Source organism: Bacillus sp. NPDC094077, from assembly GCF_050279465.1.
Lineage (GTDB): Bacteria > Bacillota > Bacilli > Bacillales > Bacillaceae_G > Bacillus_A.
This window is the reverse complement of sequence record NZ_JBNNUF010000001.1, coordinates 751,498-915,490: the sequence shown is the minus strand read 5'-3', so window position 1 is coordinate 915,490 and position 163,993 is coordinate 751,498. Positions and strand designations below refer to the sequence as shown.

The window sequence follows — 163,993 nt, the reverse complement described above, 5'->3', positions numbered from 1 at the left end:
ACATGATGCCGATAATGGATAACAACCAAATGCCGAACATGATGCCGATAATGGATAACAACCAAATGCCGAGCATGATGCCGATAATGGATAACAACCAAATGCCGAACATGATGCCGATAATGGATAACAACCAAATGCCGAGCATGATGCCGATAATGGATAACAACCAAATGCCGAACATGATGCCGCCAAATCCGTATTATCAACAACAAAATCCATCCTACAATATGCCATATCAGCAAGGAGCGCCATTTGGGCCGCAATACACGTCTATGCCAAACCCAAATATGATGCCAATGGATAATAATATGCCGCCACTCGTACAAGGTGAGGAAGATTGTGGATGCGGAGGAGAGAGTAGGTTATATAGTCCGCAACCTGGGGGACCACAATATGCGAATCCTTTATATTATCAACCAACTCAGTCAGCATATGCACCACAGCCAGGGACAATGTATTATCAACCAGATCCACCAAATGTATTTGGAGAGCCAGTTTCAGAAGAAGAGGACGAAGAGGAAGTTTAAAAAAGGTGGGATTATTCCCGCCTTTTTTGCATTTATCCCGCTATTTGTGGGCAGTAAGACTCCCACCTCAAAATTCGGCGAATGCGAGGGAGTTAGGAGATCAACTGCCCGTAAAAGCCCGATTGGTTCAACTAATAATCAGTGGGGGATGGACAAAACCCCTACTGATTAAAGTTTCACTTTATGTTAATTAAGAAAATAAATGTTTTTCATTAAGTGTTAGAAAATTCCCAGTGAAATATTAACAGTGTAAAAACCTTCTCTGTTACTCATCATAAGAGGGAGCTTTTCAAAAGAGGAGTTCATTCTAATAGAGGGGGTTTTTCTATTGAATACGAAAGTAAAAGTGATTGCTGCTTCTTTGTTAGTTACCAGTGCGTTAGCTGCATGTGGTACACCTAAAGAGAAAAGCGCGATGGACGGGCGTAATTATAATTATGAGCGTACATCTTATAATGATACACATCCATATCGTGGTAATGTAACGCGTAACGATCGTTATACAGATTATGTAACATACCGAAATGGAAACAGAGCAACAGACAATGTGTATGATAACCGTAACGGTACTGGATATAATTATTACCGTGATGTAAATTACAACGGGCAAATCGCGAATCCGCACCCAACTCGTAATATTACAATGAACAATTCATACATTAACAATGATGGTAAAACTGCAGAAAAAATTACGAATCGTGTGAAACGTATGAATAACGTAGATCGAGTATCTACAGTTGTATATGGAAACGATGTAGCGATTGCGGTAAAACCACGTAATACAGTGACAGATGAAACAGCGATGGCAAACGAAATTCGTCAAGCTGTTACGAATGAAGCTGGAAACAGAAACGTGTACGTCTCTGTAAGAAATGACATGTTTACTCGTGTTGATGCAATGAGTACGCGTCTACGTAACGGTACAGTTACAAACGATTTTAATCGTGACATAACAAATATGTTCCGAGACATTCGTTACGGCCTAACTGGTACTGTGCGATAACAATAAAGAGGAAGGGGATCCCTTCCTCTTTATTCATTTTCGTCTTGTAAACGACGCTTTTTAATAAAATAACTAACGGAGTAAGAAACTAAAAAACATATGAAGAGAATACTACCTGTTAGAATAGCTTCAAACAGAGGTCTTTCTGGACTGAAAATGATATAAATAATAGCCATAATAATTCCAACGATAAGGGAACGTAAGACAAGTTTGTAATAAGGAGTTAACTGTATTTCCTTTTCACTTTCTTCTACATCGATTGAAACACTTAACTGTAAATAACTAAATAACATACTTGTAAGAATAAATAATAACCATAATGGAGATTTCGTAATTTGATCCATTCCTTCAGTGACTCCGATATAGCCTAAAATTCCGATTATACCAATGTATTGAAAAAGAAAGGCAATACGTATGTTTTTTAACGTTTGCAGTATAAGACGTTCATCTTTTATTTTTTTCACAATATCCATCTCCTGTTTATTATGATTTCGCTGTTATATCGATTGTAACATATATATTGCATTTATCAATTTATAATTTACATAAAAATATTTGGATGAAAGAGGGAATAAAATATTTTTATAAACATGTTGCGCTTATACGCTATTAATGTTATATTAGCAAAGCGATGAGCTAATTTACGTAAGACGAGAGATATGCTTAAGTGCTAAACACGCGAATGTGGTCGCCTGGTCTCTCGCCGTAAACGCATCAAGACGCCTGCTTTGCAGGCGTCTTTCATTTTATATGAATGTAAGGAGAAGACTGGAGGAATCCAAGCTTCTCTTTTTTGTTCGTTCTAAAGTCAGAAAATAAAGTTATTTACAAGTGTATGGAGCAATTGTTACGTGGCAACAATTAGGTGGAATGCTAATTGTGCTAATTGGTGTTTACATAGCAACGATGGAATCTAATAAAGACAAAAAGCTAATTGCACATAATAGCTGCAATTCTAAGTAAGTAGAAATAGTATAAAGAAGTACAAATAATCGAATTCTATAATTCTTAATGGTGACATGCTATGAATTAGGGATAAAACCCCCATTTCCGGAAAAACTACTAATGAAAGTTTGATTTTGCCTAGAAGAGGTGAACGGAAATGAAATGGATACTGATTGCAGTACAAGCATTCGTTATGATGTTTTGTTTAGTTTATGAAACGAGTGCGAGGGCGGAAGGGCCAGTACCAGAAGTAACAGAGAAGGAACCTCAAGTTACGATTTTATTAGAGCGTATGTATGTTGATGGTGAAGTAAGTGAAGAAATACTGACAGAAAAAGTAGCGGATTTAGAAAAGTTTTTACAGCAATATAAAGAGTGGCAACTCGTTGATCGTGATGATGTACAAATCGTATTGCAAAAGAAAATTGATGATATTTCTCCGTTATTGAAGACGAGTGGTTATTTTGGTGTTTCAGAGGAAGGGATATTACAAATTTTCAAAGGTGTGCCCAAAAGTGACAACGCAATTCATTCGTTCTTTCGAATTGATATGAAAAAGCTTGAGAGTTATGAGCGTGCGAAACTGAAGCGTGGTATTCGTATAAAATCAAAAGAGGGTTTTGTGAAGACGATTGAAAAAATGAAGCAATACGCAGTGCAAAGTAAGCAAAAAAGCAGCTCATGGTGAGCTGCTTTTTTGCTTACTTATTTTTATCTAAGATTTCTTTTGCGATTTCATCAATTAGCATATCTTTCCCAATTGGATTGAATGCTTTCGTATTAAAGACTTCATTTGATACTTCGTATACGTGCTTACTTTTTACTGCTTTATTATCTTTCCAAACGGCACTGTTTTTATAGTCTTCGTAAACTTTGTCAGCTTCGCCGCCGAAGTTTACAATAAACATTTGGTCAGGCTGGAATGCAACAAGGCCTTCTAGTGATACTTGTGCCATCGTTTGTTTTAAATCTGTACCTTTTGTTGCTGGAAGTTTTAAGTCGTTAAAGATGATGTCACCGTATCCGAAGCTACCGTATACACGGAAGTTTTGTGGTGTAACTGCAACGAACATAAAGTTCTCATCTTTTGTTTTCTCTTTAATTTTTTTAGATAAAGAGTCTGCCTTTTTATCGTAGTCTGCAATCCATTTATCTGCTTTCTTTTCTTCGCCAAATAGTTTACCTACTTCTTTAAATTTACCGCGCCAGTCTTCTAAATTTGTTTCTAGAACAACTGTCGGTGCTACTTTTTCTAATTGATCATAAATTTTTAATTGACGATTGTTTAAAATAATTAAGTCTGGTTTTAAAGCCGTAACAGCTTCTAAATCAACTTTAGGTGCCCAGTACCAGCCGACAGCTTTTACTCCGTCTAGCTTGTCTGTTAAGTGCTTTTGAATTTTATCTTTATATGTATTTGCTGTACCAACAGGTTTGTGTCCAAGAAGTAATAATTCTTCTGTTGATCCAGATAAGTCAACAATTCTCTTTGGATTTACTGGAATTGTAGCTTCCCCTTTAGCGTGTTTTACAACTTTTGTTTTCGGTTGTTCTTTTGCTTTCGATTCTTCTTTTTGAGAAGAACAGCCAACGATAGAAAGAACAACTAGCATAATAGTAAATAAAATAAATAACTTACGTTTCATCCTAATGTAACCCCTTTAATTAATATTGATAATCATTATCGACTTCTGTATATTAAGATGCTTTATACTTTCTGTCAATGGAAAATAACAGAAGTTTTAAATAGAGAACATTTGTTGGGGTAGTCTCGCTTTTCTGTCATTAAATATGTTAAAATGGAATACATGATTTAAGAGGGAGAGATCGTATTTTGTTTGAATATGTTACAGGTTACGTGGAGTATGTAGGACCCGAATATGTCGTAATTGACCATAATGGAATTGGTTATCAAATTTTCACACCAAATCCGTATGTATTTCAAAGAAGTAAGCAAGAAATCCGTGTCTATACATATCATTATGTGAGAGAAGATATTATGGCACTTTACGGGTTTAAAACACGTGAAGAGCGTTTATTATTTACAAAGTTGTTAGGTGTGTCTGGTATTGGACCAAAAGGCGCTCTTGCAATTTTAGCTTCTGGTCAAACAGGACAGGTTGTTCAAGCAATTGAACATGAAGATGAGAAGTTTTTAGTGAAGTTCCCGGGTGTCGGAAAGAAAACAGCGCGCCAAATGATTTTAGATTTAAAAGGAAAACTAGCAGATGTCGTACCAGATGCATTTGTTGATTTATTCTCAGATGTAGAACGTTTTGATGAGAAGAAAGGTTCATCAGCTGAGCTTGATGAGGCACTGGAGGCCCTGCGCGCACTTGGATACGCAGAACGAGAAGTTTCTCGCGTTGTACCAGAGTTATTAAAAGAATCATTAACGACGGATCAGTATATTAAAAAGGCACTTAGTCTTTTACTAAATGGTAAGAGGTGAGTATAATGGACGAACGTCTCCTTTCAGGGGAATCTGCATATGAAGATGCGGATTTAGAGTATTCGTTGCGGCCACAGACGCTCCGTCAGTATATTGGCCAAGATAAGGCGAAACATAATTTAGAGGTGTTTATTGAAGCCGCGAAAATGCGTGAAGAAACGTTAGATCACGTGCTTTTATATGGACCTCCAGGACTTGGTAAAACGACGCTTGCGAATATTATTGCAAATGAAATGGGCGTTAATATTCGAACAACATCTGGTCCAGCAATTGAAAGACCAGGAGATTTAGCGGCTGTATTAACAGCGCTTCAGCCAGGGGATGTATTATTTATTGATGAAATTCATCGTTTGCATAGATCGATTGAAGAAGTACTGTATCCTGCAATGGAAGACTTTTGTCTTGATATCGTAATTGGAAAAGGACCGTCAGCTCGCTCTGTACGTTTAGACTTACCTCCATTTACATTAGTTGGGGCGACAACACGCGCCGGGGCACTATCAGCACCACTTCGTGACCGTTTCGGTGTGCTTTCACGATTAGAGTATTATACAGTAGATCAGCTGTCTGCGATTGTTGAACGTACAGCAGAAGTGTTCGAAGTTGAAATTGATTCGTTAGCAGCGTTAGAAATTGCAAGACGTGCCCGTGGTACACCTCGTATTGCGAATCGTCTATTACGACGTGTACGTGATTTCGCACAAGTTCGTGGTAACGGAACGATTACGATGGAAATTACACAAATGGCGCTAGAGTTATTGCAAGTTGATAAATTAGGGCTCGATCATATTGATCATAAATTATTGCTTGGTATTATTGAAAAGTTCCGTGGTGGTCCAGTTGGATTAGAAACCGTGTCGGCAACGATTGGGGAAGAATCTCATACGATTGAAGATGTGTATGAGCCGTATTTATTACAAATTGGCTTTTTACAACGAACACCGCGAGGCCGAATCGTAACGCCACTTGCGTATGAGCATTTCGGAATGGAGATGCCGCAACCATGACGGAGATGCCAAAATTGCTTATTACAGCAGGTATCTTACTCATTGTTATTGGGTTAGCTTGGAAGTTCATTGGAAGGCTTCCAGGCGATATTTTTGTGAAAAAAGGAAACGTTACCTTTTATTTTCCTATCATTACATGTATTGTGTTAAGTATTGTACTATCTTTTATTATGTATATAATAAATCGATTTAAATAAGAAATAGGTGGATATAGTTATGGATATTAATCTGTTTGATTTTCATTTACCAGAAGAACTTATTGCACAAGTCCCGCTAGAAGATCGTGAAACATCAAGATTGATGGTGTTAGACCGTGAAACAGGTGACATTGAGCATAAACATTTTACGGATATTCTTTCTTACTTACATGAAGGGGATTGCTTAGTTTTAAATGAAACGAAAGTTATGCCAGCTCGCTTGCACGGTGTGAAAGAAGATACAGGCGCACACATTGAAGTGCTTCTTTTAAAACAAGAGGAAGGCGATAAGTGGGAAACGCTTGTTAAGCCAGCGAAACGTGTAAAAGAAGGAACTGTTATTTCTTTTGGCGAAGGGAAATTAAAAGCAACTTGCATTGGAACTGCAGATCAAGGTGGACGTCAGCTTGAATTTTCATATGACGGCATCTTCTATGAAATTTTAGATGAACTTGGTGAAATGCCACTTCCTCCATATATTAAAGAGACGCTGGAAGATCGCGATCGCTATCAAACAGTATATGCGAAAGAAATCGGTTCAGCAGCAGCGCCGACTGCGGGGCTTCACTTTACAGAAGAGCTACTTGAGAAGTTGAAGCAAAAAGGCGTTCAATTAGCATTTATTACACTGCATGTAGGGCTTGGAACATTTAGACCAGTTTCTGCAGATACGATTGAAGAACACCATATGCACGCAGAATATTACCATATGTCTGAAGAGACAGCTGCATTATTAAATCGTGTGAAAGAGAATGGTGGACGTATTATTACTGTAGGTACGACGTCAACTCGTACGTTAGAAACAATTGCGACAGATCATGACGGTAAGCTTTGCGCGGCTTCTGGCTGGACAGATATTTTTATGTACCCAGGTTATGAATTTAAAGCAATTGATGGTTTAATTACAAACTTCCACTTACCGAAATCAACATTAATCATGCTTGTAAGTGCATTCGCAAATAGAGATAATGTACTTCATGCTTATAATGAAGCAGTAAAAGAAAAATATCGTTTCTTTAGCTTTGGTGATGCGATGTTCGTTGCATCTCGCGCTAAAATGAGAAACAAATAAAAGGAGTAAATTATGACAGCAATTCGTTATGAATTTATTAAGACATGTAAACAAACGGGTGCCCGTTTAGGTCGTGTGCATACGCCGCACGGTTCATTTGATACACCGACATTTATGCCAGTTGGTACACTTGCAACAGTTAAAACGATGTCACCAGAAGAATTGAAAGCAATGGATTCTGGTATTATTTTAAGTAATACGTATCATTTATGGCTACGTCCAGGTCACGAAATTGTTCGTGAAGCAGGCGGTTTGCATAAATTTATGAACTGGGATCGTGCAATCTTAACGGATTCTGGTGGTTTCCAAGTATTTAGTTTAAGTGACTTTCGCCGTATTGAAGAGGAAGGTGTTCACTTCCGTAATCACTTAAATGGAGATAAATTATTCTTATCACCAGAAAAAGCGATGGAAATTCAAAATGCATTAGGTTCAGATATTATGATGGCATTTGACGAGTGTCCACCGTTCCCAGCTACTTTTGAATATATGAAGAAGTCTGTAGAGCGTACAAGCCGCTGGGCAGAACGTTGCTTAAAAGCACATGAACGTCCACAAGATCAAGGTTTATTCGGTATTGTACAGGGCGGAGAGTTTGAAGAGCTTCGTCGTCAAAGTGCAAAAGACCTTGTTTCAATGGACTTCCCTGGTTATGCTGTAGGTGGTTTATCTGTTGGTGAACCAAAAGATATTATGAACCGTGTACTTGAGTTTACAACACCACTTCTTCCAGATAATAAGCCACGTTACTTAATGGGAGTGGGTTCTCCTGACTCATTAATTGATGGTGCAATTCGTGGTATTGATATGTTTGACTGCGTACTTCCAACTCGTATCGCTCGAAATGGTACATGTATGACAAGTGAAGGCCGCCTAGTTGTAAAAAATGCGAAATTCGCAAGAGACTTCGGTCCACTTGATCCAAACTGTGATTGCTACACATGTAAAAATTATTCTCGTGCGTACATTCGTCACTTAATGAAATGTGATGAAACGTTCGGAATTCGTTTAACGTCTTATCACAACCTTCATTTTCTGTTAAACTTAATGGAGCAGGTGAGACAAGCTATTCGTGAAGACCGTCTTGGCGATTTCCGCGAAGAATTCTTTGAACAGTATGGCTTTAATAAACCGAATGCTAAAAACTTCTAATACATAATTTAAAAGGAGGAACAAAAGATGAATCCAGGTATGATGAATATCATTATGATCGTTGCGATGTTTGCGATTTTCTATTTCTTATTAATTCGCCCGCAACAAAAGCGTCAAAAAGCAGTTGCTCAAATGCAAAGTGAGTTGGCAAAAGGTGATGCAATCGTAACAATCGGTGGTTTACACGGTACAATTGAATCAGTAGATGAAACGAAAATCGTTATTAAATCTGGTGGCTCACACTTAACTTTCGATCGTAATGCGATTCGTGAAGTTGTGAAAAACTAATGAGGAAGGCCCTGCATGAAATGTGCAGGGCTTTTTTTAGTTATTTTGCTTTGACATATTTACACCGAAAATACCACCGAGTGTACTCGCACCCATTAATGCTAATTGATAAAGTAACTGTGAGTTCGATAAAGTTTGAGAAAAGCCCAAATAGTTAACGAGAAAAACAAGTATGGAGAATGTAAGTCCTGTTGTGAAACCTACTAACCAACCTTTCCCTTGTGCCTTTTTTCCTGCAATAAACCCAGACATAAGCATAGATAAAAGAGCGAGTATAAAAATAGTAACGGCTAATGTCCCTTCATTTATATTCGTAAACTTTAATAAAAGAGCCATAACCATGCTAGTCATAGATGCGAGGATAAGTAGGGTAACAATACCGAAGCCAATTGCAGTTGATAATTTTTTCGTTCCATCCATTTATGCATTCCCCCTTTTTAATACAAGCATATTTTCCTTTTGCTCAAGTTAGACTAGTTTCTTTTTTATAGGGGAATCTATAAATAAAAAAGGAGATGTAGAAATGGAATGGGTATCAATAATTGGGCGAACAATGCTTTTATATATAATCATTTTGATTATTTTTCGCCTGATGGGTAAACGTGAAATTGGAGAATTAAGTGTATTAGATTTAGTTGTATTCATTATGCTTGGCGAAATGGCTGTCGTTGCCATTGAAAATACAGATAAATCACTTTGGCACCAATTAGTTCCGATGACTTTTCTTATGTGCATCCAAATCATATTGTCAGTCATTTCTTTAAAGTTTCAGCGTTTTCGACATTTAATAGAAGGAGAACCGGCTATTCTTATAAATGCGGGAAAGATTGATGAAAAAAAGATGCGGAAGCAGCGATATAACATAGATGATTTAATGATGCAACTAAGAGAGCAAGGGGTCGGAGATGTGCGTGATGTAGAATACGCTATTTTAGAACCATCAGGAAAGCTATCTATTTTTCAAAAACAAAAAAGTAAAAAGAGTAAAAATGATACGCCGGTTTTTACACTCCCATTAATTATTGATGGGGAAATTCAATTTAATCATTTGCAAATGATTGAACATACAGACGAATGGCTCATTGAAAAATTAAAAAACTTAGGTTATAACGATATAACAAAAATTTTATACTGTAGCTTTCAAAACGGACAATTCTTTGTTGATTTGAAAGGAAATTAGAAGCTTACCATTTGGAAGGGGAAGCACGATTGGTGTGAGCTAATAATCAGTGGGAGAACAGCCCCACTGATTAAAGTTTCGCTTTACTTCAAAAATGAAAGTTTACGAATGATAGGAAGACGACTTAATTCTTCTTTTCGAATCAGTTTGAAGGTGAAGAGGAGAACAATATAAACGATTGTTGTTAAAGTGATTTCCCATATTGTTTGTATGCTAAGTGAATGAGAGAAAATAATGTACTTATGAAGGTAAAAACCGAAGGCACCTGCAATACCGATGGCAAGTCCGCCGAAAATATAATCTTTTGCGTAAATGGTAAAGGTAATCTTTTTTAAAACGGTAGCGTAGTGAAGGAATGTTACTGTTACGATATTTGCTGCGATAGCGAGGGCAACCCCCATCATTTGAAATTCTGGCCTTGAAGCTAGTACAAAAATAACGATTAATTTTACGATGGCGCCAATAAATGTATTCATCATTGCAGCTCGTGCTAAGTTTAAAGCTTGCAAAACAGAAGTAAGTGGACTTTGAAAATAATGAAATAAAAAACACGGTGCAAGAAGTTGAATGAATGCTGTTGCACTATCTGATCCGTACATAAGAGTCAAAACAGGAGAAGCGAATACGTATAATATAACGACGGACCATCCACCAGTAATTAATGAAATTCGAAGTGCTTGTTGTAAACGGTGCTCCACTAATTTATGTTGCCTTTTTGCCATTGCTTCACTAATAGAAGGTACGAGCGCTGTAGAAAGAGCATATGTAATAAAGGCGGGTAGTGATAGAAGTGGGAATGCATAACCGTTTAATATACCGTATTGTTGGGTTGCAACAGAAGCAGCGACTCCGGCGATTGCTAAGCTTTGCATAACGACGATAGGTTCAAAAAAATAAGAAATGGAACCGATCAAACGGCTTCCTGTAGTTGGAAGGGCAATATCCATAAGAGAATAAAATGTGCCTTTGCTTTCCTTTACAGTAGTGAAAAATCCAGAGCGTATAGATAAATGTTTTTCACGCTGGAATAAAGTGAGTAAAAATAATAAGGATGCAACTTCACCGAGAACGGCTGATAACATAGCACCGGCTGCAGCATATTCTACGCCGTAAGGTAAAAATAAACGAATACATACAGCGATAATTGTAATGCGGACAACTTGTTCTAGAACTTGAGCATAAGCACTAGGTTTCATATTTTGTTTCCCTTGGAAATAACCGCGTAAAACAGAAGAGACAGCAATAACAGGAACGACAGGTAAGATGGCTATTAATGGATAGTACGTTCTTTCGTCGGTTAATAATGTTTTTGCTAAAATAGGTGTGAGGAGCATAATTCCAACTGTTAAAATGATACTAATAACGGATGTAACAGCTAGTGATACTGTTAATATTTTTTTAATTTTTTGTTTATCGTTCACTGCTTCCGCTTCTGCTACAAATTTTGCGATTGCGACAGGAAGACCGATTTGTGTTAATGTAATTGCTAAAATGAATGTAGGAACGGCCATCATATAAAGGCCAACGCCTTCTTCCCCTAAAATACGTGCCATTACAATACGGTTAATAAATCCAAGGATTTTGGTAATAAATCCGGCTATCATTAAAATAAATGCGCCTTTTAAAAAGCTTTGTCTTGTCATGGTCTTCTCCTACCTTCTCAAAATCAGTGGAATGATTTACAATAATTTATATGCACGTACGAGACAAGAATGACAAGCATTTAAGAGAGTGAAGTATGATAGTGCTCTTGAAAGTAGTTATTGCTGTCCATTAGAGCGGGATTAAAAGCGACTTTTCGTGCTGAAATTATAAGGAGATGTTACGTATGTTAGAAAAAGAAGATTTGGTAGAATCATACCGCGGACAGTTACAAGTCGTTTTAGAAAGTAAAGTAGAAGAGTTTCAAATGTTCGGCTATGACCGAGTGACAGATGATGACATTTGGAAGTTTCTTAAAGTGAAAAAGTGGAAAAAAATAGACAGCGATGTTAGATTGTATGAATTAGTAAATGATGTATTAAGAGTAACAGCTAATGAATATATGACATATTTAACTGTTGAAGCGTATCAAGCACCACTTTGGTCATTTGATGAGTATGAAAATAAATAACCGACTGCAATTGGTTTGTTCTTCCTTTTGCAGTATAATGATATGTATTGATAAAGAGGAAATAATTACGTCTAAGATTATATATAAAGGAGGTAGTGCAGAGAAAAATAAATAATGAAAGTGTAGGTATTACGTAGGTCTTACCGACACAGCTAGTGATGAACTAGCAAGAAACACATGTATTTTAAGAAAGGAAGTCTACTAACTAGACGTGTGCACACGTCTAGAAGTGAATCGTAAGAGATTTATTGAAAGTGTTAGTAGCAGAAAGAGGGTACATATGGCAAAGCGTGGTACAAGAATTGCCGCCTTTTTCCTCATCGTTTTATTAATTGGTGGAGTAATTGGTGCGGCAGGAAAAGACATAGCAAAAGGAATTAGTCTAGGACTAGACCTTCGCGGTGGTTTTGAAATTCTGTATGAAGTAAAACCAGCCAAAAAAGGTGATAAAATCGATCGTGATGCACTTGTAAGTACAGTAGGTGCTCTTGAAAATCGTGTTAATGTTCTCGGTGTAAGTGAGCCGAACATTCAAATCGAAGGGGAAGATCGAATTCGTGTACAGCTTGCTGGTGTACAAGATCAGCAAAAAGCACGTGAAATGTTATCAACACAAGCGAAATTAACATTCCGTGATGTGAATGACAATCTTCTTATGGATGGAACGGATTTAAAAGGCGGTGGAGCGAAGCAAACATTTGATGATAAAGGTCGTCCAAGTGTTGGACTTACGTTAAAAAGCGCTGAAAAATTCCGTGAAGTAACTGAAAAGATTTCAAAAATGCCACCACCAACGAATTTAATGGTAATCTGGCTTGATTTTGAAGAAGGAAAAGACTCGTATAAAGCAGAATCTGCAAAACCGAATCCGAAGTTTTTATCAGCAGCAACAGTAGAACAAGTATTTAATCAAGCTGAAGTATCTATCGTAGGTGGAAACTTCACAGTTGAAAGTGCGAAAGAACTGTCATCTTTATTAAATGCAGGTGCACTTCCTGTTGATTTGAAAGAAATGTATTCAACATCTGTTGGAGCAAAATTTGGTCAACAAGCATTAGAGCAAACGATTTTCGCTAGTGCGATCGGTATTGCTATTATCTTCTTATTCATGCTTGTATTCTACCGTTTACCAGGACTTGTAGCGGTTATTATGTTAGGGTTATACATTTTCGTTACATTACTTGTCTTTAACTGGATGCATGCAGTTCTTACGTTACCAGGTATTGCGGCATTAGTGCTCGGGGTAGGTATCGCAGTTGATGCGAATATCATTACGTACGAGAGGCTAAAGGAAGAGCTGAAAATTGGTAAGTCAATGATGTCAGCATTTCGTGCTGGTAACCATCGTTCATTAGCAACAATTTTAGATGCGAATATTACAACTCTTGCAGCAGCTGGTGTATTATTTGTTTACGGTAATAGCTCTGTAAAAGGTTTCGCAACAAGTTTAATCGTAAGTATTTTAGTCGGTTTCATTACGAACGTATTCGGTACTCGTTTCTTACTAGGTTTACTTGTAAAGAGCCGTTACTTCGATAAAAAACCAGGATATTTTGGTGTGAAACAAAAGGATATTATTCCATTAACAAAAGGTGTAGTACATCCACCAACGAAATTTGATCGTATTAACTTCGTAAATATCGGTCATAAATTCCTTATCTTCTCGATTGTTGTTGTAATTGCAGGTGCAATTATCCTACCAATTTTCAAAATGAATCTTGGTATTGACTTTGCAAGTGGTACACGTATTGACTTGCAATCAAAACAAGCACTTACTGTGTCTGACGTTCATAAAGATTTCAACGAACTGAAGATTGATGTGAAGGAAGAAAATATTGTACCGACTGGAGATGGCAATAAAGGATTCGCCGTTCGTACTTTAGGTGTTCTATCAAAAGATGAAATTGCGAAAACAAAAACATTCTTCCACGATAAATATGGTACAGAGCCAAACGTAAGTACAGTTTCACCGACAATCGGTAAAGAAATTGCGCGAAATGCATTTATCGCAGTATTAATTGCTTCTGCGGTTATCATTTTATACGTAAGTATTCGATTCCGATTTACGTATGCGTTATCTGCAGTGCTTGCATTACTACATGACGCATTCGTTATGATTGTTATGTTTAGTATTTTCCAATTAGAGGTAGACTTAACGTTTATCGCTGCAGTATTAACAATCATTGGTTATTCTATTAATGACTCAATTGTTACATTTGATAGAAACCGTGAGCTATACAAACAGAAAAAGCGAGTTCGCGACATAAAAGACCTAGAAGAAATCGTAAATGCAAGTATTCGCCAAACGCTTGGGCGTTCGATTAACACCGTATTAACAGTGTTATTCCCAGTAATTGCGCTACTTATCTTCGGTAGTGAGTCGCTACGTAACTTCTCGTTTGCGTTACTTGTTGGATTAATTGTAGGTACGTACTCTTCTGTTTTCGTTGCTTCTCAAATTTGGTTACTACTTGAAAACCGTCGTTTGAAAAAGGGTAAAGGAAAGAAGAAGGTTGAGAAAGAAGTATCTGAACCGCAAGTATAAAAAAGGTGATGCCTCATAATGAGGCATCTCTTTTTTCGTTTGTGGATACAATAAGATAGCGACTTTTGAAAGGGGAAATGGGAGTAAGTGGTAATGTCATCGCTGTTTTTGTTACAATAAAGTTAAATTGTAATCCGTGGGGGTTTTGTTCATCCCCCACGGATTACTAGCCACACCAATCGGGATAACAAGAGAGGTTAAGAAAAGAAGGGATTTTAATTATGGAAAAAGATGAACGTTTTAAACAGGCCGAGTTTGGTGCTATTGTCGGCATCGTTGGTAATATTATATTAGCGATTATAAAAGCGGTAATTGGTTATATTGGAAACAGTAAAGCGCTATTAGCGGATGCCGTACATTCTGGATCAGATGTAATTGGTTCGCTAGCTGTACTTTTTGGATTGCGAGCAGCCAAGCAGCCGCCTGATGAAGATCATCCATATGGTCATGGTAAAGCGGAATCGATTTCAGCGATTATTGTTGCGGTATTATTATTCATTGTTGGATTGGAAATCGCGATTTCGTCTATAAAAGCTTTTTCGCAAGAACTAGAGCCGCCGAAGGGAATTACGATTTTTGCTGTTGTTCTTTCGATTATAGTAAAAGAAGGGATGTTTCAATATAAATATCGATTAGGGAAGAGGGTAAATAGTGATGCAATTATTGCAAATGCATATGAACATCGTTCGGATGTGTTTTCTTCAATTGCAGCTTTAATCGGTATTTGTGCAGCTATTATCGGAGGGAAGTTCGGTATAGATTGGCTTGTGTATGCCGATCCGATTGCAGGACTATTTGTTTCGCTTCTTGTTGCAAAGATGGCATGGAGTATTGGAGCGGAAGCAATTCATGCAACGCTTGATCACGTTCTTCATGAGGAGGATGTTATTCCGCTTAGAGAAGCAGTCCTTCAAGTAAATGGTGTGAAAAAAATTGGTTCTTTATATGCAAGGGAACATGGGCATTATGTCATTGTCGATATTAAAGTGTCTGTAGATCCGTACATTACTGTAGAAGAAGGGCACCGCATTGGAAAGCATGTGAAAGAAACGCTTATGAAACAAGATAACGTACAAAATGTTTTTGTACATATAAATCCGTATTCCCCAAATTAAACGTCATCAACATTTTAGTATGCAGATATTGCATCGTAGTTTGCATTATATTGTCACCCCTTAATCTGTCTTGTATAATGAACAGGTTAAGGGGTGATTTCGTGTTACAACCGAAGACGCGTTGGAAAGAAAAAGAATATAATGAAGAGCGAGTGAGTGAATTAGCAAGTAAATTGCAATTGTCACCTCTTGTTGTCTCTTTATTCCTCGGTAGAGGACTAGATACAGAAGATAAGATTTTAGATTTTTTAAATACAGAAAATCAAGAATTTCATGATCCATTTTTATTAGAAGGAATGGACAGAACAGTAGAACGTGTAAATAAGGCGATTCAAAATGGAGAACAAATATTAATATTTGGTGATTATGATGCGGACGGAGTAAGTAGTACAACGGTATTATATCTTGCTCTGCAAGAGTTAGGTGCAGATGTAGAGTTTTATATTCCGAACCGCTTTACAGAAGGCTATGGACCAAACGAAGAAGCGTTTCGTTGGGCGCATAGTGCGGGGTTCTCATTAATCATTACTGTTGATACTGGTATCGCAGCGGTATATGAAGCGAAGGTAGCGAAGGAGCTTGGAATAGATCTTATTATTACAGATCACCATGAGCCACCGCCGGAATTACCAGAGGCGCTTGCGATTATTCATCCGAAACTAGATGGTGGTGTGTATCCGTTTCACTATTTAGCTGGTGTAGGTGTTGCGTTTAAAGTTGCGCATGCACTATTAGGTCGTGTACCAGAACATTTATTAGAAATTGCAGTAATCGGTACAGTAGCTGATTTAGTATCACTTCATGGTGAAAATAGATTGCTAGTGAAGCGCGGCTTAAAACATATGCGCATGACGAAAAATATCGGTTTAAAGGCGCTATTTAAAGTTGCTAACGTTTCGCAAAGTGAAATTACAGAAGAAAGTATTGGCTTCTCAATCGCGCCGCGTATTAATGCGGTTGGACGTTTAGAAGATGCAGCACCGGCTGTACATCTTTTATTATCAGATGATCCAGAGGAAGCAAAAGAGTTAGCTGAAGAAATTGATGAGCTAAACAAACTGCGAAAAGATATTGTAAAGCAAATTACAGAAGAAGCTATCGCTGAAGTTGAAAATAATTTTCCGCCAGAAGAGAATAAAGTGTTAGTGCTTGCAAAAGAAGGCTGGAATCCAGGTGTAATTGGAATTGTCGCTTCTAAATTAGTTGAACGCTATTATCGTCCAACGATTGTATTAAGCATTGATCCAATAAAAGAAACAGCAAAGGGTTCAGCGCGTAGTATTGCAGGGTTTGATTTGTTCGCAAACTTGTCAGATTGTAGAGAGTTATTACCACACTTCGGGGGGCATCCGATGGCAGCGGGAATGACGCTACATATGAATGATGTAGATGAATTACGCCGCCGCTTAAATGAGCAAGCGGATGCAATTTTAACAGAAGAAGATTTTATCCCAATTACAGCAGTCGATGCTTTTTGTAAAGTAGAGGATGTAACACTTGCAGCAATTGAAGATATGCAAAAGTTAGCACCATTTGGTGTTGGAAATCCGAAACCACGTATTGCAGTGAAAGATGCTGAGTTAGAAAGTATCCGTGCAATCGGATCAGATGGGTCCCATTTGAAGATGGCTCTTCGTGATGGACAAGCAACACTGGATACAATTGGATTTGGATTTGGTGCGTATGCAAAAGAAATTTCTCCAGTTGCAAAGGTATCTGTAATAGGAGAAGCATCCATTAATGAATGGAATAATTTTAAGAAGCCACAATTAATGGTACAAGATATTGCTGTAGAGGCATGGCAACTATTTGATTGGCGTAGTATGCGTAATGCAGAAGCAAATTTAGCAGAACTTCCGAAAGAAAAAATAACAATGGTGTATTTTTCTGAAGAGGTGTTGAATAAGTTTTCTTTAGAAGACTATAAAGAACATCTCGTGCATGCATCAGAGGTAACTCATTTAGATGATCAATACATCGTGTTGCTTGATTTGCCGAAAGGAACAGATGAATTACGTGACCTATTTAAAGTGGGATTCCCATCGCGAATTTATACGCTATTTTATCAAGAGAATAATCATTTATTTAGTACAGTTCCAACGAGAGAACACTTTAAGTGGTACTATTCGTTCTTGAACCAAAAATCCCCATTTTCTTTAAGGCAATATGGGGAACAGCTATGTCGTCATAAAGGCTGGTCAAAAGATACAGTAAATTTCATGACACAGGTGTTTTTTGAGTTAGAATTTGTTACAATAAAAGATGGTGTCATTTTTATGGCAGACAAAAAACAAAAGCGTGATTTAATTGAATCGAACACATATCGTGAGAAAATGAACCATTTACAATTAGAAAAAGAATTGGTTTATAGCACATATCAGCAACTATATACATGGTTTGAAACGATTCGTAATCATAAAGAAGTAGAACAGTTAGGGTAAAGGATTTGTATTTACAAACCTTTTATATCTGAGGAGGATTCAGAAATATGGATTTCAAGCAACATATCGCAATTGTACCGGATTATCCAAAAGAAGGTATTGTGTTTAAAGACATTACACCTTTAATGAACGACGGAAAAGCATATAAAGCAGCAACAGATGCAATCGTTGAGTATGCAAAAGAAAGAGATATTGACCTTGTAGTAGGACCAGAAGCACGTGGATTTATTATCGGTTGCCCAGTTTCTTATGCATTAGAAGTAGGGTTTGCGCCAGTTCGTAAATTAGGGAAATTACCACGTGAAGTAATTACAGTTGACTACGGTAAAGAGTATGGTAAAGATGTTTTAACAATCCATAAAGATGCAATTAAACCAGGTCAACGCGTATTAATTACAGATGATCTATTAGCTACAGGCGGAACAATTGAAGCGACAATTAAGCTAGTTGAAGAACTTGGCGGAGTTGTAGCAGGGATTGCATTCTTAGTAGAGCTTACTTACTTAGATGGTCGTAAAATGTTAGATGGTTACGATGTATTAGTATTAGAAAAATACTAATCACTATATAGGTAAAACTACGGTGATAAAAAGTACCCGTGAATCTCTTGGAGAGGAGCGGGTACTTTTGTATAATTGAACAAAAAAATAAGGTGAAATGTCAGTAAAATCTTTTCCTTTTCACAATTCACAATCATTGGGTTATAATGATAGAATATAATTTATTCTATTTAATAAAGATAAAGTCAATTTTCAATAAAAGGTGATTCGATGGCAAATGAGCAAGTACTAACAGCTGAACAGGTACTCGAGAAAGCAAGTCAATATTTAGCGGATGAAGATATTGAGCTAGTGGCACGTGCCTATGAATATGCACGCGATGCACATAGCGAACAATATAGGAAATCGGGTGAACCATATATTATTCACCCAATTCAAGTTGCAGGTATTTTAGTTGATTTACACATGGATCCATCTACAGTATCGGCAGGTTTCTTGCATGATGTAGTGGAAGATACAGAAATTACACTAGAAGATATTGAACGGGAATTTAATAAAGAAATAGCTATGCTTGTCGATGGCGTTACAAAGCTCGGAAAGATTAAATATAAATCTCATGAGCAGCAACAAGCAGAAAACCATCGCAAAATGTTTATCGCAATGGCTCAAGATATTCGAGTTATTTTAATTAAACTAGCTGATCGTCTTCATAACATGCGTACATTGAAACATTTGCCTCAAGAGAAGCAGCGTCGCATTGCGAATGAAACGTTAGAAATCTTTGCACCTTTAGCACATAGACTCGGAATTAGTACTATTAAATGGGAGCTAGAGGATACGTCACTTCGCTATTTAAATCCGCAACAATATTATCGTATTGTAAATTTAATGAAGCGTAAACGTGCAGAGCGTGAAGAATATTTAGATGAAGTAATGACTGGTATTCGTGAGAAATTAAAAGAAGTTGCAATTCAACCTGAGATTTCTGGAAGACCAAAGCATATTTACAGTATTTATCGTAAAATGGCACTGCAAAACAAACAGTTCAATGAAATTTATGATTTATTAGCTGTACGCGTCGTTGTAAACAGTATTAAAGATTGCTATGCGGTGCTTGGAATTATTCATACGTGCTGGAAGCCGATGCCAGGTCGTTTCAAAGATTATATTGCAATGCCGAAAGCAAATCTATATCAATCTCTTCATACGACTGTAATTGGACCGAAAGGCGATCCACTTGAAGTGCAAATTCGTACGAAAGAAATGCACGAAATTGCAGAATTTGGGATCGCGGCACACTGGGCGTATAAAGAAGGAAAGACAGCAGAAACAACGGGTACACTAGAGAAGAAACTAACTTGGTTCCGTCAAATATTAGAATGGCAAAATGAAGCTTCTAATGCTGAAGAATTTATGGAGTCATTAAAAATTGATTTATTCTCTGACATGGTATTCGTCTTTACACCGAAAGGCGATGTAATGGAATTACCTCTTGGATCTGTTCCGATTGATTTTGCATATCGTGTCCATTCGGAAATTGGAAACAAAACAATTGGTGCAAAAGTAAATGGGAAAATGGTGACACTTGATTATAAATTAAAAACGGGTGACATCATTGAAATTTTAACATCGAAACATTCGTATGGCCCAAGTCAAGATTGGGTGAAACTTGCTCAAACATCTCATGCGAAAAATAAAATACGTCAATTCTTTAAGAAACAACGTAGAGACGAAAATATTGAAAAAGGCCGTGAACTTGTTGAAAAAGAAGTACGTGGTCTAGAGTATGAGATGAAAGAAGTATTAGCTCCTGACAATTTAAAACGTGTTGCTGAGAAATTTAACTTTGCAAATGAAGAGGATATGTTTGCGGCAGTTGGATATAATGGCATCACTGCATCACAAATTGTTACGCGACTAACGGACAAGTTCCGCAAACAACGTGAAGAAGAAGAAATCGTCGAAGTTAAAGAAGTTCGTAAACCGATGAAAATTCGAAAATGGGATTCTGGCGTTAAAGTAAGTGGTGCGGATAATTTATTAATTCGTTTATCAAAATGCTGTAACCCAGTTCCGGGCGATGATATCGTTGGGTATATTACGAAAGGCCGAGGTGTATCGATTCACCGTCGTGATTGTGTAAATGTTCATACAGAAGAAGCTGTAGAACGTTTATTAGAAGTAGAGTGGGAAGGTAGTCCTGAAAAAGAAATTGAGTATAACGTTGATATTGAAATTTCAGGTTACGATCGCCGTGGTTTATTAAATGAAGTGCTGCAAGCTGTTACAGAGACGAAAACGTACATTTCAGCTGTTTCTGGTAGAAGTGACCGTAATAAGATGGCGACAATTAATATGTCAATCTCGATTCGTAACTTACAACATTTGAAAAAAGTAGTAGAACGCATTAAACGTGTTCCGGAAATTTATGCAGTACGACGCATGATGCATTAATAGGGAGTGTAGAAAGATGAGAGTTGTTTTACAACGATCAAAGGAAGCGTCTGTCACAGTAGATGGTGAGATTGTAGGGCAAATTCCATTCGGTCTAACATTGCTAGTTGGCATTACGCATGAAGATACAGAAAAAGATGCAACTTACATTGCAGAAAAGATTGCGAACTTACGCATTTTTGAAGATGAGAGCGGAAAGATGAACCATTCAGTACTTGATGTAGAAGGACAAGTTCTATCAATTTCGCAATTCACATTATACGGAGATTGCCGTAAAGGAAGACGTCCAAACTTTATGGATGCTGCGAAACCTGACTATGCAGAGCGCTTATACGATTTCTTTAATGAAGAAGTTCGTAAACAAGGATTGCATGTAGAAACAGGGAAGTTCGGAGCAATGATGGACGTTTCTTTGATCAATGATGGTCCGGTGACCTTAATTGTGGAAAGTAAATAGTGTTGTTGAAAAAGAGGGGATTATATAGTCCTCTCTTTTTTATACTTTGTTGTATGTTTTGTTCATTTATCATAGGATTAATTCGAAGGGGAATAAAAGGAAAAGAAGGTGTAGCATGCTTCAAGAATTCAATATAGCTTTACGTTTTATGCTAGAGTTATGTGTTCTTGGGATTGTTGGATACTGGGGATTTCGGGTAGGGACAATAACGGCTATAAAAATTACACTTGCGATTATTCTTCCGGTTGTTGTTGCCGTCGTATGGGCGCTATTTGGGGCACCGAATGCAGAGTGGGAAGTACAAGGTATATTGCATGTACTGTTAGAAATTATCGTTTTTGGAGTAGGTGTTGCAGCGTTGTATCATTTGAAGCATCCTATGCTGGCGAGTGGATTGGCTATTATTATTGTTGTGAATCGAATGCTAATGTTTGTTTGGAATCAATAGCTCGGATTATTTCTTATATAGTATAATGTAAAAAATGGTAAAAAATTGAGTGTATGTGTGATAAGGAGAGATAGTATATGAATTGGTCAATCTTTAAAGATATGAAATTTTCATTGCGATTTAGCTTAGCTATTCTTTTACATGCATTAGGAGTTACTTTCGCGGTGTTAAGTTACAGTACTTGGGTCGTATTTGTAATGGCAGCAATGGTTGTAACATTCTTTATGGTTCAAAGAGCGGATTACTTATATAAGGGTGGTATGGAATAACGTTATTTGTTTATACGTATAACTACTTCATCAATATGGAACAATAACAAGTAAAACATCCATATTGAATGTGAGGGATATACGTATGCGTATGAATGAAAAAGGGCATTCTGTTACAAATGGTGCAAATCAATTGTTTAACGTGAATTTTCATGATTTTATTTCAAAAGAACAAAACAATACATCAATGGAACTTGCTTCTGAGTTTGGGATTTCACTTCAAGATGTAAAGCGTCTAAAGAAGCAAATTGAACGCTCCTAGACCACTTGACAATCCTACTCAACAAACGTATAGTAATTTTATATTTACATATGAATATAACCGTTGAAAGAGAAGAGTAAATGAGACACACATGGAAAGAGAAGAAATGTCTTAGGCTGAAAACATTTCTACATGATGACTGATTGAATGACACTCTAGAGGTTTCAACTTGAACGGCATATATGCTTAGTAGAGATGAACGCACATTTAAGCGTTATTAAAAAAGTGGAAGCATACGTGCTTCAATTAGGGTGGCACCACGGGTATAATACTCTCGTCCCTACTGTTTAAACAGTAGAGGCGGGAGTTTTTTTATTTTTATTAAGATTAAAACAATTTGAGGAGGAACTGAATATGTCTATTCAAATCCCACGCGGAACGCAAGATATCCTTCCGGGTAGCGTTGAGCTATGGCAGTATATCGAAGGGCAAGCACGCGAAATTTGCCGTCGTTACAATTATAAAGAAATTCGTACACCAATTTTTGAACACACTGAGCTATTTTTACGTGGCGTTGGTGATACGACAGATATCGTACAAAAAGAAATGTACTCATTCCAAGATCGTGGAGAACGTAGTTTAACACTACGTCCAGAAGGTACTGCACCTGTTGTACGTTCTTACGTTGAAAACAAAATGTTCGGTGATGCAACACAACCAACGAAATTATACTATATCGGTCAAATGTTCCGTTACGAAAGACCACAGGCAGGTCGTTATCGTCAATTCGTACAATTCGGTATTGAAGCAATCGGTAGTAACGATCCTGCAATTGATGCAGAAGTAATTGCACTCGCTGTTGAGTTTTACCGCGGCATGGGCTTAAAAAATATTAAAGTTGTATTAAACAGCTTAGGTGATGCAGCGAGCCGTCAAGCACACCGCGACGCATTAATCGCGCACTTTGAGCCACGTATCGGCGAGTTCTGCTCTGACTGTCAATCTCGTTTAGAAAAGAACCCTCTTCGTATTTTAGACTGTAAGAAGGACCGTAACCATGAATTAATGGGTACAGCACCATCTATTACAGAATACTTAAATGAAGAGTCAGCAGTATACTACGACAAAGTTCAAGAACTATTAACGATGATGGATGTTCCATTTGAAAAAGATCCGAACTTAGTGCGTGGTTTAGACTACTATCAACATACTGTTTTTGAAATTATGAGTGAGGCAGAAGGTTTCGGTGCTATCACGACATTAAGCGGTGGTGGTCGTTATAACGGACTTGTACAAGAAATCGGTGGACCAGAAATGCCAGGTATCGGTTTTGCGATGAGTATTGAACGTTTAATTATGGCGCTAAAGGCTGAAAACATTGAATTACCAATTGAACATAGTATTGATTGTTATGTTGTAGCGCTTGGTGAAAAAGCGAAAGATCATGCTGCAAAAGTTGCGTTTGATCTTCGTAAAGCTGGATTGTCAGTTGAAAAAGATTATTTAGATCGCAAAATGAAAGCACAATTTAAATCAGCAGATCGTCTAAAGGCGAAATTTGTAGCTGTATTAGGGGAAGATGAGCTAGATAAAGGCATCATTAACTTAAAAGATATGGCAACAGGCGAACAAGAAGAAGTAGCATTAGATGTATTTGCTTCATATGTAGCAGAGAAATTAATATAGGGGGAACTTACATTGGCTGAAAGAACACATGCATGTGGAAAAGTAACAGTAGAAGCGGTTGGACAAACAGTTCAATTAAAAGGTTGGGTACAAAAACGCCGTGACTTAGGTGGATTAATTTTTATTGACCTACGTGACCGTACAGGTATCGTACAAGTAGTATTTAACCCAGAAACATCGAAAGAAGCGTTAGAAGTAGCAGAAACAATTCGTAGTGAGTACGTATTACATGTAGAAGGTACAGTTGTTGCACGTGGCGAAGGCGCAATTAATGACAATATGGCAACTGGTCGTATTGAAGTACAAGCAACGAAAGTAAACGTATTAAACGCAGCGAAAACAACGCCAATCATTATTGCTGATGACACAGATGCATCAGAAGATGTACGCTTAAAATATCGCTACTTAGACTTACGTCGTCCTGTAATGTTCAACACATTCAAAATGCGTCACGACGTAACAAAAACAATTCGTAACTTCTTAGACTCAGAAGAGTTTTTAGAAGTTGAAACACCAATTTTAACGAAGAGCACACCAGAAGGAGCTCGTGACTATTTAGTACCAAGCCGTGTACATGACGGTGAATTCTATGCATTACCACAGTCACCACAATTATTTAAACAGCTTCTTATGGTCGGTGGATTTGAGCGTTACTATCAAGTAGCACGTTGTTTCCGTGACGAAGATTTACGTGCGGATCGTCAACCAGAATTCACACAAATCGATATCGAAGCTTCATTCTTAACGCAAGAAGAAATTTTAGATATGATGGAGCGCATGATGACGAAAGTTATGAAGGATGCGAAAGGTGTAGAAATTAACGCACCATTCCCTCGTATGACTTACGCTGATGCAATGGCTCGCTACGGTTCTGATAAGCCAGATACACGCTTTGAAATGGAATTAACAGACCTATCTGAATTTGCAGCAGGTTGTGGATTTAAAGTATTTACAAGTGCGGTAGAAAGCGGCGGACAAGTAAAAGCAATTAATGCAAAAGGTGCTGCGAGCAAATACTCTCGTAAAGACATCGATGCATTAACTGAATTCGTAAAAGTATACGGTGCAAAGGGTCTAGCTTGGCTTAAAGTTGAAGAAGACGGTTTAAAAGGACCGATTGCGAAATTCTTCGGTGAAGAAGATGCAAACGTGTTAATGACTACATTAGAAGCTACTGCTGGCGACTTATTACTATTCGTAGCAGATAAGAAGAGCGTTGTTGCAGATAGCTTAGGTGCACTTCGTTTACGTCTAGGTAAAGAACTTGAGTTAATTGACGAAAGTAAATTTAACTTCCTATGGGTAACTGATTGGCCACTTCTTGAGTACGATGAAGATGCAGATCGTTACTTTGCAGCTCACCATCCATTCACAATGCCATTCCGTGAAGACGTTGAGTTTTTAGAAACAGCACCAGAAAAAGCACGTGCACAAGCATATGACCTTGTATTAAACGGTTATGAGCTTGGTGGTGGATCACTTCGTATTTACGAGCGTGACGTACAAGAAAAAATGTTCAAAGCGCTTGGATTCTCACAAGAAGAAGCACAAGAGCAATTCGGATTCTTATTAGAAGCATTCGAATACGGTACACCACCACACGGCGGAATCGCACTAGGTTTAGACCGTCTTGTTATGTTACTGGCAGGTCGTACGAACCTTCGTGATACAATTGCATTCCCGAAAACAGCAAGCGCAAGCTGCTTATTAACAGAAGCTCCAAGCCCAGTTGCAGAAGCACAGCTTGAAGAACTGAACTTGAAGTTGAACGTGAAAGAAGAGAAGTAAGAATAAAGTCTAGATGGTTATACTATAGCCGTCTAGACTTTTTTTGAGGTTGTTTAAAAAGTCCGGTTTACATTATGTTTCTTTGTTTGAAATATGTATTTTTAGGAATTCTATAACTTTTTCTATACAAATAGTCGGAAAAACGCTAGAATACATGGTAGACCATTTTTGTAATAGGAGTGTAGAGCTGAATGTTACATCAATTTTCACGTAATGAATTAGCCTTCGGTAAAGAAGGACTTGAAATATTAAAAAATAGTACAGTTGGTATTTTAGGGATTGGCGGCGTAGGTTCTTTTGCAGCTGAAGCGTTAGCGCGTTCTGGCGTAGGGCGTCTTGTATTGGTTGATAAAGATGTTGTAGATATTACAAACGTAAACCGTCAAATTCATGCTTTATTATCTACTGTTGGACGTTCAAAAGTAGAATTAATGAAAGAGCGTATTGCAGACATTAATCCAGAGTGTGAAGTAATTGGACTAGAAATGTTTTATACTGATGAAACATATGAAGAGTTCTTTAAACATGGATTAGATTTCGTAGTGGATGCATCTGATACGATTACGTTCAAAATTCATTTAATTAAACAATGTTTACGTCGTAAAATTAAAATTATCTCAAGTATGGGTGCAGCAAATAAAATGGACCCAACTCGTTTCCGTATTGCGGACATTTCTAAAACACATACAGATCCAATTGCGAAAGTAATTCGTACGAAGCTTCGTAAAGAAGGTATTAAAAAAGGTGTAAAAGTTGTCTTCTCTGACGAAAACCCAATTGTAATTCGTGAAGAAGTACGTAAAGAAATCGTACCAGACGAAAATGCAAAAATTCGTAAAGCGAAATTACCACCTTCTTCAAATGCGTTCGTACCATCTGTGGCAGGTTTAATTATGGCAAGTCACGTTGTACGTGAGCGTATTAAAAACGTAGAAGTGAAGCGTGTAGGGCAAGAATAAAGTGAAACTTTAATCAGTGGGGGCATTCCCCGCTGATTATTAGTTGAACCAATCGGGCTTTTACGGGCAGTTGAAATCCCACCTAACTTCCTTGCATTTGCCGAATTTTGTGGTGGGAGTCTTACTGTCCGCAAATAGCGGGATAAAAGGAAAGCATATATCCATTTCGGATATATGCTTTTTTATATGTATGAAAGAAATATTGATATTTCCAATACTATTAGTTCGAATGTAAGTGAAGTTAGTAAGTAATGATCGTATTTGTCTGATTTATAGGCGGATGTCTCCAAGTCAAATTTTTGACTTAGTGACATCCCTGTTTGTTAATTTTCTGCTGAATATATAATATCTAAATTTCCATTTTGATCCGTTTTGAAAATTGGAGCAATCTGCTCTTCTTGTTCTTCGACTGAAACGATTTTCCGAGCACGATCCATAATTCTAACAAGCATTGCGTAGTCCTCTTCGATTGCTTGTTGTTTTTTTGTGAGAACGGCTAATTTGGCTTCAAGTTCATTATTCGTTTTTTGTAGGGAAGTGAGCTGTGATTGTAAGACGTCATTTTCAGTTTGTAATTTTGTGAGCGAAGGGTCATTATGCTCCAAGTTTTGCAAAAATGAGATGACATTTTGCATTGTAAGATCTTGTTTATTTGGCGTAATATCTTCCGAAAACTCGGCATCGATTACGAGTTGTTTCGTTTTTGTAAACTGCTCTTTTTCTATTTTTGCTTCAGAACGTTTTAACTCTTTACGCTGTTTTTTTGCAAGTTGCACTGCGTCTTCATAATTTGGTCTTACTTCAGCGTTCCATCTAAAGCCACAAGCTGCGGAAGTACGGTTCAAAGCATCGCCAACTTCATCGAATGCTTTTATTTGTGTACTTCCGCTGCGGATATGTCGTAAAACAGTTTCTGCTAAAAGGAGATCGTCTTCTTTTGTCCATGCATCTTGACGTGTTTTCATAAGCGAAGCCTCCGTAATGGTGACGTTTTCGCTTATATTACCCTTAATTCTTCGTTTTATGCGAGCTTTGTAATCTTTCATACACAGTAGAAAGTGCTTGTTCAAATTTCCCTGTCATTTTCGGTTTATAATATTGCTTGTTTTTTATTTTATCAGGTAAGTACTGTTGTTGTACCCATCCATTTGGATGGTCGTGTGGATATAAGTATCCAATGCCTCTACCTAACGATTCAGCCCCTTTATAGTGACTATCTTTTAAATGACTTGGAATATCACCTGTTTGTCCGTTACGTAGATCGTGTAATGCGGCATCAAGTGCTTTATAAGCTGAATTTGATTTCGGTGATAGGCAAAGTTCAATAACAGCATTTGCAAGTGGTATACGTGCTTCCGGAAAACCGACTCGTTCGGCTGATTCAATTGCTGCGAGCGTACGCGGTCCAGCTTGCGGGCTAGCAAGTCCGATATCCTCATATGCCATAATGAGTAGGCGTCTACCAATGCTTTGTAAGTCACCTGCTTCAATAAGACGTGCTAAATAATGGAGTGCTGCATTCACGTCACTTCCGCGCACTGATTTTTGAAATGCTGATAATACGTCATAATGAGCATCTCCACCTTTGTCGTGAACGAAGCTCTTTTTTTGTAAGCATTCTTCTGCGATTTCTAACGTAATCTCCACGGCCTTGTCGTCAGTTGTAAAGCTAGATAAAACTGCTAGTTCAAGTGCATTGTAAGCTGAACGCATATCTCCGCCTGATGCATTTGCAAAGTGATATAATGCTTCATCCGTAACAGTTACATCATATTCCCCAAGCCCTTTTTCTTTATCTTCAAGAGCTCGTTTTAAACCAATTAAAATATCATCTTCTGTTAAAGCATGTAATTCGAAAATTTGACATCTGCTTCGAATAGCGGAATTTATCGCATGGAACGGATTGCTTGTCGTTGCACCAATTAAAGTAAGAAGTCCACTTTCTAAATGAGGTAATAGAAAGTCTTGCTTTGCTTTATCTAGACGGTGCACTTCATCTAAAATTAAAACGAGGTGTCGATGCATTTTCGCTTCTTGTACGACAACTTCCATATCTTTTTTATTATGCGTCACAGCGTTTAATAGGCGAAACGGGGTACCAGTACTTCCTGCAATTGCGCTAGCGATTGATGTTTTTCCTGTACCTGGAGGACCATATAAAATCATAGATTGAAAATGATTTGCTTGGACCATTCGCCATAAAATCTTTCCTTCACCAACTAAATGCTGTTGCCCGATAATTTCTTGAATATTTGTAGGGCGCATTCGATGTGCGAGTGGTTGTTTCATCTTGACCGTCTCCCTTAATGTATAATCTCATTCTATCGTATCATTTTTTTTAATGGAATTTGAAATAGGATGCTGTTTTGTGGGAAAAATGAATATGAATATTTTCATTTTTCTTTCAATTGTAATAATTTCCGAGTTTTTCAATATGATTTTATGTTATCATTTTGATACACAAGTTGAAATTTCTTATAATACTATATTATGCTATAATTTCATAGGATTTTAAATTGTGTTCTTTTATAAAGTGAAACTTTAATCAGTGGGGGTTTTGTTCATCCCCCACTGATTATTAGTTGAACCAATCGGGCGTTTACGGGCAGTTGATCTCCCACCTAACTTCGTTGCTCCAGCCTAATTTTGAGGTGGGAGTTTTACTGCCCGCAAATAGCGGGCTAAATAAGATATAACCAATAGAAGTGAAAATTTGAAAAGAGGTGCAAAATAGATGAAGATTTCAACGAAAGGCCGCTACGGCTTAACAATTATGATCGATCTTGCAAAAAAATTTGGTGAAGGTCCAATTTCATTAAAATCAATTGCGCAGGCACATGACTTATCGGAACATTACTTAGAGCAATTAATTTCACCACTTCGTAACGCTCGTCTTGTAAAGAGTACGCGAGGTGCATACGGTGGATATGTATTATCTGATCAACCAGCTAATATTACAGCTGGGGATGTAATTCGTGTACTAGAGGGTCCGATTAGTGTTGTAGAAATGATAGAAGAAGAAGAACCAGCACAACGCCAATTATGGATGCGTGTTCGTGATGCGGTGCAAGAAGTGTTAGATAGCACAACTTTAGAAGATTTAGTACGTTATGAGGAAGAAAATCACGGGGGCTATATGTTTTACATTTAATTCCTTGTGAAACGATTTGGAAAGAAGGAGATTTAATGGAACGCATTTACTTAGATCATGCTGCGACATCTCCGACTCACCCAGAAGTGGTCGAAAAGATGATTCCATATATGACAGAAGTATTTGGAAACCCGTCTAGTATTCACTTTTATGGACGTCAAGCGCGTCATGCAGTAGATGAGGCGAGACGCGTGTGTGCAAGAAGCATTCATGCTAACCCGAATGAAATTATATTCACGAGCGGTGGTACAGAAGCTGATAATTTAGCGCTTATAGGTGTGGCACGTGCCAACCGTCATAAAGGTAATCACATTATAACAACACAAATTGAACATCATGCGATTTTGCATACGTGTGAATTGCTAGAGCGTGAAGGGTTTGAAGTGACCTATTTACCTGTAGATGAAACGGGGCGTGTTCAAGTTTCTGACATACAAAAGGCATTAACAGAAGAAACAATTCTTGTATCTATTATGTTTGGGAATAATGAAGTAGGGACGATGCAATCAATTGCGGAAATAGGAAAGCTGCTAAAAGAGCATCCAGCTTATTTCCATACAGATGCGGTACAAGCTTACGGTTTAGTAGAAATAGATGTGAAAGAATTTGGTATTGATTTATTATCGATTTCAGCTCATAAAATTAACGGACCAAAAGGTGTAGGGTTCCTATACGCTGGTGCAAATGTGAAATTTGAACCGTTATTAACGGGCGGAGAGCAAGAAAGAAAACGTCGTGCTGGTACTGAAAATGTACCTAGTATTGCTGGACTTCAGCATGCAATTCTTTTAGCTGAAAAAACTCGTGAGCAAAAAAATGCCCAATATGAAGAGTTTAAAGATATAATGGTATCTGTCTTCAAAAATGAAGGCATTACTTTCGAGGTAAACGGAAGCTTGGAATATCGTTTACCACATGTGTTGAATATAAGTTTTACAGGAATGAATATTGAACCATTCCTTGTGAACTTAGACTTAGCTGGCATTGCAGTATCAAGTGGTTCTGCTTGTACAGCTGGTTCGATTGATCCATCACATGTATTAGTGGCGATGTTCGGAAAAGACTCCGATCAAATACGTTCATCCGTACGCTTTAGTTTTGGTCTTGGAAATACGAAAGAGCAAATTGAAAAAGCGGCGTACGAAACAGTGAAAATCGTGAAGCGATTAACACAAAATTAGCATGGGAGGTGACATGATGAACAAACTACCTCACGAAACACGCGTTGTCATCGGGATGTCCGGTGGCGTCGATTCATCTGTAGCAGCTCTTTTATTAAAAGAGCAAGGTTATGATGTAATCGGAATTTTTATGAAAAACTGGGATGATACAGATGAGAATGGTGTCTGCACAGCAACGGAAGATTACAATGACGTAATTGAAGTGTGTAACCAAATCGGTATTCCGTATTATGCAGTAAACTTTGAAAAACAATACTGGGATAAAGTATTTACGTACTTTTTAGATGAGTACCGAGCTGGTCGTACACCAAACCCAGATGTAATGTGTAATAAAGAAATTAAATTTAAAGCATTTTTAGAGCATGCAATTGCGCTTGGTGCTGATTATGTAGCGACAGGCCATTATGCACGCGTTGCTTATATGGACGGCGAATATAAAATGCTTCGCGGTGTTGATGACAATAAAGACCAGACGTATTTCTTAAATCAATTAAGCCAAGAGCAATTATCAAAAACAATGTTCCCGTTAGGTGAATTAAAGAAACCACAAATTCGTGAAATGGCGAAAGAAGCTGGTTTAGCGACAGCGGCGAAAAAAGATAGTACTGGTATTTGCTTCATTGGTGAGCGTAACTTTAAAGATTTCTTAAGTAATTATTTACCAGCGCAACCAGGTGTGATGCAAACGTTATCTGGTGAAGTGAAAGGAAAGCATGACGGTTTAATGTATTATACAATTGGACAACGTCATGGCCTTGGTATTGGTGGTAACGGTGATCCATGGTTTGCTGTTGGGAAAAACTTGAAAGGAAACATTTTATATGTTGATCAAGGATTCCATAACGAACTTTTATATGGTGATGAAGTTATTGCTACGAATGTCGGCTGGGTAAGTAATGAAGCGAAAGAAAAAGAATTTAAGTGCACAGCGAAATTCCGTTATCGTCAAGAAGACAATAAAGTAACGGTTCAAATCGTTGATGAAAATACAGTTCGTATTCTTTGTGACGAGCCAATTCGTGCAATTACACCAGGACAAGCAGTTGTCTTCTATGATGGAGATGAGTGCTTAGGCGGTGCTACAATTGATGAAGTATACCGTAGTGGTAAGAAATTGGATTATTTAGGATAAAACGAGAAGCCTCTGCCGATTAGCGGTTAGAGGTTTCTTTTACATAAGGCGAATTTTCGTTCGCTTGGAAAATACATTCTTTGTTATAATTTGTTGTAGAGGTGAAGGGCATGTCAAACAAACTTGAAACAGGTATTCAATATATGCAAGAAGGAAACTGGGAAGAAGCAGCAAAAAAATTTACGGAAGCAATCGAAGAAAGTCCGAAAGATCCGCTTGGATACATTAATTTTGCGAATTTATTAGATGTACTAGGTGATAGTGAGCGAGCAATTTTATTTTATAAGCGTGCATTAGAGTTAGATGATAAATCTGCGGCTGCTTATTATGGATTAGGAAACGTATATTACGGTCAAGAGCAATTTGCAGAGGCGAAAGCTGTATTTGAACAAGCGATGCAAGCTGGCTTACAATCGGCTGATGTAACATTTATGCTAGGTATCACGCATGTGCAGCTTGGAAATGATCGTCTTGCACTGCCGTTTTTACAAAGAGCAACAGAATTGGATGACGCAGATGTAGAAGCTGTATTCCAATGTGGACTTTGCTTCGCACGACTAGAACATATCCAAGAGGCAAAACCTTATTTTGAAAAGGTATTAGAAATGGATGAGGAGCATGCAGATGCGTATTATAATTTAGGTGTTGCGTACGTATTTGAAGAAAATAACGAGAAAGCTCTTGCCTTATTTAAGAAAGCAACTGAAATTCAACCAGACCACTTTTTAGCTGGTAATGGTATTCGTTTATTAGAGCAAGAAGCTGAATAAGACGAAAATATAGGTTAATGGGTAGTTATCCCTCATCTAAAGAAAAGAGGTGGGGGATGTACTGCTCATTAAAGTGAAAAGAGTCGGAAAGGAGAGGAAAGATGGGAAATCAACATGCAATGGATTTGTTTGAGGAAGAGAAAAAATTTATTAAAGCGCAAGTTCTTCATACCATTTTCCACAACGAAGAAAACCTCTATTCCGTTGTCAGTATGAAAGTCATTGAAACGAATGAAACGTACGATGAAAAAAAAGTAATGATAAACGGTCATTTTCCCCGCATGCATGAAGATGAAGTGTTTACATTGACAGGTCATTTTAAAGATCATCCAAAGTATGGAAAACAATATTTGGTTGAAACATTTAAAAAAGAATTGCCGCAAACAAAAGCAGGCATGGTGCAATATTTAGCGAGTGATTTATTTAAAGGGATAGGAAAGCGTACAGCTGAAAAAATTGTGGACCATCTCGGGGAACATGCTATTTCTAAAATTATGGATGACCCTGATGCGTTAAATGGTGTTGTTAATAAGCAAAAAGCACAGGAAATATATGAGACAATTGTTGAGCATCAAGGGTTAGAGAAAGTAATGAGCTTTTTAAATGGTTACGGTTTTGGAACGAAGCTTTCTATTAAAATTTATCAGCAATATAAAGAGATGACATTAGAAGTGATTCGTAATAATCCATATCAACTTATTGAAGAGGTTGATGGAATTGGGTTTGGAAGAGCGGATGATATAGGGCGTGCGTTAGGGATATCGGGTAATCACGATGATCGTGTACGTGCGGGATGTTTTTATACGTTAGAGAATGTTTCATTGCAACTCGGTCATGTTTATATGGGAAAAGATCAACTTGTAAGAGAAACGATGTCACTTTTGAACAATCAAGAAGGAAGAGTGACTGAGGAAGATATTATAGGTTGTATTGAAATGATGCAAAGTGAAGGGAAAGTCATCATAGAAGAAGAACGAGTGTATTTAGCATCGTTGTTCTACTCTGAAAAAGGTGTTGTAAAGTCTATTCGTCGACTTATGAATCAAGAAGAAACACCTTCATTTCCTGAAGCAGAAGTGTTAAAAACATTAGGTGAAATTGAAGAGCAGCTGAATGTACAGTATGCACCACTTCAGCAAGAAGCAATTCAAACGGCACTTCATAAGCCGATGATGTTATTAACGGGTGGGCCAGGAACAGGAAAAACAACTGTTATTAAAGGAATTGTTGAAATGTATGCATCATTGCACGGATTATCGTTAAATCCGAATGAATATAGTGATGATAATCCATTTCCAATATTATTAACGGCTCCAACAGGAAGAGCTGCGAAGCGAATGAGTGAATCAACAGGACTTCCGGCTTGCACCATTCATCGTTTGCTTGGCTGGACACCAGAAGGCTCTTTCCAGCGTAATGAAACGGATCCGGTTCAAGGAAAGTTACTCATTATTGATGAGTTTTCGATGGTTGATATTTGGCTTGCAAATCAGCTATTCAAGTCACTGCCGACGAACATTCAAGTTATCGTTGTAGGTGATGAAGATCAGTTGCCATCTGTAGGGCCTGGACAAGTGTTAAAAGATTTATTAAATGCAGGTGCAGTTCCGACAGTAAAGCTCACAGAAATTTATCGTCAAGCGGAAGGTTCATCTGTTATTCAACTTGCCCATGCAATAAAAGACGGCACGCTTCCGCCAGATTTAGCACAAAATAAAAAAGATCGTTCATTTATCAGCTGTACAGGGGCTCAAATTGTTGAGGTTGTAAAAAAGGTTTGTGAAAATGCTAAGACAAAAGGCTTTAGTGCAAGAGATGTACAAGTATTGGCACCGATGTACCGCGGGCCTGCTGGTATCAATGTGCTGAATGAAGCGTTGCAACAAGTATTTAATCCGAAAAGAGAAAAGAGTAAAGAAATTGCTTACGGTGATGTTGTATACCGAAGAGGTGACAAAGTACTGCAACTCGTCAATCAGCCAGAGAGCCAAGTGTTTAATGGTGATATCGGGGAAATTGTTTCGGTGTTTTATGCGAAAGAAAATGTTGAACAACAAGATATGATTATCGTTTCATTTGATGGAATTGAAGTCACGTATACAAAGCCGGATTTAAATCAAATTACACATGCATATTGCTGTTCGATTCATAAATCACAAGGTAGTGAATTTCCGATTGTTATTATGCCGATTGTAAAAAGTTACAACCGTATGTTACGTCGTAATTTAATTTACACTGGCATTACAAGAAGTAAGAAGTTCCTTATTATTTGCGGGGAGGAAGCGGCTTTCCAGTCCGGTGTAAATCGCCTTGATGATGCAATGCGTCAAACGACTTTAGCTAGTCGCTTGCAAGAATCGCAAGGAGAAGTGCAGATGGTAACGGTTAATGGTGAAGAAATGGACGTGGAAAACATTTCACCGTATGATTTTATGTAACAAGGTGAAATTATATAGTGAAACTTTCAAACGTATAACGTTGAAAGGCTCTAGCATGTATAAATGAATGCAGTTTGGACATAATGGCGAATAGAATCTGGGAGACTGTAAGGAGATGAAAGCCATATGTTCAGTTGTCCAAATTGCAAAGGGAAAGACATTGGAAAAATAGGTGTCAACCAATTTTACTGCTGGAATTGTTATATCGAATTATCGGTTTCAAAGGGGAAAATCCATACGCATCAAGTAGAGGAAGATGGTTCGTTAAGCTCTCTTGATGATTTATTTGATGAGAACGAAAGAACGATCGGATAACGAAAAGGGGGATTTACTTTGAATCTACGCAATTCATTAATCGCATTAGGTGTTGGAGCTGCAGCATATCAATATGCTCGTAAGCAAGATGTATTTTCAAAACGCAATATAAAAAAGGCGCGTAAGATGATTAAGTCTTATTTATAATCATTTCGATAAAGTGAAAAACTCCCTTATTGATGAGGGAGTTTTTTTACGTGCCCATATGCAAATAAAAAAGTCCGATTTCCGAGAAAAGATAAGATAGACCGTAACATCCGACGCCAAGCATTCCATAATGCCATAATTGCTTCGCTCGTTCTTTTCGTGAGGAACGAATAAAGAAACCTTTCCAAATACCACATCCGATACAAATCCATTCAAGAATCATAAAAAGTGCAGATAATATAAGCATAAATAAGACCATTATTAGCCCTCCTGATTATATTTTTATGTTTTGCATTCTCAGGGGTGGTTGTCCTTATTATGTTAAATATATGTACGTCTTTAAAAAACAGTATGGTCTGTATGAAAAGATTTTAAAAGTTTTGCACATAACCTACCCTATTTATTTTCAAAATAAAGGTGGAGGAGGTTTTTCGTGTGAAGAATCTTAAAATCATTTGGATATATCGTTTAGGGTTATTGTTACTTGTTTTTCTTTGTTTGCTTGTCTTTTTAAAAATTAAGCCGCTATGGGCACCGATTATTTTTGTATTTAAAGTCGCAATCACACCGTTTCTTATTGCGTGTTTTATTGCTTATTTATTGCATCCTTTAATTGAAAAAATTCATAAAGAGGGAATGCCTCGTACGCTTGCTATTTTGCTCATTTACATTCTATTCTTTGGCGGAATTGGTTATGGGATTTATAAAGGAATACCAGTTGTTATTAAGCAGTTACAAGAAATTAATGAACAGTTTCCGCAACTTACAAAAATGTACGATTCTTGGATGGATGGCGTTACAGAACAAACAGCGAATTTCCCATCGTTTATTCATGAAAAGGTGAAACAAATTTTTGTTGGTGTAGAAATGAAGATTCAAGCTCTTTTAAATAAAGTGATGAGTACAGCTCGTGGTGTGCTGGATTCATTGCTCATTATTTTCTTAATTCCGTTCATTGTATTTTACATATTAAAAGATTACGGTGAGTTTTATCATATCTTTTGGAAACTAGTCCCAAGTAAATGGCGAAGTACGGGGCAAATGCTTGCGAAAGAAATTGATAAGTCACTTGGAAGTTATATTCGAGGACAGTTGTTTGTTTGCTTAGTATTAGGAGGGGTATCTGCTCTTTCTTTTTGGTTTATCGGTATGAAATATCCATTACTGCTTGGCATTATTATTGGGGTGACGGATATAATCCCATACTTCGGTCCTATTTTAGGAGCGATTCCGACATTAATGATTGCAGCAACGGTATCAACGAGTTTACTCGTTAAGGCGGGAATTACGATTGCGATTTTGCAATTCGTTGAAAGTAATATTTTATCTCCTTATATCGTAGGTAAGTCGCTTCGTATGCATCCTGTTATTATTATGCTTGCATTACTAGTAGGGGGAGAAGTTGCAGGAATTGTAGGGTTATTAATATCAGTTCCGATTTTAGCGGTTATTCGTACAGTCATTGTTCATGTAAGACCTCTGTGGAAAAAAGAAGATGTGTAAATACGGAAGCCCTCTATTTACGAAATAGAGGGCTAATCATATATTTATTTAGAGAGTTGCTCGTGTATCTTTTGAACGAGGGAGCTCACATCATTTGTTTGAATATGTTTTATTTTTTTCCATTCTGTATCATACATAAATACAATTTGATTACTGAAAAGACGTTTCTGTTCTTTTAGGTTAGAAATTTTTGCGAAAGAGTACTCTTCAAATATTGGATTCTGACTTACATCTGGTCCGTAAAAAAAGAGCCTTTTGTTCGTTAAAATTAACAGTCCTGGCCTTGCGATGGAACGATATATAAATATATCTAGTGAACATGCTGCGTAAAACAATATTGTTTCGTCAGTTGTTAATATATTTTTAGCTTTGTTCAATAAGGTTGTCATAGTGATCGCTCCTTTAGTGTTAATAATTCAATTATAACAAATGATGTAATATTTAGAAAAATGTATAGAGATATTTTTATGAGGATATTCCCATTTAGTAATAAATGCATAATATATTGAAAGGCTGTTAAGAATGAATAGTAGAATAACTATGGTTAATAAGCAATTGATACAATATAAATGATTATCTACATTGACAAACTTAAGAGAATTCTATTATATTTAGTCATATAATACATTAAATCAATGACGGAACAAGTACGTTACAGTCCATTTGTAGAGAGAAGCTTCCACTGGCTGAAAGAAGCTTTAAATGAAGGGTAACAGAAAGCTAATCCTGAGAGCAGCTAATCACTGCCGTCTTGCCACGTTACGGCACCATGAGGTGATGAATTGATTGTTATTATAATCAATTCATAATTAGGGTGGTATCGCGAGTTAACTCTCGTCCCTTTTATAGGGGCGGGAGTTTTTTATATTTAAGGAGGAAAATACAATGAAACAACTAACAGGCGCACAAATTCGTCAAATGTTTTTAGACTTTTTCCAAGAAAAAGGACATGCAGTAGAACCTAGTGCATCACTAGTTCCACATGAAGATCCATCTCTTCTATGGATTAATAGTGGTGTAGCAACATTAAAAAAATATTTTGATGGCCGTGTAATCCCGCAAAACCCACGTATTACAAATGCACAAAAATCAATTCGTACAAACGATATTGAAAACGTTGGGAAAACAGCTCGTCATCATACATTCTTTGAAATGTTAGGGAACTTCTCAATCGGTGATTACTTCAAAGAAGAAGCAATTACTTGGGCTTGGGAATTCTTAACGAGCGACAAATGGATCGGATTCGATAAAGAATTACTATCAGTTACAATCCATCCAGAAGATGAAGAAGCATTCACAATTTGGAATGAGAAAATGGGTGTTCCAAAAGAGCGCATCATCCGTTTAGAAGAAAACTTCTGGGATATCGGTGAAGGACCAAGTGGACCGAATACAGAGATTTTCTATGACCGCGGGGAAGCTTACGGTAATGACTTTAGTGACCCAGAATTATATCCAGGCGGAGAAAACGAGCGTTACTTAGAAGTATGGAACCTTGTATTCTCTCAATTTAACCATAATCCAGACGGTTCATATACGCCGCTTCCTAAGAAAAACATCGATACAGGGATGGGTCTAGAGCGTATGACATCTATCGTTCAAGATGTGCCTACAAACTTTGATACAGACCTATTCATGCCGATGATTGGTGCAACAGAAACAATTTCTGGTGAGAAGTATCGCAATGGTGACTTAGAAAAAGATATGGCGTTTAAAGTAATTGCTGACCACATCCGTACAGTAACATTCGCTGTTGGTGACGGTGCTCTTCCATCTAACGAAGGCCGTGGTTATGTATTACGTCGTTTATTACGCCGCGCTGTTCGTTATTCGAAGAAATTAAACATCAACCGTCCATTCATGTTTGAATTAGTACCGGTTGTTGGAGAAGTAATGAAAGACTTCTATCCAGAAGTACTTGAAAAGAAAGATTTCATCGCAAAAGTTGTGAAAAACGAAGAAGAGCGTTTCCATGAAACACTTCATGATGGTGAAGCAATTTTAGCTGAAGTAATTGCAAAAGCGAAAGAAGAAAAAACAACTGTTATTTCTGGCGTAGATGCGTTCCGTCTATATGACACATACGGTTTCCCAATTGAATTAACAGAAGAATATGCAGAAGAAGCTGGTATGACAGTTGATCATGAAGGCTTTGAAAATGAAATGGAAAAACAACGTGAGCGCGCACGTGCTGCTCGTCAAGACGTTGATTCTATGCAAGTTCAAGGTGGTGTCCTTGGAGAAGTTAAAGTAGCAAGTGAATTCGTTGGTTACGGTACAGTTGCAACAGAAAGTAACGTTGTTGCACTTGTGAAAAACGGTGAATACACAGATAGCTTACAAGCTGGTGAAGAAGGACAATTAATGCTTGATGTAACACCATTCTATGCTGAGAGCGGTGGACAAATTGCAGACCGTGGTTACCTTCTCGCTGACGGTGTAAAAGTTCTTGTGAAAGACGTACAAAAGGCACCAAACGGCCAAAACTTACACAAAGTAGCTGTAGAAGAAGGTACATTAACGAAAGATGCGGCTGTGAAAGCTATTATTGATACAAAGAATCGTAGTAGCGTTGTGAAAAATCATACAGCAACTCACTTACTACACCAAGCATTAAAAGACGTACTTGGAACGCATGTTAACCAAGCTGGTTCTCTTGTAACTTCTGAACGTTTACGTTTTGACTTCTCTCACTTCGGTCAAGTACAAGCTGACGAATTAGAAAAAATTGAGCGTATCGTAAACGAGAAAATTTGGGAAAGTATTGATGTTGAGATTTCTCAAAAAGCAATCGAAGAAGCGAAAGAAATGGGCGCAATGGCATTATTCGGTGAAAAATACGGAGATGTTGTACGCGTTGTACAAGTAGGTGATTACAGCTTGGAGCTTTGTGGTGGTTGTCACGTTGATAACACAGCTTCTATCGGTATTTTCAAAATTGTTGCTGAGTCTGGTATCGGTGCAGGAACGCGTCGTATTGAGGCGGTAACTGGTAAGTCTGCATACGAATTAATGAACGATCAAGTAGGTTTATTAAAAGAAGCAGCAGGAAAAATGAAAACAAATCCGAAAGATATTTTAACAAGAGTTGATGGTTTATTTGCTGAAGTAAAACAACTTCAAAAAGAAAATGAATCTCTTGCTGCAAAATTAAGCAATATCGAAGCTGGAAACTTAACGGATTCAGTCATGACAGTTGATGGCGTAAACGTATTAGCAGCGAAAGTAAATGTTGCAGATATGAACAACTTACGTACAATGATGGATGACCTTAAAAATAAATTAGAGTCAGCAGTTGTTGTATTAGCATCTGTAAATGATGATAAAGTGAATATTTTAGCAGGCGTAACGAAAGACTTAATTAGTCAAGGTTACCATGCTGGTAAACTTGTGAAAGAAGTAGCTTCTCGTTGTGGCGGCGGCGGTGGCGGCCGTCCTGATATGGCGCAAGCAGGCGGTAAAAACCCAGCTCAAGTTGAAGAAGCTTTAGCATTTGTACAAGAGTACGTTAAATCTGTTTCAAAATAAAGAGATAGTAGTGTACAATGGTAGGGAGAGGAGAAGTTCTTCTCCCTATACTTACTATATAAGTGAGGTGCTTGAAATGGACGGTTTTGATAAAACAATGAAGTTTAGCATTCAAGATGAAAAACAGAGTGTCCATGTAAATGATGTACTTTTAACTGTGTATGATGCACTTCAAGAAAAAGGCTATAATCCGATTAACCAAATCGTCGGTTATTTATTAAGTGGAGACCCAGCATACATACCTCGCCATAAAGATGCTCGAAGCATCATTCGCAAGCTTGAGCGTGATGAGTTAATTGAAGAGCTTGTGAAGTCTTACTTGAAACATCATCGTGAGGAGTAGTTTATGCGGATATTAGGTTTAGATGTTGGTACAAAAACAGTCGGCGTTGCAATTAGCGATGAAATGGGCTGGACAGCACAAGGACTGGAAACAATCAAGATTAACGAAGAACGAGGTCAATTTGGTTTTGATCGTATTTCTGAGTTAGTAAAACAGTACGATGTGGACAAAATAGTAGTAGGTTTACCTAAAAATATGAATGGTACAATTGGCCCGCGTGGTGAAGCTTGCCAACAATTTGCAGAAAACCTACGAGAGCTGTTACAATTAGACGTTGTAATGTGGGACGAGCGTTTGTCAACAATGGCAGCGGAACGTCTACTCATTTCAGCTGACGTAAGTCGTAAGAAGCGAAAACAGGTAATCGACAAGATGGCTGCAGTCGTAATCTTACAAGGATTTTTAGATAGTAAATAAGAGGTGACCAAAATGGAAGAAAATCAAATTACAATTGTAGACGAAAAAGGTAACGAACATTTATGTGAAATTATTTTCACTTTTGATGCTGAAAAATTTGGCAAAAAATCATACGTAGTCTTCTCTCCAATCGGTGAAGTAGACGAAGATGGAGACCAAATTTATGATGCAATGGCTTATGAGCAAAATGAAGAAGAGGGCGGAACTTTACTTCCAATCGAATCTGAAGAAGAGTGGGAAATGGTACAAGAAATGTTCAACACTCTTGCTGATGAGCAAGATGCAGAATAATAAGTACTGAAAAGATGGACGACATACAGTCCATCTTTTTTTGTATTTATATGTAAAATGAAAGATTTTTTGTCGAAACTACGCAATCCTTTGTAGTATAATGAGACGGATTGTAGAAAAATAAAATGGCTATTAAAAGAGCTAAGCGGATTTGTTGTGGTTTTCCATCATGCTGTATAGAAACATATACATATGGTCTACAATTGAATAAGGAGGAAGAGTTTTGGTAGAGAATCAAGTGAAAAAGAAGCGTAGACGCATTTTTTTATTTTCGATTATTGCACTGCTCTTAGTTTGTGGTTCAGTCTATGCGTATATTTCATCGGCGTTAGGGCCGGTTGATAGCGGGAATAAAAAAGAGATTGAAGTAGAGATTCCTAAGGGTTCCTCTACAAGTAAAATTGGTGAGATTTTAGAAGAAAAAGGTGCTGTGAAAAACGGTACAGTCTTTAGTTTTTATGCAAAAGCTAAATCGAAAAATTTACAAGCTGGTACATATTTATTAAATCCTTCCATGGGTGCTGAAGATGTCATGGAACAAATGTCATCTGGTAATGTACATCGTCCAGCTCTTTATAAAGTGACGATAAAAGAAGGAGCACAAGTAACCGAAATTGCAGAAGCGATTGCGGCAGAATTAAAGTGGAATAAAGATGATGTTGTGCGTCAATTAAACGATAAAGCATTCGTTCAAAAAATGCAGCAAAAGTATCCGAAGTTATTAACGGATAAAATCTTTGATAGCAATATTAAATATCCATTAGAAGGTTACTTATATCCTGCGACATATTCGTTCTATAAGAAAGATACGACGTTAGAGGAAATTGTAATTCCAATGCTTGATAAAACGAACGCAATCATTGTTCAAAACGAGGCGAAAATAAAAGCAAAGAACTGGGATGTTCACCAGCTTTTAACATTGTCTTCACTTATTGAAGAAGAGGCAACTGGTTTTACAGATCGCCAAAAGATATCTAGTGTCTTCTATAATCGTTTAGCAAAAGGTATGCCGCTTCAAACGGATCCAACGGTATTATACGCACTTGGAAAGCATAAACAACGTGTATTATACGAAGATTTAAAGGTAAACTCACCGTACAATACGTATGTTGTGAAAGGATTGCCAGTAGGGCCGATTGCGAACTCGGGTAAACATTCAGTGGAAGCTGCGTTAGAACCTGCACAAACAGATTATTATTATTTCTTAGCTGCACCAAGTGGTGAAGTGTACTATGCGAAAACATTGGAAGAGCATAATGCATTAAAGCAAAAATATATTACGAAAAAACAGTGAAATGGGGAGGGATAGCGAAAAAGGTCGCACATCCCTCTTTTTTGTGGTAAAATATATCGGGTTAAAAACTGGCAGAAGAATCGTTTTTAATATCAAAACGGGACGTACAAGCTAAGGGTGAAGCTGGCTTGTATTTTTATTGCATTCTATGTGTGAAAAGACGTCATAGAGGCACTTCTCCATGTAAATAAGGAGGACCATTTATGGAGGATGCAGTTAACGAGTACCTATTATCATTTATTGATCCAAAAGATAAATTAATTCTTGAAATGGAAGAATATGCAACAGAAAATCATGTGCCGATTATGGATCGACTTGGAATGGAATTTATGCTGCAATTTTTACGTTTAATTGGACCAAAAAGCATTTTAGAGCTTGGTACAGCAATTGGCTATTCTAGTATTCGTATGATGCAAGCTATTCCAAATTCACGTATTGTGACAGTTGAGCGCAATCGTGATCGATATGAAAAAGCACTTGAATATATAGAACGTTCCCCAGTAAAAGAACGTATTGCAGTTATATACGGTGATGCGTTAGAGACGGGCGAACAAGTAAAAGAACACGGAACATTTGACGTTATTTTTATTGATGCAGCAAAAGGACAATATCGTCGCTTTTTTGACTTATATGAACCGTTATTAAATCCTGGTGGCGTAATTATTTCAGATAATGTTATGTACCATGGTCTTGTAACGACAAAAGAGAAAATTGAAAACAGACGTACACGTGGTTTAATCCGTCGTATTAAGACGTACAATGAATGGCTTATGAACCATGAAGGATATGATACAACGATTTTCCCAATTGGTGATGGAGTAGCTGTTAGTAAAAAGAGAGGGTGACCAAGGTATGAAGAAACCTGAATTGTTAGTAACGCCAAGAGCGGTGGCGGATATCGAACCTCTTGCGAAAGCAGGAGCAGATGCGGTAATGATCGGTGAGCAAAAGTTTGGTTTACGTTTAGCAGGGGAATTTTCACGTGAAGATGTAAAACAAGCTGTTAAAATTGCGCATGAAAATGGTGTGAAAGTATACGTAGCAATGAACGCTATGTTCCACAACGATAAAGTAGAAGAATTAACAGATTACGTTGCATTTTTAAACGAATTACATGTAGATGCAATTGTCTTCGGAGATCCAGCGGTATTAATGGCTGTTCGTGAAGTAGCGCCAAATATGCAGTTGCACTGGAATACAGAAACAACAGCAACAAACTGGTTCACTTGTAACTATTGGGGTCAAAGGGGGGCGAAGCGCGCTGTATTAGCTCGTGAGCTTAGCTTAGATGAAATTGTTGATTTAAAAGAAAATGCTGAAGTGGAACTTGAAGTACAAATTCACGGTATGACTTGTATGTTCCAATCGAAGCGTTCGTTAGTAGGAAACTACTTTGAGTATCAAGGACGTAATCTTGATATTGAAAAGAAAAAATATGAAGAGAATATGTTTTTATATGACCCAGAGCGTAACAATAAATATCCAATCTATGAAGATGAAAATGGTACTCACATTATGAGTCCGAACGATATTTGTTTCATCGATGAATTAGAGGAACTAATCGATGCTGAAGTCGATAGCTTAAAAATCGATGGAGTACTAAAAAGCTCTGAATACATTATTGAAGTAACGAAGAAATATCGTCAAGCGATTGATTTATGTGTGGAAGATCGTGATGCGTATTATGACGTGAAAGATGATCTATATAAAGAAATAGAAGAAATGCAACCAGTAAATCGTCCGTTAGATACAGGATTCTTCTTTAAAGAAACGGTTTACTAAACGAGGAGGGTGTAGGAAATGACTGTACAAGAAATTTCACGAGTGATCGATGGCAAACGCGTTATTGTGAAGAAGCCTGAACTGTTAATCCCTGCGGGTAACTTAGAAAAATTAAAAGTAGCTATCCATTATGGGGCAGATGCTGTATATTTAGGTGGACAAGAATTTGGTCTTCGTTCGAACGCAGGTAACTTTACGCTAGAAGAAATGGCAGAAGGCGTTGAGTTCGCAAAGAAATATGGAGCAAAAATATACGTAACTACAAATATCTTTGCACATAATGAAAATATGGACGGGCTAGAGGAATATTTAAAAGGGATTGAAAAAGCTGGCGTAACGGGAATTATCGTTGCCGATCCGCTTATTATTGAGACGTGTAAACGTGTAGCGCCTTCTGTTGAGGTGCATTTAAGTACACAACAATCACTATCCAACTGGAAAGCAGCACAGTATTGGAAAGAAGAAGGTTTACATCGTCTTGTATTAGCTCGTGAAGCAAGCTATGAAGAGATGAAAGAAATTAAAGAAAAAGTGGATATTGAAATTGAAGCATTCGTCCATGGTGCAATGTGTATCGCATATTCAGGAAGATGTACATTAAGTAACCATATGACAGCGCGTGACTCTAACCGTGGTGGTTGTTGTCAATCTTGTCGCTGGGACTATGATTTAGTTCAAACGGTATCACAACATAAAGATGCAAAAGAGCTTCCTCTATTCCAAGAAGAAGATGCTCATTTTGCGATGAGTCCAAAAGATTTAAATTTAATTTTATCAATTCCGAAAATGATTGAAATTGGAATTGACAGCTTGAAAGTTGAAGGACGTATGAAATCTATCCATTACGTAGCGACTGTAGCAACTGTATATCGTAAAGTAATTGATGCGTATTGTGCGGATCCTGATAATTTTGAGTTTAAACAAGAATGGTTAGATGAGCTTGATAAATGTGCAAATCGTGATACAGCTCCTGCATTCTTTGAAGGGGTTCCAGGACATCAAGAGCAAATGTTTGGAAATCATAGTAAGAAAACAACGTATGATTTTGCTGGTTTAGTGTTAGATTATAATGAAGAAACGGGCATTGTAACGATTGAGCAACGTAATCATTTCAAACCAGGACATGAAGTTGAGTTCTTTGGACCAGAAATAGAAAACTTTACGCAGACGGTGGAGAAAATTTGGGATGAGGATGGAAACGAATTAGATGCAGCGAGACATCCGTTGCAAATCGTGAAATTCAAAGTGGATCAACCAGTGTATGTGAATAATATGATGCGCAAAAGCATACTTCAATAAGAAAGAGTGGTAGTCGAATGGGGACGAATAAGCCTGTTGTAATTGGAATTGCTGGTGGTTCAGGATCAGGTAAAACGAGTGTAACGAAAGCGATTTTTGACCATTTTCAAGGTCATTCTATTTTAATCTTAGAGCAAGATTATTATTATAAAGATCAAAGCCATTTACCAATGGAAGAACGTTTAAAAACAAATTATGATCATCCGCTTGCGTTTGATAATGATCTGTTAATTGAACATTTGCAGCAGTTGCTTGCATATGAGCAAATTGATAAGCCTGTATATGACTATACATTGCATACGCGTTCAGAAGAAATTATTCCAGTTGAGCCGAAAGATGTAATCATTTTAGAAGGAATTCTTATTTTAGAAGACCCACGTCTTTGTGAGTTAATGGACATTAAGCTATTCGTTGATACAGATGCGGATCTTCGTATTCTGCGCCGCATGCAGCGTGATATTAAAGAGCGCGGTCGTACGATGGATTCAGTTATTGATCAATACGTAAGTGTTGTACGTCCAATGCACAATCAATTTATTGAGCCTTCTAAGAAATTTGCGGATATTATTATCCCTGAAGGTGGACAAAACCACGTTGCGATTGATATTATGGTGACAAAAATTGCAACAATTCTTGAACAAAAAGTAAATTTGTAATAGCATAGTAAAAGATATACGATAGGAAGGGATTTTTTCCCTTCCTATCGAATACAATGAAACATGCAACCTCATCTATATATAGGTGAGGGCATATTTATATCAACTTTCCATACATATCTTCTTTATATAAAGAAGAATTGGAAATACGGGGTTGTATGTGACAACTCCGCTAGTGCAAGGGTACTAGAAACCTTCGCTAACAATGGAAGCGGAGGAGTTTTCATATGGAACTCCTCTTTTTTCGGGGGATTGGTATATAAAAGGAGTGGAAAATATGTCAACAGAAAAAACATACCCTATGACGCAAGAGGGTAAGCAAAAACTAGAGAACGAACTTGAGCAATTAAAAACAGTAAGACGTAAAGAAGTAGTAGAACGTATTAAAATCGCACGTAGCTTCGGAGACCTTTCTGAGAACTCTGAGTACGATGCGGCAAAAGATGAGCAAGCGTTCGTAGAAGGACGTATTACACAATTAGAAAATATGATTCGCAACGCAGTTATCATCCAAGATAATGGCGAAGAATCTACTGTTGTTACATTAGGTAAAACAGTAACATTTAAAGAGTTACCAGATGGAGATGAAGAGGCTTACACAATCGTAGGTAGCGCGGAAGCTGACCCGTTTGAAGGAAGAATTTCTAACGATTCTCCAATCGCAAAAAGCTTATTAGGTAAGCAAATTGGTGAGAAAGTAGCAATCCAAACACCAGGTGGAGAAATGCAAGTAGAGATTATCTCTGTAAAATAATAAAAAAATCACTCGTGTAAAAACGAGTGATTTTTTTTATTTGTATAAAAGATTAAACACTCCGTCCAAACTACAATAGACGAGGTGTTTTTTTATGGAAATAAAACGGAGAATTACAATTGTTTTAATTTGTTTTATAGGTGTAATGTTTTTATTACTTTGTCGCTTAATCCAAATACAGATTATAGATACTGAATCATTTACTGATCGAAATATCAACTTGATTGAAAGAAGCGTTACGCAACGAACACAATCACTTACAGTAGATGATGGAAGAGGACATTTTATTGATCGGAATGGTAAAAAAATTGGTGAAGAGAAATACCCAGTTTTAATTATTTTTCCATTTTTACAAATAAAAAATGACATGTTAGAGAAAATTGCGCATATCATTGGTGTGTCGAGACAAGAGATTAAAAGACAAATGAAAGATAAAAAAAATGCAATTATATTGCAAAGGGAAAATGGGCCATTTCAATTGGCACGAGAGCAGATGGAAAAGGTGAATCAATTAAATGTATTAGGTATTGTAGCAGCTGAAGTTCGATTAAAGCAAAACGGAGAGATAAATCATTTAATCGGTGAAGTGGGGGAGAATGAACGAGAATTTCAAAAGCGATATGGAGAAGTGAAAAAAATTTCAAAACAAACGCCAATTGGTATTTCCGGATTACAGCAATCATTTGATGAATTTTTATTGACTGATGGAGAGGCAAAAGTATTGTATCAAGTGGACCGGCAGGGAGAACCGATTTTCGGAAAGCAGGCGAAATACACTTCACCAGGAAATCCGTTCTATCCAGTTACGATTCAAACTACTTTACATAAAGAGTTGCAGCAAAAAGCAGAAGAGGTAATAGAATCCAGTGAAATAATGAAGGGAGGATTAGTATTACTTGATGTAAAGACAAATGAAATATTAGCGTTGGTCAGCAAACCATCTTTACAGGTGAAAAATGAAAAATTATATAAAGCTACACTTGAAAATCAAATGTTAACACCACATTTTCCTGGATCTGTTTTTAAAACAGTAGTTGCAGCTGCAACGATTGAGCAAAATGTAAAAGTGTTTAATCGTACATTTAATTGTAATAAAGATTTATATGGTGAAAAAGCCCCTCAAGTTATGATGGGGACACTCAGTTTTAAAGAAAGCTTTGCTAGAAGCTGTAACAGGACATTTTCAGAGTTAGGTAACGAGCTAATGCAAAAGGATAGGGATGTACTAGAAACGTACGTAGAAGCGTTAGGAGCCGCTGGAAAGATTGGTTGGAATGGTCCGGTATTTCATACATCTCGTTTCGAGCAAATGCCTGAGGAGAAGAGTGCTATTATTTGGGGGAGTGAAGAAAATAAAAATAGTAAGAAAGCGGTAGCGCAAACAGCAATTGGACAGAAAGATGTACGTATATCACCTCTAGCAATCGCAAATATGATGGCGACGATTGCTAGGAATGGAGAAAAGATGGAAGTGAAAGCTGTTGAAAAAATAGTGTATAAAAGTGGAAGTAACTTTTTTACATTTGAAAACCATAAATTAAATGGAAAACAGCTTTCTTATGAAACAGTGAAAACATTACAGGAGTTATTAAGAGGCGTTGTAACAGCAGAGAAAGGAACAGGAGCAGCATTCCGATCGTTACCACTAAGTGTCGCTGGAAAATCTGGGACGGCGCAAACAGGGAAAGGAACGAAGGTGAATCGCTGGTTTGCAGGCTATTTTCCATATGAAAATCCAAGATATGCTTTAGTTGTCGTTGATATAGAAACTGATAGCAATGTAAATAAAGTTACAACCATTTTCAAAGATATCGTAGAAGCAATCCATCAGTTAGAGAATGAAAAGTAATCTTGCAATTTATAGTGAAATTTATAGTGAAATGTTTTTATTTCATGAGAAAATATTATTGTAAATGTTCAACCTTTCTAGATTTAATGTTACAATAGCAAGTAGGAAAAACTGCATGGAGGTTTGAAGAATGGCAGGAGGATCTAGATTCCAACAGAAACAACAAAAACGTCGTCAAAACGGTGTTTTAAATATTGCAATCGCTATTGTATTAGTAGCAGTAGCTATTGTAGCATATCAATTGTTTGTTCCTGACACAAAAGAGCAAGCGTCTTCTAGTGATAAAAAGGTAGCTCAGCAAACAACAAAAGAAAATAAAGCTGAGAAAGCTAAAGGTAAAGAAGAGACGAAGAAGGACGAACAAGAGAAGACAGAGGCTAAGAAGAAGGAAGAAGAAGAGAAGCAAAAGGCTGAAGAAGAACAGAAGAAAGCTGAAGAAGAAGCGAAAGCTAACGAGAAAGTACCAGCTGAAAAAACACAGCCAAAGGCAACAGATGCTTATACGAAGCCTTCTTGGAAGCCAGTAGGTACAGAACAAGGTGCAACACCTGCGATGACGTTTAATAAAGGTACAGCAGATTGGAATGAGATGAATAAAGCGATTTCCGCTGCAATTGACGTTCCAGTAGAGCAATTAATTGTTCATAGAATCGGAAATAACGGTAAGAATAAAGCCTACGGTAATGTACAAGATAAGCAATCGGGTAAAAAGTATTATGTAAATATTGATTGGGTAGACAATGAGGGCTGGAAACCAGTGCTTGTTCAAACTCTAAACTAAAAAAGAGAAGCTCCTTGGGAGCTTCTCTTTTTTAGTTAGCGTAATTTCTTTAATTTAAAATGAACAACTGCGCTATAATACGGTCTTTTGCTTTCAGGATCCATAACCATTTGATGCGAGATGTGATGAACTTCAAGCATAAGTGCTTTATTATTATCGATTTGTTCACTAATTTTTCTTTCTAAAGAAGCTAAGTCTCCGGCTTCAAAAAATTCTATTTTATCTTCTAACATTTCAAAGGTAAATGACACGAAGATGCCCCCTCTCCTATGTAATCAACTACAGTGTAACAAAGAAAAGAAGGAAATACCATGTACATTTCAATTGACATTTTTGGAAAGAGGGAATATCATACTGATAAAACCGATAAGAAAAAGGGGAATTTTTATGGGTACAGAATTTAATGGTTTATTTGATGAGTGGGCTCATACGTACGACTCATTCGTACAAGGCGAAGATATACAATATAAAGAAGTTTTCGCCCATTATGAGGACATTTTAGAGGATGTAGTTAACAAGTCATTTGGTAACGTATTAGAATTTGGTGTTGGTACTGGCAATTTAACAAATAAATTATTACTTGCCGGTCGTACAGTTTACGGTATAGAGCCGTCGCGTGAAATGCGCATTATTGCAAAAGAGAAATTGCCAAAAGAGTTTTCTATTACAGAAGGTGATTTTCTTTCGTTTGAAGTTCCGAATTCAATTGATACCATTGTAAGCACCTATGCATTTCATCATTTAACAGATGATGAAAAAAATGTAGCTGTTGCGAAGTATAGTCAATTGCTAAACAAAGGTGGTAAAATAGTGTTTGCTGATACGATATTTGCAGATCAAGATGCATATGATAAAACTGTTGAAACAGCAAAACAAAGAGGATTTCACCAGTTAGCAAACGATTTGCAAACGGAATACTATACACGTATTCCGGTCATGCAGACTATATTTGAAAACAATGGCTTCCATGTAACGTTTACGAGATTAAATCATTTCGTTTGGGTAATGGAGGCAACTAAGCAATAGAAAGAGGGATTAGATTGAGAATTGCTGTAATTGGAGCAATGGAAGAAGAAGTACGTATTTTACGTGACAAATTAGAACAAGCAGAAACAGAAACGGTTGCAGGTTGTGAATTTACGAAAGGACTATTAGCAGGACACGAAGTAATCCTGTTAAAGTCTGGTATTGGTAAAGTAAATGCAGCGATGTCAACGACAATTTTATTAGAAAAATATAAGCCTGAAAAAGTAATTAATACTGGTTCAGCTGGTGGCTTCCATCATTCTCTAAATGTTGGTGATGTAGTTATTTCGACAGAAGTTCGTCACCATGACGTAGACGTAACAGCATTTAACTATGAATATGGTCAAGTACCAGGAATGCCGCCTGGATTTAAAGCTGATGAGGCATTAGTTGCATTAGCTGAAAAATGTATGCAAGCTGAAGAAAATATTCAAGTTGTAAAAGGTATGATTGCAACAGGTGATTCATTTATGAGTGATCCGAACCGCGTTGCAGCTATTCGTGATAAATTTGAAAATCTTTATGCAGTAGAAATGGAAGCGGCAGCTGTTGCACAAGTATGCCACCAATATGAAGTTCCGTTTGTGATCATTCGCGCACTTTCTGATATTGCTGGTAAAGAATCAAATGTTTCATTCGATCAATTTTTAGATCAAGCAGCTCTTCATTCTACAAACTTTATCGTAAAAGTACTAGAAGAGTTAAAGTAATGTAACAAAAAGGCAACTGTCTCATATAAAGAAAATACATACAGTTGCCTTTTCTTTATTGGCAAATAAGGGGGAGAACACGATGAATGTATATCGTGGAGTTCATGAGTTAATTGGTCATACACCAATTGTAGAAATTACTCGGTTTTCACTTCCAGAAGGGGTCCGTTTATTTGCGAAGCTTGAATTTTATAACCCAGGTGGAAGCGTTAAGGATCGTTTAGGAAGAGAATTAATCGAAGATGCGCTAGAAAAAGGGCTTGTTACCCAGGGCGGAACAATTATTGAACCGACTGCTGGAAATACTGGTATTGGACTGGCACTTGCAGCGTTAGAACATGATTTACGTGTTATTGTTTGTGTACCAGAGAAGTTTAGTATTGAAAAACAAGAATTAATGAAAGCATTAGGTGCAACAGTCGTGCATACACCGACTGAGCAAGGAATGACCGGAGCAATTGCAAAAGCAAAAGAGTTAGTAAATGAAATACCGAATTCATACTCTCCAAGTCAGTTTGCGAATGAAGCAAACCCGCGTGCTTATTTCAAAACACTAGGTCCTGAACTGTGGGATGCATTGAATGGAGAGATTAACATATTTGTTGCTGGAGCGGGAACCGGCGGTACATTTATGGGAACTGCATCTTATTTGAAAGAAAAAAATATAGATATTAAAACAGTTATTGTAGAACCAGAAGGATCTATTTTAAATGGTGGTAAAGCTGGTTCACATGAAACAGAAGGAATTGGTCTTGAATTCATTCCGCCATTTTTGAAAACATCTTATTTTGATGAAATTCATACGATTTCTGATCGAAATGCATTTTTACGAGTAAAAGAATTAGCGCAAAAAGAAGGCCTTCTCGTTGGGAGCTCTTCAGGAGCAGCATTTCATGCCAGCTTACTGGAGGCAGAAAAAGCAACACCAGGTACAAATATTGTAACGATTTTTCCTGATAGTAGTGAGCGCTATTTAAGTAAAGACATATACAAAGGATGGGAATAAAAAATGAGAGCAAAGACAAAGTTAATTCATGGTATTCGCATAGGAGAACCTTCAACTGGATCTGTAAACGTACCGATTTATCAAACAAGTACGTATAAACAAGAAGCAGTTGGTAAGCATCAAGGATATGAATATTCACGTACAGGCAACCCAACACGTGCAGCTTTAGAAGAAATGATTGCCGTATTAGAAAACGGTCATGCTGGATTTGCATTTGGTTCTGGAATGGCTGCTATTACAGCAACAATTATGTTGTTCTCAAAAGGTGACCACGTTATTTTAACAGATGATGTTTATGGCGGAACGTACCGTGTTATTACGAAAGTGTTAAACCGCTTCGGTATTGAGCATACATTTGTAGATACAACAAACCTAGAGGAAGTTGTAGAAGCAATTCGTCCAAATACGAAAGCGATCTATGTGGAAACACCAACGAATCCATTACTAAAAATTACTGATATTAAGAAAATATCTACTCTTGCTAAAGAGAAAGATTTATTAACAATTATAGATAACACATTCATGACGCCATATTGGCAGTCGCCGATTTCTTTAGGAGCAGACATTGTACTTCATAGTGCAACGAAATATTTAGGAGGTCATAGTGACGTAGTTGCAGGCCTAGTAGTTGTAAATAGCCCGCAACTAGCAGAAGACCTTCACTTTGTACAAAACTCAACAGGAGGTATTCTTGGTCCACAAGATAGCTTCTTACTACTTCGTGGGTTAAAAACTTTAGGAATTCGTATGGAAGAACATGAAACGAATTCACGTGCAATTGCTGAGTTTTTAAATAATCACCCAAAAGTAAATAAAGTATATTATCCAGGTCTTGCATCACATCAAAATCACGAATTAGCAACAGAACAAGCGAACGGATTTGGTGCCATTATCTCATTTGATGTAGATAGTGAAGAAACGCTAAATAATGTACTTGAGAAATTACAATATTTTACGCTTGCTGAAAGTTTAGGAGCAGTAGAAAGTTTAATTTCTATCCCATCTCAAATGACACATGCATCAATTCCAGCAGATCGCCGCAAAGAATTAGGAATTACAGATACATTAATTCGTATTTCTGTCGGTATTGAAGATGGTGAAGATTTAATTGAAGATTTAGCACAGGCACTAGCATAATAAAAATGCACTGCTCATATATAGCAGTGCATTTTTATTATATATTTTGTGAAATGTTTCACAAAATAGACATACACAAATAAAATGATTTCGTGTATATTGAATTCATGAAATGTTACTCACGAATAAACTTGTGAAATGTTTCACAAACAATGGGATTCATGTAGGAAGGCAGCTCTATTTTTTTACACTATTCGGGACTTATTGTGACCTATAGGGGCAAATAAGGGCCGTAATAGTAGAATAGGAGGAAATTTACATGGTAGTCAAAGAGAAAGTTGTAAATGAAATGCAGGAAGTAAAAGAAATGATTGATACGTTAGTGAATAACGGTCAAAAAGCTTTAAAAGCATTAGAAGGTTTTACACAAGAGCAAATTGACAACATTGTTCATGAAATGGCACTAGCAGGTGTTGATCAACATATGCCGCTTGCGAAATTGGCTGTTGAAGAAACGGGCCGTGGTGTATATGAAGACAAATGCATAAAAAATATATTTGCTACTGAATATATTTGGCATAGTATAAAGAAAGATAAAACGGTAGGAATTATTCATGAAGATCCTCATGAAGAAATAATAGAAATTGCGGAACCAGTTGGTGTAGTAGCAGGGGTAACGCCAGTAACGAATCCAACGTCGACAACAATGTTTAAAGCGTTAATTGCAATAAAAACAAGAAATCCAATTATTTTTGCATTCCACCCTTCTGCACAAAACTGCTCCGTCGCAGCGGCGAAAACAGTATATGATGCAGCAGTGAAAGCTGGTGCACCAAAACACTGTATTCAATGGATTGAAAAACCGTCTGTCGAAGCAACGAAACAATTAATGAACCATGAGGGTGTTGCACTTGTTCTAGCAACTGGAGGAGCAGGGATGGTGAAATCAGCGTACTCAACTGGGAAACCAGCACTAGGTGTAGGGCCCGGTAATGTACCGTGTTATATAGAGAAATCGGCACATGTAAAACGAGCTGTTAATGATTTAATTTTATCGAAAACATTTGATAACGGTATGATTTGTGCATCGGAACAAGCAATCATTATCGATAAGGAAATCTATGATGATGTTAAAATAGAAATGACTGCAAACAATTGTTATTTCGTAACAGAGGAAGAGAGAAGAAAATTAGAAAAGCTTGTTATTAATGAAAATACATGTGCGGTAAATAGTGATATTGTAGGAAAATCCGCACAGTATATTGCGGAACTGGTTGGGATTACTGTTCCTGAACATACAAAAATGCTTGTAGCTGAAATTCAAGGTATTGGAGCAGCATATCCGTTATCTCGTGAGAAACTGAGCCCAGTATTAGCTTGTGTAAAAGCAAATTCATTAGAAGAAGGATTTGCATATTGCGAAGAAATGTTGAACCTTGGTGGTCTAGGACATTCAGCGGTCATTCATTCTACAAACAAAGAAGTGCAAAAGCAATTTGGTTTACGTATGAAGGCTTGTCGTCTCATTGTAAATGCACCTTCATCACAAGGTGGAATAGGGGATATATATAATGGATTTATTCCATCACTTACGCTTGGCTGTGGTTCTTACGGGAAAAACTCAGTTTCACAAAACGTAACAGCGACTCATTTATTAAATATAAAAAGGCTGGCAAATAGAAAAAAGAATATGCAGTGGTTCAAATTACCACCGAAAATTTATTTTGAAAAACATGCTACAGCATATTTAGCAAACATGCCTAACATTTCACGTGCATTTATTGTAACGGATCCAGGCATGGTTGAGCACGGCTATGTCGATACAGTTACACACTATTTACGTAAACATGCCAATGATGTGAAAGTTGAAGTTTTCTTTGAGGTTGAGCCAGATCCATCAGATGAAACTGTATTTAAAGGTGCGGATATGATGAAAAGCTTTAAGCCTGATGTAATTATCGCGCTTGGTGGTGGTTCAGCTATGGATGCAGCAAAAGGAATGTGGCTTTTCTATGAGCACCCAGAAACAACATTTTATGGAATTAAACAGAAGTTTTTAGATATAAGAAAACGTACATGTAAATATCCGAACTTAGGAAATAAAGCACAATTTGTTGCAATTCCAACAACATCAGGGACAGGATCAGAAGTGACACCATTTGCGGTTATTACAGATAAGAAAAATAATATAAAATATCCGCTTGCGGATTATGAATTAACACCAGATGTAGCAATTGTTGATCCGCAATTTGTAATGACAGTACCGCCTCATGTAACAGCAGATACTGGCATGGACGTATTAACGCATGCGATTGAGGCGTATGTGTCTGTTATGTCAAATGACTATACAGATGGATTAGCATTAAAAGCAATTGACCTTGTATTTAAATATTTACCGAGGGCATATAAAGATGGAAATGATGAAGAAGCGCGAGAAAAAATGCATAATGCTTCCGCAATCGCAGGGATGGCATTTGCAAATGCTTTCCTCGGTATTAATCACAGTTTAGCACATAAAATTGGACCAGAATTCCATATTCCGCACGGACGCGCAAATGCAATTCTTATGCCGCATGTAGTTCGATATAACGCTATTAAGCCAAGAAAACATGCGTTGTTCCCAAAATATGAGCATTTTGTAGCAGATGAACGCTATGCACATATTGCGAGAATGCTCGGGCTTCCAGCAAGTTCAACAGCAGAAGGGGTGGAATCACTTGTCCAAGCAATTATTGAGCTTGGAAAAAGCTTGAATATCAATATGAGTATTGCAGGACAAGGAGTTGATAAAGAGCAATTTGAAGAGGTTGTTGGAGTATTAGCGGAAAGAGCTTTTGAAGATCAATGCACAACAGCTAATCCAAAATTACCGCTCATTTCGGAATTGAAAGAAATTTATATGGAAGCATATAAAGGTGTGTAATAGATATGAAAGAGTCGCAATGAAGCGGCTCTTTTTCTTTTGGAAAACATCTCCCAGAATGGCTCTATTTACTTGTCTTTCAGTTTAATAGAATATGATACAGTGAAATGGAGGAGTGAGAATATAATGAAAGAATTACAAGGGAAAATAGAAGATTATACTCGGTTTGGACAAATCCTTCTCGCTGTAAGTACATTGTTAATGGTTGGCTTATTGATTCCGAATGGAGCAAAAGAAACGATACAATTTTTTGTTATGATGGGGAGCATCGTTATATTTTTAAGTTTATCATTCTTTTTCTTTCAGCGTGTGAAAGTGATGCGTGATCAGTTAGAGGAAAATAAATGTGAGTAATATGGTTAAATAGAGCGCTACGAAAAGAACGAATCTTTTTGTAGCGCTTTTTACTTTTTGTAAAAAATGTATGTGTTTTATATTGACAGCGATAAGCTTTATCGATTAGAGTGGAGTAGTAGTTAATGATTATCATTATCAATTATAAGTGAAAGAATGAAAAAATCTATTACGCTATTCACAGCGATTTTGTCTATTTTTTTCTTATTGATAGGTTGCAATGCAAAGGGAACCGAAAAAGCATCTGCAACCAAAACAGAAAAAAGTTCTTATGTGCGGTAAACTTTTCACTTTAAAACAATTTGGAAAGTTTACCGCCCGTTAGAACGGGATAAGTATCTAGTATATTTGAAAATCCTACACCCCCCTCAATTGTAGTTTTCTTTTTGCTAGTTATGATATGGATGCAGTAGATAATAGTTGTCTACTGCTTTTTTATGTTTATAAAAATTGAATATTCTATATTTTTGTGTTGGTTCATTTATAATAGAGAGTAACACTTATTATACATACAAAATATGATCGTGTAATAAAGAACAAAATGGTAGGAAGGAGTTTAAAAATGTTCCATACAGATCGCTTACAATTTCGCAAATATACAATGGATGATTTACAGTTCTACGCTTCGTTATGGGGAAACGAGAAGGTAATGCGCTATATTGGAAATGGAACGTTAAAAACATATATGCAATGTAAAAAAAGCTTGGAGGAGTGGGTGCTTCCTAGTTATAAAAATGGCCTTGGTTTATTTGTAATGATTGAAAAGGAAACAGGAATACGAATTGGCCATGCGGGGCTAGTAAGGCAGAAGGTAGATGGAAAAGAGGAAATTGAAATTGGATATTGGTTACTTCCTCAGTATTGGGGGAAAGGGTATGCGAAAGAAGCAGCGGCGGCATTTCGGGACTATGGTTTCCAAGCATTACAAATGAATAAATTAATTTCTCTCATTAACCCGAATCATCCGGCATCAATATTTGTTGCTAGAAAAACAGGACTTACTTACGAGAAAACAACTTCCTTTCATGGAATGGATGTTCTTGTCTATTCAATTAAGCGAGTTGGATGAAAAAATTACTTTTTTAAAAGGTAAATTGCATCTTTTGAAGAATGGTATATAAAAATAAAAGGGGGGATTAAATGTATATTTATCATAATGGATTTATTATTCGTGAGGGAACGAACGGAGTACCAGCATATGCAATTAAAACTTTGTTTGAAGATGCTGGTTGGAGCAATGATAATATCCCTTCTTGGCAAATTGAAAAATTTGCAATAGCATTTGAAAATTCAACATGGGCTTTCACAATTTGGGATGAAGAAGAGATGATTGCTATGGTTAGAGTTATTTCTGATCAAATTATGGTCGCGAACATATTGAATTTAGTTGTGAAGTGTGAATATAGGGGAAAGGGATTAGGTAAAAAACTTGTAGCTCTTTGTTTGCAAAAACTTCCCCACGGTGATTGGTTTGCGCATACATCTGCGAACAATTTTGATTTTTATAGAAGTTGTGGGTTTGAAGTTAGAGAGTTATCGAGAAATGGTACATGTGCGTACTATGGATACCAAGTAGCAAAAAGGGATGGTCATCGATAAATGAGCGAAAAGTATAGAAAAATTATAGTGAAGTAATCCTGATTTTATTTTCATAATAGAAAATGAATTAAGGCTCATTTTATGATAAAATGAAAGAAAATTCAGTTTATTATTAGGGGGATAAAAATGAGTATAAAAGTTGGGGATGTATTTAAATATGAAAGAAGATTTACTGAGGAAGAAGTTTTTGAATTTGCGAATATTACAGGAGATAAAGGTAGGCATCATATGGAATATGATGAAAATGGAAGATTAATGGTCCATGGTTTATTGACTGCTAGCATTGGAACGAAAGTAGGCGAAGAGTTACATTACATAGCGAGAGAATTAGTAAGTGAGTTTATTAGGCCAGTCTTTACAGGAGATACGATTACTTGTGAATTAACATTAACAAATATTGAGCAGATGGAAGGATATAAAAAAGTTTCAATCGAGTCAGTTTATCGCAATCAACATGAAAAGACTGTGCTAGTTGGGACAAGTTATGGAATTATAAGGGGATAAAAAAGAAGCCTGTAAATCAGGCTTCTTTTTTTGCCATTTAGTAAACACGTTTTCGATTTTCCGCATGACTAGAGATAAGCAATAATGCAGTTTCTTCCCCTATATTACGAACAATATGAGGAACACATGCATTCCAGGAGAAGGAATCACCTTCTTCTACAATCGCAATATCTTCGCCATGCTGCACTTCAAGTTTTCCGCGTAATACAAGGTGACATTCTTCCCCTTCATGAGCATTTGGTGAGTTTTCTTTCGGAAACCCGGTAGGAATTTCTACTAGAGATAGGCGAAGGCCACCTTGCTCCGCAACATGCTCAATTCTTTGTTCATCTTTTCCATACACACTGTATTTACGTTCTTCTTTTTTAACAATTTTTAAACGATCTCTTTGTTCTAACAATAAATAGGGAAGGGGAACGCTTAAAAAATTAGAGATCGTTTCTAAAGTTGAGATAGAAGGCGAAGTTTTATTATTTTCAACTTGACTCATAAAACCTTTAGAAAGACCTGTTCCCTCACAAATTTGTGCAATTGTTATGCCTCTACGTTGACGAATTTCACGTATTGCAGAACCAATGTTCATAAAAATCAAGCTCCTTTTTGTAAACAGCTATTTGTATCATAGCAAAAAAAATATATTTTTTCCCAATAAAAATGGATTGACGAATAAAAAAATTTAGTGTATGTTTTGTAATGTAAATAAAAGTTTTGTATAAGAAAACTATAAAGGAGAGAAAGAAATGAATCAACATATCGGTAACTTAATTATTCGTATCGTGTTAGGGGTAACATTCTTTATGCACGGTTTAACAAAATTCCAATCGGGAATTGACAATATTGCAGGATGGTTTACAAGTATTGGTTTACCAGGAGGACTTGCATACGGTGTAGCAACTGTTGAATTAGTGGGTGGTCTATTGTTAATTCTAGGTTTAGGTGTAAGATATATCGGATTGTTATTTGCACTTGTTATGGTTGGAGCAATTGTAAAAGTAAAATGGTCAGCTGGTTTGTTAGGAGACGGAAAAAATCCTGGATTTGAGTTAGAACTTGCATTATTAGCAATGGGTGCTTATTTATTTGTTGCGAAAGCTGACGGTTTTGTAGATAATTTCTTAAAAGAGAAAATGTCAAAGAAGAACTAATTTAAATGGGGGTATAACAAGATGAGCTTTCAACTTCATCCCGAAACAACACTCGGTGTTGTTCATTTATACGTATCAAATATAAAGAAATCACTAGATTTTTATACGGAAGTACTAAGTATGAAAGTGCTAAAAGAAGAGGAAACAGTCGTTACATTTGGGAATGAAAATGACGAACCACTCCTTATCATTGAAGAAAAGAAAGAAGCTTTACCAAAGCAAAGAGGGAGAACAGGGTTATATCATTACGCAATTTTATTACCAAACAGACAGGACTTAGCAAACATTCTTCGTCACCTTGTAGAGATGGTATATCCACTGCACGGCGGAGCCGATCATTACTTTAGTGAAGCTCTTTATTTAGCTGATCCAGATGGAAACGGGATTGAAATTTATCATGATCGCCAAAAAGAAGTTTGGCGTGATGAGAATGGAGAGCTACCATTTGTTAGTAACCCATTAGCTGGTGAAGAATTATTGCAGCAAGGAAATACATGGAATGGATTTCCGGTTGGTACTGTGATGGGGCATATTCATTTCCATGTAGCTGATTTAGAGGAAGCGAAACGTTTCTATGTTGATGGTCTTGGTTTTGAAGTAACCATCCCAGCTCGTAATGGAGCATTGTTCGTATCCGCAGGTGGTTATCATCACCATATCGGTTTAAATACGTGGCAAGGTGAAGGGATACCACCACAAATGCCAAATTCCGTTGGCTTGAAATATTTCACACTTGTACTAGCAGATGAAAAACAAAAAGAGCAAGTATGTGAAAGCTTAAAAAATATTGGCGTGATTGCTACGTACAAAGATGGAATGTTACAAGTTAATGATCCATTTGGACATTGTATACATTTTAAAGTAAAAGGAGAAGCCTAAAAAGGCTTCTCCTTTTACTTTCTTATAATTGCTTTTTCGTTTTGTAAAAATAGTTGGTCAAATTGCTTTGCAAGGTCAAAATCTAGTTTCGTTAAACCTTTTGCATTCCATGATGACAAAGTAATAATGACTGCTTTATACTGGATAAGGATAAATGGGTGGTGATTATGTTCTTCTGATAGTTTGGCGGCTTCAGAGACAAATTCGACTCCTTTTAAGTAGTCGGAAAACATATATTTTCTTTCAATCCATTTTTCATCTTTCACTACCCATTTATCTAACTTCAATAATTCCTCTTGAACTTCTTCTTCAGTTAATCGTAGCATCATTTTTCACATCCTTTACCTTCAGTAATGCAAGACCATTCGTAATAAGACGTGTTACAGCTCCGTCCGTTGTGAAAGTAGAAAGCTGTTGTAATAATGCTGCTGATGTTTCGTGACCTTTGTTATGTTCTAAAAGCAATTCTAAAATTTCAAGGCGGAGCAGCCATTCTTTCGGATAAAATTTATTTAACACTTCTTGAATTGCTACTAATTGATCGACATGCGCGTCGTGTAAAATACCTTCACCTCGAATATCACGAACCGTTTGATACATACGTTCAAGCTCATTCAGTACACGTGGAGCAGGAATTTCTTGTACTTCTTCATCCATTGGGAAAAATGCCGCTGCATCTGCTGCACCTGGGAATACAGAAGTAATTGTTGAACCAACAGCCATATCAAATGCGCCCCATGAAGCATCAAATAATAAACGGTCTTTATAAGTAACAGTACAATCGATAAAGGAGATAAGAGAAATCTTTTTATCATTCTTTACAATGTCCGTTACGGTTCCTTTTACATGAATACCACTTGCAAAAGTAAGTTCTGTAATATTTCCAATTGTAATTCCTAATGATTGTAATTGTTCATCTGTACAACTTTCTAATGCAATATTTTCAGTGAGTAATCCAATTGGTGTCCCAAATCCGTCACTGTGTACAGAAGTAGAATGACTTGCTAGCTGTTTATTGTGAATTGCTAATGCAGTTGGTGAGCTTGTTCTCATGTAAATGACTTCACCAGCATCATTTTTAATTGTTTCTGTAAATGTACCTGTAATTTGTAATCCGCTATTTAGCTCAGTAGTAGCATGGTTTTCGGAGCGGATTGCTTTTTCTAATCCTTCTGTGCCACCTGTTTTGAATGCCATCGTTTCAGAGAATCTCTCAAGTGCCTCGGTCAACTCTTCAAATGATTCACAAACAAATAGTTGTGGCTGCATCTTTGTTACGTCATAAGTTGTCCCTGTGCAAGCTTCAATTGAGAAAGGAACTTTTTCTACAGCGTCTGTTAAGCAATGTTTACTTTCACCAACAGAGGAAAGAAGACCAGCACCATATATTTTTGGATCGTCTATACTTCCAATTAAGCCGTATTCCACTGTCCACCAGAAAAGACGTGAAATTTGTTCGGCTTCTGATAAACCAGAAACTAAGTTTTGCTTTTCAATTACAGCACTTTCAGCTGCTGCAACTTCTTCAGGTGTAGAAGTAGGGCTTTCTTTTACAATCGTTAATGTACGAACAGCTTCAAACGCATCATGTTCTTCTTTTGTAGAGAAAGCTTTCGCACCAATTTGTCCAAAACGTTTCACATATTTTGCATATGTAGGATCAAGTAAAATCGGTGCGTGTCCTGCTGCTTCGTGTACGATATCTGGAGCCGGTGTGTACTCGATATTTTCTACTTTACGAATATCTGTTGCGATTGGTAGTAGTCCGTGCCCCTGAAAATCGAAGAATGCTACGCCGGGAATAAGTCCATCAATCGTTACAGCTCCCCAGCCACTTGGTGCTAAACATTCATTCATTTCTTCTACCTTTGGAATTGCATCTATATTAATACCAGATGATTGTAGTCCGTTCACATAGGCTGGATGAGCAACGTCTTTTAAGAAACTATGATTTTGTCTCATAATGTAACGCCAAACAGCGTGATTCACCGGTGTATATTGATCATAATGCTGTGTGGATACGAATGGTTTTAAATGCGATGGAATTTCTGTTTTCTTTGTCATTTAGACATCCTCCTTTTTTTCTATAAAATCGAATATCGGTTTCTTATAGTTTGTACCACCACCTTTCATAATTGGAAGCGCTTATAAAATTTTATCATAAGATTCGGAATTATTTAACATTTGTTTCTGTGAGAAATAGAAAAAGCCCTATCGGAACATCCGATAGGGGCGAAAAAATCGCGGTACCACCCTATTTGTAAGTGAAAATACACTTACATCTTAATTCATGATAACGGAAAAATCCCGTCTTTTCCTTCATGCGTACAAGCACTACGAAAAAGAAGCTCCAGAATTGTAATTCGTACTTATATATGTGCTAATTTCCACCGACCACTAGCTCTCTGTAACAGGGATATAATATACTACTGCGATTCTTTCAACGCGTATATATGAAGTTGTATAAAAGGGAAGGACGCAAAAAAGTCCCTATCGGAAAATCCGATAGGGACGATAAAAATCGCGGTACCACCCTAATTGTAAACAGAAAAACTGTTTACCACTCACTGTAAGATAACGGAAAGATCCGTCTTTCTCTTCATGCATCATGTGCTGCACTACGGGAAAGAAGCTCCAGAATTGTAATTCACGCTTGTATGTGTACTGATTCGCACCAACCATCAGTTCTCTGAGACAGGGATATAAGTCGCTACTAGTATTCCTTCAAAGCCGATATATAATTCGTTCAACTAAACTATGTTTCGTATTATAAAACTATATTTGAAAGATTGTCAACAATAATTTTATCCTATCTAAAAATTGACTTTAAAGTAAAGCGGCTAGATGGGAATCTTATTGCCTGTCAAAGCTGGATAAAAATCGCATATAGTAAGCAGAATGTGAGGAATGCTATAAGAAAAATGGAGGGGGCGTATGAAAGGATTTATCGTAAGTAGTAGTTTAGTTTTGTTCATTTTTTTATCTTCAATTTCTAGTACTAGTGCGGAACATAATGGAGTGAAAATTGCTTTTATTCGTCATCATGATCTTTGGATTAAAGTGGATAGGAAAGAAAAAAAACTTACAAAAGGGGAGTACATAACAGGACCGAAGTGGTCGCATGATGGAGAGTGGCTTGCATATGCAAAAGGAGAGAAACAAAATCAACTGGAATTGTATCGGCTGAAAGATGGGAAGAAAGTCACACCGATTCAATCAGAAGTATTGAATTATCAATGGTCACCGGTTGAGAATGTAATTGCATTTGTATTTGCACGTACATTAAATACGTTTGATGTCCAAAAAAAGAATGCAGATTTTGAAAATGTATCGGCTGGTGTAGGTGACTATGCATGGTACCCTGATGGAAAGAAGTTTCTTGTATCTTCTGAAGCTTATTTACTTCCAACAGGATGGACAGGAGCGCAGCTATATGAAGTGCAAAAGAATGCTCATATGAATCCGCATAAAATGAAGCATTTGTATGCATTGCCAAATGAACATGATGATTTTTTAGCACTAGTTGCAAGTGGATTTAAGTGGTCACCAGATCAAAAATGGATTTCATTTTTAGCGGTACCGACAGCTTCATGGTCAGCTGATAGTAATACACTTTGCTTAGTTCGAGCAGATGGCAGTCGATTTGAAAAAGTAGATCAAATGTTATTAAACACACAATGGTTCCAATGGGCGCCAACAAAAAATATATTAGCCTATATTGAAGGAAGCGGGAGAGTTGCATTAGAGAATAAACATTTAAAAGTAAAAGAACTGCCAACACTCCAGCAGAACACATTTACGCCAAAAGGATATGTCGATTGGGATTTTGCATGGAAGAACGATAAAGTAATTATCGTTTCACGAGCAAAAGAGGCAGGAATAGAAACTCCGCCAGAAAAAAGGCCACTACCATCTTTATATGAGATCGATAGTACGAGCGATGAACAACATCAAATTACAAAGCCATCTAGTAAGCAAGGCGATTATCATCCTATCTTTATGAAGAAGAGCAATCAATTAATATGGATACGTTCAGATCGTAAGAAAGCTGATGTATGGGTTGCTCATAGTGATGGGAAACATGAAAAGAAGTGGATTGAAAATATAGATGTACCAGAGTGGTATTACGAGAAATGGAATTGGGAAAATGTCATCTCGGTGAAAGAAGAATAAAAAACCTGCCTAAAAGATAATTTTAGGCAGGTTTTTTTATTGTTATTTATGTGTTTTATTTGGCTTTTTTTTCCCTGGATTTCCGTTTCCTTGACGTTTTCTATTTTGTTCATCTTTTGCTTGTTTTTCATGCAGTGTATCTAAAAAGTCATTTGAGTTACTCATTTTTATATCGCTCCTTTCATTTCGTCCTAATTACTATAACCATTTAAGAGAATAATCATGAGATAAAAGTTAAGCGCTTAGTTTTCTTCGATAATATAAGTAAAATATTCCATACATAATAAATAGCATAAGTAAAACTTGTAACTCTACATTTTCTTTTAAAATAGCTGCAAAAGGGTCTGGCAAGTAAGGAGATGTGCCGCTTGTTCCTAAACCTAGCCACTTGTTTAAAAGGCTAATGATACAAAACACGAAAACACCAGACCAGCTTGCAATAATTGCTTTATGCTTAATTTTCGTTACCCTTTCATCATCTGTAGCCCAAGGGAAAGCTGTTTTATCGCTAGTAAAGAAGCCATTTATATATCCCCATATTATCATTCCTATAAAGAAAATAATCCATTTCATATTTTGCACCCCTCTCAGATTGTAAAAAGTATTTTACATAAATGATTGTAATGTTTTCCACTTTAAAGTGGAAAATGTTTTTTACACACCAGTTTTTATATAGCAGGAATACAGAATGAAATAGGGAAGAAATATATAAGAGGATTTTATAGTGAGAGGAGAAGGAGTATGAAACTCGTTTTTGTTCGGCACGGTGAAGGTGAGCATACAAAAAATTTGCCGTCGAGTTTACAAGTATTGCATCCTCCATTGACGACAGAGGGAAGGAATCAGGCTAAATTACTTCAATCTGATATACCATTACAAGAAACAGACATATTAATCGCTAGTCCTACACTTCGAACTTTACAAACGGCGACAATATGGAGTACGAAAGTTGCTTGTCAAAAAATCATCCATCCATATGTATCTCCACGTATTTTTCCTTATCGTGAAGGGGCGAAAACATTACCATGTGATCGCATAGTAGATCAGGAAATAATGAAAAAGTTATTTCCACGTTTTTCGATAGAGAAAGGTGCGAATAAGCTTTTATGGCAGCGAGGTATAAATACCATTTCAGAGAATAGTTTTCAGCAAATAGTGGATGAATTTCTTCACTGGTGCTATGAACTAAGAGCTGAAAGAATTTGTATTGTATCCCACGATGGAACAATTACAGCCTATAGGCAATATTTACAGAAAGTCGTTTTAACTAGATCTGATTTTTTGAAAGAAACGGGGATATATGAAATGAATGTATTTAGTCAAAGGGCGATTGATGAGGGCTAATTATAGGATGGAGGGTGTATGGTGAATGTTGCATTAGTAGTTGGTTTTAACTCTGACCTAGAGGCGCAATCAACTCGAGCAACACTTGAATATTTAGTGGCGAGAATTGTGACATATTGGATTGGCAGACCGAAAGATTTCATCGATGTTCTTTCTGGAAAGATTTTATACAAAGATATCAATTATGTTATTTTTTGCTTTCACGGCGAGGAAGGAAAGTTTGTAATGGAAGAGCTAGGTGAAGATGTGTATGAAAAAGATGAACCGAGAGGATACTTTGGTGCAGCAGAAATTTATTAGTTGAACCAATCGGGCGTTTACGGGCAGTTGATCCCTCACCTAACTTCTTTGCTCTAGCCAAATTTTGAGGTGGGAGTCTTACTGCCCGTTAATGCAGGATAAATATGCAAAATTGCATAATACACATATTGTAAATAGCGGGTGTACGTTAGGGGAGAAAAAATTGGCAGAATCATTTTTACGAAGTGGTGCAGAATCGTATATCGGATCGATAGATTATGTTGATGGAAATGCAGCAATTATGTTTATAATACGCTTATTTTACGGGGGTATTAACCATGAAAAAATGTTAGAAGAAGCTTTTCAAGAAGCGAGATTAATTGATGAAAAGAGCGAGACTTTTCGACTATATAAATAGTATGAAACGTGTTTATTCAAATATAGAATAAACACGTTTCACATTTAGCACACATTTTTTTTACAATTCTTTTAATGAAAATGATTATCACCTGTGGTATGATATGTTCAAGTTTTTACAGGTAATAAAAGTTACTATATAAACATTAGTTTTTAATGTTTCATACACATGTCACGAATTATTCATAAATAACATTTGAAAAATAAGTAACTAATGTTATTATATTATCTGTAACTAACTTAATTACAACTTTAGGAGGAAGATATGGTTATTCAATTTTTAAGAGAAAACAAAGCAGTTTCTTTTGTATTAGCGGTAATTCGAGTGTATCTTGGTTACACATGGTTAATGGCTGGAATCGGTAAACTACAAGGAAAAGGATTTGATGCAACGGGTTATTTACAAGGTGCAATTGAAAAATCTAAAGGGGCACAACCGGCTGTTCAATCTTGGTGGGCGTCATTTTTACAAGATTTTGCAATTCCAAACGTTGATTTATTTAATACACTTGTAACATGGGGAGAAATTTTAGTCGGAATTGGTTTAATTGTAGGCTGTTTAACAAAAACGGCGGTCTTTTTTGGTCTTGTAATGAACTTTTCCTATATGTTTAGTGGGTCAATTGGTGTGAACCCTGAAATGGTTATCTTATCTATGTTTGTTCTTGTTTCCGGTATGAATGCTGGAAAACTTGGAATTGACGGCTTCGTTATCCCGAAAGTATTAGGATCAAAAACTCAAAAACGCCAAAAGCAAGCTGCTTAATATATGAAAACGGGTATCTCAAAATGAGATACCCGTTTATTTTTCAGCATTTATAGAATTTTTTTCGAAGAAGTCTTTTACATACCCTACAAATTCTTGTGGCTCTTGACGAAATGGTGCGTGATAGCCTTTTTCGATAATATGGAAAGTGCTATTTTTTAAGAATTGATGATACGTTTCTCCTTCTTTCCAAGAAACGCTACTATCATTTCTACCCCATATAATTAAAGTTGGTTGTTTGATTTCATTTGCATTGATTTGAAGGCGTCTAGGCCATAACTTCATTTTATTATAATGCTCTTCGTCATTCCGCTTGAATTTCACTTTGTTCTCATCATAATCTGTAATAGAAGAAACTGTATTTAAATCAGTCGACAACTGTGGTTTTGGTGAACCTTGTTTGTTAACGAATGTATGAGGGCCGCCTGTAGCGTCAGTTAAAATAAGATGGGTAACCGCTTCAGGGTATAAATATGTTAAATTAAGAGAAATTTCTCCGCCCATTGAATGACCAAGTATTGCGAATGAATCATACCCAAGTTTTTTCATTAACTTATAATACAAATTTGCATGAGTTGGGAATGAATAATAAAAATCCATTGGCTTTGATGAGCGTCCGAATCCTAAAGCATCAACAGAAATAATCGTATGATCTTTTGCTAAATCTGAGTAAATCTTTTGGAAACCATCTGATGATCCTCCAAATCCATGGATCATAAGTAAAGGTGGTTTTTCATTACCAATCTTTTTAAAATAAATGGTTTGACCATCTATTTCTACCATTTTTTCCTCGGTAGCTAGTTTCGCTGCAATTGTATTTTTAACTTGTTTTACTTGTTCTACTGGCTTTTCTGCTGCACTACATCCTACTAATAGTGTAAGAGTAAGACAACCTACCATAAAATAGCTAAATCGCTTCAATTAGGTGTCTCCTTTCTAACATAACGCTGTATCTATCATAGCAAATAGCATATTACGATTTCCAGGAAGTTGGCTACCATTTTTTATCATAAGAGGTGAAAGGAGCGTTTCTTGGAAATTGTCTGTTTGAAGAAATTTACGAAATATAAATTGTGAATGAGGGACATCAATTCGTACTGTGCCATTCCAACATTCACAAATCTTTTTTAATAATTGAATAGCATCCTCCTCTTGTTTTGCGATAAGTGGATTGATACATAATATATTCCCTTTTTGTATACAGAAGGAAAAAGCTCCTATACAGTTATTTCTTTCAATTTTAAAAGAATGCAAGGCTCTTGGTAATAGTAATGAGTAAAGCAGAGAGCGATTAGCACCAGTTACAATTTGATCGAGAGAAGTAATAGAGATAAGGTCTTTTTCTTTCACTTGTTGTGTATGAGTAGTATTCGTCTTAGAAGTCTGTTTTTCAAAACGATGAATTGTTGTTACTGTTTGAAATCCGCACGATGTGTATAGAGGCTCACCAGCTTTTGTCGCAATAAGTGCAATTGGTTGTTTTGGATGAACGTGCTCCAAGCAACGATTTAGCAACATACGCCCTATCCCTTGTCCTTGAAAATTAGGGTGGACGATTAACATGCCAATGGAAGAAAAGCTATTTGTAAAGGGAAATACACCTCCAGCTGCAATCAGTTTATTTTCATGAATATAACCCAAAAGTGTGCCGATAGAAAGATACATTTCGAATTGTTTTTTCATAAAGGTTTTATCCTGTAACCAGCCAACAGCTTTGCACAGATCGAGTAAATCAGAAATGAAAGATTCATTTAGCTTTACTATTTTCATAAGTACTCACCACATTTCTATTAATTTTTATAAAAGTAGATTCAAAATGTAAAATGAAATCCAACTTGTTTATATTTCGATTGTAAAGGGGAAGATGGTTGATATGAAAAGACAAAGTTATACAAATTATAACTGATATTTACATAAGTTAACAAAAAATTTACATATAACTAATTTCCCCTTAATAGTCTTCTATTAAATTTGATAGTGGGAAATGAATAACCTAATTAGGGGGACAAGACAGTGAAAAAGTTTGTGAAAAAAGCATGGCCATTTGCAGTTGTGGCGTCGTTAGCAGTTACTTCGGTAGCAACATGGAATTTTACACGTTCTAGTGAGGTTAATGCAGATGAGAACGGAAACAATGCAAAGATTAAAAATGTCATTGTATTAATTGGGGATGGCATGGGTCCTTCATATATGACGGCTCATCGTTATATGAAAGATAATCCAAAAACATTTGAAATGGAATCTACAGAATTTGATAAACATCTTGTAGGGACACAAAAAACATACCCGGAAGATGAACATGAAAATATTACAGACTCTGCCTCAGCAGCAACAGCTATGTCAGCGGGAATTAAAACATATAATGCGGCAATTGCAGTTGATAATGATAAAGCGGAAGTGAAAACTGTTCTTGAACAAGCGAAAGAACAAGGAAAATCAACAGGGTTAGTTGCAACTTCTGAAATTACACATGCAACACCAGCTGCTTTCGGTGCGCATGATATTAGTCGTAAAAATATGGACGCAATTGCAAATGATTACTTTGATGAGAAAATTAAAGGGAAGCATAAAGTTGATGTAATGCTTGGCGGCGGTGTAAATAACTTTGTTAGAAAAGATCGCAATCTTACAGAAGAGTTTAAGAAATCTGGTTATAGCTATGTAACAGATCGAGATCAATTGTTAAATGATAAAAATGATCAAATTCTAGGTTTATTTGCACCAGGCGGTTTAGATAAAATGATTGACCGTACGGATAAAACACCTTCATTAGAAGAAATGACAAATGCAGCAATTGATCGTTTGAACAAAAATAAAAATGGTTTCTTCTTAATGGTTGAAGGAAGTCAAATCGACTGGGCTGGGCATGATAATGATATCGTTGGTGCAATGAGTGAAATGGAAGACTTTGAAAGAGCATTTAAAGCAGCGATTGAGTTTGCGAAAAAAGATAAAAACACATTAGTTGTTGCAACGGCAGATCACGCTACTGGTGGATTATCTCTAGGTGCGAATGGTGAATATAACTTTAAAGTAGATCCAATTAAAGCTGCAAAACGTACACCAGACTTTATGGCAAATGAGATTGCAAAAGGTGCAAATGTAGAAGAAACATTGAAAAAATATATTGATTTACAATTAACACCAGAAGAAATTAAAGCTGTAAATGATATAGCTCCATCAAAAGATGTAACAAAGATTGATAATGCGATTGAAGATATTTTCAATAAGCGTTCGGTTACAGGATGGACAACAGGTGGACATACAGGTGAAGATGTGAATGTATATGCATTCGGACCAGGTAAATATTTGTTCTCTGGAGTGCAAGAGAATACAAATATCGCTAAACGTGTCTTTGATATTGTTGGCGGTGGCGATCCGAATAAAGGAAGACGCTAATTAAGAGTAAAAGTGAGGCGGGATGCCTCACTTTTCTTTTTAGGAGATGGAAAGATGAGGATTTTTTTTAGGGGAATAGGATCCTTTCTAGTATTTGTATTATTGCTAGTTGGATGTCAAACTCATGAGAATAATAAAGAACAAAAACCTACTACAAAAAAAACTGTGGAAACGGTACAGATAACGAAAGAGGAAGAACAGTCTATTCAAGATGTTATTGGGGCATTTGTACGGACAACAAATGAAAAAAATCTTGTTGAACATATGGAGTTGTTTTCAAAGAAGATGCCTAGTGCTGAAGACTTAAAAACACAAAAAGAAGCAGCTTTTCAAAAGGGAAATAAGAAAATTGAATTGGAACATATAGACATAAAAGCTAGTAAAGCAGGGTATGTTATTGTTGAAACAAAGGAAAAGGAAATAGATGGGGAAGTCACTCTTCAGAAGAAAGTACAGTATGCGCTCGGAAAAGAAGAAGAGAAATGGAAAATCGAAGAGGTCCGCACGATAGAGAAGAAATAAAAAGGTTCTCATTGGAGAGAACCTTTTTTAAAGTGGTAATAAAATTTGACTTGAGCATGCTTCAATTTCATCGATATCTTGACGAATTGTCGCCATTTTATTATCAAGATCTTCAGCTTTCATTGCTGCATCATGTAGTTCATCTTTTAAATAATCAGGTATATTTCCTTCATATTTATAGTAAAGTTTATGCTCTAAACTTGCCCAAAAGTCCATTGCAAGTGTACGTAACTGAATTTCTGCAAATACATCTTTTGTACCAGAATTTAGTGATAAAGGATATTTAATAATCATGTGTAAACTTTTATATCCATTTCCCTTTGGGTTAGCAATATAATCTTTTACTTCTATGACTTCCATATCCTCACGTTTTTGAATTACCTCTTTTAAATGGTAGATATCTTCTACGAAGCAACATGTAATACGAATGCCAATGATATCTTGTAAATGTGTTTGAGCATTTTCAACTGTTGGTAATAAATTTTTACGTTCCAGCTTTTTAATAATACTTTCAGGTTGTTTCAGTCTTGTTTTTATATGTTCAAACGGGTTGTAGTCCTCTAGAAATTGAGCTTCCCGGTTCATAATTTCAAATTTAGTTTTTAACTCTTCTAAAGCAAATGTATACGGTAGTACAAAAGCTTTCCAGTAGTTAACTGTTGATTGGTTATATTCCATTTATATACACACCTTTTCCTATTTACAAGTGAGGTTGTTATTATACTAAATACCAAATCATATAAGCGCAAGCGGCAAATGATGAGATCATAAAACGATATTTAGTTTTCATACTTTCAACTCCTTTCAAGTAAGGTTTTATACGATTAAACGTGATTGTTAATAAGTTCACTATGTACAATTTCTATAGTAATAGATTCGTGTGAATTTCGTATGAACTAATTGTTTCAACTTTTTGTCTTTTTTATATATCATCATTATTACCCATAATTTAAAGTGATTTTATTTGATTTATTTATCTGTATAAATTAATGTATATTTAAATTTATGGTTATTGAGGAGGATATATGGTGAATTTTGAAGAGTTAGCAATTGCTAGACGTTCCGCAATGAAATTTATACAAGGTATAGAAATCCCTGATGAGGATTTTAAAAAAATATTTGAGTTAACGAAGCTTTCTCCATCTTGTTATAATTTGCAACATGCACATTATGTCGTAATTCGTGATCAAGAGCGAAAAGAAAGATTAAAAGAGTTAGCTTTTGGACAATATAAAGTATCGAGTGCATCTGCGGTAGTGCTAGTTTGTGGTGATAAGAGAGCATACCAAAATGTTGAAAATATTTATTTCGGTATGAAGGTTTTAAAGATGATTGATGAATGTGAATATGAAGATACAATTAGGCAAACGAAAGGGTTATATGAAGGAAAAGGAGAACGCTTCATGGAAGATGAAGCGATTCGAAATGCTTCGTTAAGCGCGATGACTTTTATGTACGCGGCTAAATATTACGGCTATGATACGTGTCCAATGATTGGTTTCGATGAAAAAGCAGTACAAAGTGAATTAAATATGCCGGAGCATATAGTACCTGTCTTAATGATTACGATAGGAAAAAGTGATACTACTAAAACTCGCCCAAGAGGATACCGAAAGCCGATTAGTGAGTTTGTTACATATGAATCGTTTTAACAGAATTTATAGATCATAAAAACAAAAGGGTTCTAAATAGAACCCTTTTGTTTTGCAATTGACAAAGAGAGTGAAGTTATATAATATATAAATCGTAATCATTACGTTTTAGTTGCAATCTTTGAAAGAAAGGAGAATTACATATGCGTGTAAATATTACATTAGCTTGTACGGAGTGCGGTGATCGTAATTATATTTCTAAAAAAAATAAACGAAACAATCCCGAGCGCATCGAACTAAAAAAATATTGTCCACGATTAAAGCGAGTAACATTACATCGTGAAACGAAGTAGAAGACTAGAGATTTCTCTAGTCTTTTTTTAATAAGTTTTGGTTTTGTTTGTTATAATTACCTTAAATTGTAACAGAGGAGAGGTATGATGAATCAAAAAGATAAAGAAAGAAAAGAACAAGTGGCTCATATTATTGAAATTCCAGATGAATATAGTCTTGTTGTAGATGATCAAGAAGGAGTGGATGATCCTCATCATCTATTATGTTGGGGACATAAAGAGAATGAGGAGAAACAGATACAAGTTTCATTAAATAGACATACTGGTAATTTAATTGAATTTAGGGTAGATGATGAAAATTATTTTTCGAGTGATAAAGAAGTGATAGAGGAGAATAAGGCAAGAGAGATTGCAAATGTATTTATAAAAAAATATGTGGAAGAAGGATTAGAATTTTATACATATATGTCAGTTAAAGACGATTGGCGTGGTTGGAAAGAAATAAATTATATGCAAGAAGTGAATGGATATCCATTGCCAGATACAGGATGTGTTGTGCGAGTTCATCCTTCAGGGAATGTTGTGAATTTCCGTTATAACGGACGAGAAAGTATACAGGAAAAGCCGCCGTTATGGCCAAGTGAAATTGTTGAGGAGAGTATTGTTCTAGATAACCTGAAGGCTAGACAAGATATGAGGCTGGTGTTTGCTGATTTAACATTCTCCTTATGTGTATATGAAAATGGAGAAAAAGTAAAAGGATATCACCTTCTGTATGAATCAGAACCTAGTCATGCGTTTATTGATGCAAGTACAGGTAAGAATTTGTTTGGACCAGATCACTATAAATTACCTTCAACAGTAGCTGTTACCAAACCGGAAAAAAGTAGTCGACAAGATGATATATTCGATTTGTTTGACTGGGATAAAGAAAGTTTTACAAAAGTAGATGAGACGGAAAATGAAGATGAAATAAGGATGAAATTTGTCCCGAAAGAGGAATTGCAAAAACAGAAAGAAGAGAAGAATCCATATTTAATGAATGAATTCTTTAAAAAGCATTTACCGATGTTAAAATATAATAATTTAGTTGGAATTACTATTGATAAATCAACCAATGAATTAATTGGCTTTTTAAAAATGGCAGACGATAAAAAAGCAAAACAAATACTATCAAGAGAGGAATGTTTACAGAGAGCACTTCAATTTTTAGAACGAGTTATTCCAGAGGTTACACAATATCTTCGTCTTTGGGATGAACGTGACGAAGAAGAAGGGATTGAAAGATTTGTCTTTTCAGTATATGTGAGTGATATTCCGGTAGAGTATAAGGAATTCATGATCAACATCAATACAGAAAATGGTGCTGTGATGCACTACTCGGGAAAACCTAGTAATATAATAGAAGAGTTACTCGCACATGAAACAACACCAAAAGTAACAAAAGAAAAAGCGTTAAAAATATACAAAAAGGCCATGCGAGTTAAATTAGAATGGTATATAGATAATGATGCAGAGGAAACGAAATACAAACTGCTGTATAAACAAACGACGGATGAAAATCATAAAGAGCCCTTCGGTTGTAGTCGAGAAATACGTTATATTGATGCCCACACTGGGGAAAAGATTTGGAGTAAATAAGCCTTTAAATAGGGGGAAAGGTCTTGGAGAGAAGACCTTTTTTAGAAAGAACGATTATTCTTCGTAGGTATCAATTTTGTATAACCATTTTTGTACACTAGCAGGTGGTCCTTCTGTTCTCCACTTTGTTGTACACATTCCGCAAGAACAGTGAACTTTTCCTTTTGCAAAAATAGCGGTAATTTCAGGAGTATATCCCCATGTGTGTTTTGCAATATTCATTTTTCGGTGCATTGTACGTTGCCGTTGGTGTCTTGTATAAGCATGTGTTCTTTCAAATCTCATATTTTATCCTCCTAACTGTTGCTTCAGTGTATGTATTGAAGCTTTTTGAGACAAATATTATGCTTAAAAACATATTGGAATGATATCGTACAGACACAAACAACCTCACGCCCACATACACATAATAAAGACCACTATTTTGGCGGAGGTGAAAGGTTTGAGTCTATTCGCCGCAATTGGATATATGGTTCGAGAAGTGTTTGTCTTTGTTTCTTATGTGAAGAATAATGCGTTCCCGCAGCCGCTATCATCAGATGATGAGAGAAAGTACTTAGAGTTAATGGAGCAAGGTGATGCTCAAGCGAGAAATCTTTTAATTGAACATAATTTACGGCTTGTAGCGCATATCGTTAAAAAATTTGAAAACACTGGTGAAGATGCAGAAGATTTAATTTCAATTGGTACAATTGGTCTCATTAAAGCGATCGAGAGCTATTCAGCAGGAAAAGGAACAAAGCTCGCAACATATGCAGCACGCTGTATTGAAAATGAAATTTTGATGCATTTACGTGTGCTAAAGAAAACGAAAAAAGACGTTTCACTTCATGATCCGATCGGGCAAGATAAAGAGGGGAATGAAATATCGCTTATTGATATATTAAAATCAGAGTCTGAAGATGTAATTGATATGATTCAGCTTAGTATGGAGTTAGAAAAGATTAAAGAGTATATCGATATTTTAGACGAACGAGAGAAAGAAGTAATCGTAAAGCGTTTTGGACTTGGGCTTGATAAGGAGAAAACGCAGCGAGAGATTGCTAAGGCACTTGGTATTTCCAGAAGCTACGTATCAAGAATTGAAAAGCGTGCTTTAATGAAAATGTTCCATGAATTTGTAAAGGCAGAGAAAGAGAAAAAAGCGAAAGAATAATATACATTACAAGCAGCCATATTTTGAAATGGGCTGCTTTTCTTTTGTAAATAAGGAAAGAAAACGGGTTGTGCTAAGAAGAAATACATGTTCACTGTTGAAAATGACGGATTCTATCTGTAATATTAGAAGGTGCTAAACAATTTAAGAATAATACCATATTTAGTTTTCGATATGTATAATGAAAAGTTCTGTATGGTGTGTGGGAATAAGAACCAATTTTACATATGGTATAGAAGGGGAAACTAAAGTTATAGACTGATTAGGAGGTTTCGCAATTTGCGACGTACATTATATCGACTTATGATCGAACTTACAAATGGTCGCTTTACTTCTTATATATTACGTAAATTTGCACAATCTCGTTTGAGCTCTATTATTATTCCATCGTATGCGAAGGTTTTTCAAATTAATCAAGATGAGATGGAAAAGGGTTTGAAGGAATATAGAACGTTGCATGAATTATTTACGCGTAAGCTAAAAGAAGGAAAGCGTAGTATTGATACAGATGCATCGAGTATCGTTAGTCCTGTTGATGGTGTTTTTGCAGATTACGGTCCTATTGAGGACACAAAAACATTCGATATTAAAGGTAAGCGTTATTCAATTGTGGATATGCTAGGTAATGAAGAACGTGCAAAGCGATATGCAGGCGGTACATATATGGTCATTTATTTGAGCCCAAGTCATTATCATCGCATTCATAGTCCGCTTTCTGGTTCTGTCACTGAAAGATTTGTACTCGGTAGAAAATCATATCCGGTAAATGCAGCTGGTATGGAATACGGGAAAGAACCACTGTCAAAAAACTATCGTTCTGTTACAGAAGTAAATAGTGATGGTGAGCATATGGCGCTTGTAAAAGTAGGGGCTATGTTTGTGAATAGTATTGAGCTTTTGCATGAAAGAAGTACTGTTCAAAAAGGTGAAGAAATGGCATACTTTACATTTGGTTCAACAGTTGTATTATTGTTTGAAAAAGATATGATAGAAGTAGTGCAGGAGTTGAAGAGTGGACAAGAACTTCGTCTTGGTGAAAAAATTGCTACTCGATTATCTCATAATTAAAAAAAGATTTTATAACCGTAAGTAAGAATTATGGACAAAGATGCTTAATGATGAAATCCCCTAGATGGGAGTACTTGTTTATTCGAGAGCCATCGTAGGATGGCTCTTTTTACAGGTCAGCCAGTAATTTATCCTGCAATAACGGGCAGTAAGACTCCCACCTCAAAATTTGGCGGATGCGAGGAAGTTAGGTGGGAGATAATTGTCCGTAACTGCCCGATTGTTCCAACTAATAATCAGTGGGGAATGGACAAAACCCCCACTGATTAAAGTTTCACTTTATATGTAATCAAGAAGATTTGACAAGCTTGTCCTCTAATGAGCGTCTAATAATTTCTTGTTTTATAAGTAAAATGAAGTCGGGATTTAATTTTAGTTCTTTTGCTTTATAATAAGACTCAGTGAGTAACTCAGTAGATAACTGTTCCATATGTTTTGTTTTCAAGGTGAGTCACCTCCTAATAATATAAGGATTGATTCGTTGTTGCATTTAATGTACCAAAAAAATATGACAGTCACAAACAAGGGGTTATCCACATACCTAGGTGGATAAAATGTGTATAGTTTGTTAGTAAATTCCAAATTAACTGAAAAATTAATGTGGAAAATGTGTACAATTTTATCCACAGGTTGTATATCGAAAAATGTTGTCGAAAAATTTTATGAATACTCCTCAAAGAGGTGAAAGAAATTGAAGTTATTTTTACCAAATGAATATGTGAAAAATGTATATCATGTTCAACCAGAAGATTTGAAAAAACGTGGAATTAAAGGCGTTATTACTGATTTAGATAACACTTTAATTGAATGGGATCGTCCAAATGCAACGCCGCAACTTGAAGAATGGTTTTTGAAAATGAAGGAGCAAGGCATCCAAGTAACGGTCGTTTCAAATAATAATGAGCAACGTGTAAAAGACTTTGCTGATCCATTAGGTATTCCATTTATTCATAGTGCACGTAAACCGTTTGTCCGCGCATTTAAGCGTGCAATACAAGAGATGCGTTTACAACCAGAGGAAGTTGTAGTAATTGGGGATCAGTTACTAACGGATGTGCTTGGTGGGAACCGAGTGGGACTTCATACAATTTTAGTTGTACCAGTAGCACAAACGGACGGATTAGTGACGCGCTTTAATCGAAAAATCGAACGAAGAATCATGAGAAATATGAAGAAAAAAGGTTTAATTAACTGGGAGGAATAAAGTTTGACTGAAACAATTAAATGTATTGGTTGCGGTGTAGAAATTCAAACAGAAAACAAAAATGAAGTGGGGTATGCTCCTGCCTCATCTTTAGAGAAAGAGCAAGTGATTTGTCAACGTTGTTTTCGCTTGAAACATTACAATGAAATTCAAGATGTATCGTTAACAGATGATGACTTCCTACGCATTCTAAATGGAATTGGAAAATCGGATGCATTAGTAGTCAAGATCGTAGATATTTTTGATTTTAATGGTAGCTGGTTACCTGGCTTACATCGTTTCGTAGGAAATAATAAAGTATTACTTGTTGGAAATAAGGCTGATTTAATTCCTAAGTCAGTAAAACATGATAAAGTAAAGCATTGGATGCGCTATAGTGCAAAACAGTTAGGGTTAAAGCCAGAGGATGTTTTTTTAATTAGTGCAGCAAAAGGGCAAGGGATTGCTGAACTGGCGGATGCTATTGAGTATTATCGCGGCGGCAAAGATGTTTACGTTGTTGGATGTACGAATGTAGGGAAATCAACATTTATTAATCGTATGATTAAAGAATTTAGTGATGAGACTGAAAATGTAATTACAACATCTCATTTCCCAGGAACAACACTTGACTTAATTGATATTCCATTAGACGAAGAATCTTCTTTATATGATACGCCAGGTATTATTAACCACCATCAAATGGCTCATTATGTTGGGAAGCAGAGCTTAAAGCTTATTACACCAACAAAAGAAATTAAGCCAATGGTGTTCCAATTAAATGAAGAACAAACATTATTCTTTAGTGGATTGGCACGCTTTGATTATGTTAGTGGTGGTCGTCGGGCGTTTACTTGTCACTTCTCAAATCGTTTAACAATCCATCGTACAAAGTTGGAGAAAGCAGATGAGTTGTATAAAAATCATGCTGGGGATTTACTGAGCCCACCAACGCCAGAAGAATTAGCAAATATGCCTGAGTTAGTGAAATATGAATTTAATATTCGTGAACCGAAAACGGATGTTGTATTTTCTGGATTAGGATGGGTTACTGTGAACGAACCAGGAGCAAAAATTGTTGCTCACGTGCCAAAAGGAGTAAGTGTTTCGCTACGTAAATCTTTAATTTAATATGGAGAGGGATTTATGAAACAATTATATGGTGTAATCGGAAATCCAATTGGACATTCATTATCGCCCGTTATGCATAACGATGCATTTGAACACTTGAATATGGATGCCCATTATCATGCGTTTCTTGTAGAAGAAGAAGCGCTTGGGGAAGCGGTAAGAGGTTTAAAAGCGTTAGGCATTTCAGGATTTAATGTAACAACTCCGCACAAAGTTGCTATTATGGGGTATTTGGATGAGATTGACCCACTAGCAAGGCAAATTGGTGCAGTAAATACAGTGGTTCATAAGGATGGAAAATTAATTGGCTACAATACAGATGGAATCGGTTTTGTCCGAGCCTTACAGTCAATTAGTAGTGAACCACTTCAAGAGAAACGTATTTTATTACTTGGCGCTGGTGGTGCTAGCCGAGCTATTTATTTTTCTCTTGCTGATGTAGGTGTGAAAGAGATTGATGTATCCAATCGTACAGTCGATAAGGCGAAAGAACTTATTGCTGCATGTGCGGCTAACGTTAATTCTGTTGCTTTATCGTTAGAAAAAGCGACAGAAGAACAAGGGAATTATGATATTATCATTCAGACGACAACAAGAGGTATGCATCCACATGTCGAACATACGCCATTACAAATTTGTTCGTTAAAAGAGGGAACGATTGTATCAGATATAATTTATAATCCATTTGAAACGAAAATTTTATGTGAGGCAAAAGAGCAAGGTGCAATCATTCAAAATGGTATCGATATGTTTGTATATCAAGGAGCACTTGCATTTGAAATGTGGACAGGACGCGTGCCGAATATTGATAGAATGAAACAATTAGTTATAAGAAAGCTTGGAGGCTAACATATATGTTAACAGGAAAACAAAAAAGATTTTTACGTGCACAAGCACATCATTTAACACCAATTTTTCAAGTAGGAAAAGGCGGAGTAAATGAAAATATGATTAAACAAATCGCAGATACTTTAGAAGCTCGTGAATTATTTAAAGTAAGTGTGCTACAAAACTGTGAATTTGATCGTCGTGAAGTTGCAGAAGAACTTGCAAAAGGTGCACGTGCTGAAATCGTTCAAGTGATTGGAAGTACAATCGTGTTATACAAAGAATCAAGAGAAAATAAACAAATTAAGCTTCCACGATAAAAAGACTAGCGTGCGCTATTTTTATCGCTGGTGCGTAATTATGTAGAGAGCGAAACCAATTGAACTTTTATTAACAGTGAACTCTCTTCGGATAGAAATGAAGAGAGTTGCTGTACGTAAAAGGAAGGGGCGTTTCTTTTGAGAAAAATTGGCATTATTGGCGGTACATTTGATCCGCCTCATTATGGGCATTTGCTAATTGCGAATGAAGTATATCACGCTTTGAACTTGGAAGAAGTATGGTTCTTGCCAAATCAAATTCCACCACATAAACAAGGGCGGAATATTACAAGTGTAGAAAGTCGCTTACATATGTTAGAGCTTGCGACTGAGGCAGAAGAACACTTTTCTATTTGTTTAGAAGAGCTGAACAGGAAGGGCCCATCTTATACGTATGACACTATGTTACAATTGACGAAGAAGCATCCGGATGTGCAGTTTCACTTTATTATTGGTGGGGATATGGTTGAGTATTTACCAAAGTGGTATAACATTGAAGCGTTACTTAATCTTGTAACGTTTGTTGGAGTTGCAAGACCTGGTTATACATTGCATACACCTTACGATATCACCACAGTGGAAATTCCGGAGTTTGCAGTTTCTTCCTCTTTATTGCGTGAGAGATATAGAGAGAAGAAAACATGTAAATATTTACTTCCTGAAAAAGTACAGGTATATATCGAGAGGAATGGGTTGTATGAATCGTGAGAAGGCACTTCATATTGTCAAACAACAAATGCATGAAAAACGTTATATACACACAATTGGTGTAATGGAGACAGCGATTGAACTTGCTAAGTTATACGGTGTGGATGAGAAAAAAGCAGAAATGGCAGCTATATTCCATGATTATGCGAAATGTAGAGAGATTTCAGAGATGGAAGAGATTATTAAACGTGAAGATTTGCCGAAAGATTTACTTTGCTATAACAAAGAGTTATGGCATGCACCTGTTGGGGCATACTTAGTAGAAAAAGAAGTAGGCATTACGGATCCTGAAATTTTGCAAGCTATTACATATCATACAAGCGGTCATGAGAATATGACGATGTTAGATAAAGTGATTTATGTAGCTGATTACATTGAGCCTGGACGAAAGTTTCCAGGTGTGGAAGAAGCTCGTAAACTCGCATATACGGATATAAATCAAGCTTTATTATTTGCTTTAAAGCGAACAATTCAATTTTTAATGGAAAAAGATCAAACGATTTATCCATTAACATTCCAAACATACAACGCAGTTATCAAGGAGGAATTTAGTAAATGAAAGATAAAGAGTTATTAGTATTAGCAGCAAAAGCAGCTGATGATAAGAGAGCAGAAGATATGGTTGTCCTAAATATGCAAGGTATTTCACCAATTGCAGATTATTTCATTATTTGTCATGGTAACTCAGATAAACAAGTGCAAGCAATTGCACGTGAAATTAAATCAAAAGCACACGAGTTCCAAATTGACGTACAACGTATGGAAGGTTTTGACGAAGCGCGCTGGGTATTAGTTGACCTTGGAGATGTAGTTGCTCATGTATTCCATAAAGATGAGCGTGATCACTATAATCTAGAGCGTCTATGGGGCGATGTGCCACGTGAAGATATTACAGAAGAGCTAGGCCAATGAAATACGAACAATTTGCATTGTTGTATGACGAACTAATGAATGATGTCCCATATGATAAATGGGTGGAATTCACAGAGGAAAGCTTGCAACAAGCAGGTATGAAAGAGGCAAAGATTCTTGACGTAGCATGTGGTACTGGTAATGTAACACTTCCACTTGTGCAAAAGGGGTACGATTTAATAGGTGTCGATCTGTCAGAAGACATGTTAACAGTCGCTCAGCAAAAACTAGGAGGAGAGGGATACTTTATTCCTTTTTACCAACAAGACATGCGAGAGCTTGATGTTCCAGGTGAGTTTGACTGTGTAACAATCTTTTGTGATTCATTAAATTATGTATTGCAAGAAGAGGGAGTGCAAGAAACATTTAGAAGAGTGTTTCACCATTTACGCCAAGATGGTTTGCTTTTATTTGATGTACATTCTTTATATAAAATACATCATGTATTTCAAAATGAAACATACACAGTAAATGGAGAGGAAATATCTCTTATTTGGAATTGCTTCCCTGGTGAAGAAGATAGTGTAGAGCATGATTTAACATTCTTCGTTCAAGATCCAGAAGAAGATGTGTACCATCGTTTTGACGAATGTCACGTACAACGTGCATATCGGGTTGAAGAGTTAACGAAATGGCTTGAAGAAGCTGGCTTTACAGTACTTCGCGTGACTGGTGACTTTGAGCGAATTGAAGTGACAGAACAAACAGAGCGTATTTTTTTCATGGCGAAGAAAAATGGATAAAACAAAAGCAACCGGGAAGGTTGCTTTTGTTTTGTAAAAAAGATGTGATTTTTGTTCTAGAATGAATGAGATGATGATATGTGTAAAATGCGAAAATGCTAGTTTGAGTAAAAAGGGGGGATAAAAAAGTAAGTATTTATAAAAAGGATTTGGAATGACAATGACGTATCTATTATGTGTGTTTATTGAATTGCTGATCAACGCATTTTAAGTCTTCATCAAATTTCTCGTGTGTCCGTTCAATTAATTTATGAAACATATCCCCAACGTGTTCTTCTAAAATACGAATACCTTCTCCAGTAACGCCGCCTTTAACACATACCTTTTCTTGTAAAGTAGGTAATGTGAAGATTTCTTTTTCAAGTAATTTCCCCATTCCCACGACCATTTCACTTACTAAAGTAGTAGCTTCTTCATGTGTAATATTGGTTTTATCTACAGCAGCGTTAATGAAACATTGTAATAAATAACTAAAGAAAGCAGGACCGCAGCTTGCTATATCAGATGAAACGCGCGTTATATCTTCTTCTATTACAAGGGGAGTAGAAATATTTTTGAATAGACGAAGTAGTTTTTGTTGCCACTCTTCAGAGCAATTATCTCCAAATGTAAATAGTGAGGCGCCAGATAGGGCGCGATTTGTGATGCTTGGAATGATACGTGCGACGTGGCAAGGTACAAGAGTTTCTAATTGTGACGGAGATATTGGACTTGTAATAGAAACTAAGCACTTTTCATCAGAAAAATGTTCAGCGTATTTTTTTAAGATAGGGTATATATCTTTCGGTTTAACACAAATAAAAATAAGTTGTGATTGTTCGATTACTTCTGAAATTGTTTTGGCTATATGAACAGAAGGGTATTTTTCCTTTATATGATATGCTTTGGCAGACGTCCGATTAATGATTGTAAGGCACGAAGGTTTGACAGCACGGGTTTCTAAAAATGCATCGATTAGTATATTCCCCATGTTTCCTGTCCCTATAATTCCTATGTTCAATGTTTCATCCCTCCTTCGTAACAGCTTTCTCCTAAACAATATGAATGATGTTATAAATTTATGATTAGAGGTGTAAAATGATGTGGGATTTTCCGAAAAAATGGTTGGGGCTAGTAGTTATTATTGGAACTTTGCTTTTTCTTGTTTTTTGGAAAACGAGTCAGCATACAGAGCAATCGCCCATTCCGATGGATGTGCAAGCGAAAGACGCGGAGAAAAAAAGCAAATCGAAAATATCGGATGCAAAGGAACAGAAAAGAATCATTATGATTGATGTGAAGGGAGCGATCAGTAAAGAAGGGGTGTATGAAATGAAGGAAGGGGACCGGGTAAAGGATGCGGTTCAAAAGGCTGGTGGTTTTTTACCAGAAGTAGATATGAAAAAAGTGAATTTGGCACAAATTGTACAAGATCAAATGATTCTTTATATCCCGAGTAAAAATGAATCAGAGCAAGGGATGTCTACATTTTCTAAGGAAGAGGGTAAGATTCAAATAAATACAGCCTCGAAAGAGCAACTTGAAAAAATCACAGGTATTGGCTCTCGAAAAGCAGAAAGTATTTTGAAATATCGAGAAGAACATGGTCCGTTTCAGAAAATAGAAGATTTATTAGAGATTGATGGGATTGGAGCGAAGTCTCTGGAAAAAATAAAAGATCAAATTATTATTCCGTAAAAGATTGACGAAGTTTTTCTTTTTTCGCTACACTACAAGTAGACAAAAAAGTAGGTGAAAAATATGGAACGAATTTCATGGGATCAATATTTTATGACGCAAAGCCATCTATTATCGTTACGTAGTACATGTACAAGGCTTGCGGTAGGGGCGACAATTGTTCGTGATAAACGAATTATTGCTGGAGGATATAATGGTTCAATTAAAGGTGGCGTGCACTGCATAGATGATGGCTGCTACGTGATCGATAATCATTGTGTTCGTACCATTCATGCCGAAATGAATGCTTTATTACAATGTGCAAAGTTTGGTGTGAAAACGGAGGAAGCGGAAATTTATGTTACGCATTTCCCTTGTTTACAATGCTGTAAGGCAATTATTCAAAGTGGCATTACAGCAGTTTATTATGCGCAGGATTATAAAAACCATCCGTATGCCGTAGAGTTATTTGAACAAGCGAATGTAACAGTGAAACACGTTCCGCTAGAATATGATATTGCAGCACTAGAGGAACAAAAGCGTCATATGGAGTTGAAAGAACTATTTGCATCTTTGGAAAAAGATAATCTATCAATGGAAGAATTACAGCGAGTATTCACGAAAGCAAAAATGATGCTATAAGGAGTGAGTATAAGTTGCAGGAACAATGGGGCTATGTTGCAATCTCGTTTGTAATGGGGATTGCAATCGCCTTTTCCTCGTCGTTTTTATTGATGGCTTGTTGTCTCGTTTTATATGTTTTCTTCTGCTTATATCGTACTTCGCGTAAAACCTTCATTTTTTGTATGATAGCGTGTTTTAGTAGTGTTATGTACACTTCGTATGTTCAAGGACAAAATAAGCCTCTAGGGGATCCCTACGAAGTTACAAGAGGAGTGATACAAAATACACCTCTTATTAATGGGGATCGTCTATCTTTTCAATTTGAAGATCAGAATAAAAATACAGTGCAGTTAAGTTACAAAATGAAATCAGCTTTGGAAAAGAAACAATTGCAACAATTATATGCGGGAGTATCCTGTGTATTCAAAGGTGAAAGAAAAGAACCGCAAACAGCTCGGAATTTTCATGGTTTTGATTACCGAGATTATTTATATAAGCAAAACATTCATTTTATATTTGATGCAACATATATTTCTGAGTGCCAAAAAGCATCATTATCATTTGTACAATGGATTCTTTTTTATAGGCAGCATATAATCTTTAAAGTTACGGAAATGTTTCCAGAGCAATCAGGTGCTTTTATGAATGCATTATTATTTGGTGACCGACAATACATGGCGTTTGAAGTTGAAGAACAGTATCAGCAATTTGGTCTTGTACATTTATTGGCGATTTCAGGATCGCATATTGTACTGTTAATGGTGATAGTTTACTTTGTTTTACTGAGAAGTGGTGTAACGAAGGAGATAGCAACAGTATGTCTTATCGTCTGCATTCCCCTGTATATGGTTTTAGCAGGAGCGTCACCGTCTGTTATAAGAGCTTCTGTAACAGGTGTTTTGTTGTTGGTTGCTTTCATTTGTTCTGTTCGCTTATCTAGTTTAGATGCCTTAAGTATAACGGCTATATGTATGCTGATATACGATCCGTATCTTGTTTTTAATATTGGATTTCAATTTTCATTTGTAGGTAGTTTTGCTTTAATTTTGTCTGCTCCGATACTACTAAGGCATAGTAATGGAGTAATTCGAAATGCTATTTACATTTCTATTATCTCGCAGCTCGTTAGTACCCCGATTTTGTTATATCATTTTGGTTATTTTTCTCCATATAGTATTTTCCTCAATCTTATATATGTTCCGTTTTTATCCATAATTGTATTGCCGTGTAGCATGATTATTCTGGTATTTATGCCAATTATTCCATTTCTCGCGAAAGGACTTGCGAATGTACTGTCAATAGGTTTGGTTATTTCTAATAATTTTCTAAGTTACTGTGAAAGCTTACCGTTTCCTCGCCTTATTTTCGGACAAACACCTATACTTCTTATAGTTGTGTATTGTGTGATGATTACTAGTATATTGATTGTTTGGGAAAGAGGGATGTCGAAAAGAATTGTGTTCATAGTCGTGAGTGGATTTCTTGTTATTAGCGTGTGTCATTATGTATACCCATATTTTCGTGAGAGTGGGAGTGTTACATTTATTGATGTTGGACAAGGTGATGCAATATTAATTCGTCTTCCGTATGATAAAGGGGTTTATCTTATCGATACGGGTGGAACGCTTCAGATAAATAAAAAAGAATGGCAACAAAAAAAGCATGAATTTTCTATTGGTCACGATATTCTTGTTCCTTTTTTACAAAAGGAAGGTGTAAAAACAATCGATAAATTAATCGTAACGCATGGAGATGCGGATCATATAGGTGCCGCATCGGAGTTATTATCATATATAATTGTAAAAGAAGTTGTATTTGGTCAAAAGGAACAAGATACAGTATTAGAAAAAGTGTTAAAGCAAAAGGCACTAGAAAAAGAAGTGAAAATAAGTGTAGTGAAAGAAGGGGAGAGCTGGAGTGTAAATGGAGCGGAATTTTTTGTACTAGCTCCGAAAGGGAAAGAAAAAAGTGAAAATAACTCTTCAATTGTCATGTGGGCCAAATTAGGAGGGCTAACATGGCTGTTTACAGGGGATTTAGAAGAAGAGGGAGAGGAACTTTTAGTATCAATATATCCACATTTACGGGCGGACGTTTTAAAAGTTGCACATCATGGGAGTAAAACGTCATCTACAGCGCCTTTTTTGAGGCGTATACAGCCTAGTGTAGCGATTATTTCTGTGGGAGAATGGAATAGGTATGGGCACCCGGATAAGGAGATTATAGAGCGTTTTGAGAAGATGGATATTGAAATATGGCGAACGGATAAACAAGGTGCCATTTCCTATGTTTTTAAAGGAGAAAACGGAACCTTTCAAAGTAAAATCACATATGATGAAACACATACTAGATGAAAAAGAGAAGACTGCCATAAAGTGGCAGTCTTTAGGAACCGATAAATTTAATAACAGTTGCAATAATGAAAAGTGTTGCGAAAAAACCAAATGAGACGATAAATCCTACCCCTGAATCAATAGCGTCATTGCGTTTACTTTGAACGTTTTGTTCAAAATCATTCATTTAGAATCCCTCCCCAACATTCCACTTTAGTATAAAATATTGTCAGAAAAAAATCTACAATTTCCATATGAAGAGAAATCGAGTATTTTTACTACTTTTAGTTCATTAAGTAATGTGAGCTTTTCGTTTCCAAGCATGTTAACAGTTGGCACTTATACTCGGATTTTTATTGTGAATAATAAAGGGAAGGTGATTACCGCACACCAATAAGAAAACCGGGGCTTATTGCGTGGCGTTTAATATAAATAAAGGGACGGGTTATAAAGCCTGTTCCTTTGTACTTGTAAAACAAAAGCTAGGGCATTAGTATAAATATATATTGCCAAGTTAGGGAGTAGGAAAAAAGTATGAGTGATATACATAAAAAAATTAAAAAGAAGCAGTTTGCTCCGTTGTATTTACTGTATGGAACGGAAGCGTTTTTTATAAACGGAACAATAAAGCTTATTACAACAGAAGCACTTGAAGAGGAAGATCGGGAGTTTAATGTTGTGACATATGATTTGGAAGAAGCGTATTTAGAAGATGTGGTTGAGGATGCACGTACGCTTCCTTTTTTCGGAGAACGTAAAGTGCTATTAATAAAATCACCACTATTTTTAACTTCACAAAAAGAAAAGTTAGAACAAAATATAAAAATTTTAGAAGAATATATTGGTGAACCTTCTCCGTTTTCTATTCTTGTTTTTGTTGCGCCTTACGAAAAACTCGATGAACGAAAAAAAATTACAAAACTATTAAAGAAAACAGCGGATGTAGTAGAAGCAAATGCGATGCAAGTGCAGGATGTTCAGAAATGGATTGTTGCTCGTGCAGATGAAGTACATGTGCATATTGATCATGCAGCTGTTAGTTTGTTGTTAGAGCTTGTGGGAAGTAATGTAACGATGTTGGCGAAGGAAATGGACAAGTTAACGTTATATGTTGGTATGGGCGGAGAGATTACACCAAAACTTGTTGCAGAGCTTGTGCCAAAATCAGTTGAGCAAAATGTGTTTGCTTTGACAGAAAAAGTGGTAAAAAAAGATATCGCGGGTGCGATGCAAATTTTGGATGGGTTATTTACGCAACAGGAAGAACCCATTAAATTGCTTGCGTTATTAGTGAGTCAATTTCGTTTGCTGCATCAAGTGAAAGAGTTACAGCAGCGTGGTTATGGACAAAATCAAATTGCGTCTCATATTGGTGTGCATCCGTATCGTGTAAAGTTGGCGATGAATCAAACGAAGTTTTTCTCTTTTGAAGAATTAAAAAAAGTTATTATAGAATTAGCGGAAGCTGATTATAGTATGAAGACGGGAAAGATGGATAAGAAGCTTGTGCTCGAGTTTTTCTTAATGCGGTTAAATCATATGTGATGATACAAAAAGTTCATGTACTTAGTACGTGAACTTTTTTGTATATAAAAAAACGATCCAGATGGATCGTTTTTTAAACGCCTTACGCGTTTACTTGTTTCGCTAAGCGAGATTTTTGACGAGCTGCAGCGTTTTGGTGGATAAGACCTTTACGAGCTGCTTTGTCAAGTTTTTTAGAAGCAGTTTTGAAAGCTTCTTTAGCATTTTCAAGATCGTTATTAGTAACTAAAGCTTCTACAGTTTTAACAGCAGAACGCATGTCAGACTTAATAGAAGCGTTGTGTGCACGACGCTCTTCGCTAAGTTTAGCGCGTTTGATAGCAGATTTGATGTTTGCCATACTTTTCACCTCCCTGGTGCAATCGAATGACTCGATTCTTACATAGAACAAGTGATATTCTATCAAACGGTGAAGAGAATTGCAATAGTATATCAATGAAATTTCACGTAAAGGAAAGAATGACCTTATATAACTTTGGGAAATCTAACGATATTTACTATGAATTGCGGAGGAGATACGATGAACGAACCATTAGATTTAAGTAAATATAGTGTTAGAACTGACCTTGCTGTAGAGGCACATCAAATGTTGCAAGAACGCCAAAAAGAACAAAAAGGGGTACAAGGAGTTATTGTAAAAGAGAGGGAAGAAGAGGGTATTACAATTACAAAAGTAACGATTGATGAAGTTGCATCTGAATCGATGGGTAAAAAACCTGGAAATTATTTAACGCTTGAAGTGCAAGGTATACGTCAACAAGATACGGAGCTTCAACAAAAAGTGGAGCGTATTTTTGCAAAAGAATTTTCTTATTTCTTAGAAGAGGTTGGTGTTACAAAAGAAGCGAGCTGTTTAATTGTCGGTCTTGGGAATTGGAATGTAACGCCAGATGCACTTGGACCGATAGTTGTAGAAAATGTATTGGTAACGAGACATTTGTTTCAATTGCAGCCTGAGAGTATAGAAGAAGGCTTTAGGCCTGTTAGTGCAATTCGGCCGGGGGTAATGGGAATTACAGGAATCGAAACGAGCGATGTTATTTATGGAATCATTGAGAAGACAAAGCCAGACTTTGTAATTGCAATTGACGCATTAGCTGCTCGTTCTATTGAACGAGTAAATAGCACGATACAAATTTCTGATACAGGAATTCATCCGGGGTCTGGTGTTGGGAATAAACGTAAGGAACTAAGTAAAGAAACATTAGGTATTCCTGTTATCGCAATTGGTGTCCCGACTGTGGTTGATGCCGTTTCGATTACAAGTGATACGATTGATTTTATTTTGAAACATTTTGGACGGGAGATGAAAGAAGGAAACAAACCTTCACGATCTTTGTTACCAGCTGGTTTTACATTTGGAGAAAAGAAAAAACTAACAGAAGAAGATATGCCAGATGAAAAGAGCCGGAATATGTTTTTAGGTGCTGTAGGTACGTTAGAAGAAGAAGAAAAGAGAAAATTGATTTATGAAGTGTTATCTCCCCTTGGTCATAATTTAATGGTGACTCCAAAAGAAGTAGATGCTTTTATAGAGGATATGGCAAATGTAATAGCGGGTGGTTTAAATGCAGCGTTGCATCATCAAATAGACCAAGATAATACAGGAGCATATACACATTGATGAGAAAAGATGATAATAGTTTAAGTCGTTTTTCGCTTTTATGTATATGTAGTGCAGCCTTATGTTTACTTATGATGATAGCAGGAGTGGCGCTTGCTAATCATGGTTTGAAAAGTATGAAAGGTTATAAGCAGCTGTCGTATGAACAAATAGCTCATATGACAGGAACAGAGGGTGCGGGTGCTGAATCGGAAATTTTGGGAAGTTCGTTTTCAACTATTGAGAAACAAAAACAATTAGAAAGCTTAAGAAGTTTTAATGTCATAGAAGGAATTGGTATGGCTATGGCAAGTGTTGCTTATGAAATGACAAAGTTTGGAACGGATATAGTTGTTGGGAAAGTGAAAGAGATTTTTAGCTAGGAGTAATATGGAGGACGGTTGTCTTATCGGTTTGTAAGACAGCCGCTTTTTAATTTGAAAAAGGTTTGTCTCTTATGGTTTGTTCGCATAAGATATAGATAGAATGATTTGTATTGTAAGCAGCACGAGTTTTCATTGAATCTTTGCTGCTCTATTGATATAATCAGTGCTAGTGTATATTGGCGAGACTATTAGGAGTTGAGAACATAGATGAATAAAGAAGAAAGAGCAAAAAGACAGTCGAAAATTCGTAATTTCTCTATCATTGCTCATATTGACCACGGAAAGTCAACGTTAGCAGACCGTATTTTAGAGAAAACAAATGCGTTAACACAACGTGAAATGAAAGCTCAATTGCTTGACTCTATGGATTTAGAGCGTGAGCGTGGTATTACAATTAAATTAAACGCAGTACAGTTAAACTATAAAGCAAAAGATGGTGAAGAGTATATTCTTCACTTAATTGATACACCAGGACACGTCGACTTTACGTACGAAGTGTCTCGTAGTTTAGCGGCTTGTGAAGGCGCGATTCTTGTAGTAGATGCAGCGCAAGGTATTGAAGCACAAACGTTAGCAAACGTATATTTAGCACTTGATAACAATTTAGAAATTTTACCGGTTATTAATAAAATCGACTTACCAAGTGCGGACCCAGAGCGTGTGCGTCAAGAGGTAGAAGATGTAATTGGTTTAGATGCATCAGAAGCAGTGCTTGCTTCAGCGAAAGCTGGGATTGGTATTGAAGAAATCTTAGAACAAATTGTTGAAAAAGTACCAGCCCCAACAGGTGATTCAGAAGAGCCGTTACAATGTATGATTTTTGACTCTTTATATGATCCATACCGCGGTGTAATTGCTTATATCCGTGTTGTAAATGGAACGGTAAAAGTTGGCGATAAAGTACGTATGATGGCAACTGGTAAAGAATTTGAAGTAACGGAAGTAGGTGTATTTACACCGAAAACAACGCAGCGTGATGAGTTAACAGTAGGTGATGTAGGTTTCTTAGCAGCGTCTATTAAAAATGTAGGGGACACACGCGTTGGTGATACAATTACACATGCGAAACGTCCAGCAGCTGAGCCGTTAGCAGGTTATCGTAAATTAAACCCTATGGTATTCTGTGGTCTGTACCCAATTGATTCTGCTCGTTATAACGATTTACGTGATGCGTTAGAAAAATTAGAGTTAAACGATTCTGCTCTTGAGTTTGAACCAGAAACATCTCAAGCGCTAGGATTTGGTTTCCGTTGTGGATTCTTAGGTTTACTTCACATGGAAATCATTCAAGAACGTATTGAACGTGAATTTAAGATTGACTTAATTACAACAGCGCCAAGCGTTATTTATAAAGTTTATTTAACAAACGGTGAAGATGTTATTGTTGATAATCCATCTAATATGCCAGATCCACAGTCTATCGATCGTGTAGAAGAGCCGTTTGTGAAAGCTTCAATTATGGTTCCGAATGACTATGTTGGAGCTGTAATGGAAATTTGCCAAGGTAAACGTGGAACGTTTATTGATATGCAATATTTAGATGAAACGCGTGTTACATTAACATATGAAATCCCGTTATCAGAAATCGTATATGACTTCTTCGATCAATTGAAATCAAATACGAAAGGATATGCATCATTTGACTACGAGTTAATTGGTTATAAACCGTCTAAACTTGTGAAAATGGATATTCTTTTAAATAATGAACAAGTGGATGCTTTATCGTTCATTGTGCACCGTGATTCAGCGTATGACCGTGGTAAAGTAATCGTAGAGAAATTAAAAGAATTGATTCCAAGACAACAGTTCGAAGTGCCAATTCAAGCTACTATCGGAAACAAGGTTGTAGCGCGTTCTACAATTAAGGCGATGCGTAAAAACGTACTTGCAAAATGTTACGGTGGTGACATTTCTCGTAAGCGTAAACTTCTTGATAAGCAAAAAGAAGGTAAAAAACGTATGAAGTCTGTTGGTTCTGTAGAAGTACCGCAAGAGGCATTCATGGCTGTACTGAAAATGGATGACAACTAATATAAAATAAAGAAGGAGTCGTTTATGCGGCTTCTTTTTTTCTGTATCATTACTTTTTAGACATCTTAGCATCTCTCATTTACAATAGTGGGAGAGCTTTTTAGTTCATACAGAGTTAGGAGATTATTAATGTCCGAAAATATTCGAAAAGATATTCAAGAGAAACTACAAAATGGCAATTTTAATTGTGAAAAGGAATTGACGCTTTCTATTATTAGTGGAAAGTGGAAAGTTGTGATACTGTGGCATCTTGGTGTGGAAGGGCCTCATCGTTTTAGCGAATTACAACGGTTATTCCCAAGCATTTCTCATAAAGTTTTGTCGAACCAATTAAAAGAGTTAATGGAAGATGGGATTGTTGATCGAACAGTATATCCTGAAATTCCTCCTCGTGTTGAGTATTATATGACAGAACTAGGCATGTCACTTTTACCAATCGTTGAAATGATGTATGATTGGGGAAAAATGCGAATGGAACAAATCCGTAATACGTTAGAGAAGTAGAGAACCCTCCGGAGTGCGGAGGTTTTCTTTTTAGAAAGGTAGGAGTTATATTTGGTACAAGCTGCATATATTCATATTCCGTTTTGTCAGCATATTTGTCACTATTGTGATTTTAATAAAGTGTTTATTGAACGCCAACCGGTAGATCAATATTTAGAGTACCTAGAGAAAGAAATAATAAATACGGTTCAAAAAGTACCGTTTGATAGTATGAAAACGATTTTTGTTGGTGGAGGAACGCCGACAGCATTAAATATGGAACAGACAAAAAAATTGCTCGATATCATTAATCGTCGTTTGCGTCCGTTTGCTCCGAATTGTGAATTAACTTTTGAAGCGAATCCAGGGGACTTACCGAAAGAGAAGTTGAACTTACTGTTAGAAGGTGGCGTGAACAGAATTAGTTTTGGTGTACAAACGTTTCGTGATGAACTGCTTGAGAAAATAGGGCGCAAGCATACGAGGGAGGATGCGTTTGTAGCGATTCGAGAAGCGCAAGAAGTTGGCTTTACAAATATTAATGTAGACATAATTTATGCTCTGCCAGGGCAGACGATAGAAGATGTAAAAGAAACGTTAGACATTGCCTTTACGCTCGGTGTGCAACATTTCTCAGCATATTCATTAATTGTGGAACCGAAAACAGTGTTTTATAACTTAATGAATAAAGGGAAATTAAGACTCCCAGGTGAAGACCATGAAGCGAAAATGTACGAAATGGTAATGGATGAAATGGAGAAACACGGTTATAACCAGTATGAAATTAGTAATTTCTCAAAAGGTGATAATGAAAGTAGACATAATCTCACATACTGGAATAATGAAGAGTACTATGGATTTGGAGCTGGAGCGCATAGTTATGTAAATGGAGAACGTATTCAAAATGTAGGGCCGCTCAAGCAGTATTTCACGAAAATTGATGAAACAGGATTTCCTTATTTAGATGTTCATGAAGTGACTGAGAAGGAAAAAATGGAAGAAGAGTTGTTTTTAGGACTTCGAAAAACAAAAGGTGTGTCTAAAATAGCATTCCAAAAGAAATTCAATATGGAGATGGATCAAGTTTTCGCGAAGCAGTTACAAGGCAATCAAGAACAGGGGTTGCTTGAAGAAAGAGATGGATATGTGCGTTTAACACGAAAAGGGAAATTATTAGGGAATGAAGTATTCCAGTCATTTTTGATTGACTAATTAAATGTTTCGTAAACGTGAAAAATTTTCATTATTTCGTGACGTTTCCGTTGACAATTGAATGTCAATTTTGGTAAGTTATTAATAGATTTAGCACTCGAAGACAAAGAGTGCTAACAGAGGTGATGATGAGATGCTTACGGAACGTCAGCTCTTAATTTTACAAACAATTATTGATGACTTTATTGGATCAGCGCAGCCCGTTGGGTCTAGAACGTTGGCTAAAAAAGAAGAAATTACATTTAGTTCAGCTACTATTCGAAATGAAATGGCTGATTTAGAAGAATTAGGTTTTATTGAAAAAACGCATAGTTCTTCTGGACGGGTTCCTTCTGAGAAAGGATACCGATTTTATGTAGACCATCTTTTAGCGCCACAAAACTTACCGAACGATGAAATTGTACAAATTAAAGATTTATTTGCTGAAAGAATTTTTGAAGCAGAAAAAGTTGCACAGCAATCTGCTCAAATTTTATCAGAGCTTACGAGCTATACAGCCATTGTTCTCGGGCCTAAGTTAAGCACAAATAAACTTAAAAACGTACAAATTGTGCCACTTGATCGTCAAACAGCAGTCGCTATTATTGTAACGGATACAGGGCATGTACAAAGTAAAACGATTACCGTTCCGGAATCTGTTGATTTATCAGATTTAGAAAAAATGGTTAACATTTTAAATGAAAAGCTATCTGGCGTACCGATGGCAGAACTTCATAATAAAATCTTTAAAGAGATTGTTACAGTTTTACGTGGGTATGTTCATAATTACGATAGTGCGATAAAAATGTTAGATGGTACATTTCAAGTTCCGTTATCGGAAAAGATATACTTTGGAGGGAAAGCGAATATGCTTTCGCAGCCAGAGTTCCATGACATTCACAAAGTAAGATCATTGCTGACGATGATTGATAATGAGGCTGCGTTTTATGACATTTTGCGTCATAAACAAGTCGGAATTCAAGTGAAAATTGGTAGAGAAAACTCTTCGACGGCAATGGAGGATTGCAGTTTGATTTCTGCAACGTATTCGATTGGAGAAGAGCAACTTGGAACAATTGCAATTTTAGGTCCGACGAGAATGCAATACTCTCGTGTAATTAGTTTACTGCAGTTATTTACAAGACAGTTTACAGACGGACTTAAAAAGTAAATGAGAGTAATACATTCGCTCAAGTGATGAAATTTTCATTGCTGTGTGTAATATATAATGCTTAGGTAATCATGCTAAGCGTGATACCTAATACCTTTTAAGGAGGTGAAAATTGTGGAAGAGCGTAACGAACAAGTGGTAGAAGAAGTGAAAGAAGCGCAAGTTGAAGAAGCTGTCACGCCAGAAAACAGTGAAAAAACTGTAGAAGAAAAAAGTGAGGCTGCTCTTTTACAAGAAAAAGTAGATGAGTTACAAGCGAAACTAACGGAAACGGAAGGTCGCACATTACGTCTACAAGCTGATTTTGAAAATTATAAGCGCCGTGTCCAAATGGATAAACAGGCTGCTGACAAATATAGAGCACAAAGTCTAGTTTCAGATATTTTGCCAGCTCTTGATAATTTTGAAAGAGCGATGCAAGTGGAAGCGACTGACGAGCAAACGAAATCCTTATTACAAGGTATGGAAATGGTGCATCGTCAATTGCTAGAAGCGTTGACTAAAGAAGGTGTGGAAGTGATTGAAGCTGTTGGTAAACAGTTTGATCCGAATGAACACCAAGCTATTATGCAAGTGGAAGACAGTGAATTTGAATCAAACGCGGTAGTTGAAGAATTCCAAAAAGGTTATAAACTAAAAGATCGTGTGATTCGCCCATCAATGGTAAAAGTAAATCAATAATTTACATAAAAGTAGGAGGATTCGCCATGAGTAAAATTATCGGTATTGACTTAGGTACAACAAACTCTTGTGTAGCTGTTATGGAAGGTGGAGAACCAAAGGTTATCCCAAATCCAGAAGGAAACCGTACAACACCTTCTGTTGTAGCTTTCAAAAATGAAGAGCGTCAAGTTGGGGAAGTTGCGAAGCGTCAAGCAATTACAAACCCAAATACAATCATGTCTGTTAAACGTCATATGGGTACAGACTACAAAGTAGAAGTTGAAGGTAAAGATTTTACACCTCAAGAAATTTCTGCAATCATTTTACAAAACTTAAAAGCTTCTGCTGAAGCATACTTAGGTGAAACAGTAACGAAAGCTGTTATTACAGTACCTGCATACTTCAACGATGCAGAGCGTCAAGCAACGAAAGATGCTGGTCGTATCGCTGGTTTAGAAGTTGAGCGTATCATTAACGAACCGACAGCAGCAGCACTTGCTTACGGTTTAGAAAAACAAGATGAAGAGCAAAAAATCTTAGTATATGACTTAGGTGGCGGTACATTTGACGTATCTATCCTTGAGTTAGCAGACGGCACATTCGAAGTTATTTCAACTGCTGGTGACAACCGTCTTGGTGGAGATGACTTTGACCAAGTTATCATCGATCACTTAGTAGCTGAATTCAAAAAAGAAAACAACATTGATTTAAGCCAAGATAAAATGGCACTTCAACGTTTGAAAGATGCAGCTGAAAAAGCGAAAAAAGATCTTTCAGGTGTAACACAAACACAAATTTCATTACCATTCATTAGTGCTGGAGCTGCTGGCCCATTACACTTAGAATTAACGTTAACAAGAGCGAAATTCGAAGAGCTTTCAGCAGGTCTTGTTGAAAGAACGTTAGAGCCAACTCGCCGTGCATTAAAAGACGCTGGCTTTGCTCCAAGCGAATTAGATAAAGTTATCCTTGTTGGTGGATCTACTCGTATCCCAGCTGTACAAGAAGCTATTAAACGTGAAACTGGTAAAGAGCCATACAAAGGCGTAAACCCTGATGAAGTTGTAGCATTAGGTGCTGCGGTTCAAGGTGGTGTACTTACTGGTGATGTAGAAGGCGTACTATTATTAGACGTAACTCCACTTTCTTTAGGTATTGAAACTATGGGTGGCGTGTTCACGAAATTAATCGAGCGTAACACTACAATTCCAACAAGTAAGTCACAAGTATTCTCAACAGCTGCTGATAACCAACCGGCAGTAGACATTCACGTACTACAAGGTGAGCGTCCAATGTCAGCTGACAACAAAACATTAGGTCGTTTCCAATTAACGGATCTTCCACCAGCACCACGTGGTATTCCACAAATCGAAGTAACATTCGATATTGATGCGAACGGTATCGTTAACGTACGTGCAAAAGACTTAGGAACAAGCAAAGAGCAAGCTATTACAATCCAATCTTCTTCAGGTCTTTCTGATGAAGAAGTAGATCGTATGGTACAAGAAGCAGAAGCAAATGCTGACGCTGACCAAAAACGTAAGGAAGAAGTTGAACTTCGTAACGAAGCTGACCAACTTGTATTCCAAACAGACAAAGTTGTAAAAGATTTAGAAGGTAAAGTAGATGCAGCTGAAGTTGCAAAAGCAACAGAAGCGAAAGAAGCATTACAAGCTGCAATTGAGAAAAACGAGCTTGAAGAAATTCGTGCGAAAAAAGATGCTTTACAAGAAATCGTACAACAATTAACTGTTAAATTATACGAGCAAGCTCAAGCAGCTGCTGGTCAAGCAGAAGGTGCGCAAGGTGCACAAGACGCTGGCGCGAAGAAAGACAATGTAGTTGACGCTGAGTTTGAAGAAGTAAAAGAAGACAAGTAATTCAACTGTAAACATAATAAGTAAGATGACAAAAAGTCAAAGTCAAGCGTGCCTTGACTTTGGCTTTTTTCACGAATGAGAAGCGATGTGTGAGGATCTTAAGTTTTTCGCTTTGCATACTGTAAGTGAGGAAACTTTGTTGCAAAGCACTTTCTTTCGGTGTTAAAATTACGTTTATGTGAAAGATTCGGGGGTTGTAAATTTATGAGTAAACGAGACTATTATGAGGTCCTTGGACTTAGCAAGGGCGCTTCAACAGATGAAATAAAAAAAGCGTATCGTCGTTTGGCTAAAAAATACCATCCAGACGTAAGCAAAGAAGAAAATGCAATTGAAAAGTTTAAAGAAGTACAAGAAGCATACGAAGTGTTAAGTGATGATCAAAAGCGTGCGCAGTACGATCAATTTGGTCATGCTGGTGCAAATCAAGGATTCGGTGGATTTGGCGGCGGAGGAGACTTCGGCGGTGGCTTCGGTTTTGAAGATATATTTAGTTCTTTCTTTGGCGGTGGCGGCGGCAGACGTCGTGATCCAAATGCTCCGCGCCAAGGTGCTGACTTACAATATCAAGTCACTTTAGATTTTGAAGAAGCTATTTTTGGTAAGGAATTAAATGTGGAAATTCCAGTAGAAGATCCATGTGATACTTGTAAAGGTAGTGGAGCAAAACCAGGAACTTCAAAAGAAACATGTAAACATTGTTCAGGCTCTGGTCAAGTAAGTGTAGAACAAAACACACCGTTTGGTCGTATCGTAAACCGTCAAGCTTGTGGTCATTGTTCAGGAACTGGACAAATTATTAAAGAAAAATGTACGACATGTCACGGTTCAGGTAAAGTTCGTAAACGTAAAAAAATCAATGTTAAAATTCCAGCGGGTATCGATAATGGTCAACAAATTCGTGTGTCTGGAAAAGGTGAAGCCGGCGTAAATGGCGGACCAGCAGGAGACTTATATGTTGTCGTTCATGTAAGAAATCATGAATTCTTCGAGCGTGAAGGAGATCACATTATTTGCGAAATGCCATTAACATTTGCGCAAATGGCGCTTGGTGATGAAGTGGAAGTTCCTACTGTTCATGGTAAAGTGAAGCTGAAAATTCCAGCAGGAACACAAACTGGAACAGAATTCCGCTTAAAAGGAAAAGGTGCTCCAAACGTACGTGGATATGGTCAAGGAGATCAATATGTAGTCGTTCGTGTTGTTGTACCGACGAAATTAACTTCACATCAAAAAGATTTATTGCGTGAATTTGCAGGACAAGAAGAGCAGGATGATAGTTTGTTCGGAAAGCTTAAGCGTGCTTTCAAAGGGGAATAATGGAAATAAAAAATGGAGTTGGTAAATTGTGAAATGGTCAGAAATTAGTATTCATACAACAGAAGAAGCAGTAGAAGCTGTCTCTCATATTTTACATGAAGCTGGTGCTAGCGGAGTTGCGATTGAGGATCCAGCGGAGTTGACGAAAGAGCGCGAGCAACAATATGGTGAAATTTATGCATTGAATCCAGATGAATACCCGGCAGAGGGTGTATTAATAAAAGCATATTTCCCGCAAACGGATTCTTTACATGAAACGATTGCAGGTGTAAAATCATCTATTGATGTGCTTCCATCTTACGACATCGAAATTGGTACTGGTAATATTACCGTTAACGAAGTCAATGAAGAAGATTGGGCTACTGCTTGGAAAAAGTATTACCATCCAGTACAAATTTCTGATACATTCACAATCGTACCGACGTGGGAAGAATATACACCATCTTCTCCTGATGAAAAAATCATTGAATTAGACCCAGGTATGGCGTTTGGTACAGGAACTCATCCAACAACAACGATGTGTATTCGTGCTTTAGAAAAAACAGTTCAACCAGGTGATACGGTCATTGATGTAGGAACAGGTTCTGGTGTACTTAGTATTGCAGCGGCAAAATTAGGTGCGTCTTCTGTTCAAGCATATGATTTAGATCCAGTTGCAGTGGAAAGTGCAGAAATGAATGTACGTTTAAATAAAACAGATGATATAGTTACTGTTGGACAGAACAGCCTATTGGAAGGTATTGAAGGACCTGTTGATTTAATCGTAGCGAATTTATTAGCAGAAATTATTCTTTTATTCCCTGAAGATGCAGCGAGAGTTGTGAAGTCGGACGGATTATTTATTACATCGGGCATTATTGCTGCGAAGGAAAAAGTAATTTCTGAGGCGTTAGAAAAAGCTGGATTTACAATTGAAGAAGTGTTACGAATGGAAGATTGGGTAGCAATTATTGCACGAAATGCGTAATATAGATTTTAGTCTATAATGAAAAGGGGAGTCTCTCACTATAAAGTGAGGGACTTGCCGTTTGTTATATGAAAAATGATAACGTTTCGTTCTTTTCGTAAGTGTTGACTTACGAAAGGAACGAAACTCTACTAAGGTGATTATATGCAACGTTATTTTGTAGAAGAAAAACATGTAAGTGAAGCGAAGATTCGCATTGTAGGTGATGATGTACATCACATTGCGAGAGTAATGCGTATGTCAGCTGGAGATCACATTTATTGCTGTGTGAACGGAAAAACAGCAGTATGTTCAATTGATGAAATTACCAGTGAATTTGTTGAGACAGCTATTGTAGAATGGGTAGAGGCATCGAGTGAACTTCCTGTGTTCGTGACGATTGCAAGTGGACTGCCGAAAGGAGACAAGCTAGAGTTAATTTTCCAAAAAGGAACTGAGCTTGGGGCAGCCGCATTTTTACCATTTCAAGCATCCCGCTCTATCGTAAAATGGGATGCGAAAAAAGCTGATAAAAAAGTTGAGCGTTTAAGAAAAATTGTGAAAGAAGCTGCGGAACAATCGCATAGAAGTGAAGTTCCAGAAGTACATGCTCCAGCATCGTTTAAGCAATTGCTTTCAATGAGTGGTGAGTATGATGTTTGTCTGGTTGCGTACGAAGAGGAAGCGAAACAAGGCGAGAAATCTAATTTTGCGACAGCTTTAACGACAATGAAACCAGGTCAAAAGCTATTGATTGTATTTGGCCCAGAAGGTGGTTTAGCTGAGGAAGAGATTACAGCGCTTCGTGAACATAAATTTGTACCATGTAGTTTAGGACCAAGGATTTTAAGAACGGAAACGGCACCGCTTTATGCGTTAAGTGCTGCTTCTTATCATTTTGAATTGATGGGGTGATGATCAATGTCAACTGTTGCGTTCCACACGTTAGGTTGTAAAGTAAACCACTATGAAACAGAGGCAATTTGGCAATTGTTTAAACAAGGTGGTTATGAAAGAACTGAATATGAAAAGAAAGCTGATGTATATGTTATTAATACATGTACAGTAACGAATACGGGAGATAAGAAAAGCCGTCAAGTAATTAGACGTGCTGTGCGTCAAAATCCGGATGCAGTTATTTGTGTAACGGGATGTTATGCACAAACATCTCCAGCGGAAATTATGGCAATTCCAGGTGTAGATATTGTAGTTGGTACACAGGATCGTGAAAAGATGTTAGGCTACATCGAAGAATTCCGTAAAGAGCGTCAACCAATTAATGCTGTCCGCAACATTATGAAAACACGTGTATACGAAGAACTTGATGTACCTTATTTCACGGATCGTACACGTGCATCTTTAAAAATACAAGAGGGTTGCAATAACTTCTGTACGTTCTGTATCATTCCTTGGGCGCGTGGTTTAATGCGTTCTCGTGATGGGAAAGAAGTTATTAAACAAGCACAGCAATTAGTAGACGCAGGCTATAAAGAAATCGTATTAACAGGTATTCATACAGGTGGATACGGTGAAGATATTAAAGATTATAACTTAGCTGGATTACTTCGTGACATGGAAGCAGAAGTAGACGGATTAAAACGTCTTCGTATTTCTTCTATTGAAGCGAGTCAAATTTCAGATGAAGTAATTGAAGTGTTAGACAAGTCTGAAATAGTTGTACGCCATTTGCACATTCCGTTGCAATCAGGATCTAATACTGTATTAAAACGTATGCGTCGTAAGTATACGATGGAATTTTTCCAAGAGCGTTTAGATCGTTTGAAAGAAGCGTTACCAGGCCTTGCGATTACATCAGACGTAATCGTCGGTTTCCCAGGTGAAACAGAAGAAGAATTCATGGAAACATACAATTTCATTAAAGAGAATCGCTTCTCTGAGTTACACGTGTTCCCTTACTCAAAACGTACAGGAACACCTGCAGCGCGCATGGAAGATCAAGTTCCTGAAGATGTGAAGAACGATCGTGTTCATCGTTTAATTGAACTATCTAATCAATTAGCGAAAGAGTATGCGTCTCAATTTGAAGGTGAAGTGCTTGAAATTATTCCAGAAGAGCAATTTAAAGAGGGCGAACGTGAAGGGTTATATGTAGGTTATACAGATAACTACTTGAAAATTGTATTTGAAGGATCTGAAGAATTAATTGGTAAGCTAGTGAAAGTGAAAATTACGAAAGCTGGTTATCCATATAACGAAGCGCAATTCGTTCGTGTTCTTGAAGATGATGTGAAAAAAGAATCAGCAAGCGCATAAAAAAAGCATGCAACCGGAAACGGTTTGCATGCTTTTTTCGTCGAGAAGTTAAGTACTGAAAAGATGGGTAGTTGTTTAGTACATCTTTTATTAAAAAGGTGTACTGGTAAAAACATGGTTGTCTTTAGGTGGAGGGATAAGGGCTGTCTGCATAGCTTTTAAAAAAGGAAGGGCATCGATTCGTCTTTTATTCTGCAAATAGTTGACCTGAAGTGATAAAATGTATTATAATCGTAAAAGACATGCTGAAGAAGTGTTTCTTTTTGCATGCTGAAGTTAGTATGTAAGTGTGATGTTTCGGAGGGAGGGAAAGAGAATGTCAAAAACAGTCGTTCGTAAAAACGAGTCTTTGGAGGATGCACTTCGCCGTTTTAAAAGATCGGTTTCTAAAACTGGTACACTTGCTGAAGCAAGAAAGCGCGAGTTTTATGAAAAACCAAGTGTAAAACGTAAGAAGAAATCTGAAGCGGCAAGAAAGCGTAAATTCTAAGAGAGGGTGTAAGTTATGAGTCTTCTCGGTCGTTTAAACGATGATATGAAACAAGCGATGAAGAATAAACAAAAAGAAAAATTAACCGTCATTCGTATGGTTAAGGCTGCTTTACAAAATGAAGGTATTAAACTGCAACATACTCTTACTGAAGAAGAGGAACTAACGGTTTTAGCTCGTGAAGTAAAACAGCATAAGGACTCCCTCCTTGAATTTAAAAAAGCTGGTCGTGAAGACCTTGTTAATAAACTGCAAAGTGAAATTCAGATTTTAAGCGCATATTTGCCAGAGCAATTAACTGAAGAAGAACTAGTTGATGTAATCAAGCGAGTTATTTCTGAAGTTGGTGCGACTTCTAAAGCAGATATGGGTAAGGTGATGACTGCTGTTATGCCGAAAGTAAAAGGTAAAACAGACGGATCACTTGTGAATAAGTTGGTTATCCAGCTATTAGCATAAAAAAACGTCTCATTTCGTATGAGACGTTTTTTATTGTTCTTATTGAAAATGACGCTATATTAATAAAAAGCGTTCCTGTTAATGATAGAAACGCCTCTGGTATGTAAAAAGTAACAATCTTAGTTATGATTAATCCCACCACAAAAAAGCTTTTTCGTTTTCTTAATTTCTTCAATTAATTTTTCAATACTTTCTGTTCCTTGTTCCGCTATATCTGGACAAAATTCATACATTTCTTGGTCTGTAGGTAACACACTAAAAATGGCATCAACTGAGTCATGATTAGCACCAATAATGATAAACGGATAGCGATTATTCCATTTTCTTAGTTTAGAAATAACATCTTCATTGCTAACCTCGTAATTAACACCATTTGTTTGTTGGATTGTAAGGATATCAAATTGACCCCGCTGTTTGCGGGCAGTAAGACTCCCGCTTCAAAATTCGGCACATGCGAGGAAGTTAGGTGGGAGATTAACTGCCCGTAAAAGCCCGATTGTTTCAACTAATAATCAGAGGGGGATGGAAAAAATCCCCCTCTGATTAAAGTTTCACTTTACCATTTCCTTGTATGATTCCTATTCTACACTCACTCTTCTTTCCTTCACTAAATTTTCTTTCGTAAATAAAAGCTAAGTATCCAAGTTTTTTAACTTGAGATTGAAGTTTTATAACTTGCTGTTCAGCGTAACTTTCAAAGGTAACGAAAGAGATTCCCGCTATTTTAGATTCTAAATCAGTCGTGTAAAAGGGCTGGATACTACTATCGGTAACTTGCTTTATAATGTTCAAAATTTCTTGAGTAAATCCAATTTCCTTTAGTATTTCCTCACTTATCATTTCATTTTTTGTTTTTTAATGAAACCTAATATTTTTTTGAAATTCATATAACAACCACCTATAAAATATTCTTCCTTACAACGCAACATTCAGAGCGGAGGGCGATTTCCTTTTTCAAATATTATATCTATGTCTAATGAATGACAACTACTTATCCTATGATCAGTATGTCATATCCAGAACCAATTGTAACAGGATTTTTTACGCTTCCAACTTCTCGTCAGGCTCAATTTCTTAGTGCAACTTGTACTGATATCCCGTAGGGGCGCATATTCTTGTATTAATACTCCTATTATTCAGGATAACATCCTCTGATCCATCATTGTCCCGACAAATATGATTTCATATAGCGGCTGTTTTAATTAACATGATATGAACTCTTTCAGAATATAGTTATGTTAGTGAAGTCGTTATAACACGATAGGCACTTGTGAAGAAATACATATATATGGGATGAGAGGGGGGTCTTTTGAGATGAAGAAATTAGAGCAAATGAAAAATTGGTTAACAAAACAAGTAGACCTACCAGTGGATGTATTAATGGATCTACCTCGGATTACTCTTGTTGGGCAAATACATATTTATATAGAAAATCATCGAGGGTTATTAGTGTTTTCAGATAAAGAAGTGCGATTGCTATTAAAACACGGTCAATTACTAATTAAAGGACAATCCTTTGTTATTAAAACGATTCTTCCAGAAGAGCTTTTACTCGAAGGGATAATTGAACAAGTAACATTTTTGGAAAATGAAAAAAAGGAGGATTGAAGTGAAACTTCCATTTGTGAAGTTTTTCTTCTTTATCCTGTAAAAGTTCCGTTGATAGAGAAAGATTAAAGTTTCACCTTGTTTCACTTTAGTACGAGCTATTTTAATGTTTCAAATGAAAAGTAGTATATCTACTTTTGGAAAGGTAGTGAAGGTAGTAGATGAAAAATAAATGGTTTATAAAGTGGCTTGGGTATGTAAAAGTGCGAATTGAAGGTAGGGGAGTGGAGCGGTTTGTTAACGAATGTGTACGGAGAAATTTATTGGTTTGGGATGTTAAGAAGATTGCTGATGAAACGTTAGTTTTTTGTATGTTGTTACGCGATGTGAAAAAAATAAAACCAATCTATAGAAAAAATGAATGTAAATTATATTTTATTGGACGCTACGGTTTTCCCTTTTGGAATAAGCGTTTAATTAAAAACAGTGGTTTTTTAATCGGTTTTTTAATTTTCTTTTTTGGCATGATTACAATGTCAAATATGGTTTGGAAAATTGAGATTACAGGAGCAAAACCTGAAACAGAATATATATTGATGAAAGAATTGGACAAAATGGGTATTAAAAAAGGGAAACTACAGTTTCAAATGCCTAGTGTAGAAGATGTACAACGCCATTTGACAAACAATATTAATGCGATTACTTGGGCAGGACTAGAAGTAAGAGGGACGACGTATCATTTTAAAATTGTTGAAAAAAACGAACCGAAAAAAGAAAAGGAGCAACAACCACAAAATTTAGTGGCAAAAAAAGAAGCAATTATCACAAAAACATTTGTTGAAGTTGGAAAACCGGTTGTCATGAAAAATGATCATGTAGAAAAGGGGCAGCTCCTCGTATCGGGAATATATGGTAATGAGGAGAATCCGACGGTTGTTTCAGCGAAAGGTATTGTATATGGAGAAACGTGGTACACATCTGAGGTGAATGTTCCGTTAAAGACACAATTTCAAGTGTATACTGGGAATGCATACAATGAATATTTTCTTAAATTTTGGGATGCGAAAATAAAAATATGGGGATTTCAACATGATAAGTATAAACGCTCTCGTACTGAAAGTATAAAACATGATGTGAAATTATTTGGTTTTACATTACCGATTGCATATGAAAAAGATATTGTACGAGAAGAGGAAGAGGCAAATCGAGAATACACAGAAAAACAGGCATTGAAAGTAGCGAAAGAGATGGCTGAAAAAGAACTAAAGAAAAAATTGGATGAACATGCTATGATTGTAAGTGATAAGATTTTGAGTAAAGAGGTTGAGGCGGATCAACTAAAAGTCACATTGCATTATACTGTAATTGAAAATATTGCAGAGCCACAACCGATATCCGAATCCGATATTCAAGGAGACTGAGTAATGGCAGAACAATTAGTAGAAATGAACCAACAATTGGAAAATACTAACGAAGCAATCGCTCTTTTTGGAGTCAATGATGCTCATTTAAAGGTAATTGAACGAGAACTTAATGTATCGATCGTAACTAGAGGAGAAACAGTTCATGTGTCTGGGGCAGTTGAAACTGTGACACTCGTAGAAAAAATCTTACAGCAATTACTTGTTGTTATTCGTAAAGGTGTATCAATTACAGAAAGAGATGTTGCATATGCAATTCAGCTCGCACAACAAGGGAAAATTGCTCAATTTGAAGAGTTATATGAAGAAGAAATTTTTAAAACGGCAAAAGGTAAATCCATTCGTGTAAAAACAATGGGGCAAAGACGATATATTCATGCAATGAAGAAGAATGATATTGTATTTGGGATGGGACCTGCTGGGACGGGGAAAACATACTTAGCTGTAGTAATGGCTGTGAGAGCTTTAAAGCAAGGGTATGTAAAGAAAATTATTTTAACAAGACCTGCTGTAGAAGCTGGAGAAAACTTAGGTTTTTTACCAGGGGATTTAAAAGAGAAGGTAGATCCGTACTTACGTCCATTGTATGATGCGCTGCACGATATTCTTGGACAAGAATATACGCAACGTATGATGGAACGAGGAGTAATTGAAATCGCGCCGCTTGCTTATATGAGAGGGCGTACGCTTGATGATTCATTTGTTATTTTAGATGAAGCGCAAAATACAACTGGTGCCCAAATAAAAATGTTTTTAACAAGATTAGGCTTTAGTTCTAAAATGGTTGTAACAGGGGATCCTTCGCAGGTGGATTTGCCAAAAGGAGTGAAATCTGGCCTTTCAATTGCTGCAAATGTTTTATCTGGTGTATCGGGTCTTTCGTTCATTACATTAGAACAAAGTGACGTTGTAAGACATCCGTTAGTGCAACGTATTATTGAGGCATATGATAAAATGGAATGATCCTATTTGTCAGGATCATTTCTTTTTGTATGATAAGGTTGGCGAGTGGCAATTTTTTTACTATCATGAAAGAAGAAGAGAATAAGCGATAAATGATGTATTATTCTAAAAGCATCGCTAGCTAGAAGAAATGAAAGCTATAAATAGTTTCGCTTTATTTCTGGAGAGGAGAAGGTATTGAAATCATGTCAAGATCTCAAGAAATTTCTAAGTGGTTTCGTAATTTACAACATTCGAAAAAACTAAGTTGGATTTCTTACGTTGTATTAGGAGCGGTGCTGTTTTTTGCACTTATGAATAATGTAAAGCCAGAGCAATTAGATGTTGAAACATACTCTATTGCTAAAAAAACAATCCACTCTCCTATTAAAATTGAAGATAAAGTTACAACAGAAAAAAAGAAAAAAGAAGCCGCTACCAAAGTTGAAGATCAGTATACATATAGAAGTGAGCTTAAACAAAATAAAGTGGATATTGTTAATGATGTTTTTTCTAAGGTAGATGAAGTGGTACAAGAGATTAAAGCTGTTGGACCAGATGAACAAAAAAAGATTACCGATGCTGATAAAGTGGAAAAGTTGAAAAAGAAATTACCTGTCGATTTAACGAAAGATTTATCGGACTCAAACTTACTAAACTTGATTAACGCAGATTCAAGCCAATTGGTATTAGCGAAAGATGCAGCAGTCACAGCTATTAATAGTATTATGACTGAGCATATTAAAATGGACGAATTGAAGGACGCAAAAGAGCGGTATGTAAGTGAGATGAATAGTGTTAATGTCGATAATGGTTTAAAAGAAGCTATTAAGGCATTAGGGAAATATGCGATTTCAGCAAACTATTTTTATGATCCGGGCTTGACAAAAGAGAAGAGAAAAGCAGAGGAGGATTTAGTTCCGCCTGTTTATATTCTTCAAGGACAAGTTCTTGTTAGAGAAGGTGAAACCATTTCAAGTGATATGTATAATCAGCTGAAATTAGTCGGCTTGTTAGAGAAAGGTAATAGCTTCCAACCCTATGTGGGATTAGCGGTGCTTATTGGTGTGCTATTATACTTTATGCATAAACAGTTTGAAGTGTTTTTACAGCGAAAAAGAGAAGATAGACCGTATATTTTAGCTTATATTACCATCTTGTCTATTACGATTGTTTTAATGAAAATCATTAGCTTGTTCCAAAAGCTTGAATATGCAGGAATCGCGTATGTTGTTCCAGTTGCAATGGGAACAATACTTGTAAAACTAATGATTGGTGACCGATTTGTATTTTTAACAAGTATGATTTTTTCTGTGTGCGGAAGCATTATGTTTAATGAAGGAGTAACGAGCACACTCAATTATAGTGTAGGAATCTATGTTTTATTAAGTTCATTATCAGTTAGTATTTTCTTGAGAGAAAAAAATCGTCGTACGATGATTTTACAAGCGGGTATACTTGTTTCTGTATTAAATGTAGTCGTATTGGCGGCATTGTTATTGTTACGTAATGGGAATTTTTCACCTCTTGAAATTGGTACGCAATTATTAATGGCTTCCTTATCAGGAATCATCTCTTCGGTTCTAGCTATGGGGATTTTACCATATTTAGAGAGTGGGCTTGGAATTGTATCAAGTATGAAACTGATGGAACTATCAAGTCCGAATCATCCGCTTTTGCGTAAAATTTTGTTAGAAGCGCCAGGGACATATCACCATAGTGTAATGGTGGCGAATCTGTCTGAATCGGCTTGTGAAGCGGTTGGAGCAAATGGTGTATTAGCTCGTGTAGGAGCGTATTATCATGATGTAGGAAAAACGGTGCAACCACAATTCTTTATTGAAAATCAGATGGGAATTAAAAACCCGCATGATAAATTAGACCCTGTAACGAGTAAAGATATTATCATTGCTCATGTAACGGATGGGGTAAAGATGTTAGAAGAATACCATATCCCGCAAGAAATTATTGATATTGCTGGGCAACATCATGGTACAACGTTGCTTAAATATTTTTACTATAAGGCGATTAAAGAAGATAAGGAAAAATATACAGAAGAGATGTTCCGTTATCCGGGATCAAAAGCAACTTCTAAAGAGTCGGCAATTGTTGGTATTGCTGATAGTGTAGAGGCTGCGGTGCGTTCCATGAATCATCCAACGCCAGATCAAATTAATAATTTAGTGCAGAGTATTATTAAAGATCGTTTACAAGATGGACAATTTAGTGAATGTGATTTGACATTTAAGGAACTACAAATCGTGGGAAAAACGTTATGTGAGACGTTAAATGGTATTTTTCATTCTCGTATTACATATCCGGAACTACCGGAAGATAAGGAGAAAGAATGAGTTTATTAATTGATTTTATGGATGAAACAGAAGAAGTAAAAGAGGAATATGTAAATCTAATTCGTGAAGTGTTAGAAAAAGCAGCTCAAATGGAAAATATAGAGGATGGTGCGGAGTTATCAGTGACATTTGTAGATAACGAGCGCATTCGCGAGATTAATCGTGATTACCGAGATAAGGATCAGCCTACTGATGTAATTTCCTTTGCTATGGAAGAGCTGGGAGAAGGAGAAATGGAAATTTTAGGTACGGAGATGCCGCGCATGCTAGGGGATCTTATTATTTCTATTCCTAGAGCGAAAGAACAAGCTGAAGAGTATGGACATTCTTTTGATCGTGAGCTTGGCTTTTTAGCGTTACATGGCTTTTTACATTTGCTTGGTTATGATCACATGACAGAAGAGGATGAGAAAGAAATGTTTGGAAGACAAAAAGAAATTTTAGAAGCGTTTGGATTAGGTCGATGAAAAAGGGAAAACTTATAGATAGTTTTGGATATGCTATAGCTGGTATATTCTTTTGTCTTCGTCAGGAACGAAATATGAAAATTCATTATTTAGCCGCAGTCATTGTTATATGCTGCGGCTTTTATTTCCATATTACGAAAGTAGAGTGGATGGTATTACTTATTGTAATAGGAATTGTAATGAGTTTAGAGATGGTAAATACGGCTGTGGAGAAAACAGTAGATTTAGCGACTGCCGATATTCATCCGTTTGCGAAAATTGCAAAGGATGTCGCAGCAGGAGCAGTTTTATTATTTACAGTTATAGCTGTTATAATTGGTGCTATTATCTTTTTACCGTATGTGGTATAGTTGCATTCCGAAGCTTTTATTAAGCTTTGGAAGTGCCTTGAAGGCCTTTAATGAGAGAGTGTATCTATTCACAGTTGTGAACAGGAAGGATGCGGGAATATGAATAGCAAACAATTAATTCAAGAAGCAATCGAAGCGCGTAAACAAGCGTACGTACCATATTCTAAATTTCAAGTAGGAGCAGCATTATTAACGCACGATGGAAGAGTATATCGTGGATGTAATGTTGAAAATGCATCCTATGGCTTATGTAACTGTGCAGAACGAACAGCTTTATTTAAGGCGGTTTCTGAAGGAGATAAAGAGTTTGCAGCTATGGCAATCGTAGCGGATACAAAGCGTCCAGTACCTCCTTGTGGAGCATGTCGACAAGTTATGGTAGAATTATGTAAACAGGATACGAAAGTATACTTATCAAACTTACATGGTGACGTTCAAGAGACAACAGTCGGAGAATTGTTACCAGGAGCATTTTTAGCGGAGGATTTACATGAATAGAAAAGGTTATAAATCAGGTTTTGTCTCTATTATTGGCAGACCGAATGTTGGGAAATCTACATTTTTAAATCGTATTATTGGCCAAAAAATTGCTATTATGAGTGATAAGCCACAAACAACTCGTAATAAAATTCAAGGCGTTTATACAGAAAACGATTCACAAGTAATTTTCATTGATACACCAGGGATACATAAACCTAAACATAAATTAGGTGACTTCATGGTGAAGATGGCTCAAACGACATTGAAAGAGGTTGACATTGTTCTGTTTATGGTCAATGCAGTTGAAGGATTTGGTCGTGGTGAGGAATTCATTATTGAGAAATTACAAGAAACGAAACAACCGGTATTTTTGGTAATTAATAAAATTGACCAAGTTCATCCAGAGCAATTGTTAGAGTTAATTGATCAATATCGTAAACTACATGAGTTTGCAGAGATTGTACCAATTTCTGCATTAGACGGTAATAATGTGGAATCTTTAATTGGAGCAATTAAAAAGTATTTACCAGAAGGGCCACAATATTACCCCGATAATCAAGTAACGGATCATCCAGAGAGATTCATCATTGCGGAGCTTATTCGTGAAAAAGTACTTCATTTAACACGTGAAGAAGTACCACATTCTGTAGCTGTTGTTATCGATGCGATTCAAAAACGTGAAGGCGGAGCGGTTTATATAAATGCGACGATTGTTGTTGAACGTCCATCACAAAAAGGAATTATTATTGGAAAACAAGGAAAGATGTTAAAAGAAGTAGGAAAACGAGCGCGTTTTGATATTGAAGCACTTCTTGGCTCTAAAGTATTTTTAGAAGTATGGGTAAAAGTACAAAAAGATTGGCGCAATAAAATGTCTCAACTTCGTGACCTTGGTTTCCGCGAGGACGAGTACTAAAATAGAGTAAAGCTGTAATCAGCGGATGTTTTGTTCATCCGCTGATTATTGGTTTTTATGAACTTTGATAAATTAGGAAAAATTTTTCTCACATGAAAATGGACAAAATGGGTCAATTTAATAACAACAAAAGAAATTGGTTTATAGGCTACGCTTATTGAGAAAGGTGGATTCTTATGCTAGATTTTACCTGGAAGTTTTTCTCCAAAACAGGAAGCATTGAAACGTACTTGCTTTTGAAAGAGATGGAAAAAGACGTAAACGATGAGATGGATCAACATGAAGAGGAGCTAGCGCATCTAGACTCTCCAATTTCTTGACCCGTTTTGTTCAAACCTTGGATGGTGACGAACATGTTTCAAAAAGTTGAGGGCATCGTTATCCGTACGACAGATTACGGAGAAACGAACAAGATTGTTACAATATTCTCAAGAGAACTTGGTAAGGTAAGTGCAATGGCAAGAGGAGCGAAAAAACCGAAAAGCCGGTTAGCCTCTGTTTCGCAACTTATGACACATGGGCATTTTCTTATTCAAATGGGATCTGGACTTGGAACTTTGCAACAAGGCGAGATTATTTCAACTATGAAAGAAATTCGCGAGGATATATTTTTAACCGCTTATGCATCATTTATTGTTGAGTTAACTGATAAAGCAACAGAAGATAAAAAACATAATCCATATTTATTTGAAATGTTATATCAAACGTTGCATTATATGTGTGAGGGTGTTGACCCAGAAGTGTTATCATTAATTTATCAAACGAAAATGCTTCCAGTATTAGGGATGCGCCCGTACTTTGATACATGTGCGATTTGTCATCAAGAAACAGATTTTGTCGCCTTCTCTGTTCGAGAAGGCGGTTTTCTGTGCTCACGTCATGCGGAGCAAGATCCGTATCGTATACCGGTAGGAGAAGCTGTTCATAAATTGTTACGTCTTTTCTACCACTTCGATTTACATAGACTTGGCAATGTATCAGTGAAGGATAGCACAAAAAAACAAATGCGTTTAGTATTGAATACATATTATGATGAATATTGCGGGATTTATTTGAAATCAAGACGTTTCCTAGAACAACTTGATAAGTTTCAAATATAATTTTGGGCCGTATACGGTCCTTTTTACATACTTTCTTTTTCGAATAGCATATTTAGTATATAATATTTAAGAGATAGTATAACTTTTTTCGTTGTGCATTAAAGGTGGTGATTATCATAGAGCTGAATAAACGGCAAGAACATATCATTCAGATTGTAAAAGATCACGGTCCTATTACAGGGGAATCAATTGCAGCGCAATTGGGTTTAACACGTGCAACGCTAAGACCAGACTTAGCAATTTTAACGATGGCTGGTTATTTAGAAGCGCGTCCACGCGTAGGTTATTTTTATACGGGTAAAACTGGGGGACAGCTATTATCTGAAGCTGTTAAGAAAATTAAAGTACAAGATTATCAATCTAGACCGGTTGTAATTGATAAAAATGTTTCTGTATACGATGCAATTTGTACGATGTTTTTAGAAGATGTTGGTACATTATTCGTTGTAGATCAGTCGACTCTATTAGTTGGTGTTGTGTCTCGAAAAGATTTATTACGAGCTAGCTTAGGAAAGCAGGATTTAACCTCTCTTCCGGTTAATATTATCATGACAAGGATGCCAAACATTGCGATGTGTCGTAGAGAGGATTCTTTATATGATATTGCGATGGAATTAATAGAAAGACAGATTGATGCGATGCCAGTTGTAAAAGATACGAAGCAAGGTTTAGAAGTGATTGGGCGAATTACAAAAACAAATATTACACGTGCGTTTGTAAACTTAGTAAATAACGAATAAGTGTAATTTGTTTAAAGTGAGGTAATGTAATGGATAATAAAATCGTATATGTCGTATCTGACTCTGTAGGAGAAACGGCTGATTTGGTTGTTCGAGCGGCAATGGGACAATTCCCATTCGCTCCTGATATTAGACGTGTACCGTATGTAGAAGATACAGGGACATTAAAAGAAGTGATTTCGATTGCAAAGAGCAATCGAGCGCTTATTTGTTTTACGTTAGTGAAGCCTGATATGCGTCGATATTTATTAACAGAAGCGGCGAAAGAAGGGGTAGAGGCATACGATATTATCGGACCTCTTATCGATCAGATTGAAGAAATTACGGGGCAAGTGCCAAGATATGAGCCTGGTGTTGTTCGTAGATTAGATGAAGAATACTTTAAGAAAATTGAAGCGATTGAATTTGCTGTGAAGTATGATGATGGTAGAGATGCACGTGGTATTTTAAAAGCCGATATCGTATTGATTGGAGTTTCACGTACATCAAAAACACCACTTTCTCAATATTTAGCTCATAACAAACGTTTGAAGGTTGCCAATGTACCACTCGTACCAGAAGTAGATCCGCCTGAAGAATTATATCAAGTGGCAAAAGAAAAATGTTTCGGTTTGAAAATTACGCCAGATAAGTTGAATCATATTCGAAAAGAACGATTAAAATCACTTGGATTAAGTGATGGAGCGACATACGCAAATATTAATCGTATTAAAGAAGAAATTGATCACTTTGAGCAAGTAATTAGTAAAATTAATTGTCAAGTAATTGATGTATCGAATAAAGCGATTGAAGAAACAGCAAATATTATTGTGAATGCAGTGCAAAACCAAAAAATGTTTTAGCACATTTACCAAAGGTGAATGTGCTTTTTTGCTCGCATGAAATGCGATATCTGCGGATTAGTAATAAATGATAGCGGAGTGGTTATACTTATATTCTTCTGTTTTCTCATTATATTAAAGGTGGGGTTTCGTTATCCTGAAATGTAAGATGAAAAAATAAAGGGATATGTAGCGTAGTTGAAGAAAATATATTATAATAAAAAATTGTGATAAAAACCTATATTTTACGTTTAGACTTTAATTTTTCAGAATAAACTAGGGATAGGATTTACGAAAAAGACATGTAATTACGTTAAATCGACAAAATCTATACAAGAAAACGCACATTATGGAAGGATTCACAGAAGGGATGTAGAATACAGAAATATGCAAAACATCAAAAAGATATTAGTTGGTGTAGATGCATGACCCGTGAAGGCTGAAATTGTGCAAGTTGGAACGAAATTTCATGTCGAAATTTTGTTTGTCGCATCATATGCTCATCGTTTAAGAAAACAGCAAGGCAATTGGATCTATGTAGATTCTAAACAAGATGAAGTTGATTTTTATATTTATCAACATGCAAAAGCAACGGATCTCGTGATCACACAGGATATGGCGCTTGCCAGTTTTCTTGTAAAAAGGTGTATATGTATTGTCTCCAAGAGGTACATTTGTAACAGATGAGCAAATGGATACAATTTTATATAGTAGGTATGTATCTGCGAATTTACGCAGACAAGGGATCTATACGAAAGGTCCAAAATCGTTTACACAACGTGATCGACAGCACCTTCTAACAAGTTTAGAAAAAATATTGTCGAATTATAAAGGAATTTTTTAATTTATATCGAATACAAAATACGACACGGAGATGGAGTTATGGGGAACAGAATTCCCGAAGAAGTTGTTGAACAAATTCGGACGTCATCCGATATTGTCGAAGTGATTGGTGAGTACGTTCAACTTAGAAAGCAGGGGCGCAACTATTTCGGCCTTTGTCCATTTCATGGTGAGAATTCTCCTTCATTCTCTGTTTCATCTGATAAGCAAATTTTTCATTGCTTCGGATGTGGAGAAGGCGGAAATGTATTTTCCTTTTTGATGAAAATGGAAGGACTGGCTTTTACCGAGGCTGTTCAAAAGCTTGGTGAAAGAAATGGAATTGCGGTTGCAGAGTATACATCAGGGCAAGGACAACAAGAAGACATATCCGATGACACTGTCATCATGCAACAGGCTCATGAACTTTTAAAGAAGTATTATCATCATTTATTAGTAAATACGGAAGAGGGAAATGAAGCACTTTCGTATTTATTAAAACGTGGTATTACGAAAGAGATGATTGAGAAGTTTGAAATTGGTTATGCATCACCTGCTTGGGATGCAGCAACGAAAATTTTACAAAAAAGAGGTTTATCGCTGTCTAGTATGGAACAAGCTGGTCTTCTAATAAGAAGTGAGAAGGATGGTAGTCATTATGATCGCTTCCGTGGAAGAGTTATGTTTCCAATCCATACGTTACAAGGTAAGGTGATAGCGTTTAGTGGAAGGGCGTTAGGAGATGACACTCCGAAATATTTAAATAGCCCTGAAACACCGATTTTTCACAAAAGTAAATTGTTGTATAACTTCCACAAAGCACGGCCGTTTATTAGAAAACGTGGGCAAGTGGTCCTTTTTGAAGGCTATGCCGACGTACTAGCTGCGGTAAAAAGTGGTGTGGAAGAAGCTGTTGCGACGATGGGAACAGCTTTAACGGAAGAACAAGCAAAACTTCTGCGACGTAACGTTGAAACTGTTGTTCTTTGCTATGATGGTGATAAAGCAGGGCGAGAGGCGACAATGAAAGCAGGGCAATTATTGTTGCAAGTTGGTTGCCAAGTGAAAGTTACATCCTTGCCAGATAAGCTTGATCCTGATGAATATGTGCAACAATATGGGACTACCGCTTTTGAAAATCTTGTGAAATCAAGTATAAGTTTTGTTGGTTTTAAAATAAATTATTTGCGTTTAGGGAAAAATTTGCAAGATGAGTCTGGCAAAGAAGAATATGTGAAAAGTGTTTTAAAAGAGTTATCGTTGCTACAGGATGCGATGCAGGCAGAATCATATTTGAAGTCATTATCGCAAGAATTTTCGTATTCAATGGAAACACTTTTGAATCAATTGCACCAATATCGCAAAGAACAAAAGGTACAGCAAAAACAAGTAAAGCAGGTTTCTAAGCCATCTCAAATTGTTCAAACAAAACCGAAGTTAACAGGTTTTGAAAGAGCAGAAAGAGAAATTATTTACCATATGTTGCAAAGTGCAGAAGTGGCTGTTCGTATGGAACCCCATATAGAAGATTTTCATACAGAAGAACATAAAGGGATTTTATATGAACTGTACGCATATTATGAAAAGGGAAATGAACCTTCAGTCGGAACATTTTTAAGTTGGCTCTCTGATGAAAAGTTGAAAAATATTATTACTGATATTTCGACGGATGAATTTATTAATCCAGAATACACAGAAGAAGTGTTGCAAGGCCATTTGGAGACGCTCAGACGTCATCAGGAAAAACTTGAAAAGATGGAAATCATCTTTAAAGTAAAACAAATGGAAAAAACAGATCCTGTAGAGGCTGCTAAATATTATGTAGCATATTTACAAAATCAAAAAGCGAGAAAATAGCTTTTTTGATAAAGTTTTAGTATAATGAATGTTTGTATCTCGCGTAAGGAGGGGAACAGATGGCTGACAAACCAGCTCGTTCTAAACAAATTGAAACTGAAATGACCCTTGAGCAAGTGAAAGAACAACTCACTGAGCTCGGAAAAAAACGTGGCGTTCTTACATATGAAGAGATTGCAGAACGCATGAATGGATTTGAAATTGAATCCGATCAAATGGATGAATACTATGAATATTTAGGTGAACAAGGGATTGACTTAGTTGGCGACAATGACAACGACGAAGGTCCTAATAATCGCCAAATTACAAAAGCGGAAGAAGAATTCGACCTCAATGATTTAAGTGTGCCACCAGGTGTGAAAATCAATGATCCTGTTCGTATGTATTTAAAAGAAATTGGTCGTGTAGACTTACTATCTGCAGAAGAAGAAATTCGACTTGCAACGCGTATTGAAGAAGGCGATGAAGAAGCGAAACGTCGTCTTGCAGAAGCGAACTTACGTCTTGTAGTAAGTATTGCAAAGCGCTACGTGGGCCGTGGTATGCTTTTCTTAGACTTAATCCAAGAAGGGAATATGGGTCTAATTAAAGCGGTTGAAAAGTTCGATTATCGTAAAGGTTTCAAATTTAGTACGTATGCAACTTGGTGGATTCGCCAAGCGATTACACGTGCGATTGCAGACCAAGCGCGAACAATTCGTATTCCAGTTCATATGGTTGAAACAATTAATAAGTTAATTCGTGTACAACGTCAATTATTACAAGATTTAGGACGCGAACCATCTCCTGAAGAGATTGGTGAAGAAATGGATCTTGCTCCAGAAAAAGTACGCGAAATCTTAAAAATTGCACAGGAGCCAGTTTCTCTTGAAACACCAATTGGTGAAGAAGATGACTCCCATTTAGGTGATTTTATTGAAGACCAAGAAGCAACATCGCCTGCGGACCATGCAGCGTATGAATTGCTAAAAGAACAATTAGAAGATGTGTTAGATACACTAACAGATCGTGAAGAAAATGTTCTACGTCTTCGTTTTGGTTTAGATGATGGACGAACTCGTACGCTTGAAGAAGTTGGGAAAGTATTCGGCGTAACGAGAGAACGTATCCGTCAAATTGAAGCAAAAGCACTTCGTAAATTAAGACATCCAAGCCGCAGTAAACGTCTTAAGGATTTCTTAGAATAGGTTCTTTTTAAGTTTACTTCACCTTTGTGAAGTAAACTTTTTTATTTTGTTAATTTTTGTTAAAATTTATCTATCGGCAACGATTACAATTTCTTGTAATTTATTTTACAGAATTGTCTTTTGATTTGCAAATGCTCATTTTTCGATTTTTCGATTAATTTTGTTTATTCTATACAAAAAAATATGTAGAAAAGCGAAAAATATGATGAGAAACGTTAATAATTATCGAAATAATAAGCGATATAGCAATAAAAAACAATAAACTGAATTTATGGAATATTTTTAACAAGTGGCAGTTTACTCTTTTCTGATAGAGCGTTTTCAAGTACAATGGAAATGACTGAATCATCTAACTATTTAGGGGTATAGAGGGGGGAGAAGAGATATGAAACGTAATCCGCTGATTCCGTTCGCTCTTATTGCAGCATTAGGTATTATCGTTATGTTTGTATTTTCATTTCAGGGGCTAAATAAATCTAAAGAGTTAGCTGATGCAAAAAATGGCGGGAAGCCAACGCAAACAGCATCGAAGCCGGAGGATATTGTGAAGCAAAGCTGTACGAGCTGTCATGGTGATCAGTTACAAGGAGCGGTAGGACCTAACTTACAAAAAATTGGTGGGAAACTTTCAAAGGATGAAATTAAAGAAATTCTTTCGAAAGGAAAAGGAAATATGCCACCAAATGTAGTTCCAGCTGATCAAGCAGCTAAAGTAGCTGATTGGTTATCGAAGAAAAAATAAAGTTTCGTATAACAAGCCTTTTGCAAAAGCAAAAGGCTTGTTTTTCTATACTTTCTAAAATACGATGAGTAATAGAGAATTGAATTGTTATTATGGGCTTGCAACAACTACTATAAATTCATTATCATGGAGACAGACTGACAAGAGAAGGAGTAATGGAAATACATGAATGAAGTAAAGCTTTCAAAACGATTAGAAGAAGTTGTGCGTGAGATTCCAGTAGGATCTACAATTGCTGATATTGGATCGGATCATGCGTATTTACCGTGTTATACAATTATAAATAATATTGCTACAAAAGCAGTTGCAGGAGAAGTTGTAGATGGGCCATTCCGCTCTGCACAAGCAACTGTAGCTGAAAGTGGCTTACAAGATAAAGTAGACGTGCGTAAGGGTAATGGATTAGCAGTTATTACACCAGGAGAAGTAGATGTTATTACAATTGCTGGTATGGGTGGAGCGTTAATTCGTGACATTTTAGAAAGTGGTAAAGAAAAACTTGAAGGTGTAACGCGTTTAATTTTACAGCCGAATATTGCTGCGCACCATATTCGTGAATGGTTTATTGAAAATGGATGGGAGCTTATCCATGAGAAAATCGTAAAAGAAGACGGAAAGATTTACGAGATTTTAGTTGGGGAACGAGGAAATATTGCAGCACCTTACTCGGATAATAAACAAGCTGAATTATTTATGGGTCCATTTTTAATGAAAGAAAAGAGTGCAGCTTTTGTTGAAAAGTGGGAAGGGGAATTGGAAAATTTCCAAAATATCCTAAAACAATTAGAGCGTGCGGCTGATTCTGAAGAGACAAAAACGAAACGTGCAGAAATAGAAGTGAAAATGAAAATGATAGGAGAGGTTTTATCATGAGTAAAATTCCAAATGGCCATGAAATTATTTCTTTATTTGAAAGTATGTATCCGAAGCATTTGGCGATGGAAGGAGATAAGATTGGTTTACAGATTGGAGCACTTAATAAACCCGTGCAGCACGTATTGATTGCTTTAGATGTAACGGAGGAAGTTGTGGATGAAGCGATTCAATTAGGAGCGAATGTCATTATTGCACATCACCCTTTAATTTTTAATCCGTTAAAAGCGATTCATACAGATAAAGCGTACGGAAGAATTATTGAAGCGTGTATTAAAAATGATATTGCAGTTTATGCCGCTCATACAAATGTAGATGTTGCGAAAGGTGGAGTAAATGATTTACTTGCTGATGCGCTAGGTTTACAACATACAGAAGTATTAGTTCCGACATATGCGGAAGAAATGAAAAAAATTGTTGTGTTTGTACCAGTAACTCATGCAGAAGAAGTGCGTAAAGCACTGGGAGACGCAGGTGCTGGTCATATCGGTAATTATAGCCACTGTACGTTCAGTAGTGAGGGAGCAGGTACGTTTGTACCTCAGGAGGGAACAAATCCTTATATCGGGGAAACTGGGCAGTTAGAACGTGTGGAAGAGGTACGTATCGAAACGATAATTCCAGCTTCACTACAAAGAAAAGTTATGAAAGAGATGTTGGTAGCTCACCCATATGAAGAAGTGGCATATGATGTATATCCTCTTGATAATAAAGGTGAAACCTTAGGTCTTGGAAAAATAGGATATTTACAAGAAGCAATGACGCTTGGGCAGTTTGCTGAACATGTGAAACAATCATTAGACGTGAAGGGCGCAAGAGTTGTCGGCAAGTTAGATGATAAAGTGCGTAAAGTCGCTGTACTTGGTGGAGACGGTAATAAATATATAAACCAAGCGAAATTTAAAGGGGCAGATGTATATGTAACAGGTGACATGTATTACCATGTTGCTCATGATGCGATGATGCTCGGTTTAAATATAGTTGATCCAGGACATAACGTTGAAAAAGTAATGAAGCAAGGTGTGCAAAAGCAACTGCAAGAAAAAGTGGATGCAAAGAAATTTAATGTACAAATTCATGCTTCGCAGTTACATACAGATCCATTCACATTTGTATAAGAAAAATAAAAACCGTTGCTCATGTAGGCAACGGTTTTTATTATTGTTCTTTTTTCACTTTTACACGAGGTAAGATCTTTTGAAGTGGTACTTTTCGAATTCTTTCCCACGTAGTTGGGTTTGTTGGGTCATATTGCTCTAAGAAAGCGATAACCTCTTTTGTAATTGGTGTTGGAGTAGAAGCACCTGCTGTAACAGCTACGTTTTCTACACCTTGTAGCCACTCTAATTGAATTTCACTTACATCTGCAACACGATAGGCTTTTGTACCAGCAATTTCTTGTGATACTTGCGCTAAGCGATTTGAATTGTTACTTTTTGGATCACCAACAACGATTGTTAAATCTGCCACATCCGCTTGTTTAGCTACAGCTTCTTGGCGAACTTGAGTTGCTAAACAAATTTCCTTATGGAATTCTGCTGTTGGAAATTTTTTCTGAATGTCTTCCATTAAATGTTGAACATCCCATTGACTCATTGTTGTTTGATTCGTAACTAAAATTTTATCCGTTGGGATTTCTAATGTTTCTAAATCATCAGCTCTTTCGATAAGATGAACGATATCAGGTGCAATACCAACCGCGCCTTCTGGCTCTGGATGTCCTTTTTTACCGATATAAATGACATGGTACCCTTCTGCTTTCTTTGCTTCAATAAGGTCATGCGTTTTTGTAACATCTGGACAAGTGGCATCAATTGTCGTTAAACCTTTTTCTTTTGCGCGTTGTTTCACTTCAGGAGAAACACCGTGAGCAGTAAAAATAACAGTGCCAGAATCGATTTGATCTAAAATATCTAAGCGACTTGGTCCGTCTAACGTAATGATTCCATCTTCTTCAAAAGCGTCTGTAACATGTTTATTGTGAACAATCATACCTAAAATATAAATGGGTCTCGGTAATGATTTATCTAATGCAGCGTTACGTGCAATCACCATTGCATCGACAACACCGTAGCAATAACCACGAGGGGAAATTTTAACAATTTTCATGTGAGTAATCCTCTCCTTCTAAACAAGGGATACTTTTGTGCATAGTCTTTTACATTATAAAGGAGGAGTGGATAGAAAACAAAGGATTGTTACACATATAGTTTTGGTTTTGTTGCTGTTTGTTGAACAGGTTCTTCTGGTAATTCTTTTTCTATTACAGGCTCAATCACTATTTTTTTTCGCTTTCTTTTTCTATTTTGGGGCGTAGGAGGTGGAGTTGCTACCTCAACCTGCTCTGTTACATCTTCAGTTTGATTTTCTTCCGTACTTTTTCCAGAGGTGAGGATTTTAACAATGCTTGGTAAACTACGCATAATGGGGCCATACTGTTCGACGACAGGACCTACAGATTGAACGACTTGTGATACTTTTTCGATATTATTTATCATGTTAGTTGGATTCGAAATTAAATTCGAAAAAAAACTTCCGATGCCGCTGTTAGATGTCGCGGCAGCTGTAGTTGTTGCGGCGCCACGCGTTTCATTTGATTCATACATTTGAGGTGGTATCATTTGTTGGGGAGGCTGCTGCATGTATGGTTGCTGTTGTTGCTGATACTGTTGTGGATATTGCTGCGGGTATTGCTGTTGATATTGCTGCGGCGGTTGCTGATGCATCATCGGTGGCCCTTCCATTTGTCGATAAGGCGGAACCATTTGCATGAAAGGTTCGGTCGGATCGTGTTTTTTAAAGAGTTTAGCAAGGAAACCCTTCTTTTTTTGTGCCATCGGTGGTAGTTGTGGAATGGGATATGGCGTGTAAGGTTGCTGCCCTTGATTCGGATACATTTGCCTTATAGGGGATTTTGGATACATATGAGAAATCCTCCTTTCTTCAGTTAGGTATATACACATACAATATGCAGTAAAGAGTAAGAAGGTTAGTTTTTGGGATGAAAACCTAAACTAAAGATGGATTTTACCTTTAGATTTCGATATAATGTAGACTTGACTGATTTGTGCACGCAGTAGAAAATTTAGAAAGAAGGTGTAACTTATGACACAACAAACTTTTACACAGTATGATTTTAAACCATTTTTAATAGATGCAGTTCGTGAACTACGCTTTACAGAGCCGACAGGAATTCAGCAGAAAATTTTCCCGGTCGTGAAAAAAGGTGTAAGTGTAATTGGACAATCCCAAACGGGTTCTGGGAAAACACATGCATACTTACTTCCTACACTGAACAGAATTAATGCAAATCGTGAAGAAGTACAACTTGTTATTACAGCGCCTACTCGTGAGTTAGCACAACAAATTTACGAAGAAATCGTGAAATTAACAAAGTTCTGTGCGGAAGATCAAATGATTACAGCGCGTTGTTTAATTGGTGGAACTGATAAACAGCGATCAATTGAAAAGTTGAAAAAACAACCTCATATTGTAGTTGGAACACCAGGGCGTATTAAAGACTTAGTAGAAGAACAAGCGTTATTTGTTCATAAAGCAAATACGATTATTGTCGATGAAGCAGACTTAATGCTTGATATGGGATTCATTCAAGATGTAGACAAAATTGCAGCGCGCATGCCTAAAAACTTGCAAATGCTAGTTTTCTCTGCAACAATTCCTCAAAAACTAAAACCGTTTCTGAAGAAATATATGGAGAATCCAGAGCATATTCATATCAATCCAAAACAAGTTGCGGCTGGAAATATTGAGCATTATTTAGTGCCCTCTAAACATCGTAACAAAATCGATTTAGTGAAAAAGATGTTACTTCAATTTAAACCGTATTTAGCAATTGTTTTCACAAATACGAAGAAAATGGCAGACCAAGTGGCTGACGGATTAACAGAGCGTGGTTTAAAAGTTGGACGAATTCACGGAGATTTAACACCACGTGATCGTAAAAAAATGATGAAGCAAATTCGTGACCTTGAATTCCAATATATTGTTGCGACAGATTTAGCAGCTCGTGGTATCGATATTGAAGGAATTAGCCATGTTATTAACTATGAACTTCCATCAGATTTAGATTTCTTCGTTCACCGCGTTGGAAGAACAGCACGTGCAGGTTATTCAGGTATTGCAGTAACGATCTATGACCCAGCAAACGAAGAAGCGTTAGATAGTTTAGAAAAACAACGTCATATCGAGTTTAAGCATGTAGATTTACGCGGAGATGATTGGGTGGATCTAGGTGACCGTCGTCGTCGTAAGAGCCGTAAAAAACCGAATGATGAACTTGATGTTATGGCAACAAAAGTTGTTAAAAAGCCGAAAAAAGTAAAACCAAATTATAAGCGAAAGCTTGCAACAGAACGTGAAAAAGTGAAACGAAAATATAGCAATAAAAAAAGATAAGGGGAATCCCCTTATCTTTTTTTATCCATTTCATTTATGTAGTAATTTTTGTATAGGAACAATTCGCTACATATTTCTACAAATTATGCTATCATTATAACTATTGTAAATTGAAGAGGTGATTGTATGTTAAAGATTGGATCTCATGTTTCAATGAGTGGTAAGAAGATGTTATTAGCAGCAAGTGAAGAGGCTGTTTCATACGGTGCAACGACGTTTATGATATATACAGGTGCACCGCAAAATACAAGAAGAAAACCAATTGAAGAATTGAACATAGAAGCAGGAAGAAAGCATATGGAACTGAACGGTATTGAGGAAATTATCGTCCATGCGCCATATATTATTAATGTTGGGAATACGACGAAGCCAGAAACGTTCCAATTAGGTGTAGACTTCCTTCGCATGGAAATTGAAAGAACAGCAGCGTTAGGTGTAGCGAAACAAATTGTTCTTCATCCAGGAGCCCACGTTGGTGCAGGAGCAGATGCTGGTATTCAACAAATTATTAAGGGACTTAACGAAGTACTAACGCCAGAACAAACGGTTAATATTGCGCTAGAAACGATGGCAGGAAAAGGAACTGAATGTGGTCGTAGCTTCGAAGAAATTGCGAAAATCATTGATGGTGTAAAATATAATGAGAAACTATCTGTATGCTTTGATACGTGTCATACGCACGATGCAGGGTATGATATTGTAAATGATTTTGACGGTGTGTTAAATGAATTTGATAAGATTGTTGGAATTAATCGTTTACAAGTACTTCATATTAATGATAGTAAAAATGTACGCGGGGCAGGAAAAGACCGTCATGAAAACATCGGTTTCGGTCACATTGGCTATAAAGCATTGCATCACATTGTACATCATCCGCAGTTAATGCATGTACCGAAAATCCTTGAAACACCGTATGTAGGGGAAGATAAAAAAGATAAGAAGCCACCATACAAATTGGAAATCGAAATGCTGAAAAACGGTACTTTTGATGAGGGACTTCTTGAAAAAATTAAAGCACAATAAGGAGGGGATTTTCCCCTCCTTATTTTAGTAGTTGTTGAAATAATATATTTACTTGTTGGGCGGTAGCAGGAGAGGTTACTTTTGCGATTTGTTTTAAAAGCTCTAGTCGTTCGTTATTATCGTAAATGTTAATATTCTTTCCTTTCATAAGTAAAACAATTTGATCAGCTTGTGCGGTTGTAATCGGAACTTCATATTCTTTACTATATTTCAATAACTCCTTTGTAGAAATATGATTTAATTTTTTATTAACAATTTGTTTAATGAGGTTCATCGTGTTATCCTCCTTCACACGTTCTTCTATCGAAATATATGAGCATATAGCTTGTACATATTCTTATAGAGTTTCTTTTTTCATGAGGAAAAGAAGCGTATGTTATAATGTAAGGACAAAACTACAGAGAAAGAGTATAAGGAGGACTTATGGAAAAAAAGCAACATCGAAAAGAAAGTGTTATTCATCTCATCTATCGTTTAGTTATGATTATTTTTGGAGCAGCATGCGCGGCGGTGGCAATCGAACTATTTTTAATGCCAAATAAAATTATTGATGGTGGAATTATTGGTATTTCTCTTATATTAGATTATCTTACTCCGAATATTTGGTGGTTAAGCTTTTCTACTTTAGTCGTTATTCTCAATATCCCGTTTATGTACTCGGGTTATAAGCAAATTGGAAAAACATTCATGTTATCTTCGGCATTTGGTATCGTAGCTTTAGCGTTTATTGAATCAACATTACATGCAGTGCCGCCATTTACAACGGAGCCAATTTTAGCGACAGTGTTTGGTGGTCTCATTTTAGGTCTTGGTGTAGGGCTTGTGATTCGTCATGGTGGATCGTTAGATGGAACTGAAATTATGGGTATTTTATTAACGAAGAAATTACCGTTTTCTGTTGGTGAATTCGTAATGTTTGTGAATTTATTCATTTTTGCATGGGCAGCATTTGTATTTGGTGTTGAACAAGCAATGTATTCTGTTATGACGTACTATATCGCATTCAAAACAATTGATACAGTAATTCAAGGGTTAGATGAAACGAAAGCAGTTTTAATTGTATCAGATCAATATGAGGAAGTATCAAATGCAATATTGCATCGCCTTGGTCGTGGAACTACAAAGCTTGTAGCAAAAGGTGGCTATACAGATAAAGAAAAAGAAGTTATTTATGCAGTTGTAACGCGTCTGGAAGTGACGAAGTTAAAATCAATTGTGCATGAAATTGATGAAAATGCGTTCGTTACTATTATGAGTACGCAAGAGACAAATGGTGGTAAGTTTAAATCAGCTATTCACTAAAAAGTTAATCCTGCTATTTGTGGGAGTTTACTGCCCGTAAAAGCCTGATTTGTTCAACTAATAATCAGTGGGGATGGGCCCCCCTCTGATTAAAGTTTCACTTTATAGGAATATTTTTCGGAAGCAGAGAATTTTTCTCTGCTTTTTGTTATAATAATAAGGTTTCTTGAAAAAATAGATATATTTTAGGCAGATTGGTTTACAACTATAATAAGCTGTACTATAATTCAAATAGATATAAATCGGAATCATTCTGAATTAAAATAGGTGAGATACTATGGATAATATATTAGAGATTGAAGGATTAACATTTCGATATGAAGATCGAAATGTGTTAGAGGATATTAATTTGCAAGTTCCGAAGGGAGCTTTTTTAGGTTTAGTTGGACCGAATGGTTCAGGAAAATCAACTTTGCTTAAATGTTTATTAGGCGTTTTAAAGCCAAAACAGGGAAGTATTCGTTTGTTTGGTGTTGATAGCAAGAAGTTTAAAGAATGGAACAAAGTTGGCTATGTATCCCAAAAAGCAAATAGCTTTAACTCTGGTTTTCCAGCAACTGTTTTTGAAGTTGTTTCAATGGGACTCGTTTCGAAAAAAGGGCTTTTTCGCTTTTTCACAAAAGACGATAAGACAAAGGTAGAAAAAGCGATTGCTGATGTAGGGATGAGTGAGTTTCAAGGTCGTAATATTGGAGAGCTTTCTGGTGGACAACAACAGCGTGTATTTATTGCTCGTGCGCTCGTTAGTGATCCTGAATTAATTATTTTGGACGAGCCTACTGTTGGGATCGATGTGAAAAATGTAGAAAGTTTTTATGAGATATTAGAGGATTTAAACAAAAAGTTGGGAATCACATTAATTCTTGTTACTCATGACATGGGAGCTGTTACCGAAAAAGTAACACATGTTGCATGCCTAAACCAACATCTACATTTCCATGGAAATGTAGAGAAGTTCCGAGAGTTAGAAGATGCAGAAATGTCCGTCTTATATGGACATCATGTTCACCGCTTAGAACACGAGCATGAGCATCACGGGAGGATATAATGATACAAGATTTTTTACAATATGACTTTTTACGTAATTCTTTATACGCAGGTATTTTAATAGGGCTTGTTGCACCGCTTATCGGTGTGTTCGTTGTAATTCGCCGCATGTCGCTTATTGCAGATGCGTTAAGTCATGTGACGTTATCGGGTATTGCTGCAAGTTTATTACTTGAAAAAACAATTTTTACAGGGGGATTTTTAAATCCTTTATATATGGGAATGATTTTCTCGATTGGTGGAGCGTTACTGATTGAAAAATTGCGAACTGTATATAAGCATTATCAAGAATTAGCAATTCCAATTATTCTTTCAGCAGGAATGGGCATCGGTGTTATTTTCATTTCACTTGCAAATGGATTTAACACAGATTTATTTAGTTATTTATTTGGTAGTGTAAGTGCTGTTACAAGTACGGATTTAATTATTATCGGTATTGTAGCAATTGTTGTTATTGCAACGATTAGTTTATTATACAAAGAGTTGTTTTTACTATCATTTGATGAGGAATACGCTGTATCAACCGGTTTGAGTGCAAAGTGGATTCACTTTATTTTTATTATTTTAGTTGCGCTTGTTATTGCAGTATCAATGCGTGTTGTAGGTGTTCTTCTCGTATCATCTTTAATGACGTTACCAGTTGCAGCAAGTATTCGTATTGCTAAGGGATTTAAACAAACAATTTTCTTTTCCATTTTATTTGGTGAAATTGCAGTAATTGGTGGAATGTTTGCTTCGTATCAACTTGATCTAGCACCAGGTGGTACAATTGTTATGATAGCAGTTCTTATTTTGATCGGTGCAATTTTATGGAAGAAGAAAAAAACTGCATAAAGTAGGGATAGGTATGAATCTAACAGAAGCTTTGCGCCTAATGAAAGAAAAAGGATACAAACATACTGGGAAAAGAGAAGAGATGCTCCGATTATTTGCGGCTCACAATCGTTATTTAACTGCGAAAGACGTTTTAGAGCATATGAAGGATGATTATCCAGGTCTTAGCTTTGATACGATTTATCGTAACTTAACGGTTTTTGCCGAAATCGGTGTTTTAGAACAAACGGAATTAAATGGTGAAAAACATTTTCGTTTTACATGTTCCATTATGGAACATCATCATCATTTTATTTGTTTAGATTGCGGGGGCACGAAAGAGATTACTTCCTGCCCAATGGATTTTATGAATAAAAATTTTAACGGTTATGAAGTAACGGGGCATAAATTTGAAATATATGGTCGTTGTCCAAAATGTGTAAAGTAAAAGCTTGTCGGTTATATAACTGACGAGCTTTTTTACATAGAAAAGAAGGTTGCTCACAACTTATTGTGGCAACCTTCTTTTTACTGTTCTTGTGTTTCTTTTTCTTTGTCTCTTTCAGCAGCCATTTCAGCAGCAATTACATCAATTTCTTTTTTAAGTTCTTCTACCATTATTTCTTCTGGTACTTTACGAACAACTTGCCCTTTACGGAATAATAATCCTTCTCCACGTGCACCAGCAATACCGATATCGGCTTCACGAGCTTCACCAGGACCGTTTACAGCACAGCCAAGTACTGCAACTTTAATTGGTACTTGCAGGGTAGAAATATATTCTTCTACTTCGTTAGCGATGCTAATTAAATCAATTTCAATACGACCGCAAGTTGGACAAGAGATAAGTGTTGCTGCGTTAGATGCAAGACCGAATGACTTTAATAGTTCACGCGCAACTTTTACTTCTTCAACTGGATCCGCACTTAATGAAATACGTAGTGTATTTCCAATACCTTTACTTAAGATTGCCCCAAGACCAGCGGCACTTTTTACAGTTCCAGCAAACAATGTTCCTGATTCTGTAATACCTAAATGTAATGGATAATCAAAAGCACGAGCAGCTTTTTCATATGCCTCAATTGCTAAGTTAACATCAGAGGCTTTCATAGATACGATAATATCGTGGAAATCTAAGTCCTCTAAAATTTTAATGTGATGTAGTGCGCTCTCAACCATACCATCTGCAGTTGGGTACCCATACTTTTCTAAAATGTGACGCTCTAATGAACCAGCGTTTACACCGATACGGATTGGAATACCGCGCTCTTTTGCTGCATTTACAACAGCTTCTACTTTATGGCGACGACCAATGTTACCCGGGTTGATACGTACTTTATCAATGCCGCCTTCAATTGCTTTTAAGGCAAGGCGATAATCAAAATGAATATCAGCAACAAGTGGAATGTTGATTTGTTTTTTTATATCAGCAATAGCATTTGCTGCACGTTCATCTGGAACAGCAACACGGACGACTTGACAGCCAGCTTCTTCTAAACGTTTAATTTCAGCAACTGTTGCTTCAACATCATGTGTTTTTGTTGTTGTCATACTTTGTATAATTAATTCATTATTACCGCCAATTGTTAAATTACCGACTTTAACTGGACGTGTTTTTGTACGATGAGTCATTTCATTCACGAATAGATCGCTCTCCTTATAAAAGAAGTTTCTTTTTTAGTCCCTTACATCAATGATAGTATGTGAGAGAAAGGGCTATAGAAACCGAAGTACTCGGTTTCACTTTTACTATTGTATCAGCGCCTTTATGTAATTGACAAGGATTAAGTGATTGCTCATTGATATAACGGGAATTTATAAGATTTCCCAATTTGTATTTTTGTAGCAGATGTATTTTTGTTTAATTGTTTAAAATCATCAATTACTTTTTCAATAGAAGGGATTTTTTTCTTGTTAATCGCTTCTGTGATAGAAAGGACAGTATCACCTGTTTTGACTTCAATTGCTTTATAAGCTGTATCTGTTTCTTTCTCTTTCTCTTTATTTTGTTTTGTATCTGTATTTTCCTTTTTTATCGTTTGGGCAGCGGTTGTTTTTTTATATGAGCTTAACATCGGTAAAGTGCCGATTTTTATATCGTAATAAAATATATAAACGAGAACAAGCACGAATAAGAATATACCTAATCTCTTCATATTCTTCACTCCCTTGCTAGGAATATATGCTTGTCCAAAAAAAAAAATGCCTATTTAGGCATTTTTTTGTGTTCTTATTTTTCTTTCGGTTTTGGGACTTCTTTAATTGTTAAGTATAGGACAATTAAAACAACTGCGATATAAATGAATGTTGAACCAGGTACGACGATTTTAAATAAATCCATAATCATAAAGAAGATTGTTGGAATTGTATAGCTGTACGCAGTTAGTGTCCAAACTTGTTTATAGGATAATTTACGTTGACCGCTCATAGCAGAACCGATGAACGCAAGTAAAGTCACGCCTAAAAAAGTGATGAATAGCTGGAATAGGTACACTAAAAATCCGATAACAAATAATAAAATTGGATAAATACTATCGAATAAAGAAATAAAGTCTTGCAAATCTTTTTTCTCAAGAGATGCACCTAATAAGTCGTTATAGGAATACGTTTGTGTTTGACCATTTCCTATAGAGACGACTTTATCTTTTAAAACAAATAAACCTGTTTTATTTTGATATTTTTCTAATTCTGTTGAATTTGGATCAAATACGAAAAGGGCATTTCCTTCTTCTTTTTCGATAGGTTGATCAATATCAGCTTTAAGTTCGCCATTTTCAATTTTAAAATCAGGTAAATCTTTTTCAATGACTTGATTTACCATGTTCACACCATCTTGGATAAAGCTACCGTACAAGAAAGTTCTTGGAATAGTAGTAATTAAGCAAAGTAGCATAATATACAAAATGGTTTTACCGATTTTTTGAAAACGGAATAGCGCCATATCTTTAGGCGAGTATACACTTTTTGCGAATTGGGTAAATATGGACATAGATTCACTTCCTTTATGTATGTATAAAGTCATTGTAACGTAGGAATCTAGAGAATCTCAAGATATATTATATTTACATATAGTGAAGATAACTAAATTTCTTTTTATTAATTTTCTTCTTTTGAATGAGAAAAATACAATTGACACTTTTCTTTTTTATATGGTAAATTTATCTTACCTTTCTTAAAGGATATATCCGATAGGAATTCAGTTATTTGATATGTTATTACATACATAATTGTGGACCCTTAGCTCAGCTGGTTAGAGCAGACGGCTCATAACCGTCCGGTCGTAGGTTCGAGTCCTACAGGGTCCATATCCATTTCACATGTTTATTATGTCAGCAGGAAGCTTCCTTGTAGAAGGGAGCTTTTTTTACGGAATATATGAGCATTTTGATTGAAAAGAAGTGGGAATTTTGCTACTTTAATGTTAGCAAGACAATGTGATTTATTTGTTTGCACCCTATGGCAATTAGGGTAGAATGAAGTTGTATGTCACACAAATAGTGACAATACATAAACTGGGAGGAATATAACAATGGCAAAACACGAATTACCAAATTTACCTTATGCGTATGATGCTTTAGAGCCTCACTTTGACAAAGAAACAATGAATATCCATCATACAAAACATCACAACACGTACATTACAAACTTAAACGCTGCTTTAGAAGGTCATGCAGAATTAGCTGACAAAAGCGTTGAAGAATTAGTTGCAAACTTAAATGAAGTACCAGAAGCAATCCGTACAGCAGTACGTAACAATGGTGGTGGACATGCTAACCATACATTCTTCTGGACAATCTTATCTCCAAACGGTGGCGGACAACCAGTAGGCGAATTAGCAACTGCAATTGAAGCGAAATTTGGTAGCTTCGATGCATTCAAAGAAGAATTTGCTAAAGCTGGCGCAACTCGTTTTGGTTCTGGTTGGGCTTGGTTAGTAGTAAATAACGGTGAGTTAGAAGTAACAAGCACTCCAAACCAAGATTCTCCTTTAACTGAAGGTAAAACTCCAGTTATCGGTTTAGATGTTTGGGAGCATGCGTACTACTTACATTACCAAAATCGTCGTCCAGACTACATCGGTGCATTCTGGAACGTTGTAGATTGGAACGCTGCTGAAAAACGTTACCAAGAAGCAAAATAATTGCAATAAACATGGAAAAAGCTGGGAGTAATCTCCTAGCTTTTTTCTATGCTTTCCTTTTACATAATTGGGCTTGTCTTTGGAAGACTAGAACATGAAGTAAAGGAGAGTTGTGTATGAAGTGGAAACATATAATTGGTGACGTTGAAGTGAATCGGGATTTAGTGTTATTGCTTCTTATAGGAGGTTTATACACGCTCGCAATTTCTTTATCGAATACGTTTGTTAACATTTACTTATGGAAACAAACACAAAATTATGTGAATCTTGGCTTGTATAATTTGGCCAGTGTTGTATTACAGCCCCTCACATTTCTTGTAGGGGGGAAATTAGCGAAACGTATTGATCGCTCGATTTTGTTACGAATAGGCGTAGGAACGCTCGCAATTTTTTTTATCGTTGTTTTAGTAGCGGGAAAAAGTGCTTCTCACTATATTTTATTAATGGGAGCTCTTTTAGGAGTAGGATACGGTTTTTACTGGTTGGCGTTTAATTTATTGACATTTGAGATTACAGAACCAGAAACAAGAGATTTCTTTAACGGGTTTCTTGGACTTCTTACATCTTTCTCTGGAATGATTGGACCAATAGCAGCAGGATACACAATTTCACGTATGGAAAAATGGAGTGGTTATACTGTCATATTCTTTCTTTCATTAGTGCTATTTGCGATTGCTGTCGTCTTAAGCTTCTTTTTATCTAAGAGAGAATGTGAAGGGCGTTATGAAATCGTACAAGTATTGAAAGAGCGAAGGGTTGATAAAAATTGGGGGAGAATTACAAGAGCTCATTTTTTTCAAGGATTGAGAGAAGGAACGTTTATTTTTGTCATTTCAGTATATGTTTATTTAGCAACTAATAGTGAGTTCGCATTAGGAAAATATAGTTTAGTGAACTCTGCTGTATCCTTTGTATGTTACTACTTAGTCGCTCGTATGTTAAAGAAAGAGTGGCGAAAAAAAGCGATTTTGTTTGGAGGCATTATTTTATATGCTGTCGTATTTTTAGTTATTTTCAATGTTACATACGCAAAATTACTTATTTATGCAGCATGTATCGCGATTGCATACCCTATCTTACTTGTTCCGTACGGGTCAATGACATATGACGTAATTGGTAGAGCGAAAAATGCGAGAGAATGGCGCGTGGAATATGTAGTTGTCCGGGAATTATGGTTAAATGCAGGAAGGATTTGTTCCATCTTAAGTTTCTTGTGTGCGGTGATCTTCTTTCCGCCTGAAAAAAGTTTGCCTTATTTACTATGTATTTTAGGTGCTGGACATTTTCTTATTTATTTTGCGATTAAAAATGTCAAATATGATGAGGGAAATGCGGGTAAAACAAGTGTTGTAGCGCAAGGAACCACACAGAATCAAACTGAACCAGAAGGTTAACTTCTCGTTTGTTTTATGCTAGAATAGAAAAAGATGTAAGACAGCAGTGAGGACACCTGTATGAAGGTGTCCCTTTCACATTACATAGCTGTTGGTAGAGGGGGTTTGTATGAGCAAGAAACAGAAGCAAACAAAGAAAAAGACCCACGTTCCTTTTCGATTAAACGTGTTGTTTTTTTGCGTATTTTTAATGTTCTCCGCGGTTATTGTAAGACTCGGATACGTACAAATTGTTCGCGGTGAGGAATATAAGAATGAAGTGGAGAAGAAAGAAAATTCAACGATAAGCAATCCAGTACCGCGTGGGAAAATATTTGACCGTTATGGACGACCAGTAGTAGATAATGCAGCTGTTCGTACCATCACATTTACAAAAATGAAAGGATCAACTGCAGAGGATCGCTTAGAAACAGCGAAAAAACTAGCAGAGTGGATTGACGTACCGACAGATAAATTAACGGATCGCGATAAAAAAGATTATTGGCTTGCTATGCATAAAGAGGAAGCCAAAGAAAAAATTACGAATAAAGATCGTCAAGAATTGAAAAATAACAAAATTGACGATAAAGAGTTAGACGAGCGTCAACGAAGTCGTGTGACGGAAGAAGAGATTAATCAATTATCCGCAGAAGATTTAGAAATATTAGCGATTAAAAGTAAGATGGACGGCGGATATGCGATGACACCTCAAGTTATTAAAAAGGATGCTACAGAAAAAGAATATGCGAAGATTAGTGAGAATCTAGCAACATTACCAGGTGTAGATACGAATGTTGATTGGGATCGAAAATATACGTATGATGATTTATTCCGAAGTGTACTTGGTGGAGTGTCAACGTCTGATGAAGGTTTACCGAGAGAAAGACTAGATTACTATCTTGTTCGCGATTATAATCGAAATGATAGAGTAGGAAAAAGTTATCTTGAACAGCAGTATGAAGATAGCCTGCATGGTACGAAAGAAGAAGTGAAAAATATTACAGATAAAAACGGTAATATTTTAGAAACGATTAATGTATCGCAAGGACAACGAGGTAACGACCTGAACTTAACAATTGATATGGAATTACAAAAGCGTGTGGAAGATATTATTACAAAAAATTTAATGAAATTTAAAGGGTCAGAACCTCTTTTAGATCGGGCATTTGTTGTAATGATGAATCCGAAAAATGGTGAAGTTTTATCTATGGCTGGGAAACAATTAGTGGATGAAAATGGCGAAACGAAAGTACAAGATTTCGCATTAGGAACGATGACAAGTTCTTATCCGATGGGATCGACTGTAAAAGGTGCGACAGTACTTACAGGATATCAAACAGGTGCGATTCAACCGGGTTCAGTTCAAGTCGATGAACCAATCGTATTAAAAGGAACGAAGAGCAAATCTTCTTGGAAGACGATGGGACCTATTAATGATCTGACAGCGTTAAAAATGTCTTCTAACGTATATATGTTTAAAACAGCGATGAATATTGCTGGTGTTCCATATGTTAGAGGCGGTACGTTAGATATACCACAAAAAGCATATGATACGATGCGATACTATTACGGTCAGTTTGGACTTGGTGTAAAAACTGGCATTGATTTACCGAATGAATCTGCTGGACAAAGAGGTAGCACAGACAATATCCCAGGTTTCTTATTAGATTTATCAATTGGACAGTATGATACGTATACACCGCTTCAATTAGCTCAGTATATTTCAACAATTGCGAATGGTGGATATCGTATGCAACCGCAAGTTGTAAAGGAAATTCGTCAGCCAGCGACCAAGCCAGAAGAAGTTGGAAAAGTTGTTCAATCTATGGAACCGAAAGTATTAAATCGTATTGATATGCCTGAATCACAAATTAAACGTGTTCAAGAAGGATTTAGACAAGTATTTAACGATTCAGGCGGTACAGCTACAAAATACTTTACTGGTGCAAAATATAAAGCTGCAGGGAAAACTGGTACAGCGCAAACTGTGTATGGTGGAGATAAAGCGATTGGTAAAAAAGCAGACGGTCAGCGTGTGGAGACATATAACTTAACATTAGTAGGTTATGCGCCACTTGAAGATCCAGAAGTAGCATTCTCTGTTGTTGTGCCGTGGGTACATGATGATAAGACTGGTATTAATGGATATATTAGTCGTGAAATTATGGATGCTTACTTTGATTTGAAAAATCAAGAAATAAATGGTGGAGCTCCAAAAGATGAAAAAGACAATAAAAATAAAAACGAAGATCAAGATAATGAATAAATAAGTTATAAAAAAAGCACACTATCTGAAAAGATAGTGTGCTTTTTTTTATGGTTCATGCATACGTTTTAATAAAAGTGGACAGGCATACAGTATTGAAAAAGCACGCGGCCTCATAAAGGATACTTATGTATATCCTCTTGTTTTATTTTGTGCGATAGGAGGATAACTGCTTTATAGGCTAATCGTTAGAGGGGACGAACAGCTATCCACTGATTAACCTTTTACCTTATGTTGATTGTTGTGGAACTTTACAAAACTTTTACAAACAATTAAAACCGAATTAATAGTTTAGCAGTATTCTTATATCTGTAATCCTGTTATTTCCGGTTACTTCTAGGAGGAAGCACACGTGAAATGGATGCGAACACAGATTAAAGTTTTAATGTTATCGACATGTTTCTTTTGTTTTGGTATGTCTACTGCGTTTGCTACAAGTGAAATGGGAGAAGTGAGAGTTGACGGATCCTCAACGGTTTTTCCTATTATAGAAGCAGTAGCGGAAGAATATACAAAGGTGCATCCGAACGTGAAAATTTCCATCAGTGTTTCTGGAACAGGAGGAGGATTTAATCGTTTCAGTAAAGGTGAGGTAGATATAAATAATGCTTCGAGAGTAATGAAACAAGTGGAAGAAAATGAAATGAAGAAAAACTCCATTCAGTTTACACCGTTTGAAGTCGCTTACGATGGTCTTACAATTGTTGTGAATCGTCAAAATACGTGGGTAGAGAATATGACGGTAGACGATTTACGTCTGTTATGGAGTGAAGATGGAAGAGAGAAGCGATGGTCACAAATTCATTCATCATGGCCACGTGAACAAGTGAAGTTTTATGCGCCAGGCGTAGACTCTGGTACTTATGATTATTTTCAAAATGTCATCTTACAAAATAGCCGCCTTGTAAAAAGAGTCTCTTTGTCTGAAGATGACCAAGTTATTATGCAAGGGGTAATGAATGATAAACATGCCATTGCTTTTGTAGGATATGCTTATTATATGGCTAATCGAGATAAGGTGAAAGCGATAAAAGTGAATGGTGTATTTCCGACGAAAGAGACCATTCAAACAGGTAAGTATAAGCCGTTATCTAGATCGCTATTTACTTATGTGAATGATGCATCTATCCGAAATAAAATGAGTGTAGCAAATTATGTTGAGTTTATGATTCAGCATGTTGGAAATCTCGCTGAAGAGGTCGGATATGTAAAATTACCCCCAAAAAAATATAATGAACAGCTACGAATGTTAACAGAAATAAAAAGGTAATGTCAGGGTGGAAAGGGGTTTTCATCTTTGGCTCATAATGACAAAAGTCAAATTACATTTTCTGTACAACATTTGATTGAAAGAAATACAAAACAAAGAAAAAAAACGCAGCGAATCAATCGAATAGTTCCGTTATCACTAAAAATAATTGCTAGCGTTTCTGTTGTGACGACACTTGGAATTATATTTACGTTGGCAAATGAAACAATCATGTTTTTTCAAAAAATATCATTACATTCCTTTTTGACGGAGAAAGAATGGTTACCGTTTTTTGAAGATCCGAAATTCGGTATATTACCACTTATATGTGGAACAGTCCTTGTAACGGCAATTGCTATGCTCGTAGCAATTCCTATCGGATTAGGTTGTGCCGTATTTTTAAGCGAATATGCTTCAAACGGTGCACGGAAGATATTAAAGCCGATGCTGGAACTATTAGCAGGCATCCCGACAATCGTATATGGTTTTTTCGCATTAACAGTTGTCACGCCACTTTTACAACGGATTATACCGGATTTACAGTTTTTTAATGCGATTAGTCCAGGGATTGTTATTGGACTTATGATGATACCTACAATTGCGTCACTCTCTGAAGACGCAATGAGAGCTGTAGCGAAAGGAACGAAAGAAGCTTCGTTAGCACTCGGGGCGACTCGCTTTGAGATGGTAAAACAAGTAGTGTTTCCTTCGGCTTTTACAGGGATTATGGCAGCGATTATATTAGCGGCTTCTCGGGCAATTGGCGAGACAATGATTGTTGTTATTGCAGCGGGATCCACACCTAATGTATCGCTAAATCCGACGCAATCTATTCAAACGTTAACAGCCTATATTGTGCAAGTAAGTTTAGGCGATGCTCCGCATGGAACTATTACTTATTACAGCATGTATGCTGTAGGTGCAACGCTATTTATGTTTACTTTTATAATGAACATCCTTTCGCAATATATTATGCACCGTTTTAGGAGGGTGACATAATATGCGAATGTTAAATCATAAGAAAATAGAAGAAAATATGACAGCTCGTTTTTTGAAAGACAGAATTTATAAGTTGTTTTTTTATATAGCGATTTTGTTTTCGGTAGTAATACTTTTGATCTTGCTGTTTCAAATTTTTGAAAAAGGTGTAAGTTATCTTTCAATAGATTTCTTTACAAACTTCGCTTCACGTAATCCGAAAGAAGCTGGAATTGCTGCTGCTTTGTCAGGGACAATATTATTTATGGGAATCGTTATACCGGTTTCTTTTATATTGGGAGTCGGAACGGCTCTTTATTTAGAACATTATGCGAAGGAGTCCATATTTAAGAAAATAATAGAAGTTAATAATCAAACATTAGCGGGAGTACCTTCTGTTGTATTCGGTTTACTCGGTTTAACGATTTTTGTATATGCTCTTCATTTAGGAGAGAGTATAGTTGCAGCGGCATTGACGATGAGTTTGCTCGTCTTACCAACAGTTGTTGTAGCTAGTCAAGAAGCGATTCGATCTGTACCGAATTCGTTATTGGAAGCTTCTTACGGATTAGGTGCTACGAAGTGGCAAACGATGTATCAAATTGTATTGCCGGCAGCTTTTCCGGGAATTATAACGGGTTGTACGTTAGCGATCTCAAGAGCAATTGGAGAAGCGGCACCGTTATTAGTTATCGGGGCACTTGCATTTGCAAATTATGTTCCATTTAGTATGTTTGATAGATTTACAGTTTTACCAATTCAAATTTTTAATTGGATGAGTAGACCGCAAGAAGAATTTCAGTATGTAGCAGCAGCTGGAATGATTGTTTTGCTAGGGTTGTTGCTCTTTATCAATATATTTGTCTTATGGTTACGAAATCGAAAATAAGTTGGAAGTGGATGAAAGGGGAATTCAAATGGTAGCAACAGTAGTAAATGTACAGGTGAAAAATGAAGAGAAAATCGAGACTGCACCAAAGAAAGTAGTATTTGATACGAAAAACTTAAATTTATGGTATGGAGAAGACCATGCTTTAAAGGATATCAACTTAAGTATTCATGAGAATGAAGTTACAGCAATTATTGGCCCAAGTGGTTGCGGTAAATCAACGTACTTAAAAACATTAAATCGTATGGTAGAGTTAGTACCGATCGTTCGAACTACAGGTGTAATTGAATATAGAGAACGTAATATATTTGATAAATCATATCCAGTTGAAGAATTACGAACACATGTAGGAATGGTATTCCAAAAGCCAAATCCATTTCCGAAATCTATTTATGAAAATGTAGCATATGGCCCGAAAATCCACGGTATTCGTGATAAAAAAACATTGGACGAAATTGTTGAAAAAAGTTTACGTGGGGCAGCGATTTGGGATGAGTTAAAAGACCGTTTGCACGATAATGCATACGGCTTATCTGGCGGACAGCAACAACGTTTATGTATTGCGCGTTGCTTAGCGATTGAGCCAGATGTAATTTTAATGGATGAGCCAACATCAGCGTTAGATCCAATTTCAACATTAAAAGTTGAAGAATTAATTCAAGAGTTAAAGAAAGACTTTAGTATTGTAATCGTAACGCATAACATGCAACAAGCAGCACGTATTTCAGATAAAACTGCTTTCTTCTTAAGTGGGGAAGTTGTGGAATATACAGAGACAAATAAATTATTTACAACACCTTCAGATAAGCGTACAGAAGATTATATTACAGGACGATTCGGTTGATATCGTTGTAAGTATAAGAGTAAATGCCCTCTTAACGGAGGGCATTTCTTATTTTTACCTCATTTTAATAGGGAAGTAATAATTTTCCTATCTTAATACTTATTGTAAGTATAGGAGGCTAGATAGGAAATTTATATATAATGACACATAATATTGAGGGGGAAGAAACAATGGTAAGAGAACAGTTTCAATGTGATTTAAAAACGTTACAGCAAAAGGTGATTGAGCTTGGCGAATTAGCAAAGGAAGCTTTATTAATTGCTATGGAAGGTCTGCATACAAGAGATGTAGAGAAAGCGTTAGAGGTCATTGATGGTGATTACCGCATGGATAATTTAGAAGAGGAAATAAACGATCTTGCGCTTATGCTTATTACGAAGCAACAGCCTGTAGCAAGTGATTTACGAAAAATTTTCATTTCAATTAAAACAGCGACAGATTTAGAGCGTATTGCAGATCATGCCGTTAATATTGCGAAGTCTACTATTCGTCTTGGGGAAAAAGAAGTGGCTGTTAGTTTACACAATCTTGATGAAATGTTTGCGATTGCAAATGAGATGTTAAGTTTAGCGTTAGAAGCATATGAGCAAGAAAATTTAACTTTTGCTAAACAAATTGCCGAAATGGATGATTCCGTTGATGAAATATATGGAAAGGCGATTCGTGAATTTATATCTTCAGTTCCGGAACAACCAGAAGCAATTACACAAATTACACAATTATCATTTGTGGCGAGATATATTGAGCGGGTAGCAGATCATGTTACAAATATTGCTGAGAATGTATTTTATTTAGTAAAAGGAAAGCATTATTTATTGAATGAATAGGGATCAAAGCAGGTGATGAGAAATCATCTGCTTTTTTAGTCAAAACATGACAAAAAAAGCTCGTTGTTTCCTTTAGTTTATGATGATAAGATGTATCATAATGTAATGAGGGAATTAGTATATATGTTGGTTGCTATTCAGCGTTATTTTACTAAGTTAATAGTAAGCGCTTTCTTTCTGTGGGGGTTTGAAAGATATATTTATATAGAAGGTAATCTTAAGCAGAGTTTTTCTCATCAGTAATGATTCGTTACAATAATCAAGTTTATGCTGCTAATTCATGTGAGATAGAGAATATACATATGGTATACGGAGTTACTGAACATTATCTAAGTGGAGGCTGAAGTATATGAAGGGGGTTATTTTAGCTGGAGGAAAAGGAAGACGCCTTAGACCATTAACATGTAATACTCCAAAGCCGATGTTGCCATTATTAGAAAAACCAGTTTTGGAATACAATATTGAATTATTACGTCAGCATGGTATTCGTGAAATTGCAATTACCGTTCAATATATGGGTACGGCCATTAAGCAGTATTTTGGTGATGGTAGTAAATGGGGAGTTAAATTGTATTATTTTGAAGACTCTCCTCCGCTTGGAACCGCAGGGAGTATTAAGCAAGCGGAAAACTTTTTAGATGAAACATTTGTTGTGATAAGCGGAGATGCATTAACTGATTTTCAATTATCAGAAGGAATTAAGTTTCATGGACGAAAGAAAAGAATGGTAACAATGTTTGTGAAGGAAGTAGAAAACCCACTCTCATTTGGTTTGGTTGTAATGAACAAAGAACAAGAGGTTATACGGTATGTAGAAAAACCAAGCTGGAATGAGGTAGTTTCTAATGTTGTGAATACAGGTATTTATATTATGGAGCCAGAAATCTTTTCTTACATACCGCCACAAGAATTTTTTGATTTCAGTCAAGATGTGTTTCCGTTATTGGCAAATAAGAATGCCTTATTTGCATATTTGTCAGAAGGGTATTGGTTAGATATTGGTACATTTGATCAATATCGACAAGCACAATTTGATTTGTTAACGAAAAAACTGCAAGTGCCTATTCCCTATACTGAAGTATTGCCGATGGTATGGATGGGAGAAGATGTAACGATTGGGAAAGGAACGAAAATTCATGGCCCTTCTTTTATTGGAGAAGGAGCAAAGATTGGTGCGGGGGCTGTAATTGAGCCGTACTCTATTATCGGGAAAAATAGTACTATTTCAAGCTATTCTCATCTTCAAAAAAGCATTGTGTTTGCAAATGCTCACATTGGGGAGTATTGCGAGCTATTAGAAACGACAATAGGAGAGCATACAATGGTTGAAGATGACGTTACACTGTTTCAAAAAAGCATTGTAGCGGATCATTGCCATATAGGGAAAAGTACGGTAATTAAGCAAAAAGGAAAACTATGGCCTTATAAGGCAATTGATAGTCATTCGGTAGTAGGATCAGCTGGTGTTCAAGAAAGTGAAAAGAGTGCGGGATGGTTACAAAAAAGCCGTATAGTAGGGAGAGGAAATGTTGAGATTACTCCTCAATTTATTGTGAAAGTTGCGATGGCGTATGGATCGCTTTTGGGAAAAGGGGAAAGTATATTAATCGGGAGTCAAGAACATATAGAAACAACTTCTTATAAAAATTTATTCTTACATGCTATTCATGGTATCGGGATTCATACGATGGAATGTAAAGAAATGACCGAGTCACTTTTTCAGTATAATATTCATAATTTGCAATGTGCAGGTGGGGTTTTCGTTCAAGTGGAAAATGAAAAAGAGGTTGTTATCAAGTTGTATGGTAAGGATGGGATGCTATTAACATATAAGCAGCAAAAAGCGATAGAACAAGTATATATGTCCGAGTCGTTTTATTACGTATGTGAGAAAGAAATGGGACGAAATACGCCAGTTCACGTTTCTTTAAATGATTATATAGAGGCTGTATTAGAGCGCATTGATATCGAGCAAATACAAAAACAGAAGTTTCATCTTCTTATTAATAAGAGAAATGATATGTTACAACATTTACTTATGCTCTTTCTTCAAAGGCTTGGATGCACAGTTACATGGATTTATGCGGGTGAACAAAAAGATCATGTGAAAGCTTTGATGAAATCAAGTAAAGCAAATATGGCGCTTATGTTTTCTGAGCAAGGAAATTATTTCGAGTTATATGATAATTATAGTAATATTTACCAAGGTACAGATTTTGAAGAAATAGATCTTCCTGATTTATTACTGGAAGCGACAGGAAATATTTACCCGATGTCTTTGAAATTAGGAGAATGTTACCTTCTATTTTATATACATGATAAAAAAAAGTCGTTCCAAGTAAAATGGAAACGAGATATTTTATACCGAATTGGAAAATTATTCGAGTTAATAGCACTGCAAGGAAAAGCGTTTCACAGCATAGTAGAGCAATCGCCTCCACTCTATTTACTTTATGATGAAGTTGTATGTTCATGGAACGAAAAAGGGAAAGTGATGAGGAAATTATTGGATGATATGGAAAGGGAGGAAGAAGGTATATTTGAAGGGGTACAGTTCAAATATACCGAAAAAGAGTGGTCTTATATTGTTTCTGACACAAAACAACCAAAATTTTTGGTGTATTCACATGCTAGAAACCCAGTAATAGCAAGGGAAAATATGAAAAATCTTATAGAAAAAATTAGACAATATCAAAAGGTGTAGAATTTTTATTTTAAAAGTGGTATTATAGTATAGTCTGATTTAAGTTATTAGTGACTGGAGGGAAATAAGAATGCGTGTGAATATTACTCTAGCATGTACAGAATGCGGAGATCGTAACTATATCTCAAAGAAAAATAAACGTAACAACGCTGAGCGTATCGAGCTTAAAAAGTATTGCAAGCGTGACAAGAAGTCTACGTTACACCGTGAAACAAAGTAAGCAGTAGGAATATTTTCCTACTGTTTCTTTTTTTTATTCGATTCCTGTGCTAAAAGTGATACACTATCTTCGTAGAGTAAAGTGTCACTGCAAGGGGGGAAATGTGTGAAAGAAGAGAAAGTACGTTTACGTAAACAAATAATAGAACACATGAATTCTTTATCGGAAGAACAGTATACAACTTTATCAGAGCAAATTGCAGTTTCGTTGTATGCGCAAAAAGAGTGGGTTGAGGCTAAAGTAATTGGAATCACTCTCTCGATGGAACGTGAAGTGAATACATATCCTATTATCGAAAAAGCTTGGGAAGAAGGAAAGAAAGTAGTTGTTCCAAAGTGTAATAAAGGGATAAGGACGATGTCTTTCCGGAAAATTAGTAATTTTGACCAATTAGAAACAGTATATATGAACTTACGTGAACCGATTTTGGCGCTTACGGAAGAAGTGAATGCAGATGAAATTGATCTTCTTATCGTGCCAGGCGTAGCTTATACGCAGCGAGGAGAACGGATTGGGTATGGTGGTGGCTACTATGATCGTTATCTCGTACATTATAAAGGGAAAACGCTATCATTAGCCTATGGTTTTCAAATGGTAAAACATATTCCGGTAGAACCATTTGATAAGAATGTAGAAAAAATTATTACAGAAAAAGGAACAATGGTTATAAATGGGCTTGTATAGACAAATAAAAATTGACGAGACTTTTTCTTCTTGATTATAATAAAATATGTGAACGTTTTCTTATTATGATTTTTATAATAAGTGAGCATAGAGGGTGATGAAATGATATCTATTTATGATATTCAACAATTGCTAAAGAAATTTGGTACGATTATTTATACGGGTGATCGAATTGCAGATTTACAATTAATGCAAGATGAGCTACGTGAATTAAACCAATCACAGCTAATCGATCCACAAGACTATCAAACAGCTTTATTTTTATTGAAGCAAGAAATTCAAAAAGAGATAAATAAGAATTAGATAAAGGTAGGTAAACAACATGGAAGAGAAATGGTTAGTTGGTGTTGATCTTGGTGGTACAACGATTAAATTAGCATTTATTAATGTGTACGGTGAAATTTTACATAAGTGGGAAATACCTACGAATACAAATGAGCAAGGAAAACATATTACACTTGATGTAGCGAAAGCAATCGATAAAAAGCTAGAAGAGTTAGGTGAATTAAAAAGCAAGTTAATTGGTATTGGTATGGGAGCTCCTGGTCCTGTACATGTGGCATCTGGAATGATTTATGAAGCGGTTAATTTAGGATGGAAAAACTATCCGTTAAAAGATTTACTAGAAGTAGAAACAGGATTACCTGTTGTGATTGATAATGATGCAAACTTAGCAGCACTTGGTGAAATGTGGAAAGGTGCTGGCGAAGGAGCAAAAGATTTAATTTGTATGACACTTGGTACTGGTGTTGGTGGTGGTGTAATCGCCAATGGTGAGATTGTACACGGTGTAAGCGGTGCTGCTGGTGAGATTGGACATATTACAGTCGTTACGGAGAATGCTTTCCCATGTAATTGCGGGAAGTCTGGTTGTTTAGAAACAGTAGCCTCTGCAACAGGTATTGTGCGTGTTGCTATGCAAAAAATACAAGAGACTAATAAAGAAAGTCTGTTACGTTCTATGTTAGCGGAAGAAGGGCGTATTACATCAAAAGATGTATTTGAAGCGCATGGACAAGGTGATGAACTAGCAGGTGAAGTAGTAGAAAAAGTAGCTTCTTATTTAGGGTTAGCTGTAGCGAACCTTTCTAGCACGCTGAACCCTGAGAAAATTGTTATTGGCGGTGGCGTGTCTAAAGCTGGAGATGCACTATTAGAACCAATTCAACGCTATTTCGAGCAATATGCTTTCTCACGTGCTGTAAAGAGTACAAAGTTAGCAATTGCAACACTTGGTAATGATGCAGGTGTTATCGGGGGAGCGTGGCTTGTAAAAAAGCACAAATACGAAGCGAAGATGTTATAAATAGTGAAATATGAAAAGAGGAAGGGAAAACCCTTCCTCTTTTTGTGTGAAATCTTGATGAAAAGTATAACTGAAAATGAATTAAGCTGCTGGTGGGTACCCGCTATATAGAACAGTCATGATCGTAAACCATCCGAAAACGAGTACAGTTGCAATTGCAAAACCGCTCGCGAAAAAGTTCTTTTCGCGGAGAGTTCTAAGCGTAGCAAATACAGCTAACAGAGTGACAAGTGCAAAAATAATAACAAGGCCCATACAATATCCTCCTCTGTCTACCCATTCTTTAATATGAGTTTTTAGAATATTTACTCTTTTATATTGTACATGTTTTAAAAATGATTGTCGAGATAGCATCCTTTCTTTTCCTAAGAGAAAGAAATGTTGTATCATTAAAAGTAAGTTTAATAACTGGAGGAGATTTTCATATGAAATGGACACAAATGCCGTTAGGACCACTACAAACGAATGCTTATATTTTAACGAATGATCAAAATGAGTGTATTATCTTTGATCCTGGTCACGAGGGAGAGAAGCTCGTTACATATTTACAAAAAGAACAATTAAAGCCATTGGCAGTTTTATTAACACATGCTCATTTTGATCATATTGGTGCTGTTGATGCGGTGAGAGACGCTTTCCATATTCCTGTATACGTACATAAAGAAGAAGCAGATTGGTTAGGGGATGCAACTGTAAATGGCTCTCAAATTTTTATGATGAACCGCAGTATTACAGCAAAGCCAGCAGATCATATTATTGATGCAGAGGGTGCATTAACAATTGGTTCATTTAACTTTGAAATTTTTGAAACACCAGGACACTCTCCAGGAAGCATTTCTTATTATTGTAAAGAGGCGAATGCCGTGTTTTCTGGTGATGTATTATTCCAAATGAGCATCGGAAGAACGGATTTACCTGGTGGAAGTTTTGCTGAATTAATTGGAAGTATTGAAGAGAAATTATTTGTATTACCAGATGAAACCGCGGTGCTATGTGGACATGGTCCAGAAACAAGCATTGGTTTTGAAAAAGAAAATAATCCATTTTTACAATAAGGAGTTATTATGGGGATGGAGCTCATTTTAAGAGAATGGATGGGGAAAGAGAAGGATTATTCAATTTCATATAGTACGTATATGAACCTCGTATTGTATACAGAAGGACATGGCTATTATATGAAGGAACGTGAAAAGATTGGAAGACAAGGGGATTTTTTTACAAGTAGCAACGTATCCTCTGTTTTTGCAAAAACTTTTGCTAAGTTTTTTATTCGTCTTGTTGAAAATGGTGAAGTTGCTCCGAATATTTGTGAGATTGGCGGAGGGACAGGAAAGTTTGCCTATGATGTTTTACAAGAATGGAAGCAATTATCCCCGGAAACCTTTATCGATTTAAATTATTCAATGATTGAATTGAGCCCTTTTCATAGAAAATTACAGCAGGAGAATCTGTGCTCATTTTCTAATGTGTCGTATTATACATCTTATAGTGAAATGGGAGAAGCATTCGAAGGGATTCTTTTTTCGAATGAGTTATTTGATGCATTTCCTGTTGAAGTAATTGAGAAGAGAAATGGAATGTTGTATGAAGTACGTATTACGTATACAGAGGAAGGAAATCTTGCTGAAGTATGTAGACCGTTAAATAAAAGAATAGGTCGATACTTATTGAAATATAATATTCATATTGCTGAAGGACAACGTTTTGAAGTGCCAATTGCGATGGAAGAGTATATAAAAGGAATTGCGAAATGGTTTCAAAAAGGTATATGTATTACAGTTGACTATGGCTACACAAAAGAAGAATGGATGCATCCTGCACATCACGAAGGAAGTTTACGTGGATATTATAAGCATAAGTTAATACGTAATCCTCTAGAACATCCGGGTGAAATGGATCTTACTACTCATATTCATTGGGATGAGCTAAAGGAGATTTTTAGCCTTCAAGGAATGAGTGCAGTATGGCATAAAAAGCAATCTGAGTTTTTGTTAGCGGCAGGAATATTAGAACAGCTTACGAGTCATCAAGATACGAATCCTTTTTCTGAAACTCAAAAACAAAATCGAGCAGTTCGTTCTATGATTTTGAATGGAGGATTAGGGAGTGTCTTTGATGTTGTTATACATACAAAAGATATGCAGAATTCACATGTGAATCGATATTTAACAATATGAAAAAAACAAGACACAGTATATTTCTGTGTCTTGTTTTTTAATACGACTTATGTAGTATTATATATTTCCTCTCATGATATATATTTATATTAAAGATATGAGATGAAATATATAGAATACGTTCTTTTTCTCTGTTTATTAGTCCCTAACCTAATAATACGCGAACGAGTTGAATAATTGTTTCGTTTTCTACTTTGTAGTAAATTTCTAATCCTTTTCTTTCACTGGAAACGATTTTAGCACTTTTTAACTTTGCTAAATGCTGTGAAATTGTAGATTGTGGCATGTTTAAGCCAGTGTACATTGTAGAAACGTTGCTTGGACCACGCTCGATTAATCCTTTTACAATACATAAACGAACAGGATGAGCAAGTACTTTCAATAATTCTGCATTACTTTCATATAGTTCTAATTCTTTTTGAAAGGTTTCTAACATGTTCTTTTCCACCTCCGTGTGAGCTGTTATACCATACTATACATACCAAAAAATTAAAGAAAAGAAAACAGTTGTTGCAGAAAAAAAGTCCTAAAGTAAAGAAATTGTAAGAAAAGAGACCCTGATGTAAATAAAATAAATAAATTAGCACGGTTTTGTAAAATGACATTTTTGGGTGAAAATTTCGATGCATTTTAAAAATTGAAAGATATAGATATATTTGTAACACAATTTTATCATGATTTTCTTATTCTTTCAAATGAATATACAAAATTTTTAAAATAATATGACAAAGGAATTGTAATGTTATATATAGAATATAAAGCAGGTTAAAAAGAAAAGAAGCTGAATGTAATCTGTTTCTGTATGGTGATAATGAAATACTTGAGTGTAGCTAATAAATCTTAGAATGATCAAGTCATTAGTCATTTATCCCGCTATTTACGGGCAGTAAGACTCCCACCTCGAAATTCGGCGAATGCGAGGAAGTTAGGTGGGAGATAGTTGCCCGTAAAACCCCCACTGATTATTAGCCTTCACTTTATTCTAGAGTTCGTCTTTTATCAACTTTAAAAATCTATGGTTCCATATATTCTCATAAAAATCAATTGTCTCTTTTGCGGACATAAATGGATTATTTAACGTAGAGGTTGTTTTTTGTACCATGAAGTTTTCGTATCCGAGTCCGTGGGCAAATTTAATTGTAGCATCCATACAGTACTCTGTTTGGGCACCGCAAAATTCAATACGATTTACAGATAATTTGTCTAAAATCTCTTTTAAGTTTGTTTTATAAAATGAATTTGCATGCGTTTTTCTTACAAAAAAATCTTGTTCTTGAACATCTAGATCGGTATGAATAGCCCAAAGTTCCTTTTCTGGTACTAAATCATCATCACAATGTTGAACAAAAATGATGGGTTTATTGGAATTTCTGTATGAAGAAAGTCTTTTATTTACTTTTTTAAGTAAATTTTGTAAATCGAATAAATGCTCACCGCTATAGCATACCCCATTTTGTAAATCGATAACGATTAAAATATCTGCACAAGTATCCATTCTTTTTCCCCCTTTTATTTCTTAATATATCAATAAATCCATTACTTGGAAATAGATAGTATGATTTTATTTTTTAATGAACTATACAACAAGAAAAGACATGAAAACGAATATGTTAGACAGCATAAAAAGAAGATATGATAACTTAATTTCATATCTTCTTTTCACTCTATGCATTTACAGGTTCTTCTACGTAAGAAAGGGCATTTTCGAAATCGGATATTAAATCGTTAACATTTTCCAGGCCAACTGATAAGCGGAGCAATGAATTAGAGATTCCTCTTTCATCACGAGCCTCTTGTGATAAAGCCGCATGTGACATTTTGGCTGGATAGGAAAGAATCGACTCGACAGCTCCTAAACTAACTGCAAAAACAGGTAATCTTACTTTTGATAAAAATTGGCGGAGTGCATCTTCTGACTGTAAAGTAAAAGATAGAACAGCTCCAGCTGATGTTGCTTGAGATTGTTGAATATCAAAACCAAGATGTGTTTGTAATCCCGGATAATAGACATTTTGAACTTTAGCGTGCTCTTGCAAATAATGTGCAACTTTATTGGCACTTGCAGATGAGTGCTCGAGACGTACATGCAATGTTTTTAGACCGCGAAGTACGAGAGAGCAATCTTGAGGTCCTAAAATAGCACCAAATGCATTTTGTAAAAATCCAAGTTTTTGAGCGAGTTCGGCATCTTTTACGACTGCTAATCCTGCAGTAACATCACTATGACCAGCAATAAATTTTGTAGCGCTGTGAAGAACAACATCGGCACCAAGATCAAGTGGCTTCTGGAATAGTGGTGTCAAAAATGTATTATCAACAAAAGTAAGAGCACCGATAGATTTTGCGAGTTTAGAAACAGCGCGGATATCTGTCACTTTTAAAAGTGGGTTAGAAGGTGTTTCTACATAAAAGAGCTTCGTATTTGGTTTAATGTTTTGTTTGATTTCTTCTACATTTGTCATATCAACAAATGTATGTGAAACACCGTAACGAGAGAGTACTTCAGTTATAATTCGGTAAGTGCCTCCGTATACGTCTTCTGAAATGAGTACGTGATCGCCTTGTGAAAGGAGGAGAAATGCAGTAGAAATCGCTGCAATGCCTGATGCAAAGGCGAATCCCTTTGTTCCGCCCTCTAATAAAGCGATAATATCTTCAAGAGCTTCACGAGTTGGATTACCCGATCGACTATAGTCATATTTTCCGAACGTATCTACATCAAACTGGTGAAAAGTTGATGTGTTATAGATGGGAACGTTAACAGCCCCGGTTTGTGTATCATGTTTATATTGGTTGTGTAGTAAGAGTGTATCTATAGAATAACTCATATTCTTACACCTTCTTTTACAAATTTAATGGCCTGTTTTAAATCTTGAATTAAATCGTTACTATTTTCAATGCCGACGGAGAATCGAAGAAGACGATTGCATACACCGTTTGCCGTTCTGATTTCTTCAGGAATATCAGCATGCGTTTGTGTTGCTGGATAAGTCATTAAACTTTCTACACCACCAAGACTTTCGGCAAATGTAATTAAGGATAAAGATTGTAAGAATGGATTAATCCATGTTTCATCTTGTAGACGAAATGAAATCATACCGCCTCTACCCGGATAAAATACATCTGTCACACCGTCTTCATCGTTCAAATAAGCAACAACTGCTTTCGCATTTTCTTCATGTTGTCTCATTCGAAGCGCTAAAGTTTTCATACCACGAATTAATAGCCATGAGTCAAATGGACTTAGGACAGCACCGGAGGCATTATGATAATGAGCGATTTCCTCGCAAAGTTCCTTTCCTTTTGCAACGACAAGTCCGCTTAGTACATCGTTATGCCCACCTAAATATTTCGTTGCACTATGAAGTACGATATCGGCACCTTCTGTTAATGGTTGCTGTATATAAGGCGTGTAGAATGTGTTGTCTACAATAAGAAGTAGTCCATGTCTTTTTGCGACAGTTGCGATAGCTGCGATATCAGTAACTTGCATTAATGGATTAGTCGGGGTTTCTATGAAAATAGCTTTTGTTTCATTTGTGATAGCTTGCTCAATTTGTTTAATAGATTGTGTATTTACGTATCTACATCGAACATTCCACTTTTTTTCATGCTCAGAAAATAAGCGATACGTTCCCCCATATAAATCTTCAGATACAATAAGTTCATCTCCAGAACGGAATAACGAAAGGACGAGGAGAACAGCTGCCATACCTGAACTACAGGCGTAACCTTGTTCGCCACTTTCTAAGTCTGCGATTGCCTGTTCTAAAAGACCGCGAGTTGGATTTCCTGTTCGTGAATAGTCAAATCCAGTAGATTTACCAATTCCTTCGTGACGATAAGCGGTTGAGAAATAAACAGGCGGGTTAACAGTTCCTGTTGTAGTTTCGCTGCGGTTTCCGATTTGTGCTAGTTTTGTTTCAATAGTTGACATGTGAAAATTCCTCCTTTTTAAATTGAACAGTGAAGTGAATATAAAGTGAAACTTTAATCAGTGGGGGTTTTGTTCATCCCCCGCTGATTATTAGTTGAACCAATCGGGCTTTTACGGGCAGTCCGACTCCCAACTAACTTCTTTGCTCCAGCCGAATTTTGAGGTGGGAGTCTTACTGCCCTCAAATAGCGGGATAAAATAAAAAAAGCCTTCTAAGAAGAAGGCTTTCGTTTGAATAGAGTCTTCTTCTCATCTGTCAAATCTTTCACAATTTGCTGGAATTAGCACCTTATTAACAAATGTTAATGGTTGCTGAGGCGTCATAGGGCCAGTCCCTCTACCTCTCTAGATAAGAATGTTCGTATGAAATTTTATTATGGTTTTAACTTTACATCAAAAGATAATTGAATTGCAACTCTATTTTAAATAATTTTTATTTTTCCGCAAGTGTCATTGACTTTTGTATTTGTGCATGCTAAATTTATTAAAAAATTAACAAACATTGTTAAAAGGGGAACGCATTTCCTTTTAGCTACATAAATAAAATATATAGACAAACTCTTATTGAGAGCGGTGGAGGGAAAGGCCCTGTGAAACCCGGCAACCTTCAAACGAAATGTTTGAAACGGTGCTAATACCTGCAAAACGAATGTTTTGCATAATAAGAGGCGGAACAATTATGTCCCCCTCTTCAAAGTGAAGAGGGGGTTTTTATATTGATAGAAATGAGGGGAGATTCGTGAAATTACTAGATTTATTATCAAAAGGAATTGTAATAGGTGATGGTGCGGTTGGAACGTTATTGCATTCACATGGTTTGCAAAGTAGTTTTGAAGAATTGAATATATCTGATCCAGACTTAATTATATCGATTCATAAACAATATGTAGCTGCTGGAGCAGATGTGATTCAAACAAATACGTATGGGGCAAATGAAGCGAAATTACGTATGTATGGATTAGAGAATCAAGTTGTTCAAATAAATAAAGCGGCAGTAAAACTTGCAAAAGCATCTGTTACAGAAAAAAATGCAATTTTAGGAACAATTGGTGGTATGAAACATATCGGAGCTGTTACAACGACTGATATGGAGAGAGAATTTATGCTACTTGAACAGGCAGGTGCTTTATTAGAAGAACAGGTGGATGGATTACTATTAGAGACTTTTTATGATGAGTTTGAATTAATCCATGCTGTTAAGGTGTTACGAAAACAAACGAATATTCCAATTGTAGCCCAATTAGCGTTACATGAGGCAGGTACGACTCAAAATGGAAATGATGTAAATGAAATATTAAAGCAGCTTTTAGATTACGGTGCAAATGTTGTTGGACTGAACTGTCAACTCGGGCCACTTCATATGACGGAAGCTTTTAAAATGATATCGATTCCGCAAAATGGCTATTTGTCAGCATACCCGAATGCAGGTCTCCCCAATTATGTGGAGGGACGTTACGTATATGAAGGGAGTCCGGCCTATTTCGAAGCGATGACACCAAAATTTATTGAACAAGGTATTCGGTTATTGGGTGGTTGTTGTGGTACCACTCCAGAACATGTTGAAAGTATGAAGCGTGCTATTGCAAATGTTGCACCTGTAATAGAAAAGGAAACGATTCAAAGACCAAAAGTAGTTCATACACATGAAAAACGTTCGAAAGCTCACGTCACTCTCGCAGAGAAGGCAAAGAAACAAACGACAGTTGTAGTGGAATTAGATCCACCGAAAACGCTAGATACGCAGCGTTTTTTTGAAGGCGCAAGAGCACTGAAAAGAGCGGGGGCGGACGCTATTACACTAGCAGACAATTCATTAGCGTCACCACGTATTTCGAATATGGCTATGGGGGCATTATTAACGAAGCACGATATTCCAGTATTGACGCATTTAACGTGTAGAGACCATAACGTCATTGGACTACAATCTCATTTACTAGGTTTATCCGCGCTAGGTATGGAGGAGGTACTAGCTTTAACGGGTGATCCAGCACGCGTTGGTGATTTTCCGGGTGCCACTTCTGTATATGACTTGTCCTCTATAGAGCTCATTAAAATGATTAAAGAAATGAACGATGGACGTTCCATTTTAGGGAAATCAATTGGACCGGCAACAAGGTTTTCTGTAGGTGGCGCATTTAACCCTCACGTAAGACATTTAAAAGCAGCTGTAAAACGAATGGAACGAAAAATAGATGCTGGAGCGGAATATTTCTTAACACAGCCAATATATGATGTCGCTTTAATTGAAGAAGTATATGAAGCGACAAAACATTTGGAACAGCCTATCTTTATTGGAATTATGCCATTAGTAAGTAAGCGGAATGCAGATTTTCTTCATTTTGAGGTGCCGGGAATTACTCTTCCTGAAGAAATAAGAGAGAGAATGGATGGACACGAAACGAAAGAGGCAGCTATTGAGGAAGGTATTCGTATTTCACAAGAATTAATTGATACGACATTAAAATATTTTAACGGTATATACTTAATCACACCATTTTTAAAATATGAAATTACAGAGCATCTCGTTAAATATGTGAGAGAGAAGCAAGAAGTGAAAGAAGGTATTAATTGATGAAGCGTATAGAAGAAAGATTACAAAATAGCATTTTAATACTAGATGGTGCAATGGGTACAATGATCCAGCAAGAGGACTTAACTGCGGAAGATTTCGGGGGAGAAGAGTACGAAGGTTGTAATGAATATTTAGTAGAAACAAGGCCAGATGTAATTTTAAAGATTCATAAAGCTTATATTGAAGCTGGAGCTGACATTATTGAAACAAATACATTTGGGGCGACGAATATCGTATTAAGTGATTATGAGTTGTCTCATTTAGACGAAGAACTAAATGAAAAGGCATCACTTTTGGCGAAGCAAGCTGTTAAAGAAAGCGGGAAGGAAGTATATGTTGCAGGTGCGATGGGGCCGACAACGAAAGCAATTAGTGTTACAGGAGGAGTTACATTTGAAGAACTAATTGAAGCCTATACAAGGCAGGCGAGAGGATTATTGAAGGGCGAAGTTGATGTATTACTCATTGAGACGAGTCAAGATATGCGTAATGTGAAAGCCGCTTATATTGGAATTCAAGCAGCTTTTGAAGAAATAAATAAAATTGTGCCTATCATGATCTCAGGAACGATTGAGCCAATGGGAACGACTCTGGCAGGACAAACAATTGAGGCTTTTTATTTATCAGTAGAGCATATGAAGCCGTTATCTGTTGGATTAAACTGTGCGACCGGTCCTGAGTTTATGAGGGAACATATTCGTTCTCTATCTGATTTATCAGAGTGTTACATTTCTTGTTATCCAAATGCAGGTCTTCCGGATGAAGATGGACATTATCATGAATCTCCATCTTCTCTCGCCGAAAAAGTGAAGCGCTTTGCTGAAGAAGGATGGGTTAATATTATCGGTGGTTGTTGTGGTACAACGCCAGAACATATAAGAGCGATGAAAGAAGCGCTAGCATCTCTTAAGCCACGTGAACACCATGAACGAGAAGGGCATGGGATTAGTGGGTTAGAGGCATTGCAATACGATGATTCTATGAGACCGTTATTTGTTGGAGAAAGAACAAACGTTATTGGATCGCGTAAATTTAAACGATTAGTAGCAGAAGGGAAATTTGAAGAGGCTGCTGAAGTGGCAAGAGCACAAGTGAAGAAAAATGCCCATATCATTGATATTTGTATGGCGGACCCTGATCGTGATGAAATAGAAGATATGGAAAAATTTTTGGCAGAAGTTACGAAAGTGCTAAAAGTACCGATTATGATTGATTCAACAGATGAAAATGTTATGGCAAAAGCCCTTACTTATATTCAAGGAAAAGCTGTTATCAACTCAATTAATTTAGAAGATGGAGAAGAACGTTTTGAAAAAGTGACACCGCTTCTTCAGAAATACGGTGCCGCTATAGTTGTAGGAACAATTGATGAAGAGGGCATGGCCGTTAGTGCAGAAAGAAAGATAGAAATTGCGAAAAGAAGTTATGAACTACTAACGAAGAAGTATGGTATACGCCCGTCTGATATTATTTTTGATGCGCTCGTGTTTCCTGTAGGGACAGGTGATGAAGAATATATCGGTTCAGCGGCAGCGACGATAGAAGGAATTCGCCTTATTAAAGAAGCATTACCAGAATGTTTAACGATTTTAGGTGTAAGTAACATATCATTTGGCTTACCACCGGCTGGCCGTGAAGTACTAAATTCTGTCTTTTTATACCATGCAACGAAAGCAGGATTAGATTACGCGATTGTTAATACGGAAAAATTAGAGCGCTATGCATCAATTCCAGAGGAAGAAAAACGTCTTGCAGATGCATTACTTTTTGAAACGACGAAAGAGACGTTAGAAGAATTTACAAACTTTTATCGTGTGGCCAAAAAGAAAGATGTTATTGTACAAGAAACGCTTACGCTTGATGAAAGACTAGCCAACTATATTGTAGAAGGTACGAAGCAAGGATTACACGAAGATTTAAGTCTGGCACTTGCAGAAGGAAGAAAACCTCTTGATATTATTAATGGTCCACTTATGACAGGAATGGATGAGGTGGGACGATTATTTAATCATAATGAGCTTATCGTTGCTGAAGTATTACAAAGTGCTGAAAGTATGAAAGCTGCTGTAAGCTATTTAGAGCCACATATGGAATCTAGTGATAGTGCGAAAAAAGGGAAAGTATTATTAGCAACTGTAAAAGGTGACGTACATGATATTGGGAAAAATCTTGTTGAAATTATTTTATCGAATAACGGATATGAGATTATTAATTTAGGAATCAATGTACGTTCGGATCGGATCGTTCAAGAAGTACAAGAAAAGAATCCTGATATTATAGGTCTTTCTGGATTGCTAGTAAAATCAGCACAACAAATGGTAACGACTGCTGAAGATTTAAAAGCGGCAAATATTGATATTCCAATTGTTGTAGGTGGTGCAGCGTTAACGAGAAAGTTTACAGACAATCGTATTTCTCCATCGTATAAAGGGCTCGTATGTTATGCGAGCGATGCGATGACGGGGCTTGATATTATTAATAAGCTTCAAAAAGAGGAAGAGCGTGAGAAGATGAAGCAGGATAAAAAAGAACGTCATCTTCATATCGTAAAAAAAGAGGAGAAGAAAGTAGAAATTCCAGCAGTAATTGAGCCGTTACCAAAATCAGCGGTTATGGTTCCTGGTTCAACAAAACGAATTGTATTACGTGATATTCCTGTTGCACATCTTGCTCCATTTTTAAATAGACAAATGCTACTTGGACATCACCTTGGATTAAAAGGAAATGTGAAGAAGCTTTTGAAAGAGGGAGATAAAAGAGCACACGAATTAAACGATTTAATAGACGAATTATTGGAGGAAGGACAATCTTGGTTAAAACCGAAAGCAGTGTATCAATTTTTTCCAGCGCAAAGCGACGGACAAAACATTGTAATATATGATCCAGAAGATCATACGCGTATGATAGAGCGTTTCACATTCCCAAGACAAGGAAAGGCCCCATATCGTACTTTAGGTGATTATTTACGCCCTATTGGCGATGAGATGGACTATGTGGCTTTCTTATCTGTTACTGTTGGGGAAGGAGTTCGGGATATTGCTGAAGAGTGGAAGGCGAAAGGTGATTATTTGCGTAGTCATGCCATTCAATCGTTAGCGCTTGAATTAGCAGAAGGACTTGCTGAAAAAACACATATGCTCATCCGTGATCGCTGGGGCATTCCAGACTCACCTGAATTGACGATGGAAGAACGCTTCCGCACGAAATATAGAGGAATACGAGTGTCATTTGGTTATCCAGCCTGTCCAGAACTTGCGGATCAAGAAAAGCTATTTCGCTTAATTCGTCCAGAGGAAATAGGTATTTCATTAACGGAAGGATTCATGATGGAGCCAGAAGCATCTGTAACGGCTATGGTATTTTCTCACCCTGAGGCAAGATATTTTAGTGTATTATAGTCTAGAAGGGGGAGACGTATGAAAAAAATAGTCTTTACAGGTGGTGGTTCGGCAGGACATGTAACACCTAATTTAGCCATTATTCCATATTTACAAGAACGGAATTGGGACATCTCTTATATTGGTTCTCATCAAGGGATTGAGAAAACGATTATAGAAAAGGAAGGCATTCCGTATTATAGTATTGCAAGTGGAAAGCTACGCCGTTATTTTGATTTGAAAAATATAAAAGATCCTTTTCTTGTAATGAAGGGTGTTATGGATGCGTATGTAAGGATTCGAAAACTAAAACCGGATGTGATTTTTTCAAAAGGTGGTTTCGTATCTGTACCAGTCGTAATTGGAGGATGGCTAAATAGAGTACCAGTTTTATTACATGAATCTGATATGACGCCAGGACTAGCAAATAAAATTGCGCTCCGTTTCGCTTCGAAAATATTTGTTACATTTGAAGAAGCAGCAAAACATTTACCGAAAGAAAAAGTAATATATACGGGATCTCCTGTACGTGAAGAAGTATTAAAGGGAAATCGTGAAAAAGGTTTAGCGTTTTTAGGTTTCTCACGTAAAAAGTCAGTTATTACAATCATGGGAGGAAGTTTGGGCGCGAAGAAAATTAATGAAACGGTTCGAGAAGCGTTACCAGAACTTCTTAAAAAATATCAAATTGTTCATCTTTGCGGAAAAGGTAATCTTGATGAAAGTTTACAAGATAAAGAAGGATATAGACAATTTGAATATGTACATGGAGAATTGCCGGATATATTAGCTGTAACAGATTTTGTTATTTCACGTGCGGGCTCCAATGCAATTTTTGAGTTTTTAACATTGCAAAAGCCGATGGTTTTAATTCCTTTATCAAAATTTGCAAGTCGTGGAGATCAAATATTAAATGCAGAGTCCTTTGAAAGACAAGGATATGCCTCCGTATTGTATGAAGAAGACGTCACTGTGAACTCTCTTATAAAGCATGTCGAAGAGTTGTATCTTAACAATGAGACGTATAAAACAGCATTAAAAAAATACAATGGAAAAGAAGCGATTAAAACGATTGTTCACCATATTTCAGAGGCATGATGAAACAATCATGCCTCTTTTAGTAGGCTGAAAGATTCCAAGAATTGATATTTTTATGTTACAATAGCAAATGGTTAGTAGGGAAATTCCAATTAATGAAGCGTGAAAATACGAATGGATTAGGAGTGACTGTGTTGGAGCTAAGTCTCTATGAAAATACTGCACTTATTATATGCTTTGTGTTGTACGTTGGTAGTGTTATTGTTTATATTTCAAGGAAATTTTCGCAAGAGAGAGAGCTTGAAAAGTCAGAAATAACAGCTGAATTAGAAATGTTAGCTGATGAAAGTTATAAAAAGAAAAAAATAAAAGAAGACCATGAAACATCCCATCATTTAAACGCAAATAAGTTCTAAAGATGGGGATTTTTTTATTATATCTATAACAAGTAACGCTAAAAAGGAGTTTCCCCATACATAATTAAGGAGTGTATATAAATGAAATTTTATATTGCTTCAAGTTTCCAAAATAAACATCTTGTACGTTCTGTAGCCAATGAACTGAAAAATGCAGGATGGCATCATACATATGATTGGACAAAAAATGAAAGAGCAGTTAATCAAGAACAATTAAGAGAAATTGGTAAGGCAGAAAAGAATGCTATACAAGAAGCCGATGTCTTTTTACTCATATTAGATGGTGGAAATGGAAGTCATACAGAGTTCGGAATGGCCATTGCGCTCGAGAAAAAAGTATATATGTATCATGAAGGAATCCCGCTGCAAACAACATTTTACCATTTGCCAGAAGTAAATATTTTTGAAGGGGATGCAGAGGAGTTTGCATCTCATGTTATCAATAATATGGAATAATAGTAATTGTTTAAAAGGTTATAAAGATAATCTTTTGGGTACAGTGATGATAAGGAAAGTATATAAAGGAGCTATATAATATGAAATTAGAAAATGGATGGGAAACAAGTTTTTTAGAAGTGGTACAAAAGAGTGAATTTAAGAAAGATGCGCTTCTTAGCCAATTGCTTTTTGCAGATAGTGAAGAGGTAGAAGAGCTTGTTGACGATTACGGCTACGAAGAGATTATTGAACGCGAACATGATGATGAGTTAGCAGAAATTTTGGGAGAAGAACTTTTCAGTGAGATGGAACGACATGTATTCTTATCTTCAAAGCCAGAAAAAAAACTTATTTCATTCGTCAATGGATTAGGTTTTCATGTGTTAGATTGGATCGTTCTTCTTGAAACAGAATTTGGCATCGATAGTGCAAACTTTACATCAGATGCGGTGAAAATGTTAGAAAAGCGCTTCAGACAATTTCCATACATAGAAGAGAAGACGATTTTTGATATGACATTTGGAGAAGCGATAGATGTATTAGAATCTGTTACAGGATTACAACTGAAGGAAAAGATGAACGTATAATGAAAAAAGAACGTGAGTTTATCACGTTCTTTTTTACATAATAATAATTTTATCATCTAGTTTTGTCTGCCCAGTAAGAAGTGCGTTTAAATATTCCACTTTTCTTATACAAGCTTGTATATGTCTTTCAACCTCTTGCAACTCTGCTTGGTGATGTGTTTCAATTGGATGAATTTGTACGTTGAATTTTTCAAATTGACTACTATATGTTATTTCTGCATAGCCGCTCATAATATCGGTTTCGTTATGAAATAAAAATTGCTTCGTTTTGTCACAGAATGATACATCCTGAAAGCCATATACTTTTAATGCTTCAATTACTTTTTTAATCATTTTTGTATTCATTTTTTAACCCTCTTTACGAAGTTCTACTTATATAGTATAACATAAAAAATTACATAGAAAGCGCTTCCAAGTGTATTTTATTATAAACTTTACGTTTCAATCATAAAAATGAAACAAAGAAAAAATAATTGTAAAGAAGGAAGGACTCTTTTATTGTTTCGTCATATATATAGAGAAATAGTGCAATGAAAGGAAATTTTCCGAAGTTGAGTTCGTATTTCCAATTTGAGCGCAATAAAAGAGGTGAGAATCTTGAACTTTGATATTATAGGACAAAAAGCATATATAAAAGATGGACCGTATCGGAACCGAATTGGAATTGTAAAGAAAAACGAAAAACAATTAGAATCCCACTTTGCTATTGTAATTGGGGAACAAAGTATTGATGTAGAGCTAAAGGATATCGTGTTAGTTGGGGTAGACGTAGGACAATTTCATAAATGGTGCGAGCAAAATGGTTATTTGTAAAAGGGACGGGCTGTGAGATAATGACATATATTTGAGAAAAGAGAATACGATATGGTATTCTCTTTTTCCTTGTTTAAGGAGGCGGAAATGAAATATAAAGAACAGGGGTTTACATTGAGTTGAAAAAGAAGATTCAATGTATGGAAAATGAAATAGAGCGAATATCACTTGAACTTTTTAAAGAGTATTCAAATTTATACATAGAGACAAACATGGAGACAAACATGGAACTGTCTATGGGACTTGTTAGAGATATAGAGCATCCTTTTGAAGTGGGTTATTATTCATCAGTTGCGATAGCTATACTAGATGAAGAGAAAGAAATGGTTAGGTTTTATAATATTCCAAATTGGAGATGCAGAAATTATTTTTTAGGAGCAAAAATTCAATTTAAGATGTGGGAGAGTAAGACGATAGGGGAACTTGTTGATGAATCTTGTTATGAGATTAAGGAGGAGTTAAAAGAGCAACTAGAAGAATACTTGGAGTGATAATTTTCAAGATAAGATGTATAGAGAGGGAACGGAATAAAAAAGGACGCAAACAATTTTATGTTAGCGTCCTTCTTATTTATGAAGCAATTTCACCAGTTTTTGTATCATCTTGATTGTACGTATCTTGATCTAATTCACCCAGCCATTTACTAGAAATAAGACCAGCTGTCATAGAACCACTTACGTTAAGAGCTGTACGGCCCATATCGATTAATGGTTCAACTGAGATAACAAGAGCGACAATGCCGATTGGTAAGTTCATTGTAGAAAGTACGATTAACGCTGCGAATGTTGCAC

170 protein-coding genes, 1 tRNA gene, 6 pseudogenes, 2 riboswitches and 4 other annotated features (1 of these 183 cut by a window edge) are annotated in these 163,993 nt (G+C 36.5%); of the genes and pseudogenes, 140 read left to right on the top strand and 37 right to left on the bottom strand.

The features are described from left to right. A pseudogene (exsA, locus tag ACQKNR_RS04790) lies at positions 1–530 on the top strand (spore coat assembly protein ExsA); the annotation flags it as partial. Positions 531–858: 328 nt separating this feature from the next. Further along, on the top strand, positions 859–1,533 hold the full coding sequence (locus tag ACQKNR_RS04785; protein WP_427315729.1) for a YhcN/YlaJ family sporulation lipoprotein: 675 nt from the start codon (positions 859–861) through the stop codon (positions 1,531–1,533). Positions 1,534–1,562: 29 nt separating this feature from the next. Here ACQKNR_RS04785 and ACQKNR_RS04780 read toward each other — a convergent pair whose 3' ends face one another. After that, positions 1,563–1,997, bottom strand: a complete 435-nt coding sequence (locus tag ACQKNR_RS04780) for a branched-chain amino acid ABC transporter substrate-binding protein (protein ID WP_427315727.1) — start codon at positions 1,995–1,997, stop codon at positions 1,563–1,565. A gap of 638 nt (positions 1,998–2,635) precedes the next feature. On the opposite strand from ACQKNR_RS04780, the gene ACQKNR_RS04775 reads away from it, so the two are divergent. Beyond that, positions 2,636–3,166, top strand: a complete 531-nt coding sequence (locus ACQKNR_RS04775) for a BofC C-terminal domain-containing protein (protein WP_427315725.1) — start codon at positions 2,636–2,638, stop codon at positions 3,164–3,166. Positions 3,167–3,179: 13 nt separating this feature from the next. Here ACQKNR_RS04775 and ACQKNR_RS04770 read toward each other — a convergent pair whose 3' ends face one another. Continuing rightward, positions 3,180–4,124, bottom strand: a complete 945-nt coding sequence (locus ACQKNR_RS04770; protein WP_427315723.1) for an iron-hydroxamate ABC transporter substrate-binding protein — start codon at positions 4,122–4,124, stop codon at positions 3,180–3,182. A 188-nt stretch (positions 4,125–4,312) separates the two neighbouring features. On the opposite strand from ACQKNR_RS04770, the gene ruvA reads away from it, so the two are divergent. The 6 genes from ruvA to yajC are packed head-to-tail and all read left to right on the top strand — an operon-like array spanning position 4,313 to position 8,646. Then, the gene (gene ruvA, locus ACQKNR_RS04765; RefSeq protein WP_193410459.1) at positions 4,313–4,930 is read left to right on the top strand and encodes a Holliday junction DNA helicase RuvA; all 618 of its coding nucleotides are present in this window, start codon (positions 4,313–4,315) and stop codon (positions 4,928–4,930) included. 5 nt (positions 4,931–4,935) lie between these two features. Continuing rightward, positions 4,936–5,937, top strand: a complete 1,002-nt coding sequence (gene ruvB / locus ACQKNR_RS04760) for a Holliday junction branch migration DNA helicase RuvB (protein WP_427315721.1) — start codon at positions 4,936–4,938, stop codon at positions 5,935–5,937. Next, positions 5,934–6,134 (top strand): DUF2905 domain-containing protein, encoded by a 201-nt coding sequence (locus ACQKNR_RS04755; protein ID WP_427315719.1) that lies wholly within the window; start codon positions 5,934–5,936, stop codon positions 6,132–6,134. The genes ruvB and ACQKNR_RS04755 overlap by 4 nt, the downstream gene beginning before the upstream one ends. Before the next feature lie 19 nt (positions 6,135–6,153). Further along, positions 6,154–7,206 carry a tRNA preQ1(34) S-adenosylmethionine ribosyltransferase-isomerase QueA gene (gene queA, locus ACQKNR_RS04750; RefSeq protein ID WP_427315717.1) on the top strand — a complete coding sequence of 351 codons (1,053 nt, stop codon included), beginning with the start codon at positions 6,154–6,156 and terminating at the stop codon, positions 7,204–7,206. Between the two features lie 12 nt (positions 7,207–7,218). Further along, positions 7,219–8,358: a tRNA guanosine(34) transglycosylase Tgt gene (tgt, locus tag ACQKNR_RS04745; protein ID WP_000125372.1), complete on the top strand. Its 1,140-nt coding sequence runs from the start codon at positions 7,219–7,221 to the stop codon at positions 8,356–8,358. Positions 8,359–8,385: 27 nt separating this feature from the next. After that, entirely contained in the window at positions 8,386–8,646 is a 261-nt protein-coding gene (yajC, locus tag ACQKNR_RS04740) for a preprotein translocase subunit YajC (RefSeq protein WP_427315715.1), read from the top strand. Positions 8,647–8,682: 36 nt separating this feature from the next. Here the strand turns inward: yajC and ACQKNR_RS04735 are convergent, their stop codons facing one another. Next, entirely contained in the window at positions 8,683–9,066 is a 384-nt protein-coding gene (locus tag ACQKNR_RS04735) for a TIGR04086 family membrane protein (protein ID WP_427315713.1), read from the bottom strand. Between the two features lie 103 nt (positions 9,067–9,169). On the opposite strand from ACQKNR_RS04735, the gene ACQKNR_RS04730 reads away from it, so the two are divergent. Then, a complete protein-coding gene (locus ACQKNR_RS04730) occupies positions 9,170–9,826 on the top strand; it encodes a DUF421 domain-containing protein (RefSeq protein WP_427315711.1) in 657 nt (218 codons plus the stop codon). An 83-nt stretch (positions 9,827–9,909) separates the two neighbouring features. Here ACQKNR_RS04730 and spoVB read toward each other — a convergent pair whose 3' ends face one another. Further along, a complete protein-coding gene (gene spoVB / locus ACQKNR_RS04725) occupies positions 9,910–11,469 on the bottom strand; it encodes a stage V sporulation protein B (protein ID WP_427315709.1) in 1,560 nt (519 codons plus the stop codon). A 185-nt stretch (positions 11,470–11,654) separates the two neighbouring features. On the opposite strand from spoVB, the gene ACQKNR_RS04720 reads away from it, so the two are divergent. The 13 genes from ACQKNR_RS04720 (at position 11,655) to ACQKNR_RS04660 (ending at position 26,803) form a co-directional block, all read left to right on the top strand. Then, the gene (locus tag ACQKNR_RS04720) at positions 11,655–11,939 is read left to right on the top strand and encodes a post-transcriptional regulator (protein WP_427315707.1); all 285 of its coding nucleotides are present in this window, start codon (positions 11,655–11,657) and stop codon (positions 11,937–11,939) included. A 280-nt stretch (positions 11,940–12,219) separates the two neighbouring features. Next, positions 12,220–14,484 (top strand): protein translocase subunit SecDF, encoded by a 2,265-nt coding sequence (secDF, locus tag ACQKNR_RS04715; RefSeq protein WP_427315705.1) that lies wholly within the window; start codon positions 12,220–12,222, stop codon positions 14,482–14,484. Between the two features lie 221 nt (positions 14,485–14,705). Beyond that, positions 14,706–15,599, top strand: coding sequence for a cation diffusion facilitator family transporter (locus ACQKNR_RS04710; RefSeq protein ID WP_427315703.1), 894 nt, complete (start codon positions 14,706–14,708; stop codon positions 15,597–15,599). A gap of 101 nt (positions 15,600–15,700) precedes the next feature. Further along, positions 15,701–18,040 (top strand): single-stranded-DNA-specific exonuclease RecJ, encoded by a 2,340-nt coding sequence (gene recJ, locus ACQKNR_RS04705; protein WP_427315701.1) that lies wholly within the window; start codon positions 15,701–15,703, stop codon positions 18,038–18,040. A 47-nt stretch (positions 18,041–18,087) separates the two neighbouring features. After that, positions 18,088–18,600, top strand: coding sequence for an adenine phosphoribosyltransferase (locus ACQKNR_RS04700; protein ID WP_000346214.1), 513 nt, complete (start codon positions 18,088–18,090; stop codon positions 18,598–18,600). Positions 18,601–18,810: 210 nt separating this feature from the next. Continuing rightward, a complete protein-coding gene (gene relA, locus ACQKNR_RS04695; protein ID WP_071718556.1) occupies positions 18,811–20,994 on the top strand; it encodes a GTP diphosphokinase in 2,184 nt (727 codons plus the stop codon). Positions 20,995–21,010: 16 nt separating this feature from the next. Continuing rightward, positions 21,011–21,451, top strand: a complete 441-nt coding sequence (locus ACQKNR_RS04690; RefSeq protein ID WP_001266956.1) for a D-tyrosyl-tRNA(Tyr) deacylase — start codon at positions 21,011–21,013, stop codon at positions 21,449–21,451. Positions 21,452–21,566: 115 nt separating this feature from the next. Beyond that, positions 21,567–21,899: a YrdB family protein gene (locus ACQKNR_RS04685; RefSeq protein ID WP_427315699.1), complete on the top strand. Its 333-nt coding sequence runs from the start codon at positions 21,567–21,569 to the stop codon at positions 21,897–21,899. A gap of 77 nt (positions 21,900–21,976) precedes the next feature. After that, positions 21,977–22,168 (top strand): damage-inducible protein DinB, encoded by a 192-nt coding sequence (locus ACQKNR_RS04680; protein ID WP_427315697.1) that lies wholly within the window; start codon positions 21,977–21,979, stop codon positions 22,166–22,168. A gap of 85 nt (positions 22,169–22,253) precedes the next feature. Then, the gene (locus ACQKNR_RS04675; RefSeq protein ID WP_001242605.1) at positions 22,254–22,430 is read left to right on the top strand and encodes a hypothetical protein; all 177 of its coding nucleotides are present in this window, start codon (positions 22,254–22,256) and stop codon (positions 22,428–22,430) included. A gap of 54 nt (positions 22,431–22,484) precedes the next feature. Beyond that, positions 22,485–22,715, top strand: a binding site (T-box leader). A gap of 69 nt (positions 22,716–22,784) precedes the next feature. After that, a complete protein-coding gene (gene hisS / locus ACQKNR_RS04670) occupies positions 22,785–24,056 on the top strand; it encodes a histidine--tRNA ligase (RefSeq protein WP_427315695.1) in 1,272 nt (423 codons plus the stop codon). A gap of 12 nt (positions 24,057–24,068) precedes the next feature. Continuing rightward, positions 24,069–25,844 carry an aspartate--tRNA ligase gene (gene aspS / locus ACQKNR_RS04665; protein ID WP_427315693.1) on the top strand — a complete coding sequence of 592 codons (1,776 nt, stop codon included), beginning with the start codon at positions 24,069–24,071 and terminating at the stop codon, positions 25,842–25,844. Between the two features lie 191 nt (positions 25,845–26,035). Continuing rightward, on the top strand, positions 26,036–26,803 hold the full coding sequence (locus ACQKNR_RS04660; protein ID WP_427315691.1) for a tRNA threonylcarbamoyladenosine dehydratase: 768 nt from the start codon (positions 26,036–26,038) through the stop codon (positions 26,801–26,803). Positions 26,804–27,126: 323 nt separating this feature from the next. On the opposite strand, the gene ACQKNR_RS04655 is transcribed toward ACQKNR_RS04660, so the two are convergent. Together ACQKNR_RS04655 and ACQKNR_RS04650 are read right to left on the bottom strand one after the other, a co-directional pair. Then, a complete protein-coding gene (locus tag ACQKNR_RS04655) occupies positions 27,127–27,768 on the bottom strand; it encodes an RsfA family transcriptional regulator (protein ID WP_427315689.1) in 642 nt (213 codons plus the stop codon). Between the two features lie 43 nt (positions 27,769–27,811). Continuing rightward, positions 27,812–29,092, bottom strand: a complete 1,281-nt coding sequence (locus ACQKNR_RS04650) for a replication-associated recombination protein A (protein ID WP_427315688.1) — start codon at positions 29,090–29,092, stop codon at positions 27,812–27,814. A 445-nt stretch (positions 29,093–29,537) separates the two neighbouring features. On the opposite strand from ACQKNR_RS04650, the gene cymR reads away from it, so the two are divergent. From cymR to ACQKNR_RS04615, 7 genes are all read left to right on the top strand, one after another. Beyond that, complete coding sequence (cymR, locus tag ACQKNR_RS04645; RefSeq protein ID WP_000704116.1) at positions 29,538–29,954, top strand: cysteine metabolism transcriptional regulator CymR; 417 nt, start codon at positions 29,538–29,540, stop codon at positions 29,952–29,954. Between the two features lie 35 nt (positions 29,955–29,989). Further along, positions 29,990–31,135: a cysteine desulfurase family protein gene (locus ACQKNR_RS04640; RefSeq protein WP_427315686.1), complete on the top strand. Its 1,146-nt coding sequence runs from the start codon at positions 29,990–29,992 to the stop codon at positions 31,133–31,135. Between the two features lie 16 nt (positions 31,136–31,151). Next, positions 31,152–32,267, top strand: coding sequence for a tRNA 2-thiouridine(34) synthase MnmA (gene mnmA / locus ACQKNR_RS04635; protein WP_427315684.1), 1,116 nt, complete (start codon positions 31,152–31,154; stop codon positions 32,265–32,267). Between the two features lie 110 nt (positions 32,268–32,377). Then, positions 32,378–33,037, top strand: coding sequence for a tetratricopeptide repeat protein (locus ACQKNR_RS04630; protein ID WP_427315682.1), 660 nt, complete (start codon positions 32,378–32,380; stop codon positions 33,035–33,037). Between the two features lie 101 nt (positions 33,038–33,138). Then, complete coding sequence (gene recD2, locus ACQKNR_RS04625; RefSeq protein ID WP_427315680.1) at positions 33,139–35,475, top strand: SF1B family DNA helicase RecD2; 2,337 nt, start codon at positions 33,139–33,141, stop codon at positions 35,473–35,475. Between the two features lie 126 nt (positions 35,476–35,601). Further along, on the top strand, positions 35,602–35,790 hold the full coding sequence (locus ACQKNR_RS04620) for a hypothetical protein (RefSeq protein ID WP_000490499.1): 189 nt from the start codon (positions 35,602–35,604) through the stop codon (positions 35,788–35,790). Between the two features lie 18 nt (positions 35,791–35,808). Beyond that, on the top strand, positions 35,809–35,937 hold the full coding sequence (locus ACQKNR_RS04615; RefSeq protein ID WP_001053552.1) for a YrzQ family protein: 129 nt from the start codon (positions 35,809–35,811) through the stop codon (positions 35,935–35,937). A 46-nt stretch (positions 35,938–35,983) separates the two neighbouring features. On the opposite strand, the gene ACQKNR_RS04610 is transcribed toward ACQKNR_RS04615, so the two are convergent. Further along, complete coding sequence (locus ACQKNR_RS04610) at positions 35,984–36,196, bottom strand: hypothetical protein (protein ID WP_427315678.1); 213 nt, start codon at positions 36,194–36,196, stop codon at positions 35,984–35,986. A gap of 176 nt (positions 36,197–36,372) precedes the next feature. Between ACQKNR_RS04610 and ACQKNR_RS04605 the strand changes: the two genes are divergently transcribed. Continuing rightward, complete coding sequence (locus ACQKNR_RS04605) at positions 36,373–37,440, top strand: AI-2E family transporter (RefSeq protein ID WP_427315676.1); 1,068 nt, start codon at positions 36,373–36,375, stop codon at positions 37,438–37,440. A 44-nt stretch (positions 37,441–37,484) separates the two neighbouring features. Here ACQKNR_RS04605 and ACQKNR_RS04600 read toward each other — a convergent pair whose 3' ends face one another. Next, complete coding sequence (locus ACQKNR_RS04600) at positions 37,485–37,829, bottom strand: PH domain-containing protein (RefSeq protein ID WP_427315674.1); 345 nt, start codon at positions 37,827–37,829, stop codon at positions 37,485–37,487. Between the two features lie 237 nt (positions 37,830–38,066). Beyond that, positions 38,067–38,285: a binding site (T-box leader), on the top strand. A 40-nt stretch (positions 38,286–38,325) separates the two neighbouring features. Between ACQKNR_RS04600 and alaS the strand changes: the two genes are divergently transcribed. From alaS to ACQKNR_RS04540, 12 genes are all read left to right on the top strand, one after another. Then, on the top strand, positions 38,326–40,968 hold the full coding sequence (gene alaS / locus ACQKNR_RS04595; RefSeq protein ID WP_427315672.1) for an alanine--tRNA ligase: 2,643 nt from the start codon (positions 38,326–38,328) through the stop codon (positions 40,966–40,968). 76 nt (positions 40,969–41,044) lie between these two features. Continuing rightward, the gene (locus tag ACQKNR_RS04590; protein WP_000348590.1) at positions 41,045–41,311 is read left to right on the top strand and encodes an IreB family regulatory phosphoprotein; all 267 of its coding nucleotides are present in this window, start codon (positions 41,045–41,047) and stop codon (positions 41,309–41,311) included. 3 nt (positions 41,312–41,314) lie between these two features. Then, complete coding sequence (ruvX, locus tag ACQKNR_RS04585) at positions 41,315–41,728, top strand: Holliday junction resolvase RuvX (protein WP_001221197.1); 414 nt, start codon at positions 41,315–41,317, stop codon at positions 41,726–41,728. Positions 41,729–41,740: 12 nt separating this feature from the next. Then, positions 41,741–42,019: a DUF1292 domain-containing protein gene (locus ACQKNR_RS04580; protein WP_098945906.1), complete on the top strand. Its 279-nt coding sequence runs from the start codon at positions 41,741–41,743 to the stop codon at positions 42,017–42,019. Positions 42,020–42,242: 223 nt separating this feature from the next. Further along, positions 42,243–43,313: an endolytic transglycosylase MltG gene (mltG, locus tag ACQKNR_RS04575; RefSeq protein ID WP_427315670.1), complete on the top strand. Its 1,071-nt coding sequence runs from the start codon at positions 42,243–42,245 to the stop codon at positions 43,311–43,313. A 203-nt stretch (positions 43,314–43,516) separates the two neighbouring features. Continuing rightward, the gene (locus tag ACQKNR_RS04570) at positions 43,517–44,158 is read left to right on the top strand and encodes an O-methyltransferase (RefSeq protein ID WP_427315668.1); all 642 of its coding nucleotides are present in this window, start codon (positions 43,517–43,519) and stop codon (positions 44,156–44,158) included. A 7-nt stretch (positions 44,159–44,165) separates the two neighbouring features. Next, positions 44,166–45,095, top strand: coding sequence for a peptidase U32 family protein (locus ACQKNR_RS04565; protein ID WP_427315666.1), 930 nt, complete (start codon positions 44,166–44,168; stop codon positions 45,093–45,095). A gap of 18 nt (positions 45,096–45,113) precedes the next feature. Further along, positions 45,114–46,394 carry a peptidase U32 family protein gene (locus ACQKNR_RS04560; RefSeq protein ID WP_000217969.1) on the top strand — a complete coding sequence of 427 codons (1,281 nt, stop codon included), beginning with the start codon at positions 45,114–45,116 and terminating at the stop codon, positions 46,392–46,394. A gap of 17 nt (positions 46,395–46,411) precedes the next feature. Further along, positions 46,412–47,050 (top strand): uridine kinase, encoded by a 639-nt coding sequence (gene udk, locus ACQKNR_RS04555; RefSeq protein WP_025147365.1) that lies wholly within the window; start codon positions 46,412–46,414, stop codon positions 47,048–47,050. Between the two features lie 277 nt (positions 47,051–47,327). After that, a complete protein-coding gene (greA, locus tag ACQKNR_RS04550; RefSeq protein ID WP_427315665.1) occupies positions 47,328–47,804 on the top strand; it encodes a transcription elongation factor GreA in 477 nt (158 codons plus the stop codon). A gap of 94 nt (positions 47,805–47,898) precedes the next feature. Beyond that, on the top strand, positions 47,899–49,653 hold the full coding sequence (locus tag ACQKNR_RS04545) for a peptidoglycan D,D-transpeptidase FtsI family protein (protein WP_427315663.1): 1,755 nt from the start codon (positions 47,899–47,901) through the stop codon (positions 49,651–49,653). Between the two features lie 130 nt (positions 49,654–49,783). Next, a complete protein-coding gene (locus tag ACQKNR_RS04540) occupies positions 49,784–50,434 on the top strand; it encodes a YrrS family protein (RefSeq protein WP_427315661.1) in 651 nt (216 codons plus the stop codon). 35 nt (positions 50,435–50,469) lie between these two features. On the opposite strand, the gene ACQKNR_RS04535 is transcribed toward ACQKNR_RS04540, so the two are convergent. Then, positions 50,470–50,685, bottom strand: coding sequence for a YrzA family protein (locus ACQKNR_RS04535; RefSeq protein ID WP_000010979.1), 216 nt, complete (start codon positions 50,683–50,685; stop codon positions 50,470–50,472). A gap of 136 nt (positions 50,686–50,821) precedes the next feature. Here ACQKNR_RS04535 and ACQKNR_RS04530 point away from each other — a divergent pair, with 136 nt between their 5' ends. The 10 genes and pseudogenes from ACQKNR_RS04530 (at position 50,822) to ACQKNR_RS04485 (ending at position 59,633) form a co-directional block, all read left to right on the top strand. Further along, a complete protein-coding gene (locus ACQKNR_RS04530; protein ID WP_098391019.1) occupies positions 50,822–51,460 on the top strand; it encodes a class I SAM-dependent DNA methyltransferase in 639 nt (212 codons plus the stop codon). Positions 51,461–51,474: 14 nt separating this feature from the next. After that, the gene (mtnN, locus tag ACQKNR_RS04525; RefSeq protein WP_001217025.1) at positions 51,475–52,170 is read left to right on the top strand and encodes a 5'-methylthioadenosine/S-adenosylhomocysteine nucleosidase; all 696 of its coding nucleotides are present in this window, start codon (positions 51,475–51,477) and stop codon (positions 52,168–52,170) included. 82 nt (positions 52,171–52,252) lie between these two features. Next, positions 52,253–53,176, top strand: coding sequence for an O-acetylserine dependent cystathionine beta-synthase (locus ACQKNR_RS04520; protein WP_427315659.1), 924 nt, complete (start codon positions 52,253–52,255; stop codon positions 53,174–53,176). Between the two features lie 3 nt (positions 53,177–53,179). Continuing rightward, positions 53,180–54,313: a bifunctional cystathionine gamma-lyase/homocysteine desulfhydrase gene (locus tag ACQKNR_RS04515; RefSeq protein ID WP_427315657.1), complete on the top strand. Its 1,134-nt coding sequence runs from the start codon at positions 53,180–53,182 to the stop codon at positions 54,311–54,313. 259 nt (positions 54,314–54,572) lie between these two features. Continuing rightward, the gene (adhE, locus tag ACQKNR_RS04510; protein ID WP_427315655.1) at positions 54,573–57,176 is read left to right on the top strand and encodes a bifunctional acetaldehyde-CoA/alcohol dehydrogenase; all 2,604 of its coding nucleotides are present in this window, start codon (positions 54,573–54,575) and stop codon (positions 57,174–57,176) included. Between the two features lie 126 nt (positions 57,177–57,302). Next, entirely contained in the window at positions 57,303–57,530 is a 228-nt protein-coding gene (locus ACQKNR_RS04505; protein WP_427315653.1) for a YrhC family protein, read from the top strand. A 156-nt stretch (positions 57,531–57,686) separates the two neighbouring features. Further along, positions 57,687–57,800: pseudogene (locus tag ACQKNR_RS04500) on the top strand (ABC transporter substrate-binding protein); the annotation flags it as partial. A 271-nt stretch (positions 57,801–58,071) separates the two neighbouring features. Further along, positions 58,072–58,599: a GNAT family N-acetyltransferase gene (locus ACQKNR_RS04495; RefSeq protein WP_427315651.1), complete on the top strand. Its 528-nt coding sequence runs from the start codon at positions 58,072–58,074 to the stop codon at positions 58,597–58,599. 71 nt (positions 58,600–58,670) lie between these two features. Then, on the top strand, positions 58,671–59,129 hold the full coding sequence (locus ACQKNR_RS04490) for a GNAT family N-acetyltransferase (protein ID WP_427315649.1): 459 nt from the start codon (positions 58,671–58,673) through the stop codon (positions 59,127–59,129). 126 nt (positions 59,130–59,255) lie between these two features. Further along, on the top strand, positions 59,256–59,633 hold the full coding sequence (locus tag ACQKNR_RS04485; RefSeq protein ID WP_000025008.1) for a MaoC/PaaZ C-terminal domain-containing protein: 378 nt from the start codon (positions 59,256–59,258) through the stop codon (positions 59,631–59,633). A 37-nt stretch (positions 59,634–59,670) separates the two neighbouring features. Here the strand turns inward: ACQKNR_RS04485 and ACQKNR_RS04480 are convergent, their stop codons facing one another. Further along, positions 59,671–60,216 carry a helix-turn-helix domain-containing protein gene (locus tag ACQKNR_RS04480; protein ID WP_427315647.1) on the bottom strand — a complete coding sequence of 182 codons (546 nt, stop codon included), beginning with the start codon at positions 60,214–60,216 and terminating at the stop codon, positions 59,671–59,673. Positions 60,217–60,373: 157 nt separating this feature from the next. On the opposite strand from ACQKNR_RS04480, the gene ACQKNR_RS04475 reads away from it, so the two are divergent. Then, the gene (locus tag ACQKNR_RS04475; RefSeq protein WP_001071557.1) at positions 60,374–60,778 is read left to right on the top strand and encodes a DoxX family protein; all 405 of its coding nucleotides are present in this window, start codon (positions 60,374–60,376) and stop codon (positions 60,776–60,778) included. A gap of 21 nt (positions 60,779–60,799) precedes the next feature. Further along, the gene (locus tag ACQKNR_RS04470) at positions 60,800–61,657 is read left to right on the top strand and encodes a VOC family protein (protein ID WP_427315645.1); all 858 of its coding nucleotides are present in this window, start codon (positions 60,800–60,802) and stop codon (positions 61,655–61,657) included. A gap of 14 nt (positions 61,658–61,671) precedes the next feature. Here ACQKNR_RS04470 and ACQKNR_RS04465 read toward each other — a convergent pair whose 3' ends face one another. Both ACQKNR_RS04465 and ACQKNR_RS04460 read right to left on the bottom strand, forming a co-directional pair. Then, positions 61,672–61,986, bottom strand: a complete 315-nt coding sequence (locus ACQKNR_RS04465; protein ID WP_427315644.1) for a 4a-hydroxytetrahydrobiopterin dehydratase — start codon at positions 61,984–61,986, stop codon at positions 61,672–61,674. Next, entirely contained in the window at positions 61,967–63,721 is a 1,755-nt protein-coding gene (locus tag ACQKNR_RS04460) for an aromatic amino acid hydroxylase (protein WP_427315642.1), read from the bottom strand. Before ACQKNR_RS04460 ends, ACQKNR_RS04465 begins: the two co-directional genes overlap by 20 nt. A 161-nt stretch (positions 63,722–63,882) precedes the next feature. Further along, positions 63,883–64,110, bottom strand: a binding site (T-box leader). A 51-nt stretch (positions 64,111–64,161) separates the two neighbouring features. Further along, positions 64,162–64,394 (bottom strand) — a binding site (T-box leader). Between the two features lie 197 nt (positions 64,395–64,591). Between ACQKNR_RS04460 and ACQKNR_RS04455 the strand changes: the two genes are divergently transcribed. Then, positions 64,592–65,830: a TolB family protein gene (locus ACQKNR_RS04455; protein ID WP_427315640.1), complete on the top strand. Its 1,239-nt coding sequence runs from the start codon at positions 64,592–64,594 to the stop codon at positions 65,828–65,830. 42 nt (positions 65,831–65,872) lie between these two features. Here the strand turns inward: ACQKNR_RS04455 and ACQKNR_RS04450 are convergent, their stop codons facing one another. Beyond that, positions 65,873–65,995, bottom strand: coding sequence for a DUF4023 domain-containing protein (locus tag ACQKNR_RS04450; RefSeq protein WP_098335114.1), 123 nt, complete (start codon positions 65,993–65,995; stop codon positions 65,873–65,875). 69 nt (positions 65,996–66,064) lie between these two features. Next, positions 66,065–66,403: a phosphoglycerate mutase gene (locus ACQKNR_RS04445; protein WP_427315638.1), complete on the bottom strand. Its 339-nt coding sequence runs from the start codon at positions 66,401–66,403 to the stop codon at positions 66,065–66,067. A gap of 168 nt (positions 66,404–66,571) precedes the next feature. On the opposite strand from ACQKNR_RS04445, the gene ACQKNR_RS04440 reads away from it, so the two are divergent. The 3 genes and pseudogenes from ACQKNR_RS04440 to ACQKNR_RS04430 all read left to right on the top strand — a co-directional run bounded on the left by ACQKNR_RS04440 (position 66,572) and on the right by ACQKNR_RS04430 (position 68,597). Then, positions 66,572–67,174, top strand: coding sequence for a histidine phosphatase family protein (locus tag ACQKNR_RS04440; protein ID WP_427315636.1), 603 nt, complete (start codon positions 66,572–66,574; stop codon positions 67,172–67,174). Positions 67,175–67,192: 18 nt separating this feature from the next. Beyond that, a pseudogene (locus tag ACQKNR_RS04435) lies at positions 67,193–67,832 on the top strand (delta-aminolevulinic acid dehydratase). 264 nt (positions 67,833–68,096) lie between these two features. Beyond that, entirely contained in the window at positions 68,097–68,597 is a 501-nt protein-coding gene (locus ACQKNR_RS04430) for a DoxX family protein (protein WP_097951258.1), read from the top strand. Between the two features lie 36 nt (positions 68,598–68,633). Here the strand turns inward: ACQKNR_RS04430 and ACQKNR_RS04425 are convergent, their stop codons facing one another. Both ACQKNR_RS04425 and ACQKNR_RS04420 read right to left on the bottom strand, forming a co-directional pair. Continuing rightward, positions 68,634–69,518 carry an alpha/beta fold hydrolase gene (locus tag ACQKNR_RS04425; RefSeq protein WP_427315634.1) on the bottom strand — a complete coding sequence of 295 codons (885 nt, stop codon included), beginning with the start codon at positions 69,516–69,518 and terminating at the stop codon, positions 68,634–68,636. 15 nt (positions 69,519–69,533) lie between these two features. After that, positions 69,534–70,367: a GNAT family N-acetyltransferase gene (locus ACQKNR_RS04420; protein ID WP_427315632.1), complete on the bottom strand. Its 834-nt coding sequence runs from the start codon at positions 70,365–70,367 to the stop codon at positions 69,534–69,536. A gap of 243 nt (positions 70,368–70,610) precedes the next feature. Between ACQKNR_RS04420 and ACQKNR_RS04415 the strand changes: the two genes are divergently transcribed. Then, positions 70,611–71,996, top strand: a complete 1,386-nt coding sequence (locus tag ACQKNR_RS04415) for an alkaline phosphatase (RefSeq protein WP_427315630.1) — start codon at positions 70,611–70,613, stop codon at positions 71,994–71,996. A gap of 12 nt (positions 71,997–72,008) precedes the next feature. Beyond that, entirely contained in the window at positions 72,009–72,518 is a 510-nt protein-coding gene (locus tag ACQKNR_RS04410) for a hypothetical protein (protein WP_427315628.1), read from the top strand. 27 nt (positions 72,519–72,545) lie between these two features. Here the strand turns inward: ACQKNR_RS04410 and ACQKNR_RS04405 are convergent, their stop codons facing one another. Next, positions 72,546–73,196: a GTP pyrophosphokinase gene (locus ACQKNR_RS04405; RefSeq protein ID WP_427315626.1), complete on the bottom strand. Its 651-nt coding sequence runs from the start codon at positions 73,194–73,196 to the stop codon at positions 72,546–72,548. A 347-nt stretch (positions 73,197–73,543) separates the two neighbouring features. Here ACQKNR_RS04405 and ACQKNR_RS04400 point away from each other — a divergent pair, with 347 nt between their 5' ends. The 3 genes from ACQKNR_RS04400 to ACQKNR_RS04390 all read left to right on the top strand — a co-directional run bounded on the left by ACQKNR_RS04400 (position 73,544) and on the right by ACQKNR_RS04390 (position 76,044). Further along, positions 73,544–74,170 carry a nitroreductase family protein gene (locus tag ACQKNR_RS04400; RefSeq protein ID WP_427315624.1) on the top strand — a complete coding sequence of 209 codons (627 nt, stop codon included), beginning with the start codon at positions 73,544–73,546 and terminating at the stop codon, positions 74,168–74,170. A 143-nt stretch (positions 74,171–74,313) separates the two neighbouring features. After that, a complete protein-coding gene (gene rpmG / locus ACQKNR_RS04395) occupies positions 74,314–74,463 on the top strand; it encodes a 50S ribosomal protein L33 (protein WP_001265617.1) in 150 nt (49 codons plus the stop codon). Positions 74,464–74,547: 84 nt separating this feature from the next. Continuing rightward, the gene (locus tag ACQKNR_RS04390) at positions 74,548–76,044 is read left to right on the top strand and encodes a YcdB/YcdC domain-containing protein (protein ID WP_427315622.1); all 1,497 of its coding nucleotides are present in this window, start codon (positions 74,548–74,550) and stop codon (positions 76,042–76,044) included. Between the two features lie 54 nt (positions 76,045–76,098). Here ACQKNR_RS04390 and ACQKNR_RS04385 read toward each other — a convergent pair whose 3' ends face one another. After that, entirely contained in the window at positions 76,099–76,329 is a 231-nt protein-coding gene (locus tag ACQKNR_RS04385; RefSeq protein ID WP_427315621.1) for a hypothetical protein, read from the bottom strand. 157 nt (positions 76,330–76,486) lie between these two features. On the opposite strand from ACQKNR_RS04385, the gene sigK reads away from it, so the two are divergent. Together sigK and ACQKNR_RS04375 are read left to right on the top strand one after the other, a co-directional pair. Further along, positions 76,487–77,200 (top strand): RNA polymerase sporulation sigma factor SigK, encoded by a 714-nt coding sequence (gene sigK, locus ACQKNR_RS04380; RefSeq protein ID WP_193410405.1) that lies wholly within the window; start codon positions 76,487–76,489, stop codon positions 77,198–77,200. A gap of 279 nt (positions 77,201–77,479) precedes the next feature. After that, positions 77,480–78,268, top strand: a complete 789-nt coding sequence (locus ACQKNR_RS04375) for a phosphatidylserine decarboxylase (protein WP_427315619.1) — start codon at positions 77,480–77,482, stop codon at positions 78,266–78,268. Between the two features lie 289 nt (positions 78,269–78,557). Here the strand turns inward: ACQKNR_RS04375 and ACQKNR_RS04370 are convergent, their stop codons facing one another. Further along, positions 78,558–78,713 (bottom strand): sporulation histidine kinase inhibitor Sda, encoded by a 156-nt coding sequence (locus ACQKNR_RS04370; RefSeq protein WP_000850094.1) that lies wholly within the window; start codon positions 78,711–78,713, stop codon positions 78,558–78,560. A 246-nt stretch (positions 78,714–78,959) separates the two neighbouring features. Between ACQKNR_RS04370 and ACQKNR_RS04365 the strand changes: the two genes are divergently transcribed. The 8 genes from ACQKNR_RS04365 to ACQKNR_RS04330 all read left to right on the top strand — a co-directional run bounded on the left by ACQKNR_RS04365 (position 78,960) and on the right by ACQKNR_RS04330 (position 84,093). Further along, a complete protein-coding gene (locus tag ACQKNR_RS04365) occupies positions 78,960–79,472 on the top strand; it encodes a YqeG family HAD IIIA-type phosphatase (RefSeq protein WP_193410403.1) in 513 nt (170 codons plus the stop codon). A gap of 3 nt (positions 79,473–79,475) precedes the next feature. After that, the gene (yqeH, locus tag ACQKNR_RS04360; protein ID WP_000140799.1) at positions 79,476–80,582 is read left to right on the top strand and encodes a ribosome biogenesis GTPase YqeH; all 1,107 of its coding nucleotides are present in this window, start codon (positions 79,476–79,478) and stop codon (positions 80,580–80,582) included. Between the two features lie 15 nt (positions 80,583–80,597). Next, positions 80,598–81,431 (top strand): shikimate dehydrogenase, encoded by an 834-nt coding sequence (gene aroE, locus ACQKNR_RS04355; protein WP_427315617.1) that lies wholly within the window; start codon positions 80,598–80,600, stop codon positions 81,429–81,431. 5 nt (positions 81,432–81,436) lie between these two features. Then, positions 81,437–81,730 carry a ribosome assembly RNA-binding protein YhbY gene (gene yhbY, locus ACQKNR_RS04350; protein WP_000955224.1) on the top strand — a complete coding sequence of 98 codons (294 nt, stop codon included), beginning with the start codon at positions 81,437–81,439 and terminating at the stop codon, positions 81,728–81,730. 138 nt (positions 81,731–81,868) lie between these two features. Then, positions 81,869–82,438 (top strand): nicotinate-nucleotide adenylyltransferase, encoded by a 570-nt coding sequence (nadD, locus tag ACQKNR_RS04345; protein ID WP_427315615.1) that lies wholly within the window; start codon positions 81,869–81,871, stop codon positions 82,436–82,438. After that, a complete protein-coding gene (gene yqeK, locus ACQKNR_RS04340; RefSeq protein ID WP_427315613.1) occupies positions 82,428–82,997 on the top strand; it encodes a bis(5'-nucleosyl)-tetraphosphatase (symmetrical) YqeK in 570 nt (189 codons plus the stop codon). Before nadD ends, yqeK begins: the two co-directional genes overlap by 11 nt. Beyond that, positions 82,994–83,350: a ribosome silencing factor gene (rsfS, locus tag ACQKNR_RS04335; protein WP_427315611.1), complete on the top strand. Its 357-nt coding sequence runs from the start codon at positions 82,994–82,996 to the stop codon at positions 83,348–83,350. Before yqeK ends, rsfS begins: the two co-directional genes overlap by 4 nt. Then, entirely contained in the window at positions 83,347–84,093 is a 747-nt protein-coding gene (locus tag ACQKNR_RS04330; protein ID WP_427315609.1) for a methyltransferase domain-containing protein, read from the top strand. Before rsfS ends, ACQKNR_RS04330 begins: the two co-directional genes overlap by 4 nt. A 172-nt stretch (positions 84,094–84,265) precedes the next feature. On the opposite strand, the gene comER is transcribed toward ACQKNR_RS04330, so the two are convergent. After that, positions 84,266–85,093: a late competence protein ComER gene (gene comER, locus ACQKNR_RS04325; protein WP_427315607.1), complete on the bottom strand. Its 828-nt coding sequence runs from the start codon at positions 85,091–85,093 to the stop codon at positions 84,266–84,268. Between the two features lie 77 nt (positions 85,094–85,170). Between comER and ACQKNR_RS04320 the strand changes: the two genes are divergently transcribed. The 3 genes from ACQKNR_RS04320 to ACQKNR_RS04310 all read left to right on the top strand — a co-directional run bounded on the left by ACQKNR_RS04320 (position 85,171) and on the right by ACQKNR_RS04310 (position 88,727). Next, positions 85,171–85,770, top strand: coding sequence for a helix-hairpin-helix domain-containing protein (locus ACQKNR_RS04320; protein WP_427315605.1), 600 nt, complete (start codon positions 85,171–85,173; stop codon positions 85,768–85,770). Between the two features lie 63 nt (positions 85,771–85,833). Next, the gene (locus ACQKNR_RS04315; protein WP_427315603.1) at positions 85,834–86,391 is read left to right on the top strand and encodes a ComE operon protein 2; all 558 of its coding nucleotides are present in this window, start codon (positions 85,834–85,836) and stop codon (positions 86,389–86,391) included. A gap of 14 nt (positions 86,392–86,405) precedes the next feature. Beyond that, entirely contained in the window at positions 86,406–88,727 is a 2,322-nt protein-coding gene (locus tag ACQKNR_RS04310; protein ID WP_427315602.1) for a DNA internalization-related competence protein ComEC/Rec2, read from the top strand. 31 nt (positions 88,728–88,758) lie between these two features. Here ACQKNR_RS04310 and ACQKNR_RS04305 read toward each other — a convergent pair whose 3' ends face one another. Further along, positions 88,759–88,893, bottom strand: a complete 135-nt coding sequence (locus ACQKNR_RS04305) for a YqzM family protein (protein WP_000997609.1) — start codon at positions 88,891–88,893, stop codon at positions 88,759–88,761. Positions 88,894–89,240: 347 nt separating this feature from the next. Between ACQKNR_RS04305 and holA the strand changes: the two genes are divergently transcribed. Continuing rightward, complete coding sequence (gene holA, locus ACQKNR_RS04300) at positions 89,241–90,251, top strand: DNA polymerase III subunit delta (protein WP_427315600.1); 1,011 nt, start codon at positions 89,241–89,243, stop codon at positions 90,249–90,251. An 82-nt stretch (positions 90,252–90,333) separates the two neighbouring features. Here holA and rpsT read toward each other — a convergent pair whose 3' ends face one another. Continuing rightward, positions 90,334–90,591 (bottom strand): 30S ribosomal protein S20, encoded by a 258-nt coding sequence (rpsT, locus tag ACQKNR_RS04295; RefSeq protein ID WP_001274011.1) that lies wholly within the window; start codon positions 90,589–90,591, stop codon positions 90,334–90,336. Positions 90,592–90,771: 180 nt separating this feature from the next. Here rpsT and gpr point away from each other — a divergent pair, with 180 nt between their 5' ends. From gpr to ACQKNR_RS04225, 14 genes are all read left to right on the top strand, one after another. After that, entirely contained in the window at positions 90,772–91,875 is a 1,104-nt protein-coding gene (gene gpr / locus ACQKNR_RS04290; protein WP_427315598.1) for a GPR endopeptidase, read from the top strand. Then, complete coding sequence (locus tag ACQKNR_RS04285) at positions 91,875–92,237, top strand: YqxA family protein (protein ID WP_427315816.1); 363 nt, start codon at positions 91,875–91,877, stop codon at positions 92,235–92,237. Before gpr ends, ACQKNR_RS04285 begins: the two co-directional genes overlap by 1 nt. 210 nt (positions 92,238–92,447) lie before the next feature. After that, entirely contained in the window at positions 92,448–94,271 is a 1,824-nt protein-coding gene (gene lepA / locus ACQKNR_RS04280; protein ID WP_193410389.1) for an elongation factor 4, read from the top strand. A gap of 129 nt (positions 94,272–94,400) precedes the next feature. Then, positions 94,401–94,775: a winged helix-turn-helix transcriptional regulator gene (locus ACQKNR_RS04275; RefSeq protein ID WP_001293547.1), complete on the top strand. Its 375-nt coding sequence runs from the start codon at positions 94,401–94,403 to the stop codon at positions 94,773–94,775. 51 nt (positions 94,776–94,826) lie between these two features. After that, complete coding sequence (gene hemW, locus ACQKNR_RS04270) at positions 94,827–95,966, top strand: radical SAM family heme chaperone HemW (protein ID WP_000249445.1); 1,140 nt, start codon at positions 94,827–94,829, stop codon at positions 95,964–95,966. A 133-nt stretch (positions 95,967–96,099) separates the two neighbouring features. Next, on the top strand, positions 96,100–97,116 hold the full coding sequence (hrcA, locus tag ACQKNR_RS04265) for a heat-inducible transcriptional repressor HrcA (protein WP_000954961.1): 1,017 nt from the start codon (positions 96,100–96,102) through the stop codon (positions 97,114–97,116). 114 nt (positions 97,117–97,230) lie between these two features. Then, a complete protein-coding gene (gene grpE, locus ACQKNR_RS04260; protein ID WP_087970622.1) occupies positions 97,231–97,797 on the top strand; it encodes a nucleotide exchange factor GrpE in 567 nt (188 codons plus the stop codon). Positions 97,798–97,823: 26 nt separating this feature from the next. Continuing rightward, positions 97,824–99,659 carry a chaperone protein DnaK gene (gene dnaK, locus ACQKNR_RS04255; protein WP_427315594.1) on the top strand — a complete coding sequence of 612 codons (1,836 nt, stop codon included), beginning with the start codon at positions 97,824–97,826 and terminating at the stop codon, positions 99,657–99,659. Positions 99,660–99,863: 204 nt separating this feature from the next. Further along, positions 99,864–100,979: a chaperone protein DnaJ gene (gene dnaJ / locus ACQKNR_RS04250; protein ID WP_427315593.1), complete on the top strand. Its 1,116-nt coding sequence runs from the start codon at positions 99,864–99,866 to the stop codon at positions 100,977–100,979. A 28-nt stretch (positions 100,980–101,007) separates the two neighbouring features. Further along, entirely contained in the window at positions 101,008–101,946 is a 939-nt protein-coding gene (gene prmA, locus ACQKNR_RS04245; protein ID WP_427315591.1) for a 50S ribosomal protein L11 methyltransferase, read from the top strand. Between the two features lie 144 nt (positions 101,947–102,090). After that, entirely contained in the window at positions 102,091–102,840 is a 750-nt protein-coding gene (locus ACQKNR_RS04240) for a 16S rRNA (uracil(1498)-N(3))-methyltransferase (protein ID WP_427315589.1), read from the top strand. A 6-nt stretch (positions 102,841–102,846) separates the two neighbouring features. Further along, positions 102,847–104,199 carry a tRNA (N(6)-L-threonylcarbamoyladenosine(37)-C(2))-methylthiotransferase MtaB gene (gene mtaB, locus ACQKNR_RS04235; protein ID WP_427315587.1) on the top strand — a complete coding sequence of 451 codons (1,353 nt, stop codon included), beginning with the start codon at positions 102,847–102,849 and terminating at the stop codon, positions 104,197–104,199. 316 nt (positions 104,200–104,515) lie between these two features. Beyond that, positions 104,516–104,689: a 30S ribosomal protein S21 gene (rpsU, locus tag ACQKNR_RS04230; RefSeq protein ID WP_000048061.1), complete on the top strand. Its 174-nt coding sequence runs from the start codon at positions 104,516–104,518 to the stop codon at positions 104,687–104,689. Positions 104,690–104,704: 15 nt separating this feature from the next. Next, the gene (locus ACQKNR_RS04225; protein WP_427315585.1) at positions 104,705–105,148 is read left to right on the top strand and encodes a GatB/YqeY domain-containing protein; all 444 of its coding nucleotides are present in this window, start codon (positions 104,705–104,707) and stop codon (positions 105,146–105,148) included. A 129-nt stretch (positions 105,149–105,277) separates the two neighbouring features. Here ACQKNR_RS04225 and ACQKNR_RS04220 read toward each other — a convergent pair. Then, positions 105,278–105,555 (bottom strand): annotated as a pseudogene (locus tag ACQKNR_RS04220) (DUF4253 domain-containing protein); the annotation flags it as partial. Between the two features lie 136 nt (positions 105,556–105,691). Continuing rightward, complete coding sequence (locus tag ACQKNR_RS04215) at positions 105,692–105,988, bottom strand: hypothetical protein (protein ID WP_427315583.1); 297 nt, start codon at positions 105,986–105,988, stop codon at positions 105,692–105,694. A 474-nt stretch (positions 105,989–106,462) separates the two neighbouring features. Here ACQKNR_RS04215 and yqfC point away from each other — a divergent pair, with 474 nt between their 5' ends. The 18 genes and pseudogenes from yqfC to ACQKNR_RS04125 all read left to right on the top strand — a co-directional run bounded on the left by yqfC (position 106,463) and on the right by ACQKNR_RS04125 (position 122,883). Further along, positions 106,463–106,756 carry a sporulation protein YqfC gene (gene yqfC, locus ACQKNR_RS04210; RefSeq protein WP_427315581.1) on the top strand — a complete coding sequence of 98 codons (294 nt, stop codon included), beginning with the start codon at positions 106,463–106,465 and terminating at the stop codon, positions 106,754–106,756. 161 nt (positions 106,757–106,917) lie between these two features. Next, positions 106,918–108,117, top strand: coding sequence for a sporulation protein YqfD (yqfD, locus tag ACQKNR_RS04205; RefSeq protein ID WP_427315579.1), 1,200 nt, complete (start codon positions 106,918–106,920; stop codon positions 108,115–108,117). A gap of 3 nt (positions 108,118–108,120) precedes the next feature. Then, positions 108,121–109,080, top strand: a complete 960-nt coding sequence (locus ACQKNR_RS04200) for a PhoH family protein (RefSeq protein ID WP_427315577.1) — start codon at positions 108,121–108,123, stop codon at positions 109,078–109,080. A 185-nt stretch (positions 109,081–109,265) separates the two neighbouring features. Next, on the top strand, positions 109,266–111,410 hold the full coding sequence (locus ACQKNR_RS04195) for an HD family phosphohydrolase (RefSeq protein ID WP_427315576.1): 2,145 nt from the start codon (positions 109,266–109,268) through the stop codon (positions 111,408–111,410). Further along, positions 111,407–111,877 carry an rRNA maturation RNase YbeY gene (ybeY, locus tag ACQKNR_RS04190; RefSeq protein WP_427315574.1) on the top strand — a complete coding sequence of 157 codons (471 nt, stop codon included), beginning with the start codon at positions 111,407–111,409 and terminating at the stop codon, positions 111,875–111,877. The genes ACQKNR_RS04195 and ybeY overlap by 4 nt, the downstream gene beginning before the upstream one ends. Beyond that, positions 111,874–112,227 carry a diacylglycerol kinase family protein gene (locus ACQKNR_RS04185; protein ID WP_427315572.1) on the top strand — a complete coding sequence of 118 codons (354 nt, stop codon included), beginning with the start codon at positions 111,874–111,876 and terminating at the stop codon, positions 112,225–112,227. Before ybeY ends, ACQKNR_RS04185 begins: the two co-directional genes overlap by 4 nt. 99 nt (positions 112,228–112,326) lie before the next feature. Beyond that, positions 112,327–112,725: a cytidine deaminase gene (locus ACQKNR_RS04180; RefSeq protein ID WP_427315570.1), complete on the top strand. Its 399-nt coding sequence runs from the start codon at positions 112,327–112,329 to the stop codon at positions 112,723–112,725. After that, positions 112,718–113,623 (top strand): GTPase Era, encoded by a 906-nt coding sequence (gene era / locus ACQKNR_RS04175; RefSeq protein WP_193410377.1) that lies wholly within the window; start codon positions 112,718–112,720, stop codon positions 113,621–113,623. Before ACQKNR_RS04180 ends, era begins: the two co-directional genes overlap by 8 nt. A 176-nt stretch (positions 113,624–113,799) precedes the next feature. Beyond that, positions 113,800–113,943 carry a YqzL family protein gene (locus tag ACQKNR_RS04170; protein WP_000883924.1) on the top strand — a complete coding sequence of 48 codons (144 nt, stop codon included), beginning with the start codon at positions 113,800–113,802 and terminating at the stop codon, positions 113,941–113,943. Between the two features lie 33 nt (positions 113,944–113,976). Beyond that, positions 113,977–114,723 (top strand): DNA repair protein RecO, encoded by a 747-nt coding sequence (gene recO / locus ACQKNR_RS04165; RefSeq protein WP_193410376.1) that lies wholly within the window; start codon positions 113,977–113,979, stop codon positions 114,721–114,723. A gap of 107 nt (positions 114,724–114,830) precedes the next feature. After that, positions 114,831–115,463 carry a helix-turn-helix transcriptional regulator gene (locus tag ACQKNR_RS04160; RefSeq protein ID WP_000583758.1) on the top strand — a complete coding sequence of 211 codons (633 nt, stop codon included), beginning with the start codon at positions 114,831–114,833 and terminating at the stop codon, positions 115,461–115,463. 29 nt (positions 115,464–115,492) lie between these two features. Next, entirely contained in the window at positions 115,493–116,305 is an 813-nt protein-coding gene (locus ACQKNR_RS04155; RefSeq protein ID WP_427315568.1) for a pyruvate, water dikinase regulatory protein, read from the top strand. A gap of 411 nt (positions 116,306–116,716) precedes the next feature. Then, positions 116,717–117,128, top strand: a pseudogene (locus ACQKNR_RS04150) (YaiI/YqxD family protein). Between the two features lie 38 nt (positions 117,129–117,166). Further along, a complete protein-coding gene (gene dnaG / locus ACQKNR_RS04145; RefSeq protein ID WP_193410374.1) occupies positions 117,167–118,963 on the top strand; it encodes a DNA primase in 1,797 nt (598 codons plus the stop codon). A 59-nt stretch (positions 118,964–119,022) separates the two neighbouring features. Continuing rightward, on the top strand, positions 119,023–120,150 hold the full coding sequence (rpoD, locus tag ACQKNR_RS04140; RefSeq protein WP_000764061.1) for an RNA polymerase sigma factor RpoD: 1,128 nt from the start codon (positions 119,023–119,025) through the stop codon (positions 120,148–120,150). 385 nt (positions 120,151–120,535) lie between these two features. Beyond that, positions 120,536–120,892, top strand: a complete 357-nt coding sequence (gene cccA, locus ACQKNR_RS04135) for a cytochrome c550 (protein WP_427315565.1) — start codon at positions 120,536–120,538, stop codon at positions 120,890–120,892. A gap of 165 nt (positions 120,893–121,057) precedes the next feature. Then, the gene (locus tag ACQKNR_RS04130) at positions 121,058–121,765 is read left to right on the top strand and encodes a tRNA (adenine(22)-N(1))-methyltransferase (RefSeq protein WP_427315563.1); all 708 of its coding nucleotides are present in this window, start codon (positions 121,058–121,060) and stop codon (positions 121,763–121,765) included. Beyond that, entirely contained in the window at positions 121,762–122,883 is a 1,122-nt protein-coding gene (locus tag ACQKNR_RS04125; protein ID WP_427315561.1) for a Nif3-like dinuclear metal center hexameric protein, read from the top strand. Before ACQKNR_RS04130 ends, ACQKNR_RS04125 begins: the two co-directional genes overlap by 4 nt. Before the next feature lie 40 nt (positions 122,884–122,923). Here the strand turns inward: ACQKNR_RS04125 and ACQKNR_RS04120 are convergent, their stop codons facing one another. Both ACQKNR_RS04120 and ACQKNR_RS04115 read right to left on the bottom strand, forming a co-directional pair. Beyond that, positions 122,924–123,874, bottom strand: a complete 951-nt coding sequence (locus tag ACQKNR_RS04120) for a 4-hydroxy-3-methylbut-2-enyl diphosphate reductase (protein ID WP_427315559.1) — start codon at positions 123,872–123,874, stop codon at positions 122,924–122,926. Positions 123,875–123,963: 89 nt separating this feature from the next. Then, positions 123,964–124,689 (bottom strand): YqfQ family protein, encoded by a 726-nt coding sequence (locus ACQKNR_RS04115; RefSeq protein WP_427315557.1) that lies wholly within the window; start codon positions 124,687–124,689, stop codon positions 123,964–123,966. 181 nt (positions 124,690–124,870) lie between these two features. On the opposite strand from ACQKNR_RS04115, the gene ACQKNR_RS04110 reads away from it, so the two are divergent. Both ACQKNR_RS04110 and ACQKNR_RS04105 read left to right on the top strand, forming a co-directional pair. Beyond that, positions 124,871–126,181, top strand: a complete 1,311-nt coding sequence (locus ACQKNR_RS04110) for a DEAD/DEAH box helicase (protein ID WP_193410369.1) — start codon at positions 124,871–124,873, stop codon at positions 126,179–126,181. A gap of 126 nt (positions 126,182–126,307) precedes the next feature. Next, a complete protein-coding gene (locus ACQKNR_RS04105; protein WP_427315555.1) occupies positions 126,308–127,204 on the top strand; it encodes a deoxyribonuclease IV in 897 nt (298 codons plus the stop codon). A 19-nt stretch (positions 127,205–127,223) separates the two neighbouring features. Here the strand turns inward: ACQKNR_RS04105 and ACQKNR_RS04100 are convergent, their stop codons facing one another. Then, the gene (locus tag ACQKNR_RS04100; RefSeq protein WP_098384759.1) at positions 127,224–127,478 is read right to left on the bottom strand and encodes a DUF2624 domain-containing protein; all 255 of its coding nucleotides are present in this window, start codon (positions 127,476–127,478) and stop codon (positions 127,224–127,226) included. 149 nt (positions 127,479–127,627) lie between these two features. On the opposite strand from ACQKNR_RS04100, the gene ACQKNR_RS04095 reads away from it, so the two are divergent. The 4 genes from ACQKNR_RS04095 to ACQKNR_RS04080 all read left to right on the top strand — a co-directional run bounded on the left by ACQKNR_RS04095 (position 127,628) and on the right by ACQKNR_RS04080 (position 130,814). Beyond that, on the top strand, positions 127,628–128,506 hold the full coding sequence (locus ACQKNR_RS04095; RefSeq protein ID WP_193410367.1) for a YitT family protein: 879 nt from the start codon (positions 127,628–127,630) through the stop codon (positions 128,504–128,506). A gap of 277 nt (positions 128,507–128,783) precedes the next feature. Then, on the top strand, positions 128,784–129,554 hold the full coding sequence (locus tag ACQKNR_RS04090; RefSeq protein WP_427315553.1) for a metal ABC transporter ATP-binding protein: 771 nt from the start codon (positions 128,784–128,786) through the stop codon (positions 129,552–129,554). After that, on the top strand, positions 129,554–130,387 hold the full coding sequence (locus ACQKNR_RS04085) for a metal ABC transporter permease (protein ID WP_427315551.1): 834 nt from the start codon (positions 129,554–129,556) through the stop codon (positions 130,385–130,387). The genes ACQKNR_RS04090 and ACQKNR_RS04085 overlap by 1 nt, the downstream gene beginning before the upstream one ends. Before the next feature lie 13 nt (positions 130,388–130,400). Then, positions 130,401–130,814: a Fur family transcriptional regulator gene (locus tag ACQKNR_RS04080; RefSeq protein ID WP_427315549.1), complete on the top strand. Its 414-nt coding sequence runs from the start codon at positions 130,401–130,403 to the stop codon at positions 130,812–130,814. An 80-nt stretch (positions 130,815–130,894) separates the two neighbouring features. Here ACQKNR_RS04080 and ispG read toward each other — a convergent pair whose 3' ends face one another. The 3 genes from ispG to yqgB all read right to left on the bottom strand — a co-directional run bounded on the left by ispG (position 130,895) and on the right by yqgB (position 133,355). After that, entirely contained in the window at positions 130,895–131,998 is a 1,104-nt protein-coding gene (gene ispG / locus ACQKNR_RS04075) for a flavodoxin-dependent (E)-4-hydroxy-3-methylbut-2-enyl-diphosphate synthase (protein ID WP_427315815.1), read from the bottom strand. 164 nt (positions 131,999–132,162) lie between these two features. After that, on the bottom strand, positions 132,163–132,522 hold the full coding sequence (locus ACQKNR_RS04070) for a hypothetical protein (protein ID WP_427315547.1): 360 nt from the start codon (positions 132,520–132,522) through the stop codon (positions 132,163–132,165). 74 nt (positions 132,523–132,596) lie between these two features. Further along, on the bottom strand, positions 132,597–133,355 hold the full coding sequence (gene yqgB / locus ACQKNR_RS04065) for a protein YqgB (RefSeq protein ID WP_427315545.1): 759 nt from the start codon (positions 133,353–133,355) through the stop codon (positions 132,597–132,599). A gap of 242 nt (positions 133,356–133,597) precedes the next feature. Between yqgB and ACQKNR_RS04060 the strand changes: the two genes are divergently transcribed. From ACQKNR_RS04060 to glcK, 14 genes are all read left to right on the top strand, one after another. Then, positions 133,598–133,671, top strand: a tRNA-Ile gene (locus tag ACQKNR_RS04060). Positions 133,672–133,895: 224 nt separating this feature from the next. Then, complete coding sequence (gene sodA / locus ACQKNR_RS04055; RefSeq protein ID WP_193410361.1) at positions 133,896–134,507, top strand: superoxide dismutase [Mn]; 612 nt, start codon at positions 133,896–133,898, stop codon at positions 134,505–134,507. Positions 134,508–134,623: 116 nt separating this feature from the next. Beyond that, a complete protein-coding gene (locus ACQKNR_RS04050; RefSeq protein ID WP_427315543.1) occupies positions 134,624–135,901 on the top strand; it encodes an MFS transporter in 1,278 nt (425 codons plus the stop codon). 109 nt (positions 135,902–136,010) lie between these two features. After that, entirely contained in the window at positions 136,011–138,146 is a 2,136-nt protein-coding gene (locus ACQKNR_RS04045; protein ID WP_427315541.1) for a peptidoglycan D,D-transpeptidase FtsI family protein, read from the top strand. A 352-nt stretch (positions 138,147–138,498) separates the two neighbouring features. Continuing rightward, a complete protein-coding gene (locus ACQKNR_RS04040) occupies positions 138,499–139,416 on the top strand; it encodes a PstS family phosphate ABC transporter substrate-binding protein (protein WP_427315539.1) in 918 nt (305 codons plus the stop codon). A gap of 27 nt (positions 139,417–139,443) precedes the next feature. Continuing rightward, positions 139,444–140,394 carry a phosphate ABC transporter permease subunit PstC gene (gene pstC / locus ACQKNR_RS04035; protein WP_427315537.1) on the top strand — a complete coding sequence of 317 codons (951 nt, stop codon included), beginning with the start codon at positions 139,444–139,446 and terminating at the stop codon, positions 140,392–140,394. A gap of 1 nt (position 140,395) precedes the next feature. Further along, positions 140,396–141,262, top strand: a complete 867-nt coding sequence (gene pstA, locus ACQKNR_RS04030; RefSeq protein ID WP_427315535.1) for a phosphate ABC transporter permease PstA — start codon at positions 140,396–140,398, stop codon at positions 141,260–141,262. 28 nt (positions 141,263–141,290) lie between these two features. Further along, positions 141,291–142,106: a phosphate ABC transporter ATP-binding protein gene (pstB, locus tag ACQKNR_RS04025; protein WP_427315533.1), complete on the top strand. Its 816-nt coding sequence runs from the start codon at positions 141,291–141,293 to the stop codon at positions 142,104–142,106. A 170-nt stretch (positions 142,107–142,276) separates the two neighbouring features. Further along, positions 142,277–142,933 carry a phosphate signaling complex protein PhoU gene (gene phoU, locus ACQKNR_RS04020; RefSeq protein ID WP_427315531.1) on the top strand — a complete coding sequence of 219 codons (657 nt, stop codon included), beginning with the start codon at positions 142,277–142,279 and terminating at the stop codon, positions 142,931–142,933. Positions 142,934–143,282: 349 nt separating this feature from the next. Then, the gene (locus tag ACQKNR_RS04015; RefSeq protein WP_427315529.1) at positions 143,283–145,637 is read left to right on the top strand and encodes a sugar phosphate nucleotidyltransferase; all 2,355 of its coding nucleotides are present in this window, start codon (positions 143,283–143,285) and stop codon (positions 145,635–145,637) included. Positions 145,638–145,707: 70 nt separating this feature from the next. Then, the gene (gene rpmG / locus ACQKNR_RS04010; RefSeq protein ID WP_001265616.1) at positions 145,708–145,857 is read left to right on the top strand and encodes a 50S ribosomal protein L33; all 150 of its coding nucleotides are present in this window, start codon (positions 145,708–145,710) and stop codon (positions 145,855–145,857) included. Positions 145,858–145,962: 105 nt separating this feature from the next. Continuing rightward, entirely contained in the window at positions 145,963–146,541 is a 579-nt protein-coding gene (locus tag ACQKNR_RS04005) for a 5-formyltetrahydrofolate cyclo-ligase (RefSeq protein ID WP_427315528.1), read from the top strand. A 102-nt stretch (positions 146,542–146,643) separates the two neighbouring features. After that, positions 146,644–146,844: a YqgQ family protein gene (locus tag ACQKNR_RS04000; RefSeq protein WP_002173470.1), complete on the top strand. Its 201-nt coding sequence runs from the start codon at positions 146,644–146,646 to the stop codon at positions 146,842–146,844. A 19-nt stretch (positions 146,845–146,863) separates the two neighbouring features. Continuing rightward, on the top strand, positions 146,864–147,847 hold the full coding sequence (gene glcK / locus ACQKNR_RS03995; RefSeq protein WP_193410350.1) for a glucokinase: 984 nt from the start codon (positions 146,864–146,866) through the stop codon (positions 147,845–147,847). Between the two features lie 81 nt (positions 147,848–147,928). Here the strand turns inward: glcK and ACQKNR_RS03990 are convergent, their stop codons facing one another. Continuing rightward, complete coding sequence (locus ACQKNR_RS03990) at positions 147,929–148,102, bottom strand: DUF2759 domain-containing protein (RefSeq protein ID WP_193410349.1); 174 nt, start codon at positions 148,100–148,102, stop codon at positions 147,929–147,931. 170 nt (positions 148,103–148,272) lie between these two features. Here ACQKNR_RS03990 and ACQKNR_RS03985 point away from each other — a divergent pair, with 170 nt between their 5' ends. Both ACQKNR_RS03985 and ACQKNR_RS03980 read left to right on the top strand, forming a co-directional pair. Continuing rightward, entirely contained in the window at positions 148,273–148,902 is a 630-nt protein-coding gene (locus ACQKNR_RS03985; protein WP_427315525.1) for an MBL fold metallo-hydrolase, read from the top strand. A 9-nt stretch (positions 148,903–148,911) separates the two neighbouring features. Further along, positions 148,912–150,024, top strand: a complete 1,113-nt coding sequence (locus tag ACQKNR_RS03980; RefSeq protein WP_427315523.1) for a class I SAM-dependent methyltransferase — start codon at positions 148,912–148,914, stop codon at positions 150,022–150,024. Positions 150,025–150,169: 145 nt separating this feature from the next. On the opposite strand, the gene ACQKNR_RS03975 is transcribed toward ACQKNR_RS03980, so the two are convergent. From ACQKNR_RS03975 to metI, 4 genes are all read right to left on the bottom strand, one after another. Then, complete coding sequence (locus ACQKNR_RS03975; RefSeq protein ID WP_000894377.1) at positions 150,170–150,460, bottom strand: ArsR/SmtB family transcription factor; 291 nt, start codon at positions 150,458–150,460, stop codon at positions 150,170–150,172. Between the two features lie 546 nt (positions 150,461–151,006). After that, positions 151,007–151,519 carry a cysteine hydrolase family protein gene (locus ACQKNR_RS03970; RefSeq protein WP_427315521.1) on the bottom strand — a complete coding sequence of 171 codons (513 nt, stop codon included), beginning with the start codon at positions 151,517–151,519 and terminating at the stop codon, positions 151,007–151,009. 169 nt (positions 151,520–151,688) lie between these two features. Then, complete coding sequence (metC, locus tag ACQKNR_RS03965; protein ID WP_427315519.1) at positions 151,689–152,852, bottom strand: cystathionine beta-lyase; 1,164 nt, start codon at positions 152,850–152,852, stop codon at positions 151,689–151,691. Then, positions 152,849–153,961: a cystathionine gamma-synthase/O-acetylhomoserine thiolyase gene (gene metI, locus ACQKNR_RS03960; protein ID WP_427315518.1), complete on the bottom strand. Its 1,113-nt coding sequence runs from the start codon at positions 153,959–153,961 to the stop codon at positions 152,849–152,851. Before metI ends, metC begins: the two co-directional genes overlap by 4 nt. A gap of 246 nt (positions 153,962–154,207) precedes the next feature. Continuing rightward, a riboswitch (SAM riboswitch) is annotated at positions 154,208–154,317 on the bottom strand. Positions 154,318–154,519: 202 nt separating this feature from the next. Then, positions 154,520–154,629: riboswitch (SAM riboswitch) on the top strand. A 71-nt stretch (positions 154,630–154,700) separates the two neighbouring features. Between metI and ACQKNR_RS03955 the strand changes: the two genes are divergently transcribed. From ACQKNR_RS03955 to ACQKNR_RS03930, 6 genes are all read left to right on the top strand, one after another. After that, positions 154,701–156,533, top strand: a complete 1,833-nt coding sequence (locus ACQKNR_RS03955) for a bifunctional homocysteine S-methyltransferase/methylenetetrahydrofolate reductase (RefSeq protein WP_427315517.1) — start codon at positions 154,701–154,703, stop codon at positions 156,531–156,533. Beyond that, the gene (metH, locus tag ACQKNR_RS03950; RefSeq protein WP_427315515.1) at positions 156,533–159,931 is read left to right on the top strand and encodes a methionine synthase; all 3,399 of its coding nucleotides are present in this window, start codon (positions 156,533–156,535) and stop codon (positions 159,929–159,931) included. Before ACQKNR_RS03955 ends, metH begins: the two co-directional genes overlap by 1 nt. 18 nt (positions 159,932–159,949) lie before the next feature. Beyond that, a complete protein-coding gene (gene murG / locus ACQKNR_RS03945) occupies positions 159,950–161,008 on the top strand; it encodes an undecaprenyldiphospho-muramoylpentapeptide beta-N-acetylglucosaminyltransferase (RefSeq protein ID WP_427315513.1) in 1,059 nt (352 codons plus the stop codon). 95 nt (positions 161,009–161,103) lie between these two features. Then, positions 161,104–161,364, top strand: a complete 261-nt coding sequence (locus tag ACQKNR_RS03940; RefSeq protein ID WP_427315511.1) for a DUF3966 domain-containing protein — start codon at positions 161,104–161,106, stop codon at positions 161,362–161,364. 81 nt (positions 161,365–161,445) lie between these two features. Beyond that, positions 161,446–161,820 (top strand): nucleoside 2-deoxyribosyltransferase, encoded by a 375-nt coding sequence (locus ACQKNR_RS03935; protein WP_427315509.1) that lies wholly within the window; start codon positions 161,446–161,448, stop codon positions 161,818–161,820. A gap of 80 nt (positions 161,821–161,900) precedes the next feature. Next, positions 161,901–162,389 (top strand): hypothetical protein, encoded by a 489-nt coding sequence (locus tag ACQKNR_RS03930; RefSeq protein WP_427315508.1) that lies wholly within the window; start codon positions 161,901–161,903, stop codon positions 162,387–162,389. Between the two features lie 33 nt (positions 162,390–162,422). Here ACQKNR_RS03930 and ACQKNR_RS03925 read toward each other — a convergent pair whose 3' ends face one another. Beyond that, positions 162,423–162,734 carry a hypothetical protein gene (locus tag ACQKNR_RS03925; RefSeq protein WP_016080285.1) on the bottom strand — a complete coding sequence of 104 codons (312 nt, stop codon included), beginning with the start codon at positions 162,732–162,734 and terminating at the stop codon, positions 162,423–162,425. Between the two features lie 252 nt (positions 162,735–162,986). On the opposite strand from ACQKNR_RS03925, the gene ACQKNR_RS03920 reads away from it, so the two are divergent. Together ACQKNR_RS03920 and ACQKNR_RS03915 are read left to right on the top strand one after the other, a co-directional pair. Continuing rightward, entirely contained in the window at positions 162,987–163,202 is a 216-nt protein-coding gene (locus tag ACQKNR_RS03920) for a DUF3912 family protein (RefSeq protein ID WP_193410337.1), read from the top strand. 87 nt (positions 163,203–163,289) lie between these two features. Then, a pseudogene (locus ACQKNR_RS03915) lies at positions 163,290–163,693 on the top strand (hypothetical protein). 79 nt (positions 163,694–163,772) lie between these two features. Here ACQKNR_RS03915 and ACQKNR_RS03910 read toward each other — a convergent pair. Further along, positions 163,773–163,993 carry the end of an L-cystine transporter gene (locus ACQKNR_RS03910; protein ID WP_427315506.1) on the bottom strand. The gene runs 1,174 nt beyond the window's last position, so 221 of the gene's 1,395 nt are visible here — the last part of the coding sequence; its start codon lies off the right edge, out of view; it ends in the stop codon at positions 163,773–163,775.

Bases quoted from the DNA above. Each gene is read 5' to 3' on its own strand.
- ACQKNR_RS04775 (WP_427315725.1), top strand. From the start codon at position 2,636: ATGAAATGGATACTGATTGCAGTACAAGCATTCGTTATGATGTTTTGT.
- ACQKNR_RS04770 (WP_427315723.1), bottom strand. From the start codon at position 4,124: ATGAAACGTAAGTTATTTATTTTATTTACTATTATGCTAGTTGTTCTT.
- ruvB (WP_427315721.1), top strand. From the start codon at position 4,936: ATGGACGAACGTCTCCTTTCAGGGGAATCTGCATATGAAGATGCGGAT.
- ACQKNR_RS04755 (WP_427315719.1), top strand. From the start codon at position 5,934: ATGACGGAGATGCCAAAATTGCTTATTACAGCAGGTATCTTACTCATT.
- queA (WP_427315717.1), top strand. From the start codon at position 6,154: ATGGATATTAATCTGTTTGATTTTCATTTACCAGAAGAACTTATTGCA.
- tgt (WP_000125372.1), top strand. From the start codon at position 7,219: ATGACAGCAATTCGTTATGAATTTATTAAGACATGTAAACAAACGGGT.
- yajC (WP_427315715.1), top strand. From the start codon at position 8,386: ATGAATCCAGGTATGATGAATATCATTATGATCGTTGCGATGTTTGCG.
- ACQKNR_RS04735 (WP_427315713.1), bottom strand. From the start codon at position 9,066: ATGGATGGAACGAAAAAATTATCAACTGCAATTGGCTTCGGTATTGTT.
- ACQKNR_RS04730 (WP_427315711.1), top strand. From the start codon at position 9,170: ATGGAATGGGTATCAATAATTGGGCGAACAATGCTTTTATATATAATC.
- spoVB (WP_427315709.1), bottom strand. From the start codon at position 11,469: ATGACAAGACAAAGCTTTTTAAAAGGCGCATTTATTTTAATGATAGCC.
- ACQKNR_RS04720 (WP_427315707.1), top strand. From the start codon at position 11,655: ATGTTAGAAAAAGAAGATTTGGTAGAATCATACCGCGGACAGTTACAA.
- secDF (WP_427315705.1), top strand. From the start codon at position 12,220: ATGGCAAAGCGTGGTACAAGAATTGCCGCCTTTTTCCTCATCGTTTTA.
- ACQKNR_RS04710 (WP_427315703.1), top strand. From the start codon at position 14,706: ATGGAAAAAGATGAACGTTTTAAACAGGCCGAGTTTGGTGCTATTGTC.
- ACQKNR_RS04700 (WP_000346214.1), top strand. From the start codon at position 18,088: ATGGATTTCAAGCAACATATCGCAATTGTACCGGATTATCCAAAAGAA.
- relA (WP_071718556.1), top strand. From the start codon at position 18,811: ATGGCAAATGAGCAAGTACTAACAGCTGAACAGGTACTCGAGAAAGCA.
- ACQKNR_RS04690 (WP_001266956.1), top strand. From the start codon at position 21,011: ATGAGAGTTGTTTTACAACGATCAAAGGAAGCGTCTGTCACAGTAGAT.
- ACQKNR_RS04685 (WP_427315699.1), top strand. From the start codon at position 21,567: ATGCTTCAAGAATTCAATATAGCTTTACGTTTTATGCTAGAGTTATGT.
- ACQKNR_RS04680 (WP_427315697.1), top strand. From the start codon at position 21,977: ATGAATTGGTCAATCTTTAAAGATATGAAATTTTCATTGCGATTTAGC.
- ACQKNR_RS04675 (WP_001242605.1), top strand. From the start codon at position 22,254: ATGCGTATGAATGAAAAAGGGCATTCTGTTACAAATGGTGCAAATCAA.
- hisS (WP_427315695.1), top strand. From the start codon at position 22,785: ATGTCTATTCAAATCCCACGCGGAACGCAAGATATCCTTCCGGGTAGC.
- ACQKNR_RS04660 (WP_427315691.1), top strand. From the start codon at position 26,036: ATGTTACATCAATTTTCACGTAATGAATTAGCCTTCGGTAAAGAAGGA.
- ACQKNR_RS04655 (WP_427315689.1), bottom strand. From the start codon at position 27,768: ATGAAAACACGTCAAGATGCATGGACAAAAGAAGACGATCTCCTTTTA.
- ACQKNR_RS04650 (WP_427315688.1), bottom strand. From the start codon at position 29,092: ATGAAACAACCACTCGCACATCGAATGCGCCCTACAAATATTCAAGAA.
- cymR (WP_000704116.1), top strand. From the start codon at position 29,538: ATGAAGATTTCAACGAAAGGCCGCTACGGCTTAACAATTATGATCGAT.
- ACQKNR_RS04640 (WP_427315686.1), top strand. From the start codon at position 29,990: ATGGAACGCATTTACTTAGATCATGCTGCGACATCTCCGACTCACCCA.
- mnmA (WP_427315684.1), top strand. From the start codon at position 31,152: ATGAACAAACTACCTCACGAAACACGCGTTGTCATCGGGATGTCCGGT.
- ACQKNR_RS04630 (WP_427315682.1), top strand. From the start codon at position 32,378: ATGTCAAACAAACTTGAAACAGGTATTCAATATATGCAAGAAGGAAAC.
- recD2 (WP_427315680.1), top strand. From the start codon at position 33,139: ATGGGAAATCAACATGCAATGGATTTGTTTGAGGAAGAGAAAAAATTT.
- ACQKNR_RS04620 (WP_000490499.1), top strand. From the start codon at position 35,602: ATGTTCAGTTGTCCAAATTGCAAAGGGAAAGACATTGGAAAAATAGGT.
- ACQKNR_RS04610 (WP_427315678.1), bottom strand. From the start codon at position 36,196: ATGGTCTTATTTATGCTTATATTATCTGCACTTTTTATGATTCTTGAA.
- ACQKNR_RS04600 (WP_427315674.1), bottom strand. From the start codon at position 37,829: ATGACAACCTTATTGAACAAAGCTAAAAATATATTAACAACTGACGAA.
- alaS (WP_427315672.1), top strand. From the start codon at position 38,326: ATGAAACAACTAACAGGCGCACAAATTCGTCAAATGTTTTTAGACTTT.
- ACQKNR_RS04590 (WP_000348590.1), top strand. From the start codon at position 41,045: ATGGACGGTTTTGATAAAACAATGAAGTTTAGCATTCAAGATGAAAAA.
- ruvX (WP_001221197.1), top strand. From the start codon at position 41,315: ATGCGGATATTAGGTTTAGATGTTGGTACAAAAACAGTCGGCGTTGCA.
- ACQKNR_RS04580 (WP_098945906.1), top strand. From the start codon at position 41,741: ATGGAAGAAAATCAAATTACAATTGTAGACGAAAAAGGTAACGAACAT.
- ACQKNR_RS04570 (WP_427315668.1), top strand. From the start codon at position 43,517: ATGGAGGATGCAGTTAACGAGTACCTATTATCATTTATTGATCCAAAA.
- ACQKNR_RS04565 (WP_427315666.1), top strand. From the start codon at position 44,166: ATGAAGAAACCTGAATTGTTAGTAACGCCAAGAGCGGTGGCGGATATC.
- ACQKNR_RS04560 (WP_000217969.1), top strand. From the start codon at position 45,114: ATGACTGTACAAGAAATTTCACGAGTGATCGATGGCAAACGCGTTATT.
- udk (WP_025147365.1), top strand. From the start codon at position 46,412: ATGGGGACGAATAAGCCTGTTGTAATTGGAATTGCTGGTGGTTCAGGA.
- greA (WP_427315665.1), top strand. From the start codon at position 47,328: ATGTCAACAGAAAAAACATACCCTATGACGCAAGAGGGTAAGCAAAAA.
- ACQKNR_RS04545 (WP_427315663.1), top strand. From the start codon at position 47,899: ATGGAAATAAAACGGAGAATTACAATTGTTTTAATTTGTTTTATAGGT.
- ACQKNR_RS04540 (WP_427315661.1), top strand. From the start codon at position 49,784: ATGGCAGGAGGATCTAGATTCCAACAGAAACAACAAAAACGTCGTCAA.
- ACQKNR_RS04530 (WP_098391019.1), top strand. From the start codon at position 50,822: ATGGGTACAGAATTTAATGGTTTATTTGATGAGTGGGCTCATACGTAC.
- ACQKNR_RS04520 (WP_427315659.1), top strand. From the start codon at position 52,253: ATGAATGTATATCGTGGAGTTCATGAGTTAATTGGTCATACACCAATT.
- ACQKNR_RS04515 (WP_427315657.1), top strand. From the start codon at position 53,180: ATGAGAGCAAAGACAAAGTTAATTCATGGTATTCGCATAGGAGAACCT.
- adhE (WP_427315655.1), top strand. From the start codon at position 54,573: ATGGTAGTCAAAGAGAAAGTTGTAAATGAAATGCAGGAAGTAAAAGAA.
- ACQKNR_RS04505 (WP_427315653.1), top strand. From the start codon at position 57,303: ATGAAAGAATTACAAGGGAAAATAGAAGATTATACTCGGTTTGGACAA.
- ACQKNR_RS04495 (WP_427315651.1), top strand. From the start codon at position 58,072: ATGGTAGGAAGGAGTTTAAAAATGTTCCATACAGATCGCTTACAATTT.
- ACQKNR_RS04490 (WP_427315649.1), top strand. From the start codon at position 58,671: ATGTATATTTATCATAATGGATTTATTATTCGTGAGGGAACGAACGGA.
- ACQKNR_RS04485 (WP_000025008.1), top strand. From the start codon at position 59,256: ATGAGTATAAAAGTTGGGGATGTATTTAAATATGAAAGAAGATTTACT.
- ACQKNR_RS04480 (WP_427315647.1), bottom strand. From the start codon at position 60,216: ATGAACATTGGTTCTGCAATACGTGAAATTCGTCAACGTAGAGGCATA.
- ACQKNR_RS04475 (WP_001071557.1), top strand. From the start codon at position 60,374: ATGAATCAACATATCGGTAACTTAATTATTCGTATCGTGTTAGGGGTA.
- ACQKNR_RS04470 (WP_427315645.1), top strand. From the start codon at position 60,800: ATGAGCTTTCAACTTCATCCCGAAACAACACTCGGTGTTGTTCATTTA.
- ACQKNR_RS04465 (WP_427315644.1), bottom strand. From the start codon at position 61,986: ATGATGCTACGATTAACTGAAGAAGAAGTTCAAGAGGAATTATTGAAG.
- ACQKNR_RS04460 (WP_427315642.1), bottom strand. From the start codon at position 63,721: ATGACAAAGAAAACAGAAATTCCATCGCATTTAAAACCATTCGTATCC.
- ACQKNR_RS04455 (WP_427315640.1), top strand. From the start codon at position 64,592: ATGAAAGGATTTATCGTAAGTAGTAGTTTAGTTTTGTTCATTTTTTTA.
- ACQKNR_RS04450 (WP_098335114.1), bottom strand. From the start codon at position 65,995: ATGAGTAACTCAAATGACTTTTTAGATACACTGCATGAAAAACAAGCA.
- ACQKNR_RS04445 (WP_427315638.1), bottom strand. From the start codon at position 66,403: ATGAAATGGATTATTTTCTTTATAGGAATGATAATATGGGGATATATA.
- ACQKNR_RS04440 (WP_427315636.1), top strand. From the start codon at position 66,572: ATGAAACTCGTTTTTGTTCGGCACGGTGAAGGTGAGCATACAAAAAAT.
- ACQKNR_RS04430 (WP_097951258.1), top strand. From the start codon at position 68,097: ATGGTTATTCAATTTTTAAGAGAAAACAAAGCAGTTTCTTTTGTATTA.
- ACQKNR_RS04420 (WP_427315632.1), bottom strand. From the start codon at position 70,367: ATGAAAATAGTAAAGCTAAATGAATCTTTCATTTCTGATTTACTCGAT.
- ACQKNR_RS04405 (WP_427315626.1), bottom strand. From the start codon at position 73,196: ATGGAATATAACCAATCAACAGTTAACTACTGGAAAGCTTTTGTACTA.
- ACQKNR_RS04400 (WP_427315624.1), top strand. From the start codon at position 73,544: ATGGTGAATTTTGAAGAGTTAGCAATTGCTAGACGTTCCGCAATGAAA.
- rpmG (WP_001265617.1), top strand. From the start codon at position 74,314: ATGCGTGTAAATATTACATTAGCTTGTACGGAGTGCGGTGATCGTAAT.
- ACQKNR_RS04390 (WP_427315622.1), top strand. From the start codon at position 74,548: ATGATGAATCAAAAAGATAAAGAAAGAAAAGAACAAGTGGCTCATATT.
- ACQKNR_RS04385 (WP_427315621.1), bottom strand. From the start codon at position 76,329: ATGAGATTTGAAAGAACACATGCTTATACAAGACACCAACGGCAACGT.
- aroE (WP_427315617.1), top strand. From the start codon at position 80,598: ATGAAACAATTATATGGTGTAATCGGAAATCCAATTGGACATTCATTA.
- yhbY (WP_000955224.1), top strand. From the start codon at position 81,437: ATGTTAACAGGAAAACAAAAAAGATTTTTACGTGCACAAGCACATCAT.
- yqeK (WP_427315613.1), top strand. From the start codon at position 82,428: ATGAATCGTGAGAAGGCACTTCATATTGTCAAACAACAAATGCATGAA.
- rsfS (WP_427315611.1), top strand. From the start codon at position 82,994: ATGAAAGATAAAGAGTTATTAGTATTAGCAGCAAAAGCAGCTGATGAT.
- ACQKNR_RS04330 (WP_427315609.1), top strand. From the start codon at position 83,347: ATGAAATACGAACAATTTGCATTGTTGTATGACGAACTAATGAATGAT.
- ACQKNR_RS04320 (WP_427315605.1), top strand. From the start codon at position 85,171: ATGATGTGGGATTTTCCGAAAAAATGGTTGGGGCTAGTAGTTATTATT.
- ACQKNR_RS04315 (WP_427315603.1), top strand. From the start codon at position 85,834: ATGGAACGAATTTCATGGGATCAATATTTTATGACGCAAAGCCATCTA.
- ACQKNR_RS04305 (WP_000997609.1), bottom strand. From the start codon at position 88,893: ATGAATGATTTTGAACAAAACGTTCAAAGTAAACGCAATGACGCTATT.
- holA (WP_427315600.1), top strand. From the start codon at position 89,241: ATGAGTGATATACATAAAAAAATTAAAAAGAAGCAGTTTGCTCCGTTG.
- rpsT (WP_001274011.1), bottom strand. From the start codon at position 90,591: ATGGCAAACATCAAATCTGCTATCAAACGCGCTAAACTTAGCGAAGAG.
- gpr (WP_427315598.1), top strand. From the start codon at position 90,772: ATGAACGAACCATTAGATTTAAGTAAATATAGTGTTAGAACTGACCTT.
- ACQKNR_RS04285 (WP_427315816.1), top strand. From the start codon at position 91,875: ATGAGAAAAGATGATAATAGTTTAAGTCGTTTTTCGCTTTTATGTATA.
- lepA (WP_193410389.1), top strand. From the start codon at position 92,448: ATGAATAAAGAAGAAAGAGCAAAAAGACAGTCGAAAATTCGTAATTTC.
- ACQKNR_RS04275 (WP_001293547.1), top strand. From the start codon at position 94,401: ATGTCCGAAAATATTCGAAAAGATATTCAAGAGAAACTACAAAATGGC.
- hrcA (WP_000954961.1), top strand. From the start codon at position 96,100: ATGCTTACGGAACGTCAGCTCTTAATTTTACAAACAATTATTGATGAC.
- dnaK (WP_427315594.1), top strand. From the start codon at position 97,824: ATGAGTAAAATTATCGGTATTGACTTAGGTACAACAAACTCTTGTGTA.
- dnaJ (WP_427315593.1), top strand. From the start codon at position 99,864: ATGAGTAAACGAGACTATTATGAGGTCCTTGGACTTAGCAAGGGCGCT.
- ACQKNR_RS04240 (WP_427315589.1), top strand. From the start codon at position 102,091: ATGCAACGTTATTTTGTAGAAGAAAAACATGTAAGTGAAGCGAAGATT.
- mtaB (WP_427315587.1), top strand. From the start codon at position 102,847: ATGTCAACTGTTGCGTTCCACACGTTAGGTTGTAAAGTAAACCACTAT.
- rpsU (WP_000048061.1), top strand. From the start codon at position 104,516: ATGTCAAAAACAGTCGTTCGTAAAAACGAGTCTTTGGAGGATGCACTT.
- ACQKNR_RS04225 (WP_427315585.1), top strand. From the start codon at position 104,705: ATGAGTCTTCTCGGTCGTTTAAACGATGATATGAAACAAGCGATGAAG.
- ACQKNR_RS04215 (WP_427315583.1), bottom strand. From the start codon at position 105,988: ATGATAAGTGAGGAAATACTAAAGGAAATTGGATTTACTCAAGAAATT.
- yqfC (WP_427315581.1), top strand. From the start codon at position 106,463: ATGAAGAAATTAGAGCAAATGAAAAATTGGTTAACAAAACAAGTAGAC.
- yqfD (WP_427315579.1), top strand. From the start codon at position 106,918: ATGAAAAATAAATGGTTTATAAAGTGGCTTGGGTATGTAAAAGTGCGA.
- ACQKNR_RS04200 (WP_427315577.1), top strand. From the start codon at position 108,121: ATGGCAGAACAATTAGTAGAAATGAACCAACAATTGGAAAATACTAAC.
- ACQKNR_RS04195 (WP_427315576.1), top strand. From the start codon at position 109,266: ATGTCAAGATCTCAAGAAATTTCTAAGTGGTTTCGTAATTTACAACAT.
- ybeY (WP_427315574.1), top strand. From the start codon at position 111,407: ATGAGTTTATTAATTGATTTTATGGATGAAACAGAAGAAGTAAAAGAG.
- ACQKNR_RS04185 (WP_427315572.1), top strand. From the start codon at position 111,874: ATGAAAAAGGGAAAACTTATAGATAGTTTTGGATATGCTATAGCTGGT.
- ACQKNR_RS04180 (WP_427315570.1), top strand. From the start codon at position 112,327: ATGAATAGCAAACAATTAATTCAAGAAGCAATCGAAGCGCGTAAACAA.
- era (WP_193410377.1), top strand. From the start codon at position 112,718: ATGAATAGAAAAGGTTATAAATCAGGTTTTGTCTCTATTATTGGCAGA.
- ACQKNR_RS04170 (WP_000883924.1), top strand. From the start codon at position 113,800: ATGCTAGATTTTACCTGGAAGTTTTTCTCCAAAACAGGAAGCATTGAA.
- recO (WP_193410376.1), top strand. From the start codon at position 113,977: ATGTTTCAAAAAGTTGAGGGCATCGTTATCCGTACGACAGATTACGGA.
- ACQKNR_RS04155 (WP_427315568.1), top strand. From the start codon at position 115,493: ATGGATAATAAAATCGTATATGTCGTATCTGACTCTGTAGGAGAAACG.
- dnaG (WP_193410374.1), top strand. From the start codon at position 117,167: ATGGGGAACAGAATTCCCGAAGAAGTTGTTGAACAAATTCGGACGTCA.
- rpoD (WP_000764061.1), top strand. From the start codon at position 119,023: ATGGCTGACAAACCAGCTCGTTCTAAACAAATTGAAACTGAAATGACC.
- cccA (WP_427315565.1), top strand. From the start codon at position 120,536: ATGAAACGTAATCCGCTGATTCCGTTCGCTCTTATTGCAGCATTAGGT.
- ACQKNR_RS04130 (WP_427315563.1), top strand. From the start codon at position 121,058: ATGAATGAAGTAAAGCTTTCAAAACGATTAGAAGAAGTTGTGCGTGAG.
- ACQKNR_RS04125 (WP_427315561.1), top strand. From the start codon at position 121,762: ATGAGTAAAATTCCAAATGGCCATGAAATTATTTCTTTATTTGAAAGT.
- ACQKNR_RS04120 (WP_427315559.1), bottom strand. From the start codon at position 123,874: ATGAAAATTGTTAAAATTTCCCCTCGTGGTTATTGCTACGGTGTTGTC.
- ACQKNR_RS04115 (WP_427315557.1), bottom strand. From the start codon at position 124,689: ATGTATCCAAAATCCCCTATAAGGCAAATGTATCCGAATCAAGGGCAG.
- ACQKNR_RS04110 (WP_193410369.1), top strand. From the start codon at position 124,871: ATGACACAACAAACTTTTACACAGTATGATTTTAAACCATTTTTAATA.
- ACQKNR_RS04105 (WP_427315555.1), top strand. From the start codon at position 126,308: ATGTTAAAGATTGGATCTCATGTTTCAATGAGTGGTAAGAAGATGTTA.
- ACQKNR_RS04100 (WP_098384759.1), bottom strand. From the start codon at position 127,478: ATGAACCTCATTAAACAAATTGTTAATAAAAAATTAAATCATATTTCT.
- ACQKNR_RS04095 (WP_193410367.1), top strand. From the start codon at position 127,628: ATGGAAAAAAAGCAACATCGAAAAGAAAGTGTTATTCATCTCATCTAT.
- ACQKNR_RS04090 (WP_427315553.1), top strand. From the start codon at position 128,784: ATGGATAATATATTAGAGATTGAAGGATTAACATTTCGATATGAAGAT.
- ACQKNR_RS04085 (WP_427315551.1), top strand. From the start codon at position 129,554: ATGATACAAGATTTTTTACAATATGACTTTTTACGTAATTCTTTATAC.
- ACQKNR_RS04080 (WP_427315549.1), top strand. From the start codon at position 130,401: ATGAATCTAACAGAAGCTTTGCGCCTAATGAAAGAAAAAGGATACAAA.
- ispG (WP_427315815.1), bottom strand. From the start codon at position 131,998: ATGACTCATCGTACAAAAACACGTCCAGTTAAAGTCGGTAATTTAACA.
- ACQKNR_RS04070 (WP_427315547.1), bottom strand. From the start codon at position 132,522: ATGAAGAGATTAGGTATATTCTTATTCGTGCTTGTTCTCGTTTATATA.
- yqgB (WP_427315545.1), bottom strand. From the start codon at position 133,355: ATGTCCATATTTACCCAATTCGCAAAAAGTGTATACTCGCCTAAAGAT.
- sodA (WP_193410361.1), top strand. From the start codon at position 133,896: ATGGCAAAACACGAATTACCAAATTTACCTTATGCGTATGATGCTTTA.
- ACQKNR_RS04050 (WP_427315543.1), top strand. From the start codon at position 134,624: ATGAAGTGGAAACATATAATTGGTGACGTTGAAGTGAATCGGGATTTA.
- ACQKNR_RS04045 (WP_427315541.1), top strand. From the start codon at position 136,011: ATGAGCAAGAAACAGAAGCAAACAAAGAAAAAGACCCACGTTCCTTTT.
- pstA (WP_427315535.1), top strand. From the start codon at position 140,396: ATGCGAATGTTAAATCATAAGAAAATAGAAGAAAATATGACAGCTCGT.
- pstB (WP_427315533.1), top strand. From the start codon at position 141,291: ATGGTAGCAACAGTAGTAAATGTACAGGTGAAAAATGAAGAGAAAATC.
- phoU (WP_427315531.1), top strand. From the start codon at position 142,277: ATGGTAAGAGAACAGTTTCAATGTGATTTAAAAACGTTACAGCAAAAG.
- ACQKNR_RS04015 (WP_427315529.1), top strand. From the start codon at position 143,283: ATGAAGGGGGTTATTTTAGCTGGAGGAAAAGGAAGACGCCTTAGACCA.
- rpmG (WP_001265616.1), top strand. From the start codon at position 145,708: ATGCGTGTGAATATTACTCTAGCATGTACAGAATGCGGAGATCGTAAC.
- ACQKNR_RS04000 (WP_002173470.1), top strand. From the start codon at position 146,644: ATGATATCTATTTATGATATTCAACAATTGCTAAAGAAATTTGGTACG.
- glcK (WP_193410350.1), top strand. From the start codon at position 146,864: ATGGAAGAGAAATGGTTAGTTGGTGTTGATCTTGGTGGTACAACGATT.
- ACQKNR_RS03990 (WP_193410349.1), bottom strand. From the start codon at position 148,102: ATGGGCCTTGTTATTATTTTTGCACTTGTCACTCTGTTAGCTGTATTT.
- ACQKNR_RS03985 (WP_427315525.1), top strand. From the start codon at position 148,273: ATGAAATGGACACAAATGCCGTTAGGACCACTACAAACGAATGCTTAT.
- ACQKNR_RS03980 (WP_427315523.1), top strand. From the start codon at position 148,912: ATGGGGATGGAGCTCATTTTAAGAGAATGGATGGGGAAAGAGAAGGAT.
- ACQKNR_RS03975 (WP_000894377.1), bottom strand. From the start codon at position 150,460: ATGTTAGAAACCTTTCAAAAAGAATTAGAACTATATGAAAGTAATGCA.
- ACQKNR_RS03970 (WP_427315521.1), bottom strand. From the start codon at position 151,519: ATGGATACTTGTGCAGATATTTTAATCGTTATCGATTTACAAAATGGG.
- metC (WP_427315519.1), bottom strand. From the start codon at position 152,852: ATGAGTTATTCTATAGATACACTCTTACTACACAACCAATATAAACAT.
- metI (WP_427315518.1), bottom strand. From the start codon at position 153,961: ATGTCAACTATTGAAACAAAACTAGCACAAATCGGAAACCGCAGCGAA.
- metH (WP_427315515.1), top strand. From the start codon at position 156,533: ATGAAGCGTATAGAAGAAAGATTACAAAATAGCATTTTAATACTAGAT.
- murG (WP_427315513.1), top strand. From the start codon at position 159,950: ATGAAAAAAATAGTCTTTACAGGTGGTGGTTCGGCAGGACATGTAACA.
- ACQKNR_RS03940 (WP_427315511.1), top strand. From the start codon at position 161,104: ATGAAGCGTGAAAATACGAATGGATTAGGAGTGACTGTGTTGGAGCTA.
- ACQKNR_RS03935 (WP_427315509.1), top strand. From the start codon at position 161,446: ATGAAATTTTATATTGCTTCAAGTTTCCAAAATAAACATCTTGTACGT.
- ACQKNR_RS03930 (WP_427315508.1), top strand. From the start codon at position 161,901: ATGAAATTAGAAAATGGATGGGAAACAAGTTTTTTAGAAGTGGTACAA.
- ACQKNR_RS03925 (WP_016080285.1), bottom strand. From the start codon at position 162,734: ATGAATACAAAAATGATTAAAAAAGTAATTGAAGCATTAAAAGTATAT.